Raw genomic sequence first — 224714 nt, 5'->3', positions numbered from 1 at the left:
CAATATCCGTCACGATAGCAAGGCCGAGACCTACGCCACTGCCCAGATCCTGATTGCGCGCCGGGTCCAGCCGGGTGAAGGGGCGCGTCGCCTCAGTGCGGTCCGCCTCAGCAATACCGGGGCCATCATCCTCAACCCGGATACGCAGAAATTTCTCGGTCATGGCGACGGATACCCGCGCACGCGTGCCGTAGCGCACTGCGTTAGAGATCAGGTTCTGGACCGCGCGCCGTATCGCAGACCCGCGCAGCATCACCTTGCCCTTGCCGCTCATCTCACCCAGCATCACATCCTTGCCCTGACGGCGCCAGCCATCCACCAGCAGCGTGATCATCACCTGTGGGTCGACCTCCTCCGGCTCACTGGTCGAAACCCCGCGCGAAAAATCCAGAAACGCGTCCAACAGCGCCTGCATCTCATCCACATCCTGCCGCAGCGGCTCGGCCTCCTCATCGTCCAGCATCGACAGGCCCAGCTTCATCCTTGTGAGCGGGGTTCGTAAGTCGTGGCTCACTCCCGAGAGCATCAGGGTCCGCTGCTCCATCTGCCGTTCGATCCGTGCGCGCATGTCCAGAAATGCGCTGCCAGCCGCCCGCACCTCATTCGCGCCGCGCGGCGAATAAGGCTCCGTCCGCCCCCGTCCAAAGGCCTGCGCCGCATCGGCGAGCTGTTTGATCGGACGGAGCTGATTGCGCATGTAGACAAAGGCGATGATCGTCATCAGAAAGCCAAAGGCAATCACTGTCACGATCAGCTGGTGCGGTGCCGCCGCGGTCACCCGGCGTCGATCAAACACCAACGCCATCGGACCGTGATCACTCGCAAGAACCAACTGGACCCGACGGGTGTTGGGGAACTGGGCCGAAATGAATTGCGGCGCTGTGGCTTGCAACGTATTGCGCACCACCCGCCCGGAAAATTCCAGCAGCCCCATCTGATCCAATGGCACCGGCTCCTCCGGTTCCAGAAACCGGATCTGCATCTGCAAGGGCAGCAACAAAGGCTCTGCCAGCAACAACGCCTCCTGCTGACTGGCAGCCGGTGCCATGGTCTGCTCCAGCAGTCGCAACTCCCGCAGCATGGTCAGTGTCATCTGAACCGTCAGATCCTCAAGATCGCGTTTGATGAAGACAACCGAGACCACCAATTGCAACGTCACGATCGGCACCAGCAGAATAAGTGCCGCCCGCCCGTAGAGGCTGCGCGGCATATAGTGTTTGAGCCATTGAAAGAACATGCGTTACACCTACCCCGCGACCCCGCCGCTGAAAAGCAAAACGCGCATCCTCAGCGCCCCGTTTGTCACCAAGGATCAGACCCGATGCAGGCACCCGATGATTTCAATCCCCCCGCCGGGATCGCCGAAACGCTAGAACCCGGGTTGCGCCGGATCCTGGCCCCAAACCCGTCGCCGATGACCTACCGGGGCACCAACACCTATTTGATCGGCGCCACCGATGTTGCGGTGATTGATCCCGGTCCAGCGAGTGAGGCACATCTGCAGTCAATCCTGACCGCCCTGGAACCAGGTCAGCGCATCAGTCATATTCTAGTCAGTCATAGCCATCTGGACCACTCCCCTCTTGCCCGCCCGCTGGCAGAGGCAACCGGCGCGCCCGTTTATGCCTTCGGGGACGCCATCGCGGGGCGCAGCGCCGTGATGACATCGCTTGCCGACGCAGGTCTGGCCGGTGGTGGCGAGGGCATCGATATCGAGTTCGCGCCGGACATCGCTCTGCGGGATGGGGAGACCGTAATCGGCCCCGACTGGCAGCTGGAGGTGATCCATACCCCCGGCCATCTCGGCAACCATATTGCGTTTGCGTGGCAGGATGCCTGTTTCACTGCCGATCACGTGATGGGCTGGGCCAGCTCGCTGGTCTCGCCTCCGGATGGTGACCTGACCGATTTCATGGCCTCCTGCCAGCGGCTGGCCGCGCGCAACTGGCGGGTGTTTTACCCCGGCCATGGGGCCCCGGTGACAGACCCCGCCGCCCGCCTTGCATGGTTGATCGACCACCGCACAGGGCGAGAGGCCGCAATCCTTGCCGAACTCACTGCCGGTCCCGCAACCGTCACCGAGCTGACAGCGCGGATATACACCGAAACTCCGCCCTCCCTGCTTGTTGCCGCAGAGCGCAATGTCTTCGCACACCTTGTTGATCTTGTGGGAAAATCCCTGGTTGCAACGGATGGCCCGCTGTCATTCGGTGCGCGTTTCAGACCTCTGCGCTGATCTAGCCGAAACCAGGTAATTTTTTTCCAAAAACCGCAAAACGGCTCTGGACGCCACCAGATCGCACCGCTATACGGCACAGACCGTTCCGGCGTAGCTCAGCGGTAGAGCAGTTGACTGTTAATCAATTGGTCGTAGGTTCGATCCCTACCGCCGGAGCCAAAGAATTCAAGGGGTTAGAGGGATTTCTCTCTAGCCCCTTTTCTTTTGGCAAATGGCGCTGCGTACTTTTTGACGCGGACATCAGCGCGCCCATACATATTGCAGGCCACAATCTTTGGCCCGCTGATTGCATCACCATGTGCCAAAAAACACCTCAGCCAAAGACTGGGGGTGCTCAGTTTGACGACCGGTTATCGTGATCCCTAAGACGCAAGACCAGCGGTGCCAATGCCAGAACCAGCACTGCCGCGACCAAGAATGGCGCGCCGGGGAGGTACCATTCGGCTTCACCGACAAATCGTTCGAACACCCCTGTCAGCACCAGCGGCGCCACAACGGCTGCGACGGATGACAGCGATGCAATCACCCCCTGCACCACGCCCTGCTGGTCCTCACCAACACGATTGGCGGCAAAGGCGGTGATCAGCGGTGGCGCCATATCAGACAGGGCCGCAATCGGCAGGAAGACCACCACAACCCAGATTGCGCTGGCGAAACCAAAGCCGACCATAGCGATCACCGCCGCCACCATCGCGATGATCAGGGTTTTGAAATCTCCCAGACGTTTGGTCATCTGCGGCAGGATTCCAGCCTGCACCACAGCGATCAGCACCCCATAGGCAGACAGCGTCACCCCAATGGTAAACCCATCCCAGCCAAACACCTCACGGCCCCAGAAAGACCAGAGCGTCGGGTAGACCAGATTGGCAAATTCAAACACGAAGATACAGATCAATGGGATCGCCATCCCCGGAATGACAAAGGCGCGGAGCAGCGTACCAAAGGGGTTGAGATCGCGTTTGCCAAACGGGCGACGGTTTTCAGGTTTCAGGGACTCGGGCAGGATAAAAATCCCAAACACCACGTTGACAGCGGAGAGACCGGCCGCAATCCAGAACGGCGCGCTGATATGCAGGCCCGATGCCAGCCCGCCAAGCGCTGGTCCCAGCACAAAGCCAATGCCAAACGCTGCCCCGATCATGCCAAACGCCGCGCTGCGTTCTGTTGGCTTGGCAATGTCGGAAATATAGGCGGTTGCCGTGATATAGGTCGCGCCCGCCATCCCCGCGATGACGCGCCCGACCAGCAGCATCCAGTAGGTCTGCGCCAGCGCCATGATCACATAGTCGATAGTGAGTGTCACAAGTGCGAGGATCAGGACCGGCCTGCGCCCATAGGAATCCGACAGGCTGCCCACAATCGGGCCAAACAGAAACATCGCGGCGGCGTAGGCTGACATCATGATGCCACTCCACAAGGCGCCTTCTGCGGTGCTTTGCGCGCCGACCCGCAGCATCAGGTCTGGCATGATCGGAAACACGATGCCAACGCCGATGGCATCGATCATCAAAGTGGCCAGAATAAACAGGAAAGGACCGGTTAACTTCATGTGGGCAGTCTTTATCAATCAGGATTGGTGCGGGCAGCGCCCCTTGGCGCGTTGGTAGCAATGCAAGGCAAGTACCGATAACGCTATTTTCGCCGCCCAGTTCGTTTTTTCCGCAATGACACAAAAACACCTCTGCCGGGACGCAAGGAGCGGATATTCTCCCCCCTTCAGGGCTGCGGAAATCGCAGCTCGATGCGTAATCCGCGTGTACCCCGGCCGGACGTCAGTTCCAGTTCAGCCTCGTGGAGTTCAGCGATGGCTTTCACCATCGCCAACCCCAATCCCGCCCCGGCGGTGTTGCGGCTGCGGTCAAGTCGATAAAGCGGATCCAGCACGCGCCCGCGCTCAGCCTCCGGGATGCCGGGGCCATCGTCCGTCACCGCCAGCCGGCTGCCGGAGAGATCAATGGCAATCCTCGCCCCCTCCCCTGCGTGGCGAATGGCGTTTTCGATCAGATTGGCCAGCAACTGCATAATAAGGCTGCGGTCGGCCTGGATGGTGGCGGCGTTGGTAATCCGACAGGACAGGCTTTGTCCTGCGTCCTGTGCCACCGCCTCATAAATCTCATGCACTTGGTCAACCACCACGCCCAGATCTACCGCAGCAAACCCGTCGCGTCGTCCCTGGCTCTGCATTCGGGCAATCCGCTGGATGGCGCCAAAGATGGCAATGATATCATCCATCTGCGCAATCGCAGCCTCCCGGTGCGCAGTCTGATCCTCGGCCTCATCGGCTTCATCCAGATGCAGCCGCAGACGGGTCAGCGGCGTGCGCAGGTCATGGGCAATATTGGCCGAGAAATCAGACATCTGCCGAATGGAAGCCTGCAAACGCTCCGTTGCACCATCAATACGCGCGGCCAGCTCGTCAATATCGTCGCGGATCACCTTTGGTGCCAGCCGCAGATCCAATTCACCATCCGCAATACGGTCAAACCCGGCGCCGATCCGGTTCAGACGGCGCTGTGCCCGAATACCAAAGATCAACCCGATAATAAGCGCAGGCAGCGACAGGATGATCACAAAAATCAGGATTACGCTGGTCAGATCCGACCCAAAGGCGCTGACACCCGGCGCATAGACCAGAAGGCGGCCATCCAGCACTGCGCCACTGTATATCCGCCAGCCAAGATCCGCCTCACTCTCAAACGCCACATCAAATCCCAGCTGCCCCGCAGCGTCCTCCTCGGCTGCAGGTCCGCTGTCGGTGACCTCTTCCTCCTCATCCTCGTCGATCAGATCAAAGATCCGGTCGAGCGTCTCAAGCGCCTCGGGCTGAAACAGGGCTTCGGCCTCAAGGATATCAAAACCCTGGCTGTCAAAGGCGCCGCGCAATACCGGCCCCAGCACTTTGCCATCGGCCCGCAGCACCGCGTAGCCGACGCCACTGTCCGAAAAAACTTCGGCGGTCACGATGTCCTCAGGAAACTGCCCCTCCCGCGTCAGTCGGTCGCTGATGCGCTGATATTCTTCGCGCAGCGCCTCTTCGGTCTCGGCGCGGAATTCTTCGGTGATGACGTCATCCAGAAGCAGCCCGCCAAGCGTCAGCAGAACCAGAAAGGCCAGCGACAACACAATCGCCTGACGTAGCGCGCTCATCCGGAAGAGGCGCCTGATAAAAGATCTAATCAATGAACATATACCCCGACCCGCGCACGGTTTTGATGAATTCCTGCCCGAACGGTTTTTCAATCTTGTTGCGCAGCCGGCTCATATGGGTTTCCACAACACTGGTGGATGGGTCGAAATTGATATCCCAGACCCGCTCCAACAGCATCGCCCGAGTCTGGATCCGCCCCTTGGAACGCATCAGGACCTCGAGCAAGCGAAACTCCTTGGGGTTCAACAACACAGTTGTCCCGTTGCAGGCGCAGGTCTGACTGAGCAGATCCAGATCAAGCCCCCGATGTGAGAGCCGGGTTGCTGTCTCCGCGGCCTCGCCCCGACCGCGACGACAAAGGGCGGTGATCCGGGCCAGAAGCTCGGTCATGGCGAAGGGTTTGCTGAGATAGTCATCCGCACCCGCCTCCAACCCCTCGACCCGGTCCTCAACAGCCCCAAGGGCGGTGAGCAGGATCAAGGGCGTGGTAATGCGCGCCGAACGCAGTGTCTTCAGCGCCGACAACCCGTCCAGATCGGGCGTCATCCGATCGAAGACCAACACATCATAGTCCCGTGTTGTGGCCGCCAGCAGCGCCTCACGGCCGTTTTCAATCCAATCAACCACATGGCCTGCAGCCGTGAGGCCCTTGACCGTCCAGGTCCCGATTTCAGGATCATCTTCCAGCAAGAGTATTCGCATCACGCCACCGCCAGTTTCGGGAGAGCGACCAAGGGGCCGCCGAAACGACCTCTTGGTGCTGAAGTCGGGTCATGCCCGATGTTGACTGATCGCATCCGACCATATGCCCCCCGGCGCCGCAAGCCATACCGGAGCAGCGCCGGGTCTTGGCGTCATGCCAGGACGCGATGTCCACGTCCCTGCATGCAGCGGATCAGAATGGTGCGCCGCTGTTCATCCCGCTCGCTCTGCCCCTCAAGGGCGCCAACGCCACCGCCAAGGACTGCGCCAACCAGCGCATCATCTGCGCGGTCGCCATCCTTGCTGTCCACGGCACCGATGATACCGCCAATCACCGCACCTGTGACGGCACCCGATTGCAACGTCTTATCCGTATGCCCTTCTGCCAAGGCCCGGCATGCCCCCAGATCTGCCTCATATCCAACCTGTTTGGGGCCGTCTGTCAGGAGCGGTTCATCAAAGCTGTTGCTACACGCAGCAACAGTCACAAGCACCGCACATCCTGCAAAAATCATTTTCATTGTCGTCTCTCTCCGTCGTCGGAATTGCCACACCTCTGAGTGCCTTGGGTGTTGGGCAAATCACTCTGACCGCATCTATCGCGGTCTGAAATTGCATGTCTCATTAAGCCGCTGCTGCTGTCCGAGCGCACCGTCTATCAGGCGCCAAATCCTGCAGCCCGGACAGCAGCTATTTCAGACCGCTGGCTTAGCCCTTGTCATCCTGCGCAGCGCAGTGTCCATCGTCGTCGTGACGGTCACCGCTGAACAATTCACCATCCATCAAGGCTGCGAATTCCATCACGTCTTCGATGTCTTCTTCGATCAATTGCTGCATCAATTCCGGGGTCGCCGCAGTCTGGCGCGCGGTGCTGAGTACCGCCCCATCATCGGCGCTGATGATGACTTCCGTCAGGCTGGTGGGCGCGGCGATGGTGGCCTCATAGACCGGCTTGCTGTTGAACTCTTCCATGCTGAACTCAACCACACGCCCTTCTGCCTGTTCCCTGGCGATGGACATGGCCTGCTCAACACCGATGGGGGCGTTCAGCATCTGTTCGTAGGTCAGATCCGGTTCAAAAATCGTCTCGGCACGCGCTGTCTGTGCTGCAAAGCCAAAGGCGATTAGCGTTGCGGTCATGACGATGCCGGTGGTGGTCTTGGTAACCATGGGATGTCCTCTCTTGGTGGGGCCGGGGCGATCACTGCGCCCCGGCTGATGAGAGGAACTTGGCGGTTCAGACTTACATGGTCTCTTCCGCTGCCTTACAAATTTGTAAGCTTGGGAAAAATTGTCAGGCGAGGCTGGGCAGCCACAGCACAATCGACGGGAAGGCTACCAGCAGCGCGATGGTGATCCCATCCGCGATGAAAAACGGTGTCACGCCTTTGAACACATCCTGCACCGTCAGATCATCGCGCACACCCGCCACAACAAAACAGTTGAGGCCGATGGGCGGTGTGATCAGACAGAATTCGGCCATTTTGACCACCAGAATACCAAACCAGATCGCGCACATCGGACCAGACATGCCAAAGGTGCTCTCCGCTGCTGAAACATATTCCCCGCCATTGAGCGCCATCACAGCCGGGTAGACCACCGGCAGAGTGAGCAGCAGCATACCAATCGCGTCCATGAACATGCCCAGAACGGCATAGGCCAGCAGGATGCAGATCAGGATCAGCATGGGAGAGAGCGTCAGGGAGGTGATCCAATCGGAGAACGCCGCTGGCAGTTCAGCAAAGCCCAGAAAGCGCACATAGATCAGTACCCCCCAGATAATGGTGAAGATCATCACCGACAGTTTCGCCGTCTCCAACAAGGCGTCTTTCAGCTCTGCCCACCGCATGCCGCGATAAAGCGCCATCAGAAACACCACAAAGGCCCCGATTGCGCCTCCTTCGGTTGGCGTGCCCCAGGCATCACCACCAAAGGGGTTGTACACAAACAGGATAATCGTCGCGACGACGAAAAGGATCGGCAGCGCAGGCGGCAGCGAGACCAGCCGCTCGCGCCAGGTGAAACCGGTGACCGCAGGGCCGAACCCCTTGATGGTCATCGCCATTCCGATGATCAACAAACCGTAGACCACCGCCGAGAAGGCACCGGGGATAAAGCCTGCAAGCAGCAGTTTGCCCACGTCCTGCTCAACAATGATCGCATAGATCACCAGAATGGCTGAGGGTGGAATAAGCGAGGCCAACGTGCCCCCTGCCGCAACCACACCCGCCGCAAAACGTTTGTCGTAGCCGATTTTCAGCATCTCCGGGATGGCGATACGCGCAAACACGGCGGAGGTTGCAACCGACGCGCCGGAGACCGCGGCAAAGCCTGCGGTGGCAAAAACGGTAGACACTGCCAGCCCACCCGGCACCCATGCCAGCCAGCGCTTTGCAGCTTCAAACAGCGCCTTGGTGAGGCCCGCATAATAGGCAAGATAGCCGATCAGGATAAAGGTCGGGATAAGGCTGAGCGCCTGACTGGAGACCTTGGAATGCGGGACCTGCCCGGCGGTCTTCACGGCGATTGTCAGCGCCTTGGTGAAACGCTCGGGATCATAGCCAAACTTGGCCCAGAAAATCCACACAAGGCCAACCAGACCGGCAAGACCCGCCGCAAAGGCGACCCGCATCCCCAATAGCACCGTCGCCAGAAGTAAGCCGCTGACCCAGAGGCCGATTTCGATAGGTTCCATTGCCTGCCCCCTTAGTCGCGGTCGCTGGCGGAGGTTGACACTCCGCCCAGATGTTCAGCTTCGGCCGCGGCCTGTTCTGCGGCGCTTTGCACCAGTGGCACTGCGGCCGGGCGTGCCAGACCCAGGATCAGCGCCCGGCCGTAGCCCCAAACCTGCAGCAGCAAACGCAGGCACAGCACTGCAAACGCCACCGGCGCCAGCAATTTGGCAGGCCAGATCGGCAGGCCGATATCGATTGAACTGTCGCGGCTCCACAGGGGGGCCGCAAAATCAAAGGAGCGCAGAAAATGTGACCAGCTGCCCCAAAGCAGCGCCAGCATGAGCGCAAGGATCAACAGGACAGAAATCAGTTCAAACAGCCAAAGGGCCCGCCCACGCAGGGCAGAGATCACCAGATCCATCCGGATATGGCTGCCATCCCGCTGCACAAAGGAAATCCCCATGAAGGCAATCAGTGGCATCACCTGCTCGATCCAGTCGACATATCCCGGCAAGGGCGCGTTAAACGCGTTGCGCCCACCAACCGACACCACTGCCAGCACCATCAGTGAAAACACCGCAAGGCCACTGATCAACGCCATCACGCGTTCCAGCCGCAAGAGTTGCCTGTCCCACCTGCTGATCAGGCTGCCATCTTCCAGCACCGCCGCACTGCCTGCCATGCCCTGCCCCCGTAATCTCTACTTCGCATTCATGCAAGAAAGGGCCGGCGCAGAACTGCCCGGCCCCCTTTGCAACTATATAAAGATCAGCTGCCTGACCGCTGATCGCTCAGGGTTTTCTGCACCAGATCATAAAGCTCCTGTGCAGGCAGGCCTTGCGCGCTCATGTCTGCAATCCACTGTTCGCGGATCGGGTCAGCGGCCACTTTGCGGAACTCTGCCAGCTGGTCTTCGGAAATGGTGACCTTTTCGACGCCTTTTTCGGCCAGAACACTGTCCCATTTCTCAAGCAAGGCACCGTAGTTGGCGAGATAATGTGCAATCGCCTCGTCCACGGAGCTGTCGAGCGCCTCGCGCTCAGCATCGCTTAGCGCCTCATAGGCATCGGTGTTCACAACAACCGGGCAGTTCACGGTGCCGGGGTTGAGGTTTTCAGTCCACCAATCGGCCTTGTTGATGGTGCCAAAGCTCAGATGCGCATGCTGGGCAAAGGCAACGGTGTCAACCACGCCGGATTCCATCGCATTATACGCCTCGGTCGCGGTCACGGAGGTCGGCACGGCCCCAACGGCAGAAAACGCCTTACCGATGCCACCGGTGGCCCGAACACGCATATCCTTGAATTCGCCCAGTTCGTCACGGGCTTCGCCGGTGCCGACGATATTGTACTGCGGCATCGGCGAGGTCATCAGCAGCTTCGCGTTCCAGCGCGCCAGATCTTTCTGCACGGCAGGATGTGCATAAACCGCATGGCTGACGGCCACCTCTTCCTCAAGGTTCGCAACACCCAGGAATGGCAATTCCAGCACGGTGATCGTCGGGTTTTTGTCCCGGTGATACCCGGCGCAGAACTGCGCCATCTCGAAGGCGCCGATGGAGATCCCGTCGAGATTCTCTTTGTTCTTTGATAGGCCACCATAGCTGATGTTCATGGTGAATTCGCCGCCGGTCTTCTCAGAGACCAGCTCAGCCAGCTTTTCAACATGTTCGGTAAAGGCGCGCCGCTTGCCCCAGACGGAGACATTCCATTCGGTGGCGGCCGCACTGCCTGCAATGGACAGGCCCGCAATCGCCGCAGTTGCGGCGGTCAGATAAGTGTTCATGAGTTCCTCCCAGTTTGTACTCTTGCCCCGTTGCCCCGTGCCAACCTCTCAATCGCCTGAGCGCTGGCCTGACCACAATCGTCAGATTGAGGCCCGTCATAAGTGCAAAGTGACGAGCATCTGGCACCACGCTAGCGCCAAGCCACGGCGCTGCCAACCCCACACGACAGCCGTGCGGCATGGGCACAAAACCTGCTCACATCATGAGCGTATGGATCCCTCTTGACCGCCATCAACGCTCAAACAACGGTCCGACGCCCGGCCGCCTGTCACAGTTTGCCGCAGGCGATGGGGCCAGTCGCCGCAGGCTGATAGCGCCAGCACTGCGCTGTGCCCAGAATAGCAGCCCCGAAACCCAAGCCAATATTTTACAGCTAACGTTATGATAAATATTAGATTACTGCCGCACAAACCTGCGTGATTTACAGTTACGCCACCTATGGGGAAATAGCTTTACAGGTAAACCCTTATTCCACGGACACTTATTTCCTTATTTTCAAGCTTGGGTATTATCGCTGCGGAGGACGGAAAAGGTTTGACACATCCCGCCGTGCGCTGTGGTGTGCCATTCCGAGAACAGACTGGAGGGAGGGACACAAGATGACCCAGGAGAGCGACAGCAAAGCCTATGCGCCGTCGGAGGAGACGGTAGCACGCGCCCATGTCAATGCTGCACAATATGACGAGATGTACACCGCTTCTATGCAGGATCCAGAAGGGTTCTGGCGTCAGCAGGCGGAGCGGATCGACTGGATCAAACCCTTCACCCAGGTGAAGGATGTGGACTTCACGCTCGGCAATGTCTCAATCAGCTGGTATGGCGACGGCACCCTGAACGTCTCCGCCAACTGCATCGACCGTCACCTGGAGAGCCGCGGCGACCAGACCGCGATCATCTGGGAGCCGGACAGCCCGGAAGAAGAAGCGCAGCACATCACCTACAGCGAACTGCACCGCCGCACCTGCCGGATGGCCAACATCCTGGAGTCGATGGGCGTGCGCAAGGGCGACCGGGTGGTGATTTATCTCCCGATGATCCCCGAAGCGGCCTATGCCATGCTGGCCTGCGCCCGGATCGGCGCCATTCATTCGATTGTCTTTGCCGGTTTCTCCCCCGACGCGCTCGCCGCGCGGATCAACGGCTGCGATGCCAAAGTGCTGATCACCGCGGATGAGGCCCCCCGCGGCGGCCGCAAGACGGCGCTGAAATCCAACGCCGATGCCGCCCTGCTGCACACCAAGGACACTGTGAAATGCCTGGTGGTCAAACGCACCGGCGGCCAGACCACCTGGGTCGACGGCCGTGACTATGACTACAACGAAATGGCGCTGGAGGCAGACGACTATTGCGCGCCTGCCGAAATGAACGCCGAGGACCCTCTATTCATCCTCTACACCTCCGGCTCTACCGGCCAGCCCAAGGGCGTTGTCCACACCACCGGCGGCTACCTGACCTATGCGGCGATGACCCATGAGATCACCTTTGATTATCATGACGGCGACATCTACTGGTGCACAGCGGACGTGGGCTGGGTCACCGGCCACAGCTATATCGTCTACGGCCCCCTTGCCAACGGCGCCACCACGCTGATGTTCGAAGGCGTGCCGACCTACCCCGATGCCTCCCGCTTCTGGCAGGTCTGCGAAAAGCACAAGGTGAACCAGTTCTACACCGCCCCCACCGCGCTGCGCGCCCTGATGGGCCAGGGCAACGAATGGGTCGAGAAATGCGACCTGTCCTCCCTCCGCACCCTCGGCACCGTGGGCGAGCCGATCAACCCGGAAGCCTGGAACTGGTACAACGAGGTTGTCGGCAAGGGCAAATGCCCGATCGTCGACACCTGGTGGCAGACCGAAACCGGCGGCCACCTGATGACCCCGCTGCCGGGTGCGCATGCGATGAAGCCGGGTGCCGCAATGAAACCCTTCTTCGGCATCCAGCCGGTGGTTCTGGACCCCCAGTCCGGCGTCGAGATCAACGGCAACGGCGTCGAAGGCGTGCTGTGCATCAAGGACAGCTGGCCGGGCCAGATGCGCACCGTCTGGGGCGATCATGAGCGCTTCGAGAAGACCTATTTCTCGGACTACAAGGGCTATTACTTCACCGGCGATGGCTGCCGCCGCGACGAGGACGGCGACTATTGGATCACCGGCCGCGTCGATGACGTGATCAACGTCTCCGGCCACCGCATGGGCACCGCTGAGGTCGAAAGCGCGCTGGTCGCCCACGCCGCCGTCGCTGAGGCCGCCGTGGTCGGCTACCCGCATGAGATCAAGGGCCAGGGCATCTATTGCTATGTGACCCTGATGAACGACCGGGAGCCGTCGGATGAGCTGCTGAAGGAGCTGCGCACCTGGGTCCGCACCGAGATCGGCCCGATTGCCAGCCCGGACGTGATTCAATGGGCGCCGGGCCTGCCGAAAACCCGCTCCGGCAAGATCATGCGCCGAATCCTGCGCAAGATTGCCGAGAACGATTTCGGCTCGCTTGGCGACACCTCGACCCTGGCCGATCCGTCGGTGGTCGAAGACCTGATCGAAAACCGAGCCGATAAAGGATGATTGCCGATATGGACACCGCAGTTCTTACCCGCCCCGCTGTCTTGATCCTGCTCGGCCCTCCTGGTGCCGGCAAAGGGACGCAAGCGCGCAAACTGGAACAAGGGTTTGGCCTTGTGCAACTGTCGACTGGCGATCTGTTGCGGGCAGCTGTTGCTGCCGGCACCCCTGCCGGCCTTGCTGCAAAGGCTGTGATGGAGGCCGGGGAGCTGGTCAGCGACGAGATCGTGATCAACATTCTGCGCGACCGGCTGGCCGAGCCTGACTGCGCCAAAGGCGTGATCCTCGACGGGTTTCCCCGGACCACGGTGCAAGCCGAGGCGCTGGACCGGCTGCTGGCGGAGTCGGGTCAGCGGATCAATGCCGCTGTCAGCCTTGAGGTGGACGACGCCGCGATGGTGGCCCGCGTGGCCGGGCGCTACACCTGTGGCGGCTGTGGCGAGGGCTATCATGACCAGTTCAAACAGCCACGCGTGGCTGGCACCTGCGATGCGTGTGGCAGCACAGATATGACGCGTCGCGCCGATGACAACGCCGAGACTGTCACCAGTCGGCTGGCGGCCTATCACGCGCAGACAGCCCCGCTGATCAGCTACTACGGCGGCAAGGGTGTGCTGAGCCGAATCGATGCTATGGGCGAGATCAACCACATTGCAAACGCGCTGAGTGCCGTGGTCAAATCAGCTACCGCCTGAGCGATTTTCTGAAATGTCCGGGCGGGTAAGACGTCACCACGACGTTCTGTCACCAACCTATTGAACAGGCCCACATAAAAATGTGGGCCTGCTTTCAATCCGCTCTGGCTTTTGTTGATGCGCGTGCCACATTGGAAGCGGGTAGACATGGGATCCATCCCATGGCACCCAGCAAAGACCTGAAGTGAAAGCGCGCGCGAAATGTCCGAAACCAGTTTTATTCCCGGCCCCGACAGCCTGCGAGCCTATCGCGATGCTTTGGGATGCTTCGGCACCGGCGTCACTGTTGTGACCACCCGCACGGATCGGGGTCCGTTGGCGATTACCGCCAACAGCTTCACATCTGTCTCCATGGATCCGCCGCTACTACTATGGTGCCCCGCACGGCAGTCCAAGCGCCACGATCCCTTTGTCGCGGCATCCCATTTTGCCATTCACGTGATGGCAGAGGATCAGCTGGATATGGCGATGCACTTTGCCCGCAATGGCGAAGATTTCTCCTGCGTGCCGCAGCATCGAAACGAGGATGGGGTGCCCGTGCTGCCAAATGTCATTGCCCGTTTCGATTGCCGCAGGCATGCCTGCCACGACGGTGGCGACCACAGCATCCTGGTGGGTGCTGTTCTGCGCACCACCAGCCGTCCCGGCAAAGGCCTAATTTTCAAGCGGGGTCAATATGGTGGGTTTCTTGAGCAGAGTTAGCCGCGCAGCCTGTGGCTTGGCGCAATCGCGCGCTAGGATAACTTATCAGCCCGACCAGCCCCAAAGAGCGCCGATACGCGCGCCAGATCCGGCCAGAGCACGCGCCGCGTGTCCACCTGCCCGCTCTTGGATGACGCGGTCTCAGGCCCGCGCTCTTTGAGATCCGCCCCCCCCTCACCGGACCAGGTGCCCGCCCCGCCGCCGGGCCAGTCGTCTGGTCCCTGACGGTCTTTCTTCACTGGGTCGCAGCTGAGAGAGTGATTTTCAATCGTAAGGTCATTGGGGCCTCTATCGGTTTCATTCAAGCAGCTAGCCTGCCCCTGCACCTCAGTCTGATCCGCAGTCAGCACCTCAGTTGAGCTTGAACCGGACACCCCATCCGACCAGAAAAAATCTTGATGGGTCAGCGATACCGCCATCCGGTGCGGTGACAGCTCCAGCCGCGGTACCAGACGGATCGCGTTTTGGCGGCAGACTGACACACACAACCCACATTGCATGCAGTCAGCCTCAACAAAGTCCAATCCGGCACCATTCTCAGCTCCAATCAGTGCGTTGGTCGGACACACCCAGGTGCAGGCCTGACAAAGGGTGCAATCACCGGTCAGCTCAATCCCGCCGTAAGGCGCATCCTGCGGCAAAGCGATCACATCCATGTCTTCAGACAGGGTCACGCTAGCAAAAAGCTGCAAGGCCTCGCGCCGACGCGCCGGTTTGACTCCGCTGTCACCGTCTGTTCCGCGGTGAACCAGTTCCGGGAGCTGAGAAATGCCCTCGGTCAGTAGTTGTTCCAGATGGATGGTGGAATGAAACAGAACGACACGGTCTTCCAGTCCAAAGCAGGCCGCCAGCTCCATCTCACGCAGTTGCGCCAGACGTGCGTTCTGCTCCAGTGCTGCTTCCACCAACACCCAGTCAAACCCGTCCGAGATTGCATGCAACAGATCAGCATGACCTGCGCGTTCAAGCCCCCGTGTGGCCGCCGCGATGACATCCATACCCGTCAGAGCAACCCGATCTTTCAATGTCGACACCTCTAATTCGTGCTGGGCATCGTACATCACCAATACTTGATCGACCCCCCGTATCCCCCTGTCATCCCCACAGTGTTTTTGCCGGCGCTGCATAGCAGCCTGACATAAATCGGCCAGTGGCCAGCGAACTTGGCTTTCTGGATTGTAACGCCGGTAGGATGATCCGGGATGCGACACCTGAGCGGTTGCCTTGTGCTCGGTCCTATCCCGCACATCAGGCAGAGATCGCAGGCAGAGTTGAACATTTTCCCAGACAGTCATGGTCTCTTCCTTCGGATTGAAATCCAAACCACAGCCGAAACGCTCGATCGTTCGATGACACAAGGTTAACATGGAATTGCCATTTGTAACGGGTATTCAAAAAGTAAGACTCAACTTTTAACTGTTATTTATTCCTGAACTTCTGTCACAGCCGGCATCTAAAATCGAGTTTTCTCAAACAAACGAATGCCTATTTACCTGGTATCTAAACCCGGCCGGAGCCAGATCTGTCGGAGACCAGCCAGGCCCAATTGACGATGAACGCGTGGCCGCTATCCAATCACAGATCAGCCTTGACCATATCCCGGATCTTGACTGCCTTTTCAAAGTGGTTCAGCTGATGGCATTTAATCCACCATTCCGCCGCCTCCATCAGCTGCACCGGATCGTCATTCCGGTTGGCAAAAAACGCATAAAAGGACAGCCCCACATTTTCACCTTTTTTTTGCAATTTTCTCCTCGCAAACCGTGACGATCTTCTGCCGCAAACTGTCTCTCATCGTCTTGATCCTATAAATTTCCGACGGTTTCGACGCCATCAATACGCAATAAAATCAGCCCGTTAAACACATATCTCACGACAAATAAAAATCCCGCCCGCAGAGGCGGACGGGACAAATTCCACATACTCGAAACTTAGTTCAGCGCAGCGTCGGTAATAACATGCGTCCAGGCGCCCTCAGGCTCTTTGGTGATCACCGGGCTTGAACCGCCATCAAGCAGCGTCTTCACCGTGCGCTGGTAGTCCGCTTCGCTCAGCGCGCCATTGCTGCCGGCTGTGAGCTTGGCCACCTCAGACATCATCCGCTTCTGGTGCTCCTCTGTCTGGGCGCCGGAGGCATCATTGTCCAAGACAATCTCTGCCGCGTCATCCGGATTTTCCTCGGCCCATTTCCAGCCTTTCATCGAGGCGCGTACGAAACGCTGCATCTTATCGACAAAGGCCGGATCGTTCAGGTTCTCTTCCAGCACATAAAGACCATCTTCAAGCGTTGCCACGCCCTGATCCTCATATTTGAAGGTAATCAACTCATCCGGGGCCACGCCCGCATCAATCACCTGCCAATATTCATTATAGGTCATGGTCGAAATACAATCCGCCTGACGCTGCAACAGCGGATCGACATTGAAGCCCTGCTTCAGAACCTCGACACCTTTCTCGCCTTTGCCTTCGGTCGAAATCCCCAACTGGCTCATCCAGCTCATGAAAGGGAATTCATTGCCGAAGAACCAGACGCCAAGGGTTCGGTTGGCCAGATCTTCAGGCGCAGCAATGCCGGTGTCTTTCCAACAGGTCAGCATCATGCCGGAGCTTTTGTACGGCTGGGCGATATTGACCAGCGGCAGACCTTTCTCCCGCGCGGCCAGCGCGGCTGGCATCCACTCAACCGTGACATCCGCGCCGCCCCCGGCAATCACCTGGGTCGGCGCAATATCCGGACCACCAGGCAGAATGGTGACATCCAGATCCTCAGCCTCATAGAACCCCTGATCCAACGCGACATAATAGCCTGCAAACTGGGCCTGTGTGACCCATTTCAGCTGCAGTTTCACCTCATCGGCGGCCTGCGCCACCGATGCAGCCCCCAGCGCCATGGCGGCGGCGGTCAGCAGTGTTTTCATCTGTCTTCTCCCTGTTGTTATATCTGGTTGTAGTCCTGAATTCTGCGCGAGTTACCCCGCTGTCTCCAAAGGTTTTCTTCCAGTTGGCGCCAACTTCCAAACCGCAGGTCGCAAAGCTGCCTATCCCCGTTGCGACGGGTGCCAGAAGGTGAGCGTTTTCTCAATCAGCGCCATCATGCCATAAAATGCCGACCCGGCCAGTGCCGCCACAAGAATCTCGGCCCAGACCATATCCAGCGCCAGCTGCCCCACCGAGGTCGAGATCCGAAACCCCATGCCCACAGTTGGTGAGCCAAAGAACTCCGCCACAATGGCCCCAACCAGCGCCAGCGTTGTGGAGATCTTGAGCCCGTTAAAGATAAACGGCAGCGCAGCAGGCAGGCGCAGTTTGAAAAAACTCTGCCAATAACTGGCCGCATAGGTCTGCATCAGATCACGTTGCATCGCTGAGGTCTCGCGCAACCCCGCCACCGTATTCACAAGGACCGGGAAGAACACCATCACCACAACCACCGCCGCTTTTGACTGCCAGTCGAACCCAAACCACATCACCAGAATAGGGGCCGTGCCGACAATGGGCAGCGCCGCAACAAAATTCCCCACTGGCAACAGTCCGCGGCGCAGGAAATCGCTGCGGTCCACCGCAATCGCCATCAGCAACGCAGCACCGCAGCCGATGATATAGCCAGACAGCGCGCCCTTCAGGATCGTCTGCTGAAAATCCTGCCAAAGAACCGGCAGGCTTGTGGCAAAGCGCGCAGCGATGACGCTGGGGGCTGGCAGGATCACCAAAGAGACCTCAAGCCCGCGCACCAACAGTTCCCAGACAATCAGCAGCGTCACACCAAAAATGGCCGGAACCAACAGTTTCACCGCAGACGTATTCGATGCCGAACTATTGGCCAGCCGACCGTTCAGCCACCACCCCGCACACCATATAAGCAGCGCCATAGATACCATCACCATTGGCCACGCCCCCCGTTCTTCTGACCCGAAATATCCCGGGTGAGCCGCAAAACGGCGAGGGCAGCGCCCTCAATCCCACCAGCGTTCATGCCTGCACCCCCATCCGTTTCAGAACCAGACGCTCAATAACGCCCAGCAGGGCAACCAATGCTGCGGCCAGAATTGCAGCGGCAAACAGCGCTGACCAGATCTGCACGGTCTGCCCATAGTAGCTGCCCGCCAGAAGCCGCGCGCCAAGCCCGGCGACGGCACCGGTTGGCAACTCCCCAACGATGGCCCCAACAAGCGAAGCTGCGATACCAATTTTCAAAGAGGCAAACAGATAGGGCATCGAGGCCGGCAGGCGCAGCTTCCAGAACCCCTGCCCCAGGCTCGCATTATAGGTCTTCAGCAAATCCAGCTGCATCTGATCAGGGCTGCGCAGCCCCTTGACCATACCAACAACAACCGGAAAGAAACTGAGATAGGCCGAAATCACCGCCTTCGGCAGGATCCCCTGAACGCCGATAGAGTACAAAACCACGATGATCATCGGGGCCAGAGCGATAATCGGAATGGTCTGGCTGACAATCGCCCAGGGCATCACCGACATATCCATCACACGGCTATGCACGATGCCAACCGCCAAGAGGATCCCCAGACCGGTGCCAATAACAAACCCAAGCAATGTCGCCGAAAGCGTCACCTGCCCATGGTAGATCAGGCTCCGCTTGGAGGTGAGTTTCTTCTCCACCGTGGTCTCCCACAGCTCAACAGCCACCTGATGCGGCGCAGGCAGTCGCGGCCGGTCCTGCGACCAGACATCCCCGATAGCGAAGGAATTGGCCGCAACCAGCCCAATCGGGCCCATGTCGCGACGCTCGCGGGCGGTGGCCGGAACCACTTCAGCCCCCGAACGCTCGGCAGCATCCAGAACCCCTTTGATGTTCATCGGAACGCAGGCCGCGTACCAGATCACGGCAATTGCCGCGAGGACGCTTAAGACAGCAAGTGCTGTTTTCATGATCCTGCCCCTTTCCACACGGACACATGCGACGCCAATTTTTTCCGAAGAAAACTCCACGGAAAATTCAAATTTTCCGTGGGCGTATCTCTGCCGCCGCGCCGATCAGTCATCAGCATGCCCCGCGCGCAGACCATCACGGACGCGGTGGGCGATCTCGATAAACTCAGCGCTGTCACGAATATCCAGAGGCCGCTCCTTTGGCAGCGGGCTGTCGATCACATCATGAATGCGCCCCGGACGCGGTGACATCACCACGATCTTCGTGGACAGGTAGACCGCCTCCGGAATGGAATGTGTGACAAACCCGATGGTCTTGTCGGTGCGCGCCCAAAGCTTCAGCAGCTGTTCATTCAGATGATCCCGGACGATCTCATCCAGCGCCCCAAAGGGCTCATCCATCAACAGGATATCCGCATCAAACGCCAGAGCCCGCGCAATGCTGGCCCGCTGCTGCATCCCCCCCGACAGCTGCCAGGGGTATTTGCCGCCAAACCCCGCCAACTCCACCAGCTCCAGCACCTGCTCGACCCGCGCGGCTTGCTCAGCCTTGGAATAGCCCATGATTTCAAGCGGCAGTTTGATGTTCTTGGCGATCGACCGCCAGGGATATAGCCCGGCAGCCTGAAACACATAGCCGTAGGCGCGTTGCCTGCGGGCCTCATCCGGCGTCATGCCATTGACCATCAGCGCGCCGCCAGTGGGTTGTTCCAGCGCAGCAATGCAGCGCAGGAACGTGGTCTTGCCACATCCGGAGGGGCCGATGAAGGAGACAAAATCGCCTTTGTTGATCTCCAGGCTCACATCCTTCAGCGCATGCACCGGGCCGTCATTGGTCTGAAAGGTCAGGTCCAGATTGCGCGCCTCGATGACCGGCGCCTGCGGGGTGATATCGGAAGCGGCGGCCTGGGAATTGAGCGCCTGGGTGGTCGTTTCCATATTCATCTATTCGCCTTGATTTCACACAGGAAAACGGGCCGCCATTCCTGGCAGCCCGTCCCTGAATTACACACCTGTCACCGGAATACCTGACCGCTCGACGGGACGGGGCGCCGTCAGATCTTTCCAGGTCGACAACGCCTTGTTCACCGTCGCATTGGCCTCGCGCTCAACAAAGGTGCCATGCCCCTCCTGACAGCGAATCTCACCGTCATGAACCGCCACTTGGCCACGGGTCAGGGTAAAGCGCGGCAACCCCTTCACCTCATGCCCCTCAAAGACGTTATAGTCGATCGCCGACTGCTGGCTCGCCGCCGAGATGACCTTGGTCTTTTCAGGATCCCAGACCACCAGATCCGCGTCCGCCCCGACCAGAACCGCACCTTTCTTGGGGTAGCAATTCAGGATCTTGGCGATATTTGTCGACGTCACGGCGACAAATTCATTCGGTGTCAGGCGGCCTGTGGCCACCCCATGCGTCCACAGCATCGGCATCCGGTCTTCCAACCCGCCAGTGCCATTGGGGATCTTGGTGAAATCGCCCACACCGGTACGCTTCTGCTCGGTGGTAAAGGCACAGTGATCCGTCGCCACAACCGACAGCGAGCCAGATTGCAACCCGTTCCAGAGACTGTCCTGATGCTGTTTATTGCGGAACGGCGGCGACATCACCCGACGCGCCGCATGATCCCAGTCCTGATTGAAATACTCACTTTCATCCAGCGTCAGATGCTGGATCAACGGCTCACCCCAAACGCGTTTGCCCTGCATGCGGGCACGGCGAATGGCCTCGTGGCTGTCTTCGCAGGAGGTATGCACCACATAAAGCGGCACGCCTGCCATATCGGCAATCATAATGGCGCGGTTGGTGGCCTCGCCCTCCACCTGCGGCGGGCGGGAATAGGCATGCGCCTCGGGACCGTTGTTGCCCTCCGCCAACAGCTTGGCCGACAATTCAGCCACCACATCGCCGTTTTCGGCATGTACCATGGCAATGCCACCCAGCTCAGACAGCCGCTGGAAGGAGGCATACAGCTCATCATCATTCACCATCAACGCGCCTTTATAGGCCATGAAGTGTTTGAAGGTGTTGATGCCCCGCGTTTCAATGACGGTCTTCATATCGTCAAAGACCTGCTCCCCCCACCAGGTCACCGCCATGTGGAAGGAATAGTCGCAATTGGCCCGCGTCGACTTGTTGTCCCAGCGCTTCAGCGCGTCCAGCAGGCTCTCCCCCGGGTTGGGCAGCGCGAAATCCACCACCATGGTGGTGCCACCAGCCAGCCCCGCCCGCGTCCCACTCTCAAAATCATCACTGGAGTATGTCCCCATAAAGGGCATCTCCAAATGCGTATGCGGATCAATGCCGCCCGGCATCACGTAACAGCCGGTCGCGTCCAGCTCCTCGTCCCCTGTCAATCCCTGACCGATCTCGGTGATCACACCGTTCTCGATCAGCACATCCGCCTTATAGGTCAGATCTGCCGTCACGATGGTGCCGTTCTTGATGACTTTCGCCATGGTCTATCTCCCTGTGAGAGCGCGGTCATTGCCGCATCTTTCTTGTTACCCCCAACGGCACAGGCATCTTCTGGCCCGAAATATCCCGGGGGAGCCGCGCTGGCGCGGCGGGGGCAGCGCCCCCTATGCGACGATTTCAGCAGTCTCCAGAACTGCGTGCAACATGACATCTGTGCCAGCTGCCGCCCAGTCCTTGGAGATATCCTCCGCCTCATTGTGGCTCAGCCCGTCAACGCAGGGGCACATGATCATCGCGGTCGGGGCCAGATCGTTGATCCAGCAGGCATCATGCCCGGCGCCGGAGACGATATCCATATGGCTGTAGCCCAGCCGCTCAGCGGCGGAACGCACCGCACTCACGCAGCCCTCGTCAAAGGTTACCGGATCAAAATGCCCGACTGGCTCAATCTCAAGTCCAAGACCAAGCTCATCAGCGATTTCCTTCGCCTTCACCTCATATTGCGCCCGCATTGAGGTCAGTTTTTCCAGATCAGGCGAGCGGAAATCGACCGTGAACACCACTTTGCCGGGGATCACATTGCGGGAGTTTGGATAGACATCGCAGTGACCAACGGCGCCCACTGCGTGGGGCTGGTGCGCCATGGCGATCTGATGCGCGGCTTCTGTCATGCGTGCCATACCTAAGCCCGCATTGACCCGCATGTTCATCGGGGTGGAGCCGGTATGCGCATCCTTGCCCGTGACTGTGCATTGCAGCCACCACAATCCCTGACCATGAGTGACAACGCCGATATCCTTGTTTTCCGCCTCAAGGATTGGCCCCTGTTCAATGTGCAGCTCAAACATCGCATGCATTTTGCGGGCGCCGACCTCTTCGTCACCGATCCAGCCAATACGCTTCAGTTCATCGCCGAATGTTTTGCCGTCAGCATCCTCGCGGGCATAGGCCCAATCCTGCGTGTGTTTTCCGGCAAACACACCAGAGGCCAGCATCGCGGGCGCAAACCGCGTGCCCTCCTCATTGGTCCAGTTTGTCACGACAATCGGATGTTTGGTCTTGATGCTAAGATCATTGAGCGTGCGGACAACTTCCAATCCACCAAGCACCCCGAGGACACCGTCATATTTGCCGCCTGTCGGCTGCGTATCCAGATGCGATCCCATATAGACCGGCAGCGCTTCGGGATCAGTCCCTTCGCGCCGGGCAAACATATTGCCCATCGTGTCCAGCCCCATGGTGCAGCCAGCCGCCTCACACCACGACTGAAACAGTGCGCGCCCCTCGGCATCCGCATCGGTCAGGGTCTGACGGTTGTTGCCGCCTGCGACACCGGGGCCGATTTTTGCCATTTCCATCAGGCTGTCCCACAGCCTGTCGCCATTGATCTTCAGATTCTGTCCAAGCGACGTCATCTCAGCTTCCTTCCCTGTTGCCCTGCTTTTTCGCAGGGACGTGCGGCTTTGCGCCTTGTCGGTGGCTTTGAAACGCTGGTCATGATTTGACCAACTGGTCAAACTCAGGCTATCACGGGTGGACATTCAGTCAAGAAATTGCGTCTAACGAAGCAAGAAAACTCCGGCAGGCAGAGCCGGTTGAGTGAAAATCAGGCGCGCAGCGGTGTTGCGGCCCCCAGGAAGAGCCCGAACAGCCCGATGCCCAAGGATCGCAGCCCGACCCGCATTCAGAAAAAGAATCGCGCCACTATTCTGGAGGCCGCCCTTGAGGTGTTTTCCAACAGCGGGTTTCGCGGAGCCACCGTCGACCAGATTGCCCGCGCCGCCGGGTTAAGCAAGCCCAATCTGCTGTATTACTTTCCCTCGAAGGAGGCGATTTTTACCGAACTGCTGTCCGGCCTTCTCGACACCTGGTTGGATCCGCTGCGCGCCATTGATCCGGATGGCGATCCGCTGGAAGAATTGCTGGCCTATGTGCAGCGCAAATTGCAGATGAGCCGGGATTTCCCGCGCGAAAGCCGTCTGTTTGCGAATGAAATCGTGCAAGGCGCGCCGCGAATGCTGGACACCCTGTCTAAGGATCTGAAACCTCTGCTGGAAGAAAAAGCGGATCTGATCAAGGGCTGGATGGACGCTGGGAAGCTGAACCCGACCCATCCGAAACATTTGCTGTTCTCGGTCTGGTCGCTGACCCAGCATTATGCGGATTTCGATGTTCAGGTGCGGACGTTGATGGGGGATGAGGATCCTTTTGATGCCGCCCCAGAGCATCTGGATCGAATGTTCCGACGCATGCTGACACCCGCCGACACCCGCTGACACCAGCACTTGCTGACAGTCGCCCCCTTTATTGACAAGACAAATAGAAAACGGCGCGCCGATCAGGACGCGCCGTTTCTTATGCCATTCCATCCGACAATGGCAGGCCGGTGACCTCCGCTTACTCCGCAGCGGTCACTGAGGGGTTGTTGGGATGGGTTGTCCAATTGGCATAATCGTCGGAAACAACCTCGCCCGTGCGCTCATCAATTTGCCCGGCGGGCACCTCCTCCATGGTGATGCAGCCTTCAACCGGGCAAACATTGACGCAGAGGTTGCAGGCAACGCATTCATCATCCTTCACGGTGAAGACGCGATCCTCGCTCATGGCGATGGCCTGATGTGACGTGTCCTCGCAGGCGGCAAAGCAGCGACCGCATTTGATGCAATCATCCTGATTGATCTTGGCCTTAGCGACGTAGTTCAGATCCAGATACTGCCAGTCGGTGACATTCGGCACAGCCTTGCCGACGAAATCATCCAACCGGTCATAGCCTTTGTCGTCCATCCACTGGTTCAGGCCAGAGATCATCTCCTTCACGACATTGAAGCCATAGGTCATGGCAGCGGTGCAGACCTGCACATTGCCAGCACCCATGGTCATGAACTCAGCCGCATCGCGCCAAGTTGTGACGCCGCCAATGGCAGAAATCGGCAGGCCATGAGTTTGCGGACAGCGGGCGATTTCAGCCACCATATTCAACGCAATCGGCTTCACCGCCGGGCCACAATACCCGCCGTGTGTACCCTTGTCTCCAATGGTCGGCTCTGGCGCCATGGCATCGAGATTTACTGACACGATGGAGTTGATGGTGTTGATCAAGCTGACAGCATCTGCACCACCCGCCTTGGCCGCACGCGCAGGCTGGCGAATATCGGTGATATTCGGCGTCAGCTTCACGATCACCGGTTTGGAGTAGTATTTCTTGCACCACTCCGTAACCATCTGGATGTATTCCGGCACCTGCCCCACGGCAGAGCCCATGCCGCGTTCCGCCATCCCATGCGGACAACCGAAGTTCAGTTCAATGCCGTCCGCGCCGGTGGCCTCGACCCGCGGCAGGATATCTTTCCACGCCTGCTCCTCGCAGGGCACCATCAGCGACACGATGATCGCACGATCCGGATAGTCCTTCTTCACGCGGGTGATCTCTTCCAGGTTCACCTCAAGCGGGCGGTCGGTGATCAGCTCAATATTGTTGAGCCCGAGAAGCCGGCGATCCGCGCCCCAGATGGCGCCATAGCGCGGCCCGTTCACATTGACGACCGGCGGTCCTTCGGAGCCAAGGGTCTTCCAGACCACCCCGCCCCAGCCGGCCTCAAAGGCACGGCGCACGTTGTATTCTTTGTCCGTTGGCGGCGCAGAGGCGAGCCAGAACGGGTTCGGAGATTTGATCCCCAGGAAATCTGCTGTCAGATCAGCCATTTATCTGTTCCTTACACTGGCAACACAGGGCCGGGTCTGGCCCTGTGGCTGGCTTAGCCCATCAGGCTGGCGTGGATATCCATAGCGGCGTCACGGCCTTCGGCGACGGCTGTCACGGTGAGGTCTTCTCCGCCAGAGGCGCAATCCCCCCCAGCCCAGACCCCGGCAAGCGACGTGCGGCCCCGCGCGTCCACCTTGATTTTGCGCCCTTCAAGCGTCAGCGCATCAGGCTGATCCTCCAGCGTCTGACCAATCGCCTTGTAGATCTGATCCGCTGCTATCCGCACCGTCTCTCCGGTGCCGCTCAACTGGCCGCCCTCGCTTTTGGTAAATTCCAACTCGATTTCAGCACAGGCACCGTTGCCATGCACCGCGACAGGCTGAACATTGAACAACAGGCGCACCCCTTTGGTTGCGGCCAGATCCTGCTCAAACCGGCTCGCGCCCATGGCGTCACGGCCCCGGCGATAGGCGATGGTCACAGTCTCTGAACCGAGCAGCTTGGACTGCACCGCAGCATCCACTGCCGTCATCCCGCCGCCGATCACAACCACATTGCGCCCAACCGGCAGATTGGTCAGATCATCGGCCTGACGCAGCTCCGCGATAAAGTCGACCGCGTCACGCACGCCATCCTTGTCCTCGCCCTCGGCACGCAGCGCATTGACGCCGCCAAGACCAATCGACAGGAACACCGCATCATACTCGGCCTTGAGCGCATCCAGGCTCAGTTCTGCACCGAGTTTTTTGCCGTATTCGACGGTGATGCCACCGATTTGCAGCAGCCAATCCACTTCGCGGCTGGCGAAATTCTCGGTCGATTTATAGGCGGCAATCCCAAATTCGTTGAGGCCACCCGCCTTTGGCCGGACCTCATAGATAACCACGTCGTTACCCAGCATTGCCAGACGGTGCGCTGCTGCCAGACCTGCAGGTCCCGCGCCCACCACAGCGATCCGCTTGCCCGTTGCCGCTGCGCGCGTGAAGGGATGCACACCCTTTTCCATCAACGTGTCGGTGGCATGGCGCTGCAGGCGACCAATCTCAACCGGCTTGCCCTCAGCCGCCTCGCGGACGCAGGCTTCCTCACAGAGCGTCTCGGTCGGACACACCCGAGCACACATCCCGCCAAGGATGTTCTGTTCCAGAATGGTCTTCGCCGCCGCTTCCGGGTGGCCGGTCTGGATCTCCCGGATGAATTGAGGAATGTCGATGGAGGTCGGGCATGCCGTCATACAAGGCGCATCATAGCAGAAATAGCAGCGATCCGCCGCCACTGCCGCCTCATGCGCCTCATATTGTGGATGCAGGTCTCCAAAGTTGTCGGCAATTTCTGAGGCGGACAAACGCCCTGCCTGAATGCCGGATGCCTGATGGCTGGTCGCCATTGGGTGTCTCCCTGGATTTGTTTTTTATGCAAATCAGAGTGCCACAGTTTGATTTTTTATCAACTGGTAAAATTTTTGATCGGTCAGTTTTTTGAAGCGCAACGACGAAGGCAACGGGCCAATACGTTGCAGAAGAACAAAAAATTACCCCAGCACAAATATTGGGCGGCTGCGGCTAACCATCCCGATCAGCGGAATTACGCTATTACTGTGCGGTAAACAGGGTCAGCACCATTGCCCCAAAGAAGGCAAAAACCGCCCCTCCGCCCGAAACAATCGAACAGAAAAGCGGCTTCAATAAGATCTGATTAGATGCGCGGTCCTGGTCAGGCGAGCATCGCAGTGGCTTCAATCTCGATCTTGGCACGATCTTCGATAAGCCCCGCAACCACCACCATCGTCATCGCAGGAAAATGGTAGCCCATGACAGCGCGATAGGCCGCCCCGACCTCCCGCTGATGCGCCAGATACTCGGCCTTGTCGGTCACATACCAGGTCAGCCGGGTGATGTCGCTGGCGCTGCCACCGGCCTCCTGCACGACTGCCAGAATGTTCTCCAGCGCCTGGCTCATCTGACCGATGAAGTCGTCCGTCTCAAAGACCTGATCCGCAGTCCAGCCAATCTGGCCACCAACAAACAGCATCCGCCCCTCGCCGATCATGCCGTTGGCATAGCCTTTGGCCGGTTTCCAGCCTTCGGGGTGCACATTCACTGTCGGCATGTTGGGCTCCTGTCCTGAGCGCGACGATCCGCGCAACCACTTTTCAGCTCCCAATATCCATCAGGATGAAATTTACTTCAAGCTTAAAATATACAAACTTAAAGAACACAAAAAAGCCCTCCGCAAACGCGAAGGGCCAAACAGGCTTGCGCCATCACGTAAGGCCATATCGGCTCACATGCCGAGCGCTTCCTTGTACATTTCAAGAACCGCTTCTTCTTCGGCGATATCGTCTTTGTCGCGCTTGCGCAGCGCGATCACCTTTCGGATCACCTTTGTGTCGTAGCCGCGCGCCTTCGCTTCGGCCATGATCTCTTTCTGCTGCTCAGCAAGATCTTTCTTCTCAGCGTCCAGACGCTCAAACCGTTCAATAAACTGGCGCAATTCACCAGCGGTCACACGGTAGCTGTCGCTTTTTTCGTCTTCGGTCATATCCATCGTGGGCTCCGTCGGCAAAGGGTGGAAACTCGGATCAGCCCTCCAGATACAATCGTGCCCCCTGCTCCGCAAGCGGTGATAGGGAGATCCGACATGGGACCCGTCCGAATAGGCAAGAACCACCCCGGTCAATGTCTGCGCCCGACCTCGGCTGGCTTGCCCTGCCCCCGTCAATCAGGTAGGCGCAGGCCGACACCACCGGCGCAGTGAGGCGCCACCACCGGAGAGTGCGATGTACGAGATTATGGTTTGGGCCGGCGCGGCCGTATCGGTAGCAGGTCTGATCGGGCTGATGTGGAGCGTGGTGCGCGTAATGCAGGCCAAACGGCAAAAGCTGGACGACGACGCCCTGCGCGCTGTGGTCCAAAAGGTGCTGCCCTATAATCTTGGTGCGCTGTTTCTGTCGGTCATCGGGCTGATGCTGGTCATGCTGGGGCTGACACTGGGCGGCTGATCGCTGACGCACAACGGCGAAGGCCGGGCCAGAGGGGCGACCAGCCATTCGCAGTAACTTCTGACCTCAGCATCTAAATCTATTGCCTGAAACAAACCCGACCGGCCCGGCCTCAGACCGGCATGTTGTCGAACATCTCGTCAGCCGCTTCCTCACAGAGCATCCGCTCCAACCGCAACATGCGACTGGGAGCGCGCCCGCCCGCGACCCGCAAACGTGCCAGCGCTTGGCTGAACTCAGGATATAAGACGAGCCGATCCAATCGGTGCGCGGCCAAAATGCTGCGCTCAAGCTCCTGAGCCCGCTGCATAAGACTATCGATCGTTCTGTTCTCACTGGTCATTCTGCACTCCTCCCTTGGACCTGCGCGCCGGGCCGCATCGGCAACAAAACTCGGACACCCACTAGTATCGTAGAAGGCTGCACAACGGCCCTCTACTCCGTCCCGGCTGCCGGGTTTCGGCGCAGGTCATCGCGGCTCACCTCACCGCTGTCGCTACAATAGCAGAAATCCCGCCACGTGACCTTGAGTGAGATCAACCATAACGTGAAATAATGATCCTGCAAGTCACGGCGCCCGCCGCCAGCTGACCGTGCGCCCCTCAAGTTTTCCCACCGGCACTCTTGTACATATTCATTTTTTGATATATGTAATATGCAGCATCAGGAGGTTCCCCATGAAGCCGATCGTCAAAGCGTTTTTTGATGAACAGACAAACACCGTATCCTATGTGGTGCGCGAGCCGGATGGCACCGCCTGCGCGCTGATCGATTCCGTTCTGGATTTCGATCACGCTGCCGGTCGCACCGATACCCGTTCTGCCGATAAGATGATCGCCTGGGTAAAGGCCGAGGGTCTGCGAGCTGAGTGGATCCTCGAAAGCCATGTCCACGCCGACCACCTTTCAGCCGCCCCCTACCTTCAGGAGCATCTGGGAGGGAAAATTGGCATCGGCGCCAATATCACTCTGGTGCAGGACACCTTTGGCAAGGTCTTCAACGAAGGCACCGAATTTCAACGCGATGGCAGCCAGTTCGACGCGCTGTTCAACGAGGGCGATAGCTTTCACATCGGGCAACTGCGCGGTGATGTGTTGCACACGCCGGGCCACACCCCCGCTTGCCTCACCTATGTGATTGGGGACGCCGCATTTGTTGGCGACACATTGTTTATGCCCGACTTTGGCACCGCCCGCTGCGATTTTCCCGGTGGCTCCTCCGAAGCCCTGTTTCAGTCGATCCAGAAAATCCTGACACTCCCCGACGACACACGTATTTTCGTCGGCCATGACTACAAGGCACCGGGTAGAGACGATTATGCCTGGGAGACCACGGTGGGGGAGCAGAAAGCGCTGAACATCCATATCGGTCAAGGCCGCCCGATTGAGGACTTCGTCGCCATGCGGGATGCCCGCGACGCAACACTGTCGATGCCCCGACTGATCCTGCCATCATTGCAGGTCAATATGCGCGCGGGCCAATTGCCGGACGCCGATACCGACGGCAATGTTTACCTGAAGGTTCCGATCAACAAACTCTGATTCCAGAACTTCCGGATGGGGCCGTCCTAGTGCCATCCATTTCGCAGACGGCTGCGAGATCCGGTGCGAATAGGCTCTGGGCTCCCTGTCACAGATTGATAGATCACAAGGATTTCACCATGAATATAGACTGGATCTGGGGGCTGATTGGCGGCGTGCTGATCGGCACGGGCGGTGCGGTGTACCTGCTCGGCAATGGGCGCATCATGGGGGCCAGCGGCATTCTTGGCGGCCTGATTGATGGCAGCGGTCGCAACAACGCGGCTGAGCGGCTGGCCTTCATTGCAGGCGTGGTTCTGGTCCCGCTGGTAATGTGGCTGACCGTCGCCGAGGCGCCGGACACACATCTCACTTCGAACACGGCGGTGATTGTCGCCGCCGGACTTCTGGTGGGGCTTGGCACGCGGATTGCCAATGGCTGCACCTCCGGTCACGGCGTCTGTGGCATCTCCCGACTGTCACTGCGCGGGCTGATCGCAACCGTCATCTACATTCTTGCCGGTGGCCTGACACTTGCTTTGTTTCGCCATGTCTGGGGTCTGATCTGATGCGTCTTCTTCTGTCTTTCTCATCGGGCGGGCTGTTTGGCCTCGGCCTGTTTCTCTCTGGCATGACCGACACACAAAAGGTTCAGGGCTGGCTTGATATATTCGGCGCTTGGGATCCAACGCTGGCCTTTGTGATGGGCGGGGCCATACTGCCAATGGCATTGGCCTGGCAGTTGACCCGCGGTCGCGCGCCATTGGTCGGCGGCAGTTTTCCAGCCTCGCCACGGCAAGAGCTTGACCGACGACTGATCATCGGATCTGTCCTGTTTGGCATCGGCTGGGGGCTGGCTGGCCTCTGCCCTGGGCCGGCGATTGCCTCGCTTAGCTATGGCGGCACCGGCGGCATCATTTTCATCGCAGCACTGCTCATCGGCATGATGGCGGCGCCCCCGTTCGCCCAGCGACTAGACCGCGCGGCTGCAAGCACGTAAAAGGCCGGATCATGGACGCACGCACATTGACCCCCCGCTATTCCGTCTCGCCGCAGATTTCGGTTGAGGACCTGCCGCAGCTGGCCGCCGCCGGATTCACCACGGTGATCTGCAACCGCCCTGATGCCGAGGTTCCGCCCAGCCATCAGGCCGATGCCATCCGCACCGCTGCCGAGGCGCAGGGGTTGCGGTTCGAAGTGCTGCCGCTGACCCACCAGACCATGACGCCAGAGAATGTCGCCAAGCAGCAAGCGTTTGTTGAGGCTTCGGATGGCCCGGTACTGGCCTATTGCGCATCCGGCACCCGCTGCTCGGTTGTTTGGGCATTGGGCCAAGCACCGCTTATGCCGGTGGATGAGATTCTCGCCACCACTGCAGAGGCCGGATACCAGCTTGATGGGCTGCGCCCGACGTTGATGGCCGTGGCCACTCAGGCAGCGCAGGTAGCCCCGACAGCAAACGAAAGCTGACATCGTCAGCTAGAGCCCTGACTTCAGATAAGCTTCACCGTGTAAGGTGCTGAAATTCAACGGCAGTGCAGATCATGCGCTGCCGTTTTCCATTTCGACTGCCCGGTTTGGCAGAGTTACCCGGTGCCGCTGTTCAGCCCGGCAAGATCGGAGATTTCCATCGCAGCCGCATCCGCGCTGAAATCGCCCAGCCCGTCACCCAAGCCGTCACCTAAGCCATCCCCGAGACCGTCGCCCATCGGCATCGCACCGAGGTCTGGTAGATCTCCAAGATCTGGCAGATCACCGGACATGGCGTCACCCAGACCGTCATTCAGGCCATCAGGAAGATCGCCCGCCATCGGCATACCCGCCAGATCACCGCCAAGGTCGCCGCCTAAATCCCCTCCGAGGTCACCCCCGAGATCGCCGAGCCCATCGCCGAGACCGCCCATGCCACCCATGGGATCCTGCAACCCGTCAGCCGCAACGGAGAGATCCAAGGTTGGCGGTTCATGCTCCAAAGACCCGACACCGCCGCCCATATGCGACGAGAACGCGCTCTCATCGGCTGCATTGTCACTCACCAGTTTGGTGCGCGGATCGGTCAGCCGGACAGCGCGTGCGCCGTTCATCTGGCCTAGACGACCCTGGGCAATTGATTGGCCACTGATAGAAATCATCTCCGTCTCGTATAGGAAAGCCTGATCCAGTGGCAGGAGGTCCCCTTCCGCAAGTGCAGAAAATTCATTCGCAGGAACCTTCATCTTGCACAACACAGCGCGCAGCTCGGCCCGCATGGATCCCATATTGCTGCCAAGAGATGGACCTGCCTGATGGGCAACCTCTCCCGCCTGCCCCAAATCCTCAGGTGTTGGCTCCGGCAGGATCAGGGTGAGCCCGCCCTGCATCGCTCCGCAGGCTAGATCCAAAGTCAGCTCAATCACCCGGTAATCTTCGGCCTCAAGCCCGAGAACAAGGCTGCGCACATCCTCAATCTGGGCACCGAACCGGTAACCGGAGAAGATGGCCTCATCCTTCTGCTGGGCGAGCATGGAGACCACCTTCGCAAAGGTGCGCTCAAGAAAGTCGGCAACCATGGCGGCGTCGGTCGGGGTATAGTTCCGCTCGCTCGGCGCCTTTCCAAGAACCTGACCCATGGTCTGCTGTTGAATAAGCGCGGTCACGGTCGCCGCGTCCAGCGTCGCCGCCCCTATTCTCCCGTGCGGTCCGTCCAGAACGACCAGCAGGTGTTTGTCCGACAAGTGTGGCGGCAAATCTTCGGGAATGCGGTTGGCCTGACGCGCAGCCAGCACAGCCACGGGAAGATCACAGAGATCCGCCGCCGCCCGCGCGATCGAACGGCGCAAAGCCTTAAGGATCAACGAACTGGTGAGCCCGCCCTTGCCCTCTTTGGTGGCCGCCAGCTTGCGGGCCAAGACCCCTTCGCCACCAATCGCTGCCGATTCCGATTTCGTTTCAGACATAGGCTTTAGACCTGCCCCTCTCGCACCGCTTTGCCCTAGGTTTACCCCGAGAGTGGTTACCAATAACTTTACGCTAAACAGTTAAACCCGGTTTTCCTGACGAAGAGGTAAGGAAACCTGAAAGGCGCCGCCAACCTCCCCGGCGAGATAGGTCACATCGCCGCCAAGGCGTTGCATGATTTCCCGGCAAATCGCCAATCCGAGCCCCGCGCCGCCTGCCCGTTCCGGGCTAACCCTTGAAAACTTCTCAAAAATAGTGGTGCGAAACTCTGGCGGGATTCCCTCGCCATTGTCGATGAAATCAATGAACAACCAATGACCATTTTGCCGGGCGGTGATGCGCAGCTCCGGGTCCGCTGCGGTACAATATTTGTCGGCGTTGGCGATCAGGTTGATGAACACCTGCGCCAACCGATCCAGATCAGAGGAGAGCCGCATATCGTCGGTCGCCTGGTTACGCGTCACTCGCAGCCGCACCGATCCATCCGCCAGCGCGGTCGCCACCGCATGATCCAGCACGTCCCCTAACCGCCCTGCACTGATGTTAAGGCTTACCTGCCCATTTTCCAGTACGCTGAGGTCCAGAAGATCGTTGAGCAGACGGGTTAGCCTCTGCGCCTCATCATGGATAATGCCGGCATAGCGATTGTGATCCTGTGACGCGAGATTTTCGGTATCTCGCAGGATTTCGGAAAACGCCCGGATGGAGGTCATCGGCGTGCGCAATTCATGGCTCACTTGGCTGAGGAACGCATCCTTCTGTTGCGATAATTGTGTCAGTTTTTCATTTGTTTCCTGAAGCTTGCGCGCCGTTCTAGACAGTTCTTCGGACTGTGTTTCAAGCCGATTGGAATACTCAAGGATCTGCGCGGTCTCATCCGCCACCGCCAATAGATCCTGAACGGAGACTGAAGACCCGCCGACGATCTGTCCGACCATCGCATGGGCCGCCGCTGCCCCGATAGAGGCGCTAAGCTCGCGTTCCAGCCGCTCCAGAAACGCTGGGGTCGGCTCGGGCAGCGGGCCCCGCCCGCCCTGGCGCGCCAACTCGCTCTGAAAGAACGTCTGCGCCTCACCCGCCCCCAGAATACGCTGGGACATGACCATCAGATCCTCACTCTGCGCCACCGATCCGGTCCAGCCACGCGGCCCCGAAGAATGGTCAAATACATGCACAAATTGCGCGCCCTGCAGGCGCTCCATCGGACTGGGGAAGGTTAGCAGAGATCCAATCAGGAACGCTGCCGTGTTTAATGCCATCGACCACAGGACCGCATGGACGGTAGGGTCCAGCCCCTCAATGCCAAAAAGCGCATGAGGGCGCAGCCACGACAATCCCATCAGCCCATCCGCCAGGACACGTGCAGGCAGCAGCCCGCCGCCCAGTTCTGGCAAAAGCATCGTGTAAAGCCAAATTGCAAACCCCAGGGACAACCCTGCGAGAGCACCGCTGCGGGTCGCGCCACGCCAGAACAGCCCGCCCACAAGGCTCGGCAGCATCTGCGCAATACCGGTGAACGAAATCAGACCGATAGCCGCCAGCGCCGCACCGCCGCCCGATAGCGTATAATAGAAATAGCCCAGCGCCATGATGCCCGCGATCGACAGCCGCCGCGACAGCAGCACCACATGGCGCACATCGCCGGAGACGGAGGCACCCACCTCCTGCCAGCGCAGCCAGATCGGCATGACGATATGGTTCGACACCATGGTCGACAGCGCCATCGCCGCGACAATCGCCATGGATGTTGCAGAGGAGAACCCCCCCAGAAAGGATAGCATCGCCAGCCCCTGCTGGCCCTCGGCCAGAGGCAGGGTCAGGACAAACAGATCCGGGTTCGACCCCACCGGCAGCAGCTCCAACCCGATGGCGGCAATTGGCACCACAAAGATCGAGATCAGCAGGAGATAGAGCGGAAAAGCCCAAGCCGCGACGCGCAAATGCCGTTCATCCTCATTCTCAACCACCATGACCTGAAACATACGCGGCAGGCAGACGAAGGCTGCTGCCGACAGGAAAGTGATCGTCGCCCAGCGCCCGCCATCAACCTGCCATTGACCAATCGCGGAGGCGTCGATCCGCGCCATGGTTTCGCCCACTCCGCCTGCAATCCCCCAGACCACGAAAATGCCGACCGCCAGCAGTGAGACCAGCTTCACCACCGCCTCAAGTGCCACGGCGGTCACGACGCCGTGGTGGCGCTCATTGGCGTTGAGATTGCGCGTGCCAAACAGAATGGCAAAGGCCGCAAGCCCGGTCGCCACCCAGAATACCGTCTGCGTTTCATTGACACTGCGCAGCGGGTCAGCTTCCGCGAAAATTGCAAACGACAGCGTAATAGATTGTAATTGCAGTGAGATATAGGGTGTTGTGCCGATCACCGCGAGGATCGTGACGCCAATCGCCAAGAGGTTTGACTTGCCATATCGCGCCGACAAAAGATCCGCGATGGAGGTGATCCGCTGGCTGCGCCCGATACGGACCAGCTTGCGCAGCCCCCACCACCAGCCGACCATGACCAGCGTCGGGCCAAGATAGATGGTGATATATTCCAACCCCGAGCGCGCCGCGTAGCCCACCGCCCCGTAGAAGGTCCAAGCGGTGCAATAGATCGACAGCGACAGCGTGTAGATCAACGGTGACCGCATCCAACGGGCAGCGCGTCCATGGCTGGCATGACGATCCGCGGCGAAAGCCACGATAAACAGCAGCGCAACATAGCTCAGACAGACCAGCGCCAGAACATTGAGCGACGCCATCAGTCCGCGTCCCCGCCCCGGCGCGGTTCGCCACCTTCGGTCCAGTGCTCCGCCCAGCGCCGCACTGCCAGCGCAAAGCCAAAGCTCGCCAGTATCAGCCCCGCCCAGACCACAAGGATATAGATCATCGCCCGTGACAGCGGCATGCCTGACATACTGTCCGGTGCAGGATAGGGGTCTGGGTCGGGCCACATCAGTGGCACCAGCAGCAACAGCGCGCCCAAGACAGGCAACAGGCGAGCAACATCCATCAGACGGCGGCGGCGATAGGTCCGGCGTTCAACAAACGGCGCGCCGGTTTCGCCCTCGCTCTCAGCGCCGTCGCCACGGATCATCCCTGGCGGGCCTGTTCAGCCAGATCAGCAGCCGCAGCGCCTGCCTCAGACACACCCGCGCGGTTCTGCGCCGCCTGCGCATGAAGGTCGCGGACTGCGGTTAGAACCTCGCTGTTGGAAAACGGCTTTGTCATGAACCGGGTGACCCCGGCCTGCTCTGCCATCTCCCGGTCGCGCAGCTGCCCTCGTGCGGTCAGCATCAGAACCGGCAAACCCGGCAGCTGCCCGCTGTCGCGCAGTTCGCGAATGATCTCAAGCCCGCTCTTGCCCGGCAACATTAGATCCAGGATCACCAGATCCGGCTCGGCCGCGCAGATCGCCTCGACGGCATCACTGCCATCGGCGTGGCTGTCGACCCGCCAACCATCGCGGGTCAGCAGAAATCGGATCGCCTCGGTGATATTCGGCTCATCTTCGACCAGAACAACATGCCTGCCCATTGTGTGGATATTCCTCCCCTACGCCCGATCCTTCGCGAGGTTTTTGCCTCAAGGCGTCTCCGTCCCTGGCGCAACAGTAGCGTTGCGGTTGCGCTGCTGTCAAAACTCTTCCTTCAGGATCGACGGTTCGCGCCGTGCCACACAGTCGCGGCGCGAACAGATCCGGCAGCTCGCGCCCACTGGCTGAGCTGTCTCCGCCACCTCGCCCTTGGGCAGGATCAGCATCACCGCGTGATACAGCGGGTCACTGTCAAAATCTGGCCGCTGATGAGGCCAGGAGACCGCCAGACAATCGAAACCAACGGCACTGCGCCCCTGCTGCACCACATCCCGGCGCACGGGCACCTGCGGGCGCGAAAGCGCGGTATACAGTGGCCACAATGGACAGGAGGCGCCGAACCTTGGTAATGCAAACCCCGTGACCGGCTTGCGAAACAGGATGGAGCCAGAGGCATCGCAGACCACCAGCCCCGCCTCCTGGCCCAGCACCGCAGGCGGCAACGCTCCAAGTCGGCGCAGCACGGTCGGCAGATCACAGTCAAAGGCACGCGCCAAGCTGACCGGGGCAATCCCGCCACTGGCGAGACGTTCAGTCAGCGGCATCAACGGCAGCACCGCGGCGTCGGCACAATATTGCAGCAGGGCCGCGCGGGCGATGGTACGGCCTGCCTCACTCACCAGATCGCCCCCCTGCGCAATCAGCACCTCAATCAAATCCCCGCGCGCCTCAGGCCCTGCCGCTTCCAGCTCCGGGAAGTGATGACCGTGGCTGGCAAAGAACTGCTCAACCTCCTCCTGAGGGACACCACGGCGCTCTGCGGAGGTATTGCTCTCATCAAGGAAGTTCACCAAAGCGCGGCTACTCTCTGCAAGGCGCAGCGAATCCTCATTCAGGTTCCTGTGAAAGCGGTCACGCCATTCGACCTCCAGCTCTCCGGTCTCCGCCAGAATCGACGCGGTTGAGCGGATCGCCGCAGCAGTGGACAGCACCTCATGAAGCGAGGCCGCCAGCTGCGGATCATGGGTGAGACGATCCGACAGGGTTTGCACCGTGCGCTCCAGGCTGGCGATACGCTGCTGGCTTTGCGCCAGCACCTCGGCCCAGCCCGGAAACCGGCCCGCGAATTCATCCACCCGGTCCAGCTCTGCCACCGGCCTGGGCAAATCCGCAGCAGCCTCACGCAGGGTCGACAATAGCGCCACCTCCGCCCCTTCGGTCAGCATCGACGGCTCAACCGCCAGCACACGTGCCAGATCAACCAACAGCTTGCCGCCGATTCTGCGCCGGTTGTGTTCAATCAGGTTCAGATAGGAGGCAGAGATGTCGACCTGCCGCGCCAGTTCGGCCTGGCGCAGCCCCAGCATCAACCGCCGCTCGCGGATGCGGCTCCCTGTCAGCGTGTCACGCCCCATGGCGGCACTCCCTTCCAAAAGCATGGCGGATCAAGGGCTTTCTGCGCTGCAACATAAGTTTCTTTACAGAAAACCCTTAACACCTGTTCATTTGTTTACAGAATAAATCAGCATTTCAAGGGTTTTATTGCGTGATTTTACAAGCCGCGCCCATACTGGTTTTGCACGAAAACGTGCGGACGTCAGCGGAAGTGAGGAGCTGTTGCCGTCGTTACACATAAGGGAGGATTACATGTCCAAGACTGACGTATCGCGTCGCGGAGTTCTGAAGACCGGTGCCATCGCGGGCGCCGGTGTGGCGCTTCCGACGATCTTTACCGCATCGTCTGCAGCCGCGTTTACAAATGAGCCGACCGGCAGCACCGTGACGCTGGGCTTCAACGTACCCCAAACCGGCCCCTACGCGGATGAGGGCGCGGATGAGTTGCGCGCTTATCAGCTGGCCGTTGAACATCTGAATGGCGGCGGCGACGGCGGCATGATGAACACCTTCTCGTCCAAGGCCCTGCAGGGCAACGGGATCATGGGCAAGGAAGTCAAATTCGTCACCGGCGACACCCAGACCAAATCCGACGCGGCCCGTGCCTCGGCCAAGTCGATGATCGAAAAAGACGGCGCCGTGATGATCACTGGCGGGTCGTCCTCAGGTGTGGCGATTGCTGTACAAGGCCTCTGCCAAGAGGCTGGCGTCATCTTCATGGCGGGTCTCACCCACTCCAACGACACCACCGGCAAAGACAAGAAGGCCAATGGCTTCCGCCATTTCTTCAACGGCTACATGTCCGGCGCGGCGCTGGCACCGGTGCTGAAGAACCTCTATGGCACGGACCGGAACGCCTATCACCTGACCGCGGATTACACCTGGGGCTGGACCCAGGAAGAATCCATCGCCGCCGCCACTGAGGCGCTGGGCTGGAACACCGTGAACAAGGTCCGCACGCCGCTGGCTGCCACCGACTTCTCGTCCTATATCGCGCCGGTTCTGAACTCCGGTGCCGATGTGCTGGTGCTGAACCACTATGGCGGCAACATGGTGAACTCGCTGACCAACGCGGTTCAGTTTGGTCTGCGTGAGAAGGTCGTAAACGGCAAGAACTTCGAGATCGTTGTTCCGCTGTACTCCCGCCTGATGGCCAAGGGTGCTGGCGCCAACGTGAAGGGCATCCACGGCTCCACCAACTGGCATTGGTCGCTGCAGGACGAAGGCTCGCAAGCCTTTGTGCGCTCCTTCGGCTCCAAATATGGCTTCCCGCCGAGCCAGGCAGCACACACTGTTTACTGCCAGACCCTGCTTTATGCGGATGCCGTTGAACGCGCGGGCTCCTTCAACCCCTGCGCGGTTGTAGAAGCCCTCGAAGGGTTTGAATTCGACGGATTGGGCAACGGCAAGACGCTGTACCGTGCCGAAGATCACCAGTGCTTCAAAGACGTTCTGGTCGTACGCGGTAAGGAAAACCCGACCTCGGAGTTCGACCTGCTTGAAGTTGTCGAAGTGACCCCGGCCGAACAGGTGACCTACGCGCCGGATCATCCGATGTTCGCAGGCGGTGCCCTGGGCACCTGCAACAGCGGCGCCTGATCACAGACATGGGGCGGGCGCAGATCATGTGCCCGCCCTGCCACTCTCCCGGCGTCAACCTGCCTGACAATTCACGACGACAGGACCAGCGCCAGCGGCGCTGAACAGCCGACTTATGCCAATTCCAGACGGACCAACCGAAGGTGGGGACAATGGACGCAATCCTATTGCAAATCTTAAACGGGCTCGACAAGGGCTCGGCCTATGCGCTGATCGCGCTGGGTCTGACACTCATCTTTGGCACGCTGGGCGTGGTGAACTTTGCCCATGGGGCGCTGTTCATGATCGGCGCCTTCTGTGCGGTCACCGTGCAACGGGTCCTGAGCCTCAGCTTTGAAACCGTGGATGAGACCCAGAAGGATTTTCTGGGCAATCCGCTCAAGGTGAAAACCCCCTATGTCGAAAGTTGGTTCGGCCCCGAGGTGGGCGGTGCGATCATTGACTGGGCGGTGCCGCTTGCGATCCTCTTTGCCATTCCGATCATGATCGGCGTCGGCTATGTGATGGAACGCGGCCTGATCAAGCATTTCTACAAGCGCCCCCATGCAGACCAGATCCTGGTGACCTTCGGCCTCGCCATCGTGCTGCAGGAGGTGGTGAAATACTTCTACGGCGCAAATCCGATCCAGACCCCTGCCCCGGATGCCCTGAACGGTGTTGTCAATCTGGGGTCCATCATTGGGATGGACATCGTCTACCCGGTTTGGCGCGTGGTCTATTTCTTCTTTGCCGTGGTCATCATCGGCGGCATCTTCTCCTTCCTGCAGTTCACCACATTCGGCATGGTGGTGCGCGCAGGCATGGCAGACCGGGAGACCGTGGGCCTTCTGGGCATCAATATCGACCGCCGCTTCACCATCATGTTTGGTATCGCCGCCGCCGTCGCCGGTCTGGCTGGCGTGATGTATACCCCGATCAACTCCCCCAACTATCACATGGGCATGGATTTTCTGGTGCTGAGCTTCGTCGTGGTGGTTGTCGGCGGCATGGGATCCCTCCCCGGCGCCGTACTGGCGGGGTTTCTTCTTGGCGTGCTCGAAAGCTTCGCCTCGATGAATGAAATCAAATCCCTGATCCCCGGCATCGACCAGATCATCATCTATGTGGTCGCAATCATCATTCTGCTCACCCGCCCGCGGGGCCTGATGGGCCGCAAAGGTGTGATGGAGGACTAAGCACATGTTCGCACTCAACAAAAAAGATAAGGCGCTGCTGCTGGTCGTTGCCATCCTGACCCTGTTTGCACCGTTCATCCTGAACCCTTTCCCGACGGGCAGCGCGCTGGCGCAGTTCAATGCGGGCTATCCAGACCTGATGCAGCGATTTGTGATCTTCGGCATCTTCGCGATTGGCTTCAACATCCTGTTTGGCCTTACGGGCTACCTTTCTTTTGGCCATGCCGCCTTCCTCGGTGTCGGGTCCTATTCAGCCGTCTGGATGTTCAAACTGCTGAGCATGAACGTGGTGCCCGCCATTATATTGTCAGTGATCGTCGCGGGCCTGTTTGCACTGGTGATCGGCTATGTCAGCCTGCGTCGCTCCGGCATCTACTTCTCGATCCTGACGCTGGCCTTCGCACAGATGTCGTTCAACCTGGCCTATTCTGTGCTGACCCCGATCACCAATGGCGAAACCGGCCTGCAGCTGACGCTGGATGACCCCCGTGTTCTGGGCGTGTCGGCGACCGCCGATGGCTCCATCCCGGTGACCAGCCTCTTTGGCCTGGAGATGCGCTCCACCTTCGAGATGGCCGTTGGCCCCTGGGCGTTCCAGTTCAATGCGGGCTACTATCTTTGCGCGCTGATCCTGCTGGCCGCCTTTTACCTGTCGATCCGCATCTTCCGCTCGCCCTTTGGCCTGATGCTGAAGGCCGTGAAATCGAACCAGCAGCGGATGAACTACACCGGCCTGAATACCCGGCCCTACACGCTGGCTGCCTTTGTGATCTCGGGCATGTATGCCGGTCTGGCTGGCGGTCTGATGGCCTCAATGGACCCGCTGGCAGGCGCTGAGCGGATGCAGTGGACCGCCTCCGGCGAAGTGGTACTGATGACCATCCTCGGTGGTGCCGGCACCTTGATCGGCCCGGTGCTGGGCGCAGGCTTCATCAAATACTTTGAGAACATCTTCTCCAAGATCAACGACAACGTTCTGCACAGCTGGTTCAGCTTCATGCCCGACGGGATCGAAGATGCGATGGTCTTTATCGTGCACCCCTTCATCGGCAAAGGCTGGCACCTGACCTTGGGCATTCTATTCATGCTGGTGGTGATCTTCCTGCCCGGTGGCCTGGTCGAAGGCGGACAGAAGCTGCGCAGCTGGATCCAAGGGCGCAAAGCCAAAAAAGATGGCCCCTCGGGCAAAACTGAACCTGCGGAATAAGGAGCAAGACCAATGGGTATCCTTGAAGTCAAAAACGTGGGCAAGCGGTTCGGTGGCCTTCAGGCACTGTCCGAGGTGAACCTCAGCGTGCGCGAAAACACTGTCCACGCCATCATCGGCCCCAATGGGGCGGGCAAGTCCACGCTGCTGAACTGTCTGGTGGGTAAGCTGATCCCGGACACCGGATCGGTGATGTTCGATGGCAAATCCGTCCTGGGCCGCGCGCCTTACGAAATCAACCAGATGGGCATCTCCCGTGTGTTCCAGACGCCTGAAATCTTTGGCGACCTGTCGGTGCTGGAAAACATGATGATCCCCTGTTTTGCCAAACGCGATGGCGCTTTTGAAATGAATGCGATCAGCGCCGTCTCTGGCCAGCGCGACATTCTGGAGAAGGCAGAGCACATGCTGGAGGAAATGAACATGGCCGACAAGCGGCACATGAACGCCGCCTCCATGTCACGCGGGGATAAACGGCGGCTTGAGATTGGCATGTGTCTGTCACAAGAACCGCGTCTTCTGCTGCTGGACGAGCCGACCGCGGGCATGGCGCGGGCCGATACCAACAACACCATCGACCTGCTGAAACAGATCAAAGCCGAGCGCGACATCACCATCGCGATCATCGAACACGACATGCACGTCGTGTTCTCACTGGCGGATCGGATCACTGTGCTGGCGCAGGGCACCCCGCTGGTAGAGGACGATCCGCAGAACATCAAAGGCAACCCGAAGGTGCGCGAAGCCTACCTCGGCGAGTCGGCGTAAGGAGATCACAGATGAACGTCAAACCCGACTTTTCCAAACACGCCAACCACGCCACCACGGCACCAGCCTTTCTGTCGGTCTGGGACATGCATGCCTACTACGGCGAGAGCTACATCGTGCAGGGTATTTCCTTCAATGTGCACGAAGGTGAGATCCTCGCCCTGTTGGGCCGCAACGGCGCTGGCAAGACCTCGACCCTGCGCTCCATCGCGCGCACCGGCTCACCGATGGTGACCAAGGGCGAGATCTGGCTGGACCATCAGCCCCTGCACAAGATGTCCTCGCATGAGGCCTCCGCCGCGGGTCTGGGTCTTGTCCCCGAAGATCGCCGCATCATTCCCGGTCTCACCGTTGAGGAAAACCTGCAGCTGGCGCAGATTGCCCCGCCCATCGGCTGGTCTCTTGAGAGGCTCTATGAGCTGTTCCCACGTCTTGGCGAACGCCGCAAGCAGGAGGGTGTCACGCTTTCCGGTGGCGAACAGCAAATGCTGGCGATTGCCCGCGCATTGGCCCGCGACATCAAGGTGTTGCTGCTGGATGAACCCTATGAGGGTCTGGCGCCCGTTATCGTGGATGAGATCGAAAAGACCCTCATTCACATCAAACAACAGGGCATCACCACGGTCATCGTTGAACAGAACGCAGTGCGCGCGTTGGAGCTGGCCGACCGTGCCGTGATCCTTGATACAGGCGGTATTGTCTTCGATGGCGCTGCCGCTGAAGTCCTCGAAAACGAGGAACTGCGCGCCGAATACCTAGCCATCTAACCCCAACACTCCCCGTCGGGCCGGTTCATGTACCGGCCTTGGCACCTGGGGGCTGATGCGGTGGCATCAGCCCTTTTTTGGTCCCGTTTTCTGGAATCCGTGATGCCAGTTTGCAAGTGGCCACAAAGGATCCCACCATGCATTTTGCCTCCTGAATTCGCTTTGCTTTGCGCCGGAACAGCGGTTATCTGCCCCCATGACCGATCTTGCCTTTGAATTTGCGCCGGTGGGGCTGGCTCTGCTCGATCAACGGGTGATCCAGCGCTGCAACCAGCAGTTTGCCGAAACCTTTGGGGGGGATAGCGGCAGCTATGTCGGCCTGCCCATCGCTGAGCTTTACCCCAGCCAAGAAGACTTCCAGCGCATCGGCGACCGGCTGCAACAGCCTGACGCGCAGTCGGGGCAGTATAACGACGAACGGATCATGCGCCGCCGCACCGGCGATCTGTTCTGGTGCCGGGTGCGCGGGCGCTCCCTGACGCCGGAGCACCATTTTCGCAGCGGTGTCTGGAGTTTCGCCGACATCTCGGACGACCGGCCCGTGGTCAGCCTCACCCCGCGCGAGCGTGATGTGGCAATCCTGACCTGTCGCGGACTTTCAGCCAAAGAAATCGGCGCTGAGCTGAACCTGTCTTATCGCACAATCGAAACCCACCGGGCGCATCTTCTGGTCAAGTTCTCCGCCCGCAAACTGCCGGAATTGGTGGCGAAACTAACCGGAATGCCGCTCTGAACAGCGATCCGCACCGCAAGATTGCAAATCACCTCAAGGGCGCCCATGTTAGCGTCCATATTGTCAGCGCTTTCCTTGTGGTAAAGCATACCCTATAAGCGCCTTCAAATCTTATGCCCGCAGCTTCTGCGGGCCTGTCGGAACCGGCTGAGGACAAAAATGACAAATAAGACCCACGAAGCAGACGTATCCTTCATCAAAGCGCTGGCGGAACTGCTGCGCGACAATGACCTGACCGAACTGCAGGTGAAGCGCGACTACGGCGAAGACGACAGCCTGAATGTGCGCGTGTCGCGTCAGACCATCGCCGCACCCGCCCCGGTGCAGGCATACGCAGCCCCGGCGCCTGTTGCCGCTGCTCCCGCAGCTCCGGCCGCGGCTGCTCCTGCCGCAGCACCTGCCGCCGCCAATGACGATCCTGCAAGCCATCCGGGCGCTGTCCCGTCGCCGATGGTGGGCACCGTTTACACCCAGCCCGAACCCGGCGCGCCAACGTTCGTGAAAGTGGGTGATCAGGTGGCCGAAGGCGATACGCTGCTGATCGTCGAAGCCATGAAGACCATGAACCACATCCCGGCACCCAAGGCCGGTACCATCAAGCGTATCCTCGTCGAAGACGGCGCAGCGGTCGAATTCGGAACACCGCTGGTCATCATCGAGTAAGGGTCCACCATGTTTGACAAGATCCTGATTGCCAACCGCGGTGAGATCGCCCTGCGCGTGATCCGTGCCTGCCGGGAAATGGGCATCCAGTCGGTTGCCGTACATTCCACCGCAGACGCTGATGCCATGCATGTGCGCATGGCCGACGAATCCGTTTGTATTGGCCCGCCCTCCGGGACGCAAAGCTACCTGTCGATCCCCGCCATTATCTCTGCCTGCGAGATCACCGGCGCGCAGGCGATCCACCCCGGCTATGGTTTCCTGTCGGAGAACGCCAACTTCGTGCAGATCGTTGAGGATCACGGGCTGACCTTTATCGGGCCGACCGCCGAACACATCCGTGTCATGGGTGACAAGATTACCGCCAAAGACACGATGAAGGACCTCGGCGTTCCCTGTGTGCCCGGTTCTGACGGCGGTGTGCCAGATCTGGAAACTGCCAAGAAGATCGGCGAAGACATCGGCTACCCCGTGATCATCAAGGCCACCGCTGGTGGGGGTGGTCGCGGCATGAAGGTGGCCAAGACCGCTGCCGACATGGAGCAGGCCTTCATGACGGCGCGCGCCGAGGGCAAGGCTGCCTTTGGCAACGACGAAGTCTATATCGAGAAATACCTGACCACGCCGCGCCACATCGAGATCCAGGTCTTCGGCGATGGTAAAGGCAAGGCCGTGCATCTGGGCGAGCGGGACTGTTCCCTGCAGCGCCGCCACCAGAAGGTGTTCGAGGAGGCCCCAGGCCCCTGCATCACCCCTGAGGAGCGCGCCCGCATCGGCAAGACCTGTGCCGAGGCCGTGGCCAAGATCAACTATATCGGCGCCGGCACCATCGAATTCCTCTATGAAAACGGCGAGTTCTATTTCATCGAGATGAACACCCGCCTTCAGGTGGAACATCCGGTGACCGAGGGCATCTTCGGTGTCGATCTGGTGCGCGAGCAGATCCGCGTGGCCGAGGGGCTGCCGATGTCCTTCAGCCAGGACGATCTGGAGATCAACGGTCACTCCATCGAAGTGCGGATCAACGCAGAAAAACTGCCGAACTTCGCACCCTGCCCCGGCAAGATCACCCAGTATCACGCCCCAGGCGGTCTGGGCGTGCGCATGGATTCGGCGCTTTATGACGGCTATTCGATCCCGCCCTATTACGACAGCCTGATCGGCAAGCTGATCGTGCATGGTCGCGACCGGCCTGAGGCCTTGGCCCGTCTGAGCCGCGCTTTGGGAGAGCTGATCGTGGACGGTGTCGACACCACCGTGCCGCTGTTCCACGCGCTGCTTGAGGAAAAAGACATCCACACCGGTGAGTATAATATTCACTGGCTGGAGCATTGGCTGGAAACCAACCTCGGCAATGCCTAAGAGATCAGGGCGGTCCAAACGGGCCGCCCTTTCTTCCTTCCTGCACCGGCCAGAACTTTGCCTTGCGCGGCACGTTTTTCCGGTTCCGTGACTGCCCACTCCCGTTTTAGACTAACGCCATGACCCTCACACCAGACCTGCTGCTGCACGCCTATTCTGTCGGCGTCTTTCCCATGGCTGAAAGCCGGGATGACCCGGAGGTGTTCTGGGTAGATCCCAAGCGGCGTGGCGTCTTCCCCATTGGCGGCTTTCACCTGTCTCGATCCCTGATCAAAACCCTGCGTCGGGGCGGGTATCAAATCTCAGTGAACCGGGATTTTGCAGCTGTACTGGACGCCTGCGCGGATCGCGAAGAAACCTGGATCAACCCGGAAATTCGCGCCAGATACATTGACCTTCACAATCAGGGCAACGCCCATTCGCTTGAGGTCTACCATGCTGGCGCGCTGACGGGCGGTGTCTACGGCGTCGCGCTGGGGGGGGCGTTTTTTGGTGAGAGCATGTTCTCACGGCGGCGTGACGCGTCCAAGATTGCACTGGCCTATCTCATGGACCGCTTACAGCAATCAGGGTTCACGCTCTGTGATACGCAGTTTCTGACGCCGCATCTGGCCTCGCTCGGGGCGATCGAAATCACCCGTGCCAACTATCGGCGCCAATTGCGCGACGCGCTGGATATCGCGGCCGACTTCACCGCTGTTGAGCTGCCCGATCCTCAGGTGCTGGTGCAGCGCATGACCCAAACGTCATAACGGCTGTGATCCAGCGCATTCAGCGCCGGGCTTGAGGCGATCATCCAGCCATCGAAATACACTGTGGCATCATTGGGATTGCGCACCGTCAGATAGGCATAGGCATCACCCGTCGGGTTGTCCGCCGGATAGCGGCATTCCCGCAGACTGACGATCACGCCAAAAATTTCCGCGCTGCCGCCGACGGGAATTTCTAGATCCTGTGTCTGACCATTCACCTTGTCGAGACCACGCAGAACAGCCGAATTGCCATTCTCTGCAGCGCCCTGCGCAAAGGCGGTGCCAATGCTCAATCCACATGCCAAGACTGCCGCCAGCAGACGCATCAGCTTTCGTCTCCGCTACCTGCAACAAATTTTACCAGAAGCGAAATCAGACTGACCGCGCCTTGGGTATCTTCCACCGCATCACCTGCTTCAAAGGCAAAGGGCGATCCGCCCGGCATTACCTCGACAAAATTGCCGCCCAACAGACCTTCGGAGGAAATAACCACCGCGCTGTCATCCGGGATCTCAATCCCATCTTTCACCGAAAACCGGGTGTCCGCGCGGAAAGTTTGTGGGTTCAGATCAACCCCGGTCACGGTGCCAATCTTGACACCGGCAAGGCGCACATCGGTGCCCACGCTGACCCCCTCCAGAGAACGGAAGGAGGCATTGAGTTCATAGCTTGATCCGGCCCGAGATAGACCCGCGGCCTGCCCCGCATAGACGGCAAATCCGATTGCAGCGGCCAGAACCAGCCCACCTGCCAGAACCTCAGTAGTGTTATGCGACATGCTGTTTCAGCCCCTGCCCTTGGATGGGTCGGCGTTCCTGCCAACCGATCAGCACCATCTCCCAGCGCTGCTGTCTCACATGGATAGGCCGGACTTACTCCGGCGACCACGCCTCATAGTCGCTGCGTTCCTTCGGGGCGCCTGCGGCCCGGATCGACCCGGCCGGCGCATAGGCCAGCATGGTGCCGGTCAGGTTTTCCTGATGCGGCTTTTCCCAGGATTTATGCGCAAGCGGCTTTTCCGACGGGATTTCGTCAAAGGTGCGGTGCAGCCAGCCATGCCAATCCGCGCCAATGCGGGAGGCCTCAACCTCGCCGTTGAACATCACCCAGCGCTTGCTGTCGTCGGCATTGCGGTAAAACACGTTGCCCTGATCGTCTTCGCCCACCTTGAGCCCCTTACGGGCGGTGAAAATACGTGTATTCAAGGTCGAGCCGTTCCACCAGGTTACAGCCCGCAAGAGAGAGTTCAGGATTCCCATCGGTTCCTCCGAAAATTTCGCTTCTGATATGGCGCAATTTGCCGCCAAGGTCCAGACACGCCGCACCCGCCCGTGGGGATTGTCGCAAAACTTCTTGGACAAGTACACAAACAGGCCACAATTGCGGCCCATGTTGATCTCGAAATCTTAACATCCGATAGCGAGGCCGCGCGTGCGCTTCACCCTTTCTCTGGTTGCGACCCTTATTGTCACCGTTGCCGTTCTGGATCTGATGCAGGTTACCAGCCTGATGATCCACGGTAACCGTGCCCATCAGGGGGCAAAGACAATTCGCCTGACTGAACCAGAGACCGGAGACTGGCAAAAGATGACAGAGAAGACAGTGACCGCCGGAAAAACCATGCTGGGTCTTGAGCCGGAACCGGAGAAAAGCGAACTGCAACAGTTGATGGACCGACGGCGCAAAGAAACGGCACCGATGCGTGCCTTCGAATTCTAGAAGTCCCTGTTCTGTCGACGCCGCATTAGCCCGGCGCCAGAGCCGTGACCTCAATCTCGATCCGAAACTTGGCGTCGATCAACCCGCATTCAATCATCGTGGCAGCCGGCGGAGCGTCGCCGAATGTCTGCGCCAACAACGGCCAGCAGGGTTCGAAGTCTGCCCGGTCCGGCAAGTAGTAATTCACCCGCACCACATCGGCAAAACTCGCGCCCGCCTCAGCCAATGCTGCACCAATGGTGTCGAGCGCCGATTGGCACTGCGCCACCACATCATCGCCCTGCCCCACGGTCCCCGCGACATGCACAAACCCGCCTGCAACCACAGCGCGGCAATATCCTATCTTGGCCTCAAATTCACCACCTGAGGAAATACGTTTGATCATCACAACTGTCCTTCGTCATAGAAAAACGGCGCAGGGTTCCCCCTGCGCCGCCTGAAATCAATCGTCACGCGTTGTACACGTGTCGCTTAGGTTCAGCCCGCTGTGGCCGGCTCTTTTTCGGCGTCAGCGTGGATCATCAGGGGCTGTGCGTCAGAGGTCACGGCCTCTTCGTTCACGACCACTTTTTCGACGCTGTCCATGCCCGGCAACTCAAACATGGTGTTGAGCAGGATGTCCTCCAGAATGGAGCGCAGACCGCGGGCGCCGGTTTTGCGTTCGATCGCTTTCTTCGCGATGGAGCTCAGCGCCTCGTCGGTGAAGTCCAGTTCGGTGTCTTCCAGTTCAAAGAGACGCTGATACTGTTTGACCAGAGCGTTCTTCGGCTTGGTCAGGATGGTGATCAGCGCATCTTCGTCCAGATCTTCCAGCGTCGCCAGAACCGGCAGGCGGCCGACGAATTCCGGGATCAGACCGAATTTCAGCAGATCTTCCGGCTCCAGATCCTTGAAGGTTTCGCCCACACCCGCATCACTGTCATCACGCACATCCGCGCCAAAGCCCATGGCAGAGCCCTTGCCGCGCTGCTTGATGATCTTGTCCAGACCAGCAAAAGCGCCACCGCAGATGAACAGGATATTGGTGGTGTCAACCTGCAGGAATTCCTGCTGCGGATGCTTGCGCCCGCCCTGCGGCGGAACCGAGGCTACGGTGCCTTCCATCAGTTTCAGCAGGGCCTGCTGCACCCCCTCGCCCGACACATCGCGGGTGATCGACGGGTTTTCCGACTTGCGGGTAATTTTGTCGACCTCGTCGATATAGACAATGCCGCGCTGAGCGCGTTCGACATTGTACTCCGACGCCTGCAGCAGCTTCAGAATAATGTTTTCAACATCCTCACCGACATACCCCGCCTCGGTGAGGGTGGTGGCATCGGCCATGGTGAAGGGCACATCCAGAATCCGCGCCAGCGTCTGCGCCAGCAGCGTCTTACCGCAGCCGGTCGGGCCGATCAGCAGGATATTGGATTTCGACAATTCAATGTCCGAACCGGCCTTCTGGGCGTGGTTCAGGCGCTTGTAGTGATTGTGCACCGCAACCGACAGCACCCGCTTTGCCATGGCCTGACCAATCACATAGTCGTCCAGAACTTCGCAGATGTCCTTCGGTGTGGGCACACCGTCGGTGGATTTCAGGCCAGAGGCCTTGGTCTCTTCGCGGATGATGTCCATGCACAATTCGACGCATTCGTCGCAGATGAACACGGTTGGGCCCGCAATTAGCTTGCGCACCTCATGCTGGCTCTTGCCGCAGAAGCTGCAATAAAGCGTGTTCTTGCTGTCGCCGCTTGAGTTCGTTGCCATGGTCTACCTTTCCGTCCGGGGCGTGCATGCGCCTCCTGCGCCACCCGTAATATTGGCAGCTTATGCCACCGGCACAGCCGCCACAATCGCAAAGTGTGCCCCGATGACGACGGGGCACACTTGTCAGCTCACACCGCTGATCAGCTGTCCTCTGGGTCCAGCTTGCTGCGGTTTTCGACGATTTCGTCGATCAGACCGAAGTCTTTTGCATCCTCAGGCGACATGAAGTTGTCGCGCTCCAGCGCGTCCACGATCTTGTCATATTCCTGACCGGTGTGCTTGACGTAGATCTCATTCAGACGCTTCTTCAGCTTCAGCGTTTCCTCGGCGTGGATCATGATATCCGTTGCCTGACCCTGAAAACCACCTGAGGGCTGGTGCACCATCACGCGGCTGTTGGGCAGCGAGAAGCGCATGCCGGCCTCACCAGCGGTCAGAAGGAGCGAGCCCATGGAGGCCGCCTGACCAATCACCAGCGTCGAAACCTTCGGTTTGATGTACTGCATGGTGTCGTAGATCGACAGGCCGGAGGTCACAACGCCGCCGGGGCTGTTGATGTACATCGAAATCTCTTTCGAGGGGTTTTCTGCCTCAAGATGCAGCAACTGCGCCACGATGAGCGAGCTCATCCCGTCGTGAACCGGACCATTCAGAAAAATGATCCGCTCCTTCAGCAGGCGGGAAAAGATATCATAGGCGCGTTCACCGCGGCTGGTCTGCTCAACCACCATCGGCACCAGCGTGTTCATGTATGTTTCTCTTGGATCGACCATATTGACCTGCCTGCTTTGGATTGTGTCGGCATCATAGCCGACTGAGTATTACCTGAGTCTTAGTGCCGGCACATTTGGGCTGCAAGGGGCGGTGATTGTTTTTGCCTTCCGTTGTGGCCAGCCCCGAACCGGCGGCCGCGATGGCGCAAACAGTCCGGTCGGCGTCGAAAACCGCAGTCCCGCCGTCGCAAAACGTTGGATGCAAGCCGCAGATCGGGGTTAACTAGCATAGATCACAGACCCAACCGAAACCGGCGTGTTACAGGTTCCCCAATATGATCGACGACTATTTTGTGCAAAAAGGGGCTTCGGCCAATCTGACCATCCCTTTTGACGGGGAGCCTCAGGATTTCTATTTCCTGTTGTTGCCAAAGGCGACGATGCTGCCGATTGCGGCCGCTGTGGAACCACTGCGCATTGCCAATCAGGTGACCAACACGCAGCTCTATCGCTGGTACGTGATGACGCCCGACGGCGCGCCGATCCAATGCTCCAATGGGATGACCATCACCCCCGATCTGCCGATGGGACCGCTTCCGGGGGACGCCTTGGCCTTTGTCTGTTCCGGTGTAGAGCCGCAGAATGCCGCCAGTGACGCGGTGCTGAACTGGCTCAGACGCGAACGCCGGTTTGGCCGCTCTATCGGCGGGATCTGCACCGGCGCCTTTGCTCTGGCGCAGGCCGGGTTGCTGGGCGATCATCGCTTCACCCTCCATTGGGAAAACCAGCCCGGGTTTGTCGAACGCTACCCGGATCTGCTGCCCTCCCCCCGGATCTTTGAGATCAGCGATACGCTGATGACCTGTGGCGGCGGCAATGCAGCCACGGATATGATGCTGAACCTGATCGAAGACCGCCACGGCAAACAGCTGGCGATCATCGTCGCGGATATGTGCCTGCATGTGCGCACCGGCGGTCAGAGCACGCCGCAGAAATCCAACTATGCTGTTGCCATTGGCAGCCGCAACCAGCGCCTGTTGAATGCGCTGCAACTGATGCAGGAATCGATTGAGGAACCGCTGTCGATTGGGGAGCTGTGTGATCGGCTGGACATTTCGCGCCGCCAGCTGGAGCGGCTGTTTGCCCGCTATCTCGACCAGAGCCCTATGCATGTCTATTTCGACATGCGCCTCAGCCATGCGTTTGCGCTGATGAATGAAACGTCAATGTCTGTCACAGAGATCGCGCTGGCGTCCGGGTTCAACAGTGCCACGCATTTCTCGCGCCAGTTCAAACGCAAATTCGGCGCCAGCCCGCATTTTTTCCGCAAAGGCTGGAACTAAACAGCCCTTGCGGTAACAGCTGTTATTTGGCCCGGTCAGCCGTCGATCTTGCGCCCCATGATCGCCAGGGACTGCTGGTAGACCGTCGCCGCATTCCACTGTTTCAGGACCTTATAGTTGGGCTCGCCCTGCTGATAGCCGCGTCCCGGTTTCCAGCCTTTCTTGCGTAGAAAATAAGCGGTTGAGGCCAAAGCATCGCCCATATTGTAGAAATCCACCCGCCCGTTGCCGTCCCAGTCGACACCATAGTTCAGCGCATTGCCGGGCAAAAACTGGGTATGGCCCAATTCGCCATGTTTGGCCCCTTTGGTCGCGCCGGTGATCGCACCACGATCCACCAGTTTCAGCGCGCCAATGGCATGGGGTTTAAAGAACTCAGAGCGGCGGCAATCATAGGTCAGTGTCACGATGGCAGAGACCACCTGACTGTCGCCCATGTAGTTGCCAAAGGCGGTTTCCATACCGTGAATGGCGATCAGGATCCCGGCAGGCACGCCGTATTTACGTTCCAACGCGGCAAAGAAGTCGGCATTGCGCACCTTCCGCTTGCGCCCCTGCGCGATGATCGTATTGGCGCCACGGATCTGCATGAATTTCTCCAGAGAGTAGCGAAAGCTCTTCTGGTTGCGATCTGCAGCAATGGTGCGACGGGCGTAGGTTGTGTTGGCCAGCGCGTTCAGCCCGGCCTGGCGCACACCAGCCCGCTTGGCCTCAGCGGCGAAGTCGCGTTTCCAACTGTCAAATCCGGCAGATGTATTGCCGCAGGGCGCGGCCTTAGCGGCGTACGGCAGACCACACAGTAGCGCCGCAGACAGAGTGGTGGCTAACCATCCCCCTGCTCGCCGCTGCGCTGTTTCTTTGCGGGTATTGGCCGTGGCAGACTGTGAGAGAGATCGACGAAACAACTGGAAAATCATAAAAACCTGGGTCCAACGCTTGGGAAATGGGTTTCCAGTCTAGCGGATTTCCGCATCAAAACCAGTCACAGGATCAGCGTTTTTCCCCTTGCCCGCGTCGATGCCCTTACCCTCGCTCAGGCAAAGGCGCTGCCTGATGCCAAGGCCAGACCATCGGCCACGGCGGTCATCGCGTTTTCGGTGTAAAGTTCCGCATTTGGGCAAAGCTGCTGCATCTGCTGCTGTACCCCCCTCAACAGGGCTGAGCCGCCCACAAGCACCACTCGCGAAACCTGCTCCGCGCGCAGATCGGCGCGGCACAGGGTTTCCTGGGCGCAGGCGGTAATCTCGGCGATATCGGCGGCAAGGCTGCGTTGAAGGCCCTCAGCTGCCAGCGGCACCGACAGGCCCCGTTCCAGCACTTTCAGATCAATCACCGCACTACGCTCCCCCGGCTGGTTGGCCGCAATTTTGCCCCGCTCCACCGCGAAGGCGAGATCATGGCCCAGCTCATCCTCCAGCACGGATACCAAGCGCGCCAGTTTTTCCGGCTCCTCGGCATTGCGCGCCAGATCCTGTGCGGCCCGGCGGCTATCCGCAGCATAGAGGAATGGGATCATCTGCCAGGTCGCCAGATCGTTGAACAACCGATTAGGTGCGGGCAGGCTGCCACCGCCGAAGCTGTTGCGAATAGCACTGCCCCGCCCCAGAAGCGGCATCACGTGATCAATGCTCAGCTGCCGATCAAAATCTGTCCCGCCAAGGCGCACACCGTGAGAGGCCAGAATACGGGTCGTTCCCTCTGCGGTTTGCTCAAAGGCGGTGAAGTCCGAGGTGCCGCCGCCGATATCGACGATCAGCCCGATACCGGATTGCGCGCGGGCCGACCGCAGGGCCGCCTCGGGTTCCAGCATGAAGCGCACATCCTCAAACCCCGCCGCCATATAGCAGGCGCGCAGATCCACCTCTGCCTGTGCATTGCGGGTGGCATCCTTGCTGTGGAACAACACCGGGCGGCCGGACAGCGCATGTGTGAAGGTCTGTCCGGTGGCCGCCTCAGCACGTGCCTTCAGCGCAGCTAGAAACCGCGCCACAATGGTTACGAAATCAACCAGTTCTCCGTTCAGACGGCGTTTTTCGTGCATCAAGGGGGTGCCAAGCAGGCTTTTCAAGGCGCGCATAAACCGCCCTTCGTCGCCGTTGATCAGTGCCCGTGTGGCCCGGCGCCCGATGATCATACTGCGGCTGTCGATGTCAAAGAACACCGCCGTCGGCAGGGTGGTTTCCCCCGGCTCGACCTCAATCAGCCAAGGACGCCCGTTCACGGCGACACCCGCGGCGGAGTTCGAGGTGCCAAAGTCGATACCAAGGGTGTTGGGATGGGTCATGTCGGGCACCTGTCGCTCAGAAAGAACCGGCGTAAGTATCGCAAGGGCCTGCGCAAAACAAGGGCCCAGAAACATGTGACACAGGATCGGCGCGCCTGAAATAAAACCACCCCCGCCCCTGTCGGTTGCGGAGGTGGTGTGCGGGGCGATGCGCCCAGCGTCATTCGGCAGTCGCAGCTTTCAGATAGGCAATCACTGCTTCGATATCGGCATCTTTCTTCAGACCCGCAAAGGACATCTTGGTGCCCTTCATGTATTTCTTCGGCTTGGCGAGAAACGCGGCAAGTTCGGCCTCATCCCAGACCAAGCCACCCTCGGCAGCGGCTTTCATTGCTTTTGAGTAACGGAACCCCTCAACATGGGCCGCCGGCGCGCCGATAATCCCGTTCAGGATCGGACCAGTTTTCGATTTGGCCCCCGCCCCGATCTGGTGGCAGGACTTGCATTTACGAAAGGTTTTCTCGCCCTTGGCGACCAGTTCAGGGTCCAAGGCAACAACCACGTCGGCAGGGACCTCTGCGGGTTGCTCGGCTGCGGTGTCCTCAACCGGTTCGACCTCGGCGGGTGCTTCGGCCCGGTCTTCCTCAGGCGTCACATCCAGCACCATGGCGCGCATGGTGATCTCGACGCTGTCCTTGCAATTCTCCATGCAAGGTTCCGGGTTCCAGAAGTGCTTCTCCGCCTCCAGCCGGTCATCCAAGACGAAGCCATCCACATTGGGAAGCTCCACATCGGCGAAGGTCGCATCCGACAGCACAAATTCATCATCCACCAGATCGTTGGAATAGAGAATATAGGCCACGATGGCATAGACCTCATCCGGGGTCAGCGACTGCGCATCGCCAAACGGCATGGACCGGTTCACATAGTCCCAAGTGGTGGAGAGATAGGGCCAGTAGCTGCCGACGGTCTTCAGCGGATCGTCATGATCCAATGTGCCCTGCCCACCTGCGAGCTTGGGCCAGTTGCCGACACCTTCGGCAAAATCGCCATGGCAGACGGCGCATTTCTCGGCAAAGACCTCTTCGCCGGTGAAGACATCACCAGAGCCTTTGGGCAGGCCGGTGCCATCGGACGCCACGTCTAGGTCCCAGGCCGCTATTTCCTCCGGCAGCGCCGGGCGGCCAAGGCCGAATTTCTCTGCTGCCGCAGGAACCGCCAGCGTCAGCGCAACCGATGTTGCCGCAATAACTTCAAGAAACTTCGACATTTTCCGCCTCCCCACTTGCCTTGACCCACCAGGTCTGGATGGCGTTGTTGTGATAAATCGAATTCAGCCCTCGCACCTCGCGCAGCTGCGCCTTGGTCGGTTGCACATAGCCGGAGGCATCGCGCGCACGGCTTTGCAGCAACATCTCGGAGCCGTCCCAGTTGGTATCGAGGTAAAAGCGCGTCAGCGCCTTGTCCGTGCCGGGAGCCGCCAGCCGCGCCTCCTGCCAGCTCTTGCCGCCATCTACCGACACATCAACACCGGTGATCGCACCACGACCCGACCAGGCCATCCCTGTGATCACCAGCGGCCCCGTGCCATGTTTGATCGGCGATTGCGGGCTGGGGCTGGTGACGACGGATTTCGCGTCCATCTCCCAAGTCCATTTGCGGCTGGTGCCGTCAGCCAGCGTATCGGTGTATTTCGAGGTCTCCTCGCGGCTTTCAACCGGCTGGTCCATCACCTCAACCCGGCGCAGCCATTTGATCCACATATTGCCCTCCCAGCCCGGCACCACCAGGCGCACGGGATAACCATGCTCCTTGCGCAGCGCCTCGCCATTCGCCTTGAAGGCGACCAACACGTCGTCCATCGCCTTTTCCAGCGGGATGGAGCGACCGTTGGAGGAGGCATCCGCCCCCTCGACGTAAACCCATTTGCCTGCGGGGTTTACGCCCGCTTCCTCCAGCAGAGTGCGCAGCGGAACGCCGGAATACTCCATATTGTGGATCATACCGTGGGTGAACTGCGCGCCATTCAGCTGCGCGCCCGCCCACTCCATGCCGGAATTCGCCGCACACTCGCAGAAATAGACGCGGTTTTCGCGCGGGAAACGCTCCAGATCCGCATAGGTGAACACCAAGGGGGTATCGACCAGCCCGTTGATCATCAGCCGGTAGTCTTCCTTGCGCAGCTCAATCGCGCCCGAGTGGTGCCGTTCAAACGCGCAACCCTGCGGCGTGATGGTGCCGTCCAGCGCGTGGATTGGCGTAAAATTGATTGACGAGATGGTGTCCGCCGTCAGCCACTCCACATTGCGCCGGACCACATCTGCCTCATACTCGATGGGCAAACCATAGGGCGTCGCATCCACTCCGTCGCCCAGACCAGAGGCCCAGTCCTGCACCTCGGTGATCAGCGGATCAGGGGTCGCGGCCTGTGCCGGGCGGCCCGTCACCGCCCCTGCCCCGACCGCCGCAGCACCGGCCAGAAACTGGCGGCGTGAGGGGCTGGTTTGCTTCGGTTTGTTGTTCATCTCTGATCGCCTCCTTACATCGAAAAATTCACTTTCGTGAATTCATCAGCGTAAAATTTTTTGGCGGATGCCGGGCTTAGACGCCCGACACCTGCACGGAATTGTTCGGTGAAAGGGTGACGGTGCCCATCTTACGAATGTGGTTTTCGACCACATCCCAGATTTGCGGGCCTTCGGTGCCTTCATTCACACTGGCCCAGCCAGCGACGATATAAGTCTTGGCCGGATCAATCGCTTCACCGGTCTTGAGCAGCGTCATATTGCTGATCCGTTCACCCTGCGGCTTGGTAATGTCGATGTGGTAGCCCATGCCGCCAACCCGCACCATGTCGCCGCCCTGCTGGTAATAGGGATCGGGATTGAAGATGTTGTCGGCCACATCCTCCATCACAACCTTGAGGAATTCGCCGGTCATCTCATTGCGATAGGCCGCACCGTAACTCATGGACGTAACGTTCCAGATATCTTCGCGGGTGATGTCATCGCCCGGCAACAAGGACGGTCCCCAGCGCACACCGGGCGACAGGGCGATATCGGCCTCCCGTTCACTTAGCAACGCGTCGCAGATCAGGTCATCCCAGGTCCCGTTGAAGTTGCCGCGCCGATAGAGCAGCTCATCAGTCTGTCCGATCACTTCAGCCAGGTCGGCCTCATAGGGGGCGCGTTGATCGTCAATCAGCTGGGTGATCACCGGATCGGGCGCAATCACGTCAGAGAACACCGGGATCAACTTATGCCGCAACCCCATCAGCTGGCCATCGCGCACGTCCAGATCGACGCGGGAGACAAATTTCCCGTTGGAGCCAGAGGCGATGATATGGGTCTGCTCGACCAGAACCGGCTCGGGCAGCGCGTCATGGGTATGGCCCGACAGGATCACGTCGATACCGCTGACCACGCCGGCCATTTTCTTATCTACGTCAAACCCGTTATGCGACAGAACCACGACAACATCCGCACCAGCGGCACGCACCTCGTCGACCATCTCCTGCATATGCTCATCGCGGATCCCGAAGGAGTATTCCGGGAACATCCAGCCGGGATTTGCAATCGGCATATAGGGGAAGGCCTGGCCGATCACGGCAACCTTCGCGCCGCCACGGTCGAAGAACTTATAAGGTTTGAACTGCTCAGCCGGCTCATCCCATTCCGCATCAAAGATATTCTGGCCAAGAGCCGCAAAGGGCAGCCCCTCCACGATCTCATTCACCCGGTCAGAGCCCAGCGTGAACTCCCAGTGGAAGGTCATCGCATCCGGCTTCAGCGCGTTCATCACATTGACCATGTCCTGGCCTTCGGTGTGATGGCAGGTGTAGGAGCCGTGCCAAGTGTCGCCGCCATCCAGCAGAAGCGCATCCGGGCGGTCGGCGCGGATCGCATTGATGATGGTAGACACCCGGTCCAGCCCCCCGACCCGGCCATAGCCCTGCGCAAGCGACGTAAAATCATTGTAGGTCAGCGCATAGGCTGAGGGGCTGCCATCAGCGATCCCATAAGCCTTGCGGAAGTCCGCACCGGTGATGTGAGGCACCTGGCCCTTGTTCTCGCCAACGCCCAGATTGATCGACGGTTCGCGGAAATAGATCGGCTTCAGCTGGGCATGAATATCGGTGACATGGACCAGGCTGATATTGCCATAAGTGTCAAACTGCAAAAGCTGATCCTGTGTCAGCTTCTGCTGGGCCGCCAACCGACCCCAGTTGCCAAAACCGGAGGCACCGACCAAAGCGGAGGCTGCCATGGAGACCTGCATGAAATCACGCCGCGAGATCATTGGGTTATCTTTCTACTGAGACACGCGATATATTCGCATGTTTGAATGAAATAAGTGGAAACGCGCCCCGTACCATTGCTGATACGGGGCCACGCTAGATCAGTTACGAACAGACGGCGCCTCGACCGAGAGGCCATTGCCCCGAGAAGCCACATAGAGCTCCAGCGCCACGAACTCAGCCGACCCCGGTTTGTAAGTCTCCGCGCGGGTGTCCCGCACGCAGCCTTTGAACCGCGCATGGGCGGTGTTCAGCTTAGTGTTCTTCAACCGGTAGACCGGAAAACCATTGATCTGCCCCTGGCTCAGGTGGTCGGCGCGGATCATGTTGCCATAGTTGTCCTCATGGCAATTGGCGCAGGAGAGTTCCAGCTGACCCGTGCGGGTGTAATAGAGCTCCTTGCCCTGCTCCCAAGTGGATTGGGCCGGTCCGTCGATGGCCACATTCACCGGCATCCCACGTGATTGCACTGAAATCAGCGCCTCCATGGCCGCCATTTTACCTCCGGTGTATTTCCACTTATCGGCGCCCATCTGGTTCTCACGGCAGTCATTGATCTGCATCGCAAGGGTGCGGATTTCCCCTGCGTCCTCGTTCCACTTGGGGTAGACCGCGCGGACACCTGCCATACTTTCCTCGACATCGTCGTGACAGGAAGCACAGGATTTCTCCGCGGTGCCCTCAACCTTGGACCACGTGTCCATGGCCTGATCGACAAACACCATCGCGGGGTTGTCAAAATCATCCATTTGCAGCGCCTGCGTCTCGTCCGAGCGGAAATGCCAGCCTGACATCACCTCGTCCAGCGCGTCAGAGATATGGCCAGGCGCCGTGGTCTTGGTGACCATTTCAATCTCTTCGTTGACGACCAGCATGTCGTCATCTGCCTCGGCATAAGCCGCGACAGGCAGCGCCATCGCCATGGCAATTGCAGTGATTGCCTTATTGTTCATGTTGTTTCCTCCCTTGGGTGGTCGTCCCGCCCGGTGTCCCGGACAGGGCGTTTGCCTATGGATCCGGAAGGGATCAGCCGATCGCGATCGACTTTTGTTCCGTGTAGACCGACCCGTCGTCGTCATACCAGGTGAAGACAAAATCGCCCGCTTCGGGGACGGTCGCATCAAACTGGAAATACGGGTTGGTGGAAATGGCAGGTTCCATGGTCACATCGACAACGCTCTCGCCGTTGAATTCGCAAGTGAAGCGATTGATGATCGACCGTGGAATGACATTGCCTTCCTTGTCTTTGCGCTGACCGCTTTCCATCTTGTGGCTGATCAGCGTTTTGATGGTCACCGCTTCGCCTGCGGCTGCTTTCTTGGGGACTTTGACGCGGGGTTTTACACCGGATGCCATGTCGTAAACTCCTGATATCTATAGGGGCGAGCCTGAATGACAGGTCGCGCTTAGCCGCCGCAGCCGCCGATGGTTACCTTGACGGTGGAACTGGCCTTGGCAAAGCTGCCGTCGGCCATCTTGGCTACGGCCACGATATCCTGCGTGCCTGCAAGGCGGATCCGGGTGGAGGCAGACTGGCTGGCAGCCAGCGGGCCAAAGGCGAAGGTCGCCACGCCAGGGGTCGGGTTGCCGGTCGCCAGAATCATGATGGCGGTGGCACCGGGGGCGTCGACCGCGATTGGTACCGTATTGCCGTTTTCAGCGATTTCCGGCGCGGTCAGTGTCAGGCCGGTGTCGGCCATATCCGCGCCACCGGTGAATTCTGCAATCCGATCCTCGGTTGCAGCAACGACACGCAGGGGCAGCATGGTCAGAGCAGCGGCCCCAAGGCCAAGACCAAGTGTGTCGCGACGTGAGAACTCCATCGTATGTCTCCTTTGACGTTGATGGCGCAAAAAGATCCCGGTCTTTTGCGTCAGTCTTCTTTCAGGGTCGCAAGAAATGCGACCACATCTTCGATTTCCTGAGCGGTCAGGATGGGCGGCAGCGGCTCGGTGCCCGCCTCGCCCGTGTAGGCATCGCCCGGACGAATGAAGCCATCGACCTTGTAGAAGGCCGGCATCATGGTACCGTCGAATGTCATCTTGGCGTTGGCCACGAGGCCGCGCAGTTCGGCTTCGCTCCAGCGGCTGCCTGCACCGTCAAGCGCGGGGCCGATTTCGCCGTGGAATGGCACATCGGACAGCGCGGTCACCTGATGGCAGGCCACGCAATTGCCCTTGGATTTATCGCCAACCAGCAATGCGCCACTTGCGGCATCCCCGGCAGCCCCGCTGAGCGATGCGGCAACGGCGCCATCTTCGTCGTAGCCGACGTCTTTCGGCGCGATCTCAGCGGCAAACGCAACTGTCCCGGCCAGACAAGCTGCCAGTGTCAGAGATATTTGCTTCATGTTTCCTCCCATTGGCTCCCACGCGCTTTTGGCGTGCTTCGCTGGCGGTCACCCTAGGCGACCTCACCCGCTTGACGCAACATCAAATTCAGTAATTTGAATTTTATTATGTCGTTTCATTATTATGTCGTTTCATATGGCCCGCCCAAGAGAGGCCGTGACACGCAGCTGCTGCAGGTTGGCTGGCATGTCAGGTACTGGGCACGCAGCACCTCAATCAGCAGAGCCGTTGTCGCGCTCCTGAATGCGACGGGCATGATAGCGCTGGAAATCTTCTCCGTTATCAAGATTGTAGCGCTCTTCCTTAACCCAGGTGAACATGTCCAGCGTGGTTCCAACGCCAAAGGCTCCCGGCATGATCGACACCGCCGCCTGAGGGGCCGGAACCGCGGGCACCTCTTGGGGTAGGAACATCATGGTCGGCGTAAACAGGATGCCCCATTTGCGCGCCATATCCTTTTCGGACAGGGTTTCGCCGTCGAAATCCGTCACCTCCACATCACCATAAAGATTGAGCTGCACGACGAAGAAATTGTCCGCGATGTAGCTGCTGACCTGAGGTTTGGGAAACACCTCCTCGTGCATTTTGGTGCAGTAGATGCAGCCTCTCTGCTCAAAGAACAGCACCAGCCGTTTTCCTTCGGTGTTGGCCTCCTCCAGATCCTCGCGCAGATCCTTGAAAGTCTCGCGCATCCAGGGGGTTTTGTGCAGGCCATCGTCGCCCAGCTCTACTGCCAAAACGGGCCCGGCGCAGAGCAGCCACAGCACGGCAATCCACAATCGTCTCATCTCTCATCCTCCCGTTCAGGTTCACAATAGGCGCCCAACGCACCGCTGATCAGCCAATGTTCGTAAAGGCAGGAAACCAGCGGATCATCGCCTCGGCAATATAGCGCACGCTGCCGGTCGCGATCAGCACCGCAAAAACGATCAACATGACCCCCATCCCCTTCTCCACCCAGGCAAAGGCCGCCCGGTGGCGCGCCACGAAGCCAAGGAACGGACGCGCAAACAGGGCTGCGATCACAAAAGGTGCGGTCATCGCCGCACCGTAAACCAGCAGCAAAAGCCCGCCTCGCCAGATATCGCCCATGCCAGAGGCAATCATCAGGATCGAGGCCAAAGCAGGCCCCACACAGGGCGTCCAGCCAAAACCGAAAGCCAGCCCCATCAGATATGCCCCGGCATAGGTCGCGGGCGACGCGCTACTTTCAACCCGGGCTTCGCGGTACAGCAGCGGAATGCGCACAACCCCGAGAAAATGCAGACCAAACACCAGCAGCAGGGCCGCCGCCCCATAGGCTAGGATATCAAGATACTGCCCGAACAACTGCCCCAGCGCAGTGGCGCCCATGCCCATCAGTACAAACACGGTGGTCACGCCAGCGGCAAAACAGACCGACGCCAGCACCAGCCGACGCTGCGCGCCTGGCGCAATGTCACCTTCGCTGCGCAGCTCAGCCATGGAGAGCCCGCCCATGTAGGACAGGTAAAACGGCACCATCGGCAGCACACAGGGGGTGAAGAAGGACAAAAGCCCGGCAACTACAGCCCCAAACAGGGAAATCTCCAGCATATTTTCGGGCCCCTTGCGACCTTGTGTGTTCGACCAGTTCAGACCGCGATCACCGATCCGCGCCAACAACGATACCCCGCCAGTTGCGGACACAGACGAAATCGCCGCAGGTGTCTGGCACATGAGGCAGCGCCCCGTGACATTATCCGGTGACGTTATCAGGGCACAGTCTGCTCTGTGAAACTTGTACTATTCACATATTCAGATTACGTAGTACATATAGACACCGACCAGACGGGGCCGTCAATGGCCCGACTTTGGTACATCCACACCGCATCACAGACCCACAGCTGACTGTTGAGACCCATCACATCATGGCCCTTGCCCCACTGATATCCTTACCGCGCCGCGTTTACCGCGCGGCTGGCGCGCCTCTAGCGGCTCTGGCTCTTTTGGCGACGACAGGTATTGCGGCCAAGACGGCTGATGCCGCAGAACTGGTGATGGTCGAGCAACCCGGCTGTGCCTGGTGCGCGCGTTGGGATGCCGAGATTGCGCCGATCTATCCCAAGACCGCCGAAGGTCGCTTTGCCCCGCTGCGCCGCGCTGATCTGCGTGCGATGCCGGAGGATCTGACCCTGTCACGCCGGGTCACATTCACGCCAACCTTCTTGATCGTTGAAGACGGGCATGAAATGGCCAGACTGGAAGGCTATCCGGGAGAGGATTTCTTCTGGCCGTTGATCACTGGGCTCTTGCAGGAACATGTCGGTTTCATACCGACAGGCTCCGCGCCCAGCGCCCCCGACCAGACCACCGCCCCCTTGGCCACCAATGGTTGAACCAGGAGAGAACACCGACATGGCCCTGCCACAGTTTTCCACCGATATGGATCCCGAAGATCTCGATACGATGGTGGACAATGCCACCCGTGCGTCGAATTTTCTGAAGGCCATCAGCCATGAGGGGCGCCTGATGATCCTGTGCCATCTGGTATCGGGAGAAAAATCGGTCACCGAACTGGAAGAGCTGCTCTCCGCGCGGCAAGCGGCTGTTTCGCAGCAGCTGTCGCGCCTGCGCCTCGAAGGTCTGGTCATTCCCCGCCGTGAGGGCAAGGCCATCTACTACCGGCTGGCTGATGACCGTCCGCGCCGCATTCTCGAAGTGGTCTACGAGTTGTTCTGCAAAGACGACTGACCGCAGCGACCGGCCATTCCGGTTTCGTTTGCGGAGCCGTCATGTTCGGCCACCCCCACAGACCTGAAACCGACGGAGCCCGCCTCTGATGCCCGAAGCCCTGTCCGATCTCATCAGCGACACGCATCTGACCGCCATTCTGGGGCTGTTTGGCGGTGTGCTTCTGGGGCTGACTGCGCGGCTGGGTCGCTTCTGCACGCTGGGCGCGATTGAGGATCTGCTCTATGGCGGCTCGTCCTTGCGTATGCGGATGTGGGGCATGGCCATCGGTATGGCGATCCTCGGCAGTTTCGGATTGATTGCACTGGGCTGGTTTGATCCGGTGCAATCGCAATACCTCGCCATCCGCTGGATGCCGCTGGCCTCAATCACGGGCGGACTGCTCTTTGGCTACGGAATGGCGCTCAGCGGGATGTGTGGATATGGCGCCATTGCACGTCTCGGCGGCGGCGATCTGCGCAGTTTTGTCATTGTTCTGGTGATGGGGGTGTCCACCTTTGTGGTGCTGTCAGGCCCCCTCGCCCCCTTTCGAAACCTGATCTTTTTTCAGGATCCCATCACCGACGACCTGCCTGCAGGAATCGCACATCATTTGGCCGATCAGCTCGGGCTGGCAATAACACCCATCGGCTTTGCCATTGGTGGGGCAATCCTGCTGATTTCCATCTTGGGGCGGGAGGTGCGCGAGGCCCCTGCCGCCATTGGCTGGGCGGCGCTGGTGGCGCTTGCCATTGTCAGCGGCTGGGCGGGCAGTAGCTATATCGCGCGCACCGGTTTTGACGCGGTGCCGGTTGTCTCGCACTCGTTCTCCGCGCCGCTGGGAGAGACCATCATGTGGACCATGACCGGCAGCCTGCGCCCAATCAGCTTTGCTGTCGGATCGGTCAGCGGTGTCTGGCTTGGGGCCTTCATCGGTTCCCTGATCAAGGGGCATTTCCGCTGGGAAGCCTGCGATGATCCTCGGGAGCTGCGCCGTCAGATCATCGGGGCCGCAATCATGGGGACAGGCGCCGTGCTGGCCATGGGCTGCACTATTGGCCAGGGGCTGAGTGCGTTTTCCCTGTTGTCGCTGTCGGCGCCGGTGACCTTCCTTTCGATCTTCGCCGGAGCAGCCGTGGGGCTGCGCCAGCTGATCACCGGGTTTCGCCGCGCGGCCTGACGAGCGTCGGCCCAGGAGCCTGTCGGTGACCACAAAAATGTGACCGGGAGAACACCTGCAGACGTCATAGACTGTCGGCAACAGAGGGAGTTCATGGCAATGGTTAGGGATCTGATCCGGCTCAGCAGGATGTCGCTGCAACGCGCAGCTGCCGTCGTCGTCCTGACAGGCCTCGCATTGCTGCAGACGGCTGTCGTCGCAGCAGGCCCGCTCACCAACCGTCCTGGCTGGGCCGTACATCACACCACCAAACCTTATGCGCAGCTGGTCCGCGACGTAATCACGGCCACCAAGTCACAGGGACTGGTTGTTGTCACCCAAGCAGGCCCGACCAAGGCCGCCGCCGCGCGCGGCATCACCATTCCCGGCAATCGGGTGATCGGCGTCTTCAATAACGACTATGCGGTGCGGGTTTTGCGCCGCTCGACTGCCGCAATGATCGAGGCACCGATCCGACTTTATGTGACCGAAGAGGACAACGGTGACGCCACTCTCTCCTACAAAACCGCCATCCATGTCTTTGCCCCCTATCTGGCGGAGGGCGGGCCAGAGCTCGCAGACATCGCAATAGAGCTGGACCAACATCTTGAGGCTATTGCGCAAAAGGCTGTGCAGCCGGCACCTTGACGCTCACACCCCCGTGAGGAGGCTTGCAACATTGCCCGGTTCCGGCAATTTGGCGGGACAGGTTCACGAAGGGCAGATTTCATGACTGAAACCAATTCCGCAGCCGCGGCCACTGACCCACTGCGCGCCGCCGATGTGCTGGCACAGCGGCTATATGCGGCGGGATGCCGCCACGCCTTCGGCATGCCCGGCGGTGAGGTTCTGACCCTTGTCGATGCCCTGACCAAGGCGGGGATCAGCTTTCACCTCGCCAAGCATGAAAACAGCGCCGGTTTCATGGGCGAAGGTGCGCATCACAGCGATGGCGCGCCGGTTATTCTGGTCGCCACCCTTGGCCCCGGCGCGCTGAACGGGGTGAACGTGGTGGCCAATGCCCATCAGGACCGCGTGCCGATGCTGGTGCTGACCGGCTGCGTCGATGCGGTCGAGGCTGCGACCTACACCCATCAGGTGCTGGATCATCAGGCAGTGTTCGCCCCAATCACCAAAGCCAGCTATCGCCTTGATGCAGAGGCCGCCGGTGTGATAGCAGACAAGGCCCTGCGCATTGCAACCCAGCCACGCAACGGGCCGGTGCATATCGATGTGCCGATTTCCGTCGCTGATGCCCCTGCCGGCACTCACCGCCCCTGCCTCGCGCCTGCCAGAGCCACGCAGCCCCAGCCCGCTGACCTGGCGCAGGCGCGCGCATGGCTGGCGGAGGCAGACCGCCCCCTTGCGGTGATCGGTCTTGATGCTGTTGCCGAAGACGCCGGGGCAAGCCTGCGCGCCTTTCTTGAACATTACCAGATCCCGTTTGTGACCAGTTACAAGGCCAAGGGTATCCTGCCGGAGGATCACCCCCTTTGCCTCGGCGGTGCCGGGCTGTCGCCTCTTGCGGATCGCCACCTGCTGCCGCTGGTGCGGGAGGCCGATCTGATCCTGGCGCTGGGCTATGACCCGATTGAAATGCGCCCGGGCTGGCGCAACGCCTGGGATTGCAGCCGCCAGCGGGTGATCGACATCTGCGCCGAAGACAACACCCATTACATGCACAGCGCCAGCCTGACTGTTGTGGCAGGCCTCGCCCCCAGCCTGCGGGCACTGACCCTCGGCGCGCAGCTAACGGATGATGCGGCCCAAGCACAGGCGAGATGGCCTGACGGACAGCCGGAGGCGGCTCGCGGCGCCCTTGCTGCGGCATTTGCGGCAGATGCCGACTGGGGCCCCGCCGCGATCATCGCAGAATGTCAGTCAGCCCTGCCCGTCGATACGCTCGCCACGGCGGACAGCGGCGCACATCGGATTTTGCTCTCGCAAATGTGGCGCTGTCAGGAGCCCCGCGCGCTGATCCAATCCTCGGGCCTTTGCACCATGGGCTGCGCGGTGCCGATGGCCATTGGCCGCAAACTGGCCGAGCCGCAGCGCACGGTTGTCAGCTTCTCCGGCGATGCCGGGTTCCTCATGGTCGCGGGGGAGTTGTCCACTGCGGCGGAACTGGGGGTGGCCCCGATTTTCGTGGTGTTTGTCGATGCGAGCCTTGCGCTGATTGACCTCAAACAACGCCAGCGCCGCCTCGACAATGCCGGTGTTGATTTTGGCCTGCATGATTTTGCCGCCATGGGCCGTGCCTTTGGCGGTAACGGTGTGCGCGTTCGCGACCGAGACGGCCTGCGCGCCGCCATGAATGAGGCGCAGCAGGCCAAACATTTCACCGTTATTGCTGCAGAATTTGACCGGGAGGCCTATGATGGGCTCATCTGATCCGACCACCGACGGCAAACTGCCCCACGGACCCCTCACAGGCATCAAGGTGCTGGACCTCTCTCGCATTTTGGCGGGGCCAACCTGCACCCAGATGCTGGGCGATCTGGGCGCCAGCGTGCTGAAGGTGGAAAATCCGCAGAGCGGCGGCGATGACACCCGCCACTGGGGACCACCCTATGTGGTCGATGCCGAGGGTCAGCAATCCGATCTTTCAGCTTATTTCATGGCCGCGAACCGCAACAAGCGCTCCGTCGAGGTGGATATCTCTACCGCCGAGGGGCAGCAGGTGATCCGCCGCCTCGCCGCCGAAGCAGATATTCTGCTAGAGAACTTCAAACCCGGCGGGCTGGCCAAATACGGGCTCGATTACGACAGCCTGCATGCAGAGTTTCCGCATCTCGTCTATGGGTCCATCTCGGGCTACGGGCAGACCGGCCCCAACGCGCAGAAGCCCGGTTATGATCTGATGGCGCAGGGCTACGGCGGGATCATGTCGCTGACCGGTGAACCGGACGGGCGCCCCGTGAAGGTCGGCGTCGGCATCGCCGATGTGATGTGCGGCATGTATGCCTGCGTCGGCATATTGGCTGCCCTGCGTCACAAGGAGCAGACCGGCGAGGGCCAGCAGGTTGATATCGCGCTTGTTGATGCACAGATCGCCTGGCTGATCAACGAAGGTGTCGCCACGCTCAATACAGGGACCGCCCCGAAACGGCGCGGCAATGAGCATCCGAGCATTGTGCCATATGGGCTTTATGAAACCTCTGACGGGCATGTGATTCTGGCGGTGGGCAACGACGCGCAATTTGGCCGATTCCTGTCCTTTCTCGGGCTGGATGGGCTGGCGCGGGATCCGCGTTTTGCCACAAATCCGGCTCGGTTGCAGAACCGCGATGCGCTGGCCGATATTCTGGTGCCTGCTCTCCGCCAATACAGCACCGACGCAGTGATCGCCGCGATGGAGGCCCGCAAAGTGCCCGCCGGGCCGGTGCAAACGCTGGATCAGGTTTTTGCCAGCGATCAAGTTGCGGCCCGCGAAATGACAATTGAGATGACCTCTGCTGCCGGGCCTGTCAGGCTGTTGGGCAACCCGCTGAAATTCTCGCGCACGCCGGTCACCTATCGGCACGCGCCACCAACCTGTGGCGACAGCACCGACCTTCTTTCGACGGCAACGAACCCCTTTAACGAAGAGAGCCGCTGACACTGATCGCGACGGCGCGGCATCGGTGCCCCCTCAATCCACCTGCATCAACGCAGAGGGATTGAGGGGAACGCCACTCCTATCCCCTTAGGAAATCGCGGAAAACAGTCCGGTTGGTCATTTGCAACCGGCAGGATCTGGCCGAGTGTTACAGAAACTGGCGATCTTCGGCCAAAGCCAGGCATCCCAGGCTTGCCAGATTGGTAAAAATGCGGGAAATCGCTGCCAATCGACATGGTTGGCTCCCTATTCCCACGAGATTGCACACGCCACTTCACCAAACCGCGAGCGGGCATCGCGAGACGCGATAGCGTGCTTTAGGCTCGACGACAAAGCGCCACTGCTTTCGTTTTTGACACGGATCGGACAAACGATGATGCAAGATATATTCGGCCAAGAGACCAGTCTGACAGACGCCGCAGCCCTTGAGAACTGGAACGCCGTACAGATGGGGGTTCTGTCACATGCCGCTGCGGCGCCAACGCATCTCGGTGCCCTGCTGGACACCGCCCCGGAGTTTGCACTGGCGCAGGCTGCCAAGGGCATGTTTGTCCTGCTCTTGGGCCGGGCAGAGCTGATGCAGGCCGCCCATGACGCCTATGCCGCCGCCAGGGCCACCGAAGACGGCGCCCTCCCGCGCGAGCGTCACTACATTGCAGCACTCGGAGCTTGGCTAGAGGGGCGTCCCTCCGCTGCAATTGCCGAGATGGAGACGGTGCTGCGCAGCCACCCGGAGGATGCGCTGGCGATGAAACTGAGCCATGCGATCCGCTTCATTCTCGGTGACAGCACGGGCATGCGTCGATCCATTGAACGCGTATTGCCTGCCTATGCGCCTGATCACGCCGGGCGGGGATATCTGCTTGGCTGTCATGCTTTCTCGCTTGAGGAGACCGGCGCTTATGATCTGGCCGACGCGACTGGCCGACAGGCGCTCTGGATGGCGCCGGATGATGCCTGGGGCCTGCACGCCGTGGCCCATGTGCATGACATGACAGGCAATTCACGCGCCGGGTTGGACTGGCTCACCGGGCGCGAGGAGGCCTGGGCACATTGCAACAATTTCCGCTACCACGTCTGGTGGCACAAAGCGCTAATGCACTTGGATCAAGGCCAAACCGAACAGGTTCTGGCGCTCTATGATCATGAGATCCGCAAGGATAAAACCGACGATTACCGCGACATCTCCAACGCCACCTCACTGCTGATGCGGTTGGAATTGGAAGGCGTGGCCATTGGCGACCGCTGGGAAGAACTGGCCGAACTTTGCGCCAACCGCACCGAGGATGGCTGTCTGATCTTTGCTGACATGCATTATCTGCTGGCGCTGGTTGGGGATGATCGCAAACTTGAGACCGGTCAGCTGGTACAGCGCATTCATGCCGACGCCCGTCGCGGCGCAAGTGAAAGCGATGCCCGCATGGCAACGCCCGGATGTGGTCTCGCGCTCGGGCTGGAGGCGTTTGGCGAAGGCAACTACAGCGAGGCCTTTGGATATCTGGCGACGGGCCGCAGTTCGCTGCAACTGGCCGGTGGCAGCCATGCCCAGCGGGACGTCTTTGAACGCGTGACCATTGATGCAGGCCTCCGGGCGGGCCGTCTGGATGCGGTGGAGGCTATTCTCAACGAACGGCGGGCCCAGCGAGGTGGCGCCGAAGACAGCTATGCCCAGGCGCGCCGCGCCCTGATTGCTGCCGGACGTGGTGCGCCAGGCGCGCAAAGCGTCCCGGCAGAATAACCGAAGTAAGGACACGACAACCTATGGCGACCATCTCGCCCTTTCCCGGTGCCAAGGGCACCGAGACCACACCAGTGGCCAATCGCCCGGTTGCCCCGCAATCGGACGTGCAACCGCGTGCACCCCGTGATCCACGTCTGGATTTCTACCGGGGCATAGCGATGTTCATCATCCTCTGCGCCCATATCCCCGGCAACCGCTGGACAGGATGGATCCCGGCGCGGTTTGGCTTCTCAGACGCGACAGAGATCTTTGTGTTCTGTTCCGGCATGGCCTCGGCCATCGCCTTCGGCGGTACCTTTGGCCGTCAGGGATGGCTGATGGGCAGCGCACGGGTTCTGTTTCGCTGCTGGCAGGTGTTCTGGGCTCATATCGGGCTGTTTGTGTTTATCGCGACCAGCATGGCGGCTCTGGATCTCTATGGCAGCTTCGACAAAAGCTATATCGCCTCGCTTAATCTGCGCCCGTTCTTTGAAAACCCGGTGCCGCAGCTGGTCGGGTTGATGACGCTCAGCTATGTGCCGAACTATTTCGACATCCTGCCGATGTATCTGGTTGTTCTGGCGCTGATGCCGCTGATGATGGGGCTGGAACGCATCGGGATCTGGGCTGTGGCTGCAGCCTCAGTAGGGATCTGGCTACTCGCCAACCCCTATATGATCGGCCTTGGACCGGATGGGCTGTCGCTCTCGGCTGAACCCTGGTCCAGCCGGGAATGGTTCTTTAATCCCTTTGGCTGGCAGCTTTTGTTCTTTACCGGCTTTGCCTTCATGAAGGGCTGGCTGCCAGCCCCGCCCGTTTCCCGTGTGCTGGTGGTCGTGGCCGCAGCCTACCTCGTCCTGCTGGCCCCGTTTGGGTCCTGGAAGGTCTTTCTCTGGGTCGAGGCCTGGAACCAGGATCTTGCCGACCTCATCCGTCCCACCTGGAAACAGACGGCGGAATGGCGGGAGAAAACCGACTTTGGCCTGCTGCGCTTTGGCCACTTCCTGTCGCTGGCCTATCTCGGTTGGGTGATCGCCGGTGAAGGTGGTCGACGCCTGATCGCATCCGGCCAGTCAACGGCGGCTCGCATCTGGGCCGTGCTCCTGTCGCTGATCACCAAGGTCGGTCAGCAATCGCTTGCGGTCTTTGTCTTCTCAATGGCACTGGCACGGCTCCTTGGCTTTGCCATGGACCTGACGGACCGGTCTGTCCTGACAACCGCATTTTTCAACCTCACAGGGTTTGGCCTGATCATTGGCTGCGCCTATATCGCTGCCTGGTTCAAATCGCATCCATGGAAAACCAAGAGATGAGAGCATTTTCGCGACGCACCTTTCTGGCAACGGCCCTGGCCAGCACCGCTCCGTTTGCGCTTGGGGCGCTGACATCGCCCGCATTGGCGACGGGTGGCCCTGCCTTTTCGCGCGAAACCGTGGTGTCCCTTGCCCGCGATCTCGCAGCCGCCCCCTATGCGCCCCGCGCCAGCGTTCCGCAGGACTGGCAGGAGCAAAGCTATGAGGACTATCAGACCCGCTGGTTCCGCAGCCGTGACGCGCTCTGGTCGAAAACCCCGCGCAGTTACAACGTTGATTTCTTCCTGCCGGGGCTCTACTTCCCCCGCCCGGTAGAGATTTTCACCGTCGAAAATGGCCTGGCACAGCCGGTGGCCTTTGATCTGTCCCTGTTTGACAAAACCGATAAGGCGCCTGATCTCAGCATTGACGACAGCCTTGGCTATTCCGGCTTTCGCCTGCGCACCGATCTGAAAGAACCGGGCAAGAAAACCGAGTTCTGCGTCTTTCAAGGGGCGAGTTACTTCCGCGCCATCGGGGCCGCCCATACCTATGGGCTGTCGGCACGGGGGCTGGCCGTGAACACGGCCTCCGCAAAAGGCGAAGAATTCCCTGAATTCATATCGTTCTGGCTCGAAGCTCCAGTACCGGGACAAAAGAATATGGTGGTCCATGCCCTGATGGATTCCCCTTCGGTCACTGGTGCCTACCGATTCGATATCCTGCCCGGTCAGAACACCGTGATGGAGGTCGAGGCGCGCCTCTTTGCCCGCGAAGAGCTGGACAATATCGGGCTTGGACCACTCACGTCGATGTTCCTCTTCGATCAGACCAACCGCAACCGGTTTGATGATTTCCGCCCCGCAGTCCATGACAGCGATGGGTTGCTGGTGGTCAACGGAAATGGCGAAACCCTATGGCGACCGCTGGCCAACCCGAAAACGCTGCAACTGTCTTCCTTTGTCGATGAAAACCCGCGTGGCTTTGGCCTGATGCAGCGCCCTAGGCTGCTGTCGGACTACGAGGATCTGGAGGCCCATTATCACCAGCGCCCGGCGCTGTGGGTGGAGCCGAAGGGCGATTGGGGCAAGGGCGCGGTCACATTGGTGGAAATCCCGGCCGACAAAGAAATCTACGACAATATCGTTGCCTATTGGCGCCCACGTGAGAGTTACGCGCCCGGTTCCGAAATCAATATCGACTACCGCCTGACCTGGGGCGATGGTCCGGACCTATCTGTGCCACAGGTGATCAACACGGCGGCTGGCGCGCGGATCTTCGGGGATCCTGGTCGCATCATGACCATCGACTTTGCCGCCCACCCGATGTTTGCGGGCGGTGTGGATGATCTTGAGGCGCATATCACCTCTCCCCATGTCACCCCGACCGAAGGCGTATTGCAGGAAAACCCGGAAACCGGTGGTTTGCGGCTGGCGTTTGCCTTTGATCCGGGCGAGCGCGATCATGTCGAACTGCGCGCAGAGCTGCGCAAGGAAGGTCAGCCTGCCTCGGAAGTCTGGCTATACCGGTGGACCAAATGACCAATTTTTCACTGACCCCGCCGGAACAGCCACTGGCCATGCCAGAGCAGAACTTCGGCGCCTATTTTCAGGATCAGGCCTGCCCTGCTCTTGCTGACCGGATCCCCACATCCGCACAGACGGGTGAGGCAACGCAAGGGCAGGTCGCGCTCTGGCGGGTGCTGGCCTTTTCCCCGGCGATGGCGGCAACTGGCCTGCTGACCTGGGGGATGAAGGATTGGTTTGCTGCTGACGGGTTCTCCACCCTGGAAATCGCGCTTCTGGTGCTGATTTCCTTCAACTTTTTCTGGATCTGCTTTTCGGTCTCGACCGTTCTTCTAGGCCTCTGGGGTCTTTCGCAACGGCCACGCGCCTTGGGACGAGGCCGCCCGCAGCGGATGAAGGTCGCGCTCTTGATGCCGATCTACAATGAGGTGCCCTGGTATGTGCTGGGCAATGCCCAGTCGATGCTGGAAGAACTGCATGCCCGTGGCGGGGTTCATGACTATGCAATGTTCATCCTGTCCGACACCCGCGATGACGCCATCGCCGCGCAGGAACGCGCCAGCGTAGAGGCTCTGCGTGCGATGCTGCCTGCCGGAACCCAGCTTTACTATCGCCGCCGCGAAGATAACGCGGGCCGCAAGGTTGGCAATATCGCCGATTGGGTGCGCCGCTGGGGCGCGGGCTGGGACGCCATGCTGGTGCTGGATGCCGATAGCCTGATGACGGGACGCGCCATCGCCCATCTGGCGGACGCGTTGGCCCGCGATCCCGGCGCGGGCCTCATTCAGAGCTACCCGCAGCTGATCGGCGCGCAGTCAGTCTTTGGCCGAATGCAGCAATTTGCCAATGGCGTATACGGTCTCGCACTCGCCGAAGGGTTGGCCCGCTGGGCTGGCCACGAGGGCAATTATTGGGGTCATAACGCGATCATCCGCACCCGCGCCTTTGCCGCCTGCGCAGGGTTGCCGCCGCTGCGCTCGGTCTTTGGCGGTGAGAAGCTGATCATGAGCCATGACTTCGTCGAAGCGGGCCTTCTGCGGCGCGCAGGCTGGAGTGTTCAGTTCCTGCCGCGTATCCGTGGCTCCTACGAGGAAACACCGCAGACGTTGATTGATCACGTGCTACGTGACCGGCGCTGGTGTCAGGGCAACCTGCAGCACCTGAACCTCTTGAACGCCAAGGGCTTTCGCGCGCTGTCGCGGTTCCATCTGCTGCATGGGGCCATCGGTTATCTGATGGCACCGGTCTGGTTCGCGTTGCTGGTGATCTGGGCACTGATCGGACGCGGCGAAGAGGCCTCTGTCCTCACCTACTTCAGCGAAACCAATCCGCTGATGCCGTCTTGGCCCGACATGTCAGAGCCACGCCATGTGCTGGTGATCCTGCTGATCTATGCCATGTTGCTGGCGCCAAAATTGCTGGCTGTTGTTGCCCTGCCGATGACCGGCAGCCGGTTCTCCGAATATGGTGGCGCGGGTCGGTTTACCCTGTCGCTGTTCGTGGAAATCCTACTTGCGATCCTTTATGCGCCAATCTTGATGGTACAACAGATGATTGCTGTGCTGCGCACCACCTTCGGCCTGCAAAAAGGCTGGTCGCCACAGGCACGCGACGGTGGCCGCTATTCCTGGCGGACGCTGATAACGTGCCATGCGCTGGAAACTGTCAGCGGGATTGCCCTCTGGAGCGGTATTCTGGCGGGTGTGGTCTCTGTCTGGCTGCTGCCGATCGCGCTATCGCTGGTGCTGGCGGTGCCGCTGTCGGCGCTCTCTGGTGTGCCGTTGCAGCGCTTTGCCAAGGCCCTTCTGGCAACACGCGAAGTCCACAAAGAACCCCGCATCACCCGCATCGCTCGCGCCCGACGCAATCGGCTGCGCATGGCATTGGAGACCGTGCCGACGCATCGCACTGCAGCTGAGTGACACGCCCGAAATTGTGTGAATACGTAAACCCTGAGAGATTTTAGGAAATTTCTCAGGGTATTTTTATTGAAATATCGACATCAATATGACCGCGAAACCTGTTGCCTCATTGCGACAGTGCGCTGTTCTCGACCCAATCCACCAGCCAGTTGGCCCAATCCCGTGGCACCCGGTGACCGCCCGCAAACAGCACCAATTCGATATCCGCGTTCGGTCCGCAGTCCCAGCGACGCCGCAGTTGACCGCCAGCGGACCAACTGCGGCTTGGCGCATGTGTGTCGCACCCGTTGGTATCCCGCCACAACTCCAGCCCGGCAAAGATATCGCCCTGCTGAAAGCGCCTGTTTCCAAGGTAGCGCCCTTCCAGCGGCACCACCTCATCCGCCCATCCATGAGTATGCATCAGGCGGATTGGGCCTGCGCAGCTCTCTGGTTGAGGCCGCCAGAAACTGCCCGACACCGTTGCATAGGCAAGGAACTGATCAGGTGACGAACACGCGAGATAGCTGACCATGAAGGCACCTGCGGAAAATCCTGATAATACAATCGACTCTCGGTCGATGTTAAACTGCTTTTCGGCATCTTCCAGGACTGCGTCGAAGAAGGCAGATTCGTCACGGCCACCGAAATCAGCCAAAAACGCCCAAGAGCGGGGGCCGCCGGGATTGCGGGGCAGCGCCGTGGGTGCGATGACCGCATAGCCGCGCCCGGTCAGACCATCGACCATCGCCTGATTGCGCAGGGCGGCTTCGCCCGAGCCGCCATATCCGTGCAGAAACATCACTGCCGGGATTGCCGCGCCGGGATGCGTGTCAGGTGGCGTGTCAGGCAGGACGATATGATAACCCCCGTCTTTTATCTGACAGGCATCACCCCGTGGGCCACATTCAGCCACGGCCACAGATGCGAGTGAGATACCGGACAGCGCCACAGCAAGACCCAAGCACAAGCGACCAGCGCGCACAATCGCGGGCCGCATCAGCCCTGCCCCGTCCAGCGGGCGACGGGTAGATTGCTGCGCAACCAGCCCGGACCAGCGGCAGAGCCAAGCATGCCCTCCGGTACGTCCATGACATTGGAATACCCCGCCGCATCCAACGCCAGGGTCACACGGGCCGAACGCACGCCGCGGGCGCAGATCAGCGCCAGCGCCGCACTGCGATTGCCGCCGGTAACCTGATCAAGCGCCGCCAGAAAATCGTCGCGCCGCATATCAATCTGATGGCTGCCAACGGGCACCCCGCTCGCCCGCCATTCGCGCGGGGTGCGGATATCCACCAGGATCAACTCATCTGCCTTGGCTTTTGCAAAGGCCTCCTCCACCGTCAGACGCGGCAAATCATGGTCTGGGGGCTGGCGGCGCCACCAGACATATCCACCGACACCCGCAAAGGCCAACCCGCCAAAAGCCAGACCGGCGCGCAGGAACTTACGCCGCGAGATCACCGAACCGCCCAGCCCCGAAGTGATTTGTGGAGTGTCGTCGCCGCCTTCGGACTGAGGGTTGGAATTATCTGACCGTTTTGATTGAGAATGCGACATCTGGCCTCTCCCCTCACTGCAGGCGTCGTCCTACATGATCCAAGACCTAGCAGGTTCCTGCATAGTGTTCAGCATGAGACATCCCGCATGGTGATCAAGTTCTTGTCAACCTGACACCAGATCGCATCAAACCGGTGCGGCGCGCAAAAAACTAACCTGATCGCCGCTTTTGCAGGGTTTGCAGGCGCGGTCGGGGCTGGCACAGTTGCGAAAAATTGCTTAGGCAGCAAACGATCTGGCCCTGTGCATGGAGGAGAACCGCACGTGTCCCTGTTCCTGATTGCAGCCCTGCCCTTTCTGGGCGCGGTATTCCCCGCGCTATTGATCCGTGCCGGGCGCAATGCCTCGGCATCGGCGGCAGGCCTGACAACATTGCTCGCATTCATCGGACTGATGCTGCACGCCCCGGCGGTGATGCGCGGGGAGGTCATTCAGGCGCAATTCGACTGGCTGCCCGCCCTGGGGCTGAACGCCAACTTCTTTCTTGACGGGCTAGGCTTCCTCTTTGCGGGGTTGATCCTTGGTATTGGCCTGCTGATCATCCTTTATGCGCGGTTTTACCTGTCGCGCGAAGATCCGATGGGCAATTTCTACACCTATCTGCTGCTGTTTCAGGGCGCGATGGTGGGTATTGTCACATCCGATAACATCCTGTTGCTGCTGATTTTCTGGGAACTCACCTCGCTCAGCTCCTTTCTGCTGATCGGTTACTGGAAACATCTGCCGGAAGGGCGCCAGGGCGCGCGCATGGCGTTGACTGTCACCGGTGCGGGTGGTCTGGCCATGATCGGTGGCATGCTGATCCTCGGCAATATCGTTGGATCCTATGACCTGACCGTCATCCTCGGCGCGAAGGAGGTCATCCAAGCCTCGCCGCTTTATCTGCCCGCCTTGATCCTGATCCTGATCGGCGCGTTCACAAAGTCAGCCCAGTTCCCGTTTCATTTCTGGCTGCCCCACGCAATGGCGGCGCCTACCCCGGTATCGGCCTATCTGCACTCTGCCACGATGGTGAAGGCAGGTCTGTTCCTGATGGCGCGGATGTGGCCCGTTCTGGCCGGCACGCCTGAGTGGTTTTATATCGTTGCCACAACCGGGCTGATCACCATGGTGCTGGGTGCGATCATCGCCCTGTTCAAGGATGATCTGAAGGCGCTTCTGGCGTTTTCAACCGTCAGCCATCTGGGGTTGATCACCATGCTCTTGGGCTTTGGCACCAAGTTTGCGGCGGTGGCCGCAGTGTTCCACATCATCAACCACGCGACCTTCAAGGCGGCGTTGTTTATGAGTGCCGGCATTGTCGACCACGAGGCCCATACACGTGACATCAAGCGTCTTGGCGGCCTGCGGCACCTGATGCCGATCACTTTTGCCATTGCGACGGTTGCAGCGCTGTCGATGGCCGGCATTCCGCCCTTCAACGGCTTCCTGTCCAAGGAAATGATGCTTGAGGAAACCGTGCACACGGCCTGGGCTGGCTCACATTATCTGGTGCCTGGCCTCGCGCTGCTGGGGGCGCTGTTCTCTGCGGCGTATTCGTTCCGGTTTATCGCCCATGTGTTCCTCGGTCCGAAACGAGATGATTATCCGGCGACCCCGCATGATCCGGGTGCCGGTATGTGGCTGGCGCCTGCGTTCCTCGTCGGTCTGGTGGTGCTGATCGGCCTGTTCTCGGCGAAGATTGTCGGGCCACTTGTGGCCACAGCGGCCTCTGCGGTCATCGGTGGCGAGAAACTGCCCTATTACTCTCTGAAACTCTGGCACGGGTTTACCCCGGCGCTCTATATGTCGATGGTCGCGGTTGTTGGCGGTGTGGTGCTGCTGATGCTGCACAAGCCACTGATGCGTCTGTGGAATGCCACTCCGCGCCCTGAGGCAAAGGTGATTTTCGAGGCGCTGATTGCTGCCCTGACCCGCCTCGCGCGCGGGATCACCGACGGGATGCACAATGGCTCTATGCCGCGGTATGGCGGGATCATGATCACCTTCACGGCGGTGCTGTCCTACTACGCCTATCAATCCGGCACATTGGCCGCCCCGACACGAACCCTTCAGGATGCGGGCCTGATTCCGATCCTCGGTTGGGCGAGCCTGTTGATCGCCACTGGTTTCCTTGTCGCGATGCACCGAAATCGCCTGCTGGCACTGGTGCTGATTGGTGTTGTTGGTCTCGTGGTCTCCATGGGCTTCAACTACATGTCGGCCCCGGATCTCGCCCTGACGCAGATTTCGGTCGAGGTGGTCACTATCATCCTGATGCTGCTGGCGTTGAACTTCATGCCGAAAGAAACCCCGGTCGAAAGCTCCGGCGGTGCCCGTCTGCGCGATATCTCCATTGCCAGCATCGCAGGTCTGGGCGTCGGCGGGCTGATCTATGCCCTCATGACCCGTGATTTCATCGGCGAGACGATTTCCGGCTTTCACCTTGAGAACTCCTACAAGGGCGGCGGCGGCACCAATGTGGTCAATGTGATCCTGGTCGATTTCCGGGGCTTTGACACCTTTGGCGAGATCATCGTGCTGGGGATTGCTGCACTGGTGATTTTTGCCCTGACCGAAGCGGTCTTGGGCACCCGCGTGCGGGCCTATCTGCTGAACCGCAAACCGGATCTGCCACAGGCCGGTGACTCCCATCCGATGATGATGGTGGTGGCGACCCGCGTGATGATGCCGCTGGCACTGATGGTGGCGGCCTATATCTTCTTCCGGGGGCATAATCTGCCCGGCGGTGGCTTTATCGCCGGTCTGATCGCAGCGATTGCTGTCATCATGCAATATATGGCGTCTGGCTTTGCCTGGGCGACCGAGCGGCAGCGCTACCCCTACCATGGCATCATCGGGTCCGGCGTGCTGATTGCCGCCGCAACCGGCATGGGGTCGTGGTTCAGTGGCCAACCATTCCTGACCAGCGCCTTTGGCTACATCCATTGGGCACCGCTGGAGGAGTTCGAATGGGCCACTGCGGCGCTGTTTGATCTCGGCGTGTTCCTGGCCGTCGTCGGCGCGGTTCTGCTGGCGCTGGAGAGCCTGTCGCGCTTTGCCTGGCAGCCTGGGACCGACAGCACCCATGCGATGGATATCAACCCGGCCCGCGATGATGTGGCCAAGACCGAGAACGAGGGCTGATTATGGAAATTCTAGTCGCTTCGGCCGTGGGCGTTCTGACCGCGGCCGGCATCTACCTGATCCTGCGCCGTCGCAGCTTTCCCGTTATTCTTGGGCTGTCGCTGGTGTCCTATGCGGTGAACGTGTTCCTGTTTGCCACGGGCCGTCTGATGACCAACGCGCCAGCGATCCTCAACAAATACGAAGAGGTGGCCTATACCGATCCACTGCCGCAGGCGCTGGTGCTCACCGCGATCGTGATCTCCTTTGGCATGACTGCCGTTGTCGTGATGATCGCGCTTGGGGCCTATCTGTCGTCGCAGGATGACCGGATCAACCTCAGCGACGACGATGCGAAAGCAGGAGAAGACGCATGAACCACCTTGTGATTGCGCCGATTGTCCTGCCGGCCCTTGTCGCACCCTTCATTATCATGGTGCTGCGCTACCATCTGGATCTGCAACGGATTTTTTCCGTTGCCAGCAGCGTGCTGGTACTGTGCCTGACGCTGGCGCTGGCCGCGCAAGCGGCAGATGGCACCGTGCAGGTCTATGAATTGGGCGACTGGCCTGCCCCCTTTGGGATCGTGCTTGTGCTGGATCGGCTGTCGGCGATGATGATCGTCCTCACCTCGGTGCTGGCGCTGGCGGTGGTGCTTTATGCGATTGGCACCGGTTGGGATTCCCGTGGTGCTAATTTCCACGCGTTGTTCCAGTTCCAGATCATGGGCATTCTGGGGGCCTTCATGACCGGGGATGCCTTCAACCTGTTTGTGTTCTTCGAGGTGCTGCTGATTGCCTCCTACGGGCTGATGATCCACGCAGGCGGTGCCAAACGGTTTCAGGCCGGGGTGCAATATGTGGTCTATAACCTCTTGGGCTCCACCCTGTTTCTGTTTGCCCTCGGCACCATCTACGCCGTCACCGGCACGCTGAACATGGCGGATCTGGCGGTCCGTGTGGCCGAGATGTCCGCCGAAGAAACCGCGCTTCTTAGAGTGGGCGCAGTGATGCTGCTCTTGGTTTTTGCGATCAAGGCTGCGGTTCTGCCGCTGCATTTTTGGTTGCCGGCCTCCTACAGCCATGCGCCCCTGCCTGTTGCTGCCCTGTTTGCGATCATGACCAAGGTCGGCGCTTATTCGATCCTGCGCGTCTACACCCTGATTTTTGGCCCGGACGTCGCAATCACCGAAGGGTTGGTTGGCGACTGGCTGCTGCCTGCGGCGCTGTTGACGCTTGCGGTCGGGGCTGTTGGTGTCCTCGGCTCTCGTGAGATCGGACGGCTGGTGGCCTTTGGCGCGATCACATCGATGGGCACGCTGCTGATTTCAATCGCGCTGTTTACCCCGGCTGCCACCAGCGCGGCGCTCTACTACATTGTCCATTCTACGCTAGCGACAGCACTGATGTTCCTGATAGCCGATCAGGTGATGGAGCGTCAGGGCGGCGCGGTTGCGGCGATGCGGTTGATGCCGCAGAGCGGACTGCTGTCTGTGATGTTCTTTGTTGCTGCGATTGCGCTGGCGGGGATGCCGCCGCTCTCCGGCTTCATTGGCAAGCTGCTGGTGATGGACGCCGCCCGGGATCATGATCTGGTCTGGTGGATCTGGGCGGTAATCCTGATCGGCTCTCTCGTGACGATCATAGGCCTCGCCCGTGCCGGCACGCTGATTTTCTGGAAAAGCCATGGTTTGCCGGACAGCGATGTTGATCCTGATGCAGTCGCAAATGCTGAGGACGACGATCTTCTGGACGGTGAGGCAACCGCAGCCCCTGCGGCGGCACCGGTTCTGCCGCTGGTTGTCTGCTTTGCCCTGATGACCGCACTTGTAATGCTCACCGTCTTTGCCGGGCCGATGACGCGTTATGCCGATGCAACCGCGGCCCAGCTGTTCACGCCGACCGCCTATATCGAAACCGTCCTCGGGGGGGCCTCAAAATGAAGCTGATGCGCCGCATACTGCCGCACCCGATCCTAACACTGGTGCTGACTGTGACCTGGCTGCTGCTGGTCAACGGCTGGTCTCTGAACTCCTTGGTCTTTGGCTTCATGCTGGGGGTTTTGATCCCCTTCCTGACGCAGCCCTACTGGCCGCAACAGCTGAAGATGAAAGGCCCGATGAAGATCATCGGCTATGTCCTCATCGTGCTTTACGATATTGTGGTTGCCAATCTGGTGGTCGCCAAGATCGTGCTGTTCAAACCCAATTCCCGCCGTCACCCCAATTGGGTGACTGTGCCGCTGGAGCTGCGCACGCCCGAGGCGATCACGGTATTGGCCGCAACAATCACCATGACCCCGGGGACCGTATCGGCGGACCTTTCGGCCGAGGGCCATGCGCTGCTGGTGCATTGCCTGGATGCGCCCGATCCGGAGGCGGTGCGCGACGACATCAAAGACCGCTACGAACGTCGCCTGAAGGAGATCTTCGAATGATCGAAACTGCTGCAATTTTTGCGTTCGTCTGCTTTGCATTGTCGCTGCTGATGAACCTCTGGAAGGTCGTCTCGGCCGAGGATGTTGCTGACCGGATCCTCGCCCTGGACACCATGTTCATCAACGCGATCGCGCTTATGGTGCTTTATGGCTTGGCGCTTGGGACTGAGATCTTCTTTGAGGCGGCAATGATCATCGCCATGCTGGGATTTGTCTCCACTGTGGCCTATGCGCGGTTCATCCTGCGCGGCAATATCATCGAGTGAGGAGAGACCATGGACCAATTCTTTGACATCGTCATTGCCGGGTTTCTCGTGATCGGCGGGGTGTTCGGTATCGTCGGCTCATTCGGCCTGCTGAAACTCAACGACCGCATGTCGCGGCTGCATGCGCCAACGAAGGCAACAACGCTGGGCGTCGGCGGTGTGCTTCTGGCCTCCATGACCCATGCAGCGGTTTATGAGCACCATCTGTCGGTGCATGAGCTGATGATCACTCTGTTCCTGTTCCTGACCGCCCCGATCACGGCAAATTTCATTGCCAAGGTACATATCCACCGCCATGACACCCCGGACAGCCTGCCGGACGCAGGCGAGGACAAAATCTGGGCGACCCATAAGAAGCCCGAGAACGAAGTGATCGGGCCTGAGGTCTGACCAAACACCCCCCGCCCCTTTCGGCGGGGGTCTTTCATCCGGGGCGCAGCCTGTCCGGGTGACCCTGCGCAGACCGGTGGACGACAACAATGCATGCAGCCCCCCTCCCCCAGACCAAAGACGTGGTGTTGATCGGCGGCGGGCACACGCATGCGCTGGTGCTGCGCAAATGGGGAATGCGCCCCCTGGCAGGTGCGCGTTTGACCGTGATCAACCCCGGCCCCACCGCGCCCTACTCCGGGATGCTGCCCGGCTTCGTCGCCGGGCACTATGATCGGGGCGCGCTGGACATTGATCTGGTGAAGCTGGCGCGCTTCGCAGGTGCGCGGCTTATTCTCGGGGCTGCGGAACACATCGATACACACGCCCGACAGGTACATGTCGCAGGCCGCCCGCCTATTGCCTACGACGTTGCAGCGATCAATCTCGGCATCACGTCCGCGATGCCGGACATGGCCGGGTTCAAGGACCACGCGATCCCGGCCAAGCCGCTGGGCCGCTTTGCCGCCAGCTGGGCTACATATCTTGAGGGAAATGGCCCGGCCCATGTTGCGGTGATCGGCGGTGGCGTGGCCGGGGTGGAACTGATCCTCTCCATGGCCCATGCCCTGCGCGCCCGCAGGCGACTGGCCCAGGCCACGCTGATTGACCGTGGCACCATCCTTGATGACGCAGGCAGCAAAGCTCAGGCCCGGCTGCGAAAAGCGCTGCATGATTTGGGTGTTACCGTGATTGAGCAGGCTACGATCACACAGATTGAAGCCGCCCATGTGGTGCTGGATGATGGCCGGGCCATCCGCTCCGATTTCACAACAGGCGCGGCGGGCGCGCGCCCGTATGCCTGGCTTTCCAATAGCGGTTTGGACCTGCAGCATGGTTTTGTCCGCGTGGACAGCGCCCTGCAAACCAGCCAGACAGGTGTCTTTGCCAGCGGCGACTGCGCCCACTTCAGCACGGATCCGCGCCCCAAGGCCGGGGTTTACGCGGTGCGTCAGGCGCCGGTGCTTTACCACAATTTGCGTGCCAGCCTGACCAAGGATCCGCTGCGCCAGTATCAACCGCAAAAGGACTATCTGAAACTGATCTCCATGGGCGACAAGAGTGCCGTGGGCGAACGGTTCGGCCAGACCTTCTCCGGCAGTTGGATCTGGCGGTGGAAAGACCACATTGATCAGACCTTCATGGCGCAGTTCCGCGACCTTCCGCAGATGGAAACCCCGGATTTGCCCCCGGAACACACCCATGACCTGCCCGAGGTACTTGGAGAAAAGCCGATGTGCGGTGGCTGCGGCGCGAAGGTTGGCGCCCGCGCGCTGAAGGCCACGCTCAGTTCAGCGCCAGAGGTGCGGCGCGCGGATATCACGCCCCTGCCCGGTGATGATGCAGCGCTGTTGATGACTGGTGGGCAGCAACAGGTTCTCAGCACCGATCACCTGCGGGCTTTTACTGCGGACCCTGTTGTGATGGCGCGGATCGCGGCGGTGCATGCGCTTGGCGATATCTGGGCCATGGGCGCCGCGCCGCAAGCCGCAACCGCCAATCTGATCCTGCCGAAACTGTCACCGGAGCTGCAGGCCCGGACCCTGCATGAAATCATGGTCGCCGCCGGTGAGATCATCCGCGACGCGGGGGCCGATATCGTTGGCGGCCACACCTCTGTCGGGGATGAGCTGACCATCGGGTTTAGTGTCACCGGGCTCTGTCACAGACAGCCCATCACCCTGGCCGGGGCGCAGCCCGGAGATGCGCTGATCCTGACCAAACCGCTTGGCACCGGTGTGATCATGGCCGCTGAAATGACCGGGGCTGCTGATGGGGCGGTCGTGGCGGGGGCTTTGACCTCCATGAGCCAGCCGCAAGGCCAGGCTGCTGAGCTGCTGTGCGGTGCCCATGCGATGACGGATGTGACCGGGTTCGGGTTGCTGGGGCATCTCCTTGGGATATGTGAGGCATCCAAGCTCGGCGCTGAGCTTCGTCTTGATGCGATCCCCTATCTGCCCGGTGCGGCTGCCCTGTCGGCGCGGGGGATCCGGTCCTCTCTGTTTGCGGAAAACGCCGCCCAGTTGCCGGAGATTTCCACCGGTGGCGTGCAGGATCTGTTGTTTGATCCGCAAACGGCCGGCGGCCTGCTGGCTGCACTCCCCATGAGGCAGGCAGAAGCCCTGTTGCCGCAACTGCGCACCCATGCCCCAAATGCCACCATCATCGGCCATATGTCAGATACGGCAGGCGCGATTACCCTCGCCTAAGGTGGGTGTAGCGTTGCAGACCTCCGGCACGGGAGGTTATCCAAGCGACAATTGATCAAGTTCACCAAGCAGATCGGCGGCCAGCCGGTCCAGATCAGCCTCCCCAAGATCCCCGGCCCGAAGTGTCGCGACAACATCGGCACCAATGCTCCGGCGCGCAGTCTGATAGGCCGGATCGTAATGCTGCACCATCAACGCCTCCGTCAGCGCTGGTTTGTCGCCTGCATCAATCAACTGCAACCAGCCATCGACCACAGCGTTGGAGCGATGCGCGCGCAACCCATCCAACCGGACACGCAGCATGTCACCATTGGACAGGATGTCGTCGTACCCCGCCAACAGGTAGCGGCAGCGCGCAGCAATGGAGGCCTCAATCTCAATTCTCGGGGCGCGTTTCATTCCTGACCACAGTCGCGGCGGAATGATCCGCGCACCAATTTTGCTGGATTCTGCCTCCACCAGTACAGGGCGATCCGGTGTCATCCGCGCCAACTGGCCAGCTATTTCAGACTCGAACGCCTTCTGGCTCGGCTGCGGCGTCGGGTGATCGCCCAGCAGTGAGCCGCGATGATGCGCCAGCCCTTCCAGATCCAAAACCTGCCCACCAAGGGACTGAACCCGTTTCAGAATGTCGGTTTTCGCGGTGCCAGTATAGCCATCAAGCGCCACAAAACGATGCGGCAGTTCGGTAGTATATAGATAGTCATTCACCAGGCGGCGGTAACTTTGATAGCCGCCCTCAACCACATCGGCGCGCCAACCGATCTGTTGCAGCAACCAGGTAAAGCTGCCCGAGCGCTGACCACCCCGCCAGCAATAGACCAGTGGCCGCCAGGAACCGGAATGATGGCTTAGCCGCTGTTCAACATGATCAGCGGCATTGCGAAACACTTTGGCCGCACCCACTTTGCGCGCCAAAAACGGGCTTTGCTGAACGTAGATCGTTCCGACTTCGGCGCGTTCTTCATTGTCCAGAACCGGCAGGTTGATGGCACCCGGCCAGTGATCCTCGGCAAATTCGGCGGGACTCCGCACGTCAATGACACAATCGTAGTCCTGTTCAAGTATTTCGGATAGCGATGTAAAACGAATGGTCATATCCGATGATCTACAGCGCCACGGACGTAAGGAAAAGTCGCATTCCCTTCGCCCTGTAAACATTTTATTATGGTTCGAAGATTCGTTTGAAATTCTATCTTTTGTTCCACCGCACCCGACCCTGCCGGATGTGCACGGGATCCTTTTGTCCAACGGGAGGTAGGACATGCCAGAGCCACCGGTAGATACCTTGCAGTTCCCGGGCCATCTGATCCGGCGATTGCACCAAATATCTGTAGCGCTGTTTGCGGACCATATGGCACGCAATGACATAGACCTGACCCCGGTTCAGTTTGCCGCTATCGAAGCCGTGGCCCATGAACCCGGTGTAGATCAGGCGACGATTGCCGCCCGCATAGCCTATGATCGGGCGACGCTTGGCAAGGTGATTGACAGGCTGGAAGCCAAGGCGCTGATCCAGCGCGATGTCTCAACGACGGATCGGCGCGCTCGGGTGGTGACGCTGACCGACAGCGGGCATTCTCTGCTGCGCCGCGCCCTGCCGATTGTTGAGGAATTGCAGACCGATATTCTGACCGGCCTCAGCCCCGCCGAGCAGGTGCAGATGACCACACTACTGACGAAGGCTACGCAGGTCGGCGACCGTTTGCGCCGCGCACCGCACCGGGCGCCGGCAGCACCGCTGAAAGACGACTAACTAAACTCCCATAACGCCCAAGGGGCCGAATAATATCGGCAAATTACGAACGACTGGATGGCCCGACCGGCCCCTACCAGCAAATATCCACCGATGGAGCGCTATTTTCCATAAGCCTTACGTGCCAGATCAATACGGGCCTCAAGCATGGACATCTCTTTCATGATGTCCTGACGCTTTGTCCGGTCGCCTGTGTCGATCAGCTGCTGTCGCAGATCGGACAGCGTCCGGGACAAGCTGACAAATTCCGGCACCCCGCCACTCTCCTGAACCAAGCGATTGACCAGCGCGTTCTCCGGGTCATCGACGTGGCGCAACGGCTTGCCTGCCCCTGACAAATTGTCAAAAGCGCCATCGGCCTCCGCCTTCTCGATGCGGGCATTGATAAGGTCAATCAGCGGGTGGTCCATAACCGTCTTATGCCCCAACAAAGGCAAAAAAACAAAGACCGCGCCAGATATATGGCGCGGTCCAGTTTACTTTGATAAGCAGCGCAGCCGCTGCCGTCACTCACTTCTGGCTGATGCGGCCGTCGGTGTAGGGTTTATAGGGCGAATTTTCGACCAGATATTCTGCCATCACGTCAGCCAGATCCGGGCCGAAGTCATAGGCGTTCTTGTCGTCACCCGCGAAGACCTTGTAACCGTCGCCGCCATTGCGAACGTAGTTGTTGGTGACAACCACATAGGTCTTGGCCGGATCAATCGGTGCGAAACTGTCACCTTCGCCAACCATGACATCCTGAATGCGGCCCTCATTAGGGGCAACCGTGGGATCCCAGGTGAACTTCAGACCGGCGACCTGCGGGAAGCGGCCCTTGATCTCTTCAACCTGACTTACCCCGTTCTCCAGCGCCGCAATCACCTCCTCACCGGTGATTTCAAAGGTCGAGAGCGTGTTCTGGAACGGCAGCACCGTCAGGACCTCGCCCATGGTGACCTCACCGGGTTCCAAGCTGGCGCGGATCCCGCCAGAGTTGGCGATGGCGATGCTGACGCCCTGATCCTTCACCCGGTCAAGCATGGCATCGGCCACCAGATTGCCCATCTGACATTCCTGAACGCGGCAATTGTTGCGGTCGCCGTCAACCGCTTCTGCGCTCTCTGCAACAACCTTGTTGCGGATCTCATCCAGCGGTTTGGCCAGCTCAGCAATACGGGCAACGGTGCCTTCGTCCTCAGTAACGGTACCGTCCATAATCAGCGGCTCACCCACCGCCTCAATGACATTTCCGGCATCGTCGAAGGTCACGTTCAGTTCGCCCAGGAACTTGCCATAGGCATAGGCCTGCACGATGGCCACGTCATTCACCATGGTCGGATATGGGCCTGCCGCCTTGTCCGAGGTGTTGGAGAGATATGTATTGCTGTGGCCGCCGACGATTACATCAACCCCCGTGGTACCGGCCGCGACCCGCTGATCAACTGCATAGCCCGAATGGCTGAGCACGATGATCTTGTTCACGCCCTCGGCTGTCAGCCTATCGACTTCGCCCTGCACCGCATCTACCGGATTGGTAAAGGTGATGTTCTTGCCCGGGCTGGCCAGATCAGGCGTATCTTCAGGGGTGAGACCAATGAGACCAATCTTCTCACCACCGCGCTCGATCACGGTGGATTTCTTCAGCACATCCGCCAGTGCGGGCTCACCGCTGACATCCGCATTGGACATCAGAACCGGGAACTGAACAGAGTCCATAAAGCCGCGCAGCACCTCAGGCCCATCGTCGAACTCATGGTTGCCAACGGTCATACCGTCATAGCCCAGCTTGTTCATCATCTCGGCGGCAACTTTGCCCTTGTAGTAGGTATAATAAAGCGACCCCTGAAACTGGTCGCCCCCATCCACAAGAATGCTGTTGTTGCTGCGCGCGCGCGCATCTGCAAGCGCGGTCACCAGACGCGCGGATCCACCAAAGCACTTGCCTTCGGCATTGTCGCCTTCGCGGCAGCCGCTGTCATATTTGCTGATCGGCTCAAACCGCGAGTGGAAGTCATTGGTGTGCAGAATGGTCAGCTTGTAATCCGCTGCGGCGACCCCCGCCGTCAGGCCAAGCGCGGCAACAGACGTCAAAAAACGCGTCATCATGAAAACATACTCCCTTATTGTTCTATTGGGCGAATGGTGCGGGGAAACGCGGGCGCAGTCAAAGGGGAAAAATCCACCACCCCACTGCCCTTGCGTCAACAGGCACCATATTCGGCCTTGATTCAGCCGGACACGCAGGGCATCACCGCGCCATGCTGATCTATAAAATCTTCCGCACCGACGAATGGACCACCCTGCAGACAGAGGGCGAGACCCTCGGCGCCCCGATCGATCTCAGCGATGGCTACATTCATTTCTCCACCGCCAGCCAATCGCAGGAAACAGCGGCCAAACATTTTGCAGGCGCTGACGGACTGTGGCTGATCGCGGTAGAGGCCGGTCATCTTAGTTCTGACCTGCGCTGGGAGGTCTCGCGCGGTGGGGCCGAGTTCCCGCATCTCTATCGCAAGATGACCATGGAGGACGTGCTCTGGGCCAAGCCGCTGCTGCTGGTTGATGGCACGCATCAATTCCCGGAGGACATGGCGTGAGCCTGACCGAACGTCTCGCCCTTGCGGCGCTGCACCGCTGTGATCCAGAGGCTGCCCATGGCCTGTCGATCAAGGCGCTGAAAATGGGTCTGACGCCGACGCCTGGCCCGGTCACATCTGCGCGGCTTACGACGCGGATCGCGGGCCTTGATCTGCCCAACCCGGTTGGGTTGGCTGCCGGCTTTGACAAAAACGCAGAGGCGCTGCGCCCGCTCAGCCAGGCCGGTTTCGGGTTCATTGAAGTAGGCGCCGCCACCCCCCGGCCCCAACCCGGCAACCCCAAGCCACGCCTGTTCCGCCTGACCGAAGATCAGGCCGCGATCAACCGGTTCGGCTTCAACAATGAGGGCATGACCGTGATCGGTCAGCGCCTCGCGGCCCGCCCAAAGGATGCTGTGATCGGCCTCAACCTTGGCGCCAACAAGGACAGCAGCGACCGCGCAGCAGATTTTGCCAAGGTGCTGGCCCATTGCGGCGCGCATCTGGATTTCGCCACGGTCAATGTCTCCTCTCCCAACACCGAAAAACTGCGCGACCTTCAGGGCAAGGCGGCGCTCTCGGCCCTGCTCAACGGCGTGATCGAGACCCGCGACGGGTTGGATCGGCGGGTGCCTGTGTTCCTGAAAATCGCCCCGGACCTTGATCGCGCCGGGATCGAAGACATTGCGGAGGTGGCGATTGAAACCGGGATTGATGCGGTGATTGCCACCAATACCACCCTTGAGCGGTCAGGGCTGAACAGCGCCCATCACGATGAAGCGGGCGGGCTGTCTGGTGCGCCACTGTTTGAGAAATCCACCCGTGTTCTGGCGCAGCTGTCTGAGCTGCTCGACAGTCGTGTGCCGCTGGTGGGCGTCGGCGGCATCTCCAATGCCGAGCAGGCCTATGCCAAGATCTGCGCCGGCGCCTCGGCAGTGCAATTCTATACCGCCATGGTCTATGCAGGGCTGTCTCTGGCCGGTGACATCGCGCGGGGGCTGGATCAGCTGCTGGCGCGAGACGGGTTCTCCAACGTCGCTGAGGCCGTTGGCAGTAAAAGAGGAGACTGGCTATGATCACCTATTGGCACAACCCGCGCTGCTCCAAATCCCGTGCGGGCCTTGCCCTGCTGGAAGAACGCGGCGCGACGGTGACCGTGCGGCTTTATCTCAATGATGCCCCGTCAGAGGCTGAGCTGACTGCGGTTCAGGCCAAGCTTGGTGTTCGCGCAATCGATATGATGCGCAAGGGTGAGAAGATCTTCAAAGAGCTGAACCTCAGCACGACCGATGACGACACGCGCCTGGTTGCAGCGATGGCGGCCCACCCGATCCTGATTGAGCGTCCCATCGCAATCACCGAGGAAACCGCAATCATCGGTCGTCCAACCGAGAGTCTCACTGCGCTCCTCTGACCACCTGTTGGAGTTGTGAGAAAGGCCCGCCGCGCTAGCTGCCGACCTGCGCCTCCAGTCGTGGATAGCGCAGACCAAGCGTGGTGCCGCGCGCCAAATTCAGCACCATCAGCGCCGCCCAGAGCCCGTGGTTGCCCAGTGTTGGCACCAGAACAACAAGCGCAACGACGTAGATTGCCACTGATTGCAGCATCGCGATCCGCATATCTCGGGTCCAGGTGGCACCGATGTAAATGCCGTCAAACATATAGCTGGCGACGCTGATCAGCGGCAGGATGGCCGCCCAGATCAAATAATCACGCCCCGCCGCGCGCACCTCCTCAGACGTGGACATCACGTCAATCAGCCACCCACCGCCAAGCCAGAAGAGCAGCCCCAGCGCAATTGCGCCGCCAACGCCCCATTGGCTGGCCACAACCGCCGCGCGCCGCAGCTGCATCCGCGCCTTGGCCCCCACTGCGCTGCCGACCAGCGCCTCTGCGGAGAAGGCAAAACCGTCTAGCGCGAAGGCGGTGATTTCAACAAATTGCAGCAGCACCTGATTGGCCGCCAGCGTGACATCGCCCAGATCGGCCCCAATGAACAGGAAGGTGGTGAAAGATCCGGTCAGCAAGACAGAGCGGACCATGATGTCGCCATTCACCTGCATCATACGCTTGAGGCGAACCGGATCAAAGACCCGCGCCCAGTCGCGCCACTGACGTCCCGCAAAGGCATCACGACACAGCCAAAGCCCCAGCGCAAGGCCGCTCCACTCCGCAATAAGGGTCGCGGCGGCGACACCCTCAACGCCCCAGCCAAGGCTCAGCACAAACCACAGATCCAGAAGGATATTGAGGCCATTCATCCAGATCTGGAGCACAAAGACCCCGCGCGTCCGCTCCACCGCGATCAACCAGCCGGTCACCGCATAAAGCGCAATGGTCGCCGGTGCGCCCCAAATCCGGATTTCCAGATAGGCCCGCGCCAGCCCTTCGACCTCGGCACTGGCTGGCGCCAGCGCAAAGGCGCCCCAGAACACAGCAGCCTGTCCGACGATAAATACGGCGCCCGCAGCGAAGGCCAGTAGGATGCCCCGGGTCAGCAGCGCGCCTGTCTCGGCCCAGTCGCCAGCACCGCGCGCCTGCGCAGCGAGCCCTGTGGTGCCCATCCGTAGAAATCCGAAGATCCAGTAGATCGTCGCCAGAATGACCGCCCCGATGCCAACCGCGCCAATTGGTGCCGCCTGCCCCATCTGGCCAACCACGCCGGTATCCACCGCACCCAGGATCGGGACGGTGGCATTCGACAGCACGATCGGCAGCGCGATTTTCAACACGCGCTTATGGGTGATCGGCTTGGCCCCTTCGGCGGCAACGCTTGTCATCTGTGCCTAGGCCTTATCGCCCGGCGCAGCATCCGCCACAAATTCCGGCGAGGCCGAGGAGTGCGTGGCCGCCTCCTGCGGCATCAGAAAGTGGCCCGTTGCCTGAGCAAAAAGCTTGTCCCGGTGATCCTGCCAAGCCGCCACATGGACCGAGGCATAGCGACGACCAGACCGCGACACCGTGGCCCGTGCATAGGCATCCCTCGGCAGGCCAGACCGCAGGTAGTCCACAGTGAAATCAATGGTCTTGGGCTGGCGCGGCAGCTTACCAGCGGCCAATTCCTCAACATCAAGACTGCCGCTTTCGATGCGCTCCCAGAGGTTAGCCCAGGTCAGCGTCATGACCGCTGTCATCTCCAGAAACGCGGCTGTCACGCCACCGTGAATGGCAGGCAGAAATGGGTTCCCAATCAGTTTGTGGTCAAAATTCAACTGGGCCGTCAGCTCATCCCCTCGGCGGTCAAATGTGATGTTGAGAAAGCGCGCATAGGGCACGGACGCCACAAGGGCGGCGAGCGCTGCATCGCGCCGCTGTTTCACCACTTGGACGGGTTCGGGACGGGGGCGGCTCAAAACTTGCTCTCCACTGTAAAGGCGCCAACAGCGGTCGCGACCGGGTTTGCCTCGTCCTCGTCCATGGCGGTGGCGCGCACAAAGGCGACATTGCGGGTCATGTGATGACAGGTGGCACGGGTCAGGATCCGTTGTCCGGGAGTTGCCGCGCGCATGTAATCAATGCGCAGATCAATGGTTGCAGTTCCCCCTGGCCCCGAAGGATGGCACATCACCGCAGCGCCGCAACAGGTATCCATCAGCGCCGATACAGCCCCCCCATGAATAACTCCAGTTTCCGGATCCCCAATCAGCTTCTCATCATAGGGCATGATAATCTCGGCGGTGCCCTCCCCCAGTTCCGTCAACCTCATCCCCAGCTCCTGCGCGTGAGGAATGGCTTCTATGAACTGTCGCGCAAATCGCGTCTTGTCGACCATGAGGCCCCCTGTTGTTTTGATTTCCTCTTTATCAGCCATACCTTGGCCGAAGAGCAAGCCCAGCGGTTGAACCCCCTGTCGGTTGCGCTTAGTTTGCGGGTAAGGGAGAATTGAGAATGACCGAACAGAAATTGTCATTCAAGGAGATGTGCAGCGAATTCGACGTGACCCCGCGCACGCTTCGCTACTATGAGTACATCGAATTGTTGCAGCCCGACCGTGAAGGTCGATCCCGCTTTTATGGCGCCCGTGAGCGCGCCCGGATGAAGCTGATCATGCGTGGACGTAAGTTCGGCTTTCAGCTGGAAGAGATCCGCCAATGGCTGCTGATCTATGAGAATGAGGGCGATGAGGCGCAAAACCGCGCGTTTGTCGAAATGGCCGACCGCCAGATGGGGGAGCTGCGCAAGCAGCGCGAGCAGCTGGACGAGGCCCTGCAGGAGCTTCACGACCTGCGCGCCACGACGCTGAGCCTGCTGTCGCAGGACGCCTGACCGTTGCCCCTGTGGGGGAACCTATCATCGGCTTACCACCCGAAACGCCCCGCCAGTTTGGTGGGGCGTTTTGTGATTCCACCCAAATCACACCCCGATTTTATGATCGCAGCGCGGCGACTTCAGTCAAATTAATCGAACATAATAGACGCAAATTCCGCGCCGATTATGCCCGTAAAACTTCAATATACCCCTATTTCACAGGGCAACCCGTTGCGGCACAAACGAGATAACGCTGCGTCACTCCACCGGATCCTACGTCACCTCTCGAAGTGACGCAGCGTTCAACTTACGTCAACGTCAACTAACTGTTGTAAACGCCGGGCAAGCTGCTCACCTTAGTCTCACAACCCAGCAGTTATGAGTTACGACGATGACCGATGAAACCAAGACCATCCGCCAGATGTGCGATGAGTTCGGCGTAACGCCGCGCACATTGCGGTTTTACGAAGCCAAAGAGCTGTTGTTTCCAATCCGCGAGGGTCAGAAACGCCTCTTTACCAAACGCGACCAGGCCCGGCTGAAGCTGATCCTGCGTGGCAAGCGGTTTGGCTTCAGCCTCGAGGAAATCCGGCAACTTCTGAACCTCTATCATATGGGCGACCAGCAGCTGACACAGCTGACCCGCACCTATGACATCGCCTGCGAGCGTCTCGCCGATATGGAGCGCCAGCGCGATGAACTGAACGAGGCGATTGACGACTTGAAAGAGCAACTGCGTTGGGGGGATCGCGTGATCGCCTCAATGACCGCCAAACAAGAAGCCGCGGAATAGATCCCGGCCCCATGCTTGCCTGTCCCGGTTGCGGGAGAGGCGATCCAGACAGACACCGCAGAACCACAGCGAGGACCGCGATGCCCAGTTATACCGCCCCGATCAAAGACACCCAGTTCATTCTGCACAATGTTCTGAAGATCTCTGAAAAGGCCATCCCCGGCTACGACGAGCTGGATGCCGATTTCACCAACGCCGTTCTGGAAGAGGCCGGCAAGATCTCCAGCGAAGTGCTGCACCCGCTGAACACCGTAGGTGACACCGAGGGCTGCCGCTTGGAAAACGGCGTGGTCTATACCCCGACCGGGTTCAAGGCCGCGTTTGAGCAAGTGAAGGAAGGCGGCTGGACCGGTCTCGACATGCCGGAGCAATACGGTGGCCAGAACATGCCCTATATCATGGGCACCGCCGTGGGCGAGATGTTCTCTGCCGCGAACCAGGCCTTCACCATGTATCAGGGTCTGACCCATGGGGCGGCGTCCGCAATCCTCGCTCATGGCACCGACGCGCAGAAAGACACCTACCTGCCGAAGATGGTTTCCTGCGAGTGGACAGGCACCATGAACCTGACCGAACCGCATTGCGGCACCGATCTGGGCCTGATGCGCACCAAGGCAGAACCGCAGGATGACGGCAGCTTCAAGATCACCGGCCAGAAGATTTTCATCTCCTCCGGCGATCACGACATGGCCGACAACATCATCCATCTGGTGCTGGCCAAGATCCCCGGCGGCCCCGAGGGCATCAAGGGCGTATCGCTGTTCATCGTTCCGAAATTCATCGTGAAGGACGATGGCTCGCTCGGCGATCGCAACGGCGTGTCGGTCGGTAAGATCGAAGAAAAGATGGGCATCCACGGCAACTCAACCTGTGTGATGAACTACGACAGCGCCACCGGCTACCTGCTCGGCAGCGAGCACAAGGGCATGCGCGCCATGTTCACCATGATGAACGAGGCCCGTCTCGGCGTGGGCATGCAAGGTCTGGCACAGGCCGAGGCCGCGTATCAAAATGCCCTGGAATACGCCAAGGACCGTCTGCAGGGGCGCGATGTCACCGGCGTGAAAAACCCGGATGGCCCGGCTGACCCGCTGATCGTGCACCCGGACATTCGCCGCAACCTGATGGATCAGAAAAGCTTCGCAGAAGGCGCCCGTGCCTTCATCCTTTGGGGCGCGCAGATGATCGACCAGGCACACCGCGCCGAGGATAAGGACGCAGATGGGCTGATCTCGCTGCTCACCCCGGTGATCAAAGGTTTCCTGACCGATCTGGGCTACGACATGACCGTTCAGGCGCAGCAGATCTACGGTGGTCACGGCTATATCGAAGAATGGGGTATGTCCCAGTACACCCGCGACGCCCGTATCGCGATGATCTATGAGGGCGCCAATGGCGTTCAGGCTCTGGATCTGGTTGGCCGCAAACTGGCGCAGGACGGTGGCAAACACGTCATGGCGTTCTTTGAGATGGTCAAAGGTTTCTGCAAGGAAAACGGCGATATCTCCGAAGCTTACAGCAAGGAGTTCATTGAACCTCTGAAAGCTGCGTCGAAGGATCTGCAGGCCGCTGGCATGTACTTCATGCAAAACGGCATGACCAATCCGAACAACGCGCTCTCCGGCTCTTATGACTTCATGCATATGTTTGGCCATGTCTGCCTCGGCCTGATGTGGGCTGAGATGGCGAAAGCCGCGCAGGCTGAGCTTGACGCCGGGTCTTCTGACGCCGCGTTCTACGAGACAAAAATCGCGACCGGGCGCTATTACATGGCACGCCGACTGCCTGCGACCGCGCTGCACCTCAGCCGCATTCAGACCGGTGGCGACACCGTTATGGCGCTGGACGCAGACCAGTTCTGAGCCGCGATTTACGCAGATCGGAGCCCTTTTGTCACAGGGGGCTCCGTGACCTGCCCCGGTTTTCTGACATCGGGGCCGATATAGCAGACTGGCGCTCCGGACACGTTTCGGTGTGCCGCAATCGGAGGAGAGACCATGCCCAAACGCTTTCGCCTCACACGCCGCCTGCCGGTCGCTATGACCGAAGACGGTTACCGCCGGTTGCGAAAATTCTCGCAGGAGGCTGGCCTCGACGAAGGTGAGGCCCTGTCCTTTCTCTTTGAGAATTTCGACAGCGTGACAGACAGCGACAACCTCACCCACCGGCTGCGGCTCTTCAATGCCGAGCTTGAGGACCGCAAACGATAGGTGGGCACGCGCCACCAGCAGACAACAGATGCCACAAGGCACGATACAGACACCAAGGGGAGCCCCATGAGCGCAGAGCAACACTCCAGCTGGATGACCGACGAGCACCAGATGCTGGCTGATATGACAGCGCAGTTCATCACGCGTGAATGGGCGCCAAAATTCGAGACCTGGCGCAAGCAGGGGATGATGGATCGCTCCACCTGGAATGAAGCCGGCGCGCTTGGCCTGCTCTGCCCCTCCGTACCGGAAGAATACGGCGGTGTCGGTGGTGATTTTGGCCATGAGGCCGCAATCCTGATCGAAGGCAGCCGTGCCAATCTCGCCAGCTGGGGACACGGCATCCACTCAGGCATCGTCGCGCATTACGTGCTGGCCTATGGCACCGAAGAGCAAAAACAACGCTGGCTTCCCAAGATGATCACCGGCGAGCTGGTCGGCGCCTTGGCAATGACAGAACCCTCCACCGGGTCGGATGTTCAGCGCATCAAGACAAAGGCCGTCAAAGACGGCAACGCCTATCGGCTGAGCGGTCAGAAAACCTTCATCACCAACGGCCAGCACGCCAACCTGATCCTGGTTGCCGCGAAAACCGACCCCTCGCAAGGATCCAAAGGCATCTCTCTGGTGGCTGTGGAAACCGATGGCGCTGATGGGTTCAGCCGTGGCCGCAACCTCGACAAGGTGGGCCTCCATGCCGCCGATACATCGGAACTGTTCTTTGACAATGTGGAAATCGCGCCAGAGAATATCCTGGGCGGGACCGAGGGCCAGGGCTTCTACCAGATGATGCAACAGCTGCCTCAGGAACGGCTGATCATTGCCTGTGGCGCAGTTGGCGCGATGGAAGGCGCCGTGGAACGCACCATCGCCTATTGCAAGGAGCGCGAAGCCTTCGGCGGTCCGCTCACCCAGTTTCAGAACACCCGGTTCAAGCTGGTCGAGTGCCAGACCAAAACCAAGGTCGCGCGGGCCTTCTTGGACGAATGTATGGTCGAACATCTCCAGGGCAAGTTGACCGTCGAGAAGGCCGCGATGGCGAAATTCTGGATCACTGACACACAGGGCGATGTGCTTGATGAGTGTGTTCAGCTGCACGGTGGCTATGGCTTTATGCAGGAGTATGCTGTGGCGGAGATGTGGGCAGATGCCCGCGTCCAGCGGATCTATGGCGGCACCAATGAAATCATGAAAGAACTGATTGCGAGGTCCCTGTGACACGGCAAACGGCAGGCCATACTGACAGTGCCGGATGCCTCCGGCGGGAGTATTTGGGGAAAGGTGACAGGATGAGACGCGCCTCCCCCCGAGCTCTCCGCCTAATGGGTCGGCGCGCCGTCACCTTTCACGAGCATCGGCTCTCCAGCCTGTCCCGCACTGCCATCGTCGCGTCACCACTGTTAACGCGGAGTGAACACTCCGTCATCTTTCCACAAATACTCCACGGGGGTGTGGGGGTGTGAAACCCCCACGCGCTCCGGCAACAGGAAGGACATGTCATGAGCATCAAACTCCATTGTTTTGGTGAGAGCGGCCATTCCTACAAGGCCGCGCTGGCGCTTGAACTCGGCGGGATCGCTTGGGAGCCGGTCTTTGTCGATTTCTTCAGCGGCACCACACGCGGCGAGGCCTTTCGCAGCGACGTAAATGACATGGGAGAATGCCCGGTTCTGGTCGACGGAGATCTGACGCTCAGCCAGTCTGGTGTGATCCAGCAGTATCTGTCAGATACCTATGGCAAATTCGGAGGCAAGACACCGGAAGAGGCGCGCGAGATATTGCGCTGGCAGCTTTGGGACAATCACAAACTGTCCTCCAACGCCGGGCTCTGCCGCTTCCTGATGAATTTCCTGCCCGCTGACAAACGCCCGCAGGAGGTAATCGCCTTCCTGCAAGGTCGGCTGAAGGCGGCTTATGCGATCCTGGACAAACACCTTGAGGGACGCAACTGGATCGTGGGCGACGGCCTCACCAACGCCGATCTGACCTGCTGTTCTTATCTCTATTACCCCGAACCCTTCGGCTTCGAACGAGCCGAGTGGCCGAATATTGACGCTTGGCTGTCACGGCTGAGCGCACAACCGGGCTGGAAAGCCCCCTACGATCTAATGCCCGGCAACCCGTCGGACCGAGCCTGAGGAGACTGATATGACCGAAGCCTATATCTATGACGCCGTGCGCACCCCGCGCGGCAAGGGTCGCAAGGATGGGTCCTTGCATGAAGTGACAGCCGCGCGGCTGTCGGCAGTGGCTCTCAACGCTCTGAAAGACCGCAACAACCTCGAAGGTCACGCGGTTGAGGATGTGATCTGGGGCAATGTCACCCAAGTCGGTGAGCAAGGCGCCTGCCTGGCGCGGACCGCTGTTCTGGCGTCTGACTTGGATGAATCGATCCCCGGTGTCTCCATCAACCGCTTCTGCGCCTCCGGTCTGGAAGCGGTGAACATGGCCGCCAACCAGGTCCGTGGCCGTGCCGGTCACGCCTATATCGCGGGTGGCGTGGAATCCATGAGCCGCGTGCCCATGGGCATGGACGGTGGCGCCATCGCAGTTGATCCTGCTATCGCAATCGACAACTATTTCGTCCCACAGGGGATTTCAGCGGATATCATTGCCACCGAATACGGGTTCTCGCGTGATGACGCTGATGCAATGGCAATGGAATCCCAGCGCCGCGCCAAGGCTGCATGGGACGACAACCGGTTTGCTGGCAGCGTCGTACCTGTGCGTGACATCAACGGGCTGACCATCCTGGACCACGACGAATACATGCGCCCCGGCACCGATATGCAGTCGCTGGGCGGTCTGAACCCTGCGTTCCAGATGATGGGTGAGCAGATGCCCGGCTTCGACAAGATCGCAATGCTGAAGTATCCACATCTGGAGCGGATCAATCACATTCACCACGCCGGCAACTCCTCCGGTATCGTGGATGGCGCCGCTGCTGTGTTGATTGGCGACAAGGAATTCGGCGAGGCGATGGGCCTGAAGCCGCGCGCGCGCATCAAAGCAACAGCCAAGATCGGCACCGACCCCACCATCATGCTGACCGGTCCCGTGCCTGTTACGGAAAAAATCCTGCGCGACAATGGCATGGCAATTGGCGACATCGACCTGTTTGAGGTCAATGAGGCCTTCGCCAGTGTCGTGATGCGGTTTGAGCAGGCCTTTGGCGTGGACCACGACAAGGTGAACGTCAACGGAGGCTCCATCGCAATGGGCCACCCGCTGGGGGCCACCGGTGCGATGATCCTCGGCGCGCTGCTGGATGAGCTGGAGCGCAGCGACCGTGAAACCGGCCTTGCCACGCTTTGCATCGGGTCCGGCATGGGCGCGGCCACCATCATTGAACGCGTGTAACCCAGGCGGCAGGAGAAGAAGATATGTCTGATTTCACAATGAAAAAAGACGCCGACGGCGTCGCCATCATCACCTGGGACTGCCCCGGCAAGACTATGAACGTGCTCAACGGCCAAGCCATGATCGACCTCGACGGTCTGGTCGATGACGCGCTGGCCGATGACGCGGTCAAGGGCATCGTGATCACCTCTGGCAAGAAAGACTTTGCCGGTGGCATGGACCTTAATGTGCTGGCCAAGATGAAAGAAGATGCCGGTGACGAGCCCGCGCGGGGCCTGTTCGAAGGCATCATGAAAATGCACGAAGGTCTGCGCAAGATCGAGCGTGCCGGCATGGATCCCAAGACCAACAAGGGTGGCAAGCCGGTTGCAGCAGCCCTGCCCGGCACTGCCGTTGGCATCGGTCTGGAACTGCCGCTGTCTACGCATCGCATCTTTGCCGCCGACAATCCAAAGGCCAAGATCGGCCTGCCGGAGATCATGGTTGGCATTTTCCCCGGTGCTGGTGGCACCACCCGTCTGGTGCGCAAGATGGGCGCCATGGCAGCGGCTCCCTTCCTGCTGGAAGGCAAGCTGGTTGACCCCAAGAAAGCCAAGGGCGCTGGCATCATCGACGAGGTTGTCGAAGATCCGCTGGCCGCTGCGCGCGCCTGGGTTCTGGAGGCGAAAGACGCCGATATCGTCAAACCCTGGGATGCGAAGGGCTACAAGATGCCCGGTGGCGCGCCGTATCATCCTGCGGGCTTCATGACCTTCCTTGGTGCCGCTGCGATGGTGCATGGCAAGACCTTCGGCGCCTTCCCGGCGGCCAAGGCCCTGCTGAGTGCCGTCTATGAGGGCGCGCTCGTGCCCTTTGACACCGCGCTGAAGATCGAGGCGCGCTGGTTCACCCATGTGCTGATGAACCCCTCCTCCGAGGCGATGATCCGCTCGCTCTTCCTCAACAAGGAAGCGCTGGAAAAAGGCGCCGTGCGTCCTGCGGGCATCGAGGATCAGTCCGTGAAGAAAATCGGCGTTCTGGGTGCTGGCATGATGGGGGCAGGCATCGCCTTGGTCTCCGCTCAGGCGGGCATGGAGGTTGTGCTGGTTGACCGTGATCAGGACGCCGCCGACAAGGGCAAGGCCTATACCGAGAGCTATCTCGATAAGGGCATCAAGCGCGGCAAAGTCACCGCCGAGAAGAAAGAGGCGATGCTGTCACGCATCACCGCAACCCCGGATCTGGACACGCTCAAAGGCTGTGATCTGATCATTGAGGCGGTGTTTGAAGATCCCGGCGTCAAAGCCGAGATGACCAAAAAGGTCGAGGCGATCATCCCTGAGGATTGCATCTTCGCCTCCAACACCTCGACCCTACCGATCACGGATCTGGCGGAGGCCTCGGTGCGCCCGGAACAGTTCATTGGCATTCACTTCTTCTCGCCGGTGGAGAAAATGTTCCTGGTGGAAATCATCAAAGGTGAGAAAACCGGTGACCGCGCGGTGGCCAAGGCGCTGGATTATGTGCGTCAGATCCGCAAGACACCGATCGTGGTCAATGATGCCCGGTTCTTCTACTGCAACCGCTGCATCATCCCTTACGTAAACGAAGGCGCACGGATGATCACCGAGGGCGTCGCCCCGGCGCTGATCGACAATGCTGCACGTCAGCTGGGCTTCCCCGTTGGGCCGATCCAACTGACCGATGAGACCTCGATCGATCTGGGCGCCAAAATTGCGCGCGCCACCAAGGCGGCGATGGGTGATGCCTATCCGGAGAGTGCAGCGGATGACCTGATCTTCTGGATGGAAGAACAGGGCCGTCTGGGGCGCAAGTCCAACGCTGGTTTCTTCGACTATGACGACAAGGGTAAGCGTCAGGGCTACTGGAAGGGCATGCAGGAGAAATACCCGCAGGCCGAAGAGCAGCCCGATCTGATCGAGGTGCAGGAACGCCTGATGTTTGCACAGGTTCTGGAAGCCGTGCGCGCATTGGAAGAAGGCGTTCTGATGGACATTCGCGAAGGCGACGTAGGCGCTATTCTGGCCTGGGGCTTTGCGCCGTGGTCCGGTGGTCCGCTGAGCTGGCTCGACATCATCGGCACGCCCTATGCGGCTGAGCGCTGCGATCAGTTGACCGCGAAATACGGTGAGCGCTTCACCTGCCCGCCACTTCTGCGGGAGATGGCGGAGAAAGGTCAGACCTTCTATGGCCGCTTCAATCCTGAGGCCGAGAAGGCCGCCTGATCAGGCCACCGCAGTCCAATCGCATCTGAAAGCGGCGCCCTTGGGTGCCGCTTTTTCTCGTCAAGACATCCGATGAAGAACATGAAAAAAGCCGCCTCCGGATGGGATGGCGGCCTTGGTCGACGCAGTCTGTGTTCGGCGGTTTAGACCATCGCGGCATATTCTGCCGCGCCATGACCGCCCGGCCCAACCGGCAGGGTCGTGGCCCAGACGCTTTCCTCTGTGATCATATCGATCACCAATTCTCGGGCTGTCTCGGGCTGCAGCACGCGATAAAGATCCGGCTGCGCGCTTGTGTCGAACGACAGCAGGTCACGCGGTGAGACGCTGAACCCCAGCAGGCCCGCCTCTAGATAGATGACTTCGTCCTGTGCAAAACGCGGTACGACGATCTCAAGCCGGGTCTCTGGTTCCGCGCGGCGGATCCCGCGATAGCCCTCCAGCGCGCAGGCTGGCACCACCACAAAGGGATCGCCCTGCCCGTCACAGGCCAGATCGCTTTCGATCAGAATTCCCTGGTTCGGCATCACCCAAAGCGGCGCGCGATTGTTCAGCGCATCCTGCGGAATATAGACCGGACATGTCAGTGGATTGGGGGCACCGCTGGTCAGCAACAGCGTCTCGCGGTGAATATCGACGATGGGCTGCATCCCATGGTCAAAGGTAAGGGCCATATCGCCCACGGCCAGGGCCTCAATCGGGCGCCAGCCAAGATGTGAGGCCACATGCGTGCCAGACAGGATCCCGCCCTGTCCGGCTGCGACCAACGGATACTCTGTCGCCAGAGCCTCGGCCATCGGAGAGAGCTTGCGTTTCAGCAGCCAATCCAGCATCGGTTTTCCCTTTCACCAAGGCAGCCATACGTTCTGCATGACCCGTCACGTTACCCGTCCGACAGGCGACAAGAGCCGACCTGCGGGAGAGCTGTTCACGATTTCGGATCAAAGCTGCGCCATTTTGGCTGAGGCTTCGAAAACCCCGTGATTCCATCTCTCGACTACTGGTCTATCGGTGAATCGTTAAAAGAGTATTCAAACTGGGCAAGATCCATTGCACAGGCCTCTGCCACCGCCATACGTGCCGCATCTGTATAGGCCGCTTGCCAGCCGCGCGGGCGATCAGAGACATTGGCCACGGGCAGGCGCAGCTCAAACCCCAGGTGATCGAACAGGGGTGCGGCGTCCTGCGCGAAATGCTCAAGCCGGATATAGCAGGCGCATTGTTCCACCCCGTCCGCACGCCGCATATAGGCGCGCGCCGGGGTGGCGCGAAACGCTGCCAGCATCTTGGGATGACAGGCAAAATCGACAAAATCCAGCGTCTTCGCCAGCGGCACTGACGGGTGATCAAAGCTCTGCGCACGCAGCCAGTGATAGAGGCTCAGCACCCGGTCAAAAGGGTTGCGCACCAGCGTGAAGGCAAAAAGGCGGCGCAGATCCGCCGCAGGGACCAGCCCGTCGATATCCGCCAATGTCGAATGTTTCCAAAGCCGCCCATGCGTTTTGACCCCTTTGAGACGGCGCCTGCGGCGTGTTGCCTTGGGGGTATCGCCAAGCATCATATCATCCGCCATGGCCCGCGCCTCCAGCGCCAGCGACAACGCGGTGCCTCCGGTCTTCGGAATATGCACAAAGACGTAGGAACGGCCGGGTGACAGGATCATGGCGCCAAGCTAAGCGGTTTATTCGCCGAAGAAAACCCGGACTGACACGGTGTGGCAGCGTGGTCGCCCGCTGTCATTGAAAAACAAAACTGCCTTATGCCTTCCCTTGCTTGCAACTATGCGCAATATCTTGAACCAACGACGCATGAATCATCTTGAGGAGGCCGAAATGGGCTGGATGTCGGACGAGTCAGGACTGGAAAAAACAGCCGCCAACTATGTGCCGCTGACACCGTTGTCACATCTGCGTCGCGCCGCACATGTGTTTGCCGATGTGCCTGCCGTGGTCTACGGCACTCATCGCAAGACATATGCCGCCTATTACGACCGCTGCACGCGGCTGGCCTCAGCTCTGGCCGGGATGGGTGTCCACCCCGGTGACGTCGTCGCCACGCTGATTCCAAACCTGCCGGCCCAGGCCGAGGCGCATTTCGGGGTGCCTGCCTGTGGCGCTGTGTTGAATACCATCAACACACGCCTCGATGTCGGCACAGTCGCCTATATCTTCGATCATGGAGAGGCCAAGGTGGTGTTGGTCGACAGCCAATTCCTCACCCTCGCTGAGGAGGCGAAGGCCGCCTGCGATGGACCGGGACCGCTGATCATTGAGGTCCCGGATGATCAAGCCAGCTACCCCGCATCAGGCCGCTATCCCGTCTATGAGGATATTCTCGCCGCTGCGGCCCATGATTTCGACTGGATCATGCCGCAGGACGAATGGGAAAGCCTTGCGCTGAATTATACTTCCGGCACCACGGGTCGACCCAAAGGTGTCGTCTATCACCATCGCGGCGCATATCTCATGACGATGGGCACGGTGATTTCCTGGCGCATGGTGATGCAGCCGAAATACCTTGCCATTGTGCCCCTGTTTCATTGCAACGGCTGGAACCACACCTGGATGATGCCGGTTCTGGGGGGCACGCTGATCTGCTGTCGCGATATCACCGCGCCTGCGATCTACGATGCAATCGCCGACGAAGGCGCGACCCATTTCGGCGGCGCGCCCATCGTGCTCAATATGCTGGTGAACGCCGCCGAGGAAGACCGTCGCCAGTTCGATCACACGGTTGAGGTCTTTACCGCAGGCGCCCCGCCCGCCCCCGCGACACTGGAGAAAATCGAGGCTCTCGGCTTTCATGTCACACAGGTCTACGGGCTGACGGAAACCTACGGCCACGTCACCGAATGCCTGTGGAAAGGCGACAGCTGGGATACGCTGGACCAGCAGGGCCGTGCCGCAATCAAGGCCCGTCAAGGCGTCGCCTTCCCGATGATGGATCATATCACGGTCATGTCCGATGACATGCAGCAGATCGCGATGAACGGCCAAGATCAGGGCGAGATCGTCATGCGCGGCAACTCGGTCATGAAAGGCTATCTGAAGAACCCCGATGCCACCGCCGAAGCCTTCCAAGGCGGATATTTCCACTCAGGTGATATCGCCGTGCAGCACCCGGATGGCTACATCCAGATCGCCGACCGCGCGAAGGATATCATCATCTCCGGGGGCGAGAATATCTCTTCGGTTGAGGTGGAGGGCGTGTTGATGGGGCACCCGGATGTAAACCTTGCAGCCGTGGTCGCCAAACCCGACGATAAGTGGGGCGAGGTGCCCTGCGCCTTTGTCGAACTGAAGCCAGGCGCAACCGTGGACCCTGCCGATCTGATCCGCTTTGCCCGCGAAACACTGGCAGGTTTCAAAGCCCCAAAACAGGTGATTTTTCAGGAGCTTCCGAAAACCTCGACCGGGAAAATCCAAAAATTTGAACTGCGCCAGCAGGCCAAGGCACTCTGACATGGGTTCATAAAGCACGCGCGGGCGGAACTGTCGCAAAGTCATTTGCTGACGCCCGGATCGCCGTGCTATTTGATCTGTGAACAATTAGCGGTAAGGGTGCATCGTTTTTCATGACGGCATTGCGGGAATATCAACGGCTTGAGGCTGCAGCCCTGTGGCGCGCCGCTCCTGATGCGCAGCGGCGCGATGTTATCGTTTCGGTCGGGGACGCAACCCTGACCATCGCCGATATGAATGACCGGCCGTTGGCGCATTGGTCCCTTGCAGCACTCGAACGCCAAAATCCCGGCAGTTTCCCGGCCCTCTTTCATCCCTACGGGGATCAGGGCGAGACGCTGGAGATTGCCGAAGATGAAACGGCGATGCTGGATGCGATCAACCGGTTGCAATCCGCACTCACCCGCGCGCGGGCCCGCCCGGGCCGCCTGCGCGCTGTTACGCTGCTCTCGACACTAGCCGTTGCCGCCGGGCTTGCCGTGTTCTGGCTGCCCAATGCGCTACTGTCCCATACGGTCGACGTGGTGCCGGATATCAAGCGCAAGGCACTGGGGCAGGCCTTGCTCGGCCGGATTGAGCGGGTGTCGGGTCAGGCCTGCAGCACGCTGGAGACCGCGCCCATTCTGGACCGGCTGGCGGAACGGCTGGATGTACGCCAGCTGGTCATCCTGCGCAGCGGCGTGGCCAGCAGCCTCTATCTGCCTGGCGGTATCGTCCTGCTGAACCGTGATCTGGTCGAGGATCACGAAGATCCGGCTGTCGCAGCTGGCGCCGTTCTGGTTGAACGCGCCCGCGCTGTGGAACAGGATCCGCTGGCTGAACTGCTGGCCGCCGGGGGCATCCGGGCGACCTTCAGGATGCTGACAACCGGAGAGTTGACCCGCGCGACCTTGGACCGTTACGCAGAAACCGTCATCAGCGCGCCGCGCCCGACCCCGGATGAGGCCACGACGCTGGCAGAGTTCGCGCGCGCAGCGGTGCCCTCCAGCCCCTACGCCTATGCGCAGGACATAACCGGTGAAACCGTGCTTGGCCTGATTGAGGCCGACCCGATGGCCGGGCGCGAGTTACAGCCGGTGCTGAATGATCGTGACTGGGTTCAATTGCAGAGCATCTGCGGCTGAAGCGGCCCAAGTTGCTCCCAGGGGGATCCATAGACGTCGCAAACCACGCGCACTCAGCGTGCCGTGTGCCGACCTGCTGATCTGCTGCCTACTTGCTCAACCGCGCCCCGGCAAAGCCTGCTGCGCGCACTTTGGACAGGGCCGACTGAGCCGCCTCCCCACCAGTGAATGGCCCGGCCAGCACCACCTGCAAGGTTTGTCCCTTGCGGTTGACCCGTCCCAGACGTACCGGCAGCCCCTTTTGGCGCAGCCGTTGCGCCACCGCCTCCGCCTGCGTCACATCGGCAAGGGTCGCGGCCCGCACATAGCGGGACGGCGCAACAGGCGCGGACATGGCAGCCTTGGCCTCTCGGCGCGGGGTGGTTCCCGCCAAAGGTTGCGAACGGGTGGACAGACGGGTGACGAGGATATCATCCTGCGCCACGGCATCGGTCCGCTGTCTTGCAGAGAGGGTCACAACAGGCCGGTCTACCGGGCGGCGGATCCCCTCGCGCGGGACGGTGCGTGTCCAGATTGCGGTCCCCTGCGGCCCCCGGTTCGGATTGTAACGCTCCTGACGGGCAACCCGCACGTATCCAGCAGGCACACCGCCATTGGCACGCGCCAGAACGCCGCCAAGCGACATTTCGGCCCGGCGCGGATTCAGGCGATCATCGCCCCAAGCTTGACGATAGCCCTCAGGCACCTTCAGACCACGGCTCAGCGCGCGTTCCTGATAGACATGTTTGGGAACCACGCGGGTGTTGGGGTCCAAAACAGACGACAAGCGGTTGCTGCCCCCCTGCGGGCCGCAGCGCACATTGCCAGTCTGGTTGATATATTGCTGGCTCAGCGCCGAAGCACCGGGACAGCGGCCATAGCCCTGACTGATGACAGTGGGCGCGGCGGCGGGCGGGCGATAGGCGTCATCCAGCAGCGGGCGCTGTCGCGGCACAGGGCCGGTAGAGGCCGCAGTCCGCACCGGCTTGGCCTGCCGAACCGCGCTGCGCTGTGGCTTGGTGGTCGTGACACTGCGCGGCGCGGTCGATGCTGCGACCGGGGGCGTGCTCTGTTCTGCGACGGTGATCTCCGCGCCATTCGCGCGTTGGTCTGCTGGCAACGTGATCAACTCAGGTTCCGGTGTGGAGGTCGCCTTCGGCGCGCTTGGTGCGGCTGCCACTTGTGTCGGTTCAAAACCACACAGCTGCTTGCGGCTTCGGGTCACGCGCGGCACCCATGTGACAGTGCCGTCGATACCCGCCCGGATAAAAACACACCCGCGACTGTCGACATATTGCTTGCCCTCAAAGGAGGCAGGCGGAAACTCAGCCGGGGCTTCGGTGGTGCGGGCTGACTGCGCATGCGCCCCGCCAAAGCCGGCCGCCGCGATCAAGGCACTTGCAATAATTCTAGTAAGCGTCATCCGAAAGCCCCACAATATATGGCGGCAGGATGCCTGAAAAGCGAATCTGAGTAAAGCAGGGTTTCCGCAAATTAGCGAAAGTTCCCAAAGGCATCAGCCCGCCCCATAGGCCCGGATCAGGCCGGGAGCCCCCCCGCAATGCAGCAAGGGCGCCCGCAATCGGACGCCCCTGTTTCTACACGCAGGACATGCCGAGACGGCAAATGGCTACTTGGTCCCGAACATCCGGTCGCCCGCGTCACCCAGTCCCGGCAGGATATACCCTTTCTCGTTCAGCTGACGATCGAGAGAGGCTGTCACAATCGGCACATCCGGGTGCTTTTCTTTCATCAGCTCCACCCCTTCGGGCGAGGCCAGCAGGCACAGGAAACGGATGTCATTGGCACCGGCTTCTTTCAGCAGATCAATCGCCGCCGCAGAGCTGTTGCCAGTGGCCAGCATCGGATCAACCGCGATCACCAGACGATCCTTCAGCTCCTCCGGCGCCTTGAAATAATACTGAACCGGCTGCAGCGTTTCCTCATCCCGGTAGAGGCCGACAAAGCCGACCCGCGCCGAGGGGATCAGCTCCAGAACGCCGTCCAGCATGCCATTGCCCGCCCGCAGGATCGACACCAGTGCCAATTTCTTACCCGCAAGGATCGGCGCTTCCATTTCTTCCATCGGCGTGTCGATGGTGGTGGTGGTCAGCGGCATCTCGCGGGTGATCTCATAGGCCAACAGCTGGGTGATCTCGCGCAGCAGGCGACGGAACCCGGCGGTTGAGGTGCCCTTGTCGCGCATCAGGGTCAGCTTGTGCTGCACCAGCGGGTGATCGACAACGGTCAGGTGATCGGACATTGGGCACTCCTTTCAGGAAAATTCAAACTCTCTTAGTCCTTGCACCGCAGGACAGGCAAGGCGGATTTGCCGCGTATTGGCGTAAAACCCTGCAAACACTACGGAGGATAACAGGCCGGGATCTTTCACCGGCCCGCTTCATTATGTCCTGAGTGCTGGTCGGCCCGGCCCCTGCGCAGGCACGTTCAGATGCGCGGCAACCGTGGCCGCCACATCCGCGAAACCAATGGTACCCAGGGGGCCGACCCCGGCCCCGGCGATCAGCACCGGCACCTGTTCACGCGTGTGATCGGTCCCCGGCCAGCTGGGATCGTTGCCGTGGTCCGCAGTCAGGATCAGCAGGTCTCCGTCCCGCAGCTGTGGCAGCAATCGACCGATTTCTCCATCGAACCATTCCAGCGCCCTCGCGTAGCCCGAGATATCGCGCCGGTGCCCATAGAGACTGTCAAATTCCACAAAATTGGCGAAGGTAAGGCTCCCCTCCTCGGCCTCAGCCACCGCATCGAGGAGATGCTGCATCAGGGTCGCATCGTCGCCTTTCTTCAGCGTATCTATCCCCTGCATAGAGAAGATATCACCAATCTTACCAATGGCATGCACCGGCTGGCCTGCGTCCTGCACCCAATTGGTCAGGATCGGCGCAGGTGGCATAATGGCATAGTCACGCCTGTTGGTGGTGCGCTGGAACCCGATCTCTGGTGTACCGGTAAAGGGCCGCGCAATGACCCGACCCACTTTCATCTGATGCAGGTAAGGCGCCACCGCCTCGCAGAGCGCCAGCAATCGGTCCAGACCAAAGGTCTCCTCATGCGCTGCGATCTGAAACACGCTGTCAGCAGAGGTATAGCAGATCGGCAAACCCGACTGCATATGCGCGGCGCCATGTTGGGCAATGATCGCAGTGCCCGATGCATGACAATTGCCAAGGATCGCCTCGGTTCCTGCCGCCGCGCAGACATGTGCAACCAAGTCGTCCGGAAAGGCCGGTGTCTGATCCGGGAAGTAACACCAATCCCATGGCACCGGCAGCCCGGCCAGTTCCCAATGACCCGATGGCGTGTCCTTGCCCCGGCTGATCTCGCGGGCCGCGCCCCAGCGCCCGGTGATCCCGGCGCCCCCAAGATCCGGACAGGGCACAGCGGACGCCAGGGCGACCGCAGCCCCCAGGCCCAACTGATCCAGATTGGGCAGGTGCAGGGGGCCACTGCGCCCCTCCTCCGCCTGTCCCGCTGCGCAGGCTTGGGCGATATGGGCCAGCGTGTTGGCGCCCAGATCGGGCAGATCGCCGTTGAAATAGGCCCCGGCATCCGGCGCACCGCCAATCCCGACCGAGTCCATCACCACAAGAAAGGCGCGCGGCATTATGAAATCCTTTTGTAGATCAGGGGCGGCACCTCTGGCGCAGCCTCCGACAGCTGATAGGCCGCGCGCAGGCGCGCCTCAGCCACATCCGCCGCCGCCTCATCCGCTGCGTGAACGATCCCCAGCTGGTCGCCTGCAGATAGTTTCCGGCCCAGCGGCGCCAGTTCCGACAGCCCAACGGCAGGGTCCACCACATCGCTTTCGATCATGCGTCCGCCGCCCAACTGGACCACCGCCAGACCTAGCGCTTCGCCATCAATGGCGCTGACATAGCCGGCCTGCTCCACTTTGATGCCGCGTTGCACCGGCGCGGTCGGCAGGATGCTCTGCCAGGTTTCGGCAAAATCACCCGGTCCCCCCATGGCAGCCACCATCCGGGCAAAGCGCTCAGCGACGGCTCCGCTGGCAATCGCCTTGCGGATCATCGCAGCCCCCACCTCGGCATCCGCCGCCAGCCCGCCATGGGCCAGCAACACACCGCCCTGCGCCGCCGTCAGCCCCGCCAATGCACAGCTTTGACCTGACACGCCGGTCAGCACCCGCATGACCTCCGCCACCTCCAGCGCATTGCCCAAGGCAGGTGCCAGCGGCTGGTTCATATCAGTGATCAACGCCGAGGTTCGGCACCCTGCCGCATTCGCCGTCTCACTGAGACTGCGCGCGAGGGCCTCCGCCTCTTCCAGCGTCTTCATGAAGGCACCGGAGCCGATCTTCACATCCAGCACCAGCGCATCTGTGCTGGCGGCCAGTTTCTTCGACAGGATGGACGCGGTGATCAGATCGAGACTGTCCACGGTGGCCGTCACATCGCGGATCGCATATAGCCGCTTGTCCGCCGGAGCGATCTGCGCCGTGGCCCCGACGATGGCACAACCCACGCTCTGCATCATGGCCATCAGGTCCTGTTCAGACACCTGGGTGCTGACGCCCGGAATGGCTTCCATCTTGTCGAGCGTGCCGCCGGTATGGCCCAGTCCCCGCCCCGAAATCATCGGAACATACGCCCCGCATTCCGCCAAGGCCGGAGCCAGCAGCAGCGACACACAATCGCCGACGCCGCCGGTGGAGTGTTTATCCAATACCGGCCCGTCCAGATCCCAGCGCAACACATCACCGCTGTCTCGCATTGCAAGCGTCAGCGCCCGGCGGGCCTCCACGCCCAATCCCCGCAGACACACCGCCATAGCAAAGGCGCCGGCCTGCGCATCGGACACCGTGCCATTGGCCAGCCCTTCAGCGAACCAGCGTAAATCTGCGTCACTCGGGGTGTCTCCCCGGCGCAGGCTGGCAATGATTGCGCGCGCATCCATAGCTTAGCTCCGCTCCATGTGATCCGCGCCAAAGGCCCCCGGAAGCAGGTCACCAATGGTGGTCTCACGTTCCAGACCGTCGGTTGTGGCAAGCGTCACCTGCACGTCAGCGGCGCCAAACTCGGCTAGTTTCTGACGGCAGCCCCCGCAGGGCGGGATCGGTGCCGGGCAGTCGGCAATCACATAGGCAGCCTCCAGCCGCGTCTCACCGGCAGCCACCATGGCCGCAATTGCGCCCGCCTCAGCGCAGGTCCCCTCAGGGTAAGCAACATTTTCGACGTTGCAGCCAACATAGACGGTTCCGGACGCCGCTCTGATCGCCGCGCCGACCTTGAAATTGGAATAGGGCGCGTGTGCGTTTGCACGAACGGCGGTGGCAGCGTCTTTGAGGTTCATGGCGATTCCCTGATTTTTTGATCATTTGGTCAGAATTGGTGACCCTAGCGGATTTTGCCGAGGGAGTGAAAGCCCCCCCGGCACATGCTGGCGACTGTAACACACCATCCGGCCCAAACCGCCATCCGCTGATCTCGCCTCAGGCTGATGGGTCGCCCAATGTGGTGTTGAACACCCCGGGCAAGGTCACTTCAAGCAGCTCCACATCAGCCGAAGGCGCGCTCAACCGGGTCTTCATGCCCGGTGGAATGACGAATGCGTCGCCCTGTTCCAGCTGAAACGGCTCTCGTCCCTGGCCTTCGAGGGTCAGCGTGCCATTCATTACAAAGGTGAAGTGAATATCGGTGTCATGGGCCGCCCACTGCGGCGCGCCCTCGCCGCGGCGCACCACCTGCACCCCGGCCACGCCTTTGGTGTTCTCGGCAATCGACGTGTCGCGGCAGATATACCCCGGCAGGCGGAACGGCGCCCATTCGGCACCCTCGGCCGTGTTGTAGACAAACCGCTGGCCCTGCCATTCGCGTTCTGGTCTCAGATGTGGTGTCGGCAGCGTCATCTCATGATCGATCTCGGTGACGTGTTCAGCGGGCACGCCAATTTCGATCACCTGCACATTGTCGCTGGCTTCCAGCACCCGGTGACGGATCTCCGGCGGCTGAATGAAGCAATCGCCCGCTGTCAGCCGCATCTTCTCGCCCTGATCCTCGTAGACCACATCAACCCAGCCATGGATGCAGAAGATCAGCTGAAAGCCGACCTTGTGAAAATGCACCATATCCGGAACCGGCCCCCCATCAGGGATGCGAATATGGCTGGCAATGATTGACCCGCCCAGCCGGTCCGGCACCAGATCACGGTAGTGCATGCCAGCGCGCCCGATGATCCAAGGGGCCTGATCCTTCAGTCGGCGCACCACGAAGCTGTGAACAGTTTCCGGCATCACCAGTGGCGGGTTGCGCTCCTCAATCTCGATCTTGGTGCCATTGGGGGCGGTCAACCGGCGGGCGCCTTCTGCAAACCCGTCAGGATCGTCTGTCAGAATACGAATGGTGCCGGGGGCTTCACTCGCGCCCCGTTCGATCCGCAGCCGCAGACCATGGCCGGAGAACACCCCGATCGCCGGATCATCTGCCGGGTAGATGGAATCGAGCTTCATCCCAAGTGTTTTGGTATAAAATGGAATATCGTCCCGCAGCTCCTGCGTGGGCAATCGCAGCTCCGCAATCGTATCGGTCATTTGTCGCTCCCTTGACGTCTTTTTCACCACAGTGAGGCGAAGCGTGTTCAGGTGCAAGCACTTGCCCACCCCTGCTGCAGCAGCCATGAATAGCCTGTTTCCCTGACGTCAAAAGTCGTTTAACACTAAACTATAGTCTCTGGAGCGCCTGATGACCAAAAATCCGAAATCCGATACCCAAACCCTGCGCGACGCCGCATTGCATTACCACGCCTATCCCAATCCGGGGAAGCTGGAGATCCGCGCGACCAAGCCGATGGCCAATGGCCGGGATCTGGCGCGCGCATATTCGCCCGGCGTCGCCGAGGCCTGTATCGAAATCAAATCCGATCCGGCGGATGCGGCAAAATACACCTCACGCGGCAATCTGGTAGCGGTGGTGACCAATGGCACGGCGGTTCTGGGTCTGGGCAATATCGGTGCGCTGGCCTCCAAACCCGTGATGGAGGGCAAGGCCGTCCTGTTCAAAAAATTCGCCAGCATCGACTGTTTCGATATTGAGGTGAACGAGAGCGATCCAGAAAAGCTCGCCGATATTGTTTGTGCGCTGGAACCAACCTTCGGCGCGATCAACCTTGAAGACATCAAGGCCCCGGATTGCTTCATCGTTGAGAAGATCTGCCGCGAGCGGATGAACATCCCGGTTTTTCACGACGACCAGCACGGCACCGCGATTGTCGTGGGTGCTGCCGCCAAAAACGCGCTGCATGTGGCGGGAAAACGGTTTGAGGATATCAAAATCGTGTCCACCGGTGGTGGCGCTGCGGGCATTGCCTGCCTCAACATGCTGGTAAAACTGGGCGTGAAGCGCGAAAATATCTGGCTCTGCGACCTGCACGGTCTGGTCTATGAGGGCCGCACCGAGGATATGAACCCGCATAAGTCGGCCTTCGCACAAAACACCGATCTGCGCACATTGGATCAGGTCATTGACGGCGCCGACCTCTTTCTCGGCCTCTCTGGTCCGAATGTGCTGAAGCCGGAGATGGTCGCCAAGATGACCGACCGGCCGATCATTTTTGCCCTCGCCAACCCCAACCCGGAAATCCTGCCGGATGTGGCGCGCGAGGTCTCGCCCAATGCAATCATCGCCACCGGCCGCAGCGACTTTCCCAATCAGGTCAACAATGTCCTCTGCTTCCCGTTCATCTTCCGCGGGGCGCTGGATGTCGGCGCGACAGAGATCAACGACGAGATGCAAATCGCCTGCGTCGAGGGCATTGCCGAAATGGCCCGGATGACCACCTCTGCCGAAGCCGCCGCCGCCTATCAGGGCGAACAGCTGACCTTTGGCGCCGATTACCTCATCCCTAAACCATTCGATCCGCGCCTTGTTGGGGTGGTGTCATCCGCCGTGGCCAAGGCCGCGATGGAAAGTGGCGTTGCGCAACGCCCGATAGACGATCTTGCAGCCTATCGGGCCAAGCTGAACCAAACCGTGTTCAAATCCGCGCTGCTGATGAAACCAGTGTTTGAGGCGGCAAAGGCCGCCGCACGGCGCATCGTCTTCACCGAGGGCGAGGATGAACGCGTGTTGCGCACTGCCCAGGGCATTCTGGAAGAAACCACCGAGACACCGATCCTCATCGGTCGCCCCGAAGTGATCGAAACCCGCTGCGAACGGTTGGGCCTGCGTATTCGTCCCGGCACCGATTTCCAGATCGTGAACCCGGAAAACGATCCGCGTTACTATGATTACTGGACCAGCTATCACCGCGTCATGCAGCGCGAAGGCGTGACGCCCGACCTGGCCAAGGCGATCATGCGGACCAACACCACCGCAATTGGTGCCATCATGGTTCATCGCGGAGAGGCCGACAGCATGATCTGTGGCACCTTTGGTGAATATCGCTGGCATATGAATTATGTGAACCAGGTCCTTGGCGGCGGCACCTACGAGCCACATGGTGCGTTGTCACTGGTGATCCTTGAGGATGGGCCGCTGTTCATCGGGGACACCCATGTGCGGATTGAACCCACCCCCGAACAGATTGCGCAGACCGTCATCGGTGCCGCGCGCCATGTCCGTCGTTTCGGTCTGGAGCCGAAAATTGCGCTTTGTTCGCAATCTCAGTTTGGCAATACCCGTTGCGATTCCGGTGCCCGCCTGCGCGCTGCGATCCAGATTTTGGACGAGACGCCCCGCGATTTCATCTACGAGGGCGAGATGAATATCGACACCGCGCTGGATCCCGAACTGCGCGCGCGCATTTTCCCGAACTCAAGGCTGGAGGGTGAAGCCAATGTGCTGATCTTTGCCCATGCCGATGCGGCGAGCGGCGTGCGCAATATCCTGAAAATGCGCGCCGGAGGGCTGGAGGTCGGGCCAATCCTGATGGGCATGGGCAACCGGGCGCATATCGTGTCCCCGTCGATCACCGCGCGGGGGCTGCTGAACATGGCCGCCATCGCCGGGACACCAGTCACCCATTATAGCTGACATCAGCCATCCGACTTGCCGGTCACTTGTCAGCAACACGCAAAATGCCCGCAGGCGCACGTATAGAATCACTGCGCCTGCGACCTGACCTCTGCCAGGGGCACAACGCGCAGTCACCAGCTAGACTTTGCAAACCCACCGCCATCTTGCTGTTAATTCCGCGAACGAGCCCTGTTTGCAAAACTTTGCAACATCGAATTGGCAAAAAATGCAAATTTCTTGCGCCAATCTGACGCGACGTCGCGCAGCGCGCTTGCCCGGTGACGGTCCATGCGCCTAACTCATTGCCAAGGATGAGTGAGGAGGAACCGCATGTCGTATTCAGAGGTCTATGAGGGCTGGAAGGCCAATCCGGAACAATTCTGGATGGAGGCAGCTGAGGCGATCAGCTGGGACAGCCCACCAAGCAAGGCCCTGACCGACAAGGGCGATGACCTTTATGAATGGTTCGCCGATGCCAGGGTGAACACCTGCTACAACGCCGTCGACCGCCATGTCGAACAGGGGCGCGGCGAGCAAACAGCGATCATCTACGACAGCCCGATCACCCATACGAAGCGCGAAATCTCCTATGTTGAACTGCGCAACCGTGTCGCCACATTGGCCGGCGCCCTGCGCGCCAAGGGGGTGGAGAAAGGCGACCGCGTCATCATCTATATGCCCATGATCCCCGAGGCACTGGAGGCCATGCTGGCCTGTGCCCGTCTGGGGGCTGTGCACTCTGTGGTCTTTGGTGGATTTGCGGCCAATGAACTGGCTGTGCGCATTGATGACGCCACACCGAAGGCGATCATCGCCGCCTCCTGCGGACTGGAGCCGGGGCGCACGGTGCATTACAAACCCCTTCTGGACGGCGCGATTGAGCTGGCAACCCACAAACCGGACTTTTGCGTGATCTTCCAGCGCGAGCAGGAAGTGGCAGAGCTGGTCGAAGGCCGCGATGTGAACTGGCACGGGTTCCAATATGGCGTCGAACCCGCAGAATGCGTCCCGGTTGAGGGCAATCACCCGGCCTATATCCTCTATACCTCCGGCACCACCGGCCAGCCCAAGGGCGTGATCCGCCACACCGCCGGGCAGTTGGTGGCGCTGAACTGGACGATGAAGAACATCTACAACGTCGATCCCGGCGATGTCTTCTGGGCGGCCTCAGATGTGGGTTGGGTCGTGGGCCACAGCTATATCTGTTACGGTCCGCTCATCCATGGCAACACCACCATCGTGTTTGAGGGCAAACCCATCGGCACACCGGATGCGGGCACGTTCTGGCGAGTGATTTCCGAACATAACGTCAAAAGCTTCTTTACCGCCCCCACCGCGTTCCGGGCAGTGAAGCGCGAAGACCCCAAAGGCGAATACGTCAAGAAATACGACCTCCGCGGCCTCAAACAGGTCTATCTGGCCGGTGAGCGCGCGGATCCTGACACCATTACCTGGGCGCAGGAACAGCTGAAGGTGCCGGTAATTGACCATTGGTGGCAGACAGAAACCGGCTGGTCGATTGCCGCGAACCCGCTGGGGATTGAGGAACTGCCAACCAAACTCGGTTCTCCTGCCGTGCCAATGCCGGGCTATGAGGTCGATATCCTTGATGAGGGTGGCCACCCTGTAGCCCCGGGCGAGCTGGGTGCCATTGCAGTAAAACTGCCACTGCCGCCCGGCACGCTGCCGACGCTGTGGAATGCCGAAGACCGGTTCAGGAAAAGCTACCTCACCACCTTCCCAGGATATTATGAAACCGGCGATGCCGGGATGAAGGATGAGGAGGGCTATCTCTACATCATGGCGCGCACGGATGACGTCATCAATGTCGCGGGCCACCGCCTGTCCACTGGCGCGATGGAGGAGGTTCTGGCAGGCCACCCGGACGTGGCCGAATGCGCGGTCATCGGCGTCAGCGACAGTCTGAAAGGGCAGATGCCCCTCGGCTTCCTCTGCCTCAATTCCGGTTGTGAGACCGCACATGACGAGGTTGTCGCGCAGGTGGTCAAGCTGGTGCGCGAGAAAATCGGACCGGTTGCCGCCTTTAAGCTGGCCTGCGTCGTGGACCGGCTGCCGAAGACCCGCTCCGGCAAGATCCTGCGGGGCACCATGGTAAACATCGCTGATGGCACCGATTGGAAAATGCCCGCGACCATCGACGATCCGGCTATTCTGGATGAGATCACCACTGCATTGCAGGGGCTTGGCTACGCGAAGTAGCGCGCACCCCGCCGTACTGGGCGCCACATTTGTTCTGATACTGAACAGTTGCCGGAAACCTGAACAGGTTTTCGGCTTTTTGCCGTGCGGTTTCCCTTGCAACTCGGATGCCCCCGCCTACCCTGCCAGCAAGGAGGCATCTATATGACACAGAGCGACATCTGGCGATTGAGCGCGACAGAACTGAGCCAACGCACCATTGCGGGCGACCTGACGGCGGAGGCGGCGGTCACGGCCTCGCTCACGCGCATGGCGGCTGTTAATCCCGATCTGAATGCAGTGGTGGAGGATCTGAGCAGCGACGCCCTTGATCGCGCGCAACAGCTGGATAAAGCACGCGCCGGCGGCGCACCCTGTGGCCCGCTGCATGGCGTCCCTGTCACGATCAAGATTAACGTCGATCAGGCGGGGCATGCGACCTCCAATGGGGTCAGCGCACTGAAGGATTTGATTGCACCGGATGATGCCCCGGTGGTGAAGAACTTGCAGGACGCAGGTGCAGTGGTGATTGGGCGCACCAACACGCCTGAGTTCTCCTTCCGCGCCGATACAGATAACCCGCTGCATGGCCGCACCCATAACCCCTGGGGGCGGCATATCTCTCCCGGTGGCTCCTCCGGTGGAGCGGGCGCCGCTGTGATGGCGGGAATTGGCGCTTTGGCCCATGGCAATGATATTGGCGGCAGCTTGCGCTTCCCCGCCGCCGCCAATGGTGCGGTGACGGTAAAACCCGGCCTTGGCCGGGTGCCAGCATGGAATCCCAGCCAATCGGCGGAACGGGGCATTCTGGCGCAGAGCATGTCCGTCCAGGGGCTGATCACCCGCAGCGCCTGCGATTTGCACCTGTCGATGCCCAGCCTGATTGCGCCAGATCCGCGCGACCCGTTCCATGTGCCCATGCCCTGGCGTGGCGACACACCGGACGGCCCGATCCGCGTCGCCTTCTCCAAGGAGACCTACGGCTATGATCTGCACCCAGAGGTCGACGCCGCATTGGAAGATGCCCGTGCAGCCCTGTTGGATGCCGGTTATCAGGTCGAAGAAGTCACCCTCCCGGATGTCTTCGACGCAGGCCGCACCGGCTATCGCGCCCTGATGGGGGAGGTCTATGCCCTGATGAAGGGCGACGTTGATGCAGCTGGCTCACAAACCGTGCGCGATATCTTTGAAGTCTATTTTCAGGAATTCCCCCCCTTCGCCGGGGTGGAGCTCCTGCAGATGATGGCCAAGCGCACACAATACGCGCGAGACTGGTCACTGTTCATGCAGCGCTACCCGCTTGTCCTGACCCCCTTCCTGCCACAACCCTTCTTCAGACCCGATCGCGATACCGAAGGGGCGGCGGGTGTGCATGAGGTGCTGGGGTGTGCAGTCTATTCCTATGCGATGAATTTTCTGGGCCTGCCCGCCGCCTCAGTGCCAAGCCGCCTTGCCGAGTTGCCATCCGGGCCACAGCCGATCAATGTGCAGATCGCAGCCCCCCGGTGGCGCGAGGATATGGCCGTGGATGCCTGTATCGCAATCGAGGATCGCATTGGCCGCATGTGCGACCCGCTGTGGCAACGGATGTCGGATACAAGCGGGTGACGCAGAGAAATCCGGGGCTCGGTATGCGCCGAACCCCGGATATTCCGATACCACCGGATACTCGTTCACGAAAATAATCACACGAAGGATGCGGGACCATCGCCCCGGCGTTTCCCGCCTTCGAGGACCCAAACGCGCGCAGATGGCAACCACCGCACAGTCCGGCTAACGCAAAGTTTAGGTGCTTAAATAAGGGGCCGATGGCCATCCCGGTAGATCGTGCGCCCCTCGTCGGGGACGCTATGCCCTTTGGCTGTCTCCGCTGGCATCGGCCTTATGTAGAGTTCGATTATCGCACAAAATCGCCAGACTTGCGTTCACAAACGCGTGATACAACCTTAAGGTGCGATTCTTCCCGTTAGGTGAATTGTTCCGAGATCAACCGCTCTTCCAGTCCGTGGCCGGGATCAAACAGGATCTTGTGGCGGATCTTGGTCTGGGTTGCGATCTCCACCCAGCGAATATTGGCAAAGGAGACAGAGTCCGCATCAGCCATCACCGGTCGCTTCTCCGGCTCCAGCACGTCAAACCGCACGGTGGCATTGCTGGGCAGCAACGCGCCACGCCAGCGGCGCGGGCGGAACGCAGCAATGGCGGTCAGCGCCAGTACGTCGGATCCGATCGGCAGAATCGGACCATGGGCGGAATAGTTATAGGCGGTGGACCCTGCAGGCGTCGAGACCAGCGCCCCATCACAGACCAGTTCCGCCATGCGTTGCCGCCCGTCGACAGAGATTTTCAGCTTCGCCGCCTGCGGCCCGGCCCGTAGCAAGGACACTTCGTTGATGGCAAGCGCCCGGTGGCTGCGCCCCTCACCATCCATGGCCACCATAGACAGCGGGTTGATGATTTCCTCTTCTGCAGCCTGCAACCGCGCCAGCAGCCCGCTGGCGCTATACTCGTTCATCAAAAAGCCGATGGTGCCCCGGTTCATGCCATAGACCGGCGCGGGCAGGTCAATCGTCTCATGCAGCGTGTCCAGCATGAAGCCATCACCACCTAAGGCGACAATCACATCCGCGTCTTCCTTCGGCACAGTGCCGTATCGTCTTACCATTTCGGCTTGTGCTGACTGCGCCACCGGAGCCCGGCTGGCCAGAAAGGCGATTCTCATGGTCATCAAATCTGTTTCCGGTGTTACGCAATTCGTTCCGAAACAATCACAGCTTTCCCAAGATTGCCAGTCTTGCCGCTCTCAGCAAGGAATTCGTCGTATTCCGGGCTTTCAGGGCTGTGGTGTTTCCGATAGGAAATCTCACAAATGGAACGCCAACTCATGGAGCCAGCAGCATGACCGAGACCACTTCCCGCGACCCCGGTTTTTTCACCCAATCCCTCGCCGAGCGCGATCCGGAGCTGTTCGGCTCAGTCACGGATGAACTTGGTCGTCAGCGCGACGAGATCGAACTGATCGCGTCGGAAAACATCGTCTCCGCCGCCGTGATGGAGGCCCAGGGCACTGTCCTGACCAACAAATACGCCGAGGGCTACCCGGGTCGTCGCTACTATGGCGGCTGCCAATACGTTGATGTTGCAGAGAACCTTGCCATCGACCGCGCCAAGCAGCTGTTTGGGTGTGAATTCGCAAACGTGCAGCCCAACTCCGGCTCACAGGCCAACCAGGGTGTGTTCCAGGCGTTGATCAAACCCGGCGACACCATCCTTGGTATGGATCTGGCCTCCGGCGGTCACCTCACTCACGGTGCGCGCCCCAACCAGTCCGGCAAATGGTTCAACGCGGTTCACTACGGTGTGCGCGAAGACGACTGCCTGATTGACTACGACCAGGTTGAGGCCCTCGCAGTTGAGCATCAGCCCAAGCTGATCATCGCCGGTGGTTCCGCCATTCCGCGCGTCATCGACTTTGCCCGCTTCCGCGAAATCGCTGATAAGGTTGGCGCCTACCTGCATGTCGACATGGCGCATTTCGCCGGTCTGGTCGCCGCGGGTGAGCACCCCTCCCCCTTCCCGCATGCCCATGTTGCCACCACCACCACGCATAAAACCCTGCGCGGCCCGCGCGGTGGCATGATCCTGACCAACGATGCCGATATCGCAAAGAAGGTGAACTCCGCGATCTTCCCCGGTATCCAGGGTGGCCCGCTGATGCATGTGATCGCCGCCAAGGCAGTGGCCTTTGGCGAGGCGCTGCGTCCTGAGTTCAAAGACTATCAGAAGCAGGTGCGCGCCAATGCCGTGGCCCTCGCGGATCAGCTGATCAAAGGCGGTCTGGATATCGTCACCGGCGGCACCGACACCCATGTCATGCTGGTCGACCTGCGCCCCAAAGGCGTGACCGGTAATATCGTGGACAAGGCTCTGGGCCGCGCCCATATCACCACCAACAAGAACGGCATCCCGTTCGACCCGGAAAAGCCGACTGTGACCTCGGGCATCCGCCTTGGCACCCCGGCGGGCACCACCCGTGGCTTTGGAGAGGCAGAATTCCGCGAGATCGCGGATCTGATCATCGAAGTTGTCGACGGTCTGGCCGCCAATGGCGAAGATGGCAACGCTGCGGTCGAGGCTTCGGTACGTGAGAAAGTGGCCGCCCTCTGCGCCCGTTTCCCGCTCTACCCGAACCACTAAGCCGTTCGAATGAAAAAAGAACCGCCGCGTACCCTTGGTGCGCGGCGGTTGTCTTTTGGGCTGTGACTGCCTACCAGATCAGAGCGGTTTGGTCTCAGCCAACGCCTCTTCCAGCATCTTCTCATTGCGCGCCTCTTCGATGCGGCGGATACGGTCCTCGCTTGAACGGATGTCAAAGCGGTATTTCACAACGTTGATCAGGCTCAGTGTCAGCAGCATGATGCCCATACCCCAGAAGCCTTTGGTTGCCAGCGGCACCTCGGTCGAAAGCCAGAGCGAAATCCCCAGCATCCCGTAAGCCACGGCCACACCGGCCACATTGAGGGTGATGATCAGGTTGTTGTCGTTGCGTGCGTTGGTCATTGGGTCTCTCCCGGTTGGTGGTCTTGGTTTTTCAAATACTTAAGAAAGCTGCGCCAATTTCTGGGCGCTGGCGATGTGTCAGCTTTTCGGCGTCAGCCGCGCCAGAACATCCGCAGCCGTACTGCGTGTCGGGGCGCCGAACCCGGCATCCGCCAGATCGTCTACCACCGTGCCATGGCTCAGCCCGGTTTCGATGTCCTTCAGGATTTCGCTATGCTCAAACGGATCTTCGGCAGACATCACACGCTTGATCAGCGCCTCCGCCTCCCCCAGCGTGTCGCCGGAGGTTTCGCCCCGGGCCATGCCAATATGTGCGCCTTGCGCCTTCCGGGTGGCCCGTGCTGCAACCGCACCCTGTTTCAGATCCATCAGGCGGCGATGACAGGCCTCGACGGATTGGCGCAGCTGCAGGCTGCGCTGCTCCAGCATATCGACGGTGCGGCGACGCATGGCTTGCTCGTTTTCCAGCTCGGCAATGGCGGTGGCCGCAGCCTGCGCGAGATCCTGGCGATCCTCTGCAAGTGCCGCTCGGGCCCGTTCCGTCAGATCGTTGATCCGCGTTGTGACCGCCTCCAGTTGACGGGTCTCCATACGGGATTTCTGGATCAAACCAGCCAGCGCCTGTTTGGCGCGGGTCAGATCGGCCTCGCCGGTGCGGATCTTCTGATCAATCAGCTCAATCGCATAGTTGTCGCTCAACCGCTCTTCAGCGCGGGCATCAATGCCCCGGATCAAGGTCTTAATCGTTGCAAACATGGTTTCCTCCATATCATGAACATCGTTCACAATATGGGTATAGAAATTTTTTGAACGCCGTTCAAGCATTATTTTGAACGATGTTCAAAAAATCATGTAAGCCGCGACAACACCTCGGAAATCATGCGCTCAATTTGGTCAACCGGCACGCCGGAGATCCGGTTTTCCAGTCCCAACAAAACGATTCCATGCACGGCCGAGAACAACGCCCGCACCATAAGCACCAAATCTTGGGGTGTTTTGTCGGGAAAAATCTCCGCAACCGGCGCCGCAATGTTTGAAAACAGATCCTCCAGCGCGGCGCGGTACCAGTCAGGGACCTCCGTCTCCTCCGCCTGCACATCAAACAAGGCGCGCCACAGCCGGGTATTCTCAGCGGCGAATCCCAGATACGCATTGCTCATCAGGATCAGCCGTTCGGTCGGCGCCGCAGCTTCCGCCCCGTTGAGAGACTGCCGCACAGCCTGCCCCAACGCCTGAAAGGTCTGCCCGTTCACCGCCATCACAATGGCATTCATATCGTCAAAGGCATTGTAAATGGCGCCCACCGCGCAGCCCGCGTCCGTCGCAAGATCCCGCGCCCGCAGTGCCCCTGCCCCATCACGGCGAATGCGGATCTCAGCCGCTGCCACCAGTTTTTCACGCAACTCTTGCTTGCGGATTTCGGCCTTGCTTGCCATTCGCTCTGCCCTTCAGTCTTGAACCACGTTCAAGATACCGGGCCGCGCCCGCAAGGGAAAGGGGTGTCACGCCTTAGACAAATCCCCGCCAGCGCAGCACCACCACGAGCAATATCGCAACCACGATTAGCGAGAAGGCCATTGTGGCGACGATATCCAGTAGCCGTCCGCGGCGACGGTCTGCCAGGTCGATGGACTTCAGGTGCTTGATCACCTCTCGCGCCGCGCGCTGCAACGGATCATGCTCAACCGTCAGCCGCAGCTTCGGGTGCGCCAGCAAATGCTGCGCCTCGGCAAGCCGCATCCCCTGACGGTAGATCCGGCGTGGCAACCGGCGTCGCGCGTGTTTCAGGGCAGAGGCAAGATCGCCGCCGGCCTGTTCGCGGTCTTTCAGCAGTTCCTGAACCTGTTCGATATCGCTGAGAAGTGTATCTGCCATGGATGGTCCGGGATCTGAAAAACTAACGGCACAATAACGACGCTTTGCGGTGCGCTCAATGCCCAGCCGGAGATATCAAACACAACAGCAATCCCCCGCGCAAAGGGGCTGGCGAGCGGACGATGCCGACGTTATCACGGGGATATGCTGAACACGATCCGCCATGGCGCCCCGACCGACAAGCCCACCCTGATGATCGCGCATGGGCTTTATGGCTCTGCCCGCAACTGGGGCGCAATTGCCAAGCGGCTTTGCGATGAGCGTGAGGTCATCGCAATCGATATGCGCAACCATGGCAGCAGTCCCTGGACCGAGACCCACAGTTACCACGATATGGCCGATGATCTGGCGGAAGTAATCGCAGCGCATGGCGGGCCTGTTGATATGATTGGCCATTCTATGGGGGGCAAGGCAGCGATGACGCTCGCCCTCAACCACCCCCAGGCGCTGCGCCGCCTGCTGGTCGCGGATATTGCACCGGTGGCCTATACGCACAGCCAGATCCAGTACATCCATGCAATGCGTCAGGTTGATCTTGCCAAGGTCGAACGCCGCTCAGACGCCGAGGCGCAGCTGGCCAACCTCGGCGTTAAGAAAGCCCTACAGAGTTTCTTCACGCAGTCCCTTGATCTGCCAAACAGGCGCTGGCGCCTGAACCTGGACACCCTGGAACGCGACATGCCTCACATCATGGGGTTTCCCGAAACCGAAGCGCAATGGGACGGCAGCACGCTGTTTCTGTCCGGCGCGGCATCAGATTATGTCCTGCCGGAACATCGCCCTTTGATCAAGGCGCGGTTCAGCCGGTCCCATTTCGCCAAACTTCCTGATTGCGGACATTGGCTCCACGCCGAAAATCCCCGCGCCTTTGTGGCGACGGCCCGCGGGTTCTTCGACGCGTGAACGGCCCCCAGCCCAGGACGCGGGGGTGATCAGCCCTGATACAGCCGTCGGGCCACCAGATAGGACACCGGCAGTCCGGCAACGGCGCCAACAGCGGCCGCCATCAGAATAGCCGGAACAGAGACATGCCCGGCCACCAGAACCGCGATCACAGCGGCCCCAGCAAGGCTGCTGCCGATCAGGGAATAGAGGATGGATGCTAGGCGGATCATGGCGGTCACTCCGGTCATGGGTTGGCAAGATTTGGTTATCTGTCACCATAAATCATGGTGTCGGAAGACCGGTCTTTGATCCTGATCAGTTCCAGGGCAGCACAGCGCCGAAATGGCCACTGATCAGCCCCTGAAAACACTGCGATCAAAATACCAACCGCCGCAGCTGCTGGTGCAGTGCGGCGGCCATGTGCTGAGGACGTTTGGTACAGACGTTTCCCCATATCGTTCTTCTGTATGGGAGAGACGGCGCCTCAGATGGACCGCCTTTTTATGCCTAATTCAGCCGGTTGCACGGACACCGTAGCCCTGCGCTCCAGTGCCGCCGCTTCCAAATGACACGATGTTCTGGGTGCCTGATCCGGTCTTGAAGATGGAAATCTGGCGGGTCAACTCATTGGCGTCATTGGAGAGTGTCTGGCTGGCCGCAGTTGCCTCTTCGACCATGGCTGCGTTGTGCTGGGTCACCTGATCCAGCTGGCTGACACCGGTGTTGATCTCGACAAGGGTCACCGATTGTTCCGCCGCACCGGTTGCAATCTGGCTGACATGGCCCGAAATCGTGCTGACGCTGCCAATGATCTTCTGCAGTTCCTCACCCGCACGGCTTACCAGTTTTACACCGTTGCCGACATATTGCGAACTCTCGTTGATCAGCTGCTTGATCTCACCCGCCGCGTCAGAGGACCGCTGCGCCAGCGCGCGTACTTCGGAGGCAACAACCGCAAAACCGCGCCCAGCCTCGCCTGCCCGCGCGGCCTCAACACCTGCATTCAACGCCAGCAGATTGGTTTGAAAGGCGATATCATCGATCACCGAGATGATCTGCGAGATCTTGCCGGAGGAGTCCTCGATCTGCGACATCGCCGTCACCGCGTTGCTCACAACTTCACCGCTTTCCTCCGCGGTTGCGCGCGCATTGCTGACGATGTCCTCAACCTCACGGGCGCCATCGGCGGCAGAACGCACTGTGGAGGTCAGCTCCTCAATTGCAGCGGCGGTTTCTTCCAGTGTGGCGGCCTGGGTTTCGGTACGATGCGACAGCTCACTAGAGGACTGGCTGATTTCAGATGCCGTACTGCCGACCGCATCGGCGACCGCCTTCACCGTTTCAACAGCGCCATTCAAGGTATCCTGCGCGTTGTTGAACGCCTCGCAGAGTACCCGCATATCCGGCAGGTCAGAGGGCTGTACCCGGTAGCTCAGATCCCCCTCACTCAATGCTTCCAACCCTTTGGAGATTTCTTCAACACTGTTCTGTCGGGCGGTGATGTCGGTGGCCAGTTTGATCACCCGGATCGTATTGCCCTCGCCATCCAGAACCGGAGCATAAGTGGCTTGGATCCAGATCGTCTCCCCCGCTTTTGATACGCGCGGATATTGATCGGTGAAAAATTTCCCCGCCGCCAGATCCGCCCAGAACGATTTATAGGCGTCGCTGCGGGCATAATCGGGATCGACGAACATCGAGTGATGCTTACCTTGGATTTCCTCAAGCTGGTATCCGACCGCGCCCAGGAAATTCGCATTGGCCTCCAGAATCGTTCCGTCGGGTTCGAATTGGATCATGGCCTGAGTTCGATCGATCATATCCATGATCGATCGTTCCATTGTCGATTCAGCTTGCTGTTTCTTTGCATCACGTTTGAAAAACATCGTTACCCTCGGCCATACATTGAAAGTTGATCTAAAAATCAATATCGGAGGTTCCTTGCCCAAATGTTAACTTTGAAAAATGCGTCGCGTCAGGGGCCGGAGAGCAGCACCTCCCCTGTCTCACTCATAATTTCATTATTGCCTACAATAACTTAGTTACCCTTCAAAGTGTTCACTATAGATCACAAAGACACGCATTTACGCTAGCGCTCGTTAATACGTTCAACTCAAGATGGTACCCCTTCCGTTGGCAGCCACCTAAAAACCTGCTCAATTTTAGGTTAATCCGAGATACAACCGGCGAAACTCTCCAAACAGACCCCCCAGCAGGTTAGTGCCTGTGAGAAAATCCTCTCAAAGTGGAAAAGTTCGAGCATCATTAATATTGGTTGAACAGTTTTGCGACAGGAATGACTGTGTATCTTGAGTAGACGAAAATCACCGGTGTAGCTTTGATGAGAATTCGGCCTAAGGCGTGGATAAAGGCGCTGAACAATCGGACCTATCTGCCGACGCTGGTCGCCCTCGTGGTGATCGTTGCTGCGGGCATATCTGCCGAATCTCAGAATGACACCATTTATGACCAGAAACTGCGCGCCGATGTCCAATATGAAGCGGGGCTGATCCGCGCACGGATCGAGGGCAATCTATCGGCCGATATTCAGTTGGTTCGCGGTCTCAGGGCAGTTCTGTCGACAGAGCCAGATATGACCCAGCAGCGGTTTGCTCAATTGGCTTCTCATATCCTGGCGGCAGAAGATAGTTTGCGAAACATTGCGGCAGCGCCCGATCTTATCATCAAGCTGATGTATCCCATAGAAGGCAACGAGGCGGCGATCGGGTTGGATTACCGCAAGAACGACGCGCAACGCGCCGCAGCCCTACTGGCGCGAGACAGCGGTGACCTCGTTCTGGCAGGTCCGGTCGATCTGATGCAGGGCGGCCAGGGCATGATCGCCCGTTTTCCAATCTTCGTCGGGCCGCCAGAAAGCAAATCATTCTGGGGCATTCTTTCTTCCGTGATCGATATCGACGCCATCTATTCTCAGGGTGGGTTAACCCACCCTGATCTAATGATCGACGTAGCCCTCGTCGGCAACGATGGAAAAGGCGCGAACGGCGCGCAGTTCTACGGCAGTCCGGATATTCTGCGGGACGACCCGGTGTTGATGGACATAGTGCTGCCGGTGGGAACCTGGCAACTTGCCGCGCGCCCCAAAGGTGGCTGGCCCAACCGTGCCGACAACAAATGGCAACTGCGATTTACGATCTTTCTTGCCGGTACCTTCATTCTCTTTCCAACGGCCCTGGCCGGCCGATTGTCAGCAGCAAGGCGGACGGTGATTCAGACACTCAAACGGCGCGAACGTCAGCTGGAAGCGATGTCCCGCCGCTTGGAAATGGCTGTTGAAACCTCCAAGATCGGCATCTGGGAGATGAGGGACAGTTCTGACATTGCGATTTGGGATCGTAGAATGCGGGAACTGTATGGTGATCCAGTCGGTTCTAGCGAGGTACCGCTCTCTGTCTGGAAATCTCTGGTACATCCCAATGACCGCGATCGCGTCATCAACGGTTTTCAGGAGGCGCTGCACCACGTTCGCAACTACTCTATCGATTTTCGGATCAGACTGGAGAACGGCACCCATAAAAACATCCGCGCGATGGGCTGCTCGTTTCGCGATTCAAGGGGGCGCAACCGGATGATCGGCGTCGAATGGGATGTGACCCGCGACGTCGACCTCAACAATGAACTAAAGCGTACCAACCAGCAGTTGACTCACCGCAACGCCCAGCTGACCTATGCAAAACAGGCGGCCGAAAAGGCTGATCAGGCAAAGACCGAGTTTCTTGCCAATATGAGCCATGAGATCCGTACACCGATGAACGGCATCATCGGCATGTCCGATATCCTCGCTGAAAGCCCCCTCTCGGCGGAGCAAGAGCAATGCGTTGACACCATCCGGGACTCCTCTGTTGCTTTGCTGAAGATCATCAATGACATTCTGGATCTCTCCCGGCTGGAGGCAGGCAAGATGGAAATCAGCACCGTTGATTTCAATCTGCGCAAATGCGTCGATGGTGCCGTAGACGTTCTTCGCCCGAAGCTGCGTGAAAAAGGGCTGAGCTTCACGCAAACATACGCTCATGAACTGCCCGAACAGGTTCATGGTGACGATGGACGCCTGCGCCAGATCCTCGTCAATCTGCTCAGCAACGCTGTGAAGTTCACTCAAGAGGGCAGCATCGCCCTTCATGTCGGTTGCGATGGCAATGACCACCACCATCTGTTCATTGATGTCGTGGACACCGGTATCGGCATCTCTGAAGATCAGGCCAAACATGTGTTTGAGCGGTTTTCACAGGCTGATGCTGCCACTACGCGCCATTATGGTGGTACTGGCTTGGGGCTGACCATTTCAAATATTCTGGCACAGCGCATGGGCGGCGGCATTAGCCTGCAATCAAACGAAGGAGAGGGCTCCCGCTTCCGGCTCGAAATTCGCCTGTCCGCCGCCCGCTCCACGCACGAGATACCGACGCAGATCAACCCGATACCCTCCCAGTTACTGCCCGGACCAGGTGTACTGCTACTTGCGGATGACAACCGAACCAATCGCCTGTTGATCCGAAAGCTTCTCGCCAACACTCCGCTCAAAGTGATCGAGGCTGAGAACGGGCGCGAAGCGGTAGATATGTGCCGTGACCATCAACCGGCCATCATCCTTATGGATATGTCCATGCCAGAAGTCGACGGACTCACGGCGACCCGCCAGATCCGGGCCAGCGACATGGCGCAGCCCGCGATCATCGCCCTGACCGCCAACGCCTTCGAAAGTGACCGCCGCGCCTGTCTCGACGCCGGGATGGATCGCTTTTTGCAAAAACCGATCCGTAAACCGCTGCTTCTGGAGACCATCGCCTCGGTTCAGGCCGAACGCGCGGCGCCGCCGGATCAGACAAAAGACGGCACCAATTCCTGATCCCCTTTAGGGGCCAGCCACCGGACACGTTCAGTCTCTTGTGGCCAGACCAGGATTTTCCAGACAATAAGTATAGAGGTCACGGTACGTAGTAGCAGGATCTTCCATCAGCGCGTCAAACCGGCTGCGGTGCAATTCGATCGCCTGGTGTCGCAGAGCTAGCAACCGACCACCTGACGCCGCATCAAGTTCCTGCATCCGACCACGAATTGCATCGGTTCTTGCGGCCAGAAGCAGATCTTCCTGACTATTGTGATTGCGCCGCGTCCAGTATTTTCGATCAATGGCGCGATTGGCCTGATGCGCGCTGCCACGGTACGACTTCAGAACAAAACTCGCCGCGTCCTTTGTGTTATAGTGATTAATCTGCGCCAACGCCCGCTGGCCAGGATCTTTGGCCCGAAAATTACGATGCTCGTAGGCGCTGAGCGGCAGGCCGGAGCCGTTGCAGATGCGGATCTGATCGTCCGGGATTAGTTGCCCCTGTGGCCGGTGGACACCACATCGCGTATATGCACTTGGATCGAACATTGCCTTAAATGGCGTCAGGTGCGTTTTGACGCGCGCCTCATCCTCGGACATCGTGAAGGTTTCAACCACCAGATCCTGCGAGATCCGCGTCTTGCCTGAACCTCCAAAGTGCTTCCAGTTCAACATGATCTGATTGCACTCTGGCATCGCGTCAATGAGGTCCTGCACGGTTCCGCCATCCGCATGGACGACCAGAAACTCGTCAAGATCCAGCGCCAATACCCAGTGTGCATCTCGAAACGCCGCCTGCTTTGCGGCTCGCTTGTAGGCCTTCACCTGATGCCGCCCGCGCTCTGCACGGTTGTAAAAATAAGCAATCTCGCCCATGTCCCTCAGGGTTTTCAAGGTCTCATGGGTAAAGTCATCTGAATCGTTCTGATAGATGATGATGGTCTCAAAACCGATCATCTTGTGATAGGCGACCCACTCCAGAATGGTCGGCCCCTCGTTCTTGGCAGTTGCCACCAATGTGTAGCGCATTCACTGCTCCCGATACAACGCCTTCCAAAACTGGTGCGGACGGCGGGACTCGAACCCGCACGGCCATACGGCCAGGAGATTTTAAGTCTCCGGTGTCTACCATTCCACCACGTCCGCACAGCAGGCTAGGCCGCTGCTATCACAGACCTACCTAGGACGCTCCAGCGGTACAATGGGCTATCTGATCTGTTTGGCGAATTTTTCCGGGCGACGCCATGCGGCAACTTACAGCTCCACCTCCGGTGTGCCGGGGTCTGCACCTTCTGGGGCCAGCGGTCCACCTGGCGCCGCCAGATGCCGCTCCGGCAGCCAGGGGTTCAACGACAGCGCCTGCTCCAGCGCCACACGCGCCTCGCCCAGACGGGACAGCCCATATAGCGACAGCGCGCGCCCACTCATGGCGGCCACGTGGCGTGGCGACAAGGCCAGCGCCCGATCCAGATCCGTCAAGGCCGCCGCAAAATCCCGTCGCAGATAGTGAACAAAGGCACGCTGGTTGTAGCCCTCGGCATAGTCCGGACAATAGGCGACCAATCGGTCGAAGGCCTCCAACGCTCCCAGAAAATCAAAGGCTGAGCGCCGGGTCATCCCACGATCCAGCAGGGCCTGCGCCTCAGCGTTGGGGGCATCTGCCCAATATTGCCAGAACTGGTTGGAGATCTGCTGCGCCGACGCCTCATCCGGGGCGGCCTGCACACGGCCAATCAACTGATCGACCGCGCCCTGATGATCCGGAGCCGCCGGGCAGCTTGCAATATCGCCGGATGGCGGCGGCGGCCCTGCCCCCTCCGCCTGCGCGAGGGACGCAGCCGTAGCGAAACCAAGAACAAGAAGCGGGGCAATCCAGAACTGTCGCATCCTCCAATCTTGGCGCAAAGCCCTTGCCGGACAAGTCACGATTTCGCGCGCACCCGCCCGGCCTGCCGATCACGGCAGCACAGCGCTGTCCTCAATCACTGCCTGCATCGCCACATAGGTGGAGGTCGACGCCACATGCGGCAACGCAGAAATCTTCTCGCCCAGCACCGCCCGATAGGCCGACATGGATCGCGTCCGCACCTTCAGAAGATAGTCAAAATGTGAGGCCATCAGATGCGCCTGTTCGATCTCGGGCACCCGCGCAAGGGCCGCGTTGAATTTCGCCAGGGCTGCCTCGCGGGTGTCCGTCAGTTTCACTTCGACGAACGCCACGTGATCCAGCCCCAGCCGGATCGGATCGATCAATGCCCGATAACCGGTGATGATCCCCTCAGCCTCCAGCCGCCGCAGCCGCGCCTGTGTCGGTGTCTTCGACAGCCCAATGCGGCGCGCCAGATCCGCGATCGACATGCGCCCGTCCTCGCCCAAGGCGGCCAGAATCGCCTGATCGAACCGATCCATTCCCGGAAAGTCCATTTGCATCGAAAACCCACCTCTTTTTGGCCCATTGCACTTCATATCCCACATTTTTGGCCGTTTGTCCCAATCGATTCACGATATTATGTGTGAAACGACCAACCTGGGCATCGCCCATGGTTCTTTCGGAGAGTTCCCAACATGACCGCGCCCCAAACCCAGACCACGCCCGCAATGCCTTCTGCGCCGACACCGACGCACAGCGACGCCATGCGCTATCAGATTGATGCAGGCACCTATGTTGATCAGGCCCAGATGCGGGACCAGCTGTTCGCGCTTGCCAATCTGGACGCGACAGACCGCAGCACCATCAGCGCCAATGCCGCGGCACTGGTGCGTGACATCCGCGGCCACTCCTCCCCCGGTCTGATGGAGGTGTTTCTCGCCGAATACGGGCTCTCCACCGATGAAGGCGTCGCGCTGATGTGCCTTGCGGAGGCGCTGCTGCGGGTGCCTGACGCGGACACCATTGACGCCCTGATCGAGGATAAGATCGCGCCGTCGGAATGGGGCAAGCATCTGGGCAAATCCACCTCCTCACTGGTCAATGCCTCCACCTGGGCACTGATGCTGACCGGCAAGGTGCTGGATGAGAAACGCAGCCCCGTCTCCGCCCTGCGCGGCGCCATGAAACGTCTGGGGGAGCCGGTGATCCGCACTGCTGTCAGCCGCGCGATGAAAGAAATGGGCCGCCAGTTCGTGTTGGGCGAAACCATTGAAGGCGCCATGAAACGCGCTGCCGGGATGGAGGCCAAGGGCTATACCTATTCCTATGACATGCTGGGGGAGGCCGCCCGCACCGAAGCGGACGCTGCGCGCTATCATCTGGCCTATTCACGGGCGATTTCGGCCATCGCGGCAGCTTGCAACAGCGAGGACATTCGCCAGAACCCCGGCATTTCGGTGAAACTCTCGGCCCTGCATCCGCGCTATGAGTTGGCGCAGGAAACCCGCGTCATGGAGGAGCTGGTCCCGCGTCTGCAGGCGCTGGCGCTCCTGGCCAAAGCGGCCGGCATGGGCCTTAATGTTGACGCCGAGGAGGCTGATCGCCTGTCGCTCTCGCTTGAGGTCATTGAGGAGGTGATCTCGGATCCCGCCCTCGCTGGCTGGGACGGCTTCGGTGTGGTGGTTCAGGCCTATGGCCCGCGCACCGGCGCGGCGCTGGATGCGCTTTATGACATGGCGAACCGTTACAATCGCCGCCTGATGGTCCGGCTGGTGAAGGGCGCCTATTGGGACACCGAGGTAAAGCGCGCCCAAGTAGAAGGCGTCGATGGCTTCCCGGTGTTCACCCACAAATCCCTGACCGATGTGTCCTATATCGCCAATGCCCGTAAGCTCCTGTCGATGACCGACCGGATCTATCCGCAGTTCGCCACCCATAATGCCCACACTGTCTCCGCCATTCTGCATATGGCGAAGGAGATCGATAATGGCGCCTATGAATTCCAGCGGCTACATGGCATGGGCGAGACCCTGCACCAGATGGTGCTGGAGCAGAACCGCACCCATTGCCGGATCTATGCGCCGGTTGGGGCGCATCGCGATCTATTGGCCTATCTGGTGCGGCGCCTGCTGGAAAATGGTGCCAACAGCTCCTTTGTGAACCAGATCGTGGACGAAAATGTCCCGCCAGAGGTGGTCGCCGCCGATCCTTTCGCTCAGGTCGAGGATCTGACCGCAAACCTGCGCAAGGGTCCCGACCTGTTCCAGCCGGAGCGCCCCAATTCGATGGGATTTGATCTGGGCCACGCGCCCACCCTTGCGGCCATCGACGCCGCTCGAGCGCCTTGGAAGAGCCACAGCTGGGCTGCAGAGCCGCTGTTGGCCAAGGCGCCCGCGACCGCAACCACCACAGATGAGCCAGTGCGCAACCCTGCCGACCTGACCACCGTGGGCCAGGTGCAGACAGCCGGTGAGGCCGAGATTGACGCCGCACTCAGCGCCGCAACCCCTTGGGAGGCCGGCGCTGAGACCCGCGCCGAGATCCTGAACCGTGCGGCTGACCTCTATGAGGAAAACTACGGTGAACTGTTCGCCCTGCTGACCCGCGAGGCGGGCAAGACCCTGCCCGACTGCGTGGCGGAACTGCGCGAGGCGGTCGACTTCCTGCGCTACTACGCCGCGCGCATCCCGGCGGAACCGCCGGTTGGTGTCTTCACCTGTATCTCGCCCTGGAATTTCCCGCTGGCAATTTTCTCAGGTCAGATTGCGGCTGCTCTGGCGGTGGGCAATGCGGTTCTGGCCAAACCCGCAGAGCAGACGCCGCTGATCGCCCATCGCGCCATCTCGCTGCTGCATGAAGCGGGCGTGCCCCGCAGCGCGCTGCAATTGCTGCCGGGCGGCGGCGCCGTTGGTGGCGCCCTCACCTCCGATGCACGTGTCGGCGGCGTGGCCTTTACCGGCTCTACCGCAACCGCGCTCAAGATCCGCGCCGCCATGGCCGAGCACCTTCGCCCCGGCGCGCCGCTGATTGCCGAGACCGGCGGTCTCAACGCAATGATCGTGGACAGTACCGCCCTTCCAGAACAGGCCGTGCAATCCGTGATCGAAAGCGCCTTTCAATCCGCAGGTCAGCGCTGCTCGGCCCTGCGCTGCCTCTATCTTCAGGACGACATCGCCGACAATGTGCTGAAAATGCTGAAGGGCGCGATGGATGCGCTGCGGCTTGGCGACCCCTGGATCCTGTCCACCGACAGTGGCCCAGTCATCGACGAAGCCGCACGCGGAGGAATCCTCGCGCATATCGACGCCGCCCGCGCCGAGGGACGGGTGCTGAAGGAGATGACCGCTCCGCAGGGTGGTACCTTCGTGGCCCCGACCCTGATCGAAGTCCCCGGCATTCAGGCGCTGGAACAGGAGATTTTTGGCCCGGTTCTGCATGTGGTGCGCTTCAAATCTCAGGATCTGGACCAGATCATCAGTGATATCAACGCCACCGGTTACGGGCTGACCTTTGGCCTGCACACCCGGATTGATGACCGGGTGCAATACATCTGTGACCGGATCCACGCGGGCAACCTCTATGTGAACCGCAACCAGATCGGCGCAATCGTCGGCAGCCAGCCCTTTGGCGGCGAAGGCCTCTCCGGCACCGGACCCAAGGCAGGCGGCCCCTTCTACATGACGCGCTTCTGCGCCCCGGACCGGCAGCAGGTGGCCGAAAATTGGCCCACCGAAACCGCGATCATGACCACCCTGCCCGCCCCCACCGGCCAGCCCATGCAGGAGGTCACCACCAGCCTGCCCGGCCCCACCGGTGAGTCCAACCGCCTGTCGCAGCTCGCGCGCCCGCCACTCCTCTGCCTTGGGCCGGGACAGCAGGCCGTCGCAGCGCAGGCCCGCGCGGTTCATGCCCTTGGCGGCACCGCGATTGAGGCTTCCGGCCCGATCGAGATGTCACAGCTGCCAACCATGGACGGGCTATCCGGCGTAATCTGGTGGGGCGATGCGGCCACCGCGCGCGAGATTGAGACCTGGCTGGCGAAACGCACCGGCCCGATCCTGCCGCTGATCCCCGGCCTGCCGGATATCGCACGGGTGCAGGCCGAGCGGCATGTCTGTGTCGATACCACCGCTGCGGGCGGCAACGCGGCCCTTCTGGGCGGTATGTCCTGACTGCCGCACCAGTCTGGATGACGCCCGCACAGGCGACGCGCGGGTAAGCTCTTGACGCTGGGCCATATTCGGCCCAGCGTTCCCCCATGTTTCCGATCCGTGACCACAACCCGTCCGGGCGCACGCCCTATGTGACCTACGCGCTGATGGTGGCGAATATCGCGATCTTTGCGCTGACCTATTTTGGCTATGACAGCCCGCGCCGCCTGACCGCGCTCTACAACGCCTACGCCCTGCTCCCGGCAGAGATCACATCAGGCTACGACTGGAAAACGCTGCTGACCTCCACTTTTCTTCATGGCAGCTGGATGCACCTTGGCGGCAACATGCTGTTTCTGTGGATCTTTGGCGACAACATGGAAGATGAAATGGGTCATTTCACCTTCCTCGCCTTCTACCTTGTCTCCGGGATCGGAGCGGGGCTGATCCATGTGGCCAGCGCACCATATTCACTGGTGCCGCTGGTCGGCGCCTCCGGCGCCATTGCCGGGGTCATGGGCGGGTATCTGCTGCTCTTCCCGCGGGCGCGCGTCGATATTCTGTTGATCCTGATCGTCTATTTCCGCGTCTTCTCAATTCCCGCCTTTGTGATGCTGGGTGTGTGGCTGGGCATGCAATTTCTGGGTGGCATCGGCTCTGATCCGCAGGCGGGCGGTGTGGCCTATTGGGCCCATGCGGGCGGTTTTGGTGTCGGGCTGGTGCTGACGATCCCGCTCTGGCTGCGGCGGGGCGGACCGGCCTATTGGGGCAAGACCCATGGACAGCCGCCCCACCCCAAGGTCAGCTACTCTGCCAGTCGCATCCCCCGCGTGGCGCGCAAATCCCGGCGTGATGACCACAGGAACAACCGCCGAGATAGCCCATGGGGCCGATAATGACGCGCCATCTCACATCCCTTAGAAAAGGCCCGCCTCAATGACCTCAGGCACACCCGCACCCGTCGTCACCGACGGCCCGACAACCTGCCATGCCAGCTGCCACTGTGGCGCGGTTGAGATCAGCGCCGACCTCCCCCGCGGCCTTGCCTCAGCCAGCCGCTGCAATTGTTCTTTCTGCATCCGCAGGGGTGCCGCCGCTGTCACTGCCCGCACCGCTAGCCTGCGCATCCTCAAAGGCGCGGAGGACCTCAGCCTCTACACCTGGGGCAGCCATACGGCGAAGCACTATTTCTGCAAGACCTGCGGCATCTATGTCTATCACCAGCGCCGCTCCGATCCGGCAGAATGTGGGATCAACCTCGGTTGCATTGACGGGGGCAACCCGCGCGCACATGCCGAAACCTATGGTGAGATCCCCTGGCACGATGGCGTGAACCACCCGTCGGACCAATAGGCAACAACAAAGCCGCCAGCCCACTCAGACAGAACGCACAAACGAAAAAACGCGACCCAAGGGCCGCGTTTCAAAACCTGCTATCGGACCTGATCAGTCCCGGATCACCTTGGCGAAGCCATCAAAGATCGCCTCATTGGCGCAGAGCACCTCGCCGGAGGTCAGGATATCATCCTCAGGATTCACCGCTTCAATCAGCCCGCCGGCTTCCTGCACGATGATGATACCAGCCGCCAGATCCCAGGCGTTCAGACGGCGTTCCCAATACCCTTCGTAGCGGCCCGCCGCCACATAGGCCAGATCCAGCGCCGCAGCGCCCCAGCGGCGCACACCGGCACAGGCCGGCATCAGCCGCGCCAGATCCTGCAGGGTCGCAGGCAGATCTGAGCGCCCGGCAAAGGGCAGACCGGTGGCGAAAATCGATTCAATCAAGCGGTGACGACCCGAGACACGGATACGGGTGTCATTCATCCAGGCGCCCGCACCCTTCTCGGCAAAAAACATCTCGTCTTTGGCGGCATCATAAACGACACCGGCCACAACTTTGCCCTTATGCTCCAGCGCGATGGAAATCGCCCAATGAGGCAGACCGTGCAAGAAGTTGGTGGTGCCATCCAGCGGGTCCACAATCCAGCGACGAGTCGGATCTGCGCCTTCCTCTTCGCCGCCCTCTTCGGCCAGCCAGCCATAGGTCGGGCGCGCGCCCATCAGCTCTTCTTTCAGGATCTTTTCCGCAGCGATATCGGCCTTGGAGACAAAGTCGCCCGCGCCCTTTCTCGACACCTGAAGGTTTTCAACTTCGCGAAAATCCTTGACCAACGACCGCCCCGCCTTACGGGCAGCTTTGATCATGATGTTGAGGTTTGCGCTGCCAATCATGCGAAAGACTCCTGAGCAAATAGGGGGAGATGTCGGTCAAACCGTGCCTATACGCGCCTCATTGCCGCTTGCCAAGGCCCAATAGCGGCATAACCCCGCCCCCGGCGCACATGAGAGCTATGCCCCAGACGCATGTGTCTCGCGAGGGCGAGCGACGATGAGCGGACAGCCCATAGCCAAGCACCAAACCCCCAGGGCCAGCGCTCTACTGCTGCTGTAGCCTGCGCGCCTCAACCTTGGCCAGGCGGATCAGCTCCTGCATATAGGGCTTTTCCCGGTCCTCACTGCGGATCGCCGCATAAAGTCTGCGGGTGATCCCCTTGGATGTCAGGGGCCGTGTCACATAGTCCGAGGAGTATTTCACCTCCCGCACCACCCAGTCGGGCAGTACAGAAATGCCCCGGTTCGATGCCACCAACAGCAGGATCACCGCCGTCAGCTCCACCTGCCGGATATGTGCAGGCTCAACCCCCGCCGGGGTTAGCAACTGGCTGAAAATATCCAGCCGCGACTTCTCCACCGGATAGGTGATCAGGGTCTGGCCGCGAAAATCCTCAGCCTCAATATGGGGCTTCTCTGCCAGCGGATGCAGCGCAGAGGCCACAAAAACCGGTTTGTAATCAAACAGCTCAATGAACTCGATCCCCGGCAGAACCTCCGGGTCGGAGGAAATCACCAGATCAACCTCCTCCTTCTGCAGCGCGGGCAGCGCGTCAAAGGCAAGGCCCGGACGAATATCCACATCCACATCAGCCCAATTCTTGCGCAAGCCCTCCAACACCGGAAACAGCCATTCAAAACAGGCGTGACACTCAATCGCGATATACATCCGCCCGGTGTTGCCATCCCGCAGCGCAGAGAACTCCGCCTGCATCGCCTCCACCTGCGGCAAGACCTGATCCGCCAGCCGCAACAGCCGCAGCCCCGCCGCCGACAGCTTCATCGGTTTTGAGCGCCGCAGGAACAGTTCCACCCCGGCCTGATCTTCCAGCCCCTTGATCTGATGGCTCAATGCGCTCTGAGTGATATTCAGCTGATCCGCCGCCCGCGCCAGCCCGCCTTCCTGATGGATTGCCTTGATCGTGCGTAGGTGACGGAATTCGATATGCATCTATCGTGTCGCTCATGTTGTTCTTGAGTATTATGAAATTGTTTCACAATAGGCTGTATGCAACAAGAGATGAAATCATGCGGAGCGCTTTTTAAAATGACGACCCCTGACATCTCTTTTGAATTCTTCCCGCCGCAGTCTCTGGAGGCCTCATTTCGGCTTTGGGACACGGTGCAGACGCTGGCCCCACTCGCCCCCCGATTTGTCTCGGTGACCTATGGCGCCGGGGGCACCACCCGTGACCTCACGCGGGAAGCGGTGGCAACCTTGCACAACGCCTCCGGCCTCAATGTCGCGGCGCATCTGACCTGCGTCAACGCCACCAAAGCGGAGACCATGACGATAGCCGATCAGTTCGCTGAGGCAGGTGTCCGCGAAATCGTGGCCCTGCGTGGTGACCCGCCAAAAGGCTCCGCCGGGTTCGAGCCTCACCCCGACGGCTACGCCAATTCGGTTGAACTGATCGCCGCATTGGCTGAACGCGATCAATTCTCCATTCGTGTCGGCGCCTACCCTGACCGCCATCCGGAGGCCACCAGTGCCCGCGCGGATGTCGACTGGCTGAAGCGCAAACTGGACGCCGGCGCGGATGAGGCGCTGACCCAGTTCTTCTTTGAGGCCGATACCTTTCTGCGCTTCCGTGATGAGTGCGCCAAGGCCGGGATCGACACCAGCCGCATCACCCCCGGCATCCTGCCGATTGAAAACTGGAAAGGCGCGCGCAACTTCGCCAAACGCTGCGGCGCCACCATTCCGGCCTGGATCGACGATGCCTTTGACAAGGCGATCCGCGACGGTCGCGAAGATCTGCTTGCCACGGCTCTGTGCACTGAACTTTGCTCCGATCTGATGGACAACGGCGTCGACAAACTGCACTTCTACACGCTGAACCGCCCAGAGCTGACCCGTGATGTCTGCTTTGCGCTTGGCATCACCCCCGATGTCTCGCTGGAGAACGTGGCGTAGCGCTTGCTCTGCGACCTGCGCGCTTCTAGCCTCCGATCCTGACGCCCCTGCTGTTTTCGGCTGGGGCGTTTTGTTCAGGACTAAGATCAGGATTGCCGCATGACCGCACCGTCTCCCTCATCCGTCGCGCCCTCCGCCGCCTCTCACCGACGCCGTGCCACAGGTCTCGCCGATCTGATGAAGCCCGAGGAGATTTCACTGATTTCCGGGCTGGAGTTCATGCAGTCCATTCTTGACGGCCGCCTGCCCGGTCCGCCCATCGGGGAAACCCTGGGCTACCATCTGCATAGCGTCGAGGCTGGCAAGGTGAGTTTTCGCGGCACACCGGAATTTGCTGTCACCAACCCGCTCGGCACGGTTCACGGCGGCTGGTATGGCACCCTGCTGGATAGCGCCATGGCCTGCGCCGTGATGACCCGCGTGCCCAAGGGGTCGGTCTATACCACACTGGAATTCAAGGTGAACATCCTGCGATCGATCCCGCTGGGCACCGAAATCGAATGTATTGGCCTCACCAATCACGTCGGACGCTCCACCGGCGTTGCCCATGGCGAGTTGCGCGACATCCAGGATGGCAAGCTTTATGCCACCGGTTCCACCACATGCATTATTATGCGTAGCGCGCCAAGCTGATCCATCCTGCCCAGCGCCTACAAAGTCACGCCCGCACACCCACGCTGCGAAATCAGAGCGATTTAACCAATCGGTGCAAGCGCTGTTCGCGCAGATCAACCCGCATATCGCCACTAAGGCCAGTCGCGGCGAAACCCTCTCGCTCCCAGAATGCTCGTCCCCTTGGATTGGCTTCAACCACCGCAAGAAAAATCTGTGACGCCCTCCGACCACGTGCCAATGCTTCGACATGGGCCAGAAATGGCACGCCATAGCCAGCCCCTCTGGCCCATGGCCCCAGCAGCATCAGTCCAAGATACGCATCCCCCGGTTCAGGAAACCCAAAAGACAACTCTGCCAGTCCAGACAGTCTTCCGGAGGCAATCATTCCTAACCTGTAGGATCGTGCAGGATCACATCCGGGCGGCCCGTCTGTGAAAAAACTTTCGGCTTTGGCGCGCCCCGGTGCGAGCCCCTCGACCAGCATCCAGTAGTCCGGCGCGCCCCGATAAAACGCCTCCACCAGATCAAGATCACTCTGTGGGTTAAGCGCCCGTATATTCAGGTGCGGGATTGCCGCCGCTTTTAAACCAGATGAAGTTGAGCTTCTCATGCCTAACCTCCACGCTCAATCAATCAGTAGATGTAGAGAAAAACTGCCATTCAAGCTAAAGTAAATCTTTAACCCGTAGCCTTCAATGCGGTCACTCATCGTGGAACATGTGAATATCGCATTAGAATTAATAAGAAATGTTCCTGCTCCCTTTCGTATTCTGGGCATCGTTGCCGTAACCCTCATAGCCACCCTGCCACTTTTGAAATCCGCCCATCCTGGGTACATCCTCGCTGGATTGGTTAGCATCCAACTTTTCGTGGCATTTCTGCTCCCCATACTCATATCGTCAAGCATCGAAGACAGCGCATGGCTGGACGATGAAAACTTGGGATGCGTTTTAGTATCCGGCCTCAACCCTCAAAGGGACGATTTCTTGGCAGTCCGCGATGGCCCCGGCACTGACTTCACAAAAATCACACAGAGATACGCGCACCAAAAACTATGGGCCCATGGGAAAACCTTTGGCTGGCTCAAAGTGAGATTCATTGAGAAAGGACAGCGAGTAGAGGGCTGGGTATTCCGCCGCTATACAACATCCACATCTTGCGCGTGAGCCGGAGAACCGGCCCCATAGCACACTACCACCAAGGCTCAGACCAAGCTGCCTAACGCGCCACTTTGGACAGCTCCGACTGCCACTGCGCCACACGTTTGTCGGTGATATTGGCGCCCACGCTGCTGTGCAATCGCTCGCTGCTGTCCAACCCGACCCGACGGTTGCCGCGCAGCAGGAAAATCTTGCCCCAGCCGCGCCAGGTTCCGACGGAGGGCGCGGTTGGATCAACTGAAAACCGCATGCGCCAGTCACGCGGCAGCGGCAGCCCGCAGTTTTCGGCCCGCTCCAGCATCCAGACAAGAGAGACATTGGACAACGGCCGCGCCTCTTCAAATCCGCCCAGCTGCCCGCCCACATCGCCATGGCTGCCCCGGAACCAGACCTGCTCCACCTTGCCATCATGCCCGTCGGGGCATTCCCAGAGGACCGGCGCAAAAACCTGCCGGGTCTCATCCAGCGCCAGCGCATGAAAACCGTTTTTTACATGTTTGCCGAGCTGATGGTTGTGAAACCCATGCCGCCGCTCCGCCCAGCGCCACAACAGCGGCAACCGCAGGCCCAGCGCCTTCACCGTGTCCCAGACGCCAACCATCTCGATCTCTACATCCCGGTGGCAATAACGCTCCGTAAAAGTGGAGGCGACACAGCCCCCGGTTTGCGCCGCCGCCTGCGCGGTGGCGCCTGCTTCTTCCGTCTCAGCGATGTCTGGTTTAGCCGTCGTCAGCGATCCTTGCGTCTTGCCCGGTCCGCTGGCCGAAGCACCACCACATTGGTAGTGCCGATACGCGGTGCGGATGTTGCGCACGGTGGCATGTTCAGCCTTCAGCAGCCCGACCTCATCTATAACCCCAGCGAGCGAGCGCACCGCATAGGCGCCCCGCGAATAGCCCATGAGATAAATCCGGTCCCCCGGACGGTAGCGCGAGGCGAGATAGCCATAAGCGCGCCGGATCTGACGGTTGATGCCACGCCCGATCATCACATCCGCAGTTTTGCGCCAGCTCTGCCATTGCACCCCCGCCTCATAAAAGACAGAGACCTGCGGGCCGACCTCCTGGCACAGCCGGTAGACCATGCCAGCGTGGGTTTCATGCCCCGGTTCCAATGTCGACATGGTGCCATCAAGGATGATCAGATGGGCCTGCGGCCCGCGCAGCTTGGTCTCGGCAGAATGCTCGGAGCGCAGCGGGCGCCCAAGCCATCCCAGGATCCTCTTACTCAGCTGCGTCAGCGACATTCCTCAATGCTTCCCATAGTCTAAGTGGTGTGTAAGGCATCTCAACCTGCCGCACGCCACGATCCCAGACCGCGTCCTGCACGGCATTTGCCACCGCTGCCAACGCGCCCACGGTCCCGGCCTCGCCGCAGCCCTTCATGCCCATCGGGTTCTGGGTCGATGGCACCGGCGCAAAACCTACATCAATCATCGGCACATCCGCCGCACGCGGCAAGGCGTAGTCCATAAACGATGCTGTGAGCAGTTGCCCATCGGCATCATAGACCACCCGCTCCAGCAGCGCCTGCCCCAGCCCCTGCACCACCCCGCCATGCACCTGACCTTCGGCCAGCAGCGGGTTGATCAGATTGCCAAAATCATCGACCACGGTATAGCGGTCCACATGGCTGACGCCGGTTTCCGGGTCGATCACGATCTCGGCAACATGGGCACCGTTTGGAAACGACCGCCCCGGCAACTTGGCCCGTGCCGTGTGACGCAGCAACGCGTGATGCCCCTGCGCACGGGCCATCTCAGCGGCCTCCACCAGGGTTGGTCGCTGGTTGCTGCCCGGCGCGCTGAACTGCTCACCATTAAAGGTGACAGACCCAGGCTCCACGCCCAGTTGCTCTGCCAAAAAGGGAATAAAGGCGTCGATCATCACATCAACTGCCGCCAATGTGGCATTGGCCTGAGTGGTCACTGACCGCGATCCACCGGTGCCGCCACCCTGTGCGATGCGGTCGCTGTCGCCCTGCACCACGGTGATATCTGCTGCAGGAATACCTGTCTGGTCCGCCAGAAACTGCGCATAGACCGTCTCGTGGCCCTGCCCGTTGCTCTGCGTGCCGACATAGATGCTCACCCGCCCCTCCTCTTCAAAGGCAACTTCCGCGCTTTCTGAAGGATCCCCCAAAATACTTTCGATATAGTAACACAGGCCAACGCCCCGTAAATTTCCCTGCAACGCATCGGCGGCCCTGCGCTGTGCGAAACCGGCCAGATCCGCCGCCGCTTCGGTGCGGGCCAGAAGCTGATGGAAATCGCCCACATCATATGTCTCATCCGTTGCGGTCTTGTACGGGAACTGATCCGCACGGATGAAATTGCGCCGCCTAAGCTCCCATGGGTCAACCCCCAACTCGCGCGCGGCATGATCCATCACCCGCTCCAACACATAGATCGCCTCAGGACGTCCTGCCCCGCGATAGGCATCCACCTGCGCGGTGTTGGTATAGATCCCCTCCACCCGCAGCCAGGTTGTGCGAATGTCGTAGACCCCCGCCAACACCCGGCTGAACAGCTGTGTCTGCACCGGCTGGCCGAAATGGGAATTATACGCCCCCAGATTACACTGTGAATGAACCCGGTAGCCGGTGATGCGCAGGTCCGCGTCAAAGGCCAGTTCCGCGAGTGAGGTCAGATCCCGCCCGGCATTGTCGCTCAGCATCGCCTCGCTGCGATCCGACATCCACAGCACGGGCCGCCCCAGCAGGCGCGCGGCCTGGGCCACCACAAAATACTCAGGGTACGGCATCGCCTTCATGCCAAAGCCGCCGCCGACGTCGGGCGTGGTGACATGCACATCCTCCGCGGCCAATCCCAGTTTGTCGCTGAGCTGCTTTTTCATCGCCCAGACGCCTTGCCCACCGTAGGTGAACTGCAAACGCCCCTCGGCCCAATTGGCAAAACAGCCGCGCGGCTCCATCGTGTTGACGATGATCCGGTTGTCCTCAACCTGCAGCGCCACGCGATGCGCCGCCGACGCGAAGGCCGCCTCGGTTGCCGCCTCATCCCCCATGCCCCAGTCAAAGGCCCGGTTGTCCGGCGCCTCTGCGTGCAGCTGTTCGCCGCCCACTGCCAGATCCACCTTGGCCAGCAGATCGTCGATATCCAATTCGATCAGCTCCCCCGCATCACGGGCCTGCTCCAGCGTCTGCGCGATCACCACGGCGATCGGCTCGCCCACAAACCGGACGCGACCGCGGGCCAGCATCGGGCGTTCCGGCGCGGCGCCCTTGCTGCCATCGCGGTTGTCCACCACCGCGCCATCCATGCCCACGCAGATGCCAGCGGCCTCCAGATCAGCCAGTGTCAGGATGGCTTGCACGCCCTCAGCCTCGCGGGCCATCTCAAGATCCAGATGGGTGATGGTGCCATGGGCCACCGGGCTGCGCAGCACCCAGGCCCGCAGTGCGCCAACCGGTGCGGCATCTTCCAGATAGCGCCCCTGCCCGGTCAGGAACCGTATATCCTCAACCCGCCGCACCGGTTGGCTTTTGCCGAATTTATCCATCTCTGCCCCTGCCCTCACTGATGTCACGGACCCGGTTTGCCGATGGCAAACACAAAACCGCGGCGCGCAGGTGATATGCCCTGCGCGCCGCGCCAATTGATCCCGTCAGATGCGACAGTAGCCTTAAGGGCGCGCTTGTCCAGACAGCTCGATCACCGTCGCCACGTCAGACAGACCATAGCCGTTGAACTGCGTGCTCATGGCCGAGGAATAGGCGCCAAGACCGGGGAACAGCACATAGTCACCAATCTGCGTATCGCGTGGCAGCGGCAGCCCATCCGGCAACCGGTCCAGACTGTCACAAGTGGGGCCAAAAACCACGCGCGGCTGGGCGTCTGCCCCCCGACGGGTGCCATCAGCGGCAACCACTTCGACCCGCCCCGGCAGACCCATGTCGCGGATATCCACCAGGCCGCCGTAAATCCCGTCGTTGAGGAACACCACCTCACCGGCCTTGCGCATCCCCTTGATCCGCGCCGCCAGCGTAAAGCTCTCCGACACCATGGCGCGCCCCGGCTCGCAGATCAGCACCGGTTGCTCCGCACCAAAGGCCGCCTCTGCCGCCACGGAGATCGCGGCAAAAACCTTCTCCAGATCCGGTGCCACCCCATCACGGTTCGCCGCAAAGCCACCACCGACGTTCAACCGCGCAATCTTTACCCCTGCGGCGTCGATGATGCGCTTGGCCGCATGGACATATTCGACCCAGGCGCTTTCATCCTCGCACTGTGTTCCGGGGTGGAAACACAACGCAGGCGTCCAGCCCTCTGCCGCCACCCGCTTCAACAATTCGACCGCCATATCCGGCTCTGCCCCGAACTTGCTGCCAAAATCATAGGCCGCACCCGCCACCGGCAGGGCAAAGCGCACAGCGATTTCACAGCTCTTGGGCACATCGGCCAGCTTCTCCAGCTCGCTCGGCTCATCCACCGACCAGCTCGCCACCCCATGGGCGATGCCGGCGGCGATCTCAACGTCCGAGCGTACCGGATTGTTGTAATGCATCACCGCGTCCGGGCTGGCGGCACGCACCGCGTCCATTTCCGCAGGCGAGGCCACGTCAAATCCGGTAATGCCTGCCGCCACCAGATTGGACAGCACCGCCGGATGCGGGTTCGCCTTCACCGCATAGGTCACCAGCCCCGGAAAACCGCGCTGAAACCGGTTGGCCACGTCATGCAGCACCCGCGGCGAAAAATACAGGATCGGATGATCTGGTGTACTGCGCGCCAAATGGGTTTCAGGGGAAAGCCAGAGAGGTGGGATCTGCTGCATGGATATCGGCCTTAATTGGATGTTTTTTCCATTTTCCGCCACTACGCCGTCGATTTCGCTCGTCACATTGCCTATAATGACGAAAGATAACGTCACATCGCAGGCCACATATGCAAACCGACGAAACCGACCAGAACCTCCTGACGCTCCTGCGGGAAAACGCCCGCCGCCCGGTGGCCGATCTGGCACGCCGTCTGGGCCTTGCACGCACCACTGTACAGGCGCGGATTGAACGATTGGAAAGCTCCGGCGTGATCAGCGGTTACACGCTGCGCACCTCGGCGCAGGCGCGCCCGCCATTGCAGGCGACGGTGCTGATCTCGATTGAACCACGCTCCGGCCCTGAGGTTCTGGCCCGATTGCGCGGACTGCCGGGCGTCGAGGTCGTGCACACCACCTCAGGCCGGTTTGACCTCTTGGCGCAGGTGGTGGCGCAAACCACCACTGAGCTGGACGAGACGATTGATCGCATCGGCGAAGCACGCGGCGTGCGCTCCTCCGAGAGCCTGATCCATTTGGCCACAAAACTGGATCGCACCGGCCAGTAGGTTGCCCGCGCCAGTAAATTACTCACGAAGGGCTGATCAGCTGATGCGGCGGCTGCAAAAATCTTCCCTAAAAATTCGTGCGCCCGGCCACCCCTGCGGTATTCGCATCAAGGGTGCCCGGGCGACTTGAAACCATGGCGATCGGTACGCAAGGCCCGAGGGAGGCCTGCTGATGAAAGGGCAGCTTGGAACCCACCCTGGTCAACCGGATGCGACATCACTCACTGTCATCAGCAACCCAGTTTCCCCGTCATCCACCGTGCCGGACTAAGCTTAAAACGTCGTTATCACGAAGATCGTTCCAATCTTTTTTCAATTCGCCTAAATCGCGCACCGGTCCGCCGCGCCGGTTTCTCTATCGAGACTTCCCCTTTCCCACACCATTCGGTATGGGATGACCCGATCAGACAGATACGCAGGCAGGACATTCCGATGGCGATGGACAAGACATTTAACGCAGCCGAAGCCGAAGCCCGGCTTTCCGAGGCCTGGGAGAAGGCAGGCTGTTTCCGCGCAGGCGCAAATGCCAAGCGCAGCGAAACCTACAGCGTTATGATCCCGCCCCCAAACGTCACCGGCGTCCTGCACATGGGCCATGCCTTCAACAACACACTCCAGGACATCCTAATCCGCTGGAAGCGCATGCAGGGCTATGACACGCTCTGGCAGCCCGGCACCGACCATGCCGGCATCGCCACCCAGATGGTGGTGGAGCGTGAGCTGGCCAAGGACGGCAAGAAACGCACCGACTTCTCCCGCCCCGAGTTCCTTCAAAAAATCTGGGAATGGAAAGAGCAATCCGGCGGCACCATCATCAACCAGCTGAAGCGTCTCGGTGCCTCCTGTGACTATGACCGCACCGCCTTCACCATGGCAGGCGCGCAGGGCGACACCCGCACCGGACACGAGAATTCCCCGAATTTCCACGACGCCGTCATCAAGGTCTTTGTGGAGATGTACAACAAGGGTCTGATCTACCGCGGCAAGCGGCTGGTGAACTGGGATCCGCATTTTGAAACCGCGATCTCCGACCTTGAGGTGGAGAATATCGAGGTTGCGGGCCATATGTGGCACTTCAAATACCCGCTCGCCGGTGGCGCCACCTACACCTATGTGGAGAAAGACGAAGACGGCAACGTCACGCTGGAGGAAGAGCGCGATTATATCTCCATCGCCACCACCCGCCCGGAAACCATGCTGGGCGACGGCGCGGTGGCGGTGCACCCATCGGACGAGCGTTATGCCCCCATCGTGGGCAAGCTGGTCGAAATCCCGGTCGGCCCCAAGGAACACCGCCGCCTGATCCCGATCATCACGGATGAATACCCGGACAAGGATTTCGGCTCTGGCGCGGTGAAAATCACCGGCGCCCATGATTTCAACGACTATCAGGTCGCCAAGCGTGGCGGCATTCCGATGTATAACCTGATGGACACCAAGGCGCATATGCGCAGCGACGGCGCGCCCTATGTAGAAGAGGCCGCCAAAGCACAAGCCATCGCCAATGGTGAGGCAGAATTCACCGAAGCCAGCATCGCCGCGATGAACCTGGTGCCGGAAGAATACCGTGGCCTGGACCGTTTCGAGGCGCGCAAACGCGTGGTCGCCGATATCACCGCCGAAGGTCTCGCCGTGATGCAGACCGTGACCAAAACGGTGAAGGATGAGGACGGCAACGAGAGCGAAGTCTCCGAAACTGTGGCCTACGTTGAAAACAAGCCGATCATGCAGCCCTTTGGCGACCGCTCCAAAGTGGTGATTGAGCCGATGCTGACCGACCAGTGGTTCGTGGACGCGGCGAAGATCGTCGCCCCGGCGCTGGACGCGGTGAAAGACGGCACCGTCAAGATCCTGCCGGAGAGCGGTGAGAAGACCTATTACCACTGGCTGGAAAACATCGAACCCTGGTGCATCTCGCGCCAGCTGTGGTGGGGCCATCAGATCCCGGTTTGGTATGGGCCGAAAAAGGCAGAAGTTACCGAGGACGGACGCCAATCATATACGATTGGTGCTGGCGACCTCCAGCGTTTCTGCGCTTCCTCTGAAGAAGAAGCTCTTAAGCTTGCGCTCGAGTATTATGGCCGTGACGCAGTTGTTCTGGAAACATTCGGCGCAGCGCGAGAGGATTTTGAACAGAAGTTTGGCGCTGCGTCCATCATTACAGCCATTCAGCAATCTCTGGACCCGCAAACTTCCAAAGAAAGAAAAGTTGCGTTGTTCCGCGACCCCGACGTCCTCGACACCTGGTTCTCCTCCGGTCTCTGGCCGATTGGCACGCTGGGCTGGCCGGAAGACACCGCCGAGATGCAGAAGTACTTCCCGACCTCTACCCTGGTGACAGGTCAGGACATTCTGTTCTTCTGGGTTGCGCGGATGATGATGATGCAGCTGGCGGTTCTGGATCAGGATCTGCCGGTCGAAAAGCGCATCCCCTTCGACACCGTCTACCTCCATGGCCTCGTCCGCGATGCCAAGGGCAAAAAGATGTCGAAATCCACCGGCAACGTGGTCGATCCGCTGGAGATCATCGACGAATACGGCGCCGACGCGCTGCGCTTCACCAATGCGGCGATGGCCAGCCTTGGTGGCGTGCTGAAGCTCGATATGCAGCGCATCGCGGGCTACCGCAACTTTGGCACCAAACTGTGGAATGCGGTGAACTTCGCCCATTTCAACAACGTCTATGACGCCGAAACCCCGGCCTATGCCTGCCCCGACGCCAAGGCCGCGGTGAACCAATGGATCATCGGCGAGACCGCCAAGGTCCGCGTGGAAGTGGATGCCGCCCTGGACGCCTACCGCTTCAACGATGCGGCCCTCGGTCTTTATGCCTTTGTCTGGGGCAAGGTCTGTGACTGGTATATCGAACTCAGCAAACCGCTGTTCAACTCTGATGATGAGGCGGTGATCGCCGAGACCCGCCAGACGCTTGGCTGGGTGCTGGACCAGTGCATGATCCTTCTGCATCCGATCATGCCCTTCATCACCGAAGAGCTCTGGGGCAATACCGCCAAGCGTGACACCATGCTGGTGCATGAAGACTGGCCGACCTATGGCACCGAATTGGTCAACGCCGATGCGGACGCCGAAATGAACTGGGTGATCACCGCGATTGAGAACATCCGCTCCACCCGCGCGCAGATGCATGTGCCCGCCGGTGCCAAAATCCCGATGGTGGTGACAGAATTCTCCGATCAGGCGCGCGCCGCCTGGGAGAAGAATGAGGCGATGATCCAGAAACTTGCGCGGATCACCACGCTGGAGCAGGTTGAGACCTTCCCCAAAGGCTGCGCCTCCGTGGCGGCCCCCGGTGCGTCCTTTGGCCTGCCGCTGGCGGATGTGATCGACGTGGATGCTGAAAAGGCCCGTCTGGAGAAAACCCTCGGCAAACTCGCCAAGGAGCTGGGCGGCCTGCGTGGGCGTCTGAACAACCCTAAATTTGCCGCCTCCGCGCCGGAGGAGGTCGTCGCCGAAGCTCGCGAAAACCTTGCCCTGCGCGAGGAAGAAGAGGCCAAGATCAAAGAGGCGCTGGCGCGTCTGGCTGAAATCGGCTGACCGCCTATAATAACGGGGCAAGCCACTGGTATCATTACCGGCTTGCCCCAAAAACCGCGCATTGGACAGTGCCGCAGACCGCTGGTGCTTCTGCGCAGCGCCCCAAGGGTGCCGTCACATCTGCGCTAAATCTGCGCAAATCGGCCCATTGGCTGAACGGTCCCGTCAAATCTTCCGCATAAGGGGAAAAACCGCGCAATGCGGTCATTGCCTTTGGCCCGGTTCTGTATCAGCCTGTGACAACAGCTTGATATCCGCGCCAGAAAGGACCCCCCATGCCCAAAGGATACTGGGTCGCCCATGTCGACGTTGATGATATGGACCGCTACAAGAACTATGTTGCGGCCAATGCGGCCCCCTTTGCCGAATACGGCGCCAAATTCCTGATCCGTGGCGGCCCCAAAGAGGTCCGCGAGGGCCAGACCCGCGCCCGCACCGTGGTGATCGAATTCAAGGATTTTGCCACCGCCAAAGCCTGTTACGACTCCGTCGCCTATCAGCAGGCCAAGGCGCTGCGCGATCCGGTCTCCACCGGCGATATGGAAATCATCGAAGGCTACGGCGACTAGGGCCTGCTTGGTTCTGGACGCGCTCAAGGGTAGAATAGTGCCATGCTGAAAAAACTGTTTCAGGTCTTTCGACCGCAAAAGACCCCCGCCCAGCCGGACCCCGATGCCGAGCTGGCGCTTGGCGCGCTGCTGGTGCGGGTGGCGCAATCAGACCGGGACTACCAGCTGGAAGAGATCAGCCTGATCGACCGCATTCTGGCCCGTCTCTATCAACACGACGCGATTGAGGCGGCAAAGGTCCGCGCCGCCTGCGAAAAACTGCACGCCGCCGCGCCGGAAACCGACACGTTCGGTCGCCTGATCCGCGAAACCACCGGGCTTGAGGAACGGCTCGCAGCGCTGGATGCGCTTTGGGAGGTGGTGTTGGCGGATGGCCATGAACACCCCGGCGAGATGAAGATCGTCGAGGACGCACGCAAGGCGATGGGCCTCTCCAAGGCCGACAGCGACACCGCCCGCGCCCGCGCGCAGGGCAAACTCCTTGGCCCGGAGCAGGGCGTGGCCGCAGGCCAGCCAGCCACAGAAAGCACGCTTGCAGGCGCCACCACGGTATCGCCCACCCCCGACCCGTCAGATAAGGAGCCGCAGCCATGATCAAGGAACTGCTTGGACGACTGCTGGCCCCCGCGCCGGAGCCGCTGGACGATGGCGATGCGCGCCTTGCCCTTTGCGCCCTTCTGGTGCGGATTGCGCGGTCTGATCACAATTACTCCGACGATGAGCGGGACCGGATCGACCGGATCCTGCGGGCGCGCTACGATCTCGACCTGGGCGGCGCCATCCTGCTGCGCGAACAGGCCGAGGCGCTGGAGGCCGAGGCCCCCGACACCGTCCGCTTTACCCGCGCGATCAAGGACGCCGTTGCGTATGAAAACCGCATGGCCGTGGTCGAAGCCCTGTGGCAGGTGGTGCTGGCCGATGGCAAGCGTGACGCGGCCGAGGACGCGCTTCTGCGCCTGTCTGCCAGCCTCCTGGGGGTCAGCGATGTTGACAGCGCCCGTGCCCGTCAACGCGCGGAGGCCAGCTCATGATCGCCAGTCTGGCGATGTATGACCGCCCCGAAACCGCCCCTGCCCTGGATGCCCTGTGGCAGGCGATCCGCACCGAACTGGCCGCGGCTTCCATCGACGCGCCGGAAACCCTCACCCGTGGCGGCGATCTCTGGTCGATCTGGTCCGATTCGGAGCTGCTGCTGGCGCAGACCTGCGGCCTGCCCTACCGCACCCGTCTCTATGAGCAGGTCACTCTGGTTACAACGCTGGATCACGGCGTCGCGGACTGCCCGCCGGGGCACTACAACAGCGTCTTCATCGCCCATCGCAACCGCGCAGGCCATAGCCTTCGAGAGATCGCTGGCGGCAGCTTTGCCTATAATGAGGCGCTGTCGCAATCCGGCTGGGCCGCGCCGATGCTGCATCTGCGCGACCTCTCCCTCCTCCCCGGCAGCCTGTTTCAATCCGGCAGCCACAGCGCCTCCGCCCGTGCGGTGGCCGAAGGCACCGCCGATTTCGCCGCCCTTGATGCGGTCAGTTGGGCCTTGATGCAGGCGCATGATGATTGGGCCAAGGATCTGGTCGAAGTGGCGCGGACACCGCCAACGCCGGGCCTGCCGCTGATCACTGCCAGCAGCCGTGATCCGGCCCCCCTTCGCACTGCTGTCGCGCAGGCTGTCGCCAATCTGGATGATGACCACCGCAATACCCTGCATCTGAAGGGTGTGAGCGAGATCCCACCGGGCGCCTATCTGGCAGTACCGACACCACTCGGTCCGGTGCTGACCGAGCAATCCATCCGCCAGCAGGCGGCAGGCTGACCCACCCGACCCCTCCGCTCGGGCCTGCGCCGGAGCGGAGACCACATCCCCTACAACCGCGCCGCGACCTGCCCGGTGCGGATACCCACTCGACAGGGCTGGCGCAGAGGTCGGCAGAGGCCCCACTGGTGAACAGTCCAAGGACAATTTGATCAGATTATCCGCCAAAATGCCAATTTCCTCGCGTGCCTTCTCGGTTTGCACGTTGCATCCGCTCTTTTTTTCGGTCCAATAAGGACGAATTCAACGACAATTGGACGAGAGACACCTTGACCGACACAACGCCAGTTCTGGAAATCCGCGGCCTGCACAAGTCATATGGCGAGCTGGAAGTGATCAAAGGTGTCGATATCACCGCCCACCGCGGCGATGTGGTTTCCCTCATCGGATCCTCCGGGTCGGGCAAGTCCACTCTGCTGCGCTGCTGCAACCTGCTGGAAGACAGCCAGGAGGGGGATATCCTCTTCAAGGGTGAGCCGATCAACTGGTCCGGAACCGGCCTTGCCCGGCGTCCTTCTAATGCGAAACAGGTGCTGCGCATCCGCACCAACCTGTCCATGGTGTTCCAGCAGTTCAATCTCTGGGCGCATATGACCATTCTGCAAAACGTGATGGAGGCCCCGCTGACCGTCCTCGGTCGTGACCGCGCCGAGGTGGAAGAGGCCGCCCGCAAATACCTCACCAAAGTGGGGATCGGCGACAAATGTGATGCCTATCCGGCGCAGCTCTCCGGCGGCCAGCAGCAGCGTGCAGCCATCGCACGCGCGCTTTGCATGGAACCTGAGGCGCTGCTGTTTGACGAACCCACCTCCGCCCTCGACCCCGAGCTGGAGCAGGAGGTGGTCAAGGTGATCAAGGATCTCGCCGCTGAAGGCCGCACCATGATCATCGTGACCCATGACATGAACATGGCCGCAGATGTCTCCAGCCACATCGTGTTTCTGCACAAAGGCCTGATCGAAGAAGAAGGCAGCCCGGACGAAGTCTTCGGCAGCACCCGATCGGAACGTCTGCAAGGCTTCCTTGCCTCCACGCGTCACGGCAAATAACCACCAACAAAAACCAAACCAAACGGGAGTAACCTCATGAAATCTCTTATCCTCGGCACCGCAGCCCTGGCCCTCACTGCGGGCATCGCAATTGCGGACACTGTGCGTCTGGGCACCGAAGGCGCCTACCCTCCGTATAACTTCCTGAACGATGACGGTCAGGTTGACGGTTTTGAACGTGAGCTGGGCGACGAGCTGTGCAAGCGCGCTGAGCTGGACTGCGAATGGGTCACCAACGACTGGGATTCGATCATCCCCAACCTGCTGTCCGGCAACTACGACACCATCATCGCCGGCATGTCGATCACAGCCGAGCGTAAGGAAGTTGTGAACTTCACCACCGGCTACACCCGCCCGTCGCCCTCCGCCTATGCGGCGATGTCGGCTGATGTGGATGTGAACAGCGCCGTGGTGGCAGCTCAGGCCTCCACCATTCAGGCCGCCCATGTCGCCTCCACCGGTGCCACCCTGGTTGAATTCCCCACTCCGGATGAAACGGTTGCCGCTGTGAAAGCAGGCGAAGTGGACGCGGTCATGGCCGACAAGGACTTCCTGATCCCGATCGTGGGCGAAACCGAGATGGAATTTGTCGCAGATGACGTCCTCTTGGGCGACGGTATCGGCATGGCGTTCCGCAAGTCCGACGACGAGCTGCGCGGCAAGTTCGACGTGGCCATCGAATCGATGAAGGCAGACGGCTCCCTGAACGCTCTGCTGGAAAAATGGGAAATCGAAGGCCAGTTCTGAGCCCTCGCAGCATCCTGATATCAAAGAAGGGGGGCGCCATGCCCCCCTTCACCCTTGACCGGTCCCGGCCCCATCGGTGCCCCTGACCCGTCCCTGTCCGAACGAGGCCCGCCATTTTCTCCTTTTGCTCTGATCCGGCCAGCCTGGAGGGTTTCCAGTGGCTGAGCTGTTACCTGACCACCGGCAAGCATTTTGCTTTCTACGCCTCCTTCGGGACGGTGCTGCTGCTTCTGGCCGTCACCGCCCCGGCGGCGCTGGCGTTTGGCTTTGGCGGCGCCATGGCTGCACGCGCGCAATTCGCGCCGCTCTCCTGGCTGGGCAAGGCCTATATCGCAGTGGTGCGTGGCGTGCCGGACATCGCATTCTTCCTGTTCTTCGTGATCGCATTGGATCAGGGCATTGAATATCTGCGCCATCAGGTGAAATGCCCCGACTGGGACGCGCCGGTACGGCAAGGCAATGACTTTGTTGTCTGTGACATTGCCAAGATGCCGCTCAGCTCCTCCGATCAGTGGATCCACGAGGTCTACGGCTTCTCGCTTGCGGTGGTGACCTTTGCCATCGTGTTCGGCGCCTTTGCGGCCAATGTGCTGTTTGGCGCGATGCGGGCCGTGCCCCGCGCCCAGATTGAAACCGCCGAAGCCTATGGCATGACCCATCGCCAGGCCTTCTGGCGCATTCTGGTGCCGCAGATGTGGACTTATGCGCTGCCCGGCCTGTCGAACCTGTGGATGGTGCTGATCAAGGCCACGCCGCTGCTGTTCCTGCTCGGGGTCGAAGATATTGTCTACTGGGCGCGTGAGCTTGGCGGCTCCAAGACTGCCCGCTTCACCGATTACCCCCATGGCGACTGGCGGATGTGGTACTTCCTCGGCCTGCTGGTGTTCTACCTCGCGTTTACCAAACTCTCCGAGGTGGTGCTGGAGCGCATCCGCACCCGTCTGTCCCATGGGCAGGCCACATTGGCAGGCGAAGCCCAAAGGAAAGCGTCATGAGCTGTTTCCAGACCCTTCAGGATTACGGCCTGCGCGCACTTGGCATCGGCGAACGCATGTTGCCCCGCAGCGATTTCACCCTCTGCGACCAGTTTGTCCTCATCGGCTCGGGCATGCTGTGGAACATCTACTTCGGCGCCATCGCCGTCGTGATCGGCTTTGTCATCGCCAATGGCGTGGCACTGGCCAAGAATTCCACCTCAACACCGCTGCGCAAAACCGCTGAATGGTTCATCTTCATCTTCCGTGGCTCGCCGCTGTTCATTCAGTTCTTCTTTGCCTACTTCCTGTTCCTGCAGCTGAAGTCGGTCTCGCCAATCTTCAATCCGCTGTCGGCGGCCTGGCTTGGCGCGCTGATCGTGCTGATCCTCAACACCGCCGCCTATTCCGCCGAGATCTTCTACGGCGCGCTGCGCTCGATCCCCAAGGGCGATATCGAGGCGGCAGATGCCTATGGGCTGTCGGGCTGGACCCGCTTTCGCCGAATCATGTGGCCAACAATGATGCGGCTGGCCTGGCCCTCCTACACGAACGAGGCGATCTTCCTGTTCCATGCCACCACCCTGGTGTTCTTCTCCGGGTTCCCGGCCTGGCAACAGCGCGGCGATGCGCTCTATTACGCCAGCTATTTCGCGGATAAGACGTTCAACCCCTTCGTGCCCTACCCGATCCTGGCCTTCTACTTCATCCTGCTGACGCTGGTGGTGATTGGCATCTTCGGCGTGATCAACACCCGGCTGAACGCCCATCTGCCGCAGGAAAAACGCCGCAAGATCCGCTACAGGCCTAACCTGATCCGCTGATCAACTCTCTGGAACCCAGCAACCCAAAGGCGCCCACTGCGGCGCCTTTTTCTTTGCCCTTTCGGTGCCTGTGATCGGGCCAACAAAACTTTTGATCAAATTTTCTTTGCGTCTTGCGGATCCTGCTTTAGTAATGGGGCAATCAACTAGGGAGCCTCCGATGGATCTGTCTCATCTGCGCACTATCCGCATTGCCGCCTGTGACCTGAACGGGCAGATGCGCGGCAAGCGTATGCCCGTTGGGCTGGCAGACAAGCTGGCAGATGGCGCCGCACGGATGCCGATCTCTACCCTCAACGTCGACCTCTGGGGCCGCGATGTCGAAGACAACCCGCTGGTGTTTGAGACCGGCGACGCCGATGGCGTGATGCTGCCAACCGAACGTGGCGCCGTCCCGATGCCCTGGCTGGCCAACCCATCCGCGCTGGTCCCGATGGCAATGTACTGGGAAGACGGCCGCCCCTTCATGGGCGACCCACGTCATGTGCTGGCCGATGTGCTGACCCGCTACCAGCAGCGCGGCTGGCGCGTTGTCGCCGCCACCGAGATGGAGTTCAGCCTGCTGGATGACAGCGGCGCACAGCCCGCCCCGCCCATCGACCCGCTCACAGGCCGGGAGCTGGATCAGCAGTCGGTCCTGTCGGTCGCGGAACTTGATGCCTTTGATGCGTTTTTCACCGATCTCTATGAAGGGTCAGAGGCGATGGGCATTCGCGCCCAATCCGCCATTTCGGAGGCGGGGCTGGGCCAGTTTGAAATCAACCTCAACCATCAGGATGCCATGCGCGCCGCCGATGATGCCTGGCTGTTCAAGGCCTTGGTCAAAGGTCTGGCCCGCAAGCACGGTTTTGCCGCCACATTCATGGCCAAGCCCTATGCCGAAGAGGCTGGAAACGGCATGCATGTGCATTTCTCGGTCGAGGATGAGGACGGCAACAATATCTTCAACGATGGCACCGAACGCGGCTCGGATCTGCTGATGAACGCGGTGGCCGGCTGCCTCACCGCGATGCCCGCCAGCACGCTGATCCTGGCCCCACACGGCAATTCCTACGACCGGCTGGTGCCCGGCGCCCATGCCCCGGTCAGCGCCGCCTGGGCCTATGAAAACCGCACCGCCGCAATCCGTATCCCCGGCGGCAGCCCCAAGGCGCGCCGCATCGAACACCGGGTCGCAGGCGGCGATATCAACCCCTATCTGATGCTTTCCGTGGTGCTCGGCGCGGCGCTCGCCGGGATCGAGGATGGCGCCACGCCCCCGGCCCCGTCCGAGGGCAACATCTATGAGATTGACGGGTTGCCGCAGCTGGCCCCCGACTGGAACGCCGCGATCGACCTCTTCGACAGTGACCCGCTGATCGCGCGGATCCTGCCCGACCGGGTGATCCGCAATCTGGTGATGATGAAACGTCAGGAGCTGGCAGGCTTTGCCGAGCGCCCGGCGGAGAGCCATTGGCTGTCCTGGCTTGAGGCGGTATGACATCAGCCTGTCAAAGCCCACAACGCTCTGCATCAAGCGCTTGCCTGAGTTGCGGACCTCGGCTAGGCTTAATTTGATCAAATTTGGTGACCCATGAAAATTGGTATTCTGCAAACCGGCCACGCGCCCGAAAACCTGATCGGCAACTCGGGCAACTATGACCAGATGTTCCGCAACCTGCTGGCCGACGGCGACTTTGACTTTGACACCTACGCGGTGGTCGACAACGTCTTTCCCAGCGGCGCCGACGCAGCAGACGGCTGGCTGATCACCGGCTCCAAACATGGCGCCTATGAAGATCACGACTGGATCCCCCCGCTGGAAGAGCTGATCCGCGAGATCCACGCCCGCAAACAGCCACTGGTCGGCATCTGCTTTGGCCACCAGATCATTGCGCAGGCACTTGGCGGCAAGGTTGAGAAATTTGCCGGCGGCTGGGCCGTCGGCCCGGTCACCTATCAGATGGATGGCAAGCCGCTGCGGCTCAATGCGTGGCATCAGGATCAGGTCACCGCCCTGCCCGAGGGCGCGCGGGTGCTGGCCGGAAATGACCACTGCAAGAACGGTATCCTCGCCTATGGCGATCACATCTGGACCCTGCAACCGCATCCCGAATTCGCCAGCAGCTTTGTTGGCGGCCTGATCGACAGCCGCGGACGCGGCGTGGTGCCAGATGCGATCTTGGATGCCGCCAGCACAGAATTACATCACCCGGTCCAATCGGGTGAAATCGCAACCTTCCTCAATGCCTTCTTCAAGAAAGAGAGGACCTGATGTCAGCCTGGCTCGACACCCTTCCCGAAGCTGCAAAAACCTATCTGGAGGGCCGTCGTCTCGACGAGGTTGAATGCATCATCTCGGATCTGCCGGGCATCGCCCGGGGCAAGGCGGTGCCAGCGTCGAAATTTGCCAAGCAGGATTATTTCCACCTGCCCGACAGCATCTTCTACCAGACCATCACCGGCGACTGGGCCGAGGCAGCGGATGACGATGGCTGGATCGAAAAGGACATGATCCTGAAACCGGACATGTCCACCGCCACCGCCGCCCCATGGACCGGTGACTGGACGCTGCAAGTCATTCACGACGCCTATGACCGCGATCACAAACCAATCCCCTTCAGCCCGCGCAATGTGCTGAAACGGGTGGTGCAACTCTATCATGATCGCGGCTGGGATCCGGTTGTGGCACCGGAAATGGAGTTCTTTCTGGTCGCCCGCAACACCGATCCCGCGCGCGGGATCGAACCAATGATGGGCCGCTCCGGCCGTCCTGCCGCCGCCCGCCAGGCCTATTCCATGACCGCTGTGGACGAATTCGGACCGGTGATCGACGACATCTATGATTTCGCCGAACATCAGGGCTTTGAAATCGACGGCATCACCCAGGAAGGCGGTGCCGGGCAGCTGGAAATCAACCTGCGCCATGGCGATCCGGTGAAGCTGGCGGATGAGGTGTTCTACTTCAAACGGCTGATCCGCGAGGCCGCGCTGCGCCACGATTGTTTTGCCACTTTCATGGCCAAGCCGATTGCCGATGAACCCGGCTCTGCCATGCATATCCATCACTCGATCATCGACATGGAGAGCGGCGACAATATCTTCTCCGGTCCACAGGGCGGTGAGACGGATGCGTTTTACCACTTCATCGGCGGATTGCAGAACCACCTGCCCGCCGGTCTGGCGGTGATGGCGCCTTATGTGAATTCCTATCGCCGCTACGTGAAGGAACAGGCGGCGCCGATCAATCTGGAATGGGCGCGCGACAACCGCACCACCGGCATCCGGGTGCCCCTCTCCGGCCCCGAAGCGCGGCGCGTGGAAAACCGCATCGCCGGCATGGACTGCAACCCCTACCTTGGGATCGCATTGTCCCTGGCCTGTGGTTATCTCGGCCTCACCCGCGAGGAACGCCCCCGCAAGCAGTTCAAGGGAGACGCCTACGCCGGTGACGGCGATATCCCCCAGGTGATGGGGCAGGCGCTCGATCTCTTTGAGGAAGCCACAGACCTGCATGAGGTGCTGGGGCCGGAATTTGCCCGCGTCTATTCCATCGTGAAACGCGCCGAATATGACGAGTTCCTGCAGGTTATCTCCCCCTGGGAGCGGGAGCATCTGCTGCTGAACGTCTAACATTCTCAGCGCTGGCGTCTTGGGAGATGTCAGCGCTGGTGAGTATTTATGGAAAGATGACAGGCAGTTGCGCTTCGCCGCATAGGCGGCACCTGCCGGGGATTGAGGTGTGCCATGGCGTTGAACCTGCTTTACTCCAATGACCGCAAGGGGACCTATCCCAACAGCTGGTACGCCGCCACCGCCACCCCGCTCGCGCCCTTTGCCCCCTTGCAAGGTGATGCCCGCGCCGATGTCTGCGTTGTTGGCGGCGGCTACACCGGCCTCTCTGCCGCATTGCATCTGGCGGAGGCCGGGCGCTCAGTCATCCTGCTGGAGGCCAACCGTGTCGGCTTTGGCGCCTCGGGCCGCAACGGTGGTCAGCTGGGCAGCGGCCAGCGCATGGAGCAGGATGGGCTGGAAAAGCTCATGGGCGATGCCGACGCCGCCAAACTCTGGTCCTTGGCTGAGGAGGCCAAGGATCTGGTGAAATCCCTGATCACCCGCCACGACATCAACTGCCACCTGAAACCCGGCATCGCCCATGCCTGTTTCTCCAAAGCGGAAGTCGACGACGAACATCGCTATGTCGAGCATCTGCAAAACCGCTATGGCTACGGTGAGATTTCTGCGCTGGACAAGGCCGGGCTGGAGGCGATCTGCCCCTCGCCTGCCTACGTTGGCGGCTCGCTCGACACCGGCGCGGCCCATCTGCACCCGTTGGCCTATGCCCTCGGCCTCGCCCGTGCCGCCGCAGCAGCCGGGGTACAGATCTGCGAGGGCAGCGAGGTTCTGGACATCGGAGACGGCGCGCAGATCCGCCTGCGCACCGCCGAAGGGCAGGTCACCGCCGACCATCTGATCCTGGCCTGCAACGGTTATCTCGGCGGCCTCAACCGGCAGGTGGCCGCGCGGGTGATGCCAATCAACAATTTCATCGCCGCCACCGAACCTCTTGGCGAGCAGGCCGCCCGTGTCTTGGCCCGTGATGTGGCGGTGGCGGATAGCAAATTCGTGGTGAACTACTTCCGGCTCAGCCATGACGGGAGATTGCTGTTTGGCGGCGGTGAGAGCTATGGCTACCGCTTCCCCAGCGATATCGCCGCCACCGTGCGCAAGCCAATGACGGAGATTTTCCCGCATCTGCGTGATGTGAAGATCGACTACGCTTGGGGCGGCACCTTGGCCATCACCATGAAACGGATGCCCTATCTGGCCCGGCTTGCCCCGAATATCCTCAGCGCATCGGGCTATTCCGGCCATGGCGTCGGCACCGCCACCCACGCCGGTCAGCTGATGGCGCGCGCCATCGCCGGTGACGGCGACGGGTTCGATACAATGTCCCGCGTGCCTGCCCCCGCCTTCCCCGGCGGCGCGGCCATGCGCAGCCCGCTGCTGGCCTTGGCCATGACCTGGTATTCGCTGCGCGACAGGCTGGGTATCTAAAGATCCTGCAAAGCGCCCGCCAATGCGGTGCGCTCCCTCTTGCCCCCGCACAGACCCAAAGCAACAGTTTCGTGAAATTCGTCGCCAAAACCCGCCAGTCCGTCCGGGGGTGCTTGGCATTTGCCCATAGACCTTTTATATTTTTGAAAAGGTAACTTCAGGATTTTGAAATATGAGCCAGGCATCCCCGTCGCAGGTCCCGAATGTCCATCAGGCAGAACCCATCCCGGAGGCCGCGCGCGCCGCGATTGAGGCGCTGATGCAGTCTGGCGATCTGTTTCGCTATACCGCGCCGCAGGATGCGCCCGTCGCCCTGCTGGAGGAGGAATTTGCCCAGCTCCTTGGCAGCAAATACGCGCTGGCGGTGTCGTCTTGCTCGGCGGCCCTGTTCCTGTCACTGAAGGCGCTGGACCTGCCCCGTGATGCGCGCGTGCTGATCCCCGGTTTTACCTTCGCGGCGGTCCCCTCCTCCATTGTGCATGCCGATTGTGTGCCGGTGCTCTGCGAGGTGGGCGCGAACTATCGCATCGACATGGCTGACTTCGAGGCCAAGCTGGACGATGTGCAAGCCGTGATCATCAGCCATATGCGCGGCCATACCTCCGATATGGATGCGATCATGGCACTTTGTCAGGCGCGCGACATTCCGGTGGTCGAAGACGCCGCCCATTCACTGGGCACCACCTGGCATGGCCGCAATATCGGCACGCTCGGCGCCATCGGCTGTTTCTCCTTCCAGTCCTACAAGATGATCAACGCCGGCGAAGGCGGCATTCTGGTCACCGATGATGCCGATTTGGTAGCCCGCGCGGTGATCATGTCCGGCGCCTATGAGCACAATTGGAAAAAACACAAAGCCGCGCCGGGGGACAACACCGGTGCTCTGGAACAGGCCTTTGCCAAGTGGCAGAACCAGCTGCCGCTCTATAATCTGCGGATGAGCAACCTTTCCGCTGTGGTGATCCGTCCGCAACTGCCGGAACTGGCCCGCCGGGTTCGCGACGGGCTGAAGAACCACGATTATGTGGCCGATCAGCTGAACCGCTCGCCACATATCGACGTGCCCGCACCGCTGGCACCAGAGCAGCGCGCCCCGGATTCGATCCAGTTCAATCTGGTTGATATGAGCCATGATGAGATCACCCGCTTTGCCGCCGCAACCGAGGCACGGGGCGTCAAGGTGCAGATCTTCGGCCGTTCAGCAGACAATGCCCGCGCCTTCTGGAACTGGCAGTTCCTGCGCGATATCCCGGAGCTGCCGCAAACCCGCGCCATGCTGATGCAGGCCTGCGATGTCCGCCTGCCTGTGCGCCTCAGCCGCGACGAGCTCGATGTGATTGCGGGCATTCTGCTCTCTGCGATGGAAGACACCATGGGCGCGGCCGCCGCCTGATCCTGCTGCACAGGTCAGACAGACCGCTAAGGCGCGCTATATCCGGCGCGCCTTTTTAATCTGAGGGCGGGAGGAAACCGGCGAATTCCCGACCGCAGCCCGCGCCACCGCTGGACATTGCCCGCCACCCTTGCGAGGGTCGGCGCGACGACCAGAAGGACAGCCCCATGAGCGCGCGCAAGATCATCATCGACACCGACCCCGGACAGGACGACGCTGTCGCCATTCTTCTGGCATTGGCCAGCCCGCAAGAGATTGATCTGCTTGGCATAACCTGTGTTGCTGGCAATGTGCCTCTGGCCCTGACCCAGACCAACGCACGCCGCGTCTGCGAGGTGGCAGGCCGCCCGGATGTTGCGGTTTACGCCGGCTGTGACGCCCCTTTGCACCGGCCCCTGATCACCGCCGAACATGTGCATGGCAAAACCGGTCTGGACGGACCCAAACTGTGGGATCCCACCATGCCGCTGGCGGAGGCGCATGGCGTTGATTTCATCATCGACACCCTGCGCAGCGAAGCGCCCGGCACCGTCACGCTCTGCCCGCTGGGGCCGCTCACCAATATCGCCGCCGCCTTTCAGAAAGCCCCCGATATCGTGGACCGCGTGCAGGAGATCGTGTTGATGGGTGGTGCCTATTTCGAGGTCGGCAACATCACCCCGGCAGCAGAATTCAACATCTATGTCGACCCGGAGGCCGCCGCCGCAGTGCTCACATCAGGTGTGCCGGTCACCATGATGCCGCTGGATGTCACCCATAAGGCGCTCGCCACCCGCGCACGCGTCGAAAAGATCCGTGCCCTCGATACCAAAGTGGCGCGTTTCACCGCCGAGATGCTTGATTTCTTTGAACGCTTTGACGTGGAGAAATACGGCTCCGAAGGTGGCCCGCTGCATGACCCTTGCGTCATTGCCTATCTGATCCGGCCAGAGCTGTTCTCGGGCCGCCATGTCAATGTTGTGGTGGAAACCACGTCCGAGCTGACGCTGGGCATGACCGTGGCCGATTGGTGGGGGGTCACCGACCGCCCGGCCAATGCGCTGTTCATCGGCGATCTGGAGGCCGATGGCTTCTTCGATCTGATCACCAGCCGATTGGCCCTGCTATGAGCCTGATCGTTGCCCCAGATCCTAGCTGGCCGACACAAGCCATGGCCGAAGCAGACCGCTGGTCAGACAGCAGGATAAACGGCCTGATCGAGGTGCATCATATCGGATCAACCGCTGTGCCCGGCCTGCCCGCCAAACCCATCATTGACCTGATACCCGTCTTTGAAAGCGAGACGGCCATGGATGCCGCCCGTCCGCAAATTGAGGCGCTTGGTTTCGAATGGCTGGGTGAATTCGGCCTGCCCGGACGGCGCTACTGCCGTGCTGATGATCCAGAAACCGGAAAACGCCGGGTGCAGGCCCATTGTTATGTCGCAGGCTCTGACGAGATCACCCGCCATCTCGCCTTTCGCGATGCGCTTCGGGCCAACGCGGCACTGCGGGCGGGCTATGCGGCGATCAAGGGCAAATGTGCCGCGCTGCACCCCGGCGACATGCACGGATACGGTGACTGCAAATCAGATTGGGTGCAAAAGGCAGAAGCGCGCGCGATCAACGCGCTGGCAGCAAAGGAAACCTCATGAGCGCCGCATTGCACCTCGCCCGCACCGAAGATCTGGACCGCGTTCTGGATCTGGTCGCCGCCTTCCACGCCGAGATGGGAATCCCCTCCGATGACACGCTGCGGCGCGCCGCGATTGAACCGCTGCTTGAGGGCTTGCCTTATGGCGCGGTCTATCTGATCGGTCCCGCCCGCGCCCCAGTGGGCTATATCGTGGTCACCTTCAGCTGGTCGGTAGAGTTTGGCGGCATGGACGGCTTTGTGGATGAGCTGTTCATTCGCCCCCCGGTGCGTGGTCGCGGCATTGCCACCGAAGTGCTCTTTGCCCTGCCCCGCACCCTCGCAGAGGCTGGCATCAAGGCGCTGCATCTCGAAGTTGACAAAACCGATGAGACCGCCCGCAACCTCTATGCCCGCGCCCGGTTCGAACCGCGCGACACCTACATGCTGATGAGCCGCAAGCTCTGATCCTGCCGCAGGGCGAACGGTCCCGTCGGCTACGACAGGGCGGCCAAACCAACCCGTCCAGTCGCCCCGCGCTGCGCCCGCAGCAGTTTTTCCACATGTTTTTTTCCCACGCGGAGGGAACCCATGCACAGGTTGCGCGTTCCTTCTCAGACAGCGCACGGTAGAACCTGACAGTCTTCCGCACCGCTGACCGATATTGAACACACCGTGGGACGTGTGGGAGCGCGCCGCCAGAGAGAGCTTTGGCAGCGCAACTGAGACAGCGGCAGAAGCCGCAACATATGGCCACCCACCGGGGTGGTCGCCAAGGCAAAGCTGACGGCACAAACACCAGCATGGGTCCGGCGCATTCCGATAGGATATGCCCCCTCAACACCGGCTTAGGGGAGCCGAGAGGGACCAGATCCAGACTGCTGCGGCCACATCAATGGCCAAACCGGCTGGGGATCAGGGGTGAGACCCGGCCAGCAAATCAGAGCCATCCCAACGGTGAGGCGGCTCTGATCTGCCACCGAATACAACCGGATCTACCGCGCCCCCCGCGCGGCGTGGCCCCCTGTCTCTGCTCGGACGGGGGCCACCCCCAGATCACACAGCGACCACTCCAATCCGGTCGCTCCGTACCGCAAGATCGTCGCGCCCGCAACGACCCAAGTGCGGCCGGATCAACAGGACCGCATATAAGACAGGAAAGGAAACCTTATGAAAACGCATATTCTCGCCGGGCTCAGCGCAGCCACTCTGGCCCTCTCCGCCTGCTCTGACCTCACACCGGAACAACGCACCGTCGCCGGGGTCGCTGGTGGTGCCGCCGCCGGTCTGATCGCCGCCGATGCGCTCAAGGCGGATGATGACTGGCGTCTGATTGCCGCCCTTGGTGGCGCGGCTGCGGGCACCGTGGTGGCCCAGAACAACCAGTCCCGCCAATGCGCCTATTCGCGCGGCGACGGCACCTATTACACAGCGGCCTGCCCCTAAGGCCCAAGTCGACCAGCCACCCCACGTCTGACCGCGATCCAAACGGCCCGACATGGAATTATACAGACAAAAAAGACCCTGAGAGCCAACCGCCCTCAGGGTCTTCCCCATTCGCCAACGGCTGAAAAAGCCGCGCCCCCCTTCGGCGCAGGCCCCCCGGAACAGAGAGAGGGCCCAAATGCTGTCGATCCCCCTTGGCAGCGCGCGTCAAAGCCCCCCGGCAACAGTCGCGCCCTGTGTCATCGACAGGCTAAGAACCGGATCGCTCACCCCAACAGTCTGCCCGCTCAGCGGATAGCGCCCAGGCCCCGCGCATCCCGCCAGCAGCGCCACCGCAACAACGATCCCGATGGGCAGCCAGCTTCCTGCACCGGCCGTCGAAAGAGCAGCGCCAACCGGCACTGTTGCGTCAGCCTTGGTCACCGAAACGGTTGGCCGGGCTTTCGGATGTGGTCTTACACGCATGGTCTTCCCCCTCCTCAGCCAGCGCCACCCCCGTAGCGCCTGATTCAGAGACTGCCACAGCCGTCCTCACGCGTCTGTGAACAAGGCCACAGACGCGCGCTATTCGCACATATTTGAAGAATGAGCCTTGATTGACACTGGCCGGACGACAGGCCCATCGCCAGCAGCTGCCCGGTTGGGACCTACCTAGGACAGGACGTCGAGAAGGCGCAGGCTGAAATCGCCGCCCCACACGAGGGGCGGCCGCGCCTCAGGCCAAGCGGCGCATCAATTGCAGATCACAGGCCGTGGCATAGCCCATCGCGCGCTTGATCCCCGGCAGCATGGCTGCACCGTTCATGGCGAAACTCAGCTCAATCAGCCCCGCCTCACCATAGGCCACGCGCACAATCTCCCGTGCCTCCGGATCATCCGTTCGCGCACCAGCCACAGCCCCGGAAAGCCGCACAACCGCCTCCAGCTGCGGCTCCAGCGTGCCACCTGTCAGGATCGACTGGATCAGCTCCGGCGCCAACCCTGCGGCTTTTGCCAGGTTGATCTCCGCCTCAACGCAGGTGCCGCAATCCGCACTCAACGCGCCGGTCAGCCGCGCCGCGTGATAGGCCGCCGCCGGCACATGACGGTTGGGGTCCAGAAATCCGAAGACCCGATTGTAACGCGTCAGCAGGCCAAAATCAGCCTTCGCAATCGCATGAGAGTAATCGAGAGAAACGCCCACCCGACGCTCCGCGCGACGAATGAAAAAATGCGCAATTTTTTTAAGCATGGTCAAACACCACAAATACAAACACCAAGTAAAAAAGGCCGGAGCAAACGCCCCGGCCTCAGATCTTATTTCAGAATGGAGCGGCCTGCATATTCGGCCACTTCCCCCAGCAGCTCCTCAATCCGGATCAGCTGGTTGTATTTGGCGAGCCGGTCCGACCGCGCCAGCGACCCGGTCTTGATCTGACCGCAGTTGGTGGCCACGGCGAGGTCGGCAATGGTGGCATCCTCAGTCTCACCCGAGCGGTGCGACATCACATTGGTGTAGCGCGCGCGATGCGCCATATCGACCGCCTGCAGAGTCTCGGTCAGGGTGCCGATCTGGTTCACCTTCACCAGCATGGAGTTTGCGCAGCCGCGCGCGATGCCATCTGCCAGACGTGCGGGGTTGGTCACAAACAGATCGTCGCCCACCAGCTGCACCTTGTCGCCCAGCTCATCGGTCAGCGCCTTCCAGCCGTCCCAGTCATCCTCGCCCATGCCATCTTCGATGGAGATGATTGGGTAGTCCTTCACCAGCGCCGCCAGATAGGCCACGTTTTCGTCGGAGGACAGGGTCTTGCCTTCGCCGGACAGCACGTATTTGCCGTCCTTGTAATATTCCGTCGCGGCGCAATCGAGCGCCAGATAGATTTCCTCACCGGGTTTGTAGCCCGCCTTCTCGATGGATTTCAGCACGAAATCCAGCGCTTCGCGGGTTGACGCGATGTTGGGGGCAAAGCCGCCCTCGTCACCGATCCCGGTCGAAAGACCCGCCGCCGACAGCTCTTTCTTCAGGGTATGGAACACCTCGGAGCCCATGCGCACCGCGTCACGGATGTTCTCCGCGGCCACTGGCATGATCATGAATTCCTGAATGTCGATCGGGTTGTCGGCGTGTTCGCCGCCGTTGATGATGTTCATCATCGGCACTGGCAGCATCCGCGCCGAGGTGCCGCCGATATAACGATAGAGCGGCTGGGTGGTGAAATCAGCGGCGGCCTTGGCCACGGCCATCGACACGCCCAGAATGGCATTCGCGCCCAGACGACCCTTGTTTTCGGTGCCGTCCAGCTCAATCATCGCCATGTCCACAGAAACCTGCTCAGTCGCGTCAAAGCCCACCAGCTCTTCCGCGATCTCGCCATTCACCGCTGCAACCGCTTCCAGCACGCCTTTGCCCATGTAGCGGGATTTGTCGCCGTCGCGCTTTTCCACCGCCTCATAGGCCCCGGTCGAGGCGCCGGAAGGCACCGCGGCACGGCCCATGGTGCCGTCTTCCAGCATGACATCAACCTCGACAGTCGGGTTGCCCCGGCTGTCCAGAATTTCACGGGCGTGGATATCGATAATAGTGCTCATCACTCGGGTCCCTGATCTTGGCAAATGGTTGCGGCAATTCTTGCCAGCGTCATAGCATCCACAGGGCAAAAGTAAACCACGGGCGTTATCGCTAACGTGACTTATTTTACGGGGTTAGGTCTAACAGGCGCCTGTTTGCGCAACCAATTGCCGCCGGTTTTCACCGCCTGTTCCTCAGGCTGCAGCCACCGCTGCCGCGCGCGCTGAATGCCGTGCCAGACGCCGCTCCCGCAGGAAGGTATAGAGCCCCGAGCCAATGATCAGCGCGGATCCAATCAGCGTCATACCATCCGGCGCCTCGGCAAAGACCACCACGCCGATGAGGGTGGAAAACACCAATCGCGAGTAACGAAACGGCGTGATCACAGCGGCGTTGCCAATCCGGGTCGCTGTAACGATGCCATAGTAGCCCAGCACGCCAAAGATCACGCCACCCAGCAGCATGCCCCACTGGCTCCCCTGCAGGGCGACAGGCTCTCCGGGGAGGACCAGCAGCATCACCAGCCCCGCCGGGATCACCGACCCAAAGGCCTGCGAGCTGACCACGGCAGAGGGCACAGCGCTGTCCATGACCCGCGTCATCAGGTCGCGCGCCGCAACCGCCACAACCGAGATCAGCACCAACAGCACACCGGGCTCAAATCCCGCCAGACCGGGCCGCACGATCATCAACACACCCGCAAAGCCGACAAGGATCGCGCTCCAGCGCCGCCATCCGACGTCCTCGCCCAGAAACAGCGCCGCCCCCACGGTGACCGCCAGTGGCATCGCCTGAAACACGGCCGCCACGGTAGAGATATCCACCACCGCCAGGGCCGAGGCAAAGCTGACCGCCGCCAGGGCTTCCAGTGAGGCGCGCAATACCGGCTGCCAGCGCCAGTTGCGCGGCGCCAGGACCCGGTGTCCCTGCAGCTTGGCCCAGATCACAAACACCGTGCCGCTGCCAAGACCCAGCATCATCAGGATCTGACCCACAGGCACGGATTTGGCGAGCTGCTTGATGAACATATCCTCCAGCGAGAACCCCGCCATGGCGAGGATCACCAGCAAAATTCCTGTGACATTGTTCATCGTGATCGTCCCGTGATGGTGGTTTGTGCCCATGATGATGATTTGCGAACGGCGGCAGGGCAGCGGCGCCGACCAATCCGGCCAACAAACATCAGCCAGCGACACCGGACTACTCCGTTTGCGACGTCGCCCCATGACTTCATGTGACCTCTGCCATCACACGCGGTGATGGGCAACCCGCAGCAGCCCCGGTCGCGCAGCGGAATTTTCCGCAAAATTCCGTCCCGCTCTCTTTTGACAAGAAAACGACCTGCGCCGTTCAGTCCCGCTTACGCGGCACGCCATAGAGTTCCAGCTTATGGCCTCGCAGCTCATAGCCCAGTTTCTCAGCGATCTTTTCCTGCAAAGCTTCGATCTCGGGGTCGCAGAACTCAATCACCGCCCCGGTGGTCATATCGATCAGGTGGTCATGATGCTCCCGGTCGGCATCTTCATAGCGCGCGCGCCCGTCGCCAAACTCCAGCCGCTCCAGAATGCCCGCCTCATCAAACAGCTTCACCGTGCGATAGACCGTCGCCAGCGAAATCGCCCCATCCAGGGCACTGGCACGGGCATAGAGTTCCTCAACATCCGGGTGATCGGCGCTCTCTTGCAGCACGCGGGCAATCACCCGTCGCTGGCCTGTCATCCGCAGACCTATAGCTTCGCAGCGTGCGATAATCGTCTCGCTCATGACCGTCCTCTATGCAGCGTGGCGTCCCTGTTTATACAAAGACGCAGGCCACGCAAACCGGGTTTTTACACTCTTTGGCGCAGAATAAGCGGCAATTCACCATTGACTTTCATCGCCGACAGGCCCATCTCCCGCTGCAGGCATCCCTCCCTGCCGCGTGAGCAGAGGACGTCGGGCCGCGCCAGAAGCGTGCGCAGGCCACTGAACCGACCCTAAGGATATGCCACCGTTCCCAATATCACGCGTGGGGCACTCGCAGCGACCAGCGGTCTGGCATGATGCCCGTCCGCCCGAGGTCCCTGCCCCAACGACAGTCCGCCCGGCATGCGCATGGGCGGCACCGGCCGTGGCATCCGCCCGGCTGTGAAAGGACGAGACGTGACAGAATTTTCAACCATGGGGCTGCCCGAAAAGCTCCTGACCCGCATTGCTGAGCTGGGCTATACCGATCCGACCCCGATTCAGGCGCGCGCCATCCCGCATGCGCTGAACGGCAAGGATGTGCTGGGTCTGGCGCAGACCGGCACCGGCAAAACCGCCGCTTTCGGCGTGCCCCTGATCGCTCAGATGATGCAATACGGCCGCAAGCCTGCCGCCAAGACCGTGCGCGGTCTGGTGCTGGCGCCGACCCGCGAGCTGGCCAACCAGATCGCCGCCAACCTCAAGGGCCTGACCGAAGGCACCCCGATCAAAACCGGGCTGGTTGTCGGTGGTGTGTCGATCAACCCGCAGATCAGCCGCCTGTCGCGCGGCACCGACATCCTGATTGCCACGCCGGGCCGTCTTCTGGACATCCTTGATCGTGGCGCACTGGACCTTGGCTCCTGCGACTTCCTCGTGCTGGACGAGGCGGATCAGATGCTGGACCTCGGCTTCATCCACGCGCTGCGCAAAATCGCAGCACTGCTGCCCGAACAGCGCCAGACCATGCTGTTCTCGGCCACCATGCCCAAGCAGATGAACGAGATCGCCAACTCCTACCTGCAAAGCCCGGTCCGGATCGAGGTGAACCCTCCCGGCAAGGCCGCAGACAAAATCACCCAGTCGGTGCACTTCATCGCCAAGGCTGAAAAGCTGTCGCTCCTGAAGGAGCTGCTGGGCGCCCATAAGGATGAGCGTACACTGGTCTTTGGCCGCACCAAACACGGTATGGAAAAACTGATGAAGACGCTGTCCGCAGCAGGCTTCTCAGCGGCGGCAATCCACGGCAACAAATCCCAGGGTCAGCGCGAACGCGCGCTTGCCTCGTTCAAATCCGGAGAGGTGAAGATCCTCGTGGCGACCGATGTGGCCGCCCGCGGTCTGGACATCCCCGACGTGAAATACGTCTACAACTACGAGCTGCCCAACGTCCCCGACGCCTATGTGCACCGCATTGGCCGGACCGCACGCGCTGGCAAGGACGGTCAGGCCGTGGCCTTCTGCGCGCCCGATGAGATGGGCGAGCTGAAAGCCATTCAGAAGACCATGAACCTCAATATCCCGGTGGCCTCCGGCCGTCCGTGGGAGGTGCTGCCCGATGCCAAGGCTCCGGCCGGACGTCGTGGCGGTGGTGGCAAACCCGGTGGCGGCGGCAAACCCGGCAGTCATCGTCGGCGGCGCAGTGGCGGCGGTGGCGGCGGCCAGGGCGGCGCGCGCAGCGGTGGTCAGGGTGCAGGCCAAGGTGGCGGACAGGGCAAACCCGGCGGTCAGCGCCGCCGCGCCCAGTAAGCCCAACCGGGTGACCTCAGCGGGCCCTCTTCAGGGCCGCCGTTGAAACCAGATCTAAAGCCGGGGTCGCAGTCCGCGTCTCCGGCTTTATATTTTTTCGGCTTTTGCCCTGTGCCCGCCATCTGGCCAGGGCAGCGCGTTGGCCTGTCGGCGCGCCCTAGGGTTGGTCCACGGCCACCAGATCGGCCCAGACCGGCAGATGGTCGGAGGCAATATGCGCGGGCCGCGTCCGGTAGACGCCGCTGTCCACCACCTCAAGCCCCGCGCTCACCGCAATCCGGTCCAGCGCACCCATAGGCCGCAACGCCGGAAAACTCGCGCGCGGCGGTACAAACCGCAGCTGCGGCGCCAGATGATCCAGCACCGGCTGGCGTGACCACTCATTGAAATCACCCGCCCAGACGGTCGGCAACTCAGGCTCTTTTGCGATCACCTCGGCCAGATGATGCACCTGCTCATGGCGCGCCTTGGTGGTCAGCCCCAGATGCGCCCCCACCACCCTAAGTGGCCCAAGCCCGGTCTGAAACAGCGCCCAGACCGCGCCGCGCGGCTCCAACCCCGGCAACGGGATATGGCCATGATCCTGCAAGGTCAGCGCCGCGCCCCGCCAAATGACCGCATTGCCATGCCAGCCCAAGGACCCGGCTCCGCCCAGATCCACGACCTGCCACCCTGCCTCATCCAGAATGAAATGCGGCAAGGCTGCCGGGCGCGGCGGCAACCGCTTGTCCGCCTCCTGCAACAGCACCAGATCGGCGCCCGTCCCCTCGATCACCTGCAAGGTCCGACGCGGGCGGCGGCGCAGATCAAGCCCGACAGATTTCTGGATATTGTAACTCGCCAAGCGCAGCCGACCGGGCCGCCTGCTCTGTTCCTGCGTCATTCCGCCTGCCTTGTCTGCTGCCAATCTGATGCGCGATACGCACCACAGCATGACCCAAAACCAGCGCACAGGCCAGAGCCGGGCGAGGCCGATCCGCAGTAACCTAAACATCTGTTTTGCCACCTTGACTCTGGGATCTTCCACCCCTCCTCTGGCGCCATGAGTGAAAAATGCGCAATGGACGGTCTCGGGGCCGCAATGCTGATCGGCTTCAGTGGGTTGATGGGCTTCAATCAGGTGGTGATCAAGGTCTCCAACGGCGGGTTTGGCCCGGTGTTTCAGGCAGGCATGCGCTCTCTGATCGGGCTGGCGGTACTGCTTGCATGGCTCGCCTTTCGCGGCCAGTTGAAACGCGCAAACCCGCCAGCGCCTGCCCAGACGCCAACACATTGGACGCGCTCTGTCCATCTCTGGGGGCTGGTATCCGGCCTGTTGTTCACAGCTGAATTTGTCTGTCTCTATATCGCGCTGGACCTCTCCTCCGTCTCGCGCGTCACCATTATCTTCAACTCCATGCCGGTCTGGCTGGCACTGGCGGGCCATCTGCTCCTGCCCGGAGAGCGGCTCAATACGCTGCGCATGCTCGGTCTTGTGCTGGCCATGGGGGGCGTTGTGCTGGCGGTCCTGCACCGGGGCAGCGATAATGCCTCACTGCTCGGTGATGTTCTGGCGCTTGCGGCCACGCTGGCCTGGGCCGGGATCGCCCTGTGCGCGCGCCTCTCGCCCCTGTCCGCGGTGCCGCCCATCCGCCAGCTGACCTATCAGCTGGCCACCTCGGCCCTGGTCTTGCTGGCGATCTCGCCGCTGTTCGGTCCGCTCCTGCGCAACCCCACCGCGCTGCATATCTCCGGCGTGGTGTTTCAGGCCGTGGCCATTGCCAGCCTCGGCTATCTCCTGTGGCTCTGGCTGATCAGCATTTCCCGCGCCAATGCGGTCGCCTCCTTCAGCTTTCTGTCACCGGTGATCGCCGCCATTCTCGGCTGGCTCCTGCTGGATGAGGTGATCTACCCGCAGGTCTGGGCCGCGCTGGCACTGGTCGCAATCGGCATCGTGCTGATCAACCGCAAGTAACCCCGCGCGCAGCGAGCCCGCCAGTCAGGTGCCGCAGAAGGTCGCCTTGACGACCTCACTTTCCGCGGGAGGGCGGCGCAGATCATCGGCCCCGTCCTGCACGGTATATGGATCCGACAGCACCGTATTCAGCCGCTCAAACGGGGCGAAATCCCCCGCCACGGCAGAGGCGATCATCGCCTCAATCCGGTGATTGCGCGGGATATAGACCGGGTTTGCCGCCGCCATCACCGCCACCGGGTCCGCCTCCTGCGCCAGTCGCGCGCGCCAGTCTTCCGCCCAGCTGTCAAAGGCCTCAGGCGCCAAAAACTGATCTCGCGCCGCGCCTGTGTCTGGCTCAACCTCTTCCAGCAAAGCCCGGAATGTATTGGTGAAATCCGCCTGACCTTCTGCCATGCGCGTCAACAGGCCGGTGATCAACGCCATATCCTCAGGTGTTGCCTCAGCGAGACCGATCTTGGCCCCGAACCGCTGCAGCCAGGCGGCCTCCGTCAGAGCGGGCATCGCATGCACAATCTCCGTCGCCTCTTCCACCATCGCCTGCGGATCCTCCGCCTGCTGGATCAGCGCGGTCGCCAGCTGCGCCAGGTTCCACACCGCAATATCGGGCTGGTTAGAATAGGCATAACGCCCCATCCGGTCGATCGAACTGAACACTGTGCTGGGATGATAGACATCCATAAAGGCGCAAGGCCCATAGTCGATCGTCTCACCGGAAATGGACGAATTATCGGTATTCATCACCCCATGGATGAACCCCACCGACATCCAGGCCGCAATCAACTCCGCCTGACGATCCCGCACCGCCCGCAGCAGCCCCATCGGGCCGTCCGCGTCAGGATAGTGGCGCTGGATGGCATACTGCGTGAGCTGACGCAGCGCCGCCTGCTCGCCACGCGCGGCAAAGATCTGGAACGTCCCAACCCGCAAATGGCTGGAGGCGACCCGTGTCAGCACAGCCCCCGGCAGCCCGCCCTCTTCGCGCCAGACCGTCTCGCCCGATGCCACAGCCGCCAGCGCCCGCGTCGTGGGAATGCCTAAGCTGTGCATCGCCTCGCTGACCACATATTCCCGCAGGACCGGCCCCAGCCAGGCCCGCCCATCACCTCCGCGTGAATAGGGCGTACGCCCCGATCCCTTCAGCTGGATATCGCGCCGCTCACCATCCGGACCAACGACCTCCCCCAGAAGGATCGCGCGCCCGTCCCCAAGCTGCGGATTGTAATTGCCAAACTGATGCCCCGCGTAAAGCTGCGCCAGCGGCTCGGCCCCATCGGGAACTCGGTTGCCAGCAAAGACCTCCGCCAGCTCAGCCGTCCCGCCTGCGGTGATGCCCAGCTCTGCCCCAAGCGCGGCGTTATGGGCCAGCAGCTCTGGCGCCTTCACCGGCACAGGGGCCTGTTTCGTGTAGAACACCGGCGGCAGCGCGGCATATGTATTGTCAAAGGGAATGTGCAATGTCATGGCCCAAACATATGCGGCAAATGTCAAATTGCCAGAGCCAAACCTACCCTGTGCCAACAGACCAAACGGAGCCGAGACATGACCGCCGATGAGATCATCGCCAAGCTGGACCTCCAGCCCCATCCCGAAGGCGGTTACTATCGCCAGACATGGATTGCCAGTAACGCCGACAGCCACAACGGCCGCGCCACTGGCACCTGCATTTATTTCCTGCTGAAGGCGGGCGAAAGCAGCCATTGGCACAGGGTTGATGCCACCGAAATCTGGCTCTACCACGCGGGCGCGCCATTGGTGCTGTCACTCTCGGCCAGCGACAATGGCCCGGCACAGGACCACCTGCTGACCCCTGATCTGACAGCGGGCGAACCTCAGTTGATCGTCCCCGAAGGCCACTGGCAGGCGGCCCACACCACCGGAGATTATACGCTGGTCAGCTGCACCGTCTCGCCGGGGTTCCAGTTCGAAGGCTTTGAACTCGCCGCACCGGGCTTCGACATCCCCCGCGGCTAACCTCGCATTTCTAAACAGAAATTTGCCAAGAAACTTTAAAGTTTCTTGGCTGCCAGACCTCAGCCCGCGCCGCCTGGCACACTCACCACACCACCGCCCACACAGGCGCGAACCCCTGTGGTGCCCGGACAGGACGTCGGCAGCCCCCGCGCCACCCGCACCGCCAGATGGGCAAAGGCCTGCGCCTCCAGCATGTCGCCATCCAGTCCGACGCTCTCAATCGGGGCGACCGGGCAATCCAGCGACACCCGCAGCATCTCCATCAGCACCGGATTATGCCGCCCGCCACCGGTGATCAGCACCACCTCCGGTGGCTCCGGGCAATGCTCCATTCCTTGCGCCACCGCCGCCGCACACATGCCCGTCAGCGTGGCCGTTGCATCGCGATCGGTCAACTCACTGACCAGATCAATCATCTCGGCAAAATCATTCCGGTCCAAAGACTTCGGTGGCATCCGGGCAAAATACGGCTCGGCCAGAAACAACTCCAGCGCGCCGGTTTCCACCACACCGCCCCGGGCAATCGCGCCGCCTTCGTCCATCATCTGACCGCAGCGCGCCTGCACCAGATCATTGATCGGCGCATTGGCCGGCCCGGTATCAAACGCCAGCAGCGCGCCGGGATCCTCCGCCGCCTCAAACCGTGGATCGACATAGGTCAGATTGCCCACCCCGCCGAGGTTCAGAAAACACAGGGGCTTGTCTCGTTTCAGATATTTCGCGCAGGCGAAGTGAAAGAACGGCGCCAGCGGCGCGCCTTCACCGCCCAACCGCACATCATCGCTGCGAAAATCCCAGACCACCGGCGTCGTCAGCTCAGCCGCCAGTGCCGCCCCATCGCCGACCTGCAGGGTGCCCTGTGTCCGCGGCGCATGGGCCAGCGTCTGACCGTGAAAACCGATGACATCCACCGCCCGCTGATCCGTACCCGCCTGATCAGATAAAACCTGCGCCAGCAGATCCGCATGGGCGCGGGTGACGATCTCTCCTGCCGCCTCCACCTGCGGCCCCTGCCAGTGCCCCAGCGCGGCAGCCAGCTGTGCGCGCTCCACCGGTTCATAGGCGCGATACGCACTGGCCCCAAAGCCGTGGATCGCCACCCCGTCTGTCTCGACGATGGCCGCATCCACCCCGTCCAGCGAGGTGCCGCTCATGGTGCCAAGGGCGCGCAACACGCCGGTTTTGGGGATCGCGGACAAACGCGCCGGAGGATGGGATCTGGTCATGCTGATAAGGCCTGCTGAGATATTGGGCGCATCGCGCCGATTTGACCGTAAGGATACAGCAGCGAATTTCTTCCGCAAAGCCGTTCACACTGCTTTCCCCCGTGCAAATTGCGTTTTATACAGCAGCGCGCAATTCAAAAGCCGAGGCACATCATGACCTACCACCCAAAATCGGATTTCATCGCAGTTATGATGGAACGCGGCTATCTGTCCGACTGTACCGATTATCAGGGCCTGGACGAGGCGCTGATGACCCCCGGTCAATCCGCCTACATCGGTTTCGACGCCACCGCGACCTCGCTGCATGTCGGCTCGCTGATCCAGATCATGATGCTGCGCTGGTTCCAGAAAACCGGCCACAAACCGATCACCCTGATGGGCGGCGGCACCACCAAGGTGGGCGATCCCTCCTTCCGCGCTGATGAGCGCCCCCTGCTGACCGACGCCCAGATCGACGACAATATCGCCGGCATCAAAAAGGTGTTCGACGCTTATATCGACTATGACAGCGGCGCGGGCAACGCGGCGATGATGCTCAACAATGCCGAATGGCTGGACGATCTGAACTATCTCGCGTTCCTGCGCGACATCGGGCGCCATTTTTCGGTGAACCGGATGCTGTCGTTTGAGAGCGTGAAATCGCGTCTCGACCGCGAACAGTCGCTGTCCTTCCTCGAATTCAACTACATGATTCTACAGGCCTATGACTTCCTTGAGCTGAACCGCCGCTATGGCTGCGTGTTGCAGATGGGCGGGTCGGACCAATGGGGCAATATCGTCAACGGCATCGACCTGACGCGCCGGGTGCTGGATCATGAGATCTATGGCCTCACCTCGCCGCTGCTGACCACCTCGGATGGCAAGAAGATGGGCAAGTCCCAGAACGGTGCCATCTGGCTCAATGGCGATCTGCTCTCGCCGTATGAGTTCTGGCAGTTCTGGCGCAACACCACCGACGCCGATGTGGGCCGCTTCCTCAAGCTCTACACCGAGCTGCCGGTGGACGAATGTGACCGCCTCGGCGCGCTTGAAGGCTCCGAGGTGAATGCCGCCAAGGTGATCCTCGCCAATGAGGTGACCACCCTGCTGCATGGCGCAGAGGCCGCCGCCGCCGCCGAAGCCACCGCCCGCGAAGTGTTTGAGAAAGGCGGCATTGGCGACGATCTGCCCACGCTCTCGCTGTCATCTGCGGATCTGGGCGATGGCATCTCCATCGTGCAGCTGATCGTGAAATCCGGGCTGGCCAAATCCGGCAAGGACGCCAAGCGCCTAATCTCGGAAAACGGTGCCAAGATCGACGATAAGCCGCTGACCGATGCAGGGCTGATGATCGACGCCGCCGCGCTCGCCTCGCCGATCAAACTCTCGGCCGGCAAAAAACGCCACGCGCTGGTGCAGCTGAACGGCTGACCCCGCGCGCATAGATCAAGACGATGATCCAAGGGGGCCAATCGGCCCCCTTTTTCGTCTGAGCCACAGGTTCCCACCGCAGCCAATCCGCGCCCTCACAACAGCAGCAGATCCACCAGAAGAAGCCCCAGCCCAACCGGCACAGAAAGCGCCAGCGCCGCCAGCAAAGCGGCGGCTTTGGTGATCCTCGGCCCCGGCGCATGATGATTTCGAATTTTATTCGTATTTTTCATACCCCCATTAACCATCATTTAGGTTTCGCTGCGGTTAATGGCGCCATGTTCGATTTCACACCAGCAGATGTCATGCCCCGACCCATTCTTCGCGACGAAACCATCTCTGCCCTGCCGCAATCGGCAGAATTTGCCCGCGCACTTCAGGCCACCGGCAAGGATCCTCTGGTGCTTGGCCAGATGAAGGACACTGTCGTGATGCGCCGCAAAATCTGGGGCCGCATCAACGTGGCCATGGTGAACCGTGCCCGCATCGACAAACCGCTGCGTCTGCTGGAACACCTGCAGGAAAACGGCCTGCGCCGCACGCCGGTGATCCTATCCCCCGAAACGCCCACGCCTGCCCTGGCCCGCCACGGCGCCGTGGCGCTGGTCAGCCCGGCCCACGTCGGGCTGGTGGACCTGACGACTGACCCCGATCAGCGGCGCGCCAATCTGCACCAGAAATGGCGCAACCGGCTGGTCCACGGCGAACAACAGGGGCTGCGCATCACCCGCCAATCGCTGCCGCAGACACCCGCGCATTGGATCTTTGCCGCCGATGCCGCGCAGCAATCCAGCCGCGGGTATCGCAGCTGGCCCGTGGATCTGACGCTGGCCTACGCCCGCGAGAACAAAGGCATGGCCAAGATTTTCGAGGCCCATGACGGCAAGGACATCGTCGCGGGCATTCTTGTTCTGCGCCATGGGCGCGGCGCGACCTACCACATCGCCCACACCACCGACCGGGGCAAGGCGCTGTCCGCCCATAACCTCCTGATGTGGGAGGCGATGTCCTGGCTGGCCAAACAGGGCTGCGAACAGCTGGATCTGGGGGTGATCAACACCGAAGACGCCGCAGGTCTGGCCCGGTTCAAACTGGGCACCGGCGCGCGGTTGCACCAACTGGGCGGCACCTGGGCCTATTGGCCGCCGCTGGGTCGCCTGCTGCGCCCCTTGGCCGCGCTCGACAAACGGCTGATGAATCCCGGGCTCTCTGGACACTGCTAGGGGGACGTGATTATCTGAACACATGTTCAGATATGAACCCGATAGCACAGATCCCCGGGAGGAGCCCTGCTCATGAAACTGTCGCAAACCGCCGCCGTCGTCACCGGCGGCGCCTCTGGCCTTGGTGAGGCCACCGCCCGTCATTTCGCCGCCAATGGCGCCCAGATCACCCTGTTGGACCGGGACGCCGAACGCGGCGCCGCCGTGGCCGCCGAAATCGGGGGGCATTTTGCCGAAACCGATGTCACCAGCGAAGCCTCAGTTGCTGCTGCCATGGCGCTCGCCAGCGAGAAAATGGGCAAGATCAACGCCTGCGTGAACTGCGCTGGCATCGCCCTTGGCATCAAAACCGTGGGCCGCGATGGCGCACATCCGCTTGATGCCTATCAGCGCACCATCGACATCAACCTCGTCGGCACCTTCAACGTGGCCCGGCTGGCCGCTGTGGAAATCGCCAAATGTGACGCGGCCGAGGATGGTGGCCGCGGTGTGATCATCAACACCGCCTCCATCGCGGCCTTTGACGGCCAAAAGGGCCAGGCCGCCTATGCCGCCTCCAAAGGGGGTGTTGTGGGCATGTGCCTGCCGATGGCCCGCGATCTGGCCTCTTCGGGCGTGCGGGTGATGACCATCGCGCCGGGCATCTTCATGACCCCAATGCTCGCAGGCCTGCCAGAAGAGGTGCAGCAGCAGCTCGCCGCCGATGTGCCCAACCCCGCCCGCCTGGGTGATCCTGCCGAATATGGCCGTCTGGCCGGGTTTATCGTCGAGATGGGCTATCTCAACGGCGAGGTGATCCGCCTCGACGGCGCGCTGCGGATGCGCTGACGCGCCCACAGGTGCACACATTGCAACGGATACCACGCTGATACCTCAAGGGGGGATCCCCCTCTTGAGGCCCCCCTCCCCCTGATTGGCGCGGCAGGGAAATGAGCAGCGACAGCCCCCAGAAACTCCGCTAGCCTGTCGCGGAGCCTGACCAAGGGGGAGCCGACCCATGACCCAGCCCAACCTGCCACTGACCGGCGCCTGTCTCTGCGGCGCTGTGCAGCTGCATGTCACTGCCGCGCCCCTTCTGACGCTGGCCTGCCATTGCCGCGATTGTCAGAAACTTGCCGCCAGCGCCTATTCCCTGACCGTCATGTTCCCGGCAGCGGCCGTCACCACCACGGGAGAGCTGGTGCTGGGCGGCCTCCACAGCGCAGAACGCAAGCATTATTACTGCCCGAGCTGCCTCAGCTTCGTCCTCTCACGCCTGAAGGCGGCGCCGGAGCGGGTGAATCTGCGTGCCTCCCTGCTGGATGATCTGACGTGGTTCACCCCCTTCGTCGAGATCATGACCGAGGAGAAACAGCCCTGGGCAAATGTCCCGGCCCCCCACAGCTATGCCCGCTTCCCCACCACGGCGGAGGCGCTGGCGGATCTGATGGCCGATTACGCCAAAACCATCGCACCAGCCCCGCCGCCCTCACCCGAAACAGGCCCGGCATGAGCCGATCTGAGCGGCAAAAGATGCAGGCGGGCGACTGGTACTGTTGCATAGACAGCGAACTCTCGGTGTTGCGTCATCAGGCCCGTCTGGCGGTGCATCAGCACAATCACCGCGCCCCGGACGCCGGCGAACCCCTCAGCCCATCGCTGGCTGCGCTTTTCGCTGAACATGGACAAAACTGCCTGATCGAGACCCCGTTTCACTGCGCCTATGGGATCAATATTACGCTTGGCGATCAGGTCTATATGAATGCGGGCTGCACCATTCTGGATAGCGCCCCTGTGCGTATCGGGGACCGTAGCATGCTGGGGCCAAATGTGCAGATCTACTGCGCCGATCATCACCGCGATCCTGCGTTGCGCGCCAAGGGGTTAGAGGTCGCGCGCCCGGTCACGCTGGGGTCCGATGTCTGGATCGGCGGCGGTGCGATCGTCCTGCCCGGCGTCACTGTAAACGATGGCGCCATCGTCGGCGCTGGTGCCGTGGTGACACGGGATGTGGAAGCCGGGGTGAGGGTTGTCGGCAATCCGGCGCGGGCGCTGCCCGGCTGACATCCGCACGGTCAAAACGCGGAGCTGTTGCGCAGCAGGCGCGCGCCGCCTTAGACTTCAATCAGGAAAAATTTATATTTTACAAAAGACTACGGCAGCGTCTTTGACCCAATGTTTCGCACGCGAAACATTGGGTCAATATGACTTACCAAAAAACCAGACCGGCCTCAGCCCGCAGATTTCTCTTCCAGCTCCAGCCATTCTTCCTCAGCGGCGGAGAGTTTTTCCTGCCGCTCCACCAGCGCATCGGTGGCTTTTTGAAACTTCACCGGCTCGCGGGTGAACAGCTCAGGATCGGCCATCAGCTGTTGCAATTTGGCGATCTCCGCCTCCAGCCGCTCGATCTCTCCGGGCAAGGCCTCCAGCCGGTGTTTTTCCTTGAAGCTCAGACCGTCCTTCGGCTGCGCCTCCTGCTTGGGTTTTGATTTCGCCACCTTGGGTTTTTCGGATTTCTCCGCCACCCCGGCCACCGGGCCACGCTGGGCCAGATAATCGCTCCACCCGCCGGCATAGGCCGTGGCCCCGCCGCCGCCTTCCATGGCGATGGTGGTGGTGGCCACACGGTCCAGAAAATCCCGGTCGTGGCTGACCAGCAAAACCGTGCCGTCGTAGCTGTCCAGCAGCTCCTGCAACAGATCCAGTGTTTCGACATCCAGATCGTTGGTCGGTTCATCCAAGACCAGCAGGTTGCTCTGCCGGGCCATCAACCGGGCCAGCAGCAACCGCGCCTTTTCGCCCCCGGACAGGGACCGCACCGGCGCGCGGGCCTGCGCCTCATCGAACAGGAATTCCTTCAGATAGCCCACCACATGTTTCGGCTGCCCCCGCACCATCACCTGATCCGCCTTGCCGGAAATCCCGAGCAGAGGGTCAGAGGTCAGGTTTTCCCAAAGGCTGGCATCGCCGTCCAGCTGATCACGGGTCTGATCAAACAGCGCCAGCTCCAGATTGGTGCCCAGCTGCACCGTCCCCGCGTCAGGCTGTTCCAGCCCCAGCAGCATCTTCAACAGGGTCGTCTTGCCCGCACCATTCGGCCCGACAAAGGCAACCCGATCCCCGCGCTGCACCTTCAGGGAGAAGTCCCGCACAATCGCCTTGTCGCCATAGGATTTCGTCAGCCCTGCGGCCTCAATCACCTTGCGGCCCGATTTCGGGCCTGCGTCCAGCGCCAGCTCCGCAGCGCCCTGTCGTTTGATCTGGCTCGACCGCTCCGCCTTCAGATCCTGAAGCGCGCGCACCCGGCCCATATTGCGCTTGCGCCGGGCCGAGATGCCCTCCACCGCCCAGCGGCTTTCGGATTTGATCAGCCGGTTCAGCTTATGGCGCTGCTGGTCTTCTTCTTCCCAGATCTTGTCGCGCCAGGCCTCAAAGGCCTCAAACCCCTTTTCCTGACGGCGCACCTGCCCCCGGTCCACCCATAGCGTCGCGCGGGTCAGCGCCCGCAGGAACGCCCGGTCGTGCGAGATCAACACAAACCCCGCGCGGGTCGCCTTCAGCTCATTCTCAAGCCAGGTGATTGCCTCAATATCCAGATGGTTGGTCGGCTCATCCAGCAACATCAGATCCGGCGCCTCGGCCATCAGCTTGGCCAGCGCCGCGCGACGCTTTTCACCGCCAGAGGCCGTCGCCACCGGGCGCGCGGGATCGAACTTCAGCCCCTCGCCTGCGCGCTCCACCTTGTACATCTCGCCGGGGTCCAACTCGGAGGCCGCGAAATCGCCCAGCGTGGCAAAGCCGGTCATCTGCGGGTCCTGTTCCATATAGCCGACAGATTTTCCGGGCGGCACCACCAGCGACCCCGCGTCAGCTTCGACCAGACCGGCCATCACCTTCATCAGGGTGGATTTGCCGGAGCCATTGCGCCCAACCAGCGCCACCCGGTCACCGGGTTGCACCACCAGATCAAGATCCGCGAACACCGGATCGCCCCCAAAGGTGAGGGAGATACCGGACATCTGTAAGAGAGGAATACGTGCCATAGGAGCCAGCTAAACCGGGGCGCGGGGCAGGTCAACGGCTGTCAGGCCCCGTGACTGGCGAAGCCCCCGGCAACAGCGCGCAGCAGACGTTTGCGCGCGGCGGGAATGGCGGCGATTTCAACACCCGTAAACAGATGCAACGTGTTGAGATCACGGTCAATCACCACATGGTCGCTGACCCAGCCGCCCATCATCAGATAGGTGCGTAGCAGGGGTGGCATCTGCTGCAGGGCCTGTTTGACGTCCACGCGGGGCAGGTCCAATGCGGCCAGCTCCAGCACCTCCGCCGAACGCACCCCGACGCCCTGCCCCGGCGGGGCCTGATGGCGCAGCCTCAGCAGGGCCAGTGCCTGAGAGTAAGCCGCCGGATCCGTGCCCCGGAACGACGAACAGCCAAACAGCAGCTCCACGCCCTGCTGGTCCACAAACGCCGTCAGCGCGCCCCAGGCCAGCCGCAGAATGTCCGCGTCCTGCCAATCAGGATGGATGCAGAACCGACCCAGCTCCAGCAGCGGGCCAGTACGAGATTGCAATCGGGTCAGATCATAGCGCTGTGCTGAGTAGCTGACCCCAAGATGCGCGCCATCCGGCAAGAGCAGCAATCGGCAGCAACAGACCAAGCGGCCACTGGCCTGATCTTCCACCAACAGATGCCGACAGCGCGCATCCAGCGCCTCTGCATCCAGTCCGGGTCGTCCAAAACACAGACCACGCAGGCGCTGTGCCTGTTGCAGATCCGCATGGACCAACGCGCCCTCCGCCCCATCAATGACGCGGACACGGTAGCGGCCGCCCTGCAAAACCGTCTCAGGCTCTGCATCACCTGTCATCCCGACCGGTTTGATCACATCACGCAACACAGATCTTCCACCAACCACAGACACCGCAGGCTACCGCACAGCAAACAACTCAGGCCTGCCTACCATGGATCACATTTCAGCCAAATGACGAAAGCCACCCCGGATCAGGATGGCTTTTCAAAGATCTCGATATGCAGGCCGATCAGACCCGCCCTATCATTCGATCAGACCACCGGGGCCAAAGTTGCCGAGGCTGCCCAGAAGCTGGCGCAGGAATGTCTTGTCCTGCACGTTGGAGCTGGTCACGCGGCGTTGCAGGGGAATCACCCGGCCCTGTTCCAGACCGTAGCGTTCGATCCCGGTGACCACGCCCTGATCGTTGAAGTTGATCGCCACCAATTCGCGCGAGACCGGCTTTGTCGCTGACGGGCCGCGGCGGCGCATCAGGGTGGAGACGTAGTAATACCCGCCATCGGTCAGCACGCCCTCTGCTGCAGGCACACCGACGGTTTCGGCCACGCTGTCCTTGGTATCAACGCCCACGACCACCTCGGAGAGCAGCTCCTCGCTGGGGACATATCCATGTTTGCGATACATCGCGCAGCCACTGACCGCGAGCCCCGCAACCAAGAGAACCGTGACCCTTGTCGCCGCTTTCAGCGACCTCATGCGTTTGGATGTCATGCTACTCTCTTGCCCCCCGGCTTGAATACGCCTTTGAACCGGATTACCTAAACCGAGCCTCCGGTTCAAGAAACGAAAGTCCCCCAAATGTCTGAGAGCACCGCTTTTCGGGTCGCTGACCTCCCGCAAAACCGCGCAACCACCTTTGAACTGCGCCCTGATACCGCCACGATGAAGGCGCTCGCCCAGGAGCTTGGCGTTGATGATCTGCGCAAGCTGCGCTTTGCCGGAGAGATCCGCGCCCTGGGCAAACGCGACTGGGAACTGGTGGCGGATCTGGGGGCGACCGTGGTGCAGCCCTGCGTGGTGACGCTGGATCCGGTGACCAGCCGCATCGACCAGAAGGTGCGCCGCAGCTTCATCGCGGGGATGGTGCATCCCGACAGCGAGGAAGAGGTGGAGATGCCGGAAGATGACACCAGCGAACCGCTTGGCAGCCATATCTCCCCGCAGGAGGTGATGGTGGAGGCGCTGGCGCTGGCACTGCCGCAATACCCCCGCAAAGACGGCGCCGAACTGGGAGAATCGGTGCATGCCGAACCCGGTGTGGCCCCGATGCGCGATGAGGACACCAAGCCCTTTGCCGGGCTGGCGGCTCTGCGCGATCAGCTTGACGGCGGCGGCGAAGACTGAAAAGAGAGCAGCCAGACGATTCCGATTGGTGTTCCTGCGCTGACCGGCCAAAAAACCACTTGCGCCAGCGTCAATTCGCAGTATTTTCGCGCGCTCATCGGAATTTTGGTTGGACATCGGCAAGGCTGCGGCCTAAACGCACGGCAGACCGATCGAAACATTGAATGTGAAACGCGCCGCGGGGACAGCCCCAAGGCCCCAAGTGACAAAGGTTGAGACATGGCTGTCCAACAGAACAAAGTATCCAAGTCGCGTCGCAACAACCGCCGCGCGCACGATGCACTGGTTGCTGCAAACCCGAACGAATGCGGCAACTGCGGCGAGCTGAAGCGCCCGCACCACGTTTGCCCCTCCTGCGGCCACTACGACGAGAAAGAAATCGTCGCAGCCGCTGACGAGATCGACATGGACGAAGACGCGGCCTAAGCCGCGTCTGACCCAGACTTATGTCAGGCAGGCCTTTTCATGGCGGGTAAACCCGATCAGATGCAGAAGAATGCCGGCCGCATAGTCATTTCGGTTGACGCCATGGGCGGAGATGCCGGCCCCGCAGTTGTGGTGGCCGGCATTGCTATGTCCGCCGACAAGAACCCCGATCTGGGGTTCATCCTGCATGGTCCCGAAGATCAGCTGAAACCACTCGTCGCCAAGAAACGCATCCTCAATGGACGCGTGGAATTCCGCGATGCCCGCGACGTGGTCACCATGGAGGACAAACCCTCTCAGGTGATGCGCAACGGCAAGGGCACGTCGATGTGGTCGGCGCTCGACTCAGTCAAACAGGGCGAAGCCGCCGGTGCCGTCTCCTGCGGCAACACCGGCGCGCTGATGGCGCTGTCGATGCTGCGCCTGCGCAAACTGCCCGGCGTGAACCGTCCGGCGATTGCGATTCTCTGGCCGTCACGCAATCCGCAAGGCTTCAACGTGATGCTGGATGTCGGCGCCGATGTGCGTGCCGATGCGCAGGATCTGCTGCAATACGCCCTGATGGGCACCTCTTATGTGCGCAATTCGATGGATATCCCCCGCCCCCGCGTGGGTCTGTTGAATGTCGGCACCGAAGAACACAAAGGCCACGCCGATCTGAAAGAGGCCTACGGGCTGATCTCCGATCATTCGGACAACGGCAGTTTTGATTTCGTTGGCTTCGTCGAGGGCAGCGATATCCCCGGTGATGTGGCCGATGTGATTGTCACCGACGGGTTTACCGGCAATGTGGCGATCAAGACCGGCGAAGGCACCGCCAGCCTGATGCGTGTCGCGCTGCGCGAGGCGTTTGAATATTCCTTCCTGTCGAAGATTGCCGCGCTGCTGGCGATGACCTCGCTGAAGCGGCTCTCCAAACGGCTGGATCCGCGTCGGGTCAATGGCGGCGTGTTCCTTGGCCTCAATGGCACCGTGGTGAAATCCCACGGCGGCGCCGATGCCACCGGTGTCTCGGCGGCGGTCAAGCTGGCGTTCCGTCTCGCCCAGCAGGGGTTTGCAGAAAAACTGGCGGCACGGGTTGCATCCTCTGTGGCGCTTACCCAAGATAAACCAGCGCAAATGGACGAGACCCCAACCGACCAGGCGCCCACCAAAAAAGACTAAAAGGCAGGCCATAGAATGACGCGACGCGCAGTAATTGTCGGGACCGGGCATTATCTCCCTGAACGCGTGGTCGAAAACGCGGAATTCGAAGCCACGCTAGACACCACCGACGAATGGATTCGCAGCCGCTCCGGGATTGAGCGCCGCCATTTCGCTGCCGAGGGGGAAACCACCTCGATGATGGCCACCAAGGCCGCGCAAAATGCGCTCACCGATGCGGGGCTGACGGCCGAAGATATCGACGCCATCGTCGTGGCCACCTCTACCGCCGATCTGACCTTCCCCTCTGCTGCCACCATGGTGCAGGCGCAGCTGGGTATGACGCGCGGCTTTGCCTTTGACGTGCAGGCGGTCTGTGCCGGGTTCGTTTACGCGCTGAGCAACGCCAATGCGCTGGTTGCCTCCGGTCAGGCCGAAAAGGTGCTGGTGATCGGGGCGGAGACCTTTAGCAGGATCATGGACTGGACCGACCGCTCCACCTGCGTTCTGTTTGGTGATGGCGCCGGCGCGCTGGTGCTGGAGGCGCAGGACGGCGCCGGCAGCAGCGATGATCGCGGCATTCTGGCAACCGATCTCAATTCCGACGGGCGCTACAAAGATCTGCTTTATGTGGATGGCGGTGTATCGACCCAGAACACCGGTCATCTGCGCATGCAGGGCAATCAGGTGTTCCGCCACGCAGTTGAGAAACTGGCCTCCACCGCCCATACCGCGCTGGAGCGTGCCGGCCTTGGCGCGGATGACGTGGATTGGATCGTGCCGCATCAGGCCAACATCCGCATCATTCAGGGCACCGCCAAGAAGATGGGCCTGCCGATGGAGAAGGTTGTCGTGACCGTACAGGACCACGGCAATACCTCCGCCGCGTCGATCCCGCTGGCGCTTTCCGTGGGCAAGGCACGGGGTCAGATCAAACAGGGCGATCTGGTGGTCACCGAGGCGATTGGCGGCGGTTTGGCCTGGGGATCGGTGGTGCTGCGCTGGTAAGCGGCAAGGCAACGCTCAGAAGGCGTGCGATTTTACCAGTCCAACTCCCCGATGCAATTCATTGATATTGACAGGGAAATTCCCCCCGCCCTATGCTTCGACAAACAGCGGGGATAGTCATGGGCGAAAAAACACTAACACGAATGGATTTGAGTGAAGCGGTCTTCCGCGAAGTCGGCCTGTCGCGCAACGAAAGCGCGCAGCTGGTGGAAAGCCTGCTTCAGCATATGTCTGACGCCCTGGTCCGTGGGGAACAGGTCAAAATTTCTTCCTTCGGGACCTTCAGCGTGCGCGATAAATCCGCCCGCGTGGGGCGCAACCCGAAGACTGGCGAAGAGGTGCCCATTCAGCCTCGCCGGGTTTTGACCTTTCGACCATCGCATTTGATGAAGGACCGGGTGGCAGACGGGAACCGTAAATAACGGTCAGTAACCACGGGACACACCACGCGATGTCAAAATCACCAGACGCCTTCCGCACCATCAGCGAAGTAGCGGAGTGGCTGGGGATCCAGGCGCATGTCTTGCGTTTCTGGGAAAGCAAATTCACCCAGATCAAACCGGTCAAACGCGCAGGCGGGCGTCGGTACTATCGGCCTGCCGATGTTGAATTGCTGGGCAGCATCAAGATTTTGCTGCACGACAAGGGGCTGTCCATCAAGGATGTGCAGGCGCTGTTGCGCGAACATGGTCCCGCCCATGTGGCCGCCATGGGTGCCGGAGATATCCCCACCGCTGAGGCCGAGGCAACTGAACCTGCCCCCTCAACGAGTGAGACGGTGATTGAGGGAGAGGTAAGCCCGCCCGAGGAGATCGCCGTCGCCGAGGTTCAGGCTGAGGTTCAGGCTGAGGTCTCTGTCGAGGCGGATGGTCCAGCAGATGCAGCCCCGCAAGAGGCCCCCACAGCCACCGAACCGCCGCTGGCCGCACCGGCAGAGGCGGCGCAGGTGACAGAGACGCCAGCACAATCCGTGCAACCCGCGCAGGCTCAGCCGATACAGACCCAACCGGGACAGGTCCAACCCGGACAGGCGCAACGGGCGCAAGTCCAACCGGGTCAGGCGCAACCGGGACTGGCTCAACCGGGACTGGCGGATCCGCCCCCCGCCGCACCATCTGTCAGCGCCGACCCCGCTGCGGCCTCTCCCGCGACGGGCGCCCCGATTACTGCGGCTCCTGCGGCCCCGAGTGCAGCCGTCCCTGCTGCCGACGCAGATGCCCCCAGCACCTCGGGCCCCGCGGCCGCTGCCCCCACATCTGCCCCAGCTGCGTCTGCACCGCTGGCCCCGGCGGACCCGACACCTGTGGCGCCGCCGCAGGGTGAGACGCCTGTTGCAGCGCAGACAGAAACCGCGCCCGTAGCCCCGGCAACGCCTGCCGCTGAGGACGGGACCTCTGCCGCCGTGGAACCCGCGTTCAGCGCCGCGCCGGGGTCTCCCTCCATGCCCGCTCCCTCTATGCCGGCCGCTGATGAACTGGCTCCCGCCGCCGATCCGATTGACACTGCGGTGGCTCAGACCGGGTCGCTCCACCCGCCAGCCGCGCCCACCAGTGAAACGGCGATCCCTGCCGCGCCAGCGCCTACGGGCGAGATGCCAGGCGGGGTGGTCGGGGAAACACCGGTTGGGATGACAGGTGGCACACCCGGCGATGCGGCGAGCACGCATGCCGCGCCAACAGCGGCACCAATGGCAACACCTGCCGCCTCCCCACCGGACCCATCGCCCCCGCCTTCCGCTGCGATGGGTGCGTCGATGGCCGATACGGCTGCGCCCGCGCCAGAGGCCACGTCGGAAAGCCCCGCAATGGCAGCCCAACCGGGTCTGCCGCTGGATGTCGCGGATCAGACGCGTGATGCTGCGATCATCGCTGGCGAGGGTGATGCCACCGCCCCGGCTGAAATCGATCAAGACGTTGATACAACAACAGATCTTGATGCGCCCACGCCGGAACAGGGCCAGTTGTGGAATGCAACACCTGAGGTATCGGAGGTCGGAGGTGCGGACCCAGTTGCGCCCCTGCCGACTGAGACAGAGATGGCGGCGGAGGACGTTGATGCTCCCCTCGACGCGGCGGAGCTGATGGCCCCGGCTGCCGAGACCGTCACCTCGGTCGCCCCCTTGGAAGGTGACACTGTCGAAGGTGGCGCCGTGGAGGTTGAAGCTGATCCGGCGCCCACCGATGAGCCGAGCCTTGGTCCGGTGGCCGCGGGAACAGACGTGGAGACTGTGGCCGCAGTCGATGAAACCGACGCCGAGAGCGCCTCTCCCTGGAGCGATGACGATGGTTCAGACCGGCCTGTTGAGGATGAGCCGGTGCGTGCTGCGGAGGCTGTTGCACCGCAAGCGCCCGATCTGATCGCAGACCCTGAAACAGATTCCGCAGCTGCTGCGCCCTTGCATGATGCGCCCTTGCATGATGCGCCCCTGCATGATGCGACAGAGACGGTCGAGGCGACAGCACCGGAGACTGCGGAACCGGAAATTACCGATCTTGAAACTGCCGACCCAGAGACGCCGGCTCCTGATGCCGTGGCTGGAGGTGACGTGCCGGACCCGGTGGTTTTTGATCAGGGCGACAGCCCAGCCCCGGTGGTCGAGGCGTTGGACAGTGACCCTGCCCTTGCCGATGTGGTGGCGCCGGAACAGGTTGCGGCGATTGAGGCAGAGCCCCTTGCCGAACCGCCCTTAGATCTGGGAGATGACCTTGCGGAGGCCGAACCGCTGGTCTCAGGCATGGAGGTGCCACCCGCAGAAGAACAGTTGGTGGCTGCCACGGATGCGGTGGATGCTGTGGATACAAATGCCGACCATCAGGCGGATGACGACGAAGCCCCCTCCCCCGAAGACAATCCCTTGGCCTTTGCCGATGAGGCGGAGACGCCGGAGCCACTTGCCGATGCGCCGGATCTGGCTGAACCGGCAGAGCTGCCGGAGATGGCTGACGACAGCGCAGTGACAGCCGACGCGGTGGATCTGGACACCCTGGACCTGGATGCGCCGACGCTGGACGACAGCGTGGTCAGCGACCCGGTCCTGAGCGCGCCTGCGGTCTCCGATGATCTTCTGGAGGCGCCACTGACGGAGGACGCCGCGCTGCAGGAGCCGGAGCAGGTGGTGGCAGATCTTGCAGATGCAGAAGATGCGCCCCTGCCGGAGCATACTGCCGCACCATCCGCGGAAGAGACGCCGGATGTCATGGCTGAAACGCTGGAACTGCCCGCTCCGGCGGAGCTGGGAGACCCGGTGGAACTGGCGGAGCCTGCGGAGATTGGAGCGCCTGCGGAACTGACCGAGACGGCCCCGGACCTCGCGCCACAGGCGGACATCCCGGAGGTCGCGGCGGAGATCACTGCTGAGGAGACGACAACCGCGCTGCAGAGCGATCTGCCAGAGGTTACGGCGCCGGATCCAGAGCTGTGCGCACTTGGCGTGCAGGATGCGGAACCCCTTGAGGTCACACAGGCAGCTGACATGCCCGAACCAGAACAGGATGTTTCTGAACCGGATGGTCCCGCATTGGCGGAAGCCGACCTGGGTGACACGGATGTGGCCGAAATTGACCTGACGGAGCCTGCTCCGGTCGTGGCCGATCCCCTTGATCAGGAGAGTGTCGACGCGGACGACGGCGAGGACGAGGGCGAGCCAGATCTGGGCGCCCCGGACCTCATCAATCCGGAACTGGTGGGGGCGGATCCGGCGGAGGCTAAGGCCCCGGTCGGTGAAGAGGTCGCTGAGGAATTCGCTGAAGAGCCAAAACCGCTGGTGATTGACATTCCAGATGAGGCGGAGCCGCATGCGCCACAGGCGTCGGGCGTGCTGGCGCGACTGGCTGGGCTAGACCATCTGCCTGCCGATCACATCGCGGAGGTGCGGGCCTGCGCCGAGAGATTGCGCGCGCATCAGGGGGCGGCCTAGAAACTTTCCAGCGGGGCGAAAGAAACTGATCTTTTCGCTTGCCCCTGCCGGAAAAACGGGTAGAAACCAGCGCAACGGGCTATAGCGCAGCCTGGTAGCGCGTCCGTCTGGGGGACGGAAGGTCGCAGGTTCGAGTCCTGCTAGCCCGACCAAAATACCCCGCCTCGCAAGGGGCTAAAAAACGCCCGCCCCTTTCTGGGGTGGGTGTTTTTGTATCTGCCTTTCGTGCAAGGTGTTGATAATAAAGCGTTGGGAGAATGGGATGACATCTGAGGGACAGACGCGCAGCAGCCTGACACAGGGTGTGCTGTCGGACCGGCAAATCCGGCAGATGATCACCGAGGGCGCGATTGCCGCCTCCTCTCCGATCCTCAACGATCAGATCCAGCCTGCGAGCCTTGATCTGCGGCTGAGCGACTGCGCCTACCGGGTGCGTGCCTCGTTCCTGCCCGGTCTGGGGCGCACGGTTGCGGAGCGGCTGGAGGATCTGACCATGCACCGGGTGGCGCTGACCGGCGGTGCGGTGCTGGAGAAAGGCTGCGTCTATGTGGTGCCTTTGATGGAGCGCATTCGCCTGCCGGAGGGGATGACGGCGGCGGCCAGTGCCAAGTCTTCCATCGGGCGGCTGGATGTGATGACGCGGGTGATCACCGATCAGGGCGTGGAGTTCGACCGGGTACCCGATGGCTATGACGGACCGCTTTATGCGGAAATCTGCCCGCAGAGCTTTTCTGTTGTGGTGCAGCCGGGGCAATTGCTGACGCAGATCATCTTTCGTCAGGGGCGCACATTCCTCAGTGATGCCGACCTGCGCGCGGTTCATGAGGCGACGCCGATTGTATCGGGTGATCCGGTGATTTCAGACGGTCTCGGCTTCTCCGTCGATTTGCGCCCCGAAAGCGGTGATCTGGTGGGCTACCGTGCCAAACATCACACAGGCGTGGTCGATCTGTCGAAACTGGGTCACTACGATCCGGCAGAGTATTGGGAGGAGGTCCGCACCACCAAGGGGCAGATCATTCTGGATCCCGGTGCGTTTTACATTCTGGTGAGCCGCGAGGCGATCGCCATTCCGCCGGAGTATGCTGCCGAGATGGCGCCCTATCTGGCGATGGTAGGCGAATTCCGGGTGCATTACGCCGGGTTCTTCGACCCCGGATTTGGCTATGCCGCTGCTGGAGGTGCTGGGTCGCGCGGTGTTCTGGAGGTGCGCTGCCATGATGCGCCGTTTGTGCTGGAGCATGGGCAGGTTGTCGGGCGGCTGGTCTATGAGCGGATGTCCGAAGTGCCCGAGCAGCTCTACGGTGTTGATATTGCGTCGAACTATCAGGGTCAGGGGCTGAAGCTGTCAAAGCATTTCAGTTCGCCAGAGAACGTCTGATTTCCCCCTAGAACCGGGGCGGTCGGGTATTGCGACGCATCAGACGCGCCTTCTTGGCTGTTGCCTCATCCTGTTGGACCGGGCGATTGCCCTTATCAGCGCCCTGCCCTTTGCCACGTTTTGAGACAGCCTTGATCCCGGCATTAACGCCTGCATTGACCGCGCGGCCCACAAGGCGGCGCAGGATCATATTAATCACGCGTTCAATGTTCATCTGCCTGTCTCCTTCGCACCAATCGGGATCGCCGGGCCACCAGCCCGGCCGTGTTAGTGTGGCCCCTTCATGCGGCGGATTTAGGGCGTCAGTCCCCAGTGGCAATCAATCGCCAAAGAGTTCCGGCTGTTCCTCCACCTCGTCGCTGTCGCCGCGTCCGCCCAGGGGCAGGCTGCCCGGTGGCGGGCGGTTTTCCAACAGGCCTGCGGCGCGCAGCTCCTTGAGGCCGGGCAGATCGCGCGCGCTTTCGAGCCCGAAGTGATCAAGGAATACCGGCGTCACCACAAAGGTCACCGGACGGCCCGGCGTCATCTTGCGGCGACCAAGGCGGATCCAATCCATTTCCAACAGCTGATCAATGGTGCCGCGCGACACAGAGACGCCGCGCACCTCCTCGATTTCGGCGCGGGTGACCGGCTGGTGATAGGCAATGATGGCAAGGGTTTCGATGGCGGCGCGCGAGAGTTTGCGGGTTTCCACCGTTTCCTTCTGCATCAGAAAGCCGAGATCGGAGGCGGTGCGCAGCGCCCAGGCATCGCCAACGCGCACGATATTGACGCCGCGCCCCTCGTAGCGTTTGCGCAGGTGCTCCATCGCGGTGCCGGGTTCGCAGCCGTGCGGCATCCGCGCCTCAAGATCGCGCACGGTGACCGGTTCGGCGCTGGCAAACAGCACCGCCTCAACCATGCGCTCCTGTTCGGCCATCGGCGGCGCCTCAAACAGGGTTTGGGTTTCCTCCGCAACGGTGTTCTGGCTGTGATCGTCCATCAGGTATCCTTGTCACGAATGCGCAGCTGAATGGGCGCATAGGTCTCGCTCTGGCGCAGCTCCAGATGGCCCTCTTTCACCAGTTGCAGCGAAGCCGCAAAGGTGGAGGCGGTGGCGGAGCGGCGTTTCATCGGGTCGGCGTGCCAGCCTTCGGGCAGATAGGTGATCATATCGGTCCAGCTGCCGGTGTAGCCAATCAGGTGGCGCATCCGTTCCAGCGCCGCCTCCATGGTAAAGATCGCCTCGCGGTCTAGCACGAAGGGGCGGAAATCATCCCGCGTACGGATACGGGCATAGGCCTGCATCAGATCCAGGAGGTTCGCCGAGTAGCTGACGGTGCGGATGCGGGTGACATCCTCGCTCTGACCACGGGCAAAGAAGTTGCGCCCCAGCTGATCGCGCGCCATCAACCGCGCGGCGCTGTCGCGCATTGCCTGCAAACGCTCCAGCTGAAAGGCCAGATGCGCGGCCAGTTCCTCACCGGAGGGGCCTTCCTCGGTCGGGTCAGGTGGCAGCAGCAGGCGGGATTTCAGATAGGCGAGCCAGGCCGCCATCACCAGATAATCCGCAGCCAGCTCGATGCGCAGCTCATGCGCCTTTTCCACAAAGCTGAGATACTGGCGGGCCAGTTCCAGCACCGAAATGCGGCGCAGATCGACCTTTTGCGTGCGCGAAAGCGACAGAAGCACGTCAAGCGGCCCCTCGTAGCCGTCAACGTCCACGATCAATGCTTCGGCCGCAAGCCGGTCCTCGACGCTGAGCGCGTCGTCGTCAAACAGAGTGTCAGCCATATACCTGTCCGCCCATAAGGGCTGATAGTTCGGCCTCGGCCGTGGGTATGTCAAGCGCGGTGGGCGCGCGGCGGGCGGCTTCGGCGCGCGCAGCACGTGCCTGTGCGGCGTCGGTCATCTCGCCTGCGGCATCGGCCACGGCGGCGCGCTCATCCAGCGGGGCGTTGCAGAACAGGACCACATCGCAGCCGGCTGCGATGGTGTCGCGGGCGATATCTGCGGCGGTGCCGTTCAGCGCCTTCATCGAGATATCGTCGCTCATGATCAGCCCGTCAAAGCCAATGTCCGAACGGATCATCTGCATCACGCGGGGGGACAATGTGGCGGGTTGGCTGTCGAGGGCCTCATAGACCAGATGCGCCGTCATCCCCATCGGAAGATCGTTCAGCGCGGCAAATGCGGCGAAGTCCTCCCGCGCCAGATCGGTGAGAGAGGCGGTGATCCGGGGCAGATCATGGTGGCTGTCCATGCTGGCGCGGCCATGGCCGGGGATGTGTTTCACCACCGGCACCACACCGCCGTCCAGCAGGCCGTCAGCGGTGGCGCGGGCACGGTTAACCACGGTGGCGAGGTCGCTGCCATAGCAGCGGTTTTTGAGGAACGGATGCGTCTGCGGGCCAGCGACATCCGCCAGCGGCGCGCAGTTGCTGTCGATGCCCAGATTGCGCAATTCCTCCGCGATCAGCCGCGCGCGCAGATACATGGCTCGGTTCGCGCCCTCGCCTGCCGCCAGCGCGTGATCCAATGCGGGCTGCCATTGCCGCGCCAGTGGCGGGCGCAGGCGCTGCACCCGGCCACCCTCTTGGTCGATGGTGATTAGGCAGTCACGGCCCACCGCCTCGCGCAGGTCACTACAAAGCGCGCGGGTCTGTTCAGCAGTGTCGATATTGCGGGCAAACAGGATGAAGCCAAACGGGTTGACCCGCTGAAACAGCGCCTTTTCCGCCGCGCTGAGACGCAGGCCTTCGGCATCTAATATGGTGGCTCCGTAACGCATTGCGATCCTCTTTGTGCTGGGGCGCTGATACACCAGTGTCGCGGGCGGCGCCATGGTCGGATGGGGCAAACTGGCAGCAGTTTGCCGGATGGTAAACGACAAACGCCCGGCTGGGCCGGGCGCTGAGGTGTCGGGCGTGACCCCAAGTCCTGGCGGGGATGCCCTAGCGGGTGGTCACGGGGATACAATCCGCGTTGCCTGCCACCAGAGCGGAGCAGAACCGACGCGCATCCGACAGATCGGCAAAACCCATCGCGCGCAGTCGATAGAAGGTGCGACCGCCACTTTCGGCCTTCTGGATCACGCGTTTCTTGCCTTCCAGATAGTCCGCAAAACGACCGTGGATGCGGTCCCATTCGGCGCGGGCCACCTCTGCGCTTTCGTAGGCGCCAAGCTGGGCCAGCCGGGTGCCTGCGGGCAGGCTGTCGGGTGAGACGTCTTGGGTGGTGCGTGCCGCCGGGGTGGCCGCAACCGCACGGGTGGGAGAGAACCGCGCCGGGCGCGCTGCGGGCCGCAGTGAGACGCGCACACCGGGGGCGTTGCGCAGGGCCGCGTTCGGTGCCGGGGCGACGGCGGCAATGCTCACGGGTTGCAGGGGCTCGGGCTGCACAATTGCCGGGGCGGTGTTGGGCGCGGCAGCGGCAGCGGAAAGCTGCTCAGCCCCGTTGAGCGCATCCTGTCCCAGTGGGGTGACACCGTCGGTCAGCTCTGCCACCAGCGCGTCGATGTCGCCGCCCTGATATGCGGCCACCGCCTCAGTCGAAAGATCGGAGGTGTCAGCCACAGGCGCGCGATCCCGTCCGGCGCCAGAGATGTTGGTTGTCAGGGCCGCCTGCATGGGCTGATCATCATCGGTCAGCGCCACATCTTCGGGGGCCAGCGTCAGACGGTCGGCGGGGCTTTCGACATTGCCGTTGGCGGCAACCGCGTTGACCGCAAGGCCCTGATGATCGGCGGGCAGGCCGCCGGGGTTGTCTGGCTGCACCCGCAACGGGCCTTCGACAGCGCGCACCACGGGCACGCCGCTTACGTCGCGTGAGATCAGCTGATAGCCCCAGAGACCGATGCCTGCGACCAGCGCCAGCGAGGCCACGGCGCCAAGGGCGCTAAACGCCTTCGCCAGTCCGGCGCGGCCTGTGCCGACGGGGTCGGGGGTAAATCCATAGTCATCATAGCGGTGCCCCTGATCGGTGCCCGGACCGCTATAGGCGTCCTCTGCCGGGTCGCCATAGGCGGGGGCTGCCTGCTGATAAGGGCTATAGCCCTGCGCGGGCGCCTGCGGCTGATGTTGTGCAAAATACCCACCCGCTTGCGGCTGCTGGCCATACCCTGCGGCGGCCTGCGGGCGCGGAGCGGGTGTCTGCGGATCATGGCCGAAGGGGTGTTCCGGCTGCGGATAGGGCGATTGGGCAACGGGATCGCGCAGATGCGCATCGGCGAAAGACGGCTCCTGCCGGATCCCTTGCGTTTCTGTGGCGGGGTCCGAAGAACGGTCCCCTCCATTGGAATACGACTGGCCGTGACCTGCCTGCGTAAAATACGCCATTTCCGCCTCACTGCCCGCATACGGTGCGCGATGCACCGCCCCGGGTTTCTACTTGATGATCTGCCTCGATCCGGCGGCCTGGGCGATTTTAGCTATCGCATCTCCTGCGCCGGTGTGACCCCAAGAATACCAAGACCGGCGGAAATGACAATGGAAACGGCCTTGGCCAGCGCCATTTTCGCATGTGTTGCAGATGGGTTGCTCTCGTTAACAAAACGTAAACCTTCGTTGGTTTTGCCGAGGTGGTAGAGCCCGTGCAGCTCAGACGCGAGATCGTAGAGGTAGAAGGCCACGCGGTGCGGCTCATTGGTGCGGGCGGCGATTTCCACCAGACGCGGCCATTCCGCCAACTTCTTGGCGACAGCCAACTGGGCGTCATCCTGCAACAGCGACAGATCCGCAGCGGCCAGCGTGGCGTCGTCGGTGGCGATCCCCGCCTCCGCCGCCTTGCGCAGGGTCGAGCAGATCCGCGCATTGGCGTATTGCACATAAAAGACCGGGTTGTCCTTGGACTGTTCCAGCGCCTTATCAAGATCGAAGTCAAAGCCCTGATCGTTCTTGCGGGTGAGCAGCATGAAGCGGGTCACATCGGGCCCCACCGCATCCACCACGTCGCGCAGGGTGACAAAGGTCCCTGCCCGTTTGGACATCTTGAATTCCTGACCGTCCTTGAACAGCTTCACCAGCTGGCAGAGCTTGATATCCAAGGGCACCTTGCCATCAGACAGGGCTGAGACGGCTGCTTTCATCCGCTTCACATAGCCGCCGTGGTCGGCGCCGAAGATGTCGATCAGCATATCAAAGCCGCGTTCGACCTTGTCATAGTGATAGGCGATATCCGGCGCGAAATAGGTCCAGGCGCCATCGGATTTCTTGACCGGGCGGTCGACGTCATCACCATGTTCGGTGGATTTGAACAGGGTCTGTTCGCGTGGTTCCCAATCGTCGGGCTTTTTGCCCTTCGGCGGCTCCAGCACGCCCTCATAGATCAGGCCCTTGTCATCCAGGCTTTTCAGCGCGGATTCGATCAGGCCAGTGCCGTAGAGGGATTTCTCGGAGAAGAACTTGTCCATCTGGATGCCAAGCGAGGCCAGATCGGCGCGGATCAGATCCATCATCGCATCGGTGGCGAAATTGCGGATCTCCTCCAGCCAGACATCTTCGGGCTGGTCCACATAGGCATCGCCAACCTTCTCCTTCAGCGCCTGACCAACCGGGACGAGATAGTCGCCGGGGTATGTGCCATCGACAAAGGCGACCTCTTGGCCGTGCGCCTCAAGGTAGCGCAGGTAAACAGAGCGCGCCAGCACATCGACCTGACCGCCGCCATCGTTGATGTAGTATTCGCGGGTGACGTCATAGCCGACAAAATCCAGCAGGCTGGCCAGCGCATCGCCAAACACCGCACCACGGGTGTGGCCGACGTGCAGGGGGCCGGTGGGGTTGGCGGAGACATATTCCACATTGACCCGCTTGCCCGCGCCGAGGTCGGAGCGACCGAATTTGATATCCTCCGCCAGGACGGCCGCCAGCACCGATTGCCAGCTGCTGCGATCCAGACGCAGGTTGAGGAAACCGGGGCCTGCCACCTCGGCTGAGGTGACGCGCGCGTCCGCGGCCAGTTTCCCTGCCAGCGCATCGGCGATATCGCGCGGCTTCATCTTGGCGGGTTTGGCCAGCACCATCGCCGCATTGGTTGCCATATCCCCATGCGCCGCATCGCGCGGCGGCTCTACCGCGACATTGGCAAAATCGAGCCCTTCGGGCAGGGTGCCCTCAGCCACCATTACATTGAGGCAGTCAAGCACGAGCGAGCGGATATCGGTAAAGAGGTTCATGTCTGGCGTCCCATCTGTTCACCGTTGCGGATACCGAGGGCCAGCGGCAGGGTCAACAGGATTGCAGGACGCCAATTCCTCTGCGCGGGCCAGCGGGCGGAAAATTTGAGTTTTCACGTCCATTTCCTCGGTCAGAAAATTGGGTGCGACCGGTGGAGGTGCGCCCGCTGTCGCCTAGCTCGGTACGACCCCGCAAGCCTGGAGATCAGGCCACCGGCGCGTCGCGCACCGGCAGGCGGCCCCAACGGGTGATCTGATAGCGGCGCAGCGACGCGACATAATAGGGATCGCGCAGGATCAAACGTTCCACATCACCGCGCGTTTTGGCCTCGACGTTCCAGATGGCGCCGGGGAAATCCTGCTCGGGCCGCATCGCCAGCGCACCGCCGATCTGCAATTCGGGATGGGCGCGCACAAAGGCGATATGTGCATCCCGGCGCAGCCGATCCGCGCGGATCCGCGCCATCTCCGGCGCGTCCTGAAAAGTGACGGTCCAATGTGTCAGGCCACTGGTTGTGGTGCCCGTAGGGATCATGGCGCCCTCTTGCGGTTTGCGGCTGTGTCCTGCCTATCAAACCGCATCGCGCCCGCCCGACGATAGAGCCAGTTGGCATCAGCGATACCGCCAGTCGCTGCGCAGCCCGCGCCTATTCCCCCGCGCGCAGGTCGACCTCCGCAGCGGCGGCCGCCTCGGCCGGGAACAGGCGGCGGTGTTCCTGCAGTGCAAAGCGGTCTGTCATCCCTGCGATGTAATCCGACACAATGCGGGCCAGCGCGGTTTCACCTGCGGCGGCGGCGATATCTCCCTGCCAGCGGGCGGGCATCTCCTCGGGGTGGTTGAGGAAATAGGGAAACAGCGCCTCGACCACCTTGGAGACCTCGGCGCGTTTGCGCATCACACTGGGGGCCCGATACATGCGGGTAAAGAGGAAGGCGCGGATGTCCTTCAGATCGGCCCAAAGCGCATCGGAGAACACCACCACAGGTGCACCGAGGGAGCGCACATCCTCGACGCTGCGCGCGCCACTGGCGGCAAGGCGACGTCGGGCGCCGTCGATCACATCGCTGACCATCACGCCAAAGACCCGGCGCAGCGCCTCATGTCGGCGACGGCGCGCATCCAGACCGGGATAGCGGCTGTCCACCGCATGATACGCGGCCCCGATCACCGGCAGGTCCATGATATCGGCATCGGTGAACAATCCCGCGCGCAGCCCGTCGTGCAGATCGTGGTTGTTATAGGCGATGTCATCAGCCAATGCCGCCACCTGCGCCTCCGCACTCGCATGGGTGTGCAGCTCCAGATCCACCGCCGCATTGCACTCGGCCAGCGCCCAAGGCAGATCACCCACCACCGGGCCATTGTGTTTGGCGATCGCCTCCAGCGTCTCCCAGGTGAGGTTCAGCCCGTCGAAGTCGGCGTAATGCCGTTCCAGCGAGGTGACGATGCGGATGGCCTGCGCATTGTGATCAAAGCCGCCGTAGGGCGCCATCAGCGCATGCAGCGCATCCTCACCCGTGTGACCAAAGGGCGTGTGCCCCAGATCATGGGCCAGCGCCACCGCCTCGGTCAGTTCCTGATTGAGGCCAAGCGCGCCCGCGATGGTGCGGGCCACCTGCCCCACCTCAATCGAATGGGTGAGCCGGGTGCGATAGTTGTCACCCTCATGTTCGACAAAAACTTGTGTTTTATGTTTCAGCCTGCGAAAGGCGCTGGCGTGGATGATCCGGTCGCGGTCCCGCTGATAGGGCGAGCGGAAGCTGCTTTCTTCCTCGGGGACCTGACGACCACGGCTGCGGTCCGGCATGGTCGCGTAAGGCGCGTAGGTCACTAATCTTTTCCCCGGTCAATCTTGTCCCTGTCGCGTCACCTTTCTATATTATTGTCTCCGCTGCAACACGGCAGTGATCACCTCATTGGGAGACCAGAGATGCAATTGCCCCCGAAAGTGACTGAACGTGCCTTTGCCCGGCTGGCCGAAATTGGCGCCGCCGATCAGGGTCAGGCGCTGCGTGTGGCAGTGGAAGGCGGCGGCTGTTCCGGCTTTCAATATGAAATTGCCCTGGACGCCCCGCAGGCGGATGATCTGATCCTTGAGGGTCAGGGGCAGAAAGTTGTGGTCGATGAGGTCTCGCTGCCATTTCTGGAAAACGCGGTGATTGACTTCACCGAAGAGCTGATCGGCGCACGGTTTGTGATCAACAACCCCAACGCCACCTCCAGCTGCGGCTGCGGCACCTCGTTTTCGATGTAGTCCTCCCTTGGCCGCATGAAGGCGCGGGTGGCTGCATCTTGTACGGTATCTGCGCTATGCGGGTGAGCGTGGCAGCAGGCTGAGGCCATCACTACCAATCAGGCGCAGCTTTGAGCCGCAATCGCCTGACCGGCTGAAAATCTTCCAGAAGCCCTCAAACATCGGGCTGCTGTGCTGCAGGTCACACAGCTGTTGACCCGCCTGCGGCCCGTATTGGGCCGTCATCTCATTCACCGCGCTGCGCCAGAGCTGCGGCGCGGTCGTCTGCGAGTGTCCCCCGACATCCAGCAGCCAAGCCGACAGCGGGCGCAGCAGGCTGGTGGTTTCAGGCATCGCGATATGGAGTGCGCCGGCGCGCAAGCCGCCGATATCCACCCCCAGCGGCTGTTGCGCCGGGCCGCAGATCTGCTGCCACCATAGTGTGACGAAGTAGGCGTGATAGCCGTCCATATGCCCGTCAAACCCGTCTGGTGTCAGGATAAATCGTTCAAATGCGCGCGTCAGGGCCTGCTCCCACCGGGATGGCGGCGTGACACCACAATAGCGCAGCGCGATGCAGATCTCCGACAGAAGATCCAGATCCTGATCAAGGCAGGCCAGCAGCCCGGCGTAAGTCAGGCTGCGCTGAACCGCGCCGTCCAGCCCCGGATCGCGGCGACCATAGTCGGAAAGGTAGAACACGATATGGGTCAGCTCATAAGCAGCCTTGCGATTGGGGATGGCGAAGGTCTGGCTGCGGCGGGCGAAGCGCCGCAACCTGTCATCAAGCCCCGGATCCACCGGCAGTGAAATGCCGCGTCGCGCCAATAGCTGCCGCGCCTCGGCCCGTTGCAGGTCTGACATCTCCGCCTCGACCAGCCCCTGATGGGCCACCCAATGCGCGAGTTCCGCCGCGCGGGTGTTGGGCCCAAAGTGACCGGTCCCGATCAGATCCTCGTAATCGAGACAGATCGACAGGATAAACCGATAGTACTGCGGGAAAAACTCCAACTGCCGTGCGGCGCGATCGTAAAACGGGCGCAGGGGGGACAGGGCTGCCTCATCCCCGAAATCGCCTGCGCCCGCGCCTCCCCCAACCCGCTGCTGCATCACCCGAAGAAGGCTCAGCAGCTCCGCGTTCTCCTTCAGCCAGTAGACATCCTGCGGCGACCGTCGGTGGCGGGCAAAGCTCTCGACCCACGGGGCAACTGCACCAGCCACTGAAAGCCCCGGCCCAGTCGGGGGCTGATGGCTGGGCAGCGTGCCGATGTCGGCGCGACGGGTTTTGCGGCGCCCCGCTATGGGGCGTGTGAAAGGCAGGATGACAGTCATGGATCTTGCACCAATGCGGAGTTTGCGCCCCGGTGGCAGGGCGCGATCTGGAAGGTTGGCTCGTCGAAAATCAGCTGCCGGAGGAGAACAGCCCGGTTGCGGCACCGCTGGTGGTGGCGCGATCAGCGCGGGGCGCTGAGCCTGAGGAAAACAGCGCGGTTCCGGCGCCTTCAACCATGTCACCGTGGCTGTCGCGGCAGAGTGATCCGGAGGAAAACAGCTCAGCCCCCTGGCCGCTGTGAAGGTCGATATGCGCTATGGTCGCCTGCGGTGCGGCGGTCTGGCGGCGCTGTGTGGATGTGGTCATGGATCGTCTCCCGTTTCAGGTGAAAAACACCTGTCGACGATTGACACGGAATGCCTGCCCGGCAACACCAAAACACGCCCCCTGGTTGTTTTTAACGTAACGCAACAGATGAGCTTTGCGCGACAGCCTTCTGATCAGGATACAAATAAGCCGCTTCTGCACAGGTTAACCACAGAGCTGTCCACAACCCCAGCCATACAAAGCCGGGCCGGATCGCCCGCCCGCGACCTTGCAGCGCTGCAAACCCAGTGTCGCCGGCTTTTCGATATGCCGCATTTTCTATGGCCATGATTCGGCATGGGCGTCCCGCCGCGCCCTTGCCCCCTCGCCCGGATTGGGCGATAGATCAGGCGCCCCACCCCGGGCCACAGAGGCAGGAGACCGGATATGAAAATCGCCACCTTCAACATCAATGGTATCAAGGCCCGTATCAACGCGCTGCCGGACTGGCTGGATGAGGCGCAGCCCGATGTGGTGGTTCTGCAGGAGATCAAATCTGTCGATGAGGCCTTCCCGCGCGAGCTGTTCGAGGACCGGGGTTACAATGTCGAAACCCACGGTCAGAAGAGCTTTAACGGGGTGGCGATCCTGTCGAAACTGCCGCTGGAGGATGTGCGGCGCGGGCTGCCCGGTGATGACAGCGACGAACAAGCCCGATGGATCGAGGCGACAGTGGTGGGCAAACAGGCGATCCGCATCTGCGGGCTGTACCTGCCCAATGGCAACCCGGTAGAGCTGGACGCAGAGGGCCAGCCGGTCGAGGGCGGCAAATACGCCTATAAACTGGCCTGGATGGAGCGGCTGCGGCAGCGGGCAAAGGATCTGCTGGCCGAGGAAATGCCTGCCCTGATGGCCGGGGATTACAACATCATCCCGCAGGCTGAAGATGCCAAGACCCCGGAGGCCTGGAAAGACGACGCGCTGCACCGCCCCGAAAGCCGGGCCGCGTTCCAGCGGATCATGGCGCTTGGCTTTACCGAAGCATTCCGCGCGCGCCATCAGGGGCCGGGGCATTATTCGTTCTGGGACTATCAGGCCGGGGCCTGGAACCGCAACAATGGCATCCGCATCGACCATTTCCTGTTGAGCCCGCAGGCCGCCGACCTGCTGCGTGACTGCCAGATCGACAAGGATGTGCGCGGCCGTGACAAGCCATCAGATCATGTGCCGGTATGGGTCGATCTGGATCTGTGAGGCGCTGAGGGCCTGTCCGCACCGACGGCGCGCTGCGCGGGTGGGTCTTGTCCAGCCAGCTATGCTGTCGCGCGTGCACATCCTCTATATTATTGAAAACGTTCAATAACGTCGAAGAAATTTGCCCACGCGGCCTGCTGCTCATTGGACATGCCGGTCTGGTCGCCGCTGAGAAATCGCTCAGGCGTTACCCCATCAATAATCAACGGCAGGGCCGCGACGTACAGCTGCTAGGCGTGCTGTTCCGTCACCTTAGGCCAATGTCGTGATGGGACCACCTGCGCCGGGGTCGTTGCCTGTTGGGGCGGGGGTGCCGCCGGTGACGTCGTGGCCGTAGATCCAGTCGAATTGCTGCACCATGCGCTGGGGCGCGAGCCGCCCGCCGAGGCGCAGGATCTGATGCGCGGGCCATGCGAACGGCTGGCGCAGGTGGTATTTCCAGGCATTGCCGGTGGCGGCAGCCACCACTTTGGCGGCGCGGTTGCGGCGGCGGCTCTGATAGGTGGCGAGCCCTTCTTCGTCACTGGTGGCGGTGCGCAGGGCATCGACCAGAACCCAGGCATCCTCCAGCGCGAGATTGGCCCCCTGCGCCATGAACGGCAGGGTTGGATGTGCGGCATCGCCCATGATCGCGAGGCTGCCCTGATGCCAGACCTCGGCAACCGGATGGCGAAACAGCCCCCAGAGGGCCACCTGATCGACCTGCGCCAGCAGATCGGCGGCGGCGCCACCAAATCCGGTGAAGGCGCTGCGCAGCGCCTCCGGGTCGTCACGGTGATGCCAGCCTTCCTCCGCCCAGGTCTTGCGTTCCTGCACCGCGACGATGTTCATCAGGCTGCTGTCGCGCAGCGGATAGGTCACCAGATGGCGACCCGGCCCCATGAAAACCTGTGCCTCCGCCGGGTGATTGTGCAGATTGGCGACAGTCGCGCGCCAGGCCACCTGCCCGGTGAAGCGGGGCGTCGCGACGCCATTCAACGCGGCCCGCGCCTTGGAATGCAGCCCGTCGGCGCCAATCACCAGATCCCCGCCACACTGTGCGCCATTGGCCAGATGCACCACCGGGCGGGCACCGCTGGTGATGCGGTCGACCTTTTGCAGCAGGCGCACCTTGACCCCGGCCTTGCGCGCGGCATCGGCCAAGAGGTTGATCAGATCGGCGCGGTGGGCGAAGTAGAAATTCTGTCCCGACGCATATTGGTCGAGATCAAGCCGCAGAACCTCGCGGCCCTGCCGGTGGCTGCGCAGGACCACGGCGCGGGCGCGCGGCGCGCTCCAAGCGAGATCATCCGCCAGCCCCAGCGCCCGCAGAACCGCAACGCCGTTGGGGCTGATTTGCAGGCCGGCGCCAACCTCGGTGATGGCGTCTGCCTGTTCGAGAACCGTGACCTTTGCGCCCTGTCGGCTGAAGGCAAGCGCTGCCGCCAGTCCGCCAATGCCCGCACCGATTATGGTGATTTTTCGGTCTGTCAGTCTCATCTTGTCCCGCTATCTGCACACAGGCCGGTCCGTTCCGGCCGCGCGATACCCCCAGATAAACGAAAATCGCCGGAGCAACAGGCCCCGGCGTTATGATTTTTTTTACAAATGCAAGAAAATCAGTCGTCGCGGTGGACTTTTTCCCGGCGCTCGTGGCGTTCCTGTGCCTCAAGACTCATCGTGGCGATGGGCCGGGCGTCCAGACGCTTGAGCGAAATGGGCTCACCGGTGACTTCGCAGTAGCCGTATTCCCCTTCGTCGATGCGGCGGATGGCCGAGTCGATCTTGGCAACCAGCTTGCGCTGGCGGTCCCGGGTGCGCAGCTCCAGCGCGCGATCGGTTTCTTCACTGGCGCGGTCGGCAACATCGGGAATATTGCGGGTGTTGTCCTGCAACCCCTCAATCGTGTCGCGGCTTTCGGCCAGGAGTTCCTGTTTCCATTCATGCAGCTTGCGACGGAAATATTCCTGCTGCCGGTCATTCATGAAGGGTTCATCATCAGCCGGACGATAATCATCCGGCAGAAACACCTCTTGCTTCATTTCACTACCTTTGGTTTGCCCCATACTGCCGGTCTTCCTCGGTATTGTTTACAAACTCAGCGGCTCCCCCCGCATGCCGCAGCGTTTATCCCCTGCGTCAGCGATTGTCACTACACAATAGTACGCACAAAGGGTTAAAACCTGCATAAGAGCGCCCCCAGGGGTTGCACAGAGGCAACGAGGCAGGAAAGAGATGCAGTTTCAGGGCACTAAGGATTACGTCGCGACAGAGGATCTGAAAATTGCGGTCAACGCCGCGGTTACGCTGGAGCGGCCGCTGCTGGTGAAGGGGGAGCCGGGCACCGGCAAGACCGAGCTGGCACGGCAGGTGGCCGATGCGCTGGGGCTGCGGATGATTGAGTGGAATGTGAAATCCACCACCCGCGCCCAGCAGGGGCTTTATGAATATGATGCGGTCAGCCGGTTGCGCGACAGCCAGCTGGGCGATGAGCGGGTGCATGACGTCAAAAACTACATCAAGCGCGGCAAGCTCTGGGAGGCCTTCGAGGCGGACGAGAAGGTGGTGCTGCTGATTGATGAGATCGACAAGGCCGATATCGAGTTCCCCAATGACCTGTTGCAGGAACTCGATAAGATGGAGTTCCATGTTTACGAGACCGGCGAGACGATCCGGGCGCGTCAGCGTCCGATCATGATCATCACCTCCAACAATGAAAAGGAACTGCCGGACGCGTTTCTGCGTCGCTGCTTCTTTCACTACATCCAGTTCCCCGATGCCGAGACCATGCGCAAGATTGTCGAGGTCCATCACCCCGGCATCAAGGACAGTCTGCTGACCACGGCGTTGACGCAGTTCTACGAGATCCGTGACACGGCTGGGCTGAAGAAGAAGCCGTCGACGTCAGAGGTTCTGGACTGGCTGAAGCTGCTCTTGGCCGAGGATCTGACAGCGGAAGATCTGAAACGCCACGGCGCGGATGCGCTGCCGAAACTGCACGGTGCATTGTTGAAGAACGAACAGGACGTGCATCTGTTCGAGCGGCTCGCCTTCATGGCGCGGGGCCGTCGCTGAGGAGACGGGCGCACAACACGAAGCGCTTGCGAGGACGCCTTGATATATGACGGTTTACGACTGACGTATCTGGTGTCCTCTTCTTGTGTGATCTGGGCGATCCGATCATTGTGTAGTGTTGCGGGGGGAGCGAGAATTGCGGCCAGGACCACTGCGTGACACCGCGTCATGGGCGCTGATTGCCCTGCCTGTGATCAGCGGGCTTTGGCTGGCCATTGGCGTGGGTGTGCTTGCGGCGCTCAGCCCCGGCTATTCCCATGTCAGCCATTTTATGAGCGTGCTGGGAGCCGCCGGGGCGCCCTATGCCGCCTGGACCAATTATGCGGTGTTCATCCCGACTGAACTGTGGTTCCTCGGCTTTCTGGCGCTGCTCAATGCGCGCCTGCCGGACCGACGGTTGACACGGCTCTCGCTGATCCTGCTGGCGACCTATGCGGGCCTGCTTATGCTGGCTGCCGGGCTGCCCTGCGACGCGGGATGTAACGGCGGAGACGACGGGCAGAGCGCGGTCCATATCGCGCATATGATTGCCGCAGCCGTGGCCTACCCGCTAGCGCTGATCGGCCTGTTCCTGCTGGTGCTGACCCTCCCGCAACCTTCGCTTTTGCGGCGCCTTGCGCTGCCGTCTTTGGCTGTCGGGGTCGGTCTGTTCGGCGCCATTATTGCTGTCCCGGAGGCACAGGGCCTGTTCCAAAGGCTGCTTGAGGCGTGGATCTACGCGCAGTTCATTGCACTGGGTGTCCACGCCGCCTTGTGCCTGCGCCCTCAGTAAGCCTCGCGCAGGAAGCGTTCGACGCGCTCTGGATCATCCTCAATCATGCGCAGCAGAATGCGGGCCGGGCGTTCCGGCAGGCGGCGGCCCTGCTCCCAGTTGCGCACCGAGCCGAGGCGAAAGCCGAAGTGGCTGCAAAACCGTTCCTGGGACATGCCGAGGGTTTTGCGCAGGCGTACAACGTCCACCATCGGCACCTCGCGGCTGGCCATGGTCTCCAAGGGCGTTTTACCGGAGATATCGTCCTGCATCTGCTGCAGCGCCATGGCATCACGGTCCGCCTCGCTTTGCTGGCGGATACGGCCGGTGCCTCTGGCCTGATGGTTTGCCTTATGCTCTGCCATATCAATTATCCTCCTTCAGCAGCGCCTTGATGCGGGATTTCACCACATCCAGCGCCAGATTGCCCACCGCCCGCGCGCCCTGCGCCATCAATCCCGACAGGCGCGGATCCCGCTGTCGGCGGTGTATTCTGAGCACATAGACCATCATCAGATCAGGACTGGCCTGATGGATGCGGTAGCGCAGCGTCAGATCCCCGGCGACATGGTGGTAATCTTCATCCGTCTTGCGCCCGATGGTGGGGTCACGCACCAGGGTGGCGATCAGCCGGGCCAGCTCATCCTCGTCCAGATAGGCGTGGATGGCGTCCTCGATCGCGACCGGGGTGATGCGGTAATCCACCCGCAGGCATTTCTGTGTCTCTTTGCGTATATACGCCATTGGCGTAGCCTTTTCAACCTGTCTCTGCGTTTGCCCCTGACCCGGGGCGGATGGTCCTGCCTCGCCCCACGGCAGGAGAGGTGTTGCCGGGGTGCCCTTCTCTTTGCGGCTCTGCTGCGCTATGGCCAGCCATAACATTGATTTTTAACCCTGTCTTGGCACAAGCTGGGGCTGTCCTGTCGCAGGAGAGATCGCTTGTTCACATTCCGGCCCCGTCTGTTGCCCGCTGGTCCTTCTGCCGATCCTCTTGCAGGGCGGCCCTCCCCCCTGCGGTGCTGGCGCGGATTTGCGGCGTTGGCGATGGTGGCGGCGCTGGCTGGATGCGGGGCTGAGACACGATATGCGCCCCCGAGCCGCACCGCTGCGGCGCTGGCGCCGCTGGCCCCGGCCAAGAGCTTTGCCCGCGCACATCCGGTGGCGCCGCAGCGGGCCAACAGCGATATTGCGCGGGATTTCCTCGATCTGCATTTTCAGCTGGAAAGCGGCACCGCCCTGCCCGTCTTTACCCGGTTTGAACACCCGATCACGCTACGCCTTATCGGTCAGCCCACCAAAAGCCTGAACCGGGATCTGGCGGCGCTCATGCAGCGGTTGCAGCGCGAGGCCGGGCTGGATCTGCGGCTGCTGGGCGGGGAGGCTGCGGGCCCTGCTGCCAATATCACCATTGAGGCGGTGCCGCGCAAAGCCATCCGCCGCGCCTCGCCCCGCGCGGCCTGTTTCGTGGTGCCCAATGTCAGTTCGCTGGCGGAATACCGCCGCTCCAAGCGCAAACCCCGGACCAATTGGGCCAATCTGCGCGCGCGTCAGAGGCTGGCGATTTTTGTGCCCAATGATGTGAGCCCGCAGGAGACCCGCGACTGCCTACATGAGGAGCTGGCACAGGCCATCGGGCCGCTCAACGATCTCTACCGGCTGTCGGATTCGGTGTTCAACGACGACAATGTGCATACGGTGCTGACCGGATTTGATATGTTGATCCTGCGGGTGGGCTATGCGCCCGAGCTGCGCAGCGGCATGACACGGGCTGAGGTTGCCGCCCGTCTGCCGGCCATTCTGGCGCGTCTGAATCCCGGTGGGGCTGGTCGGGCGGCCCAACCACTGCCCGCCACCTCGCGCGACTGGATCGACGCGACCGAGGCGGCGCTGACACCGGGCAGCAGCCGTGCCGTTCGGCTGCGGGCGGCGCATCGCGGGGCGGCGATTGCCCGTGATCTGGGCTGGCAGGATCACCGGCGGGCCTTCAACCACTATGTGCTGGGGCGCATTCTGCAACGGGATGACCCGGAACTGGCGCAGCAGCATTTCGAGACCGCGCTGATCTATCTGCAAGGACGCTATGACAGCCCGCTGTTGCGCGCCCAGATCGCGAGCCGCATGGCCGCCTTTGATATCATTCGCGGCGATGGCGCCATGGCACTGGCCCGCATCCGGCCTGCCCTGCCGGTGGCGGCGCGGGGGGAGAACGCGGTGCTGCTCTCCAGTCTGATGCTGCTAGAGGCCGAGGCGCTGCTGTTACAGGGCCAAACTGACGCGGCCTATGCGGTGAGACTGGACAGCCAGGGATGGGCACGCTACGGGTTCGGCCCGGATTGGGCGGTGCGCAGCGCGATGACCGAGATTGCGGCCCTTGCGCCGCCGCACTGATCTGCGGCTGGCGCAGCGCCAGCGGCGTCACAGCTTGACCCGGACCGGCACGGCCCCACCTGAGACATGAACATTCTTAACAGACGGACATCGGCATGATCGTAATCGGCGCATTGCTTCTTGGCGCACTTCTGGGGGTCCGCACGGCCCAAAAACGCGGCGGCAGCTTGGCAGATAAGCTGCAATATGGCGCTGCATACGCCATGGTTTTTGCTATTCTGGGGTTGTTTGCGACCATTCTCGCCGACCGTATGCTGCTCTGACGCAGCGCGCGGGGCGCAAGATGGCCGCCTGATCAGCCCTGACGGAGACTCAGATGTTTCAGCCTTTCTTTGAAAACCTGCGCAAGGCGGCGGTTCCGGTGTCCTTGCGGGAATATCTGACCTTTCTTGAAGGGATGAAAGCGGGGCTTGCGACCTATGATATTGATGCCTTCTACTATCTGGCGCGCGCCGCCATGGTGAAGGATGAGCGCAATATCGACAAGTTCGACCGCGCCTTTGCCGCGACATTCTCCGGGCTGGAGGCGATCCCCGCTGAGGCGGTGATGGAGGCCGTGGACATCCCCGAGGAGTGGATCCGCAAAATGGCGGAGAAGCACCTCAGCGAGGAAGAGCGCCGCGAAATCGAGGCGCTTGGCGGGTTTGAAAAACTGATGGAGACCCTGAAGGAGCGGCTGAAGGATCAGGAAAGCCGCCATCAGGGGGGCAACAAATGGATCGGCACGGCGGGCACCTCGCCCTTTGGCGCCTATGGCTACAACCCCGAAGGGGTGCGCATCGGCCAGAAGGAAAGCCGCCATCAGCGCGCGGTCAAGGTCTGGGACAAGCGCGAGTTCAAGAACCTGGATGGTGATGTCGAACTGGGCACGCGCAACATCAAGGTGGCGCTGAAACGTCTGCGCCGCTGGGTGCGCGAGGGCGCGGCGGAGGAGCTGGACCTGTCGGGCACCATCCGCGCCACTGCGGAACACGGCTATCTGGACGTGAAAACCCGGCCGGAACGGCACAATGCGGTGAAGGTGCTGTTGTTTCTGGATGTGGGCGGGTCGATGGATCCGCATATCAAAGTGGTGGAAGAGCTGTTCTCGGCGGCGCGCAGCGAGTTCAAACATCTGGAATATTTCTACTTCCACAATTGCCTATATGAAGGGGTCTGGCGCGACAACCGCCGCCGCTGGGATGCGCAGATCCCCACCCATGAGGTGCTGCGCACCTATGGGCCAGACTATAAGTGCATTTTTGTCGGCGATGCGTCGATGTCCCCCTATGAGATTGCCTATCCGGGCGGCGCCAATGAGCATTGGAACCCCGAGGCCGGTCAGGTCTGGCTGGAGCGGGCGCGGGCGCAATGGGCCTCGCATCTGTGGATCAACCCGGTGCCGGAGGCCTATTGGCCCCACACCCATTCGATCCAGATGATCCGGGAGATCTTTGCCGATCAGATGGTACCGATGACGCTGGCGGGGCTGGAACGCGGGATGCGGGAGTTGACGCGCTAAGCGGGATAGCGCGCGCAGGCCCCGCGCGGCGAAAGCTTGCCAAGTCACCCTGCCTCGGGTAGACCAAGCTCCAGAGAATTGGAGAGTTTATGTCCTGGTGAAGAAGGGGCGGCAGAGGCCACCCCGGTTTGCAGATTGCCCCGGAGAATGCCGCCTGCCCCTATTGGCAGGTGTCAGGGAAGATTTGCGCGACATTCATCAGACATACAGATCCGGGCCAACCCCGCGATCACACCAAGAAAGACATTCCCAATGACAAGGGACTATTCCCAATTCCTGAGCACCCCTGCGCCTGAAGACACCGCCGACAGCACGCGCCCTTTGAGCGCGCTGGAGCATCTTGGCTGGCAGGGGGTCTTCTCCCAGCAGACCGATCTGGACGAAATGGCGAGCCACCCGCCCGTGCGCATCACCGAAGTGAACCGCAACGGGCTGCGGGCCATGGGCGACGGCATCGACATGGTGATCCCCCCTGGCCCCGAGGCGACTGTGGGGGATTGGCTGATGCTGGACTCTGAGCTGCCAACACACAGCCGGGTGCTGGAGCGTAAAAGCCTGATCCGCCGCCGCGCACCGGGCAAGGATCGCAAGGTCCAGCTGATCGCCGCCAATATCGACACGATGTTTGTGGTCACCTCCTGCAATGCGGATTTCAATGTCGCGCGGCTGGAGCGGTTTATTGCCATGGCGTTTGATGCTGAGGTGACGCCGGTGATCGTGCTGACAAAAATCGACCTTTGCGAGGATCCGGCGGAGTATATTAGCCAGGCCAAGAGCATTTCCGATCTGGTGGAGGTGGTGCCGCTGAACGCCAAGAGCGCGGCCGCGCGCGAGGCGCTGGCGCCCTGGGTGCGGGCCGGGCAGACCATTGCCTTCCTCGGCACCTCGGGCGTTGGCAAATCGACGCTGACCAAGGCGCTTGGCGAGGATCTGGATATCGCAACGCAGGGCATCCGCGAGGATGACGCGCGCGGACGCCACACCACCACCCGGCGGCAGCTCTATTTCCTCGACAACGGCTGCGGCGTGCTGGACACGCCGGGGATGCGGGAATTGCAGCTGACCGATGCGGCCAGCGGTGTCGGCGATGTCTTTGCCGATCTTGAAGAGTTGGCGACACAGTGCCGCTTCCGCAATTGCGCCCATGAAGGGGAGCCGGGCTGCGCGGTGCAGGCGGGCATTGCCGCCGGTGAGGTTGACGCCAGCCGGTTGGACCGCTGGCGTAAACTGGCCGCGGAAGAAGCCTTCAATTCCGCCTCTCTGGCGCAAAAACGCGCCAAGGACAAAAGCTTTGGCAAGATGGTGAAAACGGCGAAAACCATCAAGAAGCGCAGCCGGAAATAGCCGCTATCGCAGGTTTCAAACCGACAGAAGGGCGCCCGATCTGGGCGCCCTTTGATGTGTTGTTCCAGGCTTGGATCCGCCAGCAGACCGATCAGTTACCGCCCTGCAGAAGCGGCGTGATCCGGCGCACGGCGGCGCGGCGATTGGCGCGCTCGGCGCTTTGGGTCGCCACCGCCAGATCGGTCTCACCATAGCCCTGCACCACCATATTTTCGGGCGGCACCTTGAAATACTCGGTCAAGGCCAGCGCGACACTCTCGGCGCGGCGATCTGACAGTGCGAGGTTAAAGGGGGCGGCACCGACCGCATCCGTGTGGCCTTCGATCAGGAACACCTCCTGCGGGTTCTGCGCGATCATCTCGCGCAGCGCATTGCCCAGCGCCGCCAGTTCTTCGGCCTCTGCTGCGCGGATCACGGCGGAGCCGGTTTCAAAGTTGATCGACTGCACGGTGATTTCCGGGACCAGTTGGCGGACCGCATCGATATTGCGGATCTGGCGCAGGGAGAAGCGGCGGCTGACGGCGGGGGCTTCCTTGGCAGCGAGCGCCAGCGCCAGCTCATCCGCGTTGATCGCATCGCTGCTGAAGGCAGATCTGCGCGGGGCGGCGGTGGGCAATTCGGACACCACCACATTGTCGGCGCGCTGGGTGTCATCGAACAGCACAACGCTGCTGCCATCGGTGAGCGTACGGGTACGGCGCAGAACGCGGCCATCGCGGGCGCGGATGGTTTCAACCTCCGTCCCGTCTTCGCGCACGACAACGGTGCGGGTGGAGCCATCCTTGAACTTATACGTAGTGACATTGCTGCCGGGCTGGCGCAGCAGGGCGTCGTCATTCTTGATCACCCGGTACTGGCCGTTTTGTTCCACCACCGCACGGTCACCGGAGTTGGTCACCACGGTTTCGCCCTGCTTCAGCAGCTGGCCAATGGCAACGGCGCCAAGCCCCAGAAGCGCGGCCTTCTGCAGCTTGCTGAGGCCGTCGTCCTCCTCTGCGGCTGGGGCGGCGGCTGCGCTGTTCTCAGTCGGCGCAGCAGTTTCCGCCTCTTCGGTGGTTTCAGCCTCGCTTGCGGGCGTGTTGACGGCGGTTTCAAATTCCTCATCCGAACTGCGCGCGGTGTCTTCGGTCACGGTTTCTTCCACCACCTCGGCCTCTCCGGTGGCGTCAGCGCTCGCGGCGGCGGCGGCGCTGTCATCCTCGGCCTCAACCTCAGCCAGCGCGTCAGCCTGCGCCTGACTGTCGAGTGGTTCGACCTCGGGTTGGGGTTCTGGCTCGGACGCAGGTGCAGGATCGGTCCCGTCCTCCGCCTCTGCCAGCGCTGCGGCCAGTTCGGTGTCGGAGGTGGTTCCGGCCTCAGCCGTACCCTCTGACGCGGTGGCGCCTGCTTCTGTGTTGGGCGCTGTGTTCACCCCATCATTGGCGACCGGCTCCACCGGAGGCTCTGCCTCTGCGGTGGTCTCATCTGCGTTCTGTTCAGCGGTTGTCTCTGCCGTCTCGGCCGGAGCTTCGGTCTGCGCGGTCTGAGAGGGGGCCGCGTTTGTGGCGGGTTCTGGGGCAGGTTCAACCGGAGCGGCGGCCTGCTCTGCCTCGGTCGGGGCTGCTGGCTCGGCCTGTTCGCCCGCCGCAGGTGCAGCCTCAGCCTGTTCAGCGCCGGCCATCAGTGCGGAGGAGGCAAGGGCGGGATCCAAACCAGCGTCCAATTCACCGGTGACATAGGCTTGGCAGAACTTCGCTTTGGCCCCTTTTCCCTTGCCCTTCAGGATCTCCCCTTCGGGGCTGATGCGCCCATTCTTGAGCCACCGTAGGCAGCGCTGCACCGCCTGTGTGATTTCTTCAGGGGCCATCTGGCTGAGGTCGGTCGGGTCCGATTTCGACTGCGCGGGGGCGGCAACCGGGAGAGTGAGAGAGACGATGACCGCCAGCGCGGTCGAGGATCTGAGAAGCTGCGAAACCATGCGGTGTTCCTTTCGCTGTGCGGTGCAAAGCCTAGAAACATAACCCGCGCCGGGGCAAATAAGTTGCTTGTGAGCGATGATTTTCGGCCAGAGCCTGCCGATCAGAGGTGGCGCTTATGTGCGTTATTCAGACGTCAACATCTGCATCAGCCGCCGTTTTTCGCCGCTGTCTTCCGCGCGGGTGAGGACATCCGCCAGATCCTGCAGCGCCGCAATCGAATGGCCTGCGCGAAAGCTGTCCACATGGGGCAGCATGGCGCGGATGCCGCGTGCCTTAGGCGCAAAGCCATCAAAGCGCAGTAATGGGTTGAGCCAGATCAGGCGGCGCGCAGAGAGATGCAGCCGCTGCATTTCGGCGCTGAGCTGATCGCTGTCGTCGCGGTCCAGCCCGTCGGTGATCAGCAGCACCACCGCCCCCTGCCCCATGACCCGGCGCGACCAGTCACGGTTGAAATCATGCAGGCAGGCGCCAATCCTGGTGCCCCCCTCCCAATCCTGCGCCTCTGCCCCGGCGGCGGCAAGGGCGGCATCCACATCGCGCTGCCCCAGATGGCGGGTGATATTGGTGAGCCGTGTGCCGAAGGTAAAGCCATGCACACGCGCCCAGCCCGGCCCCTTGCGATTGGCGACCGCATGCAGGAAATGCAGGATCAGGCGGGAATATTGGCTCATTGAGCCGGAGATATCGCAGATCACCACCAGATTGGGCCAGCGTAACCGGCGTTGAGCGCGTGCGAGCGTTGTGATCTCACCGCCCTGACGGGCGGCCTGCGCCATGGTGCGGCGCCAGTTGATGCGGTTGCCAGCGGCGGAGGCGATCAGGCGGCGGGACTGGATGGGGCGGATGGGCAGCTGCATCTTGGCCAACATCCGCTTGGCCTCGGCGACTTCGGCGGTGCTCATCTGCTCAAAATCCAGTTGCCGTAGCCGTTCCTCCCGCGACATGGTGAGTTCGGCGTTTAACTCCAGCTGCTCCGGTGGCTCCTCCCCCTCCGGCTGGTCGGGGCGATCCGGTGCCTCGGCACCATCCAACAGCGCCTCGGCGGCGCGTTTCTGGGCCGGCTTTGCGGCTTTTTCCTCCTGCGTGCCGCGGATCGCGGGCAGCATCGCCGCCATCATATGCTCCAGAAAGCGCGGATCCCGCCAATAGAGCCGAAAGATCTGTGCAAAGACCTGACGATGTTCGGGTTTGGAGACAAAGCAGGCGTGCAGGGTCCAGTAGAAATCCTGCTTCGAGGTGAAGCCCGCCGTGGCCACCGCCGCGACGGCTTCGGCCACCCGGCCGGGGCCGATGGGAAGCCCGGCCCGCCGTAAGCCACGCGCGAAATGGGTGATATTCTGCGCCAGCCGGGGGGCCTCCGGCAGCGGCAGCGGCGGGTATTCAGGCATCAGCGCAGGTCCGCATCATCCTGTAGGACCCAGCGTTGCGCGCGCCTGATCCAGAATGCGCTTCGCCTCGGAGCCCTGCAGGCGGCTGATATCATCCTGATATTTCAGAATGGCCCCCAATGTGTCGGCGATCACCTCCGGCGACAGATCAATGACATCCAGCGCCAACAGGCAGTTGGCCCAGTCAATTGTCTCGGCAATGCCCGGATGTTTGAAGAGATCTTCGGTGCGCAACGCCTGCACAAAGGCCACGACCTCCTGCGACAGACGCGGCGCCAGACCGGGCGCGCGGGCGGTGAGGATTTCCATCTCGCGGTCAAAATCCGGGTAATCCACCCAGTGATAGAGGCAGCGCCGTTTCAGCGCGTCATGCACCTCGCGGGTGCGGTTGGAGGTCAGGATCACGATGGGAGGTTCCGGCGCCTTAATGGTGCCGAGTTCGGGGATAGTGACCTGAAAATCGCTGAGCGCCTCCAGCAGGAACGCCTCAAACGGCTCATCGGTGCGGTCCAGCTCATCAATAAGAAGAATTGGCGCGCCAGCGGGATCGGGCTGCATCGCCTCCAGCAGCGGGCGGCGGATAAGATAGTCGTCGCTGAAGAGTTCCGCCTGAAGAGCCGCGCGATCACGCGGTTCACCAGCGTCTGCCTCGGCGGCGCGGATGGCGATCATCTGGGCCGCGAAGTTCCATTCATAGACCGCGCTGGAGGCATCCAGTCCTTCGTAGCACTGCAACCGGATCAAGCGACGGCCCAGCGCGGCGGCGAGGGTCTTGGCGATCTCGGTCTTGCCCACACCGGCTTCGCCCTCCAGAAACAGCGGGCGACCAAGGCGCAGCGACAGAAACACCACCGTCGCCAGTCCCCGGTCGGCGACATACCCGGCCTCCGTCAGCAGGGTTTCCACCGCATCAATGGAGCCGGGCATTCCGCGCGCGCCGACCGGCGCCGAGGGGCCGGCAGCGTGACTGGTGGGATGGCTGACAGGATGGCTGGTGGTCTGCGGTTGGCTCGGCTTCGTCTGCTGCGACATCTGGCTCCCCTTTAGCTCTGCCCAAGAGGCCACGGCGATGGAAGCGGGTCAAGCGGCTGGTCATGCCACTTTGGTCCCATAGGTCATCCGCGGACGATGCTGTGCCCGGCTTCCGGACACATTGACCGGCCTGCGCTGCAATGCGATGACAGAGACACGCCATCGGCCCAAGCGGGTCCGGTACAGACGTGGCAGGAGACAGCATGCGAACACTGGCCGTGACATGTGTGAAAAACGAAGGCGCTTTCCTGCTGGAATGGATTGCCCATCACAAGGCGGTGGGTTTCAGCGATATCCTCATCCTGTCCAACGACTGCGCGGATGGCACGGACCGGATGCTGGATCGGCTGGATGAGTTGGGCCATGTCACCCACCTGCGCAACGATGGTCCCTATGACAAGGGCGGCATTCAGTTCACCGGGCTGAAGAAGGCGGACAAACACCGCCTGATGCGCAAGGCCGACTGGGTGATGGCGCTGGATGTGGATGAATTCGTCAATATCCATGCAGGCGAGGGTCGGCTGGCGGATCTTCACGCAGCGCTGCCCGATGCGGATGCCATCACCCTGACCTGGCGGCTGTTCGGCAATGGCGAGACGGTGCGCTATCAGGACCAGCCGGTGACCGACAGCTTCACCCGCTGCGCGCCGGAGGTGATCCACTGGCCGTGGCGCGCGGCCATGTTCAAGACGCTCTATCGCAACGATGGCACCTATCGCAAACTGGGGGTGCATCGCCCGCGCAGCCCGGACGACGGCGCCAGCCTAGAGGAGTTTCGCTGGTTCGATGGTTCCGGGCGGGAACTGGATCAGGGGTTCAAGACGCAGCGGGTCTATTCCAACTACGGGCAGGCAAATTTCGATCTGGTGCAGCTGAACCACTATCCGCTGGGGTCCATGGAAAGCTATGTGCTGAAGGCCGAGCGGGGGCGGGTCAACCGTCCGGGCGATCTGGGGATGGATTACTGGGTTGAACGGAATTTCAACACCGATGAAGATGAGAGTATTGCCCGCTATCGCCCTGCCCGCGAGGCCATTGCCGATCTGCTGCGCGAGGACGCCAAGCTGCAAAAGCTACATGCCCGCGCGGTGCAATGGCGCCACGAGCAGTTTCGCAGATTGATGCAGCAAGAGGCGTATCGGACGCTGTTTTCGCGGCTGATGATGACGCCGCCCTCACGGCTGATCAGCCCCGGCACCGCACGCACGCTCACCGGCTTTGCCACGCTGGGCCGCCATGGGGCACCGCAGGGCGGCGACAAGAGCGACTGATCCGGCGCAATATGGCGGTCGGCGCCGCAGAGCAGCCAGTCAGACGGCAGGACATGGGATATATGGCGCTGGCCTTAACAGGCATCTTTTTCAACGAAACCCGCGCCGATGGCCGATAAACCGGCCTTACAATTTCCAATTTTAGCCTTATTTCGCCCTTAGATGTTGCCAGACGCAAACCCGTCCGAACAAGGGCGGGACAAGAGGACGATGCAATGCAGCAGGATACATTGGACACGCTGGACGAGGACCTGTCGGGGCTGAAACCCGCGCAGTGGCAGGCCCGTATGGCCGCCCTGGCCGAGGAAAACGGCATGTATCAGCCGCTGGGCAGCCGTCACTTTGCCAGTTTCATTGATCAGGGCAATACGCTGCTGGTCAGTTTCGAGACCATCCAAGGGATCCACAACCTGTCGGATGTGGCGCAGCCGCTGGGGTTTGATCTGGTAAAGAACCTCGGCTGGTCGCACCTGTGCATCATCTCCAATGGCGACACCTGGTTCCGCAACGAGCGTATCTACGGGTTCTTCGACCAGCTGGTTGACGACGGCTTCTTCGATGAATTCGACAAGGTGGTGTTTTATGGCGCGGGCCCGTGCGGCTATGCGGCGGCGGCCTTCTCTGTTGCGGCCCCCGGCGCCACTGTCGTGGCGGTGCAACCACAGGCAACGCTGGATCCGCGTCTCACTGATTGGGACGATCGGTTCAGCGAGATGCGCCGCGTTGACTTCACCGACCGCTACGGCTTTGCCCCGGATATGATGGATGCGGCCAAGCAGGGTTTTGTCATCTATGACCCGCGTGAGCGGCTGGATTCGATGCATGCCGCCCTGTTTGCGCGCAAGAATGTGCTGCGGCTGCGCACGCCGCATCTGGGCGACACCGTTCAGACGCGGCTGATTGAGATGGAAATCCTCTATAATATCCTCGCTCTGGCTGGGGCGGACCGGCTGACCGAGCGGCAGTTTTACAAGCTCTACCGGGCCCGCCGCAGCAATGGCCCCTACCTGCGCAAGTTGATGGCCCGTCTGGAACAGGATGAACGCCCCTATCTGATGGCGCTGCTGTGCCGCAATGTGACCAGCAGGCTGCGCGCGCCCCGCTTCCGCCGCCGTCTGGAGGCATTGCGCAAAAGCGCCGCAGACGGCCAGATCAAACTGCCCCCTGAACGGTAAGGGCAGCCCGGCGGCGCCCGGTGCATAAGCCGGTCCCGCCAATCGCTGTCGCAGGTGATGCCGTTGCTTCCCCTGCGCGCGCCCCTGTGCTAGGCGGGCGCCATGACCGTTCAGCTCACCATCCCCCGCCCCGATGACTGGCATCTGCATCTGCGCGACGGCGCAATGCTGACAGCCGTTCTGCCTGAAACTGCCCGCGATTTTGCCCGCGCAATCATCATGCCGAATCTGGTGCCGCCGGTGGTGACAGGGGAACAGGCCGCAGCCTACCGCGACCGCATTCTGGCCGCCCTGCCCGATGGCATGACGTTTGAGCCGCTGATGACGCTCTACCTGACTGAGGACACAGATCCGGCGGATGTGGCCGCTGCCCATGCCAGCGGGTTGATCAAGGCCGTGAAGCTCTACCCGGCCGGGGCGACCACCAATTCCGCCTCTGGCGTCAGTGATTTCGACAAGGTGCGCGGCGTGCTGGAGACCATGGCCGAGATCGGCCTGCCGCTCTGCACCCACGGTGAGGTGACGGACCACGACATCGACATCTTCGACCGCGAGGCGGTGTTTATCGACCGGGTGCTGGATCCGATCCGTCGCGCCACCCCCGGTCTGCGTGTGGTGATGGAACATATCACCACCAAGAACGCTGCCGATTATGTGACCAGCCAGGACCAGGACCTTGGCGCGACAATCACCACGCATCACCTGATCATCAACCGCAACCACATTCTGGCTGGCGGCATCAAGCCGCATTATTATTGCCTGCCTGTGGCCAAACGCGAGGAGCACCGTCTGGCCCTGCGCGCCGCTGCGACCTCTGGCGACAAGCGGTTCTTCCTTGGCACGGATTCGGCGCCCCACACCGATCCCAACAAACTCAGCGCCTGCGGCTGTGCCGGCTGTTTCACCGCCCCCAACACCATGCCGCTGCTGGCGCATGTGTTTGAAGAAGACGGCGCGCTGGACAAGCTGGCAGGTTTTGCCTCTGAGAATGGCCCCGCCTTCTACCGCCTGCCGGTGAACAGCGCGCGCCTGACGATGGAAAAACAGGATAGCCCGGTCATCTTCCCCGAGCAGGTCAGCACCGAGGAAGGCCCGGTTACCGTCTTTGATCCCGGTTTTGATGTGTTCTGGAAGGTCGCCTGATCTTCTGGCCCCAAATATCCCCGCCGGAGGCTTCTGCCACCGGCGTCTCGCGCCGACCAAAAGGATGATAGAATGATCCCCTCCTCCTACCCCTCCCGCGAAGAAATCGCCCGCCTCTCTGCCCGCATGTTGCTGGAGATCGGCGCGGTGAATTTCAACACCGACACGCCGTATACGCTGGCCTCCGGCCTGCCCTCGCCGAGCTATATCGACTGCCGCAAGCTGATCTCCTTTCCGCGGATCCGCACGACGCTGATGGATTTCCTCACGGTCACGGTGATGCGCAATGCCGGTTTTGAGGCGTTTGACAATATCGCGGGCGGTGAAACGGCCGGCATCCCCTTTGGCGCATTGGTGGCGGAACGCATGGCGCTGCCGATGACCTATGTGCGCAAAAAACCCAAAGGCTATGGCCGCAATGCCCGCATCGAAGGGGTGATGACCGAGGACCAGCGGGTGCTGCTGGTGGAGGACATGACCACCGACGGTGGCTCCAAACTGTCCTTTGTCGATGCGATCCGCGAGACCGGCGCCACCTGTGGGCATACCGCGGTGATTTTCTATTACGACATCTTCCCCGAAACCACCCAGCGCCTCGGCGACCACGGTGTTGAGCTGCATTACCTGTGCACCTGGTGGGATGTCCTGGCTGAAGCCAAGGCGCAGAAGAGCTTTAGCGCCGAAACGCTGGATGAGGTGGAGACATTCCTGAAGGATCCGCGGGCCTGGCAGGAGGCGCATAAATCCGCCTGATCACCCTCTGTGTGACGTGCATCTTATCTGGGGCGGCCTGTGGACAGGGTCGCCCCGAATCAACTTGGAAGCAAGCAGATCAGCGCAGATATAGACAGCTTCCCAGAATGCACCGCATCATATAGACTGCCCAGACCCCAACCCGGCTTCTGTAGAAACGACACACAGGTCAGCCTGCGGATATCCACAGGCTGTTCACAGCTTATCCTCAGAGTTTTCCAGATAGCCAGACCGAGCGCCCCGCCGGTATACACAGGCCAAATCACGCAGGCCACATAACGTCGGCCGCAGACGAGAGCAGCGATGAACGATATTACGCCTTTTGATCCCAATCTGCCCGCCGCCCCGGAGCCTGCTGCCAATGGCGAGGCGACCGGCGACGACGCCAGCATCCTGCCGCACTCCGTTGAGGCTGAACAGCAGCTGCTGGGCGCCATCCTGACCAACAACGACGTCTATGATCGCATCGCCTCGATCATAACCTCGGCGCATTTCTACGACCCGGTCCACGCCCGCATCTACGAAATTGCCGCCGCGCGGATTTCCAAGAATGCGCTGGCCTCGCCGGTGACGCTGAAGGCCTTCATGGAGGATGACGAAGGGCTGAAGGAGTTGGGCGGCCCGGCCTATCTGGCCAAGCTGGCGGGCGCATCCATCTCGGCCTTTGCGGTGCGCGACTATGCGCAGATGATCTATGATCTGGCGATCCGGCGGGAACTCATCGCATTGGGGCGCAGCATTGCGGACAAGGCGCGCCGGGTCGATGTGGCCTCTGAACCCAAGGAACAGATCGTCGAGGCGGAACAGTCGCTTTATAAACTGGCCGAACAGGGCCAGACCGAAAGCGGTTTCAAATCCTTCCTCAAGGCGGTTACCGAAGCGGTCAATGTCACCAACGAGGCCTATCAGCGCGGCGGCGGCATGGCGGGGATTTCCACCGGGCTGGCCGATCTCGACAAACAGCTGGGTGGTCTGCACCCGTCGGACCTTCTGATCCTGGCGGGGCGTCCCTCGATGGGGAAAACCTCGCTTGCGACCAATATCGCCTTCAACGTCGCCAAGGCCTATAAGCGCGGCCAGAAACCGGATGGCACCGAAGGCGCCGTGGATGGCGGCGTCGTTGGCTTCTTCTCACTGGAGATGTCCGCCGAACA

At 61.1% G+C, this 224714-nt stretch carries 215 protein-coding genes and 3 tRNA genes (2 of these 218 running past the window's edge); 112 read left to right on the top strand and 106 right to left on the bottom strand.

What is annotated here, in order from left to right; translation table 11 throughout:
* A protein-coding gene (locus tag phaeop14_RS06110; protein ID WP_096789037.1) for an ATP-binding protein crosses the window boundary here: on the bottom strand, nucleotides 1–1237 show its 5' portion. Its footprint begins 83 nt before the window's first position; only the first 1237 of its 1320 coding nucleotides appear in the window; its start codon is at nucleotides 1235–1237; its stop codon lies beyond the left edge, outside the window.
* Nucleotides 1238–1321: 84 nt separating this feature from the next.
* Between phaeop14_RS06110 and phaeop14_RS06105 the strand changes: the two genes are divergently transcribed.
* Both phaeop14_RS06105 and phaeop14_RS06100 read left to right on the top strand, forming a co-directional pair.
* Nucleotides 1322–2236, top strand: coding sequence for an MBL fold metallo-hydrolase (locus phaeop14_RS06105; protein ID WP_096789036.1), 915 nt, complete (start codon nucleotides 1322–1324; stop codon nucleotides 2234–2236).
* An 87-nt stretch (nucleotides 2237–2323) separates the two neighbouring features.
* A tRNA-Asn gene (locus phaeop14_RS06100) sits at nucleotides 2324–2398 on the top strand.
* 175 nt (nucleotides 2399–2573) lie between these two features.
* Here phaeop14_RS06100 and phaeop14_RS06095 read toward each other — a convergent pair.
* From phaeop14_RS06095 to phaeop14_RS06060, 8 genes are all read right to left on the bottom strand, one after another.
* Nucleotides 2574–3788: an MFS transporter gene (locus phaeop14_RS06095; protein ID WP_096789035.1), complete on the bottom strand. Its 1215-nt coding sequence runs from the start codon at nucleotides 3786–3788 to the stop codon at nucleotides 2574–2576.
* Nucleotides 3789–3955: 167 nt separating this feature from the next.
* Nucleotides 3956–5386 carry a sensor histidine kinase gene (locus phaeop14_RS06090; RefSeq protein ID WP_096789034.1) on the bottom strand — a complete coding sequence of 477 codons (1431 nt, stop codon included), beginning with the start codon at nucleotides 5384–5386 and terminating at the stop codon, nucleotides 3956–3958.
* A 25-nt stretch (nucleotides 5387–5411) separates the two neighbouring features.
* Complete coding sequence (locus phaeop14_RS06085) at nucleotides 5412–6089, bottom strand: response regulator transcription factor (RefSeq protein WP_096789033.1); 678 nt, start codon at nucleotides 6087–6089, stop codon at nucleotides 5412–5414.
* Between the two features lie 152 nt (nucleotides 6090–6241).
* The gene (locus tag phaeop14_RS06080) at nucleotides 6242–6610 is read right to left on the bottom strand and encodes a YMGG-like glycine zipper-containing protein (RefSeq protein WP_040168735.1); all 369 of its coding nucleotides are present in this window, start codon (nucleotides 6608–6610) and stop codon (nucleotides 6242–6244) included.
* 187 nt (nucleotides 6611–6797) lie between these two features.
* Complete coding sequence (locus tag phaeop14_RS06075) at nucleotides 6798–7259, bottom strand: PepSY domain-containing protein (protein ID WP_096789032.1); 462 nt, start codon at nucleotides 7257–7259, stop codon at nucleotides 6798–6800.
* Between the two features lie 124 nt (nucleotides 7260–7383).
* A complete protein-coding gene (locus phaeop14_RS06070) occupies nucleotides 7384–8784 on the bottom strand; it encodes a TRAP transporter large permease (protein WP_096789031.1) in 1401 nt (466 codons plus the stop codon).
* An 11-nt stretch (nucleotides 8785–8795) separates the two neighbouring features.
* Nucleotides 8796–9446, bottom strand: coding sequence for a TRAP transporter small permease subunit (locus phaeop14_RS06065; protein ID WP_040173276.1), 651 nt, complete (start codon nucleotides 9444–9446; stop codon nucleotides 8796–8798).
* An 86-nt stretch (nucleotides 9447–9532) separates the two neighbouring features.
* Nucleotides 9533–10549 carry a C4-dicarboxylate TRAP transporter substrate-binding protein gene (locus tag phaeop14_RS06060; RefSeq protein WP_024097520.1) on the bottom strand — a complete coding sequence of 339 codons (1017 nt, stop codon included), beginning with the start codon at nucleotides 10547–10549 and terminating at the stop codon, nucleotides 9533–9535.
* A gap of 600 nt (nucleotides 10550–11149) precedes the next feature.
* On the opposite strand from phaeop14_RS06060, the gene acs reads away from it, so the two are divergent.
* The 3 genes from acs (at nucleotide 11150) to phaeop14_RS06045 (ending at nucleotide 14505) form a co-directional block, all read left to right on the top strand.
* Complete coding sequence (gene acs / locus phaeop14_RS06055) at nucleotides 11150–13111, top strand: acetate--CoA ligase (protein WP_096789030.1); 1962 nt, start codon at nucleotides 11150–11152, stop codon at nucleotides 13109–13111.
* Nucleotides 13112–13119: 8 nt separating this feature from the next.
* Entirely contained in the window at nucleotides 13120–13803 is a 684-nt protein-coding gene (locus phaeop14_RS06050; RefSeq protein ID WP_040173347.1) for an adenylate kinase, read from the top strand.
* Between the two features lie 201 nt (nucleotides 13804–14004).
* Complete coding sequence (locus tag phaeop14_RS06045) at nucleotides 14005–14505, top strand: flavin reductase family protein (protein WP_096789029.1); 501 nt, start codon at nucleotides 14005–14007, stop codon at nucleotides 14503–14505.
* Between the two features lie 32 nt (nucleotides 14506–14537).
* On the opposite strand, the gene phaeop14_RS06040 is transcribed toward phaeop14_RS06045, so the two are convergent.
* From phaeop14_RS06040 to phaeop14_RS06005, 8 genes are all read right to left on the bottom strand, one after another.
* Nucleotides 14538–15566: a 4Fe-4S dicluster domain-containing protein gene (locus phaeop14_RS06040; protein ID WP_244905811.1), complete on the bottom strand. Its 1029-nt coding sequence runs from the start codon at nucleotides 15564–15566 to the stop codon at nucleotides 14538–14540.
* A 514-nt stretch (nucleotides 15567–16080) separates the two neighbouring features.
* A complete protein-coding gene (locus tag phaeop14_RS06035; RefSeq protein ID WP_244905810.1) occupies nucleotides 16081–16251 on the bottom strand; it encodes a DUF6500 family protein in 171 nt (56 codons plus the stop codon).
* 185 nt (nucleotides 16252–16436) lie between these two features.
* Complete coding sequence (locus tag phaeop14_RS06030; RefSeq protein WP_014874414.1) at nucleotides 16437–17423, bottom strand: ABC transporter substrate-binding protein; 987 nt, start codon at nucleotides 17421–17423, stop codon at nucleotides 16437–16439.
* Nucleotides 17424–17543: 120 nt separating this feature from the next.
* Nucleotides 17544–18389 (bottom strand): ABC transporter permease, encoded by an 846-nt coding sequence (locus phaeop14_RS06025; protein ID WP_040178253.1) that lies wholly within the window; start codon nucleotides 18387–18389, stop codon nucleotides 17544–17546.
* Between the two features lie 85 nt (nucleotides 18390–18474).
* Complete coding sequence (locus tag phaeop14_RS06020) at nucleotides 18475–19392, bottom strand: ABC transporter permease (protein WP_096789027.1); 918 nt, start codon at nucleotides 19390–19392, stop codon at nucleotides 18475–18477.
* Between the two features lie 105 nt (nucleotides 19393–19497).
* Nucleotides 19498–20337: an ABC transporter ATP-binding protein gene (locus phaeop14_RS06015; RefSeq protein WP_040178250.1), complete on the bottom strand. Its 840-nt coding sequence runs from the start codon at nucleotides 20335–20337 to the stop codon at nucleotides 19498–19500.
* A 60-nt stretch (nucleotides 20338–20397) separates the two neighbouring features.
* Nucleotides 20398–21852, bottom strand: coding sequence for a dihydropyrimidinase (gene hydA / locus phaeop14_RS06010; RefSeq protein ID WP_096789026.1), 1455 nt, complete (start codon nucleotides 21850–21852; stop codon nucleotides 20398–20400).
* A 123-nt stretch (nucleotides 21853–21975) separates the two neighbouring features.
* Entirely contained in the window at nucleotides 21976–23226 is a 1251-nt protein-coding gene (locus phaeop14_RS06005; RefSeq protein ID WP_096789025.1) for a Zn-dependent hydrolase, read from the bottom strand.
* A gap of 240 nt (nucleotides 23227–23466) precedes the next feature.
* Between phaeop14_RS06005 and phaeop14_RS06000 the strand changes: the two genes are divergently transcribed.
* Nucleotides 23467–24087, top strand: coding sequence for a TetR family transcriptional regulator C-terminal domain-containing protein (locus phaeop14_RS06000; protein WP_096789024.1), 621 nt, complete (start codon nucleotides 23467–23469; stop codon nucleotides 24085–24087).
* 121 nt (nucleotides 24088–24208) lie between these two features.
* Here the strand turns inward: phaeop14_RS06000 and preA are convergent, their stop codons facing one another.
* From preA to phaeop14_RS05980, 4 genes are all read right to left on the bottom strand, one after another.
* Entirely contained in the window at nucleotides 24209–25513 is a 1305-nt protein-coding gene (gene preA / locus phaeop14_RS05995; protein ID WP_040173250.1) for an NAD-dependent dihydropyrimidine dehydrogenase subunit PreA, read from the bottom strand.
* A 53-nt stretch (nucleotides 25514–25566) separates the two neighbouring features.
* The gene (locus phaeop14_RS05990; protein WP_096789023.1) at nucleotides 25567–26901 is read right to left on the bottom strand and encodes an NAD(P)-dependent oxidoreductase; all 1335 of its coding nucleotides are present in this window, start codon (nucleotides 26899–26901) and stop codon (nucleotides 25567–25569) included.
* Nucleotides 26902–27227: 326 nt separating this feature from the next.
* Nucleotides 27228–27623, bottom strand: a complete 396-nt coding sequence (locus phaeop14_RS05985; protein WP_040173246.1) for a RidA family protein — start codon at nucleotides 27621–27623, stop codon at nucleotides 27228–27230.
* Between the two features lie 174 nt (nucleotides 27624–27797).
* A complete protein-coding gene (locus tag phaeop14_RS05980) occupies nucleotides 27798–28061 on the bottom strand; it encodes a DUF2312 domain-containing protein (protein WP_014874404.1) in 264 nt (87 codons plus the stop codon).
* Between the two features lie 232 nt (nucleotides 28062–28293).
* On the opposite strand from phaeop14_RS05980, the gene phaeop14_RS05975 reads away from it, so the two are divergent.
* Complete coding sequence (locus phaeop14_RS05975) at nucleotides 28294–28515, top strand: hypothetical protein (protein WP_014874403.1); 222 nt, start codon at nucleotides 28294–28296, stop codon at nucleotides 28513–28515.
* A 112-nt stretch (nucleotides 28516–28627) separates the two neighbouring features.
* Here phaeop14_RS05975 and phaeop14_RS05970 read toward each other — a convergent pair whose 3' ends face one another.
* A complete protein-coding gene (locus phaeop14_RS05970; protein ID WP_096789022.1) occupies nucleotides 28628–28858 on the bottom strand; it encodes a hypothetical protein in 231 nt (76 codons plus the stop codon).
* A gap of 334 nt (nucleotides 28859–29192) precedes the next feature.
* Between phaeop14_RS05970 and phaeop14_RS05965 the strand changes: the two genes are divergently transcribed.
* The 4 genes from phaeop14_RS05965 (at nucleotide 29193) to phaeop14_RS05950 (ending at nucleotide 31505) form a co-directional block, all read left to right on the top strand.
* Nucleotides 29193–30056 carry an MBL fold metallo-hydrolase gene (locus tag phaeop14_RS05965; protein ID WP_096789021.1) on the top strand — a complete coding sequence of 288 codons (864 nt, stop codon included), beginning with the start codon at nucleotides 29193–29195 and terminating at the stop codon, nucleotides 30054–30056.
* A gap of 119 nt (nucleotides 30057–30175) precedes the next feature.
* Nucleotides 30176–30604 (top strand): YeeE/YedE family protein, encoded by a 429-nt coding sequence (locus tag phaeop14_RS05960; protein ID WP_040173233.1) that lies wholly within the window; start codon nucleotides 30176–30178, stop codon nucleotides 30602–30604.
* On the top strand, nucleotides 30604–31035 hold the full coding sequence (locus phaeop14_RS05955) for a DUF6691 family protein (RefSeq protein ID WP_096789020.1): 432 nt from the start codon (nucleotides 30604–30606) through the stop codon (nucleotides 31033–31035). The genes phaeop14_RS05960 and phaeop14_RS05955 overlap by 1 nt, the downstream gene beginning before the upstream one ends.
* 11 nt (nucleotides 31036–31046) lie before the next feature.
* Complete coding sequence (locus tag phaeop14_RS05950; protein WP_096789019.1) at nucleotides 31047–31505, top strand: protein tyrosine phosphatase family protein; 459 nt, start codon at nucleotides 31047–31049, stop codon at nucleotides 31503–31505.
* 116 nt (nucleotides 31506–31621) lie between these two features.
* Here phaeop14_RS05950 and phaeop14_RS05945 read toward each other — a convergent pair whose 3' ends face one another.
* The 5 genes from phaeop14_RS05945 to phaeop14_RS05925 form a co-directional block, all read right to left on the bottom strand.
* Complete coding sequence (locus phaeop14_RS05945; protein ID WP_040173230.1) at nucleotides 31622–32971, bottom strand: FliM/FliN family flagellar motor switch protein; 1350 nt, start codon at nucleotides 32969–32971, stop codon at nucleotides 31622–31624.
* A gap of 81 nt (nucleotides 32972–33052) precedes the next feature.
* Nucleotides 33053–35731, bottom strand: coding sequence for a sensor histidine kinase (locus tag phaeop14_RS05940; protein ID WP_096789018.1), 2679 nt, complete (start codon nucleotides 35729–35731; stop codon nucleotides 33053–33055).
* Complete coding sequence (locus tag phaeop14_RS05935; RefSeq protein WP_040173223.1) at nucleotides 35731–36066, bottom strand: hypothetical protein; 336 nt, start codon at nucleotides 36064–36066, stop codon at nucleotides 35731–35733. Before phaeop14_RS05935 ends, phaeop14_RS05940 begins: the two co-directional genes overlap by 1 nt.
* Nucleotides 36063–36506: a response regulator transcription factor gene (locus phaeop14_RS05930; RefSeq protein WP_040173222.1), complete on the bottom strand. Its 444-nt coding sequence runs from the start codon at nucleotides 36504–36506 to the stop codon at nucleotides 36063–36065. The genes phaeop14_RS05935 and phaeop14_RS05930 overlap by 4 nt, the downstream gene beginning before the upstream one ends.
* A gap of 99 nt (nucleotides 36507–36605) precedes the next feature.
* Nucleotides 36606–37919, bottom strand: a complete 1314-nt coding sequence (locus phaeop14_RS05925) for an XRE family transcriptional regulator (RefSeq protein WP_096790243.1) — start codon at nucleotides 37917–37919, stop codon at nucleotides 36606–36608.
* 232 nt (nucleotides 37920–38151) lie between these two features.
* Between phaeop14_RS05925 and phaeop14_RS05920 the strand changes: the two genes are divergently transcribed.
* The 9 genes from phaeop14_RS05920 to aat all read left to right on the top strand — a co-directional run bounded on the left by phaeop14_RS05920 (nucleotide 38152) and on the right by aat (nucleotide 46925).
* On the top strand, nucleotides 38152–39498 hold the full coding sequence (locus tag phaeop14_RS05920; RefSeq protein ID WP_014874393.1) for a substrate-binding protein: 1347 nt from the start codon (nucleotides 38152–38154) through the stop codon (nucleotides 39496–39498).
* 152 nt (nucleotides 39499–39650) lie between these two features.
* Nucleotides 39651–40673, top strand: a complete 1023-nt coding sequence (locus tag phaeop14_RS05915) for a branched-chain amino acid ABC transporter permease (RefSeq protein WP_014874392.1) — start codon at nucleotides 39651–39653, stop codon at nucleotides 40671–40673.
* A 4-nt stretch (nucleotides 40674–40677) separates the two neighbouring features.
* Complete coding sequence (locus phaeop14_RS05910) at nucleotides 40678–41880, top strand: branched-chain amino acid ABC transporter permease (RefSeq protein ID WP_040178236.1); 1203 nt, start codon at nucleotides 40678–40680, stop codon at nucleotides 41878–41880.
* Between the two features lie 12 nt (nucleotides 41881–41892).
* Nucleotides 41893–42648: an ABC transporter ATP-binding protein gene (locus phaeop14_RS05905; RefSeq protein WP_040173217.1), complete on the top strand. Its 756-nt coding sequence runs from the start codon at nucleotides 41893–41895 to the stop codon at nucleotides 42646–42648.
* An 11-nt stretch (nucleotides 42649–42659) separates the two neighbouring features.
* A complete protein-coding gene (locus tag phaeop14_RS05900; RefSeq protein ID WP_040173216.1) occupies nucleotides 42660–43415 on the top strand; it encodes an ABC transporter ATP-binding protein in 756 nt (251 codons plus the stop codon).
* 196 nt (nucleotides 43416–43611) lie between these two features.
* A complete protein-coding gene (locus phaeop14_RS05895) occupies nucleotides 43612–44148 on the top strand; it encodes a LuxR C-terminal-related transcriptional regulator (RefSeq protein WP_040173213.1) in 537 nt (178 codons plus the stop codon).
* 159 nt (nucleotides 44149–44307) lie between these two features.
* The gene (accB, locus tag phaeop14_RS05890) at nucleotides 44308–44811 is read left to right on the top strand and encodes an acetyl-CoA carboxylase biotin carboxyl carrier protein (protein ID WP_040173212.1); all 504 of its coding nucleotides are present in this window, start codon (nucleotides 44308–44310) and stop codon (nucleotides 44809–44811) included.
* A gap of 9 nt (nucleotides 44812–44820) precedes the next feature.
* On the top strand, nucleotides 44821–46173 hold the full coding sequence (accC, locus tag phaeop14_RS05885; RefSeq protein WP_040178231.1) for an acetyl-CoA carboxylase biotin carboxylase subunit: 1353 nt from the start codon (nucleotides 44821–44823) through the stop codon (nucleotides 46171–46173).
* 119 nt (nucleotides 46174–46292) lie between these two features.
* Nucleotides 46293–46925 carry a leucyl/phenylalanyl-tRNA--protein transferase gene (aat, locus tag phaeop14_RS05880; protein ID WP_096789017.1) on the top strand — a complete coding sequence of 211 codons (633 nt, stop codon included), beginning with the start codon at nucleotides 46293–46295 and terminating at the stop codon, nucleotides 46923–46925.
* Here the strand turns inward: aat and phaeop14_RS05875 are convergent.
* From phaeop14_RS05875 to phaeop14_RS05865, 3 genes are all read right to left on the bottom strand, one after another.
* Entirely contained in the window at nucleotides 46889–47251 is a 363-nt protein-coding gene (locus phaeop14_RS05875) for a DUF2155 domain-containing protein (RefSeq protein ID WP_040173204.1), read from the bottom strand. The genes aat and phaeop14_RS05875 overlap by 37 nt on opposite strands.
* Nucleotides 47251–47703 (bottom strand): outer membrane lipid asymmetry maintenance protein MlaD, encoded by a 453-nt coding sequence (mlaD, locus tag phaeop14_RS05870; protein WP_040173201.1) that lies wholly within the window; start codon nucleotides 47701–47703, stop codon nucleotides 47251–47253. Before mlaD ends, phaeop14_RS05875 begins: the two co-directional genes overlap by 1 nt.
* Nucleotides 47704–47797: 94 nt before the next feature.
* Entirely contained in the window at nucleotides 47798–48184 is a 387-nt protein-coding gene (locus phaeop14_RS05865; RefSeq protein ID WP_096790242.1) for an NADH:ubiquinone oxidoreductase subunit NDUFA12, read from the bottom strand.
* Between the two features lie 172 nt (nucleotides 48185–48356).
* Between phaeop14_RS05865 and phaeop14_RS05860 the strand changes: the two genes are divergently transcribed.
* Nucleotides 48357–48644, top strand: a complete 288-nt coding sequence (locus phaeop14_RS05860; protein WP_096789016.1) for a hypothetical protein — start codon at nucleotides 48357–48359, stop codon at nucleotides 48642–48644.
* 25 nt (nucleotides 48645–48669) lie between these two features.
* On the opposite strand, the gene phaeop14_RS05855 is transcribed toward phaeop14_RS05860, so the two are convergent.
* The 3 genes from phaeop14_RS05855 to phaeop14_RS05845 form a co-directional block, all read right to left on the bottom strand.
* Complete coding sequence (locus phaeop14_RS05855; protein ID WP_040178226.1) at nucleotides 48670–49029, bottom strand: RidA family protein; 360 nt, start codon at nucleotides 49027–49029, stop codon at nucleotides 48670–48672.
* Nucleotides 49030–49121: 92 nt separating this feature from the next.
* The gene (gene clpX / locus phaeop14_RS05850) at nucleotides 49122–50390 is read right to left on the bottom strand and encodes an ATP-dependent Clp protease ATP-binding subunit ClpX (RefSeq protein WP_040173193.1); all 1269 of its coding nucleotides are present in this window, start codon (nucleotides 50388–50390) and stop codon (nucleotides 49122–49124) included.
* A gap of 140 nt (nucleotides 50391–50530) precedes the next feature.
* Nucleotides 50531–51163, bottom strand: a complete 633-nt coding sequence (locus phaeop14_RS05845) for an ATP-dependent Clp protease proteolytic subunit (protein ID WP_040178225.1) — start codon at nucleotides 51161–51163, stop codon at nucleotides 50531–50533.
* A gap of 275 nt (nucleotides 51164–51438) precedes the next feature.
* Here phaeop14_RS05845 and phaeop14_RS05840 point away from each other — a divergent pair, with 275 nt between their 5' ends.
* Nucleotides 51439–52446 (top strand): GlxA family transcriptional regulator, encoded by a 1008-nt coding sequence (locus phaeop14_RS05840; RefSeq protein ID WP_040173189.1) that lies wholly within the window; start codon nucleotides 51439–51441, stop codon nucleotides 52444–52446.
* Nucleotides 52447–52481: 35 nt separating this feature from the next.
* Here phaeop14_RS05840 and phaeop14_RS05835 read toward each other — a convergent pair whose 3' ends face one another.
* The 11 genes from phaeop14_RS05835 to phaeop14_RS05785 form a co-directional block, all read right to left on the bottom strand.
* Nucleotides 52482–53363, bottom strand: a complete 882-nt coding sequence (locus tag phaeop14_RS05835; protein ID WP_096789015.1) for a lytic murein transglycosylase — start codon at nucleotides 53361–53363, stop codon at nucleotides 52482–52484.
* A gap of 116 nt (nucleotides 53364–53479) precedes the next feature.
* Entirely contained in the window at nucleotides 53480–54730 is a 1251-nt protein-coding gene (locus phaeop14_RS05830) for an Hsp70 family protein (RefSeq protein ID WP_096790241.1), read from the bottom strand.
* Between the two features lie 160 nt (nucleotides 54731–54890).
* Entirely contained in the window at nucleotides 54891–55940 is a 1050-nt protein-coding gene (locus tag phaeop14_RS05825; RefSeq protein WP_096789014.1) for a c-type cytochrome, read from the bottom strand.
* On the bottom strand, nucleotides 55924–57195 hold the full coding sequence (gene soxC / locus phaeop14_RS05820; RefSeq protein ID WP_096789013.1) for a sulfite dehydrogenase: 1272 nt from the start codon (nucleotides 57193–57195) through the stop codon (nucleotides 55924–55926). Before soxC ends, phaeop14_RS05825 begins: the two co-directional genes overlap by 17 nt.
* 76 nt (nucleotides 57196–57271) lie before the next feature.
* Nucleotides 57272–58969 (bottom strand): thiosulfohydrolase SoxB, encoded by a 1698-nt coding sequence (gene soxB, locus phaeop14_RS05815; protein WP_096789012.1) that lies wholly within the window; start codon nucleotides 58967–58969, stop codon nucleotides 57272–57274.
* 99 nt (nucleotides 58970–59068) lie between these two features.
* A complete protein-coding gene (soxA, locus tag phaeop14_RS05810; RefSeq protein ID WP_096789011.1) occupies nucleotides 59069–59920 on the bottom strand; it encodes a sulfur oxidation c-type cytochrome SoxA in 852 nt (283 codons plus the stop codon).
* Between the two features lie 73 nt (nucleotides 59921–59993).
* On the bottom strand, nucleotides 59994–60323 hold the full coding sequence (gene soxZ, locus phaeop14_RS05805) for a thiosulfate oxidation carrier complex protein SoxZ (RefSeq protein WP_014874370.1): 330 nt from the start codon (nucleotides 60321–60323) through the stop codon (nucleotides 59994–59996).
* 50 nt (nucleotides 60324–60373) lie between these two features.
* A complete protein-coding gene (gene soxY / locus phaeop14_RS05800) occupies nucleotides 60374–60790 on the bottom strand; it encodes a thiosulfate oxidation carrier protein SoxY (RefSeq protein WP_096789010.1) in 417 nt (138 codons plus the stop codon).
* 50 nt (nucleotides 60791–60840) lie between these two features.
* Nucleotides 60841–61317, bottom strand: coding sequence for a sulfur oxidation c-type cytochrome SoxX (soxX, locus tag phaeop14_RS05795; protein ID WP_040173172.1), 477 nt, complete (start codon nucleotides 61315–61317; stop codon nucleotides 60841–60843).
* Nucleotides 61318–61530: 213 nt separating this feature from the next.
* On the bottom strand, nucleotides 61531–62106 hold the full coding sequence (locus phaeop14_RS05790) for a thioredoxin family protein (RefSeq protein ID WP_040173170.1): 576 nt from the start codon (nucleotides 62104–62106) through the stop codon (nucleotides 61531–61533).
* A gap of 49 nt (nucleotides 62107–62155) precedes the next feature.
* Nucleotides 62156–62893: a cytochrome c biogenesis CcdA family protein gene (locus phaeop14_RS05785; protein WP_096790240.1), complete on the bottom strand. Its 738-nt coding sequence runs from the start codon at nucleotides 62891–62893 to the stop codon at nucleotides 62156–62158.
* Nucleotides 62894–63207: 314 nt separating this feature from the next.
* Here phaeop14_RS05785 and phaeop14_RS05780 point away from each other — a divergent pair, with 314 nt between their 5' ends.
* The 10 genes from phaeop14_RS05780 to mdoH all read left to right on the top strand — a co-directional run bounded on the left by phaeop14_RS05780 (nucleotide 63208) and on the right by mdoH (nucleotide 75226).
* Entirely contained in the window at nucleotides 63208–63675 is a 468-nt protein-coding gene (locus tag phaeop14_RS05780) for a thioredoxin domain-containing protein (RefSeq protein ID WP_096789009.1), read from the top strand.
* A 19-nt stretch (nucleotides 63676–63694) separates the two neighbouring features.
* On the top strand, nucleotides 63695–64030 hold the full coding sequence (locus phaeop14_RS05775; RefSeq protein ID WP_096789008.1) for an ArsR/SmtB family transcription factor: 336 nt from the start codon (nucleotides 63695–63697) through the stop codon (nucleotides 64028–64030).
* Nucleotides 64031–64118: 88 nt separating this feature from the next.
* Nucleotides 64119–65189 carry a YeeE/YedE family protein gene (locus phaeop14_RS05770; RefSeq protein ID WP_096789007.1) on the top strand — a complete coding sequence of 357 codons (1071 nt, stop codon included), beginning with the start codon at nucleotides 64119–64121 and terminating at the stop codon, nucleotides 65187–65189.
* Nucleotides 65190–65288: 99 nt separating this feature from the next.
* Nucleotides 65289–65816 (top strand): DUF302 domain-containing protein, encoded by a 528-nt coding sequence (locus tag phaeop14_RS05765; protein WP_096790239.1) that lies wholly within the window; start codon nucleotides 65289–65291, stop codon nucleotides 65814–65816.
* A gap of 81 nt (nucleotides 65817–65897) precedes the next feature.
* Nucleotides 65898–67559 (top strand): thiamine pyrophosphate-binding protein, encoded by a 1662-nt coding sequence (locus phaeop14_RS05760; protein WP_096789006.1) that lies wholly within the window; start codon nucleotides 65898–65900, stop codon nucleotides 67557–67559.
* Nucleotides 67546–68766: a CaiB/BaiF CoA transferase family protein gene (locus tag phaeop14_RS05755; protein ID WP_096789005.1), complete on the top strand. Its 1221-nt coding sequence runs from the start codon at nucleotides 67546–67548 to the stop codon at nucleotides 68764–68766. Before phaeop14_RS05760 ends, phaeop14_RS05755 begins: the two co-directional genes overlap by 14 nt.
* 373 nt (nucleotides 68767–69139) lie before the next feature.
* Entirely contained in the window at nucleotides 69140–70504 is a 1365-nt protein-coding gene (locus tag phaeop14_RS05750) for a tetratricopeptide repeat protein (protein ID WP_096789004.1), read from the top strand.
* A 23-nt stretch (nucleotides 70505–70527) separates the two neighbouring features.
* Nucleotides 70528–71799: an OpgC family protein gene (locus phaeop14_RS05745; protein WP_096789003.1), complete on the top strand. Its 1272-nt coding sequence runs from the start codon at nucleotides 70528–70530 to the stop codon at nucleotides 71797–71799.
* Entirely contained in the window at nucleotides 71796–73319 is a 1524-nt protein-coding gene (locus tag phaeop14_RS05740; protein ID WP_096789002.1) for an OpgD/OpgG family glucan biosynthesis protein, read from the top strand. The genes phaeop14_RS05745 and phaeop14_RS05740 overlap by 4 nt, the downstream gene beginning before the upstream one ends.
* Entirely contained in the window at nucleotides 73316–75226 is a 1911-nt protein-coding gene (gene mdoH, locus phaeop14_RS05735) for a glucans biosynthesis glucosyltransferase MdoH (RefSeq protein WP_096789001.1), read from the top strand. The genes phaeop14_RS05740 and mdoH overlap by 4 nt, the downstream gene beginning before the upstream one ends.
* Nucleotides 75227–75332: 106 nt before the next feature.
* Here the strand turns inward: mdoH and phaeop14_RS05730 are convergent, their stop codons facing one another.
* Both phaeop14_RS05730 and phaeop14_RS05725 read right to left on the bottom strand, forming a co-directional pair.
* Complete coding sequence (locus tag phaeop14_RS05730; protein ID WP_096789000.1) at nucleotides 75333–76205, bottom strand: CE1 family esterase; 873 nt, start codon at nucleotides 76203–76205, stop codon at nucleotides 75333–75335.
* A complete protein-coding gene (locus tag phaeop14_RS05725; protein ID WP_096788999.1) occupies nucleotides 76205–76768 on the bottom strand; it encodes a rhodanese-like domain-containing protein in 564 nt (187 codons plus the stop codon). Before phaeop14_RS05725 ends, phaeop14_RS05730 begins: the two co-directional genes overlap by 1 nt.
* 264 nt (nucleotides 76769–77032) lie before the next feature.
* Here phaeop14_RS05725 and phaeop14_RS05720 point away from each other — a divergent pair, with 264 nt between their 5' ends.
* From phaeop14_RS05720 to selD, 7 genes are all read left to right on the top strand, one after another.
* On the top strand, nucleotides 77033–79894 hold the full coding sequence (locus phaeop14_RS05720; RefSeq protein WP_096788998.1) for a monovalent cation/H+ antiporter subunit A: 2862 nt from the start codon (nucleotides 77033–77035) through the stop codon (nucleotides 79892–79894).
* A gap of 2 nt (nucleotides 79895–79896) precedes the next feature.
* Entirely contained in the window at nucleotides 79897–80250 is a 354-nt protein-coding gene (locus phaeop14_RS05715; protein ID WP_040173145.1) for a Na+/H+ antiporter subunit C, read from the top strand.
* Nucleotides 80247–81815: a monovalent cation/H+ antiporter subunit D gene (locus tag phaeop14_RS05710; protein WP_096788997.1), complete on the top strand. Its 1569-nt coding sequence runs from the start codon at nucleotides 80247–80249 to the stop codon at nucleotides 81813–81815. The genes phaeop14_RS05715 and phaeop14_RS05710 overlap by 4 nt, the downstream gene beginning before the upstream one ends.
* Complete coding sequence (locus phaeop14_RS05705; protein ID WP_014879732.1) at nucleotides 81812–82309, top strand: Na+/H+ antiporter subunit E; 498 nt, start codon at nucleotides 81812–81814, stop codon at nucleotides 82307–82309. The genes phaeop14_RS05710 and phaeop14_RS05705 overlap by 4 nt, the downstream gene beginning before the upstream one ends.
* Nucleotides 82306–82575, top strand: coding sequence for a K+/H+ antiporter subunit F (locus phaeop14_RS05700; protein WP_014874349.1), 270 nt, complete (start codon nucleotides 82306–82308; stop codon nucleotides 82573–82575). The genes phaeop14_RS05705 and phaeop14_RS05700 overlap by 4 nt, the downstream gene beginning before the upstream one ends.
* A gap of 9 nt (nucleotides 82576–82584) precedes the next feature.
* Nucleotides 82585–82965 (top strand): Na+/H+ antiporter subunit G, encoded by a 381-nt coding sequence (locus tag phaeop14_RS05695; RefSeq protein WP_040173140.1) that lies wholly within the window; start codon nucleotides 82585–82587, stop codon nucleotides 82963–82965.
* An 89-nt stretch (nucleotides 82966–83054) separates the two neighbouring features.
* Nucleotides 83055–85214, top strand: coding sequence for a selenide, water dikinase SelD (selD, locus tag phaeop14_RS05690; RefSeq protein ID WP_096788996.1), 2160 nt, complete (start codon nucleotides 83055–83057; stop codon nucleotides 85212–85214).
* A gap of 36 nt (nucleotides 85215–85250) precedes the next feature.
* Here the strand turns inward: selD and mnmH are convergent, their stop codons facing one another.
* Nucleotides 85251–86312, bottom strand: coding sequence for a tRNA 2-selenouridine(34) synthase MnmH (mnmH, locus tag phaeop14_RS05685; protein WP_096788995.1), 1062 nt, complete (start codon nucleotides 86310–86312; stop codon nucleotides 85251–85253).
* Nucleotides 86313–86478: 166 nt separating this feature from the next.
* Between mnmH and phaeop14_RS05680 the strand changes: the two genes are divergently transcribed.
* Entirely contained in the window at nucleotides 86479–86970 is a 492-nt protein-coding gene (locus phaeop14_RS05680; protein WP_040173130.1) for a MarR family winged helix-turn-helix transcriptional regulator, read from the top strand.
* Between the two features lie 101 nt (nucleotides 86971–87071).
* Here phaeop14_RS05680 and phaeop14_RS05675 read toward each other — a convergent pair whose 3' ends face one another.
* Together phaeop14_RS05675 and phaeop14_RS05670 are read right to left on the bottom strand one after the other, a co-directional pair.
* Nucleotides 87072–87380: a DnaJ family domain-containing protein gene (locus tag phaeop14_RS05675; RefSeq protein ID WP_040178707.1), complete on the bottom strand. Its 309-nt coding sequence runs from the start codon at nucleotides 87378–87380 to the stop codon at nucleotides 87072–87074.
* A 100-nt stretch (nucleotides 87381–87480) separates the two neighbouring features.
* Nucleotides 87481–89058, bottom strand: coding sequence for a bifunctional metallophosphatase/5'-nucleotidase (locus phaeop14_RS05670; RefSeq protein ID WP_040178197.1), 1578 nt, complete (start codon nucleotides 89056–89058; stop codon nucleotides 87481–87483).
* Nucleotides 89059–89210: 152 nt separating this feature from the next.
* On the opposite strand from phaeop14_RS05670, the gene phaeop14_RS05665 reads away from it, so the two are divergent.
* The 3 genes from phaeop14_RS05665 to arsC are packed head-to-tail and all read left to right on the top strand — an operon-like array spanning nucleotide 89211 to nucleotide 90942.
* Entirely contained in the window at nucleotides 89211–89549 is a 339-nt protein-coding gene (locus phaeop14_RS05665) for a DUF952 domain-containing protein (RefSeq protein WP_096788994.1), read from the top strand.
* Nucleotides 89546–90604, top strand: a complete 1059-nt coding sequence (locus phaeop14_RS05660) for a quinone-dependent dihydroorotate dehydrogenase (RefSeq protein ID WP_096788993.1) — start codon at nucleotides 89546–89548, stop codon at nucleotides 90602–90604. Before phaeop14_RS05665 ends, phaeop14_RS05660 begins: the two co-directional genes overlap by 4 nt.
* Nucleotides 90601–90942: an arsenate reductase (glutaredoxin) gene (arsC, locus tag phaeop14_RS05655; RefSeq protein WP_040178193.1), complete on the top strand. Its 342-nt coding sequence runs from the start codon at nucleotides 90601–90603 to the stop codon at nucleotides 90940–90942. Before phaeop14_RS05660 ends, arsC begins: the two co-directional genes overlap by 4 nt.
* Nucleotides 90943–90976: 34 nt before the next feature.
* Here arsC and phaeop14_RS05650 read toward each other — a convergent pair whose 3' ends face one another.
* From phaeop14_RS05650 to phaeop14_RS05640, 3 genes are read right to left on the bottom strand one after another with little or no spacing between them, the layout of a single operon-like run.
* A complete protein-coding gene (locus tag phaeop14_RS05650; RefSeq protein WP_096788992.1) occupies nucleotides 90977–92308 on the bottom strand; it encodes an MATE family efflux transporter in 1332 nt (443 codons plus the stop codon).
* A gap of 6 nt (nucleotides 92309–92314) precedes the next feature.
* Complete coding sequence (locus phaeop14_RS05645; protein ID WP_040178191.1) at nucleotides 92315–92881, bottom strand: PaaI family thioesterase; 567 nt, start codon at nucleotides 92879–92881, stop codon at nucleotides 92315–92317.
* Nucleotides 92878–93300, bottom strand: coding sequence for a PaaI family thioesterase (locus tag phaeop14_RS05640; RefSeq protein ID WP_040178706.1), 423 nt, complete (start codon nucleotides 93298–93300; stop codon nucleotides 92878–92880). The genes phaeop14_RS05645 and phaeop14_RS05640 overlap by 4 nt, the downstream gene beginning before the upstream one ends.
* Before the next feature lie 116 nt (nucleotides 93301–93416).
* Between phaeop14_RS05640 and phaeop14_RS05635 the strand changes: the two genes are divergently transcribed.
* From phaeop14_RS05635 to phaeop14_RS05595, 8 genes are all read left to right on the top strand, one after another.
* The gene (locus phaeop14_RS05635; protein ID WP_024097600.1) at nucleotides 93417–93794 is read left to right on the top strand and encodes a MerR family transcriptional regulator; all 378 of its coding nucleotides are present in this window, start codon (nucleotides 93417–93419) and stop codon (nucleotides 93792–93794) included.
* Nucleotides 93795–94167: 373 nt separating this feature from the next.
* The gene (locus phaeop14_RS05630; RefSeq protein ID WP_014874336.1) at nucleotides 94168–94569 is read left to right on the top strand and encodes a MerR family transcriptional regulator; all 402 of its coding nucleotides are present in this window, start codon (nucleotides 94168–94170) and stop codon (nucleotides 94567–94569) included.
* 80 nt (nucleotides 94570–94649) lie between these two features.
* Nucleotides 94650–96431 (top strand): acyl-CoA dehydrogenase C-terminal domain-containing protein, encoded by a 1782-nt coding sequence (locus tag phaeop14_RS05625; RefSeq protein ID WP_040173115.1) that lies wholly within the window; start codon nucleotides 94650–94652, stop codon nucleotides 96429–96431.
* Between the two features lie 135 nt (nucleotides 96432–96566).
* On the top strand, nucleotides 96567–96779 hold the full coding sequence (locus phaeop14_RS05620; protein ID WP_014874334.1) for a hypothetical protein: 213 nt from the start codon (nucleotides 96567–96569) through the stop codon (nucleotides 96777–96779).
* Between the two features lie 66 nt (nucleotides 96780–96845).
* The gene (locus tag phaeop14_RS05615) at nucleotides 96846–97997 is read left to right on the top strand and encodes an acyl-CoA dehydrogenase family protein (RefSeq protein WP_096788991.1); all 1152 of its coding nucleotides are present in this window, start codon (nucleotides 96846–96848) and stop codon (nucleotides 97995–97997) included.
* 281 nt (nucleotides 97998–98278) lie between these two features.
* Complete coding sequence (locus tag phaeop14_RS05605) at nucleotides 98279–98917, top strand: glutathione S-transferase family protein (protein ID WP_040173108.1); 639 nt, start codon at nucleotides 98279–98281, stop codon at nucleotides 98915–98917.
* Between the two features lie 10 nt (nucleotides 98918–98927).
* On the top strand, nucleotides 98928–100139 hold the full coding sequence (locus phaeop14_RS05600) for an acetyl-CoA C-acetyltransferase (RefSeq protein ID WP_040173105.1): 1212 nt from the start codon (nucleotides 98928–98930) through the stop codon (nucleotides 100137–100139).
* 23 nt (nucleotides 100140–100162) lie between these two features.
* Nucleotides 100163–102364: a 3-hydroxyacyl-CoA dehydrogenase NAD-binding domain-containing protein gene (locus tag phaeop14_RS05595; RefSeq protein WP_096788990.1), complete on the top strand. Its 2202-nt coding sequence runs from the start codon at nucleotides 100163–100165 to the stop codon at nucleotides 102362–102364.
* A gap of 143 nt (nucleotides 102365–102507) precedes the next feature.
* On the opposite strand, the gene phaeop14_RS05590 is transcribed toward phaeop14_RS05595, so the two are convergent.
* Together phaeop14_RS05590 and phaeop14_RS05585 are read right to left on the bottom strand one after the other, a co-directional pair.
* The gene (locus tag phaeop14_RS05590) at nucleotides 102508–103197 is read right to left on the bottom strand and encodes a Hint domain-containing protein (RefSeq protein WP_096788989.1); all 690 of its coding nucleotides are present in this window, start codon (nucleotides 103195–103197) and stop codon (nucleotides 102508–102510) included.
* Between the two features lie 164 nt (nucleotides 103198–103361).
* Nucleotides 103362–104027, bottom strand: coding sequence for a sulfotransferase family 2 domain-containing protein (locus tag phaeop14_RS05585; protein ID WP_040173096.1), 666 nt, complete (start codon nucleotides 104025–104027; stop codon nucleotides 103362–103364).
* Between the two features lie 169 nt (nucleotides 104028–104196).
* Here phaeop14_RS05585 and phaeop14_RS05580 point away from each other — a divergent pair, with 169 nt between their 5' ends.
* A complete protein-coding gene (locus phaeop14_RS05580; protein WP_096790238.1) occupies nucleotides 104197–105825 on the top strand; it encodes an AMP-binding protein in 1629 nt (542 codons plus the stop codon).
* A gap of 113 nt (nucleotides 105826–105938) precedes the next feature.
* A complete protein-coding gene (locus phaeop14_RS05575; RefSeq protein ID WP_040173091.1) occupies nucleotides 105939–106949 on the top strand; it encodes a hypothetical protein in 1011 nt (336 codons plus the stop codon).
* Nucleotides 106950–107037: 88 nt separating this feature from the next.
* Here the strand turns inward: phaeop14_RS05575 and phaeop14_RS05570 are convergent, their stop codons facing one another.
* From phaeop14_RS05570 to phaeop14_RS05545, 6 genes are all read right to left on the bottom strand, one after another.
* Nucleotides 107038–108351, bottom strand: a complete 1314-nt coding sequence (locus phaeop14_RS05570) for an SPOR domain-containing protein (protein ID WP_096788988.1) — start codon at nucleotides 108349–108351, stop codon at nucleotides 107038–107040.
* 207 nt (nucleotides 108352–108558) lie between these two features.
* Complete coding sequence (gene upp, locus phaeop14_RS05565) at nucleotides 108559–109191, bottom strand: uracil phosphoribosyltransferase (RefSeq protein WP_040173087.1); 633 nt, start codon at nucleotides 109189–109191, stop codon at nucleotides 108559–108561.
* Nucleotides 109192–109332: 141 nt separating this feature from the next.
* A complete protein-coding gene (locus phaeop14_RS05560; RefSeq protein ID WP_096788987.1) occupies nucleotides 109333–110553 on the bottom strand; it encodes a phosphopentomutase in 1221 nt (406 codons plus the stop codon).
* Nucleotides 110553–111863, bottom strand: a complete 1311-nt coding sequence (locus tag phaeop14_RS05555) for a thymidine phosphorylase (RefSeq protein ID WP_096788986.1) — start codon at nucleotides 111861–111863, stop codon at nucleotides 110553–110555. The genes phaeop14_RS05560 and phaeop14_RS05555 overlap by 1 nt, the downstream gene beginning before the upstream one ends.
* Nucleotides 111864–111866: 3 nt before the next feature.
* Nucleotides 111867–112259: a cytidine deaminase gene (locus tag phaeop14_RS05550; RefSeq protein WP_096788985.1), complete on the bottom strand. Its 393-nt coding sequence runs from the start codon at nucleotides 112257–112259 to the stop codon at nucleotides 111867–111869.
* A gap of 139 nt (nucleotides 112260–112398) precedes the next feature.
* A complete protein-coding gene (locus phaeop14_RS05545) occupies nucleotides 112399–113496 on the bottom strand; it encodes a cupin domain-containing protein (RefSeq protein ID WP_096788984.1) in 1098 nt (365 codons plus the stop codon).
* 151 nt (nucleotides 113497–113647) lie between these two features.
* On the opposite strand from phaeop14_RS05545, the gene phaeop14_RS05540 reads away from it, so the two are divergent.
* The 3 genes from phaeop14_RS05540 (at nucleotide 113648) to phaeop14_RS05530 (ending at nucleotide 119725) form a co-directional block, all read left to right on the top strand.
* Nucleotides 113648–115936, top strand: a complete 2289-nt coding sequence (locus phaeop14_RS05540) for an NADP-dependent malic enzyme (RefSeq protein WP_040173076.1) — start codon at nucleotides 113648–113650, stop codon at nucleotides 115934–115936.
* A gap of 312 nt (nucleotides 115937–116248) precedes the next feature.
* The gene (prpE, locus tag phaeop14_RS05535) at nucleotides 116249–118138 is read left to right on the top strand and encodes a propionate-CoA ligase PrpE (RefSeq protein ID WP_096788983.1); all 1890 of its coding nucleotides are present in this window, start codon (nucleotides 116249–116251) and stop codon (nucleotides 118136–118138) included.
* Between the two features lie 144 nt (nucleotides 118139–118282).
* Nucleotides 118283–119725 carry an amidase family protein gene (locus phaeop14_RS05530; protein WP_040178176.1) on the top strand — a complete coding sequence of 481 codons (1443 nt, stop codon included), beginning with the start codon at nucleotides 118283–118285 and terminating at the stop codon, nucleotides 119723–119725.
* Between the two features lie 358 nt (nucleotides 119726–120083).
* Here the strand turns inward: phaeop14_RS05530 and phaeop14_RS05525 are convergent, their stop codons facing one another.
* Nucleotides 120084–120845, bottom strand: coding sequence for an NAD kinase (locus phaeop14_RS05525; protein ID WP_082035072.1), 762 nt, complete (start codon nucleotides 120843–120845; stop codon nucleotides 120084–120086).
* A 170-nt stretch (nucleotides 120846–121015) separates the two neighbouring features.
* On the opposite strand from phaeop14_RS05525, the gene glyA reads away from it, so the two are divergent.
* Complete coding sequence (gene glyA / locus phaeop14_RS05520) at nucleotides 121016–122314, top strand: serine hydroxymethyltransferase (RefSeq protein ID WP_040178175.1); 1299 nt, start codon at nucleotides 121016–121018, stop codon at nucleotides 122312–122314.
* Between the two features lie 78 nt (nucleotides 122315–122392).
* Here the strand turns inward: glyA and phaeop14_RS05515 are convergent, their stop codons facing one another.
* From phaeop14_RS05515 to phaeop14_RS05500, 4 genes are all read right to left on the bottom strand, one after another.
* On the bottom strand, nucleotides 122393–122677 hold the full coding sequence (locus tag phaeop14_RS05515) for a YiaA/YiaB family inner membrane protein (protein WP_014874314.1): 285 nt from the start codon (nucleotides 122675–122677) through the stop codon (nucleotides 122393–122395).
* Nucleotides 122678–122755: 78 nt separating this feature from the next.
* Nucleotides 122756–123433: a PspA/IM30 family protein gene (locus tag phaeop14_RS05510; RefSeq protein WP_096790237.1), complete on the bottom strand. Its 678-nt coding sequence runs from the start codon at nucleotides 123431–123433 to the stop codon at nucleotides 122756–122758.
* Nucleotides 123434–123525: 92 nt separating this feature from the next.
* The gene (locus tag phaeop14_RS05505) at nucleotides 123526–124113 is read right to left on the bottom strand and encodes a TetR/AcrR family transcriptional regulator (protein ID WP_040173067.1); all 588 of its coding nucleotides are present in this window, start codon (nucleotides 124111–124113) and stop codon (nucleotides 123526–123528) included.
* 73 nt (nucleotides 124114–124186) lie between these two features.
* Nucleotides 124187–124552 (bottom strand): hypothetical protein, encoded by a 366-nt coding sequence (locus phaeop14_RS05500; RefSeq protein ID WP_040173064.1) that lies wholly within the window; start codon nucleotides 124550–124552, stop codon nucleotides 124187–124189.
* Nucleotides 124553–124696: 144 nt separating this feature from the next.
* Between phaeop14_RS05500 and phaeop14_RS05495 the strand changes: the two genes are divergently transcribed.
* Nucleotides 124697–125455 carry an alpha/beta fold hydrolase gene (locus tag phaeop14_RS05495; protein WP_096788982.1) on the top strand — a complete coding sequence of 253 codons (759 nt, stop codon included), beginning with the start codon at nucleotides 124697–124699 and terminating at the stop codon, nucleotides 125453–125455.
* A 29-nt stretch (nucleotides 125456–125484) separates the two neighbouring features.
* Here phaeop14_RS05495 and phaeop14_RS05490 read toward each other — a convergent pair whose 3' ends face one another.
* Nucleotides 125485–125667, bottom strand: a complete 183-nt coding sequence (locus phaeop14_RS05490) for a hypothetical protein (RefSeq protein WP_014874309.1) — start codon at nucleotides 125665–125667, stop codon at nucleotides 125485–125487.
* Nucleotides 125668–125949: 282 nt separating this feature from the next.
* A complete protein-coding gene (locus phaeop14_RS05480) occupies nucleotides 125950–127323 on the bottom strand; it encodes a methyl-accepting chemotaxis protein (RefSeq protein ID WP_096788980.1) in 1374 nt (457 codons plus the stop codon).
* 455 nt (nucleotides 127324–127778) lie between these two features.
* Between phaeop14_RS05480 and phaeop14_RS05475 the strand changes: the two genes are divergently transcribed.
* Nucleotides 127779–130307, top strand: a complete 2529-nt coding sequence (locus phaeop14_RS05475) for an ATP-binding protein (RefSeq protein WP_040178169.1) — start codon at nucleotides 127779–127781, stop codon at nucleotides 130305–130307.
* A 30-nt stretch (nucleotides 130308–130337) separates the two neighbouring features.
* On the opposite strand, the gene phaeop14_RS05470 is transcribed toward phaeop14_RS05475, so the two are convergent.
* The 4 genes from phaeop14_RS05470 to phaeop14_RS05455 form a co-directional block, all read right to left on the bottom strand.
* Nucleotides 130338–131318 (bottom strand): glycosyltransferase family 2 protein, encoded by a 981-nt coding sequence (locus phaeop14_RS05470; protein WP_096788979.1) that lies wholly within the window; start codon nucleotides 131316–131318, stop codon nucleotides 130338–130340.
* A 31-nt stretch (nucleotides 131319–131349) separates the two neighbouring features.
* Nucleotides 131350–131435: transfer RNA gene (locus tag phaeop14_RS05465), tRNA-Leu, on the bottom strand.
* A gap of 108 nt (nucleotides 131436–131543) precedes the next feature.
* Nucleotides 131544–132176, bottom strand: a complete 633-nt coding sequence (locus tag phaeop14_RS05460; RefSeq protein ID WP_096788978.1) for a tetratricopeptide repeat protein — start codon at nucleotides 132174–132176, stop codon at nucleotides 131544–131546.
* Nucleotides 132177–132245: 69 nt separating this feature from the next.
* Nucleotides 132246–132719 carry an Lrp/AsnC family transcriptional regulator gene (locus tag phaeop14_RS05455; protein WP_014879695.1) on the bottom strand — a complete coding sequence of 158 codons (474 nt, stop codon included), beginning with the start codon at nucleotides 132717–132719 and terminating at the stop codon, nucleotides 132246–132248.
* A gap of 168 nt (nucleotides 132720–132887) precedes the next feature.
* Between phaeop14_RS05455 and putA the strand changes: the two genes are divergently transcribed.
* From putA to phaeop14_RS05440, 3 genes are all read left to right on the top strand, one after another.
* Nucleotides 132888–136331 carry a bifunctional proline dehydrogenase/L-glutamate gamma-semialdehyde dehydrogenase PutA gene (gene putA / locus phaeop14_RS05450; RefSeq protein ID WP_096790236.1) on the top strand — a complete coding sequence of 1148 codons (3444 nt, stop codon included), beginning with the start codon at nucleotides 132888–132890 and terminating at the stop codon, nucleotides 136329–136331.
* A gap of 86 nt (nucleotides 136332–136417) precedes the next feature.
* The gene (locus tag phaeop14_RS05445; RefSeq protein WP_096788977.1) at nucleotides 136418–137206 is read left to right on the top strand and encodes a rhomboid family intramembrane serine protease; all 789 of its coding nucleotides are present in this window, start codon (nucleotides 136418–136420) and stop codon (nucleotides 137204–137206) included.
* A 40-nt stretch (nucleotides 137207–137246) separates the two neighbouring features.
* Nucleotides 137247–137663, top strand: coding sequence for a GFA family protein (locus tag phaeop14_RS05440; protein WP_096788976.1), 417 nt, complete (start codon nucleotides 137247–137249; stop codon nucleotides 137661–137663).
* 93 nt (nucleotides 137664–137756) lie between these two features.
* On the opposite strand, the gene phaeop14_RS05435 is transcribed toward phaeop14_RS05440, so the two are convergent.
* Nucleotides 137757–138542: an inositol monophosphatase family protein gene (locus tag phaeop14_RS05435; protein WP_096788975.1), complete on the bottom strand. Its 786-nt coding sequence runs from the start codon at nucleotides 138540–138542 to the stop codon at nucleotides 137757–137759.
* A 205-nt stretch (nucleotides 138543–138747) separates the two neighbouring features.
* Complete coding sequence (locus tag phaeop14_RS05430; RefSeq protein ID WP_040173045.1) at nucleotides 138748–139653, bottom strand: LysR family transcriptional regulator; 906 nt, start codon at nucleotides 139651–139653, stop codon at nucleotides 138748–138750.
* Nucleotides 139654–139749: 96 nt separating this feature from the next.
* On the opposite strand from phaeop14_RS05430, the gene metF reads away from it, so the two are divergent.
* Both metF and phaeop14_RS05420 read left to right on the top strand, forming a co-directional pair.
* Nucleotides 139750–140619 carry a methylenetetrahydrofolate reductase [NAD(P)H] gene (gene metF, locus phaeop14_RS05425; RefSeq protein ID WP_096788974.1) on the top strand — a complete coding sequence of 290 codons (870 nt, stop codon included), beginning with the start codon at nucleotides 139750–139752 and terminating at the stop codon, nucleotides 140617–140619.
* A gap of 177 nt (nucleotides 140620–140796) precedes the next feature.
* On the top strand, nucleotides 140797–141252 hold the full coding sequence (locus phaeop14_RS05420; RefSeq protein ID WP_096790235.1) for a PaaI family thioesterase: 456 nt from the start codon (nucleotides 140797–140799) through the stop codon (nucleotides 141250–141252).
* 52 nt (nucleotides 141253–141304) lie between these two features.
* Here phaeop14_RS05420 and phaeop14_RS05415 read toward each other — a convergent pair whose 3' ends face one another.
* The 4 genes from phaeop14_RS05415 to phaeop14_RS05395 all read right to left on the bottom strand — a co-directional run bounded on the left by phaeop14_RS05415 (nucleotide 141305) and on the right by phaeop14_RS05395 (nucleotide 147190).
* Nucleotides 141305–141844: a GNAT family N-acetyltransferase gene (locus phaeop14_RS05415; protein WP_096788973.1), complete on the bottom strand. Its 540-nt coding sequence runs from the start codon at nucleotides 141842–141844 to the stop codon at nucleotides 141305–141307.
* Nucleotides 141845–142452: 608 nt separating this feature from the next.
* Entirely contained in the window at nucleotides 142453–143640 is a 1188-nt protein-coding gene (locus tag phaeop14_RS05405) for a DUF2235 domain-containing protein (protein ID WP_040173040.1), read from the bottom strand.
* Complete coding sequence (locus phaeop14_RS05400; RefSeq protein WP_096788971.1) at nucleotides 143618–145915, bottom strand: xanthine dehydrogenase family protein molybdopterin-binding subunit; 2298 nt, start codon at nucleotides 145913–145915, stop codon at nucleotides 143618–143620. The genes phaeop14_RS05405 and phaeop14_RS05400 overlap by 23 nt, the downstream gene beginning before the upstream one ends.
* Nucleotides 145916–146038: 123 nt before the next feature.
* Nucleotides 146039–147190, bottom strand: coding sequence for a type III PLP-dependent enzyme (locus tag phaeop14_RS05395; protein WP_096788970.1), 1152 nt, complete (start codon nucleotides 147188–147190; stop codon nucleotides 146039–146041).
* A gap of 110 nt (nucleotides 147191–147300) precedes the next feature.
* Here phaeop14_RS05395 and phaeop14_RS05390 point away from each other — a divergent pair, with 110 nt between their 5' ends.
* The 19 genes from phaeop14_RS05390 (at nucleotide 147301) to phaeop14_RS05295 (ending at nucleotide 166756) form a co-directional block, all read left to right on the top strand.
* Nucleotides 147301–147738 (top strand): Lrp/AsnC family transcriptional regulator, encoded by a 438-nt coding sequence (locus phaeop14_RS05390; protein ID WP_014874276.1) that lies wholly within the window; start codon nucleotides 147301–147303, stop codon nucleotides 147736–147738.
* Between the two features lie 432 nt (nucleotides 147739–148170).
* Entirely contained in the window at nucleotides 148171–151293 is a 3123-nt protein-coding gene (locus phaeop14_RS05385) for a valine--tRNA ligase (RefSeq protein WP_096788969.1), read from the top strand.
* Between the two features lie 275 nt (nucleotides 151294–151568).
* Nucleotides 151569–151862 (top strand): DUF1330 domain-containing protein, encoded by a 294-nt coding sequence (locus phaeop14_RS05380; protein WP_040173031.1) that lies wholly within the window; start codon nucleotides 151569–151571, stop codon nucleotides 151860–151862.
* 42 nt (nucleotides 151863–151904) lie between these two features.
* Nucleotides 151905–152456, top strand: a complete 552-nt coding sequence (locus phaeop14_RS05375; RefSeq protein WP_040178004.1) for a tellurite resistance TerB family protein — start codon at nucleotides 151905–151907, stop codon at nucleotides 152454–152456.
* Nucleotides 152453–152893: a tellurite resistance TerB family protein gene (locus phaeop14_RS05370; protein WP_014879681.1), complete on the top strand. Its 441-nt coding sequence runs from the start codon at nucleotides 152453–152455 to the stop codon at nucleotides 152891–152893. The genes phaeop14_RS05375 and phaeop14_RS05370 overlap by 4 nt, the downstream gene beginning before the upstream one ends.
* Nucleotides 152890–153675: a phosphate/phosphite/phosphonate ABC transporter substrate-binding protein gene (locus phaeop14_RS05365; RefSeq protein WP_096788968.1), complete on the top strand. Its 786-nt coding sequence runs from the start codon at nucleotides 152890–152892 to the stop codon at nucleotides 153673–153675. Before phaeop14_RS05370 ends, phaeop14_RS05365 begins: the two co-directional genes overlap by 4 nt.
* Nucleotides 153676–153944: 269 nt before the next feature.
* Nucleotides 153945–154724 carry an ABC transporter ATP-binding protein gene (locus phaeop14_RS05360; protein WP_096788967.1) on the top strand — a complete coding sequence of 260 codons (780 nt, stop codon included), beginning with the start codon at nucleotides 153945–153947 and terminating at the stop codon, nucleotides 154722–154724.
* Between the two features lie 36 nt (nucleotides 154725–154760).
* The gene (locus phaeop14_RS05355; RefSeq protein ID WP_096788966.1) at nucleotides 154761–155471 is read left to right on the top strand and encodes a transporter substrate-binding domain-containing protein; all 711 of its coding nucleotides are present in this window, start codon (nucleotides 154761–154763) and stop codon (nucleotides 155469–155471) included.
* A gap of 113 nt (nucleotides 155472–155584) precedes the next feature.
* Complete coding sequence (locus tag phaeop14_RS05350; RefSeq protein ID WP_076619744.1) at nucleotides 155585–156466, top strand: ABC transporter permease; 882 nt, start codon at nucleotides 155585–155587, stop codon at nucleotides 156464–156466.
* On the top strand, nucleotides 156463–157269 hold the full coding sequence (locus phaeop14_RS05345; RefSeq protein WP_096788965.1) for an ABC transporter permease: 807 nt from the start codon (nucleotides 156463–156465) through the stop codon (nucleotides 157267–157269). The genes phaeop14_RS05350 and phaeop14_RS05345 overlap by 4 nt, the downstream gene beginning before the upstream one ends.
* Before the next feature lie 160 nt (nucleotides 157270–157429).
* Entirely contained in the window at nucleotides 157430–158749 is a 1320-nt protein-coding gene (locus phaeop14_RS05340; protein WP_096788964.1) for a glutamine synthetase family protein, read from the top strand.
* Nucleotides 158750–158842: 93 nt separating this feature from the next.
* Nucleotides 158843–159523: a type 1 glutamine amidotransferase gene (locus tag phaeop14_RS05335; protein WP_040177999.1), complete on the top strand. Its 681-nt coding sequence runs from the start codon at nucleotides 158843–158845 to the stop codon at nucleotides 159521–159523.
* Nucleotides 159523–160881, top strand: a complete 1359-nt coding sequence (locus tag phaeop14_RS05330; protein ID WP_040177998.1) for a glutamine synthetase family protein — start codon at nucleotides 159523–159525, stop codon at nucleotides 160879–160881. The genes phaeop14_RS05335 and phaeop14_RS05330 overlap by 1 nt, the downstream gene beginning before the upstream one ends.
* Before the next feature lie 114 nt (nucleotides 160882–160995).
* On the top strand, nucleotides 160996–162306 hold the full coding sequence (locus phaeop14_RS05325) for an NAD(P)/FAD-dependent oxidoreductase (RefSeq protein ID WP_096788963.1): 1311 nt from the start codon (nucleotides 160996–160998) through the stop codon (nucleotides 162304–162306).
* 172 nt (nucleotides 162307–162478) lie between these two features.
* Complete coding sequence (locus phaeop14_RS05315; protein WP_096788961.1) at nucleotides 162479–163699, top strand: DegT/DnrJ/EryC1/StrS family aminotransferase; 1221 nt, start codon at nucleotides 162479–162481, stop codon at nucleotides 163697–163699.
* 167 nt (nucleotides 163700–163866) lie between these two features.
* Nucleotides 163867–164808, top strand: a complete 942-nt coding sequence (locus phaeop14_RS05310) for a nucleoside hydrolase (RefSeq protein ID WP_096788960.1) — start codon at nucleotides 163867–163869, stop codon at nucleotides 164806–164808.
* The gene (locus tag phaeop14_RS05305) at nucleotides 164805–165332 is read left to right on the top strand and encodes a GrpB family protein (RefSeq protein WP_096788959.1); all 528 of its coding nucleotides are present in this window, start codon (nucleotides 164805–164807) and stop codon (nucleotides 165330–165332) included. Before phaeop14_RS05310 ends, phaeop14_RS05305 begins: the two co-directional genes overlap by 4 nt.
* On the top strand, nucleotides 165329–165778 hold the full coding sequence (locus tag phaeop14_RS05300) for a GNAT family N-acetyltransferase (RefSeq protein WP_040173012.1): 450 nt from the start codon (nucleotides 165329–165331) through the stop codon (nucleotides 165776–165778). The genes phaeop14_RS05305 and phaeop14_RS05300 overlap by 4 nt, the downstream gene beginning before the upstream one ends.
* A gap of 702 nt (nucleotides 165779–166480) precedes the next feature.
* Nucleotides 166481–166756, top strand: a complete 276-nt coding sequence (locus phaeop14_RS05295) for a glycine zipper 2TM domain-containing protein (protein WP_024097740.1) — start codon at nucleotides 166481–166483, stop codon at nucleotides 166754–166756.
* Between the two features lie 207 nt (nucleotides 166757–166963).
* Here the strand turns inward: phaeop14_RS05295 and phaeop14_RS05290 are convergent, their stop codons facing one another.
* The 5 genes from phaeop14_RS05290 to phaeop14_RS05270 all read right to left on the bottom strand — a co-directional run bounded on the left by phaeop14_RS05290 (nucleotide 166964) and on the right by phaeop14_RS05270 (nucleotide 171071).
* Nucleotides 166964–167221 carry a hypothetical protein gene (locus phaeop14_RS05290; protein WP_096788958.1) on the bottom strand — a complete coding sequence of 86 codons (258 nt, stop codon included), beginning with the start codon at nucleotides 167219–167221 and terminating at the stop codon, nucleotides 166964–166966.
* A 250-nt stretch (nucleotides 167222–167471) separates the two neighbouring features.
* Nucleotides 167472–167987: a hypothetical protein gene (locus phaeop14_RS05285; RefSeq protein WP_096790234.1), complete on the bottom strand. Its 516-nt coding sequence runs from the start codon at nucleotides 167985–167987 to the stop codon at nucleotides 167472–167474.
* Nucleotides 167988–168052: 65 nt separating this feature from the next.
* Nucleotides 168053–169327, bottom strand: coding sequence for a phosphopyruvate hydratase (gene eno / locus phaeop14_RS05280; protein WP_040177991.1), 1275 nt, complete (start codon nucleotides 169325–169327; stop codon nucleotides 168053–168055).
* A 174-nt stretch (nucleotides 169328–169501) separates the two neighbouring features.
* A complete protein-coding gene (locus phaeop14_RS05275; RefSeq protein ID WP_096790233.1) occupies nucleotides 169502–170398 on the bottom strand; it encodes a DMT family transporter in 897 nt (298 codons plus the stop codon).
* 259 nt (nucleotides 170399–170657) lie between these two features.
* Nucleotides 170658–171071 carry a Fur family transcriptional regulator gene (locus phaeop14_RS05270; protein WP_014874254.1) on the bottom strand — a complete coding sequence of 138 codons (414 nt, stop codon included), beginning with the start codon at nucleotides 171069–171071 and terminating at the stop codon, nucleotides 170658–170660.
* Nucleotides 171072–171449: 378 nt separating this feature from the next.
* Between phaeop14_RS05270 and phaeop14_RS05265 the strand changes: the two genes are divergently transcribed.
* Complete coding sequence (locus phaeop14_RS05265; protein WP_244905809.1) at nucleotides 171450–172781, top strand: DEAD/DEAH box helicase; 1332 nt, start codon at nucleotides 171450–171452, stop codon at nucleotides 172779–172781.
* A 157-nt stretch (nucleotides 172782–172938) separates the two neighbouring features.
* On the opposite strand, the gene phaeop14_RS05260 is transcribed toward phaeop14_RS05265, so the two are convergent.
* Nucleotides 172939–173664, bottom strand: a complete 726-nt coding sequence (locus tag phaeop14_RS05260) for an endonuclease/exonuclease/phosphatase family protein (protein WP_040178029.1) — start codon at nucleotides 173662–173664, stop codon at nucleotides 172939–172941.
* Nucleotides 173665–173841: 177 nt separating this feature from the next.
* Here phaeop14_RS05260 and phaeop14_RS05255 point away from each other — a divergent pair, with 177 nt between their 5' ends.
* Nucleotides 173842–174735: a DMT family transporter gene (locus phaeop14_RS05255; protein WP_193438261.1), complete on the top strand. Its 894-nt coding sequence runs from the start codon at nucleotides 173842–173844 to the stop codon at nucleotides 174733–174735.
* 24 nt (nucleotides 174736–174759) lie between these two features.
* Here phaeop14_RS05255 and phaeop14_RS05250 read toward each other — a convergent pair whose 3' ends face one another.
* Nucleotides 174760–176199 (bottom strand): protein adenylyltransferase SelO, encoded by a 1440-nt coding sequence (locus phaeop14_RS05250; RefSeq protein WP_096788956.1) that lies wholly within the window; start codon nucleotides 176197–176199, stop codon nucleotides 174760–174762.
* A gap of 78 nt (nucleotides 176200–176277) precedes the next feature.
* Between phaeop14_RS05250 and phaeop14_RS05245 the strand changes: the two genes are divergently transcribed.
* On the top strand, nucleotides 176278–176709 hold the full coding sequence (locus phaeop14_RS05245) for a cupin domain-containing protein (protein ID WP_096788955.1): 432 nt from the start codon (nucleotides 176278–176280) through the stop codon (nucleotides 176707–176709).
* Nucleotides 176710–176768: 59 nt separating this feature from the next.
* Here the strand turns inward: phaeop14_RS05245 and phaeop14_RS05240 are convergent, their stop codons facing one another.
* The gene (locus phaeop14_RS05240; RefSeq protein ID WP_096788954.1) at nucleotides 176769–177935 is read right to left on the bottom strand and encodes an anhydro-N-acetylmuramic acid kinase; all 1167 of its coding nucleotides are present in this window, start codon (nucleotides 177933–177935) and stop codon (nucleotides 176769–176771) included.
* Between the two features lie 153 nt (nucleotides 177936–178088).
* Here phaeop14_RS05240 and tyrS point away from each other — a divergent pair, with 153 nt between their 5' ends.
* Nucleotides 178089–179345, top strand: a complete 1257-nt coding sequence (gene tyrS, locus phaeop14_RS05235; RefSeq protein WP_040172998.1) for a tyrosine--tRNA ligase — start codon at nucleotides 178089–178091, stop codon at nucleotides 179343–179345.
* A gap of 95 nt (nucleotides 179346–179440) precedes the next feature.
* On the opposite strand, the gene phaeop14_RS19730 is transcribed toward tyrS, so the two are convergent.
* Entirely contained in the window at nucleotides 179441–179578 is a 138-nt protein-coding gene (locus phaeop14_RS19730; RefSeq protein ID WP_165587458.1) for a hypothetical protein, read from the bottom strand.
* A gap of 45 nt (nucleotides 179579–179623) precedes the next feature.
* On the opposite strand from phaeop14_RS19730, the gene phaeop14_RS05230 reads away from it, so the two are divergent.
* The 4 genes from phaeop14_RS05230 to phaeop14_RS05215 all read left to right on the top strand — a co-directional run bounded on the left by phaeop14_RS05230 (nucleotide 179624) and on the right by phaeop14_RS05215 (nucleotide 182611).
* Complete coding sequence (locus phaeop14_RS05230) at nucleotides 179624–180568, top strand: GNAT family N-acetyltransferase (protein ID WP_096788953.1); 945 nt, start codon at nucleotides 179624–179626, stop codon at nucleotides 180566–180568.
* 72 nt (nucleotides 180569–180640) lie between these two features.
* Complete coding sequence (locus tag phaeop14_RS05225) at nucleotides 180641–181396, top strand: SDR family NAD(P)-dependent oxidoreductase (RefSeq protein ID WP_096788952.1); 756 nt, start codon at nucleotides 180641–180643, stop codon at nucleotides 181394–181396.
* Nucleotides 181397–181565: 169 nt separating this feature from the next.
* Nucleotides 181566–182060 (top strand): GFA family protein, encoded by a 495-nt coding sequence (locus phaeop14_RS05220; protein WP_096788951.1) that lies wholly within the window; start codon nucleotides 181566–181568, stop codon nucleotides 182058–182060.
* Nucleotides 182057–182611, top strand: a complete 555-nt coding sequence (locus phaeop14_RS05215; protein ID WP_096788950.1) for a sugar O-acetyltransferase — start codon at nucleotides 182057–182059, stop codon at nucleotides 182609–182611. The genes phaeop14_RS05220 and phaeop14_RS05215 overlap by 4 nt, the downstream gene beginning before the upstream one ends.
* 167 nt (nucleotides 182612–182778) lie before the next feature.
* Here phaeop14_RS05215 and phaeop14_RS05210 read toward each other — a convergent pair whose 3' ends face one another.
* The 3 genes from phaeop14_RS05210 to phaeop14_RS05200 form a co-directional block, all read right to left on the bottom strand.
* On the bottom strand, nucleotides 182779–184590 hold the full coding sequence (locus tag phaeop14_RS05210) for an ABC-F family ATP-binding cassette domain-containing protein (protein WP_167385673.1): 1812 nt from the start codon (nucleotides 184588–184590) through the stop codon (nucleotides 182779–182781).
* A 41-nt stretch (nucleotides 184591–184631) separates the two neighbouring features.
* Complete coding sequence (locus phaeop14_RS05205) at nucleotides 184632–185450, bottom strand: GNAT family N-acetyltransferase (RefSeq protein WP_096788948.1); 819 nt, start codon at nucleotides 185448–185450, stop codon at nucleotides 184632–184634.
* A 156-nt stretch (nucleotides 185451–185606) separates the two neighbouring features.
* Complete coding sequence (locus tag phaeop14_RS05200; RefSeq protein WP_014879657.1) at nucleotides 185607–186074, bottom strand: outer membrane protein assembly factor BamE; 468 nt, start codon at nucleotides 186072–186074, stop codon at nucleotides 185607–185609.
* 87 nt (nucleotides 186075–186161) lie between these two features.
* On the opposite strand from phaeop14_RS05200, the gene phaeop14_RS05195 reads away from it, so the two are divergent.
* From phaeop14_RS05195 to phaeop14_RS05160, 8 genes are all read left to right on the top strand, one after another.
* Nucleotides 186162–186707 (top strand): YceD family protein, encoded by a 546-nt coding sequence (locus phaeop14_RS05195; RefSeq protein ID WP_040172981.1) that lies wholly within the window; start codon nucleotides 186162–186164, stop codon nucleotides 186705–186707.
* Between the two features lie 219 nt (nucleotides 186708–186926).
* Entirely contained in the window at nucleotides 186927–187133 is a 207-nt protein-coding gene (gene rpmF / locus phaeop14_RS05190; RefSeq protein ID WP_014874239.1) for a 50S ribosomal protein L32, read from the top strand.
* A gap of 39 nt (nucleotides 187134–187172) precedes the next feature.
* Complete coding sequence (gene plsX / locus phaeop14_RS05185; RefSeq protein WP_096788947.1) at nucleotides 187173–188297, top strand: phosphate acyltransferase PlsX; 1125 nt, start codon at nucleotides 187173–187175, stop codon at nucleotides 188295–188297.
* 15 nt (nucleotides 188298–188312) lie between these two features.
* Nucleotides 188313–189284: a beta-ketoacyl-ACP synthase III gene (locus tag phaeop14_RS05180; protein WP_040172974.1), complete on the top strand. Its 972-nt coding sequence runs from the start codon at nucleotides 188313–188315 to the stop codon at nucleotides 189282–189284.
* 119 nt (nucleotides 189285–189403) lie between these two features.
* Entirely contained in the window at nucleotides 189404–189706 is a 303-nt protein-coding gene (gene ihfA / locus phaeop14_RS05175) for an integration host factor subunit alpha (RefSeq protein WP_014874236.1), read from the top strand.
* A gap of 29 nt (nucleotides 189707–189735) precedes the next feature.
* Nucleotides 189736–193200 carry a MerR family transcriptional regulator gene (locus phaeop14_RS05170; RefSeq protein ID WP_096788946.1) on the top strand — a complete coding sequence of 1155 codons (3465 nt, stop codon included), beginning with the start codon at nucleotides 189736–189738 and terminating at the stop codon, nucleotides 193198–193200.
* A gap of 75 nt (nucleotides 193201–193275) precedes the next feature.
* Nucleotides 193276–193352, top strand: a tRNA-Pro gene (locus tag phaeop14_RS05165).
* 110 nt (nucleotides 193353–193462) lie between these two features.
* Entirely contained in the window at nucleotides 193463–194581 is a 1119-nt protein-coding gene (locus tag phaeop14_RS05160; protein WP_096788945.1) for a 2'-deoxycytidine 5'-triphosphate deaminase, read from the top strand.
* A gap of 7 nt (nucleotides 194582–194588) precedes the next feature.
* On the opposite strand, the gene phaeop14_RS05155 is transcribed toward phaeop14_RS05160, so the two are convergent.
* The 8 genes from phaeop14_RS05155 to phaeop14_RS05120 all read right to left on the bottom strand — a co-directional run bounded on the left by phaeop14_RS05155 (nucleotide 194589) and on the right by phaeop14_RS05120 (nucleotide 202543).
* Nucleotides 194589–194795: a hypothetical protein gene (locus tag phaeop14_RS05155; protein ID WP_096788944.1), complete on the bottom strand. Its 207-nt coding sequence runs from the start codon at nucleotides 194793–194795 to the stop codon at nucleotides 194589–194591.
* Nucleotides 194796–194900: 105 nt separating this feature from the next.
* A complete protein-coding gene (scpB, locus tag phaeop14_RS05150) occupies nucleotides 194901–195563 on the bottom strand; it encodes an SMC-Scp complex subunit ScpB (protein ID WP_024097765.1) in 663 nt (220 codons plus the stop codon).
* Nucleotides 195563–196354 carry a segregation and condensation protein A gene (locus phaeop14_RS05145; protein ID WP_040177974.1) on the bottom strand — a complete coding sequence of 264 codons (792 nt, stop codon included), beginning with the start codon at nucleotides 196352–196354 and terminating at the stop codon, nucleotides 195563–195565. The genes scpB and phaeop14_RS05145 overlap by 1 nt, the downstream gene beginning before the upstream one ends.
* A complete protein-coding gene (gene nagZ / locus phaeop14_RS05140) occupies nucleotides 196347–197351 on the bottom strand; it encodes a beta-N-acetylhexosaminidase (RefSeq protein ID WP_096790231.1) in 1005 nt (334 codons plus the stop codon). The genes phaeop14_RS05145 and nagZ overlap by 8 nt, the downstream gene beginning before the upstream one ends.
* A 163-nt stretch (nucleotides 197352–197514) precedes the next feature.
* Nucleotides 197515–198897, bottom strand: coding sequence for an SPOR domain-containing protein (locus phaeop14_RS05135; protein WP_096788943.1), 1383 nt, complete (start codon nucleotides 198895–198897; stop codon nucleotides 197515–197517).
* Between the two features lie 92 nt (nucleotides 198898–198989).
* Entirely contained in the window at nucleotides 198990–200735 is a 1746-nt protein-coding gene (argS, locus tag phaeop14_RS05130; protein ID WP_096788942.1) for an arginine--tRNA ligase, read from the bottom strand.
* A gap of 205 nt (nucleotides 200736–200940) precedes the next feature.
* A complete protein-coding gene (locus phaeop14_RS05125) occupies nucleotides 200941–201270 on the bottom strand; it encodes a YciI family protein (protein ID WP_040172957.1) in 330 nt (109 codons plus the stop codon).
* Nucleotides 201271–201382: 112 nt separating this feature from the next.
* On the bottom strand, nucleotides 201383–202543 hold the full coding sequence (locus phaeop14_RS05120; RefSeq protein ID WP_244905822.1) for a deoxyguanosinetriphosphate triphosphohydrolase: 1161 nt from the start codon (nucleotides 202541–202543) through the stop codon (nucleotides 201383–201385).
* Between the two features lie 123 nt (nucleotides 202544–202666).
* Between phaeop14_RS05120 and phaeop14_RS05115 the strand changes: the two genes are divergently transcribed.
* A complete protein-coding gene (locus phaeop14_RS05115) occupies nucleotides 202667–202990 on the top strand; it encodes a HesB/IscA family protein (RefSeq protein WP_014874225.1) in 324 nt (107 codons plus the stop codon).
* Nucleotides 202991–203044: 54 nt separating this feature from the next.
* Here phaeop14_RS05115 and phaeop14_RS05110 read toward each other — a convergent pair whose 3' ends face one another.
* Nucleotides 203045–204301 carry a DUF6902 family protein gene (locus phaeop14_RS05110; RefSeq protein ID WP_096788940.1) on the bottom strand — a complete coding sequence of 419 codons (1257 nt, stop codon included), beginning with the start codon at nucleotides 204299–204301 and terminating at the stop codon, nucleotides 203045–203047.
* Between the two features lie 70 nt (nucleotides 204302–204371).
* A complete protein-coding gene (locus phaeop14_RS05105; RefSeq protein WP_040173300.1) occupies nucleotides 204372–204608 on the bottom strand; it encodes a M14 family metallopeptidase in 237 nt (78 codons plus the stop codon).
* A 387-nt stretch (nucleotides 204609–204995) separates the two neighbouring features.
* On the opposite strand from phaeop14_RS05105, the gene xth reads away from it, so the two are divergent.
* Nucleotides 204996–205802 (top strand): exodeoxyribonuclease III, encoded by an 807-nt coding sequence (gene xth / locus phaeop14_RS05100; RefSeq protein WP_040177970.1) that lies wholly within the window; start codon nucleotides 204996–204998, stop codon nucleotides 205800–205802.
* 252 nt (nucleotides 205803–206054) lie between these two features.
* Here xth and phaeop14_RS05095 read toward each other — a convergent pair whose 3' ends face one another.
* Together phaeop14_RS05095 and dksA are read right to left on the bottom strand one after the other, a co-directional pair.
* Nucleotides 206055–207281: an FAD-dependent monooxygenase gene (locus phaeop14_RS05095; RefSeq protein ID WP_096788939.1), complete on the bottom strand. Its 1227-nt coding sequence runs from the start codon at nucleotides 207279–207281 to the stop codon at nucleotides 206055–206057.
* A gap of 119 nt (nucleotides 207282–207400) precedes the next feature.
* A complete protein-coding gene (gene dksA / locus phaeop14_RS05090; protein ID WP_040173297.1) occupies nucleotides 207401–207823 on the bottom strand; it encodes an RNA polymerase-binding protein DksA in 423 nt (140 codons plus the stop codon).
* Between the two features lie 193 nt (nucleotides 207824–208016).
* Here dksA and phaeop14_RS05085 point away from each other — a divergent pair, with 193 nt between their 5' ends.
* A complete protein-coding gene (locus phaeop14_RS05085) occupies nucleotides 208017–208856 on the top strand; it encodes an AAA family ATPase (protein ID WP_096788938.1) in 840 nt (279 codons plus the stop codon).
* A gap of 136 nt (nucleotides 208857–208992) precedes the next feature.
* The gene (locus phaeop14_RS05080; RefSeq protein WP_096788937.1) at nucleotides 208993–209628 is read left to right on the top strand and encodes a DUF998 domain-containing protein; all 636 of its coding nucleotides are present in this window, start codon (nucleotides 208993–208995) and stop codon (nucleotides 209626–209628) included.
* On the opposite strand, the gene phaeop14_RS05075 is transcribed toward phaeop14_RS05080, so the two are convergent.
* Together phaeop14_RS05075 and phaeop14_RS05070 are read right to left on the bottom strand one after the other, a co-directional pair.
* Entirely contained in the window at nucleotides 209622–209972 is a 351-nt protein-coding gene (locus phaeop14_RS05075; RefSeq protein ID WP_036767018.1) for a helix-turn-helix domain-containing protein, read from the bottom strand. The two genes, phaeop14_RS05080 and phaeop14_RS05075, sit on opposite strands and share 7 nt — an antisense overlap.
* A gap of 1 nt (nucleotide 209973) precedes the next feature.
* Nucleotides 209974–210351, bottom strand: a complete 378-nt coding sequence (locus tag phaeop14_RS05070) for a hypothetical protein (RefSeq protein WP_027247597.1) — start codon at nucleotides 210349–210351, stop codon at nucleotides 209974–209976.
* A gap of 300 nt (nucleotides 210352–210651) precedes the next feature.
* On the opposite strand from phaeop14_RS05070, the gene phaeop14_RS05065 reads away from it, so the two are divergent.
* The 4 genes from phaeop14_RS05065 to rsgA all read left to right on the top strand — a co-directional run bounded on the left by phaeop14_RS05065 (nucleotide 210652) and on the right by rsgA (nucleotide 214840).
* The gene (locus phaeop14_RS05065) at nucleotides 210652–211995 is read left to right on the top strand and encodes a DUF2927 domain-containing protein (protein WP_420874969.1); all 1344 of its coding nucleotides are present in this window, start codon (nucleotides 210652–210654) and stop codon (nucleotides 211993–211995) included.
* A 95-nt stretch (nucleotides 211996–212090) separates the two neighbouring features.
* The gene (locus phaeop14_RS19725; RefSeq protein WP_040177966.1) at nucleotides 212091–212258 is read left to right on the top strand and encodes a hypothetical protein; all 168 of its coding nucleotides are present in this window, start codon (nucleotides 212091–212093) and stop codon (nucleotides 212256–212258) included.
* 53 nt (nucleotides 212259–212311) lie between these two features.
* Nucleotides 212312–213496 (top strand): vWA domain-containing protein, encoded by a 1185-nt coding sequence (locus tag phaeop14_RS05055; protein WP_040172931.1) that lies wholly within the window; start codon nucleotides 212312–212314, stop codon nucleotides 213494–213496.
* Between the two features lie 252 nt (nucleotides 213497–213748).
* A complete protein-coding gene (gene rsgA, locus phaeop14_RS05050; protein ID WP_096788936.1) occupies nucleotides 213749–214840 on the top strand; it encodes a ribosome small subunit-dependent GTPase A in 1092 nt (363 codons plus the stop codon).
* Nucleotides 214841–214931: 91 nt separating this feature from the next.
* Here rsgA and phaeop14_RS05045 read toward each other — a convergent pair whose 3' ends face one another.
* The 3 genes from phaeop14_RS05045 to phaeop14_RS05035 all read right to left on the bottom strand — a co-directional run bounded on the left by phaeop14_RS05045 (nucleotide 214932) and on the right by phaeop14_RS05035 (nucleotide 219113).
* Nucleotides 214932–216797, bottom strand: coding sequence for an OmpA family protein (locus phaeop14_RS05045; protein WP_096788935.1), 1866 nt, complete (start codon nucleotides 216795–216797; stop codon nucleotides 214932–214934).
* A 123-nt stretch (nucleotides 216798–216920) separates the two neighbouring features.
* Nucleotides 216921–218186, bottom strand: a complete 1266-nt coding sequence (locus tag phaeop14_RS05040) for a vWA domain-containing protein (RefSeq protein ID WP_096788934.1) — start codon at nucleotides 218184–218186, stop codon at nucleotides 216921–216923.
* A 15-nt stretch (nucleotides 218187–218201) separates the two neighbouring features.
* Entirely contained in the window at nucleotides 218202–219113 is a 912-nt protein-coding gene (locus tag phaeop14_RS05035) for an AAA family ATPase (RefSeq protein WP_167385684.1), read from the bottom strand.
* 308 nt (nucleotides 219114–219421) lie between these two features.
* Between phaeop14_RS05035 and phaeop14_RS05030 the strand changes: the two genes are divergently transcribed.
* The 5 genes from phaeop14_RS05030 to phaeop14_RS05010 all read left to right on the top strand — a co-directional run.
* A complete protein-coding gene (locus phaeop14_RS05030; RefSeq protein ID WP_096788932.1) occupies nucleotides 219422–220489 on the top strand; it encodes a glycosyltransferase family 2 protein in 1068 nt (355 codons plus the stop codon).
* A 215-nt stretch (nucleotides 220490–220704) separates the two neighbouring features.
* Nucleotides 220705–221664, top strand: a complete 960-nt coding sequence (locus phaeop14_RS05025; protein WP_040172924.1) for a hypothetical protein — start codon at nucleotides 220705–220707, stop codon at nucleotides 221662–221664.
* 102 nt (nucleotides 221665–221766) lie between these two features.
* On the top strand, nucleotides 221767–222807 hold the full coding sequence (gene pyrC, locus phaeop14_RS05020; RefSeq protein ID WP_096788931.1) for a dihydroorotase: 1041 nt from the start codon (nucleotides 221767–221769) through the stop codon (nucleotides 222805–222807).
* Nucleotides 222808–222879: 72 nt separating this feature from the next.
* Nucleotides 222880–223560, top strand: a complete 681-nt coding sequence (locus phaeop14_RS05015) for an orotate phosphoribosyltransferase (protein ID WP_040172919.1) — start codon at nucleotides 222880–222882, stop codon at nucleotides 223558–223560.
* Between the two features lie 303 nt (nucleotides 223561–223863).
* Nucleotides 223864–224714, top strand: the 5' portion of a protein-coding gene (locus phaeop14_RS05010) for a replicative DNA helicase (RefSeq protein WP_040172918.1). The gene runs 670 nt beyond the window's last position; the window shows 851 of its 1521 coding nt (coding positions 1–851); it begins with the start codon at nucleotides 223864–223866; the stop codon falls past the right edge of the window.

The sequence above is a fragment of the Phaeobacter piscinae genome (assembly GCF_002407245.1).
GTDB classification, from domain to species: domain Bacteria; phylum Pseudomonadota; class Alphaproteobacteria; order Rhodobacterales; family Rhodobacteraceae; genus Phaeobacter; species Phaeobacter piscinae.
The sequence above is the reverse complement of the archived record's forward strand: the minus strand, read 5'-3'. Positions and strand labels throughout refer to the sequence as shown.

What these genes read in the sequence shown, in the direction of transcription:
- phaeop14_RS06105 (WP_096789036.1), top strand. Translation starts at nt 1,322, where the DNA reads ATGCAGGCACCCGATGATTTCAATCCCCCCGCCGGGATCGCCGAAACG.
- phaeop14_RS06095 (WP_096789035.1), bottom strand. Translation starts at nt 3,788, where the DNA reads ATGAAGTTAACCGGTCCTTTCCTGTTTATTCTGGCCACTTTGATGATC.
- phaeop14_RS06090 (WP_096789034.1), bottom strand. Translation starts at nt 5,386, where the DNA reads ATGAGCGCGCTACGTCAGGCGATTGTGTTGTCGCTGGCCTTTCTGGTT.
- phaeop14_RS06085 (WP_096789033.1), bottom strand. Translation starts at nt 6,089, where the DNA reads ATGCGAATACTCTTGCTGGAAGATGATCCTGAAATCGGGACCTGGACG.
- phaeop14_RS06080 (WP_040168735.1), bottom strand. Translation starts at nt 6,610, where the DNA reads ATGAAAATGATTTTTGCAGGATGTGCGGTGCTTGTGACTGTTGCTGCG.
- phaeop14_RS06075 (WP_096789032.1), bottom strand. Translation starts at nt 7,259, where the DNA reads ATGGTTACCAAGACCACCACCGGCATCGTCATGACCGCAACGCTAATC.
- phaeop14_RS06070 (WP_096789031.1), bottom strand. Translation starts at nt 8,784, where the DNA reads ATGGAACCTATCGAAATCGGCCTCTGGGTCAGCGGCTTACTTCTGGCG.
- phaeop14_RS06065 (WP_040173276.1), bottom strand. Translation starts at nt 9,446, where the DNA reads ATGGCAGGCAGTGCGGCGGTGCTGGAAGATGGCAGCCTGATCAGCAGG.
- phaeop14_RS06060 (WP_024097520.1), bottom strand. Translation starts at nt 10,549, where the DNA reads ATGAACACTTATCTGACCGCCGCAACTGCGGCGATTGCGGGCCTGTCC.
- acs (WP_096789030.1), top strand. Translation starts at nt 11,150, where the DNA reads ATGACCCAGGAGAGCGACAGCAAAGCCTATGCGCCGTCGGAGGAGACG.
- phaeop14_RS06050 (WP_040173347.1), top strand. Translation starts at nt 13,120, where the DNA reads ATGGACACCGCAGTTCTTACCCGCCCCGCTGTCTTGATCCTGCTCGGC.
- phaeop14_RS06045 (WP_096789029.1), top strand. Translation starts at nt 14,005, where the DNA reads ATGTCCGAAACCAGTTTTATTCCCGGCCCCGACAGCCTGCGAGCCTAT.
- phaeop14_RS06040 (WP_244905811.1), bottom strand. Translation starts at nt 15,566, where the DNA reads ATGTACGATGCCCAGCACGAATTAGAGGTGTCGACATTGAAAGATCGG.
- phaeop14_RS06030 (WP_014874414.1), bottom strand. Translation starts at nt 17,423, where the DNA reads ATGAAAACACTGCTGACCGCCGCCGCCATGGCGCTGGGGGCTGCATCG.
- phaeop14_RS06025 (WP_040178253.1), bottom strand. Translation starts at nt 18,389, where the DNA reads ATGGTGATGGTATCTATGGCGCTGCTTATATGGTGTGCGGGGTGGTGG.
- phaeop14_RS06020 (WP_096789027.1), bottom strand. Translation starts at nt 19,392, where the DNA reads ATGAAAACAGCACTTGCTGTCTTAAGCGTCCTCGCGGCAATTGCCGTG.
- phaeop14_RS06015 (WP_040178250.1), bottom strand. Translation starts at nt 20,337, where the DNA reads ATGAATATGGAAACGACCACCCAGGCGCTCAATTCCCAGGCCGCCGCT.
- hydA (WP_096789026.1), bottom strand. Translation starts at nt 21,852, where the DNA reads ATGGCGAAAGTCATCAAGAACGGCACCATCGTGACGGCAGATCTGACC.
- phaeop14_RS06005 (WP_096789025.1), bottom strand. Translation starts at nt 23,226, where the DNA reads ATGACGTCGCTTGGACAGAATCTGAAGATCAATGGCGACAGGCTGTGG.
- phaeop14_RS06000 (WP_096789024.1), top strand. Translation starts at nt 23,467, where the DNA reads ATGCCCAAGGATCGCAGCCCGACCCGCATTCAGAAAAAGAATCGCGCC.
- preA (WP_040173250.1), bottom strand. Translation starts at nt 25,513, where the DNA reads ATGGCTGATCTGACAGCAGATTTCCTGGGGATCAAATCTCCGAACCCG.
- phaeop14_RS05990 (WP_096789023.1), bottom strand. Translation starts at nt 26,901, where the DNA reads ATGGCGACCAGCCATCAGGCATCCGGCATTCAGGCAGGGCGTTTGTCC.
- phaeop14_RS05985 (WP_040173246.1), bottom strand. Translation starts at nt 27,623, where the DNA reads ATGCCGACAGTGAATGTGCACCCCGAAGGCTGGAAACCGGCCAAAGGC.
- phaeop14_RS05980 (WP_014874404.1), bottom strand. Translation starts at nt 28,061, where the DNA reads ATGGATATGACCGAAGACGAAAAAAGCGACAGCTACCGTGTGACCGCT.
- phaeop14_RS05975 (WP_014874403.1), top strand. Translation starts at nt 28,294, where the DNA reads ATGTACGAGATTATGGTTTGGGCCGGCGCGGCCGTATCGGTAGCAGGT.
- phaeop14_RS05970 (WP_096789022.1), bottom strand. Translation starts at nt 28,858, where the DNA reads ATGACCAGTGAGAACAGAACGATCGATAGTCTTATGCAGCGGGCTCAG.
- phaeop14_RS05965 (WP_096789021.1), top strand. Translation starts at nt 29,193, where the DNA reads ATGAAGCCGATCGTCAAAGCGTTTTTTGATGAACAGACAAACACCGTA.
- phaeop14_RS05960 (WP_040173233.1), top strand. Translation starts at nt 30,176, where the DNA reads ATGAATATAGACTGGATCTGGGGGCTGATTGGCGGCGTGCTGATCGGC.
- phaeop14_RS05955 (WP_096789020.1), top strand. Translation starts at nt 30,604, where the DNA reads ATGCGTCTTCTTCTGTCTTTCTCATCGGGCGGGCTGTTTGGCCTCGGC.
- phaeop14_RS05950 (WP_096789019.1), top strand. Translation starts at nt 31,047, where the DNA reads ATGGACGCACGCACATTGACCCCCCGCTATTCCGTCTCGCCGCAGATT.
- phaeop14_RS05945 (WP_040173230.1), bottom strand. Translation starts at nt 32,971, where the DNA reads ATGTCTGAAACGAAATCGGAATCGGCAGCGATTGGTGGCGAAGGGGTC.
- phaeop14_RS05940 (WP_096789018.1), bottom strand. Translation starts at nt 35,731, where the DNA reads ATGGCGTCGCTCAATGTTCTGGCGCTGGTCTGTCTGAGCTATGTTGCG.
- phaeop14_RS05935 (WP_040173223.1), bottom strand. Translation starts at nt 36,066, where the DNA reads ATGATCCGTGGCGACGGCGCTGAGAGCGAGGGCGAAACCGGCGCGCCG.
- phaeop14_RS05930 (WP_040173222.1), bottom strand. Translation starts at nt 36,506, where the DNA reads ATGGGCAGGCATGTTGTTCTGGTCGAAGATGAGCCGAATATCACCGAG.
- phaeop14_RS05925 (WP_096790243.1), bottom strand. Translation starts at nt 37,919, where the DNA reads ATGGGGCGTGACACGCTGACAGGGAGCCGCATCCGCGAGCGGCGGTTG.
- phaeop14_RS05920 (WP_014874393.1), top strand. Translation starts at nt 38,152, where the DNA reads ATGTCCAAGACTGACGTATCGCGTCGCGGAGTTCTGAAGACCGGTGCC.
- phaeop14_RS05915 (WP_014874392.1), top strand. Translation starts at nt 39,651, where the DNA reads ATGGACGCAATCCTATTGCAAATCTTAAACGGGCTCGACAAGGGCTCG.
- phaeop14_RS05910 (WP_040178236.1), top strand. Translation starts at nt 40,678, where the DNA reads ATGTTCGCACTCAACAAAAAAGATAAGGCGCTGCTGCTGGTCGTTGCC.
- phaeop14_RS05905 (WP_040173217.1), top strand. Translation starts at nt 41,893, where the DNA reads ATGGGTATCCTTGAAGTCAAAAACGTGGGCAAGCGGTTCGGTGGCCTT.
- phaeop14_RS05900 (WP_040173216.1), top strand. Translation starts at nt 42,660, where the DNA reads ATGAACGTCAAACCCGACTTTTCCAAACACGCCAACCACGCCACCACG.
- phaeop14_RS05895 (WP_040173213.1), top strand. Translation starts at nt 43,612, where the DNA reads ATGACCGATCTTGCCTTTGAATTTGCGCCGGTGGGGCTGGCTCTGCTC.
- accB (WP_040173212.1), top strand. Translation starts at nt 44,308, where the DNA reads ATGACAAATAAGACCCACGAAGCAGACGTATCCTTCATCAAAGCGCTG.
- accC (WP_040178231.1), top strand. Translation starts at nt 44,821, where the DNA reads ATGTTTGACAAGATCCTGATTGCCAACCGCGGTGAGATCGCCCTGCGC.
- aat (WP_096789017.1), top strand. Translation starts at nt 46,293, where the DNA reads ATGACCCTCACACCAGACCTGCTGCTGCACGCCTATTCTGTCGGCGTC.
- phaeop14_RS05875 (WP_040173204.1), bottom strand. Translation starts at nt 47,251, where the DNA reads ATGCGTCTGCTGGCGGCAGTCTTGGCATGTGGATTGAGCATTGGCACC.
- mlaD (WP_040173201.1), bottom strand. Translation starts at nt 47,703, where the DNA reads ATGTCGCATAACACTACTGAGGTTCTGGCAGGTGGGCTGGTTCTGGCC.
- phaeop14_RS05865 (WP_096790242.1), bottom strand. Translation starts at nt 48,184, where the DNA reads ATGGGAATCCTGAACTCTCTCTTGCGGGCTGTAACCTGGTGGAACGGC.
- phaeop14_RS05855 (WP_040178226.1), bottom strand. Translation starts at nt 49,029, where the DNA reads ATGATCAAACGTATTTCCTCAGGTGGTGAATTTGAGGCCAAGATAGGA.
- clpX (WP_040173193.1), bottom strand. Translation starts at nt 50,390, where the DNA reads ATGGCAACGAACTCAAGCGGCGACAGCAAGAACACGCTTTATTGCAGC.
- phaeop14_RS05845 (WP_040178225.1), bottom strand. Translation starts at nt 51,163, where the DNA reads ATGGTCGATCCAAGAGAAACATACATGAACACGCTGGTGCCGATGGTG.
- phaeop14_RS05840 (WP_040173189.1), top strand. Translation starts at nt 51,439, where the DNA reads ATGATCGACGACTATTTTGTGCAAAAAGGGGCTTCGGCCAATCTGACC.
- phaeop14_RS05835 (WP_096789015.1), bottom strand. Translation starts at nt 53,363, where the DNA reads ATGATTTTCCAGTTGTTTCGTCGATCTCTCTCACAGTCTGCCACGGCC.
- phaeop14_RS05830 (WP_096790241.1), bottom strand. Translation starts at nt 54,730, where the DNA reads ATGACCCATCCCAACACCCTTGGTATCGACTTTGGCACCTCGAACTCC.
- phaeop14_RS05825 (WP_096789014.1), bottom strand. Translation starts at nt 55,940, where the DNA reads ATGTCGAAGTTTCTTGAAGTTATTGCGGCAACATCGGTTGCGCTGACG.
- soxC (WP_096789013.1), bottom strand. Translation starts at nt 57,195, where the DNA reads ATGAACAACAAACCGAAGCAAACCAGCCCCTCACGCCGCCAGTTTCTG.
- soxB (WP_096789012.1), bottom strand. Translation starts at nt 58,969, where the DNA reads ATGATCTCGCGGCGTGATTTCATGCAGGTCTCCATGGCAGCCTCCGCT.
- soxA (WP_096789011.1), bottom strand. Translation starts at nt 59,920, where the DNA reads ATGAACAATAAGGCAATCACTGCAATTGCCATGGCGATGGCGCTGCCT.
- soxZ (WP_014874370.1), bottom strand. Translation starts at nt 60,323, where the DNA reads ATGGCATCCGGTGTAAAACCCCGCGTCAAAGTCCCCAAGAAAGCAGCC.
- soxY (WP_096789010.1), bottom strand. Translation starts at nt 60,790, where the DNA reads ATGGAGTTCTCACGTCGCGACACACTTGGTCTTGGCCTTGGGGCCGCT.
- soxX (WP_040173172.1), bottom strand. Translation starts at nt 61,317, where the DNA reads ATGAAGCAAATATCTCTGACACTGGCAGCTTGTCTGGCCGGGACAGTT.
- phaeop14_RS05790 (WP_040173170.1), bottom strand. Translation starts at nt 62,106, where the DNA reads ATGAGACGATTGTGGATTGCCGTGCTGTGGCTGCTCTGCGCCGGGCCC.
- phaeop14_RS05785 (WP_096790240.1), bottom strand. Translation starts at nt 62,893, where the DNA reads ATGCTGGAGATTTCCCTGTTTGGGGCTGTAGTTGCCGGGCTTTTGTCC.
- phaeop14_RS05780 (WP_096789009.1), top strand. Translation starts at nt 63,208, where the DNA reads ATGGCCCTTGCCCCACTGATATCCTTACCGCGCCGCGTTTACCGCGCG.
- phaeop14_RS05775 (WP_096789008.1), top strand. Translation starts at nt 63,695, where the DNA reads ATGGCCCTGCCACAGTTTTCCACCGATATGGATCCCGAAGATCTCGAT.
- phaeop14_RS05770 (WP_096789007.1), top strand. Translation starts at nt 64,119, where the DNA reads ATGCCCGAAGCCCTGTCCGATCTCATCAGCGACACGCATCTGACCGCC.
- phaeop14_RS05765 (WP_096790239.1), top strand. Translation starts at nt 65,289, where the DNA reads ATGGTTAGGGATCTGATCCGGCTCAGCAGGATGTCGCTGCAACGCGCA.
- phaeop14_RS05760 (WP_096789006.1), top strand. Translation starts at nt 65,898, where the DNA reads ATGACTGAAACCAATTCCGCAGCCGCGGCCACTGACCCACTGCGCGCC.
- phaeop14_RS05755 (WP_096789005.1), top strand. Translation starts at nt 67,546, where the DNA reads ATGGGCTCATCTGATCCGACCACCGACGGCAAACTGCCCCACGGACCC.
- phaeop14_RS05750 (WP_096789004.1), top strand. Translation starts at nt 69,140, where the DNA reads ATGATGCAAGATATATTCGGCCAAGAGACCAGTCTGACAGACGCCGCA.
- phaeop14_RS05745 (WP_096789003.1), top strand. Translation starts at nt 70,528, where the DNA reads ATGGCGACCATCTCGCCCTTTCCCGGTGCCAAGGGCACCGAGACCACA.
- phaeop14_RS05740 (WP_096789002.1), top strand. Translation starts at nt 71,796, where the DNA reads ATGAGAGCATTTTCGCGACGCACCTTTCTGGCAACGGCCCTGGCCAGC.
- mdoH (WP_096789001.1), top strand. Translation starts at nt 73,316, where the DNA reads ATGACCAATTTTTCACTGACCCCGCCGGAACAGCCACTGGCCATGCCA.
- phaeop14_RS05730 (WP_096789000.1), bottom strand. Translation starts at nt 76,205, where the DNA reads ATGCGGCCCGCGATTGTGCGCGCTGGTCGCTTGTGCTTGGGTCTTGCT.
- phaeop14_RS05725 (WP_096788999.1), bottom strand. Translation starts at nt 76,768, where the DNA reads ATGTCGCATTCTCAATCAAAACGGTCAGATAATTCCAACCCTCAGTCC.
- phaeop14_RS05715 (WP_040173145.1), top strand. Translation starts at nt 79,897, where the DNA reads ATGGAAATTCTAGTCGCTTCGGCCGTGGGCGTTCTGACCGCGGCCGGC.
- phaeop14_RS05710 (WP_096788997.1), top strand. Translation starts at nt 80,247, where the DNA reads ATGAACCACCTTGTGATTGCGCCGATTGTCCTGCCGGCCCTTGTCGCA.
- phaeop14_RS05705 (WP_014879732.1), top strand. Translation starts at nt 81,812, where the DNA reads ATGAAGCTGATGCGCCGCATACTGCCGCACCCGATCCTAACACTGGTG.
- phaeop14_RS05700 (WP_014874349.1), top strand. Translation starts at nt 82,306, where the DNA reads ATGATCGAAACTGCTGCAATTTTTGCGTTCGTCTGCTTTGCATTGTCG.
- phaeop14_RS05695 (WP_040173140.1), top strand. Translation starts at nt 82,585, where the DNA reads ATGGACCAATTCTTTGACATCGTCATTGCCGGGTTTCTCGTGATCGGC.
- selD (WP_096788996.1), top strand. Translation starts at nt 83,055, where the DNA reads ATGCATGCAGCCCCCCTCCCCCAGACCAAAGACGTGGTGTTGATCGGC.
- mnmH (WP_096788995.1), bottom strand. Translation starts at nt 86,312, where the DNA reads ATGACCATTCGTTTTACATCGCTATCCGAAATACTTGAACAGGACTAC.
- phaeop14_RS05680 (WP_040173130.1), top strand. Translation starts at nt 86,479, where the DNA reads ATGCCAGAGCCACCGGTAGATACCTTGCAGTTCCCGGGCCATCTGATC.
- phaeop14_RS05675 (WP_040178707.1), bottom strand. Translation starts at nt 87,380, where the DNA reads ATGGACCACCCGCTGATTGACCTTATCAATGCCCGCATCGAGAAGGCG.
- phaeop14_RS05670 (WP_040178197.1), bottom strand. Translation starts at nt 89,058, where the DNA reads ATGATGACGCGTTTTTTGACGTCTGTTGCCGCGCTTGGCCTGACGGCG.
- phaeop14_RS05665 (WP_096788994.1), top strand. Translation starts at nt 89,211, where the DNA reads ATGCTGATCTATAAAATCTTCCGCACCGACGAATGGACCACCCTGCAG.
- arsC (WP_040178193.1), top strand. Translation starts at nt 90,601, where the DNA reads ATGATCACCTATTGGCACAACCCGCGCTGCTCCAAATCCCGTGCGGGC.
- phaeop14_RS05650 (WP_096788992.1), bottom strand. Translation starts at nt 92,308, where the DNA reads ATGACAAGCGTTGCCGCCGAAGGGGCCAAGCCGATCACCCATAAGCGC.
- phaeop14_RS05640 (WP_040178706.1), bottom strand. Translation starts at nt 93,300, where the DNA reads ATGGTCGACAAGACGCGATTTGCGCGACAGTTCATAGAAGCCATTCCT.
- phaeop14_RS05635 (WP_024097600.1), top strand. Translation starts at nt 93,417, where the DNA reads ATGACCGAACAGAAATTGTCATTCAAGGAGATGTGCAGCGAATTCGAC.
- phaeop14_RS05630 (WP_014874336.1), top strand. Translation starts at nt 94,168, where the DNA reads ATGACCGATGAAACCAAGACCATCCGCCAGATGTGCGATGAGTTCGGC.
- phaeop14_RS05625 (WP_040173115.1), top strand. Translation starts at nt 94,650, where the DNA reads ATGCCCAGTTATACCGCCCCGATCAAAGACACCCAGTTCATTCTGCAC.
- phaeop14_RS05620 (WP_014874334.1), top strand. Translation starts at nt 96,567, where the DNA reads ATGCCCAAACGCTTTCGCCTCACACGCCGCCTGCCGGTCGCTATGACC.
- phaeop14_RS05615 (WP_096788991.1), top strand. Translation starts at nt 96,846, where the DNA reads ATGAGCGCAGAGCAACACTCCAGCTGGATGACCGACGAGCACCAGATG.
- phaeop14_RS05605 (WP_040173108.1), top strand. Translation starts at nt 98,279, where the DNA reads ATGAGCATCAAACTCCATTGTTTTGGTGAGAGCGGCCATTCCTACAAG.
- phaeop14_RS05600 (WP_040173105.1), top strand. Translation starts at nt 98,928, where the DNA reads ATGACCGAAGCCTATATCTATGACGCCGTGCGCACCCCGCGCGGCAAG.
- phaeop14_RS05595 (WP_096788990.1), top strand. Translation starts at nt 100,163, where the DNA reads ATGTCTGATTTCACAATGAAAAAAGACGCCGACGGCGTCGCCATCATC.
- phaeop14_RS05590 (WP_096788989.1), bottom strand. Translation starts at nt 103,197, where the DNA reads ATGCTGGATTGGCTGCTGAAACGCAAGCTCTCTCCGATGGCCGAGGCT.
- phaeop14_RS05585 (WP_040173096.1), bottom strand. Translation starts at nt 104,027, where the DNA reads ATGATCCTGTCACCCGGCCGTTCCTACGTCTTTGTGCATATTCCGAAG.
- phaeop14_RS05580 (WP_096790238.1), top strand. Translation starts at nt 104,197, where the DNA reads ATGGGCTGGATGTCGGACGAGTCAGGACTGGAAAAAACAGCCGCCAAC.
- phaeop14_RS05575 (WP_040173091.1), top strand. Translation starts at nt 105,939, where the DNA reads ATGACGGCATTGCGGGAATATCAACGGCTTGAGGCTGCAGCCCTGTGG.
- phaeop14_RS05570 (WP_096788988.1), bottom strand. Translation starts at nt 108,351, where the DNA reads ATGACGCTTACTAGAATTATTGCAAGTGCCTTGATCGCGGCGGCCGGC.
- upp (WP_040173087.1), bottom strand. Translation starts at nt 109,191, where the DNA reads ATGTCCGATCACCTGACCGTTGTCGATCACCCGCTGGTGCAGCACAAG.
- phaeop14_RS05560 (WP_096788987.1), bottom strand. Translation starts at nt 110,553, where the DNA reads ATGCCGCGCGCCTTTCTTGTGGTGATGGACTCGGTCGGGATTGGCGGT.
- phaeop14_RS05555 (WP_096788986.1), bottom strand. Translation starts at nt 111,863, where the DNA reads ATGGATGCGCGCGCAATCATTGCCAGCCTGCGCCGGGGAGACACCCCG.
- phaeop14_RS05550 (WP_096788985.1), bottom strand. Translation starts at nt 112,259, where the DNA reads ATGAACCTCAAAGACGCTGCCACCGCCGTTCGTGCAAACGCACACGCG.
- phaeop14_RS05545 (WP_096788984.1), bottom strand. Translation starts at nt 113,496, where the DNA reads ATGACCGATACGATTGCGGAGCTGCGATTGCCCACGCAGGAGCTGCGG.
- phaeop14_RS05540 (WP_040173076.1), top strand. Translation starts at nt 113,648, where the DNA reads ATGACCAAAAATCCGAAATCCGATACCCAAACCCTGCGCGACGCCGCA.
- prpE (WP_096788983.1), top strand. Translation starts at nt 116,249, where the DNA reads ATGTCGTATTCAGAGGTCTATGAGGGCTGGAAGGCCAATCCGGAACAA.
- phaeop14_RS05530 (WP_040178176.1), top strand. Translation starts at nt 118,283, where the DNA reads ATGACACAGAGCGACATCTGGCGATTGAGCGCGACAGAACTGAGCCAA.
- phaeop14_RS05525 (WP_082035072.1), bottom strand. Translation starts at nt 120,845, where the DNA reads ATGACCATGAGAATCGCCTTTCTGGCCAGCCGGGCTCCGGTGGCGCAG.
- glyA (WP_040178175.1), top strand. Translation starts at nt 121,016, where the DNA reads ATGACCGAGACCACTTCCCGCGACCCCGGTTTTTTCACCCAATCCCTC.
- phaeop14_RS05515 (WP_014874314.1), bottom strand. Translation starts at nt 122,677, where the DNA reads ATGACCAACGCACGCAACGACAACAACCTGATCATCACCCTCAATGTG.
- phaeop14_RS05510 (WP_096790237.1), bottom strand. Translation starts at nt 123,433, where the DNA reads ATGTTTGCAACGATTAAGACCTTGATCCGGGGCATTGATGCCCGCGCT.
- phaeop14_RS05505 (WP_040173067.1), bottom strand. Translation starts at nt 124,113, where the DNA reads ATGGCAAGCAAGGCCGAAATCCGCAAGCAAGAGTTGCGTGAAAAACTG.
- phaeop14_RS05500 (WP_040173064.1), bottom strand. Translation starts at nt 124,552, where the DNA reads ATGGCAGATACACTTCTCAGCGATATCGAACAGGTTCAGGAACTGCTG.
- phaeop14_RS05495 (WP_096788982.1), top strand. Translation starts at nt 124,697, where the DNA reads ATGCTGAACACGATCCGCCATGGCGCCCCGACCGACAAGCCCACCCTG.
- phaeop14_RS05490 (WP_014874309.1), bottom strand. Translation starts at nt 125,667, where the DNA reads ATGATCCGCCTAGCATCCATCCTCTATTCCCTGATCGGCAGCAGCCTT.
- phaeop14_RS05480 (WP_096788980.1), bottom strand. Translation starts at nt 127,323, where the DNA reads ATGTTTTTCAAACGTGATGCAAAGAAACAGCAAGCTGAATCGACAATG.
- phaeop14_RS05475 (WP_040178169.1), top strand. Translation starts at nt 127,779, where the DNA reads ATGAGAATTCGGCCTAAGGCGTGGATAAAGGCGCTGAACAATCGGACC.
- phaeop14_RS05470 (WP_096788979.1), bottom strand. Translation starts at nt 131,318, where the DNA reads ATGCGCTACACATTGGTGGCAACTGCCAAGAACGAGGGGCCGACCATT.
- phaeop14_RS05460 (WP_096788978.1), bottom strand. Translation starts at nt 132,176, where the DNA reads ATGCGACAGTTCTGGATTGCCCCGCTTCTTGTTCTTGGTTTCGCTACG.
- phaeop14_RS05455 (WP_014879695.1), bottom strand. Translation starts at nt 132,719, where the DNA reads ATGCAAATGGACTTTCCGGGAATGGATCGGTTCGATCAGGCGATTCTG.
- putA (WP_096790236.1), top strand. Translation starts at nt 132,888, where the DNA reads ATGCCTTCTGCGCCGACACCGACGCACAGCGACGCCATGCGCTATCAG.
- phaeop14_RS05445 (WP_096788977.1), top strand. Translation starts at nt 136,418, where the DNA reads ATGTTTCCGATCCGTGACCACAACCCGTCCGGGCGCACGCCCTATGTG.
- phaeop14_RS05440 (WP_096788976.1), top strand. Translation starts at nt 137,247, where the DNA reads ATGACCTCAGGCACACCCGCACCCGTCGTCACCGACGGCCCGACAACC.
- phaeop14_RS05435 (WP_096788975.1), bottom strand. Translation starts at nt 138,542, where the DNA reads ATGATTGGCAGCGCAAACCTCAACATCATGATCAAAGCTGCCCGTAAG.
- phaeop14_RS05430 (WP_040173045.1), bottom strand. Translation starts at nt 139,653, where the DNA reads ATGCATATCGAATTCCGTCACCTACGCACGATCAAGGCAATCCATCAG.
- metF (WP_096788974.1), top strand. Translation starts at nt 139,750, where the DNA reads ATGACGACCCCTGACATCTCTTTTGAATTCTTCCCGCCGCAGTCTCTG.
- phaeop14_RS05420 (WP_096790235.1), top strand. Translation starts at nt 140,797, where the DNA reads ATGAAGCCCGAGGAGATTTCACTGATTTCCGGGCTGGAGTTCATGCAG.
- phaeop14_RS05415 (WP_096788973.1), bottom strand. Translation starts at nt 141,844, where the DNA reads ATGAGAAGCTCAACTTCATCTGGTTTAAAAGCGGCGGCAATCCCGCAC.
- phaeop14_RS05405 (WP_040173040.1), bottom strand. Translation starts at nt 143,640, where the DNA reads ATGTCGCTGACGCAGCTGAGTAAGAGGATCCTGGGATGGCTTGGGCGC.
- phaeop14_RS05400 (WP_096788971.1), bottom strand. Translation starts at nt 145,915, where the DNA reads ATGGATAAATTCGGCAAAAGCCAACCGGTGCGGCGGGTTGAGGATATA.
- phaeop14_RS05395 (WP_096788970.1), bottom strand. Translation starts at nt 147,190, where the DNA reads ATGCAGCAGATCCCACCTCTCTGGCTTTCCCCTGAAACCCATTTGGCG.
- phaeop14_RS05390 (WP_014874276.1), top strand. Translation starts at nt 147,301, where the DNA reads ATGCAAACCGACGAAACCGACCAGAACCTCCTGACGCTCCTGCGGGAA.
- phaeop14_RS05385 (WP_096788969.1), top strand. Translation starts at nt 148,171, where the DNA reads ATGGCGATGGACAAGACATTTAACGCAGCCGAAGCCGAAGCCCGGCTT.
- phaeop14_RS05380 (WP_040173031.1), top strand. Translation starts at nt 151,569, where the DNA reads ATGCCCAAAGGATACTGGGTCGCCCATGTCGACGTTGATGATATGGAC.
- phaeop14_RS05375 (WP_040178004.1), top strand. Translation starts at nt 151,905, where the DNA reads ATGCTGAAAAAACTGTTTCAGGTCTTTCGACCGCAAAAGACCCCCGCC.
- phaeop14_RS05370 (WP_014879681.1), top strand. Translation starts at nt 152,453, where the DNA reads ATGATCAAGGAACTGCTTGGACGACTGCTGGCCCCCGCGCCGGAGCCG.
- phaeop14_RS05365 (WP_096788968.1), top strand. Translation starts at nt 152,890, where the DNA reads ATGATCGCCAGTCTGGCGATGTATGACCGCCCCGAAACCGCCCCTGCC.
- phaeop14_RS05355 (WP_096788966.1), top strand. Translation starts at nt 154,761, where the DNA reads ATGAAATCTCTTATCCTCGGCACCGCAGCCCTGGCCCTCACTGCGGGC.
- phaeop14_RS05345 (WP_096788965.1), top strand. Translation starts at nt 156,463, where the DNA reads ATGAGCTGTTTCCAGACCCTTCAGGATTACGGCCTGCGCGCACTTGGC.
- phaeop14_RS05340 (WP_096788964.1), top strand. Translation starts at nt 157,430, where the DNA reads ATGGATCTGTCTCATCTGCGCACTATCCGCATTGCCGCCTGTGACCTG.
- phaeop14_RS05335 (WP_040177999.1), top strand. Translation starts at nt 158,843, where the DNA reads ATGAAAATTGGTATTCTGCAAACCGGCCACGCGCCCGAAAACCTGATC.
- phaeop14_RS05330 (WP_040177998.1), top strand. Translation starts at nt 159,523, where the DNA reads ATGTCAGCCTGGCTCGACACCCTTCCCGAAGCTGCAAAAACCTATCTG.
- phaeop14_RS05325 (WP_096788963.1), top strand. Translation starts at nt 160,996, where the DNA reads ATGGCGTTGAACCTGCTTTACTCCAATGACCGCAAGGGGACCTATCCC.
- phaeop14_RS05315 (WP_096788961.1), top strand. Translation starts at nt 162,479, where the DNA reads ATGAGCCAGGCATCCCCGTCGCAGGTCCCGAATGTCCATCAGGCAGAA.
- phaeop14_RS05310 (WP_096788960.1), top strand. Translation starts at nt 163,867, where the DNA reads ATGAGCGCGCGCAAGATCATCATCGACACCGACCCCGGACAGGACGAC.
- phaeop14_RS05305 (WP_096788959.1), top strand. Translation starts at nt 164,805, where the DNA reads ATGAGCCTGATCGTTGCCCCAGATCCTAGCTGGCCGACACAAGCCATG.
- phaeop14_RS05300 (WP_040173012.1), top strand. Translation starts at nt 165,329, where the DNA reads ATGAGCGCCGCATTGCACCTCGCCCGCACCGAAGATCTGGACCGCGTT.
- phaeop14_RS05295 (WP_024097740.1), top strand. Translation starts at nt 166,481, where the DNA reads ATGAAAACGCATATTCTCGCCGGGCTCAGCGCAGCCACTCTGGCCCTC.
- phaeop14_RS05290 (WP_096788958.1), bottom strand. Translation starts at nt 167,221, where the DNA reads ATGCGTGTAAGACCACATCCGAAAGCCCGGCCAACCGTTTCGGTGACC.
- phaeop14_RS05285 (WP_096790234.1), bottom strand. Translation starts at nt 167,987, where the DNA reads ATGCTTAAAAAAATTGCGCATTTTTTCATTCGTCGCGCGGAGCGTCGG.
- eno (WP_040177991.1), bottom strand. Translation starts at nt 169,327, where the DNA reads ATGAGCACTATTATCGATATCCACGCCCGTGAAATTCTGGACAGCCGG.
- phaeop14_RS05275 (WP_096790233.1), bottom strand. Translation starts at nt 170,398, where the DNA reads ATGAACAATGTCACAGGAATTTTGCTGGTGATCCTCGCCATGGCGGGG.
- phaeop14_RS05270 (WP_014874254.1), bottom strand. Translation starts at nt 171,071, where the DNA reads ATGAGCGAGACGATTATCGCACGCTGCGAAGCTATAGGTCTGCGGATG.
- phaeop14_RS05260 (WP_040178029.1), bottom strand. Translation starts at nt 173,664, where the DNA reads ATGACGCAGGAACAGAGCAGGCGGCCCGGTCGGCTGCGCTTGGCGAGT.
- phaeop14_RS05255 (WP_193438261.1), top strand. Translation starts at nt 173,842, where the DNA reads ATGGACGGTCTCGGGGCCGCAATGCTGATCGGCTTCAGTGGGTTGATG.
- phaeop14_RS05250 (WP_096788956.1), bottom strand. Translation starts at nt 176,199, where the DNA reads ATGACATTGCACATTCCCTTTGACAATACATATGCCGCGCTGCCGCCG.
- phaeop14_RS05245 (WP_096788955.1), top strand. Translation starts at nt 176,278, where the DNA reads ATGACCGCCGATGAGATCATCGCCAAGCTGGACCTCCAGCCCCATCCC.
- phaeop14_RS05240 (WP_096788954.1), bottom strand. Translation starts at nt 177,935, where the DNA reads ATGACCAGATCCCATCCTCCGGCGCGTTTGTCCGCGATCCCCAAAACC.
- tyrS (WP_040172998.1), top strand. Translation starts at nt 178,089, where the DNA reads ATGACCTACCACCCAAAATCGGATTTCATCGCAGTTATGATGGAACGC.
- phaeop14_RS19730 (WP_165587458.1), bottom strand. Translation starts at nt 179,578, where the DNA reads ATGAAAAATACGAATAAAATTCGAAATCATCATGCGCCGGGGCCGAGG.
- phaeop14_RS05230 (WP_096788953.1), top strand. Translation starts at nt 179,624, where the DNA reads ATGTTCGATTTCACACCAGCAGATGTCATGCCCCGACCCATTCTTCGC.
- phaeop14_RS05225 (WP_096788952.1), top strand. Translation starts at nt 180,641, where the DNA reads ATGAAACTGTCGCAAACCGCCGCCGTCGTCACCGGCGGCGCCTCTGGC.
- phaeop14_RS05220 (WP_096788951.1), top strand. Translation starts at nt 181,566, where the DNA reads ATGACCCAGCCCAACCTGCCACTGACCGGCGCCTGTCTCTGCGGCGCT.
- phaeop14_RS05215 (WP_096788950.1), top strand. Translation starts at nt 182,057, where the DNA reads ATGAGCCGATCTGAGCGGCAAAAGATGCAGGCGGGCGACTGGTACTGT.
- phaeop14_RS05210 (WP_167385673.1), bottom strand. Translation starts at nt 184,590, where the DNA reads ATGGCACGTATTCCTCTCTTACAGATGTCCGGTATCTCCCTCACCTTT.
- phaeop14_RS05200 (WP_014879657.1), bottom strand. Translation starts at nt 186,074, where the DNA reads ATGACATCCAAACGCATGAGGTCGCTGAAAGCGGCGACAAGGGTCACG.
- phaeop14_RS05195 (WP_040172981.1), top strand. Translation starts at nt 186,162, where the DNA reads ATGTCTGAGAGCACCGCTTTTCGGGTCGCTGACCTCCCGCAAAACCGC.
- rpmF (WP_014874239.1), top strand. Translation starts at nt 186,927, where the DNA reads ATGGCTGTCCAACAGAACAAAGTATCCAAGTCGCGTCGCAACAACCGC.
- plsX (WP_096788947.1), top strand. Translation starts at nt 187,173, where the DNA reads ATGGCGGGTAAACCCGATCAGATGCAGAAGAATGCCGGCCGCATAGTC.
- phaeop14_RS05180 (WP_040172974.1), top strand. Translation starts at nt 188,313, where the DNA reads ATGACGCGACGCGCAGTAATTGTCGGGACCGGGCATTATCTCCCTGAA.
- ihfA (WP_014874236.1), top strand. Translation starts at nt 189,404, where the DNA reads ATGGGCGAAAAAACACTAACACGAATGGATTTGAGTGAAGCGGTCTTC.
- phaeop14_RS05170 (WP_096788946.1), top strand. Translation starts at nt 189,736, where the DNA reads ATGTCAAAATCACCAGACGCCTTCCGCACCATCAGCGAAGTAGCGGAG.
- phaeop14_RS05160 (WP_096788945.1), top strand. Translation starts at nt 193,463, where the DNA reads ATGACATCTGAGGGACAGACGCGCAGCAGCCTGACACAGGGTGTGCTG.
- phaeop14_RS05155 (WP_096788944.1), bottom strand. Translation starts at nt 194,795, where the DNA reads ATGAACATTGAACGCGTGATTAATATGATCCTGCGCCGCCTTGTGGGC.
- scpB (WP_024097765.1), bottom strand. Translation starts at nt 195,563, where the DNA reads ATGGACGATCACAGCCAGAACACCGTTGCGGAGGAAACCCAAACCCTG.
- phaeop14_RS05145 (WP_040177974.1), bottom strand. Translation starts at nt 196,354, where the DNA reads ATGGCTGACACTCTGTTTGACGACGACGCGCTCAGCGTCGAGGACCGG.
- nagZ (WP_096790231.1), bottom strand. Translation starts at nt 197,351, where the DNA reads ATGCGTTACGGAGCCACCATATTAGATGCCGAAGGCCTGCGTCTCAGC.
- phaeop14_RS05135 (WP_096788943.1), bottom strand. Translation starts at nt 198,897, where the DNA reads ATGGCGTATTTTACGCAGGCAGGTCACGGCCAGTCGTATTCCAATGGA.
- argS (WP_096788942.1), bottom strand. Translation starts at nt 200,735, where the DNA reads ATGAACCTCTTTACCGATATCCGCTCGCTCGTGCTTGACTGCCTCAAT.
- phaeop14_RS05125 (WP_040172957.1), bottom strand. Translation starts at nt 201,270, where the DNA reads ATGATCCCTACGGGCACCACAACCAGTGGCCTGACACATTGGACCGTC.
- phaeop14_RS05120 (WP_244905822.1), bottom strand. Translation starts at nt 202,543, where the DNA reads ATGCCGGACCGCAGCCGTGGTCGTCAGGTCCCCGAGGAAGAAAGCAGC.
- phaeop14_RS05115 (WP_014874225.1), top strand. Translation starts at nt 202,667, where the DNA reads ATGCAATTGCCCCCGAAAGTGACTGAACGTGCCTTTGCCCGGCTGGCC.
- phaeop14_RS05110 (WP_096788940.1), bottom strand. Translation starts at nt 204,301, where the DNA reads ATGACTGTCATCCTGCCTTTCACACGCCCCATAGCGGGGCGCCGCAAA.
- phaeop14_RS05105 (WP_040173300.1), bottom strand. Translation starts at nt 204,608, where the DNA reads ATGACCACATCCACACAGCGCCGCCAGACCGCCGCACCGCAGGCGACC.
- xth (WP_040177970.1), top strand. Translation starts at nt 204,996, where the DNA reads ATGAAAATCGCCACCTTCAACATCAATGGTATCAAGGCCCGTATCAAC.
- phaeop14_RS05095 (WP_096788939.1), bottom strand. Translation starts at nt 207,281, where the DNA reads ATGAGACTGACAGACCGAAAAATCACCATAATCGGTGCGGGCATTGGC.
- dksA (WP_040173297.1), bottom strand. Translation starts at nt 207,823, where the DNA reads ATGAAGCAAGAGGTGTTTCTGCCGGATGATTATCGTCCGGCTGATGAT.
- phaeop14_RS05085 (WP_096788938.1), top strand. Translation starts at nt 208,017, where the DNA reads ATGCAGTTTCAGGGCACTAAGGATTACGTCGCGACAGAGGATCTGAAA.
- phaeop14_RS05075 (WP_036767018.1), bottom strand. Translation starts at nt 209,972, where the DNA reads ATGGCAGAGCATAAGGCAAACCATCAGGCCAGAGGCACCGGCCGTATC.
- phaeop14_RS05070 (WP_027247597.1), bottom strand. Translation starts at nt 210,351, where the DNA reads ATGGCGTATATACGCAAAGAGACACAGAAATGCCTGCGGGTGGATTAC.
- phaeop14_RS05065 (WP_420874969.1), top strand. Translation starts at nt 210,652, where the DNA reads ATGGTGGCGGCGCTGGCTGGATGCGGGGCTGAGACACGATATGCGCCC.
- phaeop14_RS19725 (WP_040177966.1), top strand. Translation starts at nt 212,091, where the DNA reads ATGATCGTAATCGGCGCATTGCTTCTTGGCGCACTTCTGGGGGTCCGC.
- phaeop14_RS05055 (WP_040172931.1), top strand. Translation starts at nt 212,312, where the DNA reads ATGTTTCAGCCTTTCTTTGAAAACCTGCGCAAGGCGGCGGTTCCGGTG.
- rsgA (WP_096788936.1), top strand. Translation starts at nt 213,749, where the DNA reads ATGACAAGGGACTATTCCCAATTCCTGAGCACCCCTGCGCCTGAAGAC.
- phaeop14_RS05045 (WP_096788935.1), bottom strand. Translation starts at nt 216,797, where the DNA reads ATGGTTTCGCAGCTTCTCAGATCCTCGACCGCGCTGGCGGTCATCGTC.
- phaeop14_RS05040 (WP_096788934.1), bottom strand. Translation starts at nt 218,186, where the DNA reads ATGCCTGAATACCCGCCGCTGCCGCTGCCGGAGGCCCCCCGGCTGGCG.
- phaeop14_RS05035 (WP_167385684.1), bottom strand. Translation starts at nt 219,113, where the DNA reads ATGCCCGGCTCCATTGATGCGGTGGAAACCCTGCTGACGGAGGCCGGG.
- phaeop14_RS05030 (WP_096788932.1), top strand. Translation starts at nt 219,422, where the DNA reads ATGCGAACACTGGCCGTGACATGTGTGAAAAACGAAGGCGCTTTCCTG.
- phaeop14_RS05025 (WP_040172924.1), top strand. Translation starts at nt 220,705, where the DNA reads ATGCAGCAGGATACATTGGACACGCTGGACGAGGACCTGTCGGGGCTG.
- pyrC (WP_096788931.1), top strand. Translation starts at nt 221,767, where the DNA reads ATGACCGTTCAGCTCACCATCCCCCGCCCCGATGACTGGCATCTGCAT.
- phaeop14_RS05015 (WP_040172919.1), top strand. Translation starts at nt 222,880, where the DNA reads ATGATCCCCTCCTCCTACCCCTCCCGCGAAGAAATCGCCCGCCTCTCT.